General features: G+C 67.2%; 203 protein-coding genes, 1 tRNA gene, 1 pseudogene and 2 riboswitches (1 of these 207 running past the window's edge). Of the genes and pseudogenes, 118 read left to right on the top strand and 87 right to left on the bottom strand.

From position 1 onward, the window contains the following. From ACZ9YD_RS14510 to ACZ9YD_RS14500, 3 genes and pseudogenes are all read right to left on the bottom strand, one after another. Positions 1-112, bottom strand: the start of a protein-coding gene (locus ACZ9YD_RS14510; protein WP_465075972.1) for a S1/P1 nuclease. 710 nt of this gene lie to the left of the window's left edge; 112 of the gene's 822 nt are visible here — the first part of the coding sequence; it begins with the start codon at positions 110-112; the stop codon falls past the left edge of the window. A 244-nt stretch (positions 113-356) separates the two neighbouring features. Then, positions 357-2,024: pseudogene (locus tag ACZ9YD_RS14505) on the bottom strand (type IV secretory system conjugative DNA transfer family protein); the annotation flags it as partial. 45 nt (positions 2,025-2,069) lie between these two features. Next, complete coding sequence (locus ACZ9YD_RS14500; RefSeq protein WP_465075971.1) at positions 2,070-2,639, bottom strand: hypothetical protein; 570 nt, start codon at positions 2,637-2,639, stop codon at positions 2,070-2,072. Between the two features lie 458 nt (positions 2,640-3,097). Here ACZ9YD_RS14500 and ACZ9YD_RS14495 point away from each other — a divergent pair, with 458 nt between their 5' ends. The 21 genes from ACZ9YD_RS14495 to ACZ9YD_RS14395 all read left to right on the top strand — a co-directional run bounded on the left by ACZ9YD_RS14495 (position 3,098) and on the right by ACZ9YD_RS14395 (position 25,050). Beyond that, positions 3,098-3,514, top strand: a complete 417-nt coding sequence (locus ACZ9YD_RS14495; protein WP_465075970.1) for a hypothetical protein — start codon at positions 3,098-3,100, stop codon at positions 3,512-3,514. 10 nt (positions 3,515-3,524) lie between these two features. Continuing rightward, entirely contained in the window at positions 3,525-4,394 is an 870-nt protein-coding gene (locus tag ACZ9YD_RS14490; RefSeq protein WP_465075969.1) for a VirB8 family type IV secretion system protein, read from the top strand. Positions 4,395-4,417: 23 nt separating this feature from the next. Then, positions 4,418-5,173: a TrbG/VirB9 family P-type conjugative transfer protein gene (locus ACZ9YD_RS14485; protein WP_465076052.1), complete on the top strand. Its 756-nt coding sequence runs from the start codon at positions 4,418-4,420 to the stop codon at positions 5,171-5,173. Further along, entirely contained in the window at positions 5,170-6,366 is a 1,197-nt protein-coding gene (locus ACZ9YD_RS14480) for a TrbI/VirB10 family protein (RefSeq protein WP_465075968.1), read from the top strand. Before ACZ9YD_RS14485 ends, ACZ9YD_RS14480 begins: the two co-directional genes overlap by 4 nt. Positions 6,367-6,373: 7 nt before the next feature. Next, a complete protein-coding gene (virB11, locus tag ACZ9YD_RS14475; RefSeq protein ID WP_465075967.1) occupies positions 6,374-7,411 on the top strand; it encodes a P-type DNA transfer ATPase VirB11 in 1,038 nt (345 codons plus the stop codon). A gap of 79 nt (positions 7,412-7,490) precedes the next feature. After that, positions 7,491-8,303 (top strand): lytic transglycosylase domain-containing protein, encoded by an 813-nt coding sequence (locus tag ACZ9YD_RS14470; RefSeq protein WP_465076051.1) that lies wholly within the window; start codon positions 7,491-7,493, stop codon positions 8,301-8,303. A gap of 51 nt (positions 8,304-8,354) precedes the next feature. Further along, a complete protein-coding gene (locus ACZ9YD_RS14465; RefSeq protein WP_465075966.1) occupies positions 8,355-8,732 on the top strand; it encodes a TrbC/VirB2 family protein in 378 nt (125 codons plus the stop codon). Next, on the top strand, positions 8,725-9,042 hold the full coding sequence (locus ACZ9YD_RS14460) for a VirB3 family type IV secretion system protein (protein WP_465075965.1): 318 nt from the start codon (positions 8,725-8,727) through the stop codon (positions 9,040-9,042). The genes ACZ9YD_RS14465 and ACZ9YD_RS14460 overlap by 8 nt, the downstream gene beginning before the upstream one ends. 2 nt (positions 9,043-9,044) lie before the next feature. Further along, positions 9,045-11,528 carry a VirB4 family type IV secretion/conjugal transfer ATPase gene (locus tag ACZ9YD_RS14455; protein WP_465075964.1) on the top strand — a complete coding sequence of 828 codons (2,484 nt, stop codon included), beginning with the start codon at positions 9,045-9,047 and terminating at the stop codon, positions 11,526-11,528. A gap of 124 nt (positions 11,529-11,652) precedes the next feature. After that, positions 11,653-12,318: a hypothetical protein gene (locus ACZ9YD_RS14450; RefSeq protein WP_465075963.1), complete on the top strand. Its 666-nt coding sequence runs from the start codon at positions 11,653-11,655 to the stop codon at positions 12,316-12,318. 17 nt (positions 12,319-12,335) lie between these two features. Next, positions 12,336-13,364 carry a TrbL/VirB6 family protein gene (locus ACZ9YD_RS14445; RefSeq protein ID WP_465075962.1) on the top strand — a complete coding sequence of 343 codons (1,029 nt, stop codon included), beginning with the start codon at positions 12,336-12,338 and terminating at the stop codon, positions 13,362-13,364. Further along, positions 13,348-13,920, top strand: coding sequence for a DUF4189 domain-containing protein (locus ACZ9YD_RS14440; RefSeq protein WP_465075961.1), 573 nt, complete (start codon positions 13,348-13,350; stop codon positions 13,918-13,920). The genes ACZ9YD_RS14445 and ACZ9YD_RS14440 overlap by 17 nt, the downstream gene beginning before the upstream one ends. A 777-nt stretch (positions 13,921-14,697) precedes the next feature. After that, positions 14,698-15,702 carry a type I glyceraldehyde-3-phosphate dehydrogenase gene (gene gap, locus ACZ9YD_RS14435; RefSeq protein WP_465075960.1) on the top strand — a complete coding sequence of 335 codons (1,005 nt, stop codon included), beginning with the start codon at positions 14,698-14,700 and terminating at the stop codon, positions 15,700-15,702. 113 nt (positions 15,703-15,815) lie between these two features. Beyond that, positions 15,816-18,530 carry a DUF2339 domain-containing protein gene (locus ACZ9YD_RS14430; protein ID WP_465075959.1) on the top strand — a complete coding sequence of 905 codons (2,715 nt, stop codon included), beginning with the start codon at positions 15,816-15,818 and terminating at the stop codon, positions 18,528-18,530. Then, positions 18,527-19,891, top strand: a complete 1,365-nt coding sequence (locus ACZ9YD_RS14425) for a DUF3999 family protein (RefSeq protein ID WP_465075958.1) — start codon at positions 18,527-18,529, stop codon at positions 19,889-19,891. Before ACZ9YD_RS14430 ends, ACZ9YD_RS14425 begins: the two co-directional genes overlap by 4 nt. 130 nt (positions 19,892-20,021) lie before the next feature. Beyond that, the gene (locus ACZ9YD_RS14420; RefSeq protein WP_465075957.1) at positions 20,022-20,171 is read left to right on the top strand and encodes a hypothetical protein; all 150 of its coding nucleotides are present in this window, start codon (positions 20,022-20,024) and stop codon (positions 20,169-20,171) included. Next, positions 20,168-21,343 carry a phosphoglycerate kinase gene (locus ACZ9YD_RS14415; protein WP_465075956.1) on the top strand — a complete coding sequence of 392 codons (1,176 nt, stop codon included), beginning with the start codon at positions 20,168-20,170 and terminating at the stop codon, positions 21,341-21,343. Before ACZ9YD_RS14420 ends, ACZ9YD_RS14415 begins: the two co-directional genes overlap by 4 nt. After that, on the top strand, positions 21,340-21,981 hold the full coding sequence (locus tag ACZ9YD_RS14410) for an HAD-IA family hydrolase (protein ID WP_465075955.1): 642 nt from the start codon (positions 21,340-21,342) through the stop codon (positions 21,979-21,981). The genes ACZ9YD_RS14415 and ACZ9YD_RS14410 overlap by 4 nt, the downstream gene beginning before the upstream one ends. A gap of 153 nt (positions 21,982-22,134) precedes the next feature. Beyond that, on the top strand, positions 22,135-22,353 hold the full coding sequence (locus ACZ9YD_RS14405) for a DUF6289 family protein (RefSeq protein WP_232137261.1): 219 nt from the start codon (positions 22,135-22,137) through the stop codon (positions 22,351-22,353). A gap of 90 nt (positions 22,354-22,443) precedes the next feature. Then, entirely contained in the window at positions 22,444-23,934 is a 1,491-nt protein-coding gene (gene pyk / locus ACZ9YD_RS14400; protein WP_465075954.1) for a pyruvate kinase, read from the top strand. Positions 23,935-24,045: 111 nt separating this feature from the next. Beyond that, positions 24,046-25,050 (top strand): class I fructose-bisphosphate aldolase, encoded by a 1,005-nt coding sequence (locus ACZ9YD_RS14395; RefSeq protein ID WP_465075953.1) that lies wholly within the window; start codon positions 24,046-24,048, stop codon positions 25,048-25,050. A 60-nt stretch (positions 25,051-25,110) separates the two neighbouring features. Here the strand turns inward: ACZ9YD_RS14395 and ACZ9YD_RS14390 are convergent, their stop codons facing one another. Next, entirely contained in the window at positions 25,111-25,629 is a 519-nt protein-coding gene (locus ACZ9YD_RS14390) for an O-acetyl-ADP-ribose deacetylase (RefSeq protein WP_465075952.1), read from the bottom strand. A 98-nt stretch (positions 25,630-25,727) separates the two neighbouring features. On the opposite strand from ACZ9YD_RS14390, the gene ACZ9YD_RS14385 reads away from it, so the two are divergent. Then, the gene (locus tag ACZ9YD_RS14385) at positions 25,728-26,210 is read left to right on the top strand and encodes a hypothetical protein (RefSeq protein WP_465075951.1); all 483 of its coding nucleotides are present in this window, start codon (positions 25,728-25,730) and stop codon (positions 26,208-26,210) included. A 65-nt stretch (positions 26,211-26,275) separates the two neighbouring features. On the opposite strand, the gene cysK is transcribed toward ACZ9YD_RS14385, so the two are convergent. Beyond that, positions 26,276-27,235: a cysteine synthase A gene (cysK, locus tag ACZ9YD_RS14380; protein ID WP_465075950.1), complete on the bottom strand. Its 960-nt coding sequence runs from the start codon at positions 27,233-27,235 to the stop codon at positions 26,276-26,278. A gap of 215 nt (positions 27,236-27,450) precedes the next feature. Between cysK and ACZ9YD_RS14375 the strand changes: the two genes are divergently transcribed. The 5 genes from ACZ9YD_RS14375 to ACZ9YD_RS14355 all read left to right on the top strand — a co-directional run bounded on the left by ACZ9YD_RS14375 (position 27,451) and on the right by ACZ9YD_RS14355 (position 34,636). Then, a complete protein-coding gene (locus ACZ9YD_RS14375; RefSeq protein ID WP_465076050.1) occupies positions 27,451-28,527 on the top strand; it encodes an efflux RND transporter periplasmic adaptor subunit in 1,077 nt (358 codons plus the stop codon). After that, on the top strand, positions 28,524-31,658 hold the full coding sequence (locus tag ACZ9YD_RS14370; RefSeq protein WP_465075949.1) for an efflux RND transporter permease subunit: 3,135 nt from the start codon (positions 28,524-28,526) through the stop codon (positions 31,656-31,658). Before ACZ9YD_RS14375 ends, ACZ9YD_RS14370 begins: the two co-directional genes overlap by 4 nt. Next, a complete protein-coding gene (locus ACZ9YD_RS14365; protein WP_465075948.1) occupies positions 31,651-32,202 on the top strand; it encodes a GNAT family N-acetyltransferase in 552 nt (183 codons plus the stop codon). The genes ACZ9YD_RS14370 and ACZ9YD_RS14365 overlap by 8 nt, the downstream gene beginning before the upstream one ends. Positions 32,203-32,289: 87 nt before the next feature. Further along, positions 32,290-33,723 (top strand): alanine/glycine:cation symporter family protein, encoded by a 1,434-nt coding sequence (locus ACZ9YD_RS14360; protein WP_465075947.1) that lies wholly within the window; start codon positions 32,290-32,292, stop codon positions 33,721-33,723. A 1-nt stretch (position 33,724) separates the two neighbouring features. Continuing rightward, a complete protein-coding gene (locus ACZ9YD_RS14355) occupies positions 33,725-34,636 on the top strand; it encodes a TrmH family RNA methyltransferase (RefSeq protein ID WP_465075946.1) in 912 nt (303 codons plus the stop codon). Positions 34,637-34,714: 78 nt separating this feature from the next. On the opposite strand, the gene ACZ9YD_RS14350 is transcribed toward ACZ9YD_RS14355, so the two are convergent. From ACZ9YD_RS14350 to ACZ9YD_RS14335, 4 genes are all read right to left on the bottom strand, one after another. Then, positions 34,715-36,154, bottom strand: coding sequence for a M28 family peptidase (locus ACZ9YD_RS14350; protein ID WP_465075945.1), 1,440 nt, complete (start codon positions 36,152-36,154; stop codon positions 34,715-34,717). A 102-nt stretch (positions 36,155-36,256) separates the two neighbouring features. Next, a complete protein-coding gene (gene mscL, locus ACZ9YD_RS14345; protein ID WP_465075944.1) occupies positions 36,257-36,685 on the bottom strand; it encodes a large-conductance mechanosensitive channel protein MscL in 429 nt (142 codons plus the stop codon). A 35-nt stretch (positions 36,686-36,720) separates the two neighbouring features. Then, entirely contained in the window at positions 36,721-37,446 is a 726-nt protein-coding gene (locus ACZ9YD_RS14340) for a fumarylacetoacetate hydrolase family protein (RefSeq protein ID WP_465075943.1), read from the bottom strand. Between the two features lie 70 nt (positions 37,447-37,516). Next, on the bottom strand, positions 37,517-37,810 hold the full coding sequence (locus tag ACZ9YD_RS14335; protein WP_465075942.1) for a hypothetical protein: 294 nt from the start codon (positions 37,808-37,810) through the stop codon (positions 37,517-37,519). A gap of 77 nt (positions 37,811-37,887) precedes the next feature. On the opposite strand from ACZ9YD_RS14335, the gene ACZ9YD_RS14330 reads away from it, so the two are divergent. Continuing rightward, on the top strand, positions 37,888-38,241 hold the full coding sequence (locus ACZ9YD_RS14330) for a Rieske (2Fe-2S) protein (RefSeq protein WP_465075941.1): 354 nt from the start codon (positions 37,888-37,890) through the stop codon (positions 38,239-38,241). 59 nt (positions 38,242-38,300) lie between these two features. On the opposite strand, the gene ACZ9YD_RS14325 is transcribed toward ACZ9YD_RS14330, so the two are convergent. The 4 genes from ACZ9YD_RS14325 to thiS all read right to left on the bottom strand — a co-directional run bounded on the left by ACZ9YD_RS14325 (position 38,301) and on the right by thiS (position 42,205). Then, a complete protein-coding gene (locus tag ACZ9YD_RS14325) occupies positions 38,301-40,145 on the bottom strand; it encodes an SLC13 family permease (protein WP_465075940.1) in 1,845 nt (614 codons plus the stop codon). A 129-nt stretch (positions 40,146-40,274) separates the two neighbouring features. After that, positions 40,275-41,030, bottom strand: coding sequence for a tRNA (guanosine(46)-N7)-methyltransferase TrmB (gene trmB, locus ACZ9YD_RS14320; RefSeq protein WP_465075939.1), 756 nt, complete (start codon positions 41,028-41,030; stop codon positions 40,275-40,277). A 10-nt stretch (positions 41,031-41,040) separates the two neighbouring features. Beyond that, on the bottom strand, positions 41,041-41,838 hold the full coding sequence (locus ACZ9YD_RS14315; protein WP_465075937.1) for a thiazole synthase: 798 nt from the start codon (positions 41,836-41,838) through the stop codon (positions 41,041-41,043). A gap of 166 nt (positions 41,839-42,004) precedes the next feature. After that, a complete protein-coding gene (thiS, locus tag ACZ9YD_RS14310; protein WP_465075936.1) occupies positions 42,005-42,205 on the bottom strand; it encodes a sulfur carrier protein ThiS in 201 nt (66 codons plus the stop codon). A gap of 162 nt (positions 42,206-42,367) precedes the next feature. Here thiS and ACZ9YD_RS14305 point away from each other — a divergent pair, with 162 nt between their 5' ends. From ACZ9YD_RS14305 to ACZ9YD_RS14285, 5 genes are all read left to right on the top strand, one after another. Next, positions 42,368-44,221: an autotransporter domain-containing protein gene (locus tag ACZ9YD_RS14305; RefSeq protein ID WP_465075935.1), complete on the top strand. Its 1,854-nt coding sequence runs from the start codon at positions 42,368-42,370 to the stop codon at positions 44,219-44,221. Positions 44,222-44,300: 79 nt separating this feature from the next. Next, positions 44,301-44,374 (top strand) — tRNA-Gly (locus tag ACZ9YD_RS14300). A 99-nt stretch (positions 44,375-44,473) separates the two neighbouring features. Further along, the gene (gene rimK, locus ACZ9YD_RS14295) at positions 44,474-45,397 is read left to right on the top strand and encodes a 30S ribosomal protein S6--L-glutamate ligase (protein WP_465075934.1); all 924 of its coding nucleotides are present in this window, start codon (positions 44,474-44,476) and stop codon (positions 45,395-45,397) included. A gap of 340 nt (positions 45,398-45,737) precedes the next feature. Continuing rightward, complete coding sequence (locus ACZ9YD_RS14290; RefSeq protein ID WP_232148898.1) at positions 45,738-46,421, top strand: response regulator transcription factor; 684 nt, start codon at positions 45,738-45,740, stop codon at positions 46,419-46,421. Then, the gene (locus tag ACZ9YD_RS14285; RefSeq protein ID WP_465075933.1) at positions 46,408-47,775 is read left to right on the top strand and encodes a sensor histidine kinase; all 1,368 of its coding nucleotides are present in this window, start codon (positions 46,408-46,410) and stop codon (positions 47,773-47,775) included. Before ACZ9YD_RS14290 ends, ACZ9YD_RS14285 begins: the two co-directional genes overlap by 14 nt. Positions 47,776-47,817: 42 nt before the next feature. Here ACZ9YD_RS14285 and ACZ9YD_RS14280 read toward each other — a convergent pair whose 3' ends face one another. Together ACZ9YD_RS14280 and metF are read right to left on the bottom strand one after the other, a co-directional pair. After that, a complete protein-coding gene (locus tag ACZ9YD_RS14280; protein WP_465075932.1) occupies positions 47,818-48,399 on the bottom strand; it encodes a hypothetical protein in 582 nt (193 codons plus the stop codon). 55 nt (positions 48,400-48,454) lie between these two features. Continuing rightward, complete coding sequence (metF, locus tag ACZ9YD_RS14275) at positions 48,455-49,279, bottom strand: methylenetetrahydrofolate reductase [NAD(P)H] (RefSeq protein ID WP_465075931.1); 825 nt, start codon at positions 49,277-49,279, stop codon at positions 48,455-48,457. A gap of 210 nt (positions 49,280-49,489) precedes the next feature. Here metF and mqo point away from each other — a divergent pair, with 210 nt between their 5' ends. Both mqo and ACZ9YD_RS14265 read left to right on the top strand, forming a co-directional pair. Next, positions 49,490-51,193, top strand: coding sequence for a malate dehydrogenase (quinone) (gene mqo / locus ACZ9YD_RS14270; protein WP_465075930.1), 1,704 nt, complete (start codon positions 49,490-49,492; stop codon positions 51,191-51,193). Positions 51,194-51,303: 110 nt separating this feature from the next. Further along, positions 51,304-51,861, top strand: coding sequence for a DUF3228 family protein (locus ACZ9YD_RS14265; RefSeq protein WP_465075929.1), 558 nt, complete (start codon positions 51,304-51,306; stop codon positions 51,859-51,861). A gap of 10 nt (positions 51,862-51,871) precedes the next feature. Here ACZ9YD_RS14265 and ACZ9YD_RS14260 read toward each other — a convergent pair whose 3' ends face one another. Genes ACZ9YD_RS14260 through ACZ9YD_RS14240 form a run of 5 tightly spaced genes read right to left on the bottom strand, consistent with a single transcriptional unit; the run spans position 51,872 to position 58,306 of the window. Continuing rightward, positions 51,872-52,822, bottom strand: a complete 951-nt coding sequence (locus ACZ9YD_RS14260; protein WP_465075928.1) for an N-acetylglucosamine kinase — start codon at positions 52,820-52,822, stop codon at positions 51,872-51,874. Positions 52,823-52,824: 2 nt separating this feature from the next. After that, positions 52,825-53,985: an SIS domain-containing protein gene (locus ACZ9YD_RS14255; protein ID WP_465075927.1), complete on the bottom strand. Its 1,161-nt coding sequence runs from the start codon at positions 53,983-53,985 to the stop codon at positions 52,825-52,827. Then, on the bottom strand, positions 53,972-55,261 hold the full coding sequence (locus tag ACZ9YD_RS14250; RefSeq protein ID WP_465075926.1) for a D-tagatose-bisphosphate aldolase, class II, non-catalytic subunit: 1,290 nt from the start codon (positions 55,259-55,261) through the stop codon (positions 53,972-53,974). Before ACZ9YD_RS14250 ends, ACZ9YD_RS14255 begins: the two co-directional genes overlap by 14 nt. A 25-nt stretch (positions 55,262-55,286) precedes the next feature. Beyond that, entirely contained in the window at positions 55,287-56,216 is a 930-nt protein-coding gene (locus ACZ9YD_RS14245) for a DMT family transporter (RefSeq protein ID WP_465075925.1), read from the bottom strand. Further along, the gene (locus ACZ9YD_RS14240; RefSeq protein ID WP_465075924.1) at positions 56,213-58,306 is read right to left on the bottom strand and encodes a glycoside hydrolase family 36 protein; all 2,094 of its coding nucleotides are present in this window, start codon (positions 58,304-58,306) and stop codon (positions 56,213-56,215) included. Before ACZ9YD_RS14240 ends, ACZ9YD_RS14245 begins: the two co-directional genes overlap by 4 nt. A gap of 121 nt (positions 58,307-58,427) precedes the next feature. Between ACZ9YD_RS14240 and ACZ9YD_RS14235 the strand changes: the two genes are divergently transcribed. Further along, entirely contained in the window at positions 58,428-59,549 is a 1,122-nt protein-coding gene (locus tag ACZ9YD_RS14235; RefSeq protein WP_465075923.1) for an amidohydrolase family protein, read from the top strand. 6 nt (positions 59,550-59,555) lie between these two features. Here the strand turns inward: ACZ9YD_RS14235 and ACZ9YD_RS14230 are convergent, their stop codons facing one another. Next, positions 59,556-60,335 (bottom strand): DeoR/GlpR family DNA-binding transcription regulator, encoded by a 780-nt coding sequence (locus tag ACZ9YD_RS14230; protein ID WP_465075922.1) that lies wholly within the window; start codon positions 60,333-60,335, stop codon positions 59,556-59,558. Between the two features lie 131 nt (positions 60,336-60,466). Between ACZ9YD_RS14230 and ACZ9YD_RS14225 the strand changes: the two genes are divergently transcribed. Both ACZ9YD_RS14225 and ACZ9YD_RS14220 read left to right on the top strand, forming a co-directional pair. Further along, entirely contained in the window at positions 60,467-63,319 is a 2,853-nt protein-coding gene (locus ACZ9YD_RS14225; protein ID WP_465075921.1) for a TonB-dependent receptor, read from the top strand. 348 nt (positions 63,320-63,667) lie between these two features. Continuing rightward, the gene (locus ACZ9YD_RS14220) at positions 63,668-64,834 is read left to right on the top strand and encodes a hypothetical protein (protein WP_465075919.1); all 1,167 of its coding nucleotides are present in this window, start codon (positions 63,668-63,670) and stop codon (positions 64,832-64,834) included. Between the two features lie 78 nt (positions 64,835-64,912). Here ACZ9YD_RS14220 and ahcY read toward each other — a convergent pair whose 3' ends face one another. Continuing rightward, a complete protein-coding gene (gene ahcY / locus ACZ9YD_RS14215; protein WP_465075918.1) occupies positions 64,913-66,361 on the bottom strand; it encodes an adenosylhomocysteinase in 1,449 nt (482 codons plus the stop codon). A 36-nt stretch (positions 66,362-66,397) separates the two neighbouring features. Further along, a riboswitch (S-adenosyl-L-homocysteine riboswitch) is annotated at positions 66,398-66,472 on the bottom strand. A 211-nt stretch (positions 66,473-66,683) separates the two neighbouring features. Here ahcY and ACZ9YD_RS14210 point away from each other — a divergent pair. After that, on the top strand, positions 66,684-68,405 hold the full coding sequence (locus ACZ9YD_RS14210; protein WP_465075917.1) for a LysM peptidoglycan-binding domain-containing protein: 1,722 nt from the start codon (positions 66,684-66,686) through the stop codon (positions 68,403-68,405). A gap of 386 nt (positions 68,406-68,791) precedes the next feature. Continuing rightward, positions 68,792-71,305, top strand: coding sequence for an alpha/beta hydrolase family protein (locus ACZ9YD_RS14205; RefSeq protein ID WP_465075915.1), 2,514 nt, complete (start codon positions 68,792-68,794; stop codon positions 71,303-71,305). 267 nt (positions 71,306-71,572) lie between these two features. Here the strand turns inward: ACZ9YD_RS14205 and ACZ9YD_RS14200 are convergent, their stop codons facing one another. The 4 genes from ACZ9YD_RS14200 to metK all read right to left on the bottom strand — a co-directional run bounded on the left by ACZ9YD_RS14200 (position 71,573) and on the right by metK (position 76,267). Beyond that, positions 71,573-72,304 carry a proteasome-type protease gene (locus ACZ9YD_RS14200; RefSeq protein WP_465075914.1) on the bottom strand — a complete coding sequence of 244 codons (732 nt, stop codon included), beginning with the start codon at positions 72,302-72,304 and terminating at the stop codon, positions 71,573-71,575. Positions 72,305-72,362: 58 nt separating this feature from the next. Continuing rightward, positions 72,363-73,370 (bottom strand): alpha-E domain-containing protein, encoded by a 1,008-nt coding sequence (locus ACZ9YD_RS14195; protein ID WP_465075913.1) that lies wholly within the window; start codon positions 73,368-73,370, stop codon positions 72,363-72,365. A gap of 92 nt (positions 73,371-73,462) precedes the next feature. After that, the gene (locus ACZ9YD_RS14190; RefSeq protein WP_465075912.1) at positions 73,463-74,875 is read right to left on the bottom strand and encodes a circularly permuted type 2 ATP-grasp protein; all 1,413 of its coding nucleotides are present in this window, start codon (positions 74,873-74,875) and stop codon (positions 73,463-73,465) included. Between the two features lie 180 nt (positions 74,876-75,055). After that, positions 75,056-76,267, bottom strand: a complete 1,212-nt coding sequence (gene metK / locus ACZ9YD_RS14185; protein ID WP_465075911.1) for a methionine adenosyltransferase — start codon at positions 76,265-76,267, stop codon at positions 75,056-75,058. 208 nt (positions 76,268-76,475) lie between these two features. Between metK and olsF the strand changes: the two genes are divergently transcribed. Genes olsF through ACZ9YD_RS14170 form a run of 3 tightly spaced genes read left to right on the top strand, consistent with a single transcriptional unit; the run spans position 76,476 to position 80,085 of the window. Then, positions 76,476-78,170 carry a bifunctional ornithine lipid synthase OlsF gene (olsF, locus tag ACZ9YD_RS14180; RefSeq protein ID WP_465075910.1) on the top strand — a complete coding sequence of 565 codons (1,695 nt, stop codon included), beginning with the start codon at positions 76,476-76,478 and terminating at the stop codon, positions 78,168-78,170. Then, positions 78,167-78,997 carry a UDP-2,3-diacylglucosamine diphosphatase gene (locus ACZ9YD_RS14175; RefSeq protein ID WP_465075909.1) on the top strand — a complete coding sequence of 277 codons (831 nt, stop codon included), beginning with the start codon at positions 78,167-78,169 and terminating at the stop codon, positions 78,995-78,997. Before olsF ends, ACZ9YD_RS14175 begins: the two co-directional genes overlap by 4 nt. A gap of 38 nt (positions 78,998-79,035) precedes the next feature. Beyond that, positions 79,036-80,085, top strand: coding sequence for a metal-dependent hydrolase (locus ACZ9YD_RS14170; protein ID WP_465075908.1), 1,050 nt, complete (start codon positions 79,036-79,038; stop codon positions 80,083-80,085). Positions 80,086-80,205: 120 nt separating this feature from the next. Here the strand turns inward: ACZ9YD_RS14170 and dusB are convergent, their stop codons facing one another. From dusB to ACZ9YD_RS14150, 4 genes are all read right to left on the bottom strand, one after another. After that, a complete protein-coding gene (dusB, locus tag ACZ9YD_RS14165; RefSeq protein ID WP_465075907.1) occupies positions 80,206-81,201 on the bottom strand; it encodes a tRNA dihydrouridine synthase DusB in 996 nt (331 codons plus the stop codon). Between the two features lie 53 nt (positions 81,202-81,254). After that, a complete protein-coding gene (locus tag ACZ9YD_RS14160; RefSeq protein ID WP_465075906.1) occupies positions 81,255-82,205 on the bottom strand; it encodes a ribokinase in 951 nt (316 codons plus the stop codon). A gap of 13 nt (positions 82,206-82,218) precedes the next feature. Next, positions 82,219-83,520 (bottom strand): NupC/NupG family nucleoside CNT transporter, encoded by a 1,302-nt coding sequence (locus tag ACZ9YD_RS14155; protein WP_465075905.1) that lies wholly within the window; start codon positions 83,518-83,520, stop codon positions 82,219-82,221. Between the two features lie 84 nt (positions 83,521-83,604). Next, entirely contained in the window at positions 83,605-84,738 is a 1,134-nt protein-coding gene (locus ACZ9YD_RS14150) for a GGDEF domain-containing protein (protein ID WP_465075904.1), read from the bottom strand. 96 nt (positions 84,739-84,834) lie between these two features. Between ACZ9YD_RS14150 and ACZ9YD_RS14145 the strand changes: the two genes are divergently transcribed. The 10 genes from ACZ9YD_RS14145 to ACZ9YD_RS14100 all read left to right on the top strand — a co-directional run bounded on the left by ACZ9YD_RS14145 (position 84,835) and on the right by ACZ9YD_RS14100 (position 94,988). Next, positions 84,835-85,806: a potassium channel beta subunit family protein gene (locus ACZ9YD_RS14145; protein WP_465075903.1), complete on the top strand. Its 972-nt coding sequence runs from the start codon at positions 84,835-84,837 to the stop codon at positions 85,804-85,806. Positions 85,807-86,135: 329 nt separating this feature from the next. Then, positions 86,136-86,342 carry a hemin uptake protein HemP gene (hemP, locus tag ACZ9YD_RS14140; RefSeq protein WP_465075902.1) on the top strand — a complete coding sequence of 69 codons (207 nt, stop codon included), beginning with the start codon at positions 86,136-86,138 and terminating at the stop codon, positions 86,340-86,342. A gap of 142 nt (positions 86,343-86,484) precedes the next feature. Beyond that, entirely contained in the window at positions 86,485-88,716 is a 2,232-nt protein-coding gene (locus ACZ9YD_RS14135; protein ID WP_465075901.1) for a TonB-dependent hemoglobin/transferrin/lactoferrin family receptor, read from the top strand. A 2-nt stretch (positions 88,717-88,718) separates the two neighbouring features. Further along, complete coding sequence (locus ACZ9YD_RS14130; protein ID WP_465075900.1) at positions 88,719-89,315, top strand: Hemin transport protein; 597 nt, start codon at positions 88,719-88,721, stop codon at positions 89,313-89,315. A 28-nt stretch (positions 89,316-89,343) separates the two neighbouring features. Continuing rightward, complete coding sequence (locus ACZ9YD_RS14125; protein ID WP_465075899.1) at positions 89,344-90,291, top strand: DUF6607 family protein; 948 nt, start codon at positions 89,344-89,346, stop codon at positions 90,289-90,291. Positions 90,292-90,416: 125 nt separating this feature from the next. Further along, entirely contained in the window at positions 90,417-91,382 is a 966-nt protein-coding gene (locus tag ACZ9YD_RS14120) for an SPFH domain-containing protein (RefSeq protein WP_465075898.1), read from the top strand. 12 nt (positions 91,383-91,394) lie between these two features. Continuing rightward, positions 91,395-91,826, top strand: coding sequence for an NfeD family protein (locus ACZ9YD_RS14115; RefSeq protein WP_465076049.1), 432 nt, complete (start codon positions 91,395-91,397; stop codon positions 91,824-91,826). Positions 91,827-92,001: 175 nt separating this feature from the next. Further along, entirely contained in the window at positions 92,002-93,099 is a 1,098-nt protein-coding gene (gene gcvT / locus ACZ9YD_RS14110; protein WP_465075897.1) for a glycine cleavage system aminomethyltransferase GcvT, read from the top strand. A gap of 70 nt (positions 93,100-93,169) precedes the next feature. After that, positions 93,170-93,565 carry a glycine cleavage system protein GcvH gene (gene gcvH / locus ACZ9YD_RS14105; protein WP_232137132.1) on the top strand — a complete coding sequence of 132 codons (396 nt, stop codon included), beginning with the start codon at positions 93,170-93,172 and terminating at the stop codon, positions 93,563-93,565. Between the two features lie 847 nt (positions 93,566-94,412). Then, the gene (locus ACZ9YD_RS14100; protein WP_465075896.1) at positions 94,413-94,988 is read left to right on the top strand and encodes a hypothetical protein; all 576 of its coding nucleotides are present in this window, start codon (positions 94,413-94,415) and stop codon (positions 94,986-94,988) included. A gap of 356 nt (positions 94,989-95,344) precedes the next feature. Here the strand turns inward: ACZ9YD_RS14100 and ACZ9YD_RS14095 are convergent, their stop codons facing one another. Further along, positions 95,345-96,769, bottom strand: coding sequence for a serine hydrolase domain-containing protein (locus ACZ9YD_RS14095; protein WP_465075895.1), 1,425 nt, complete (start codon positions 96,767-96,769; stop codon positions 95,345-95,347). An 82-nt stretch (positions 96,770-96,851) separates the two neighbouring features. Between ACZ9YD_RS14095 and ACZ9YD_RS14090 the strand changes: the two genes are divergently transcribed. The 3 genes from ACZ9YD_RS14090 to ACZ9YD_RS14080 all read left to right on the top strand — a co-directional run bounded on the left by ACZ9YD_RS14090 (position 96,852) and on the right by ACZ9YD_RS14080 (position 100,348). Further along, positions 96,852-97,457: a LemA family protein gene (locus ACZ9YD_RS14090; RefSeq protein ID WP_465075894.1), complete on the top strand. Its 606-nt coding sequence runs from the start codon at positions 96,852-96,854 to the stop codon at positions 97,455-97,457. Between the two features lie 34 nt (positions 97,458-97,491). Beyond that, entirely contained in the window at positions 97,492-99,384 is a 1,893-nt protein-coding gene (locus tag ACZ9YD_RS14085) for a M48 family metallopeptidase (RefSeq protein ID WP_465075893.1), read from the top strand. Positions 99,385-99,460: 76 nt separating this feature from the next. Next, the gene (locus tag ACZ9YD_RS14080; RefSeq protein ID WP_465075892.1) at positions 99,461-100,348 is read left to right on the top strand and encodes a DMT family transporter; all 888 of its coding nucleotides are present in this window, start codon (positions 99,461-99,463) and stop codon (positions 100,346-100,348) included. On the opposite strand, the gene ACZ9YD_RS14075 is transcribed toward ACZ9YD_RS14080, so the two are convergent. Next, positions 100,345-101,949 (bottom strand): GMC family oxidoreductase, encoded by a 1,605-nt coding sequence (locus ACZ9YD_RS14075; RefSeq protein WP_465075891.1) that lies wholly within the window; start codon positions 101,947-101,949, stop codon positions 100,345-100,347. The genes ACZ9YD_RS14080 and ACZ9YD_RS14075 overlap by 4 nt on opposite strands. Positions 101,950-102,066: 117 nt before the next feature. On the opposite strand from ACZ9YD_RS14075, the gene ACZ9YD_RS14070 reads away from it, so the two are divergent. Further along, complete coding sequence (locus ACZ9YD_RS14070; protein ID WP_465075890.1) at positions 102,067-103,434, top strand: NTP/NDP exchange transporter; 1,368 nt, start codon at positions 102,067-102,069, stop codon at positions 103,432-103,434. Then, complete coding sequence (locus tag ACZ9YD_RS14065) at positions 103,418-104,554, top strand: NAD-dependent epimerase/dehydratase family protein (RefSeq protein WP_465075889.1); 1,137 nt, start codon at positions 103,418-103,420, stop codon at positions 104,552-104,554. The genes ACZ9YD_RS14070 and ACZ9YD_RS14065 overlap by 17 nt, the downstream gene beginning before the upstream one ends. 57 nt (positions 104,555-104,611) lie before the next feature. Here ACZ9YD_RS14065 and ACZ9YD_RS14060 read toward each other — a convergent pair whose 3' ends face one another. The 3 genes from ACZ9YD_RS14060 to ACZ9YD_RS14050 form a co-directional block, all read right to left on the bottom strand. Next, positions 104,612-104,935: a hypothetical protein gene (locus ACZ9YD_RS14060; protein ID WP_465075887.1), complete on the bottom strand. Its 324-nt coding sequence runs from the start codon at positions 104,933-104,935 to the stop codon at positions 104,612-104,614. 70 nt (positions 104,936-105,005) lie between these two features. Continuing rightward, on the bottom strand, positions 105,006-105,485 hold the full coding sequence (locus ACZ9YD_RS14055) for a hotdog fold domain-containing protein (RefSeq protein WP_465075886.1): 480 nt from the start codon (positions 105,483-105,485) through the stop codon (positions 105,006-105,008). A 93-nt stretch (positions 105,486-105,578) separates the two neighbouring features. Beyond that, positions 105,579-108,056 carry an acyl-CoA dehydrogenase gene (locus ACZ9YD_RS14050; protein ID WP_465075885.1) on the bottom strand — a complete coding sequence of 826 codons (2,478 nt, stop codon included), beginning with the start codon at positions 108,054-108,056 and terminating at the stop codon, positions 105,579-105,581. 184 nt (positions 108,057-108,240) lie between these two features. Between ACZ9YD_RS14050 and ACZ9YD_RS14045 the strand changes: the two genes are divergently transcribed. Next, positions 108,241-108,861, top strand: a complete 621-nt coding sequence (locus ACZ9YD_RS14045; protein WP_465075884.1) for a TetR/AcrR family transcriptional regulator — start codon at positions 108,241-108,243, stop codon at positions 108,859-108,861. Positions 108,862-109,265: 404 nt separating this feature from the next. Here ACZ9YD_RS14045 and ACZ9YD_RS14040 read toward each other — a convergent pair whose 3' ends face one another. The 3 genes from ACZ9YD_RS14040 to hslO form a co-directional block, all read right to left on the bottom strand. Then, entirely contained in the window at positions 109,266-112,133 is a 2,868-nt protein-coding gene (locus ACZ9YD_RS14040; protein ID WP_465075883.1) for a TonB-dependent receptor, read from the bottom strand. Between the two features lie 502 nt (positions 112,134-112,635). Then, a complete protein-coding gene (locus ACZ9YD_RS14035) occupies positions 112,636-113,487 on the bottom strand; it encodes an XOO1806 family protein (RefSeq protein WP_465075882.1) in 852 nt (283 codons plus the stop codon). A gap of 103 nt (positions 113,488-113,590) precedes the next feature. Continuing rightward, positions 113,591-114,493, bottom strand: coding sequence for an Hsp33 family molecular chaperone HslO (hslO, locus tag ACZ9YD_RS14030; RefSeq protein ID WP_465075881.1), 903 nt, complete (start codon positions 114,491-114,493; stop codon positions 113,591-113,593). A gap of 59 nt (positions 114,494-114,552) precedes the next feature. On the opposite strand from hslO, the gene mtgA reads away from it, so the two are divergent. After that, a complete protein-coding gene (gene mtgA, locus ACZ9YD_RS14025) occupies positions 114,553-115,311 on the top strand; it encodes a monofunctional biosynthetic peptidoglycan transglycosylase (protein ID WP_465075880.1) in 759 nt (252 codons plus the stop codon). Further along, positions 115,308-116,288, top strand: coding sequence for a glycosyltransferase family 2 protein (locus ACZ9YD_RS14020; RefSeq protein WP_465075879.1), 981 nt, complete (start codon positions 115,308-115,310; stop codon positions 116,286-116,288). The genes mtgA and ACZ9YD_RS14020 overlap by 4 nt, the downstream gene beginning before the upstream one ends. A 4-nt stretch (positions 116,289-116,292) precedes the next feature. Here ACZ9YD_RS14020 and ACZ9YD_RS14015 read toward each other — a convergent pair whose 3' ends face one another. From ACZ9YD_RS14015 to ACZ9YD_RS13990, 6 genes are all read right to left on the bottom strand, one after another. Then, the gene (locus tag ACZ9YD_RS14015) at positions 116,293-118,263 is read right to left on the bottom strand and encodes an AsmA family protein (RefSeq protein WP_465075878.1); all 1,971 of its coding nucleotides are present in this window, start codon (positions 118,261-118,263) and stop codon (positions 116,293-116,295) included. Between the two features lie 73 nt (positions 118,264-118,336). Continuing rightward, positions 118,337-118,729 carry a hypothetical protein gene (locus ACZ9YD_RS14010; protein WP_465075876.1) on the bottom strand — a complete coding sequence of 131 codons (393 nt, stop codon included), beginning with the start codon at positions 118,727-118,729 and terminating at the stop codon, positions 118,337-118,339. 56 nt (positions 118,730-118,785) lie between these two features. Further along, the gene (trhA, locus tag ACZ9YD_RS14005; protein ID WP_232137108.1) at positions 118,786-119,442 is read right to left on the bottom strand and encodes a PAQR family membrane homeostasis protein TrhA; all 657 of its coding nucleotides are present in this window, start codon (positions 119,440-119,442) and stop codon (positions 118,786-118,788) included. A 76-nt stretch (positions 119,443-119,518) separates the two neighbouring features. Beyond that, the gene (locus tag ACZ9YD_RS14000) at positions 119,519-121,123 is read right to left on the bottom strand and encodes a peptide chain release factor 3 (RefSeq protein ID WP_465075875.1); all 1,605 of its coding nucleotides are present in this window, start codon (positions 121,121-121,123) and stop codon (positions 119,519-119,521) included. A 71-nt stretch (positions 121,124-121,194) separates the two neighbouring features. Further along, on the bottom strand, positions 121,195-122,004 hold the full coding sequence (locus tag ACZ9YD_RS13995) for a M23 family metallopeptidase (protein ID WP_465075874.1): 810 nt from the start codon (positions 122,002-122,004) through the stop codon (positions 121,195-121,197). A 113-nt stretch (positions 122,005-122,117) separates the two neighbouring features. Then, complete coding sequence (locus ACZ9YD_RS13990) at positions 122,118-123,206, bottom strand: NHL repeat-containing protein (protein WP_465075873.1); 1,089 nt, start codon at positions 123,204-123,206, stop codon at positions 122,118-122,120. 114 nt (positions 123,207-123,320) lie between these two features. Next, positions 123,321-123,449: riboswitch (SAM riboswitch) on the top strand. A 100-nt stretch (positions 123,450-123,549) separates the two neighbouring features. Between ACZ9YD_RS13990 and metX the strand changes: the two genes are divergently transcribed. The 3 genes from metX to ACZ9YD_RS13975 are packed head-to-tail and all read left to right on the top strand — an operon-like array spanning position 123,550 to position 126,925. Then, positions 123,550-124,602 carry a homoserine O-succinyltransferase MetX gene (gene metX, locus ACZ9YD_RS13985; RefSeq protein WP_465075872.1) on the top strand — a complete coding sequence of 351 codons (1,053 nt, stop codon included), beginning with the start codon at positions 123,550-123,552 and terminating at the stop codon, positions 124,600-124,602. Beyond that, positions 124,599-125,840: an O-succinylhomoserine (thiol)-lyase gene (locus ACZ9YD_RS13980; RefSeq protein WP_465075871.1), complete on the top strand. Its 1,242-nt coding sequence runs from the start codon at positions 124,599-124,601 to the stop codon at positions 125,838-125,840. Before metX ends, ACZ9YD_RS13980 begins: the two co-directional genes overlap by 4 nt. Then, positions 125,837-126,925, top strand: a complete 1,089-nt coding sequence (locus ACZ9YD_RS13975) for a Rossmann-fold NAD(P)-binding domain-containing protein (RefSeq protein ID WP_465075870.1) — start codon at positions 125,837-125,839, stop codon at positions 126,923-126,925. The genes ACZ9YD_RS13980 and ACZ9YD_RS13975 overlap by 4 nt, the downstream gene beginning before the upstream one ends. A gap of 121 nt (positions 126,926-127,046) precedes the next feature. On the opposite strand, the gene ACZ9YD_RS13970 is transcribed toward ACZ9YD_RS13975, so the two are convergent. Then, positions 127,047-128,429, bottom strand: a complete 1,383-nt coding sequence (locus ACZ9YD_RS13970; RefSeq protein WP_465075869.1) for an L-serine ammonia-lyase — start codon at positions 128,427-128,429, stop codon at positions 127,047-127,049. A gap of 49 nt (positions 128,430-128,478) precedes the next feature. On the opposite strand from ACZ9YD_RS13970, the gene ACZ9YD_RS13965 reads away from it, so the two are divergent. After that, positions 128,479-128,715, top strand: a complete 237-nt coding sequence (locus ACZ9YD_RS13965; RefSeq protein WP_465075868.1) for a glutaredoxin family protein — start codon at positions 128,479-128,481, stop codon at positions 128,713-128,715. Positions 128,716-128,730: 15 nt separating this feature from the next. Here the strand turns inward: ACZ9YD_RS13965 and ACZ9YD_RS13960 are convergent, their stop codons facing one another. The 3 genes from ACZ9YD_RS13960 to ACZ9YD_RS13950 are packed head-to-tail and all read right to left on the bottom strand — an operon-like array spanning position 128,731 to position 130,581. After that, positions 128,731-129,282, bottom strand: a complete 552-nt coding sequence (locus tag ACZ9YD_RS13960; protein ID WP_465076048.1) for a YceI family protein — start codon at positions 129,280-129,282, stop codon at positions 128,731-128,733. A gap of 10 nt (positions 129,283-129,292) precedes the next feature. After that, entirely contained in the window at positions 129,293-129,877 is a 585-nt protein-coding gene (locus tag ACZ9YD_RS13955; RefSeq protein WP_465075867.1) for a cytochrome b, read from the bottom strand. Then, positions 129,874-130,581, bottom strand: coding sequence for a YceI family protein (locus ACZ9YD_RS13950; RefSeq protein WP_465075866.1), 708 nt, complete (start codon positions 130,579-130,581; stop codon positions 129,874-129,876). Before ACZ9YD_RS13950 ends, ACZ9YD_RS13955 begins: the two co-directional genes overlap by 4 nt. Positions 130,582-130,731: 150 nt before the next feature. Between ACZ9YD_RS13950 and ACZ9YD_RS13945 the strand changes: the two genes are divergently transcribed. From ACZ9YD_RS13945 to ACZ9YD_RS13890, 12 genes are all read left to right on the top strand, one after another. Next, on the top strand, positions 130,732-134,310 hold the full coding sequence (locus ACZ9YD_RS13945) for a two-component regulator propeller domain-containing protein (protein ID WP_465075865.1): 3,579 nt from the start codon (positions 130,732-130,734) through the stop codon (positions 134,308-134,310). A 128-nt stretch (positions 134,311-134,438) separates the two neighbouring features. Next, complete coding sequence (locus ACZ9YD_RS13940; RefSeq protein ID WP_465075864.1) at positions 134,439-135,440, top strand: ligase-associated DNA damage response exonuclease; 1,002 nt, start codon at positions 134,439-134,441, stop codon at positions 135,438-135,440. Between the two features lie 40 nt (positions 135,441-135,480). After that, a complete protein-coding gene (locus ACZ9YD_RS13935; protein ID WP_465075863.1) occupies positions 135,481-137,187 on the top strand; it encodes a cisplatin damage response ATP-dependent DNA ligase in 1,707 nt (568 codons plus the stop codon). Between the two features lie 101 nt (positions 137,188-137,288). Next, positions 137,289-139,742 carry a ligase-associated DNA damage response DEXH box helicase gene (locus tag ACZ9YD_RS13930; RefSeq protein WP_465076047.1) on the top strand — a complete coding sequence of 818 codons (2,454 nt, stop codon included), beginning with the start codon at positions 137,289-137,291 and terminating at the stop codon, positions 139,740-139,742. Further along, positions 139,735-140,415 carry a ligase-associated DNA damage response endonuclease PdeM gene (gene pdeM / locus ACZ9YD_RS13925; protein ID WP_465075862.1) on the top strand — a complete coding sequence of 227 codons (681 nt, stop codon included), beginning with the start codon at positions 139,735-139,737 and terminating at the stop codon, positions 140,413-140,415. The genes ACZ9YD_RS13930 and pdeM overlap by 8 nt, the downstream gene beginning before the upstream one ends. 50 nt (positions 140,416-140,465) lie before the next feature. Beyond that, entirely contained in the window at positions 140,466-142,289 is a 1,824-nt protein-coding gene (locus tag ACZ9YD_RS13920; RefSeq protein ID WP_465075861.1) for a DUF294 nucleotidyltransferase-like domain-containing protein, read from the top strand. A gap of 6 nt (positions 142,290-142,295) precedes the next feature. Next, on the top strand, positions 142,296-142,901 hold the full coding sequence (locus ACZ9YD_RS13915) for a 3'-5' exonuclease (protein WP_465075860.1): 606 nt from the start codon (positions 142,296-142,298) through the stop codon (positions 142,899-142,901). A gap of 129 nt (positions 142,902-143,030) precedes the next feature. Then, positions 143,031-143,657 (top strand): hypothetical protein, encoded by a 627-nt coding sequence (locus tag ACZ9YD_RS13910; protein WP_465075859.1) that lies wholly within the window; start codon positions 143,031-143,033, stop codon positions 143,655-143,657. Positions 143,658-143,699: 42 nt separating this feature from the next. Then, complete coding sequence (locus ACZ9YD_RS13905) at positions 143,700-145,703, top strand: flotillin family protein (protein WP_465075858.1); 2,004 nt, start codon at positions 143,700-143,702, stop codon at positions 145,701-145,703. Between the two features lie 81 nt (positions 145,704-145,784). Further along, entirely contained in the window at positions 145,785-151,121 is a 5,337-nt protein-coding gene (locus tag ACZ9YD_RS13900) for a DNA repair ATPase (RefSeq protein WP_465075857.1), read from the top strand. Continuing rightward, a complete protein-coding gene (locus tag ACZ9YD_RS13895; protein ID WP_465075855.1) occupies positions 151,118-151,864 on the top strand; it encodes a hypothetical protein in 747 nt (248 codons plus the stop codon). Before ACZ9YD_RS13900 ends, ACZ9YD_RS13895 begins: the two co-directional genes overlap by 4 nt. Continuing rightward, the gene (locus tag ACZ9YD_RS13890; RefSeq protein ID WP_465075854.1) at positions 151,861-152,964 is read left to right on the top strand and encodes a toxic anion resistance protein; all 1,104 of its coding nucleotides are present in this window, start codon (positions 151,861-151,863) and stop codon (positions 152,962-152,964) included. The genes ACZ9YD_RS13895 and ACZ9YD_RS13890 overlap by 4 nt, the downstream gene beginning before the upstream one ends. Before the next feature lie 180 nt (positions 152,965-153,144). Here the strand turns inward: ACZ9YD_RS13890 and hemE are convergent, their stop codons facing one another. Beyond that, positions 153,145-154,218, bottom strand: coding sequence for a uroporphyrinogen decarboxylase (gene hemE, locus ACZ9YD_RS13885; RefSeq protein WP_465075853.1), 1,074 nt, complete (start codon positions 154,216-154,218; stop codon positions 153,145-153,147). 38 nt (positions 154,219-154,256) lie between these two features. After that, positions 154,257-154,511, bottom strand: coding sequence for a WGR domain-containing protein (locus tag ACZ9YD_RS13880; protein WP_465075852.1), 255 nt, complete (start codon positions 154,509-154,511; stop codon positions 154,257-154,259). Between the two features lie 79 nt (positions 154,512-154,590). On the opposite strand from ACZ9YD_RS13880, the gene ACZ9YD_RS13875 reads away from it, so the two are divergent. Then, a complete protein-coding gene (locus ACZ9YD_RS13875; RefSeq protein ID WP_465075851.1) occupies positions 154,591-155,277 on the top strand; it encodes a hypothetical protein in 687 nt (228 codons plus the stop codon). Between the two features lie 3 nt (positions 155,278-155,280). Here the strand turns inward: ACZ9YD_RS13875 and aroB are convergent, their stop codons facing one another. The 3 genes from aroB to ACZ9YD_RS13860 all read right to left on the bottom strand — a co-directional run bounded on the left by aroB (position 155,281) and on the right by ACZ9YD_RS13860 (position 158,538). Next, a complete protein-coding gene (gene aroB / locus ACZ9YD_RS13870; protein WP_465075850.1) occupies positions 155,281-156,372 on the bottom strand; it encodes a 3-dehydroquinate synthase in 1,092 nt (363 codons plus the stop codon). Positions 156,373-156,424: 52 nt separating this feature from the next. Further along, entirely contained in the window at positions 156,425-157,018 is a 594-nt protein-coding gene (locus ACZ9YD_RS13865) for a shikimate kinase (RefSeq protein WP_465075849.1), read from the bottom strand. A gap of 710 nt (positions 157,019-157,728) precedes the next feature. After that, complete coding sequence (locus ACZ9YD_RS13860; protein WP_465075848.1) at positions 157,729-158,538, bottom strand: kinase; 810 nt, start codon at positions 158,536-158,538, stop codon at positions 157,729-157,731. A gap of 75 nt (positions 158,539-158,613) precedes the next feature. Here ACZ9YD_RS13860 and pdxH point away from each other — a divergent pair, with 75 nt between their 5' ends. From pdxH to ACZ9YD_RS13835, 5 genes are all read left to right on the top strand, one after another. Further along, positions 158,614-159,222: a pyridoxamine 5'-phosphate oxidase gene (gene pdxH, locus ACZ9YD_RS13855; protein ID WP_465075847.1), complete on the top strand. Its 609-nt coding sequence runs from the start codon at positions 158,614-158,616 to the stop codon at positions 159,220-159,222. Continuing rightward, positions 159,219-160,019: an ABC transporter substrate-binding protein gene (locus ACZ9YD_RS13850; protein ID WP_465075846.1), complete on the top strand. Its 801-nt coding sequence runs from the start codon at positions 159,219-159,221 to the stop codon at positions 160,017-160,019. Before pdxH ends, ACZ9YD_RS13850 begins: the two co-directional genes overlap by 4 nt. A gap of 100 nt (positions 160,020-160,119) precedes the next feature. Continuing rightward, positions 160,120-160,737, top strand: a complete 618-nt coding sequence (locus ACZ9YD_RS13845; RefSeq protein ID WP_465075845.1) for an NAD(P)-dependent oxidoreductase — start codon at positions 160,120-160,122, stop codon at positions 160,735-160,737. Next, positions 160,737-161,105 carry a DMT family transporter gene (locus ACZ9YD_RS13840; protein ID WP_465075844.1) on the top strand — a complete coding sequence of 123 codons (369 nt, stop codon included), beginning with the start codon at positions 160,737-160,739 and terminating at the stop codon, positions 161,103-161,105. The genes ACZ9YD_RS13845 and ACZ9YD_RS13840 overlap by 1 nt, the downstream gene beginning before the upstream one ends. After that, entirely contained in the window at positions 161,102-161,422 is a 321-nt protein-coding gene (locus ACZ9YD_RS13835) for a DMT family transporter (protein ID WP_465075843.1), read from the top strand. Before ACZ9YD_RS13840 ends, ACZ9YD_RS13835 begins: the two co-directional genes overlap by 4 nt. Positions 161,423-161,446: 24 nt before the next feature. On the opposite strand, the gene ACZ9YD_RS13830 is transcribed toward ACZ9YD_RS13835, so the two are convergent. Genes ACZ9YD_RS13830 through ACZ9YD_RS13820 form a run of 3 tightly spaced genes read right to left on the bottom strand, consistent with a single transcriptional unit; the run spans position 161,447 to position 163,462 of the window. Further along, positions 161,447-161,920, bottom strand: coding sequence for a DUF4426 domain-containing protein (locus ACZ9YD_RS13830; RefSeq protein WP_465075842.1), 474 nt, complete (start codon positions 161,918-161,920; stop codon positions 161,447-161,449). Then, positions 161,913-162,752, bottom strand: coding sequence for a pyrroline-5-carboxylate reductase (proC, locus tag ACZ9YD_RS13825; RefSeq protein WP_465075841.1), 840 nt, complete (start codon positions 162,750-162,752; stop codon positions 161,913-161,915). The genes ACZ9YD_RS13830 and proC overlap by 8 nt, the downstream gene beginning before the upstream one ends. 56 nt (positions 162,753-162,808) lie before the next feature. Next, positions 162,809-163,462: a YggS family pyridoxal phosphate-dependent enzyme gene (locus ACZ9YD_RS13820; RefSeq protein ID WP_465076046.1), complete on the bottom strand. Its 654-nt coding sequence runs from the start codon at positions 163,460-163,462 to the stop codon at positions 162,809-162,811. A gap of 180 nt (positions 163,463-163,642) precedes the next feature. On the opposite strand from ACZ9YD_RS13820, the gene ACZ9YD_RS13815 reads away from it, so the two are divergent. The 3 genes from ACZ9YD_RS13815 (at position 163,643) to ACZ9YD_RS13805 (ending at position 166,699) form a co-directional block, all read left to right on the top strand. Further along, on the top strand, positions 163,643-164,680 hold the full coding sequence (locus tag ACZ9YD_RS13815) for a type IV pilus twitching motility protein PilT (RefSeq protein ID WP_232137070.1): 1,038 nt from the start codon (positions 163,643-163,645) through the stop codon (positions 164,678-164,680). A 71-nt stretch (positions 164,681-164,751) separates the two neighbouring features. Beyond that, the gene (locus tag ACZ9YD_RS13810; RefSeq protein WP_159679746.1) at positions 164,752-165,882 is read left to right on the top strand and encodes a PilT/PilU family type 4a pilus ATPase; all 1,131 of its coding nucleotides are present in this window, start codon (positions 164,752-164,754) and stop codon (positions 165,880-165,882) included. Between the two features lie 190 nt (positions 165,883-166,072). Beyond that, positions 166,073-166,699 (top strand): superoxide dismutase, encoded by a 627-nt coding sequence (locus tag ACZ9YD_RS13805; protein WP_465075840.1) that lies wholly within the window; start codon positions 166,073-166,075, stop codon positions 166,697-166,699. A 321-nt stretch (positions 166,700-167,020) separates the two neighbouring features. On the opposite strand, the gene ACZ9YD_RS13800 is transcribed toward ACZ9YD_RS13805, so the two are convergent. Continuing rightward, a complete protein-coding gene (locus ACZ9YD_RS13800; protein ID WP_465076045.1) occupies positions 167,021-167,560 on the bottom strand; it encodes a DNA-3-methyladenine glycosylase I in 540 nt (179 codons plus the stop codon). Between the two features lie 109 nt (positions 167,561-167,669). Between ACZ9YD_RS13800 and ACZ9YD_RS13795 the strand changes: the two genes are divergently transcribed. The 5 genes from ACZ9YD_RS13795 (at position 167,670) to ACZ9YD_RS13775 (ending at position 171,774) form a co-directional block, all read left to right on the top strand. Then, positions 167,670-168,125 (top strand): FKBP-type peptidyl-prolyl cis-trans isomerase, encoded by a 456-nt coding sequence (locus ACZ9YD_RS13795; protein ID WP_465075839.1) that lies wholly within the window; start codon positions 167,670-167,672, stop codon positions 168,123-168,125. Positions 168,126-168,236: 111 nt separating this feature from the next. Then, complete coding sequence (locus ACZ9YD_RS13790; RefSeq protein ID WP_465075838.1) at positions 168,237-168,791, top strand: YqgE/AlgH family protein; 555 nt, start codon at positions 168,237-168,239, stop codon at positions 168,789-168,791. Next, entirely contained in the window at positions 168,788-169,258 is a 471-nt protein-coding gene (gene ruvX / locus ACZ9YD_RS13785) for a Holliday junction resolvase RuvX (RefSeq protein ID WP_465075837.1), read from the top strand. Before ACZ9YD_RS13790 ends, ruvX begins: the two co-directional genes overlap by 4 nt. A gap of 120 nt (positions 169,259-169,378) precedes the next feature. Further along, positions 169,379-170,323, top strand: coding sequence for an aspartate carbamoyltransferase catalytic subunit (locus tag ACZ9YD_RS13780; RefSeq protein ID WP_465075835.1), 945 nt, complete (start codon positions 169,379-169,381; stop codon positions 170,321-170,323). Between the two features lie 56 nt (positions 170,324-170,379). After that, a complete protein-coding gene (locus ACZ9YD_RS13775) occupies positions 170,380-171,774 on the top strand; it encodes an amino acid permease (RefSeq protein ID WP_465075834.1) in 1,395 nt (464 codons plus the stop codon). 15 nt (positions 171,775-171,789) lie between these two features. Here ACZ9YD_RS13775 and ACZ9YD_RS13770 read toward each other — a convergent pair whose 3' ends face one another. The 16 genes from ACZ9YD_RS13770 to ACZ9YD_RS13695 form a co-directional block, all read right to left on the bottom strand. Continuing rightward, on the bottom strand, positions 171,790-172,620 hold the full coding sequence (locus ACZ9YD_RS13770; RefSeq protein WP_465075833.1) for a carboxylesterase family protein: 831 nt from the start codon (positions 172,618-172,620) through the stop codon (positions 171,790-171,792). Between the two features lie 19 nt (positions 172,621-172,639). Next, on the bottom strand, positions 172,640-173,281 hold the full coding sequence (locus tag ACZ9YD_RS13765; RefSeq protein WP_465075832.1) for a DUF1294 domain-containing protein: 642 nt from the start codon (positions 173,279-173,281) through the stop codon (positions 172,640-172,642). Positions 173,282-173,291: 10 nt separating this feature from the next. Next, entirely contained in the window at positions 173,292-174,653 is a 1,362-nt protein-coding gene (mgtE, locus tag ACZ9YD_RS13760; protein WP_310151014.1) for a magnesium transporter, read from the bottom strand. Between the two features lie 198 nt (positions 174,654-174,851). Then, positions 174,852-176,585 carry a phosphoenolpyruvate--protein phosphotransferase gene (gene ptsP, locus ACZ9YD_RS13755; protein ID WP_465075831.1) on the bottom strand — a complete coding sequence of 578 codons (1,734 nt, stop codon included), beginning with the start codon at positions 176,583-176,585 and terminating at the stop codon, positions 174,852-174,854. After that, positions 176,585-176,854, bottom strand: coding sequence for an HPr family phosphocarrier protein (locus tag ACZ9YD_RS13750; protein ID WP_159679726.1), 270 nt, complete (start codon positions 176,852-176,854; stop codon positions 176,585-176,587). Before ACZ9YD_RS13750 ends, ptsP begins: the two co-directional genes overlap by 1 nt. Before the next feature lie 51 nt (positions 176,855-176,905). Next, positions 176,906-177,298, bottom strand: coding sequence for a PTS sugar transporter subunit IIA (locus ACZ9YD_RS13745; protein ID WP_465075830.1), 393 nt, complete (start codon positions 177,296-177,298; stop codon positions 176,906-176,908). Between the two features lie 92 nt (positions 177,299-177,390). Continuing rightward, a complete protein-coding gene (rapZ, locus tag ACZ9YD_RS13740; RefSeq protein WP_465075829.1) occupies positions 177,391-178,266 on the bottom strand; it encodes an RNase adapter RapZ in 876 nt (291 codons plus the stop codon). Next, the gene (hprK, locus tag ACZ9YD_RS13735; protein WP_465075828.1) at positions 178,263-179,222 is read right to left on the bottom strand and encodes an HPr(Ser) kinase/phosphatase; all 960 of its coding nucleotides are present in this window, start codon (positions 179,220-179,222) and stop codon (positions 178,263-178,265) included. Before hprK ends, rapZ begins: the two co-directional genes overlap by 4 nt. Further along, positions 179,219-179,692, bottom strand: coding sequence for a PTS sugar transporter subunit IIA (locus tag ACZ9YD_RS13730; RefSeq protein ID WP_465075827.1), 474 nt, complete (start codon positions 179,690-179,692; stop codon positions 179,219-179,221). The genes hprK and ACZ9YD_RS13730 overlap by 4 nt, the downstream gene beginning before the upstream one ends. A gap of 38 nt (positions 179,693-179,730) precedes the next feature. Beyond that, positions 179,731-180,057 carry a ribosome hibernation-promoting factor, HPF/YfiA family gene (hpf, locus tag ACZ9YD_RS13725; protein ID WP_465075826.1) on the bottom strand — a complete coding sequence of 109 codons (327 nt, stop codon included), beginning with the start codon at positions 180,055-180,057 and terminating at the stop codon, positions 179,731-179,733. 135 nt (positions 180,058-180,192) lie between these two features. Further along, positions 180,193-181,659 carry an RNA polymerase factor sigma-54 gene (locus ACZ9YD_RS13720; RefSeq protein ID WP_465075825.1) on the bottom strand — a complete coding sequence of 489 codons (1,467 nt, stop codon included), beginning with the start codon at positions 181,657-181,659 and terminating at the stop codon, positions 180,193-180,195. A 36-nt stretch (positions 181,660-181,695) separates the two neighbouring features. Beyond that, a complete protein-coding gene (gene lptB, locus ACZ9YD_RS13715; protein ID WP_465075824.1) occupies positions 181,696-182,415 on the bottom strand; it encodes an LPS export ABC transporter ATP-binding protein in 720 nt (239 codons plus the stop codon). After that, a complete protein-coding gene (lptA, locus tag ACZ9YD_RS13710; RefSeq protein ID WP_465075823.1) occupies positions 182,415-182,957 on the bottom strand; it encodes a lipopolysaccharide transport periplasmic protein LptA in 543 nt (180 codons plus the stop codon). Before lptA ends, lptB begins: the two co-directional genes overlap by 1 nt. Then, a complete protein-coding gene (gene lptC / locus ACZ9YD_RS13705; RefSeq protein WP_465075822.1) occupies positions 182,935-183,474 on the bottom strand; it encodes an LPS export ABC transporter periplasmic protein LptC in 540 nt (179 codons plus the stop codon). The genes lptA and lptC overlap by 23 nt, the downstream gene beginning before the upstream one ends. Before the next feature lie 23 nt (positions 183,475-183,497). Beyond that, complete coding sequence (locus tag ACZ9YD_RS13700; protein ID WP_465075821.1) at positions 183,498-184,055, bottom strand: KdsC family phosphatase; 558 nt, start codon at positions 184,053-184,055, stop codon at positions 183,498-183,500. A gap of 40 nt (positions 184,056-184,095) precedes the next feature. Beyond that, positions 184,096-185,097 (bottom strand): KpsF/GutQ family sugar-phosphate isomerase, encoded by a 1,002-nt coding sequence (locus ACZ9YD_RS13695; protein WP_465075820.1) that lies wholly within the window; start codon positions 185,095-185,097, stop codon positions 184,096-184,098. A 163-nt stretch (positions 185,098-185,260) separates the two neighbouring features. Between ACZ9YD_RS13695 and ACZ9YD_RS13690 the strand changes: the two genes are divergently transcribed. The 3 genes from ACZ9YD_RS13690 to ACZ9YD_RS13680 are packed head-to-tail and all read left to right on the top strand — an operon-like array spanning position 185,261 to position 187,071. Further along, positions 185,261-185,512 carry a BolA family protein gene (locus tag ACZ9YD_RS13690; RefSeq protein WP_232137043.1) on the top strand — a complete coding sequence of 84 codons (252 nt, stop codon included), beginning with the start codon at positions 185,261-185,263 and terminating at the stop codon, positions 185,510-185,512. Then, the gene (murA, locus tag ACZ9YD_RS13685; RefSeq protein WP_465075819.1) at positions 185,512-186,771 is read left to right on the top strand and encodes a UDP-N-acetylglucosamine 1-carboxyvinyltransferase; all 1,260 of its coding nucleotides are present in this window, start codon (positions 185,512-185,514) and stop codon (positions 186,769-186,771) included. The genes ACZ9YD_RS13690 and murA overlap by 1 nt, the downstream gene beginning before the upstream one ends. Positions 186,772-186,774: 3 nt before the next feature. Continuing rightward, positions 186,775-187,071 (top strand): EF-hand domain-containing protein, encoded by a 297-nt coding sequence (locus tag ACZ9YD_RS13680; RefSeq protein WP_465075818.1) that lies wholly within the window; start codon positions 186,775-186,777, stop codon positions 187,069-187,071. Between the two features lie 70 nt (positions 187,072-187,141). Here the strand turns inward: ACZ9YD_RS13680 and ACZ9YD_RS13675 are convergent, their stop codons facing one another. Genes ACZ9YD_RS13675 through purM form a run of 5 tightly spaced genes read right to left on the bottom strand, consistent with a single transcriptional unit; the run spans position 187,142 to position 190,762 of the window. Beyond that, positions 187,142-187,840, bottom strand: coding sequence for a DUF3108 domain-containing protein (locus ACZ9YD_RS13675; protein ID WP_465075817.1), 699 nt, complete (start codon positions 187,838-187,840; stop codon positions 187,142-187,144). 17 nt (positions 187,841-187,857) lie between these two features. Further along, positions 187,858-188,667, bottom strand: a complete 810-nt coding sequence (locus tag ACZ9YD_RS13670; protein ID WP_465075816.1) for a DUF3108 domain-containing protein — start codon at positions 188,665-188,667, stop codon at positions 187,858-187,860. Beyond that, on the bottom strand, positions 188,591-189,247 hold the full coding sequence (purN, locus tag ACZ9YD_RS13665; RefSeq protein ID WP_465075815.1) for a phosphoribosylglycinamide formyltransferase: 657 nt from the start codon (positions 189,245-189,247) through the stop codon (positions 188,591-188,593). The genes ACZ9YD_RS13670 and purN overlap by 77 nt, the downstream gene beginning before the upstream one ends. After that, the gene (locus ACZ9YD_RS13660) at positions 189,244-189,765 is read right to left on the bottom strand and encodes a hypothetical protein (protein WP_465075814.1); all 522 of its coding nucleotides are present in this window, start codon (positions 189,763-189,765) and stop codon (positions 189,244-189,246) included. Before ACZ9YD_RS13660 ends, purN begins: the two co-directional genes overlap by 4 nt. Next, complete coding sequence (gene purM / locus ACZ9YD_RS13655; protein ID WP_465075813.1) at positions 189,719-190,762, bottom strand: phosphoribosylformylglycinamidine cyclo-ligase; 1,044 nt, start codon at positions 190,760-190,762, stop codon at positions 189,719-189,721. Before purM ends, ACZ9YD_RS13660 begins: the two co-directional genes overlap by 47 nt. 173 nt (positions 190,763-190,935) lie before the next feature. On the opposite strand from purM, the gene ACZ9YD_RS13650 reads away from it, so the two are divergent. Genes ACZ9YD_RS13650 through hda form a run of 3 tightly spaced genes read left to right on the top strand, consistent with a single transcriptional unit; the run spans position 190,936 to position 193,931 of the window. Then, positions 190,936-192,003, top strand: a complete 1,068-nt coding sequence (locus tag ACZ9YD_RS13650) for a DUF2066 domain-containing protein (protein ID WP_465076044.1) — start codon at positions 190,936-190,938, stop codon at positions 192,001-192,003. Positions 192,004-192,037: 34 nt separating this feature from the next. Then, entirely contained in the window at positions 192,038-193,222 is a 1,185-nt protein-coding gene (locus ACZ9YD_RS13645) for an AI-2E family transporter (protein WP_465075812.1), read from the top strand. A gap of 7 nt (positions 193,223-193,229) precedes the next feature. Further along, positions 193,230-193,931: a DnaA regulatory inactivator Hda gene (gene hda / locus ACZ9YD_RS13640; RefSeq protein ID WP_465075811.1), complete on the top strand. Its 702-nt coding sequence runs from the start codon at positions 193,230-193,232 to the stop codon at positions 193,929-193,931. Positions 193,932-194,006: 75 nt separating this feature from the next. Here hda and murU read toward each other — a convergent pair whose 3' ends face one another. Further along, positions 194,007-194,732, bottom strand: coding sequence for an N-acetylmuramate alpha-1-phosphate uridylyltransferase MurU (murU, locus tag ACZ9YD_RS13635; RefSeq protein ID WP_465075810.1), 726 nt, complete (start codon positions 194,730-194,732; stop codon positions 194,007-194,009). Between the two features lie 158 nt (positions 194,733-194,890). On the opposite strand from murU, the gene ACZ9YD_RS13630 reads away from it, so the two are divergent. Next, positions 194,891-195,364 carry a DUF6491 family protein gene (locus ACZ9YD_RS13630; RefSeq protein ID WP_465075809.1) on the top strand — a complete coding sequence of 158 codons (474 nt, stop codon included), beginning with the start codon at positions 194,891-194,893 and terminating at the stop codon, positions 195,362-195,364. Here ACZ9YD_RS13630 and ACZ9YD_RS13625 read toward each other — a convergent pair. The 4 genes from ACZ9YD_RS13625 to ftsY are packed head-to-tail and all read right to left on the bottom strand — an operon-like array spanning position 195,340 to position 199,302. Then, entirely contained in the window at positions 195,340-195,615 is a 276-nt protein-coding gene (locus tag ACZ9YD_RS13625; protein ID WP_310236905.1) for an oxidative damage protection protein, read from the bottom strand. The genes ACZ9YD_RS13630 and ACZ9YD_RS13625 overlap by 25 nt on opposite strands. Before the next feature lie 2 nt (positions 195,616-195,617). Then, complete coding sequence (gene mutY, locus ACZ9YD_RS13620; protein ID WP_465075808.1) at positions 195,618-196,697, bottom strand: A/G-specific adenine glycosylase; 1,080 nt, start codon at positions 196,695-196,697, stop codon at positions 195,618-195,620. Next, positions 196,694-198,001 (bottom strand): AsmA family protein, encoded by a 1,308-nt coding sequence (locus tag ACZ9YD_RS13615; protein ID WP_465075807.1) that lies wholly within the window; start codon positions 197,999-198,001, stop codon positions 196,694-196,696. The genes mutY and ACZ9YD_RS13615 overlap by 4 nt, the downstream gene beginning before the upstream one ends. Further along, positions 197,998-199,302: a signal recognition particle-docking protein FtsY gene (ftsY, locus tag ACZ9YD_RS13610; protein WP_465076043.1), complete on the bottom strand. Its 1,305-nt coding sequence runs from the start codon at positions 199,300-199,302 to the stop codon at positions 197,998-198,000. Before ftsY ends, ACZ9YD_RS13615 begins: the two co-directional genes overlap by 4 nt. Positions 199,303-199,383: 81 nt before the next feature. Between ftsY and rsmD the strand changes: the two genes are divergently transcribed. The 7 genes from rsmD (at position 199,384) to ACZ9YD_RS13575 (ending at position 204,711) form a co-directional block, all read left to right on the top strand. Beyond that, entirely contained in the window at positions 199,384-199,995 is a 612-nt protein-coding gene (rsmD, locus tag ACZ9YD_RS13605; RefSeq protein ID WP_465075806.1) for a 16S rRNA (guanine(966)-N(2))-methyltransferase RsmD, read from the top strand. A 75-nt stretch (positions 199,996-200,070) separates the two neighbouring features. After that, positions 200,071-200,565 (top strand): pantetheine-phosphate adenylyltransferase, encoded by a 495-nt coding sequence (coaD, locus tag ACZ9YD_RS13600; RefSeq protein ID WP_232137019.1) that lies wholly within the window; start codon positions 200,071-200,073, stop codon positions 200,563-200,565. A 41-nt stretch (positions 200,566-200,606) separates the two neighbouring features. Further along, positions 200,607-201,158, top strand: coding sequence for a hypothetical protein (locus tag ACZ9YD_RS13595; RefSeq protein ID WP_465075805.1), 552 nt, complete (start codon positions 200,607-200,609; stop codon positions 201,156-201,158). Positions 201,159-201,316: 158 nt separating this feature from the next. Next, positions 201,317-201,571 (top strand): YfhL family 4Fe-4S dicluster ferredoxin, encoded by a 255-nt coding sequence (locus tag ACZ9YD_RS13590; protein WP_310151105.1) that lies wholly within the window; start codon positions 201,317-201,319, stop codon positions 201,569-201,571. Continuing rightward, positions 201,568-203,352, top strand: a complete 1,785-nt coding sequence (gene ggt / locus ACZ9YD_RS13585; protein ID WP_465075804.1) for a gamma-glutamyltransferase — start codon at positions 201,568-201,570, stop codon at positions 203,350-203,352. The genes ACZ9YD_RS13590 and ggt overlap by 4 nt, the downstream gene beginning before the upstream one ends. A gap of 46 nt (positions 203,353-203,398) precedes the next feature. Then, positions 203,399-204,307 carry an MBL fold metallo-hydrolase gene (locus tag ACZ9YD_RS13580; RefSeq protein ID WP_465075803.1) on the top strand — a complete coding sequence of 303 codons (909 nt, stop codon included), beginning with the start codon at positions 203,399-203,401 and terminating at the stop codon, positions 204,305-204,307. Continuing rightward, entirely contained in the window at positions 204,304-204,711 is a 408-nt protein-coding gene (locus tag ACZ9YD_RS13575) for an MAPEG family protein (protein ID WP_465075801.1), read from the top strand. The genes ACZ9YD_RS13580 and ACZ9YD_RS13575 overlap by 4 nt, the downstream gene beginning before the upstream one ends. Positions 204,712-204,756: 45 nt before the next feature. On the opposite strand, the gene upp is transcribed toward ACZ9YD_RS13575, so the two are convergent. Further along, a complete protein-coding gene (gene upp / locus ACZ9YD_RS13570) occupies positions 204,757-205,389 on the bottom strand; it encodes a uracil phosphoribosyltransferase (protein ID WP_465075799.1) in 633 nt (210 codons plus the stop codon). Between the two features lie 164 nt (positions 205,390-205,553). On the opposite strand from upp, the gene ACZ9YD_RS13565 reads away from it, so the two are divergent. The 4 genes from ACZ9YD_RS13565 to ACZ9YD_RS13550 are packed head-to-tail and all read left to right on the top strand — an operon-like array spanning position 205,554 to position 211,308. Next, positions 205,554-208,094, top strand: coding sequence for a TonB-dependent receptor (locus ACZ9YD_RS13565; protein WP_465075797.1), 2,541 nt, complete (start codon positions 205,554-205,556; stop codon positions 208,092-208,094). Between the two features lie 57 nt (positions 208,095-208,151). Then, on the top strand, positions 208,152-209,303 hold the full coding sequence (locus ACZ9YD_RS13560) for an NHL repeat-containing protein (RefSeq protein ID WP_465075796.1): 1,152 nt from the start codon (positions 208,152-208,154) through the stop codon (positions 209,301-209,303). Then, positions 209,300-210,703, top strand: a complete 1,404-nt coding sequence (locus tag ACZ9YD_RS13555; protein ID WP_465075795.1) for a purple acid phosphatase family protein — start codon at positions 209,300-209,302, stop codon at positions 210,701-210,703. The genes ACZ9YD_RS13560 and ACZ9YD_RS13555 overlap by 4 nt, the downstream gene beginning before the upstream one ends. Further along, positions 210,703-211,308 (top strand): inorganic diphosphatase, encoded by a 606-nt coding sequence (locus ACZ9YD_RS13550; protein WP_465076042.1) that lies wholly within the window; start codon positions 210,703-210,705, stop codon positions 211,306-211,308. The genes ACZ9YD_RS13555 and ACZ9YD_RS13550 overlap by 1 nt, the downstream gene beginning before the upstream one ends. Before the next feature lie 71 nt (positions 211,309-211,379). Here the strand turns inward: ACZ9YD_RS13550 and ACZ9YD_RS13545 are convergent, their stop codons facing one another. Both ACZ9YD_RS13545 and ACZ9YD_RS13540 read right to left on the bottom strand, forming a co-directional pair. Continuing rightward, on the bottom strand, positions 211,380-212,729 hold the full coding sequence (locus ACZ9YD_RS13545) for an amidohydrolase family protein (protein WP_465075794.1): 1,350 nt from the start codon (positions 212,727-212,729) through the stop codon (positions 211,380-211,382). Positions 212,730-212,948: 219 nt separating this feature from the next. Continuing rightward, positions 212,949-214,448: an aminotransferase class III-fold pyridoxal phosphate-dependent enzyme gene (locus tag ACZ9YD_RS13540; protein WP_465075793.1), complete on the bottom strand. Its 1,500-nt coding sequence runs from the start codon at positions 214,446-214,448 to the stop codon at positions 212,949-212,951. A 162-nt stretch (positions 214,449-214,610) separates the two neighbouring features. On the opposite strand from ACZ9YD_RS13540, the gene ACZ9YD_RS13535 reads away from it, so the two are divergent. The 6 genes from ACZ9YD_RS13535 to secF all read left to right on the top strand — a co-directional run bounded on the left by ACZ9YD_RS13535 (position 214,611) and on the right by secF (position 221,031). Beyond that, entirely contained in the window at positions 214,611-215,042 is a 432-nt protein-coding gene (locus tag ACZ9YD_RS13535; RefSeq protein WP_465075792.1) for an Lrp/AsnC family transcriptional regulator, read from the top strand. A gap of 323 nt (positions 215,043-215,365) precedes the next feature. Continuing rightward, entirely contained in the window at positions 215,366-216,397 is a 1,032-nt protein-coding gene (gene queA / locus ACZ9YD_RS13530) for a tRNA preQ1(34) S-adenosylmethionine ribosyltransferase-isomerase QueA (protein ID WP_465075791.1), read from the top strand. Positions 216,398-216,496: 99 nt separating this feature from the next. After that, entirely contained in the window at positions 216,497-217,633 is a 1,137-nt protein-coding gene (gene tgt, locus ACZ9YD_RS13525; protein WP_465075790.1) for a tRNA guanosine(34) transglycosylase Tgt, read from the top strand. Positions 217,634-217,749: 116 nt separating this feature from the next. After that, the gene (yajC, locus tag ACZ9YD_RS13520) at positions 217,750-218,088 is read left to right on the top strand and encodes a preprotein translocase subunit YajC (RefSeq protein WP_465076041.1); all 339 of its coding nucleotides are present in this window, start codon (positions 217,750-217,752) and stop codon (positions 218,086-218,088) included. Positions 218,089-218,166: 78 nt separating this feature from the next. Next, positions 218,167-220,050: a protein translocase subunit SecD gene (gene secD, locus ACZ9YD_RS13515; protein WP_465075789.1), complete on the top strand. Its 1,884-nt coding sequence runs from the start codon at positions 218,167-218,169 to the stop codon at positions 220,048-220,050. Between the two features lie 15 nt (positions 220,051-220,065). Then, the gene (secF, locus tag ACZ9YD_RS13510) at positions 220,066-221,031 is read left to right on the top strand and encodes a protein translocase subunit SecF (protein ID WP_465075788.1); all 966 of its coding nucleotides are present in this window, start codon (positions 220,066-220,068) and stop codon (positions 221,029-221,031) included. Between the two features lie 317 nt (positions 221,032-221,348). Here the strand turns inward: secF and ACZ9YD_RS13505 are convergent, their stop codons facing one another. Beyond that, complete coding sequence (locus tag ACZ9YD_RS13505; protein WP_465075787.1) at positions 221,349-222,179, bottom strand: inositol monophosphatase family protein; 831 nt, start codon at positions 222,177-222,179, stop codon at positions 221,349-221,351. A gap of 113 nt (positions 222,180-222,292) precedes the next feature. Here ACZ9YD_RS13505 and ACZ9YD_RS13500 point away from each other — a divergent pair, with 113 nt between their 5' ends. The 3 genes from ACZ9YD_RS13500 (at position 222,293) to ACZ9YD_RS13490 (ending at position 226,205) form a co-directional block, all read left to right on the top strand. After that, positions 222,293-223,078, top strand: a complete 786-nt coding sequence (locus ACZ9YD_RS13500; RefSeq protein ID WP_465075786.1) for an RNA methyltransferase — start codon at positions 222,293-222,295, stop codon at positions 223,076-223,078. Positions 223,079-223,149: 71 nt separating this feature from the next. Then, the gene (locus tag ACZ9YD_RS13495) at positions 223,150-224,076 is read left to right on the top strand and encodes a phosphate/phosphite/phosphonate ABC transporter substrate-binding protein (protein ID WP_465075785.1); all 927 of its coding nucleotides are present in this window, start codon (positions 223,150-223,152) and stop codon (positions 224,074-224,076) included. Continuing rightward, positions 224,073-226,205 carry a putative bifunctional diguanylate cyclase/phosphodiesterase gene (locus ACZ9YD_RS13490; RefSeq protein ID WP_465075784.1) on the top strand — a complete coding sequence of 711 codons (2,133 nt, stop codon included), beginning with the start codon at positions 224,073-224,075 and terminating at the stop codon, positions 226,203-226,205. The genes ACZ9YD_RS13495 and ACZ9YD_RS13490 overlap by 4 nt, the downstream gene beginning before the upstream one ends. The last annotated feature ends 240 nt before the right edge of the window (positions 226,206-226,445 follow it).

Below are 226,445 nucleotides of genomic sequence, written 5' to 3'. Positions count from 1 at the left end.
GCTCGGCGATCTGCGCCACCAGACGGTGACCGAGCTTGCCCCAGGCGAGGGCGGAAGAAGGGAGGGCGAAGGCGGCCAGCAGGCCACCGCACAGAAGGATTCGACGCAGCATGGGCGCAGTTTAACCGGCTGGTGTCCGATCGACCTGACAGATCAGTTCGCCAGCGAGCTGCAAACATGACGCGCGTCGCAAGCCTGATCGACCCTATGCCGATCGTGATGCTTCGAATGCCAGCCGGGCGGTCGGAAGTATTGCCTTGGCAAGGACATCACGCCGGCGATGGCGTGCGTGCGGACGAGCGCTTCTTCCCGCGCGTTGCGTCGTCCCCGGTGAACGCGTCCGGCTGGATCCGATCGAGCGACAACGGCTCGATCTGCACCTTGGGCAGCAGCCGTTTGGTGAAGTAGCCATCTTTGTAGTAGCGGATCTTCCTGCATAGCACCGGGTGCGCGAGACCTTCGTAGAGCACGATCTCCTTCTCGGGTCCCATCGCCTTGAGCTCCTGCGGCAACATCAGGGCGCGGCGCTCCAGCACCTCGTTGTCGGACACGTTGCTGACGCCGCCGTGCGAACGCGTGCGCGCGCGGCGGCGGACGGTGGTGAAGCCCAGCATTTCGGAATAGTCGTTCGCGTCCTGCTGTTCGCGCGGCGCGTAGATGATCTGCAGCGCATGGTTGGTGATAATCGTGCGCGAGAGCTCCTTGCCGTAGACCGCGTCCAGCTGCGCCATCGACTGGATGATCGGCAGCAGGCGCAGGTTGTAGCCCGCCATGTAGGCGACGGCCTTGGCGATGATGTCGACGCGGCCGATCGACGTGAACTCGTCCATCAGCAACAGGCACTGGTGCTTCAGCGACGCGTCGTTCTGCGGAAGGGTGCGCGTGTTGACGTTGATCAGCTGGCTGAAGAACAGATTCAAGATCAACCGGCTCTCGGCCAGCTTGTTGGGCTGGATGCCGACATAGATGGTCATGCGCTTGCGGCGCACATCATCAAGGCGGAAATCATCGCCGCTGGTGGCCGCATCGAGCACCGGATTGAGCCAGGCGTTCAGCGGCTCGCGAAATGAGCCCATGATCGAGGCGAAGGTCACGTCGGCCTGCGAGAGCAGACCCGCGAACGCGGTGCGCGCCTGCGCGCCCAAGAAGGGTGCTTCAGACAACGATTGCAAGTAGGGCTTCAGTTCGCTGCCATCGCCCGATGACAGCCGCAGCACTTCGCCGAGCGTGGGCGTTGGCGCCTCGTCCACGTGATCGGCGCGTTCGAACAGGTACAGCGTGAACGCGAGGAAGGCATTGCGCGCCTGGCTGGTCCAGAACTTGTCGCGGTCGTCGCCATCGGGATAGAGCATCGCGGCGATCGCCTGCAGGTCCGACACCCGGAACGACGGATCCGACGACACGTAGGTCATCGGATTCCAGCGATGCGATCGCCTGTCTTCCGCGAAAGGATTGAACAGGAAGATCTCGTGCCCGATGGAGCGGCGCCAGCCCGAGGTCAGATCGAAATTCTCCTGCTTGATGTCGAGTACGACGGCCGATTCGCGGTAATCGAGCAGATTCGGAATCACCACGCCGACGCCTTTGCCCGAGCGTGTGGGTGCGGCCAGGATCACGAACTGCTGGCCCGACAGGCGCAGGAGTTTGCCGTTCATCTGACCGAGGACGATGCCATCGTCGCGGTGCTTCAGCAGCCCCTTGTTGGCGAGATCCAGCATGCCGGCGAAGCGCGCGCGGCCGTGGATATTGCGGTGACTGCGCAGCTTGAACAGCATCACCACCAGTGCCAGCCAGACCAGGCCCATCAGGCCGAAACCGGCGCCGCTTGCGGTCCAGATCCGCCACGCATGTGGCGCGACCTGCGGATGATCGACGACGCTGGCATAGGCGTACCAGGTGCCGATGCCGAGCAGCGTGGTGTCCAGCCCGAGCAGCACGAGTACGAGATAGCCTACGAGATAGAACGCAGCCACCGTGGCGCCAGCGGTGACGAGCGCCGCACCGATCCAGCGTTCAGTCGACATGCGCCGTTCTCCATGCGCATCGCCCGGGAGACGATGTGCGCCCGGTCACGGCGCCGCCTGTTGCGTATCGACGAACACGTAGTCGTCGTTCGACGGCCAGCGGTTGAGCCCGTCGTCGAGCTTGATGCAGGGACGACCATCGCAAGCGGTGATCGCGACCTGCTGTAGTGCCTCCAGCACGTCTGCCCGCACGCTCGCGCGCTCGGCGCGTTCCAGGTTGAGCTTCGCGATATAGCCGCTGGCCCCGATGAGTGCGGCGCCGCCCAGCGCGAGCGCCAGCAGGGCGCCGCCGCCCAGCAGACGTGAGCGCGCGGTCAGGCCTGCTTGCGCGCGATCGAGGTGCGCGATCAGGTGTTCGAGCCGTTGCGCGGCGGAATCGGCGCGTGCGGTGGTGGCGTCGAGTTCGCCGGTCAGCGCGTCGCGCACCGCGGTGGCCGTGGCCCGTAACAAGGCCTCGCGCCCGGCGGCGGTGTGTTCGGCGACACCTGTCGCAGCGTCCTGCAATGCGCCGGCGGCATCGCGTTGATCGCGCGCAGCCTGCTCGCACTGCTGCGTCAGATGCGCGGCCAGCAGCGCCGCGCTCGCGACGAAATCCTCCATCTGCGTCCGTTCCATGGGTCCCGCTGTCGAAGTCGTTCCCGGATGACGAGGATGCGGGCTGGTGCAGTGCAGATGCCGAAGTGATTGTCCGGAACGCCGGGTCGGGAAATCACCCGAGGGCTTGCGGAAATCGCGTCATCGTGCGTCAGCGCAGGCCCGCAAGCCTTGCAGGAACACGCGTTCGGCGGACACTGAAATCTGCAAGAAACCCCGTTTTTTCGGCCATTTCACTACGGCGTCAGGCAATCCGATCGATGCGCTTCGCCGTGCTCGATAACGCGAGCAGACGCGTTGACGCGATTTTTCCGCGTCGCTTAGCTTCGGCCCGTCATCGCTGCGCAGTCGTCGACAAGACGACACGCGCAGTGACCAGGGGACGCACGTTCGACGCTCGCGCCTGATCCGGGCAATGCGGCCGAACGCGCATATCAGGGAAGAATCGCGTGGGTACGAGCACACCAGTCGCAGGATGGATGTCCGCAGGGATCGTCGGCAGTTGCCTGACCGCACTCGTCGGGTGCGCCACCCCTGATGCAGCGGACCCGCGCGGGAAATGGCGTCCCCTGCACCAGTTCGCCGAGGCGCCGCAGGCGATTCCACTGCAGCAGGCCTACGTGTTCCAGGCGTTTCCCTCGGACCAGACGCTCAAGACGTTGCTGACACGCTGGTCGAACGATGCCGGTCTCGGTCTGTCGTATCTGCACACCAACGATTACACGCTGCACGCGCCCGTCGCGCTGCTCCGGACCACGAGTATCGAGCAGGCGGCATCGGCGCTGTCGTCGGCGTATGCGGCGCAGGGCGTGCAGGTGTCGGCCGAACGCGGCGCAATTGTGGTTAGTCACGCGCAGGCCGTATCGGCTGCGCCGGCCGCCGGCGTCACGGACTGACGGGGCGGGCATGTTCGGCACGCGCACCGCATCACCGGAGATCGACAAGGCTGTCGCGCAGGGCGTCAGTTACGAACTGACATTGACCGACCAGATGCGGCGCAGCGAGCGGCGCGCCTGGCGTGTCGCGGGCTGTGCGGTCGCGATGTCGGTGATCCTCGCCGGTGGCTACGTGCTGTTCCTGCCGCTCAAGGAGCGCGTGCCCTATCTGGTGATGGCCGATCCCTATACAGGCACCGCGAGTGTCGCGCGGCTCGCAGGCAACTTCAACGAACGCGACGTCACGATGGAAGAGGCGATCAACAAGAGCAACGTCGCCCAGTTCGTGCTCGCGCGCGAATCCTACGATTCGGGACTGATCGGTCAGCGCAACTGGCGGACCACGCTGTCGATGGCTGGCCCCGCGGTCGCACCGGCGTACATAAACCTGCATGCCGAACATAATCCCGAACGTCCGTTCCGCATCTACGGGACGGGCCGATCGGTGCGCACCCGGATCCTGAGCATCGTGCTGATCGGTGGCGGCGAAGGCCGCCGTCCGTCAGGCGCGACCGTGCGTTTCCAGCGCAGCCTCTACGACAAGTCGAACGGACGCGTGGAACCCGTCGATGCGCGGATTGCAACGCTTGAGTTCGCCTACAACCCGGAGCTGCGGCTGAGCGACGAAGACCGCCTGCTCAATCCGCTGGGCTTCCGGGTGACCAACTACCGCGTCGACCTCGATTTCGCCGCAGGTCCCGTGCCAGAGCGGGAATTCCCAGGGCCGCGTTCTGCCGCGCCGCCGTCGACGATCGACACTGCGGCGACGGCGCAGGGCTGGTCGGATGACGACGCCGATGTCCAGCCAATCGAACCTGCCAGGACCGGAGAGGCCCCATGAGTCGTGGTGTATGGAACCGCCCTATGGCCACCGGATTCCGCGTGCTGCTCGCACTGTGGCTGCTCTGCCCGTTCATGGCATCGGCGCAGGTCGTGGAGGAGTACGCCTACCAGCCCGATGCCGTCTACCAGGTGCGGACCGGCCTGGGTATCACCACCCAGATCGAACTCAGTGCACACGAGCAGATCCTCGACTACAGCAGTGGTTTCAGTGGTGGCTGGGAGATTAGTCGCCGCGACAACGTCTTCTACGTCAAGCCGCGGAATGTCGATGTCGACACCAATCTGCTGGTGCGCACCGCCGCACACGCCTACATCTTCGAGATGAAGGTCGTCGCGAGCGACTGGCGCTCGCTCGACCAGGCGCGTGCCGCCGGCGTGCAGTACAAGATCCGCTTCAGCTATCCGGGCGATACCCGCTTCGCGCCCGAGACGACCGAAGCGCCGGAGGCGGCCGCCGAACTGAGCACCGGCCTGCAGCCGGACCGCCACTACCACTTCCGCTACGACTACACCCAGCACCGGCGCACGCCGCACTGGTTGGTGCCGTCGACGGTCTACGACGATCGTCGCTTCACGTACATCCGCATGGGGGATCGCACGCGCTTTCCCAGCGGCAACTTTCCCGCGGTGTTCGCCCGGGACAGCGAGAACGGCGACGAGTTCGTCGTTAATTCGACGGTCGAAGGCGATGTGATCGTGGTCCACGGGACCTATCCGTTTCTGGTCGTCCGGCACGGCGTGCACGTCGTGGGCCTGCGCAGGAGTGCCGAGCCGTGAGCGAGCATCCCGTCGACAACGAACGCGCGCCCGGTCCGGGCGGTCGCGGCCCGGCGAATCCCTACGAGGCACGAATCGGCCAGCAGGCGGATCTGGATGCGGACGCGCCCGTGCTGCAGGCGGCCGAAATCCAGCGTCTCAACCGTCGCGCGCTGGTGTTTCTCGCGGGCATCGTGCTGCTGCTCGGTGGGCTGGCGTTCTGGGTGTTCTCGGGCGGCGGCACGACGGGTGAGGACTCGCGTCCCCGTACACAGACCGCGGAACAGATCGTGATTCCGGCAGCGCCGCGGGATCTGCCCGAACTTCCCGTCGCCAGGGCGGAAGCGCCACCGCCGGAACTGCCGCCGCTGCCGGTGATCGAGGATTCCCGTCCCCAACCTTCCGGCGGCATGGAGGATGCACTGTCGGGCGGCGCATTCTCCGGCAGCCAGTTGCCGTCGCTGCTGGAGCGGCGGATGCAGGATGTCGCCGGCGGCTCGAGCATCTCCAGCATGCAGGGTTCGGGGCCTGACGGGATGCCAGGTATGCCCGGTGGGTTGGGCGCCGCCGCGCCGGCGTCCGTCATGCAGGCGCCGGCGGATGGTCCCACCAGTGCACGCCCGCTCTACAGCCCTGACACGCTGCTGTTGCGCGGCACCTACATCCGGTGCGTGCTGCAGTCGCGCGTCATCAGTGACTTTCCCGGCTATACCTCCTGCATCGTCACCGAGCCGGTGTATTCGGTGAACGGCAGACGCCTGCTGTTGCCGCGTGGTTCGAAGGTCATGGGTTTCTACAACGCCGACAGCGTCATCGGCGATCGCGCCGGCATCATCTGGGACCGGATCACCACGCCCACCGGGCTCGACGTCAACATGCGCAGCCCGGGCGTGGACGCACTCGGCGCCGCTGGCAACGCGGGCCATTACACGGCGCACTGGGGCCAGCGGCTCGCCTCGGCCCTGCTGATCAGCATGCTCAGCGATGCCTTCAAGTACGCCGCCGCCGAAAACGGCCCGCCGCAGACATCGTTCGGCAACGGCTTCGCAGTGCAGAACCCCTACGAGAGCAATACCGCACGCACGCTGGAGCGCATGGCCAACATGGCACTGGAACGCAACATGGCGCGTCCACCGACGGTCACGGTCAACCAGGGCACAGTGGTCAACGTCTACGTCGCACGCGATGTCGACTTCTCCGCGGTGGTGCGCTGAGCCGATCATGGACCTCCAGCCCGCCACCGTCGCGCAGATTTCCAATCGGTTCCTCGAATACCAGTACGAGGTGCTCGGCATCGGTGCGCACATGCAGTCTTCGGACGTGACCGAGATCTGCATCAACCGGCCGGGCGAGCTGTATCTGGAAACCCGGGAGGGCTGGCGCCGCACCGACGTCCCGTCGCTCACCTTCGAGCGTGCGCGGCAGTTCTGCACGTCGATCGTCAACGAGAGCAATACGGGCCAGCGGATCACCGACGTCGATCCCATGGTGTCGCTGACGTTTCCCACCGGGCAACGCGCGCAGTTCGTGATTCCGCCCGCCTGCGACGCGGGGCGGGTGTCGATCACGATCCGGCTGCCGTCGCGCTACGCCCGGACACTCGACGAATACGAACGCGACGGCTTCTTCGCCGAGATTCCCGAGGCGTCGGTGGCGATCAGCGACCAGGACCGGGAACTGCTCGAACTGCGCCGCGCGCGCGATTACGCGCAGTTCTTCCGCCAGGCTGTCCGCTATCACAAGAACATTGTCGTGGCCGGGGCGACGGGCAGCGGCAAGACCACCTTCATGAAATCGCTCGTCGACCACATTCCCGAGCAGGAGCGGCTGGTGACGATCGAGGACGCCCGCGAACTCTTCCTGCGCCAGCCCAACGTGGTGCATCTGCTGTACTCGAAGGGTGGCCAGAGCGCGAGCAACGTCACCGCCAAGAGCTGCATGGAAGCCTGTCTGCGGATGAAGCCGGACCGGATCATCCTCGCCGAGCTGCGCGGCGACGAGTCGTTCTACTTCATCCGCAACTGCGCCTCCGGCCATCCTGGATCGATCACCAGTTGCCACGCGGGCAGCACCGAGCAGACCTGGGACCAGCTCGCGCTGATGGTCAAGGCGTCCGCTGAAGGCGCGGGGCTGGAGTTCGACGTGATCAAGCGTCTGCTGCGCATGACGATCGAGATCGTCGTCCACATCAAGGCACATGCGGGTCGGCGCTTCATCACCGGTATCGACTTCGATCCCGAACGTGCGGTGGCGGCATGAGCCGGGCGTCGCCACGCATGCATCCGTGCGCGGCGAGCTGCCGGGCCCGGACGGGGAGGGCGCCCTGATGCTGCCCGGCATGGAACTGATGGGCTGCGCGGGGCTCGCCGTCCCCGCCGAAGTGATGCACCACGTGGTGCGCGTCGAGTCGTCGTACAACCCATTTGCGATCGGTGTGGTCGGTGGCCACCTGGCGCGCCAGCCGCGAACGCTCGAGGAAGCACTGTCGACCAGCCGGATGCTCGAGCGCGAGGGCTACAACTTCTCGCTCGGTCTGGCGCAGGTGAACCGGCACAACCTGCGGCATTACGGTCTCGAATCGCACGAAAAGGCGTTCGACATCTGCCCCAACCTGCGCGCAGGCGCGCAGATCCTGTCCGAGTGCCACACGCGCGCCGGCGGCGACTGGGGCAAGGCCTTCAGCTGTTACTACTCGGGCAACTTCGTCACCGGCTACCAGCATGGCTACGTGCAGAAGGTGCTTGCATCCTGGCAAGCGGTGGCGCCGGCGCAATCGATTCCAGTCATCCGCAACGGGGCGGCATCCGCGTCACATCCTCGCGCCAGCGGTGCCGCCGTGCCCGCCTCGAGAGTGGCCCGCCGCGTGCAGGAGGCCGCGCTCGATTCCCCTGCGAACGGCTCCGGTGCTGGCGCTGCGATCACCGGGCACGCAGCGCCCCCGGACGCGCCCGTGAGTCAGCAGACGAACGGGACCGCTCAGACACCGTCTGTCCGCACGACACGGGACGCGACATCCCCGCAGATCGACGACGACGCGCCGGTCACGGTGCGGCTCACTTCGGCCCCGCCCCAGCAAGCCGCGCCGTCATCGAACGCGCCCCGTCAGCCGCCGCCGCCCGGACAGCCCGCGGACACCGCATTCGTGTTCTGAACGAACAAGTCAGCCCTCGAACTCTTCAATGCCAACGCCAAGGAACGCATCATGCAGAAGACCATCATTCCCGATCGCGCCCGCCAGGCCCGCACACCCCTGCGCGCGGCGCTCGCATGCGGTTCGCTCGCGCTGCTCCCGTTCGTCGCCTGGGCCCAGGACGTCGCCGGCGCGACCACGCGGGTGCAGAGTTTCTTCGGCAACATCAACGCGTTATTGAACGTTGCCTCGATCGCGGTCGTCACCATCGCGATCATCTTTGCCGGCTACCAGATCGCGTTCAACCACAAGCGCATCGGCGACGTCGCGCCAGTCCTGATCGGCGGTTTCCTGATCGGCGCTGCGGCGCAGATCGCCAAGATGCTGCTGCCCGACGATGTCACGTCGACCGCCATGGTCGTGGTCCAGCTGTTGCCAGGCTATGCGTAAGGACATCCTGTTCCGCGGCTGCACGCGCCCGTCGATGTTCATGGGCGTGCCCTACCTGCCGTTCGCGGTGGGCGCGGGCGCCTGCCTGCTGCTGACGTTCTACATCGACATGTTCTTTCTGGCGCTGCTGCCGTTCGTGATCATGGTCATGCGGCAGATGGCCCGACGCGACGAGATGATCTTCCGGTTGCTGGGCCTGCGCTGGATGTTCCGGCTCCGTGCCCGGGATGTCGGCCGGCACGGCAATGTCTGGATCTTCACGGCCAACAGCTATCGGCCCGAGATCCACGAAGGTCGCAGGACACCCTGACCATGCGCGCGCCCGCCACGTCGATCGCCGAGTTCGTGCCGCTGTCGGCCCATGTGTCGCCGCACGTGGTCAAGACCACCGGTGGCGACTATCTGCTGACGTGGCGTCTGGGCGGCCTGCCGTTCGTCGGGCGGGAAACCTGGGAGCTCGAACACCGGCACGCGACCTTCAACCGCATGCTGCAGACGCTGCGCGCGCCGGACTTCGTCAACGTCGCGTTCTGGGTCCACGACGTACGCAGGCGCGGCCGCATCGACATGCCGGCCGGGTTCGCGCAGGCGTTCAACCAGGCGCTGTCCGACCAGTACTTCGAGGCGCTCTCCGCCCAGAAGATCATGCAGAACGAGTTGTACCTGACCATGATCTTCCGGCCGGTCGTCAGCGGTAAGAAGCTCGTCGAGAAGTCTTCCGATCTCGTACGGCTGCAGGCGGAGCAGGACCAGGCCGTGGCCAAGCTCGTCGAGCTGGCCGGCAACGTGGAGGCCGTACTCCGGGATTACGCGCCTGCGCGGCTCGGCATGTACACCGGTGAGAACGGTGTCGTCTTCTCAGAGACGCTGGAGCTGTTCGCGTACATCTTGAACCGGATCGATGCGCCGGTGCCGGTGCTGCGCGCGCCGGTCTGCGACTACCTCGCGGTGAGCGGGCATACGTTCTCGGCGCGGACCGGCGACTTCGTGATCAGCACGCCGGGTGGCGGCAACCAGTACGGCGCGATCCTCAACATCAAGGAATACACCGACGCGACCTGGCCGGGCATCCTCAACGCGCTCAAGTACCTCGACTTCGAGTACGTCATCACGCACTCCTTCAGTCCGATGGGCCGACAGGACGCATTGAAAGTGCTCGACCGCACCAAGGGGATGATGATCTCGTCCGGCGACAAGGCGGTCAGCCAGATCGCCGAACTCGACCACGCGATGGACGAGATCGCCTCAGGCAACTTCGTGCTCGGCGAATACCACTTCATGATGGCGCTGTACGCGCCGGACCAGCAGGCGCTGGCGCAGCAGATCGCCACGACGCGCGCCGAGCTGTCCAACGCCGGCTTCGTGTCGGTGAAGGAAGACCTCGCGGTCTGCGCCTCGTTCTATTCACAGCTGCCGGCGAACTGGAAGTTCCGTACCCGGCTGGCCAACGTCAGCTCGCTGAACTTTCTCGGGCTCTCGCCGCTGCACAACTTCGCCACCGGCAAGCGATCGCAGAATCCGTGGGGTGACGCCGTCACGGCGCTGCAGACCACCAACGGCCAGCCCTACTATTTCAACTTCCACGCCACGCACCCGGCCGAGCATTCGTTCGGGGAGAAAGCGATCGCCAATACGATGGTGATCGGCAAATCTGGTACCGGCAAGACGGCCCTGATCAACTTCCTGCTCAGCCAGGTGCAGAAGTTCGATCCCGTGCCCACGATCTTCTTCTTCGACAAGGACCGCGGCGCCGAGATCTTCGTGCGGGCCTGCGGCGGCGCGTACCTCGCGCTGGAAAACGGCGCGCCGACCGGCTTCAATCCCTTCCAGTGCGCGCACACCGAAGCCAACGTCCAGTTTCTCGCCGGGCTGATCAAGGTGCTCGCCGGCAAGTCCCAGTACACCGCGCGCGAGGACGAGGACATCCACCGGGCTGTGGAGAGCCTCCTCGACATGCCGGCCCAGCTGCGGTCGATGGGCAACTTCCAGAAGAGCCTGCCCAACATGGGCGACGACGGCCTGTATGCGCGACTGCGCAAGTGGACGGCCGGCAACGCACTGGGCTGGGTGTTCGACAACCCGGTGGATGTCATCGACCTGGAGCGCGCCAGCATCATCGGCTTCGACTACACCGAGGTCATCGACAACCCTGAAGTACGCGTGCCGGTGATCAACTATCTGTTGCACCGGCTCGAAGCGCTGATCGACGGCCGGCCGCTGATCTACGTCATGGACGAGTTCTGGAAGATCCTCGACGGCGGCGGCGCGCTCAAAGAGTTCGCCAAGAACAAGCAGAAGACGATCCGCAAACAGAACGGCCTGGGCATCTTCGCGACGCAGAGCCCGGAGGATGCGCTGGCGAGCGACATCTCCGCGGCCCTGATCGAGCAGACGGCGACGTTGATCCTGCTGCCCAATCCGAATGCGTCGCGCAAGGACTACGTCGAAGGCCTGAAGCTGACCGAAGCGGAGTTTGAGGTCGTCCGCTCGCTCGACGAACGTTCGCGCAGCTTCCTGGTCAAGCAGGGGCACGGCTCGACCGTGTGCCAGTTGAATCTGCGGGGTATGGACGATGCCCTGGCCGTCATATCGTCGAGTACAGACAACATCGAGATCATGCATCGAATCGTCGCGGAGCAGGCGGCCTCGCTGGGCGTCGAGGATGGGGATCTCGATCCTCAAAACTGGTTGCCTGCGTTCTACGCGCAGCGGAAAGGGTCGGGGCGTGCCCGGCGGGTGGAGACCCGGGGCGAGCCGGTCGAGCATCCGAACGCTGCCGCGCTCGCGGATCGATGAGCATTCAAAGCCACACGGACACAGGAGGTGTCGCATGAGGTCCAGGACCATCCAGCAGGCGAGCGCACACAGCCTCGCGAACGGTCTTCAACGCACGTTCGGAATCCACCTCGCATGGCCACGCATGAGGCGCCGGTTCGTCGTCACGATCGCGGCCGCGGCCGTCCTCGCGACAGGCGCCGCCGCGGCCGCATGGCAGGTCCATGACCGCGAGACCTACCAGCAGGTTCAGCAGCTGCGCGACCGCATTGGCGGAGGCGGCAGCACCACCGTCGTCGGCGAACTGCAGAAGGTCAACACGCGATTGCAGGTGGATCACAAGCCGACCAGCGAAACCGTCGAACTGCTCGCCGAGCCGGAAGGTACTGCATGGCTCGACCCTGCTGCGCCTTCGGCCGCGGCTTTGAGCATCAGCAGGCTGTGTCCGTCGGGCGTGTCAAGTGGGCTTGGACAACGGCAGCGCACGCTGTGCCGCGAAATGGTGCAGACCGAACTCGCGCAGTACACATTCGCGATGCGCATGTTCAAGCGTGCCGCCGAACATCACGCGCGACTGGAGGCGATCGAGCAGCGGCGTCGCGCACTGGGAACCGACGATTACGCGGATCTGCAGGCCAACTCGAACGAACTGCTGGCACTGACCGCGCTGATGGACAACGACCGTGATCGCTACCAGACCTACATGCGCGCTTACGAGGCGCGAGTCGCGCACATCCGTCACACGCAGATCGCTTTGGCACGAAATCTGTTCAAGGGCAGGGGCGGCGTGGACCTCCCCGCTTCGCTATAACGACATCGGAGTTCGACATGGACAGTCTGGCCGGCCTCGCCCAGTGGGCGTTCTTCGCGCTGATCTTCGAGTTCCTGAACTCGCAGATTGCCTCGTTCCAGACCGGTCTCATCGCGCGCGGCACGCAGTTCGTCAGTGGACTCGCCCTCACCCTGTGCACGCTCTGGGTGTTGATGCAGGGCTTCATGATCGTGACCGGTCGCAGTCGTGAATCGATGATGGGCCTGGTCGTCGGTTCGCTGCGCGTCTTCCTGATCGTGTCGGCCGCCACCGCGATGTCATTCGCTGGCACAAACCTGACCAGTTTCCTCGCCGACGGGCTACCCAAGTCGATCAATAAGATCGTCACAGGAACGGACGAAAAGCCCGAGCAGTCGATCGACAAGAATCTCAAGATCATGGGGCTGATCTTCGTGCTGGTCGACCGCATCGGCGCGGGCAATGATGATCCGGACAACAAGACGAGCCAGGACCGGACGATCACCTTGATGGGAATCGGCATTGCGGGCCCTTCCGTAGTGGGCGGCGCGATGCTGCTGCTCTACAAGATTGCATTGGTACTGTTTGTTGGCTTCGGACCTCTGTTTATCCTGTGCCTGATGTTCGACCAAACCAAGGACCTGTTCAAACGGTGGTTGCTTTATGGACTTGGCACGATGTTCAGTCTTGCGGTCCTGTCCTTCATGGTGTCCGTTGCGACCAAGCTGGTCGCCATTACGGCTGCCGCCCTCCTGGTGCAGTACACGTTGCTGACACAGGAGGTCATCGACCTGCCGGGAGTCGTCCCGCCGGGTGGCCTAAACGCCGCGGCGATGCAGCAGGGCGGCATTGGTCTGTTGATGTCGGTGTTGATGGTGATGGCGCCCCCGATGGCGGCGATGTTCTTCAGCGGCACACTCGGGCAGTTCGCTGCGAATTCGAGTTTTGGTACGCTCGGCCGTAACAGCTCGGGTCAAACTGCTGACACCACAATGCCGACTCAGAAAGTTGGGGCTAGGCGCAGAGACGACGAGGACGAGCACCATCGGAATGATGGACCCCGATGACAAACTTGGGTCGGGTCAACACGGAGGTGGTCTGGTGAGAGTGGGCAATCGTTTTTCTATCTACTTGTCTGTGTTCTTCAGTTTGACTTCGAACGTAGTCTTACTAGCTCCCGTGCATGCGAGTCCGACAGATTCGACGCAGACGCAGGTTCCAGAAAGCGATCCAGCATCGGCGTACTACCATTCTCGATACCTTCCTGCGTTGGGCGTAGCGAACGCGTCGCAACAGATTCTTGAAGATCGATTCGGGGCTTTTGCGATGAGTCCTAGCTCGTCTTGGTCTGGATGGGCTCTGGGCGATAGGTCGCAGATGGAGGCTGAAAAGGCCGCGATAGAACAGTGCAGTAATCGCGGTGGTGGAGTGAAAGATTGCGAGGTTGTTCTTTCATTCCAGAATCAGTGCGCGACGGTTGCATCGACGCGTGATCATTCTGGTTTTGGGAGAGCGGGTACCCTCGAAAGAGCTCGTGAGTTGGCGATCCGGCAATGCGAATCGATAGGTCCCGGCTGCAAAGTCTTTCGTGAAGGGTGCAGTTATCCAGAAGTTGCTGACTAGCGTGTATTCGTTTGTACAAGGTATTTTTTATTGTGATGGATGACGTTTAGATATTTAGAACGTAATCAGCCCAAGACGACAGCGGATCAATCCGCTCTGTCCTCAGCTTCGCCTCTTCCAGGCGCACGTCGCTCTCGATCTCAATCCAGCAATGCTGGCGCGTAGCGTCAGCTCGATGAGTCGTCGAATAGGATCTTTCCGCCCGGGAGTGCGTTGCTGGCCTTCCCTTCGAGGAACGTATCGTGGTTGAAACCCGTGCCTTGGAGTGGCGCGGCGCGCGCATACGGTGCGAAGTGGTATTGCAGGCTCAGCGTCGGCGGCATGAACAGTTCATGCCGATGCGGTCGCGTACGAAGTATTCGAGGGCGATCGTCGGGCGCGTACTGCCGCAGATCGACAGGAGCAATCAATTTGCAGTCGACGAGGCGGCCGCTGTCGGATTTCGGGTTCTCGTGAGGGTCTCCGAGGGCGACGGTCCAGTCGCTAGCCGACTGCGCCTCAGCGGGATGGCCGAATGCTATTCAGGCGAGTACTAGGAAGGCGAGGGCAGGGTGCGCATCGATCGGTCCGGCTGTAGCCGGATGCCGGCAGTGTCCCGCTCGCCGGCCGCGAACGCCTTGATCGGGATCATTGCGCACGCCGCGCGGTGCTGGCACGGGGCCCGGGATCAGCGCGGCTGGTAGACTGTGCAGCGCTGTCCGGGCTGGCGCCCACGCGCCGCGCGGTCACGTCTTTCCCACTTTTGCCGCGTGCGCGCGGCTGCAGGAGTCCGAATTCATGGCGATCAAGGTTGGCATCAACGGCTTCGGCCGCATCGGCCGCAACGTGCTGCGTTCGGCAGTGGAGAACTTCGACGGCGACATCGAGATCGTCGCGATCAACGACCTGCTGGAGCCGGACTACCTGGCCTACATGCTGTCCTACGACTCGGTGCACGGCCGCTTCAAGGGCACGGTGTCGGTCGAGGGCAACACGCTGCTGGTCAACGGCAAGCAGATCCGCCTGACCCAGGAACGCGACCCGGCCAACCTGAAGTGGGGCGAGGTGGGCGCGGATGTCGTCATCGAGTCGACCGGCCTGTTCCTGACCAAGGACACCGCGCAGAAGCACATCGACGCGGGCGCGAAGAAGGTGATCCTGTCGGCGCCGTCGAAGGACGACACGCCGATGTTCGTCTTCGGCGTCAATGACAAGACCTACGCCGGCGAGGCGATCATCTCCAACGCCTCGTGCACCACCAACTGTCTGGCGCCGATCGCCAAGGTCATGCACGACAAGTGGGGCATCAAGCGCGGCCTGATGACCACCGTGCACGCGGCGACCGCCACGCAGAAGACTGTCGACGGCCCGAGCAACAAGGATTGGCGTGGCGGCCGCGGCATCCTGGAGAACATCATTCCGTCGTCGACCGGCGCGGCCAAGGCCGTCGGCGTGGTGATTCCGGAGCTCAACAAGAAGCTCACCGGCATGAGCTTCCGCGTGCCGACCTCCGACGTGTCGGTGGTCGATCTGGTGGTCGAACTCGACAAGCCGGCGAGCTATGAGGAAATCTGCGCCGAAATGAAGGCGCAGAGCGAAGGCGCGCTGAAGGGCATCCTGGGTTACACCGAAGACAAGGTGGTCGCCACGGACTTCCGCGGCGAGACCTGCACCTCGGTGTTCGATGCCGAGGCCGGCATCGCGCTCGACCCGACCTTCGTCAAGCTGGTCAGCTGGTACGACAACGAGTGGGGCTACTCCAACAAGTGTCTGGAGATGGTCCGCGTGGTCGCGGCCAAGTAACCGCGCAGGCTCGCGACGCGATACCCGAAGCCCCGCACATGCGGGGCTTCTTGTTTTCAGACGTTCGCCGCGTAAGGTGGCCGGGCGCGCCCCTCCGGCGCCGCGGGGGTGGCATGGAAGAACTCGTCGTACTGATCGGGCTCGCGCTGCTGACGGTGCCCATCTTGCTGGTCGTTGGCCTGGCCATGATGTTCGGCCTGCGCCGCCGCGTGGCCGATCTCGAAGACCTCAGCGAGCGGCTGCGCGCGGAGATCGCCGGTCGTGCGATGCCGGCAGCGCCGGCGCCTTCCGGGGTAGCGCGCGCGGCGCCCGCAGCGTCGGTGGCCGCGCCTGTCGCGCCCCCTGCGCCTGCGCCGCCGCCGATCCCCGAACCGCTGCGCCCCGCAGCGCCTGCACCCGCTGCCGGCCCGCCGCCGTTGCCGCTCACGGTGCCGCGCGCGAGCTGGCGTGATGCGGACCCCGTGCGTCCCGCGCCGTCCGATTCCCCGCAGGCTGCATCCGCGGCGCCGGCAGGACCGGACGTGTTCGAGCGCGGACTGCGTCTGGTCCGGCAGTGGTTCACCTCCGGCAATGTGCCGGTGAAGATCGGCATGCTGGTGCTGTTCGCCGGCGTCGCCGCGCTGCTCAAGTACGCCAGTGACGAGGGCCTGCTGCAGGTGCCGGTGTCTTTGCGCCTCGCCGGCGTATCGGTCGCTGCAGTGGCCGGATTGGTCTTCGGCTGGATACGTCGTGACAGTCACCGCACCTTCGCACTGAGCCTGCAGGGCGGGATGATCGGCATCCTGCTGCTGGTGGTGTTCGCCGCGTCGCGGATGTTCGGGCTGGTGCCGATGGAATTCGCGTTCGCCGCGAGCGTGGCGCTGGTGTTCGGCGCCGGTGCGCTGGCGGTGCTGCAGGGGGCGATGGCGCTGGCGGTGTTCGCGGTGCTGGCCGGCTTCTTCGCGCCGATCTGGCTGTCGACCGGCAGCGGCAACCACGTCGCGCTGTTCGGTTACTACGCGGTGTTCAACGTGGCGATCGTCGCCATCGCGTGGTTCCGCGCATGGCGTCTGCTCAATCTGCTGGGCTTCGTCTTCACGTTCGGCATCGGCACGCTCTGGGGCGTGCTCGATTACGAGGCTACCGACTACGCGTCCGCACAGGCGTTCCTCGCCTTGTTCTTCGCGATCTATCTGGCGGTGCCCCTGTTGCACGCGCGGCGCCGGCCGATGGGGCGTCGCGATCTGATCGATGGCTGCCTCGTCTTCGGCACGCCATTGATCGCGTTCTCGCTGCAGTCGGGTCTGATGCGCGACGACACGACCATGCTGGCCCTGTGCGCGCTCGGTCTCGCGGCGGTGTACGCCGGCTTGTCGTGGTGGCTGCGTCGCGATGGTCGCTACGAGGTGCTGCAGCAGTCCTACGCCTTGCTGGCCGCGGGCTTCGCGACGCTGGCCGTGCCGCTGGCGCTGTCGGCGCAGGCCACCGCCAGCGTGTTCGCGCTCGAAGGTGCGGCGCTGGTGTGGCTGGGTCTGCGTCAGCAACGGCGTCTGCCGCGCTGGTCGGGCATCGCGCTGCAGGTCGCCGCAGTGGTCGCGTATGTATTCGCGGCCGGCAATACGACGATCGACGAGACACCGTTCGTGCACGGCCTGTTCGTCGGCGCGATGTTGTTCGTCATCGCCGGGCTCGCGATCGCCTGGGCGTATTCGCGTGCGGGCGCGGTTGCGCCCGCGCGCATCGCCTACCTCTGGGCGATGTTCTGGTGGCTCGGTGCCTGGGTGTTCGAACTGCAGCGCGTGTTGCCGGCGCGCGATGTGCCGGATGCCTGGCTCGTCCTGGCGGCGGTCACGGGTTGGCTGGCCGCTGAGCGGAGCCGGCGCGTGTTCGATCCGCTGCTGGCCGGCATTGCATGTCTGGCGCTGGCCGCCGCGCTGCCACTGGCGATCCTGCAGGCCGAAGCGCATCAGCAGCCGTTCGCCGGCAACGGCGTCTGGGCGTGGCTCGTGTTCGCCGCGCTCGGCGTGCGCAGCTTGCTGTGCCTGCGTGTCGGTGACAGCGGGTTCGCCCGCACGGCGCAGTTCGTCTGGTGGCTGTTGTGGCCGTTCGCGGTGTCGCTGCTGCTGGTGCAACTGTCCGACCGGATCGGTGGTGGCGATGGCTGGTGGCTGGTCGCTGCGGTCGCGCCGTGGTTGGTGATCACCGCGGTGTCGCTGCTGCGCTGGCCGTGGCTCACGCATCCACTCGGCGTGGCGTTCGATCCGATGCGCGCGACCTTCCGCACGACCTGCTGCGTGCTGCTGGCGCTCTGGTGGTGTGTGGCGCTGGGTGACGCCGGCAATCCCGCGCCGCTGCCGTGGATCGCACTGGTCAATCCGCTCGACCTTGCACAGATCGCAGCGCTGCTGCTGATCGCGCGCTGGCTGTGGCGCGGCGATGCGCCGGTCGGGCCGCGCGCTCGCGTACCGCTGCTGTCGGCCGGCGCGTTTCTGCTGGTCACCGCGATCACGCTGCGTGGCGCGCATCACTGGGGCGGCGTACCCTGGGGCATGGCGCTCGCCGACAGCAGCCTGGCGCAGACCAGTCTGACCATCGTGTGGAGCGTGCTCGGCGTGCTCGGCTGGGTCATCGGCTCGCGCCGCGGCCAACGCGTGTTGTGGCTGGCAGGCGCGGTGCTGATGGCGATCGTGCTGGCCAAACTGGTGCTGGTGGATCGCAGCCATCTCGGCAATCTGTGGGGCATCGGCTCGTTCATCGCCTACGGCCTGCTGTGCACGGTCGTCGGCTTCTTCGCGCCGGCGCCGCCGCGCACTCCCACTTTCGAACCGGCACAGGAGGCCGGCGCATGAGCCGGACTCTGAAATGCCTGGCCGTCCTCACCGGCGGCGTCGTATGCAGCGTGGCGATCGCAGCCGCCGGCGATGAGGCCTTCGTCGCGCAGTGGCCGCTGGCCCTGCCGTCACCGGATGCCGGCGCTTACCAGGTCGAACTCGACGACGCGATCTACGCGACCACGGTGTCGCCAGCGCTGCGCGATCTGGTGGTCGTCAACGGCGATGGCCGACAGGTGCCGGCACTTTTGCAGTCGGCACCTGCGCCCGCGGCACGCCGCACGACGCAGACGCTGGCCTGGTTCCCGCTGCCGGTAACCGCCGCGCGCGTGGGCAGCGACATCGCCGCGATCAGCGAACTCGATCCCGACGGCCGCCTGCGCCGCATCCAGTGGCGGCCCGCGCCGGGCGATGCGCCGCCGGCCGCGTTGCTGGTGGATGCCAGTGCATTGGAGCTGCCATTGCAGGCGCTGGTATTGGACTGGGGCGTCGCGGACGTGGCGTTCGAACGCACGATGCGGGTCGAAGGCTCCGAAGATCTGCGCGACTGGCAGCCGCTGGCCGCAGGCGGTCGTCTGCTCGATCTGCGTCGCGGCGAAGAGAGACTGGTCGAGCGGCGCATCGTCTTCGATACACCGGTGCGCACGCGCTATCTGCGTCTTTCGCCGGGTGCCGGCGCGGGCGCGATGCCGGCGATCGTGTCGGTGGCGGCCGAATCGCCAGCGATGTCCGACGCGCCAGCCCTGCAATGGCGCGCGCTCGAACCGGCCGGACCGGCTGATGCCGAGGGTGGCGTCGTATTCCATCTCGATGCACGCGTGCCGGTGACGCATGTCGATCTCGGCCTGGACGGCAACGCGACCGCGCGCTGGACGCTGTCGGTGCGCGAAACCGATGACGCGCCGTGGCGCACGGTCGCCGGTGACTGGCTGGTCTATCGGGTCGGCGCGGATGCGGCCTCCCGCACGCCACCGCTCGCGCTCGATGTGGCCTTGCGCGAGCGCCAGTGGCTTCTGGTGCCGGATGCGCCCTCCGCCGCCGCTGCGCCGGTGCTGCGACTCGGCTATCGCCCGGAGCGTCTGGTGTTCGTCGCCGAGGGCGCCGCGCCATTCTCGCTGCGCGCGGGGAGTGGTCGCGCGAAACGCGTCGATGCCGCGGTGGCGCCATTGCTGGCCGATCTGCGTGCGCGCAATGGCGGTCGCTGGGCACCGGCTGTCGCGACGCTCGGCGCGCGGACGGAACTCGCCGGCCCAGCCGCACTCGACGACACACCGCCGCGCGACTGGGGCACCTGGCTGCTGTGGGGCGTGCTGGTGCTGGGCGTGCTGCTGGTCGGCGGCTTCGCGCTGAGCCTGCTGCGGGCGCCGAAGCCGCGTTGAGATCGCGAGGCGATCGCGCGCGCGCCTGCCGGAAGGATTCGCGCCGGGTTTGCCTGCCCGCGTCCACACCGCGGACAATGGACGGCTGACGCACCCGCGTTCTCCTTCCGAATACAGCGAGCCCAGCGCCATGACCATCGTCCGCATGACCGATCTCGACCTTACCGGCGAGCGCCTGGCCATGGATGGCCGGGCCGGTGTCTGCGATTGCAGCCGTGTCACGCCATGGATGGCATGGCGTACATCATTCCGATCATTCAAGAGAATCCAGAGCCCATGACCATCGTCCGCATGACCGACCTCGACCTTTCCGGCAAGCGCGTGTTGATCCGGCAGGACCTCAACGTCCCCGTCGACGGCGGCACGATCACCTCCGACCAGCGCATCACCGCGTCGCTGCCCACGTTGCGCTACGCGCTGGAGAAGGGCGCGGCGGTCATGGTGACCTCGCATCTCGGCCGTCCGAAGGAAGGCAGCTGGAGCGAGGCCGATTCGTTGGCGCCGGTGGCCGCGCGTCTGTCCGAACTGCTCGGCATCGAGGTGCCGCTGGTGCGCGACTGGGTCGATGGTGTCGACGTCGCGCCGGGCCAGCTCGTGCTGCTCGAAAACTGCCGCATGAATGTCGGCGAGAAGGACGACGACCAAGCGCTGTCGAAGAAATACGCGGCGCTGTGCGACGTGTTCGTCATGGACGCCTTCGGCACTGCGCACCGCGCGCAGGCGTCGACGCATGGCGTGATCCGCTTCGCGAAGACCGCCGCCGGTGGCCCGCTGCTGATGGCCGAACTCGATGCATTGGCCAAGGCACTCGACGCGCCGGCGCGGCCGCTGCTGGCGATCGTCGCCGGCAGCAAGGTGTCGACCAAGCTCGAACTGCTGTCGTCGCTGGTCGGCAAGGTCGACCAGCTGATCGTCGGCGGCGGCATCGCCAACACCTTCATCGCCGCGCTGGGTCATGGCGTCGGCAAGTCGCTGGTCGAGACCGATCTGCTCGACACCGCGAAGCAGATCATGGCCGACGCGAAGGCGCGCGGCGCCGACATTCCGGTCCCGACCGACGTCGTCGTTGCGCCTGCGTTCGCGGCCGATGCACCGGCGACGGTCAAGGCGGTGGACGCGGTCGAGGCCGACGACATGATTCTCGACATCGGTCCCGACACCGCGAAGCGCTACGCCGCGATGATCGCCGACGCGGGCACCGTGGTCTGGAACGGCCCGGTTGGCGTGTTCGAGTTCGATGCGTTCGGCAAGGGCACCGAGGCGCTGGCGCGCGCGGTGGCGTCGTCGAAGGCGTTCTCGATCGCCGGCGGCGGCGACACGCTGGCGGCGGTCGACAAGTACGGCATCGCCGATGACGTGTCCTACATCTCCACCGGTGGCGGCGCGTTCCTGGAATTCCTCGAAGGCAAGACGCTGCCGGCGGTCGCGGCGCTCGACGCCCGCGGCGCATGACGCAGGCGCTGTTCTTCGATCTCGACGGCACGCTGATCGATTCGGAGCCGGGCATCCTCGGCGGCATCGCGCACACGCTCGATGCGCTGGGGCATCCGCCGCTGTCACGCGAGGCGTTGCTGCCGTGGATCGGCCCACCGTTGCGCGACAGTTACGAGGCGCTGTTCGACGGCGATCGTGCGCGTGCCGAACAGGCGGTCGCGCTGTATCGCGAACGCTACGACGCACGTGGCTGGCGCGAGCATTCGGTCTACGCCGACATCCCCGAAACGATCGCCACGCTGCAGGCCGCCGGTCACCGGCTGGCGGTCGTCACGTCGAAGAACGAAGGTTTCGCGCGTCGCATTCTCGACGCGTTGCCATTCGGCGTGGCGTTCGAAACGGTGGTCGGTGCCAGCGACGACGGTACGCGCCGTTACAAGCGCGAACTGATCGCTGAAGCGCTGTCGCGGCTCGCGCTGACTGCAGCCGACGCGACGATGATCGGTGACCGCCGCTACGACATGGAAGGCGCGCGCCAGCACGGCATGCGCGGCATCGGGGTGCTGTGGGGCTTCGGCGCTGCGGATGAGCTGCGCGCCGCGGGAGCAGATGTGGTCGTCGAATCGCCGGCCGCGCTCTTGGCTGCACTGGCCTGAGCGACGGCACCGTGCACGGGTCGCGTTCAGTGCGAGACCTGGCGCCGCAAACACGCGCTGTCCCGCGTGCTTTAACGCTTCGCCAACCTGCCACCGACGCTTCGCTGCGAGGGTGAGGCCGCGGCGATCGGCCGCGACGTGGAGGGCAGCACCATGAAGACACGTACCCGTTGGGGTCTGGGCATTCTCGCCACCTGTCTGCTGGCCGGCGCCGGCATCGCGGGCGCGAACGGATTCCCCGGCGCCGAGATGTATTACGACGATGCCGGTGTGCTGGTCGGCGAGGCGACGTTCGGCTGCGTGCCGAACCAGGCCTGGGGTGAGGTGACCGACAACGTGGTGGTCCGCGCCGGCTGCGGAGTTTCGCAGTAAGCTTCGGGAACGGCGCGCCAGCTGTGGTGCGCCGTTTCCATGTTGCCGTGCAACGTGCGGCTGACTACCGGTGGACATTAGACTCGCGCCATGACCAAGACCGATCTGCCTTCCGTTCCGGCGCACCGTCGCCGCACCCGTATCCTCGCCACGCTGGGCCCTGCGACCGACGCGCCCGGTGTGCTCGATGCGCTTATCGCCGCCGGCGTCAACGCGGTCCGCCTGAATTTCTCGCACGGCGATCCGGACTCCCAGCGCGTGCGCGCTGAAGCGGTGCGCGCCGCGGCCGATCGCGCCGGTGTCGAGATCGGCATCCTCGCCGATCTGCCGGGCCCGAAGATCCGCATCGAGAAGTTCGCCGACGGCAAGGTGCAGCTGCGCGCCGGTGCGCGTTTCGATCTGATCGCCGATCCCGCGGCGCCTCCGGGTACCGTCGACGCGGTCGGCGTCAGCTATCTCGGCCTGCCGGATGATGTGGAGGCCGGCGACGTGCTGCTGCTCGACGATGGTCTGATGCAGCTGCAGGTGACCGCGGTCGAAGGCGCGCGCATCGTCACCACTGTGCTCAACGACGGCGTGCTGTCGAACCGCAAGGGGCTGAACAAGCAGGGCGGCGGCCTGTCGCTCGGCGCGCTGACCGATCACGACCGCCAGCTGATCAAGGTCGCTGCCGACATCGGCGTCGACTTCATCGCGGTGTCGTTCTGCCGCAACGCCGCCGACATGGAAGAGGCGCGTTCGATCGCCCGTTCGCACGGCAGCGATGCCGCGCTGGTGTCGAAGATCGAGCGCACCGAGGCGATCGACAACCTCACCGAGATCATCGACGCCAGTGATGTGGTGATGGTGGCGCGCGGCGATCTGGGCGTAGAGATCGGTGATGCCGAACTGCCGGGCCTGCAGAAGAAGATCATCCGCGAATCGCTCGCGCGCAACAAAGTGGTGATCACCGCGACGCAGATGCTGCAGTCGATGGTCGAAAGCCCGATGCCGACGCGCGCCGAAGTGCTGGACGTGGCCAACTCGGTCATCGACGGCACCGACGCGGTGATGCTCTCTGCGGAAACCGCTGCTGGTGCGTATCCGGTGCGCGCGATCGAAGCGATGGCGCGCATCTGCGTCGGCGCCGAGCGCCAGTTTGCACATGACACCGACTTCGAAAAGGCGCCGCGCAATCTGGAACGCGCCGACCAGGCGATCGCGATGGCCGCGATGTTCCTCTCCGAGCATGTCGGCGTCGGCGCGATCGTCGCGATGACCGAATCGGGCGGCACCGTGCGTTACCTGTCGCGGTTCCGGGGCGGCGCGGCGATCTATGCGTTCGCCCGCCACGACGGCGCGCGCCGGCGCATGTCGCTGATGCGCGACGTGTTCCCGTTCAACTACGACAGCCGCGGCCAGACCCCGCGCGAAGCCGCGCGCGGCAGCGTGCGCCTGCTGGTCGAAGCCGGTCTGCTCGGTCCGGGTCAGCGCGTCGTGTTCACCAGCGGCGAGCATATGGAAACCCACGGCGCCACAAACACGCTGCGTCTGCTGCAGGTGGGCGTCGACGGACGCGCCGAGGGGCTGGGCGAGCTGTAACGCCCGGTTTGCGTTCGCTGGCTGCGCCAGCGACACGATGTCTCAGGAAGCCCGGCCGATGCGCCGGGCTATAATCGCGGCCCTTTCCCGTCGCGATCCCGGAACCCCGTCATGAGCATCGAACAGCTTGCCGAAACCGCCCAGGCCATGGTGGCGAAGGGCAAGGGCATCATCGCCATCGACGAGTCCACGGGCACGATCGGCAAGCGCTTCGAGCAGGTCGGCATTCCGAACAACGAAGAGAACCGCCGCGCCTACCGCGAGCTGCTGCTGACGACGCCGAAGTTGTCGGAGCACATCAGCGGCGCGATCCTGTTCGACGAAACCCTGCGCCAGTCGACCAGGGCCGGCGTGCCGTTCGCGAAATACCTGAGCCAGCACGGCATCATTCCGGGCATCAAGGTCGACAAGGGCACGCATGCGCTGGCGGGCTTCCCTGGCGAGCTGGTGACCGAAGGCCTCGATGGCCTGCGCGCGCGCCTGGAGGAGTACTACAAGCTCGGCGCGCGCTTCGCCAAGTGGCGGGCGGTGATCACGATCGGCGAAGACATGCCTTCGGGCACCTGCATCGACGTCAACGCGCACGCGCTCGCGCGCTACGCCGCGCTGTGCCAGGAACAGGGTCTGGTGCCAATGGTCGAGCCGGAAGTGCTGCTGGAAGGCGACCACGACATCCAGACGTCGTACGAAGTCACCGAAGTCGTGCTGCGCGGCCTGTTCGACGCGCTCTACAGCCAGAACGTCATGCTCGAAGGCACGATCCTCAAGGCCTCGATGGTGCTGCCGGGCAAGGATTGCGACGAAGAGGCGGACGTCGAGGAAGTCGCGGAAGCGACGCTGATGTGCCTGAAATCGTCGGTGCCGGCGATCCTGCCGGGCATCGTGTTCCTGTCGGGCGGCCAGTCCGACGAACTCGCGACCGCGCATCTCGATGCGATGAACCGTCTCGGCCCGAACCCGTGGCCGCTGTCGTTCTCCTACGGCCGCGCGATGCAGCAGGCCGCGCTGAAGCTGTGGTCGCAGGACCTCACCGGCAATGTGCGCAAGGCGCAGGACACCGTCTATGCGCGCGCCCGCGACAACGGTCTGGCCGCGCAGGGCAAGTTCAACGGCTGATCGCGACACTCGATCGTCTGGGAAACGCCGGCCTCGTGCCGGCGTTTTCCTGTGCGGCGCTCAATCCGCGAGTGCGGCCTCGTAACGCGTCAGCATCGCAGCGTCGTGGCAACAGAACAGCACCGTTGTCGGCAATGCGCCGGTCCACGCGCGCACGGTGTCGACCGCGATCGACACCGCTTGATCGATCGGATAGCCGTAGACGCCGCAGCTGATCGCCGGGAATGCGACTCGTGCGAGCCCGTGCTCGGCGGCGAGCGCGAGGCTGTCGCGATAGCAGGCCGCGAGCGCTTCGGCTTCGCCCGCATGGCCGCCGCGCCAGACCGGTCCGACGGTGTGGATCACCGAGTGCGCCGGCAATGCGAAGCCAGGCGTGATCCGCGCTTCGCCGGTCGGGCAGCGCACGCCTGGACGTACCTCGGGCAATGCGCGGCACGCCTTCAGCAGGGCAGGCCCGGCAGCGCGATGGATCGCGCCATCGACACCGCCACCACCGAGCAGGGTTTCGTTCGCGGCATTGACGATCGCATCGGCGTCGACGCGGGTGATGTCGGCCTGACGGGCTTCGAGAATCGGCACGCAGGCAGGCTCGGCGCCGCGGCGTGGAGGCCGGGTGAGTCCCGTGCGCGCAGGCGGGGATTAGGCTGGTCCGGCATTTCCGAGCGCCGAGGTCACCGATGAGCGTCGTTTCCCGATCCACACGCCTGCACGTGCCGCTCGCGGTCCATGACGCGTTGCGGCGCGGCAGCGCCATCGAGGCGATCAAGCAGTTGCGCGATGCCAACCCCGGGCTGAAGCTCGCCGACGCGCGCGACGCGGTGCAGCGTCTGGCGGAAAACCCGTCGGATGCGCTGGATCCCGATGACCGGTTCCGGCCCGCGGGCGGCGCCGCGCCACCGTCGAGCGGCACGCTGCCCAGCGAAGTCGCCGCGAAGCTCGCGACCGGCAACATGGTCGACGCCGCGAAGCGTCTGCGCGAGGTCAAGCCGGGACTGAGCGACCAAGCGGCACGCGACGCGATTGCGAAGCACAGCTCGTCATTGATGCGCGAGGCACGCCAAGAAACCGTGGTGCGCGGCGACAGCGGCCAGTTCGGCTGGCTGGGCTGGGTGCTCGCGCTGGTGATCGTCGGCGGTGGCCTGGCGATCTGGCTGGGCTGAAACGTCAGCCCGGGTACGTCGGACGCATCGGCGCACGCGGATGCATGCGCCGATGCATAGAGCCGTCAGGGCAGACCGGCCAACCAGTCGTCGTCGGAGCCTTCGTTGATGTCGGCGAACAGCGGGGTCGAGAAATAGCGCTCGCCGGTGTCGGGCAGCATCATCAGGATCACGCCACCGTCCTGTGCGGTCTTCGCCACTTCGAGTGCCGCCGCTGCGGTCGCGCCGGCGGAGATGCCGACGAAGATGCCTTCCTCGGCGGCGAGACGGCGTGCGGTCTCGATCGACAGGCTGTCATCGATCGAGAGCACCTGCGAGGCAATGTCACGGTTCAGCACGGCAGGGATGAAGTCCGGTGTCCAGCCCTGGACCTTGTGCGGCGCCCATTCCTTGCCCTGCAGCATGGCCGCGCCGGCCGGTTCGCAGGCAATCACCTTTACGTCCGGGCGCGCGACACGCAGCACCTCGCCCACGCCGGTCAGCGTGCCGCCAGTGCCCCAGCCGGTGACGAAATAGTCGAGCCGGCGCCCGGCGAAATCACGCAGGATCTCGGCGGCCGTGGTCTGCCGGTGATAGGCGGGATTGGCGGGATTCTCGAACTGGCTGGCCCAGAACCAGCCGTGTTCTTCGGCCAATGCCTTTGCGCGCTTCACCATGCCGCTGCCGCGCTCGGCGGCCGGGGTCAGGATCACCTTGGCGCCATAGGCGCGCATCAGCTTGCGGCGTTCGATCGAGAAGGTCTCGACCATCGTGGCGACGAACTTGTAGCCACGCGCCGCGCAGACCATCGCCAGCGCCACGCCGGTATTGCCCGAGGTCGCTTCGACGACGGTGTCGCCCGGCTTGAGCAGGCCGCGCTGTTCCGCATCGAGAATGATCGCCAGCGCGAGGCGGTCCTTGACCGATCCGCCGGGGTTGAAGGATTCGACCTTGGCGTAGAGTTCGACGTTCGGCGGCGCGATGCGGTGCAGACGCACGACCGGCGTATTGCCGATGGTCTGGAGGATGTTGTCGTACAGGGCCATGGGGGATGCCTCGACACGGGCGCTAGGCGCGGTCGGACCAGACTGGGCCATAACGCGCGAGGCCGCCAGCGGTTGACGTGGAACGCTGTTTTTTCACCCCCATCCGATGGCACGGTCGGTGTCACGGAGCACCGGGTAAGATCGGGCGGTTTTCCGTCTTGGCAGCAGTTCCCTTGTCCCAGCATGTTTCCATCCGTCCCGCCTGTGCGCTACGGATTTCCGGCCTCGTCGCCACACTTCTCCTGTCCGCGTGCGGTGGCGGTGCACAAGCGCCCGCAGACCCGGCTGCGACAAGTGCGGTGCCGGTGACCACCACGGTGGTCGAGCCCCGTGCCTGGAACGATTCGATCGCTGCCCTGGGCACTGTGAATGCGCGCGAGTCGGTGACGATTACCGCCAAGGTCAGCGAGACCGTGCAGCGGGTGAACTTCGACAGCGGCGATCGGGTGTCGGCCGGGGACGTACTGGTCACGCTGTCGGGCAACCAGCAACAGGCCATGCTGCAGGCGGCCGAAGCCGCTGCGCGCGAAGCGGAGCAGCAGTTCGTACGCGGTAGTGAGCTGGTCGGCCAACAGCTGATTGCACGCGCATCGATCGACACTCTGCGTGCGACCCGTGATTCTGCGCGCGCCGATATTGCCGAGATGCGCGCCAACATCGGCGACCGCACGATCCGCGCCCCGTTCGCCGGCGTGCTGGGCCTGCGCCAGGTCAGCCCTGGTGCGCTGGTGACGCCGGGCACGCCGATCGCCACGCTCGATGATCTGTCCACGGTGTACGTGGACTTCCCGGTCCCCGAAGTGCGGCTCGCCGCGATCACCCCTGGCCAGCGCGTGTTCGGCAGCAGCGCGGCGTATCCCGGCGCCGATGTCGAGGGTGAAGTGCAGGTCGTGGATTCACGTGTCGATCCCAATACCCGCGCGGTCGCCGTACGGGCGGCCTTCGACAATCCGGACAGCCGTCTGCGTCCCGGCATGCTGATCCAGGTGCGGCTCGAACAGCGGCAGCGCCAGGCGTTGATGATTCCTGAAATCGCGGTGATCCAGGTCGGGCGCGACACCTTCGTCTACCGGGTCCGCGACGACGACACCGTGGAGCAGGCGCCGGTGACCATCGGCGTGCGCGGGGAGGGGCTGGTCGAGATCCTGGACGGCATCGAGCCGGCAACGCGCATCGTCGTCGACGGCACCGGCAAGCTGCGTCCCGGCATGACGATCGTCGAGGGCAGCGTGCAGGAAGCCAAGTCGCAGGCGGTTGAAGCGGCGGATTCCGCCGGAGCCAATGCCCCATGAAGATGTCCGATGTCGCCATCCAGCGGCCGGTGTTCGCGGTCGTCATCAGCCTGCTGCTGGTGGTGCTGGGCATCATGTCGTTCAGCCGGCTGACGCTGCGCGAACTGCCGAACATCGATCCGCCGATCGTTTCGGTCGACGTCAGCTATCCGGGCGCGTCGGCGGCCGTCGTCGAAACCCGCATCACCCAGATTCTTGAAGATGCGCTGTCGGGCATCGAGGGCATCCGCACGATCGAGTCGCGCAGCCGTAACGGCCGCGCCGACGTGACCATCGAGTTCAACCTCACACGCGACATCGAGGCGGCCGCCAACGACGTGCGCGACGCGATCAGCCGGGTCATGGATCGCCTGCCGATCGAAGCCGACTCGCCCGAGATTTCCAAGGTCGAGGCCGACGCCGACGCGATCATGTGGTTGAACCTGCGTTCGAGCACGATGAACACGCTCGAGCTGACCGACTACACCGACCGCTATGTGGTGGACCGCCTGTCGTCGCTCGACGGCGTCGCGCGGGTACAGCTCAGTGGCAGCCAGCGCTACGCCATGCGCATCTGGCTCGACCGCGATGCGATGACCGCGCGTGACGTGTCCGCGTCCGACGTCGAGAACGCACTGCGCAGCGAGAACGTGGAGCTGCCCGCGGGGCAGATCGAGTCGGAAACGCGCGATTTCACCCTGCGCGTGGAACGCGGTTATCGCGAACCGGCCCAGTTCGCCCAGATTCCCGTGCGTCGCGGCGACGACGGCTACGTGGTGCGCATGGGCGATGTGGCCCGGATCGAACTCGGCACCGCGGAGCGGCGCTCGTATACGCGCAGCAACTCGGTGCCGAACGTGGGCCTGGGCATCGTGCGCACGTCGACCGCCAACGCGCTCGACGTGGCCCGTTCCGCGCGCGCCGAAGCCGAGCGCATCCAGGCGACCCTGCCCGAAGGCACGGAGATCTTCGTCGCCGCCGACAATACGGTGTTCATCGATTCTGCGATCACGCGCGTCTACTGGACGCTCTTCGAGGCAATGGGGCTGGTGTTCGTGGTGATCTGGCTGTTCCTGGGCAGCCTGCGCGCGGCGATCATTCCGGCCGTCACCGCGCCGGTCTGCCTCATCGCCGCGTTCACCGCGCTGTACATGTTCGGCTTCTCGATCAACCTGCTGACGTTGCTGGCGCTGGTGCTGTGTATCGGCTTGGTCGTCGACGACGCGATCATCGTGCTGGAGAACGTGCAGCGGCGCGCCGATCTTGGAGAACCGCCGCTGGTCGCCGCCCGGCGCGGCACCGCGCAGGTCGCCTTCGCGGTGATCGCCACGACCGCGGTGCTGGTCGCGGTGTTCCTGCCGGTCGGCTTCATGGAGGGCAATTCCGGTCGTCTGTTCCGAGAGTTGTCGGTGACGCTGGCCGGCGCGGTTGCGCTGTCGGCGTTCATCGCGCTGACGCTGACACCGATGATGTGCTCCAAGCTGGTGCGCCGGCATGAGACACCGCGCGGCTTCAATGCATGGATGGGCCGTCAGCTCGACCGGCTGAGCCGCAGCTACGGCGGTCGCGTGTCGGCGCTGGTCGGCATGAAGAGCGGGCGTCTGATCGCCGTGCTCGCGCTGGCGATCGGTGGTTGCCTGGTCGCCGCGCTGCTGCTGTTCTGGCGGGTGCCCAGCGAACTGTCGCCGGCGGAGGATCGCGGGCGTTTCTTCGTGTCCGTCGACGGTCCGGAAGGCGCCGGCTACGACTACACCGTGGCGCAGATGCAGCAGGTCGAGGCGATCTTCGCGCCGCTGGTCGGGCCCGACAAGCCGATCGAACGCGCCAACTCCCGCGTGCCGCGCGGGTGGGGCGGCAACGCGGACATGCACAACGGCCAGGTCATCGTGTTCCTGCAGGACTGGCGCGAGCGCGATGTGCCCACGACCGAGATCGTCGAGACACTACGGGCGAAATTCGCCGAGCTGCCGGGCGTGCAGGTACGCGCCAATGTGCCCGGCGGCCTGATCAGCAGTCGCGGCCAGCGCTACCAGCTGGTGCTCGGTGGTCCCGATTACGCGGAGATCGCGCAGTGGCGCGACCGGATGCTGGCGCGCATGCGCGAAAATCCGGGTATCCAGGATCCGGATTCCGACTACAAGGAAACCCGGCCGCAGATGCGCGTGGATATCGATCGCGCACGCGCTGCCGATCTTGGCGTGTCCGTGCAGGAGATCGGCCGGACGCTGGAAACGATGATGGGCTCGCGCCAGGTCACGACCTTCGTCGACAACGGCGAGGAGTACGACGTGCTGCTGCAGGCCGAGCGCGACCGGCGCATGACCCCCAGCGATCTGTCGGACACTTTCGTGCGCGGTCGTGACGAGGCGCTGATTCCGCTGTCGAACCTCGTCACGCTCAGCGAGATCGCCGAGCCGGGCAGCTTCAACCGCTTCAACCGTCTGCGCGCGATCACCATCAGCGCCGGACTTGCGCCGGGTTACACGATGGGCGAGGCGATCGAGTGGACCCGAGAGGTGGCGTCTGAAGAGCTGCCCGATTACGCGCAGCTCGACTGGAAGGGCGAAAGCCGCGAATTCCAGGAAGCAGGCGGCGCGGTGCTGCTGACCTTCGCGATGGCATTGTTGATCGTGTATCTGGTGCTGGCCGCGCAGTTCGAGAGTTTCGTGCATCCGCTGTCGATCATGCTGACGGTGCCATTGGCGGTGCTGGGTGCGTTGATCGGGTTGTGGGCGACCGGGGGAACACTGAATCTCTTCAGTCAGATCGGCATCGTCATGTTGATCGGCCTGGCGGCGAAGAACGGCATCCTGATCGTCGAGTTCGCCAACCAGCTGCGCGATGATGGACGCAGTGTGCGCGAAGCGATCACCGAAGCATCGGCGGTGCGGTTGCGCCCGATCATGATGACCGCGGCGGCGACGATGGTCGGCGCAGTGCCGCTGGTGGTCGCCGGAGGACCGGGTTCGGCCAGTCGCGCGACGATCGGCGTGGTCATCATCTTCGGCGTCGGTTTCTCGACCCTGCTCTCGCTGTTCGTCGTGCCGGCGTTCTATGCCCTGCTGGCGCCGTTCACGCGCTCGCCGGAAGCGCTGGCGCACGAACTCGAACGGCTCGAAGCGGAGACGCCCCCGGTCAGCGGCCATGCCTGAGGCCACGCGCTGGGATGCGGTGCGCCTGACCGGCGCGGGCTTCGTGCTCCGCCGCTGGCGCACCGATGATCTCGACGCGCTGCTGCGGCATGCCGATGATCCCGCCGTCGTGCGCGGCCTCAGTCATCGGTTTCCGTCGCCTTACAGTCGCGCCGATGGCGCGGCGTTCCTGGCAGGTCGCGTGGTGGATTTCGCGGAGCCGGTGTTCGCCATCGAGATCGACGGCGAAGCCTGCGGCGGCATCGGCGCGCGCTGCGGCATGGGCGAGCGCGCGCAGTCGGCGGAACTCGGCTATTGGCTCGGACGCAGACACTGGAGCGCGGGCTGGATGACCGCGGCGGTGGCGCTGTACACGCCGTGGGTCTTCGACGCCTTGCAGCTGCACCGCGTCCAGGCGACGGTGCTCGACTTCAACGCCGGCTCGGTGCGCGTGCTGCAGAAGACCGGTTTCATCGAGGAGGGCGTGATGCGCCGCGCGGTAGTCAAGGCGGGACACGTGCACGATCTACGCCTGTTCGCCCGGACGCGCACGACCATCGATTGACCTCGCGTTTCGTGTTTGCGCGCGATTGATGGAGAATCGAAACGTCCCGCTGCTGCGCGGGTTCGCCTTCAACCCGGGGAGCGCCGCATGGAACAGATCGTCAACACACTCAACAGCCTGATCTGGAGCCCGCCGCTGATCTGGCTGTGCCTCGGCGCCGGTCTGTATTTTTCGGTGCGCACGCGCTTCGTGCAGGTGCGGCAGGTCGGCGAGATGGTCCGGCTGATGCTGGCCAACGACAAGTCAGACGCCGGCGTCTCCTCGTTCCAGGCCCTGGCGATGTCGCTGTCGGGACGCGTGGGCATCGGCAACATCGCAGGTGTGGCCACGGCAATCGCGTTCGGTGGCCCCGGCGCGGTGTTCTGGATGTGGGTCGTCGCGTTTCTCGGCGCGTCCACCGCGTACATCGAATCGACACTGGCGCAGATCTACAAGGAAAAGGACGACACCGGACGCTACCGCGGCGGCCCGGCGTATTACATCGAAAAAGCGATGGGGCAGCGCTGGTATGCGTGGCTGTTCGCGATCGTGACGATCATCGCCGCCGGCTTCCTGCTGCCGGGCGTGCAGGCCAACGGGATTGCCGCTGCCGCGCAGAACGCGTGGGGCGTGGCGCCTGCGGTGACTGCCGCGATCGTCGTCGTCGGCTTGGGTTTCATCATCTTCGGTGGCGTCAAGCGCATTGCGCGCTTCGCCGAGATCGTCGTGCCGTTCATGGCACTGGCTTACATCCTCGTCGCGCTGTTGATCATGTTCCTCAACGTCTCCGCGGTGCCGGAGATGTTCGGGTTGATCTTCCGCAGCGCCTTCGGATTGGAAGCCGGCATGGGCGCCGTGCTCGGCCTGGCGATCGAGTGGGGCGTCAAGCGCGGCATCTATTCCAATGAAGCGGGTCAGGGCACCGGGCCGCACCATGCGGCGGCGGCGGAAGTGTCGCATCCGGCCAAGCAGGGTCTGGTGCAGGCGTTCTCGGTCTACGTCGACACCCTGCTGGTGTGTTCGGCGACCGCTTTCATGATCCTCTCGACCGGCATGTACAACGTCATCGCGCCGGCAGGCGAGATGCTCTACGAGGCCCTGCCCGGCATCGCAGTCGGCCCGGGCTATGCGCAGGCGGCGGTTGAGTCGGTGCTGCCCGGCTACGGCGCCGGTTTCGTCGCGCTGGCGCTGTTCTTTTTCGCGTTCACGACGATCATCGCCTACTACTACATGGCCGAGACCAACATCGCCTACCTCAACCGGCGCATGCACCGGCCGTGGATGGTCTTCGTGCTGCGCATTGCGATCCTCGCCGCGGTGACGTTCGGTTGCATGCGCACGGCGGAAATGGCCTGGACGCTGGGCGATATCGGCGTCGGCCTGATGGCCTGGCTCAACATCGTCGCGATCCTGATCCTGCAGAAGCCGGCATTGCTGGCTCTGCGCGACTACGAAGCCCAGAAAAAACTGGGCCTCGATCCCACATTCGATCCAGACAAGCTCGGCATCCGCAACGCCGAGCTCTGGCGCAAGGACTCTTGAAATGACCAAATCCCGTTGGCCCGGCGGCAGCCAGGACACGCCCCGCACGCCCGCACCAGCGCCTGGCCGTGACAGCCCGTGGGGCGCGCGTGCGCGTCCTGCGACGCCGCCGCCGGCCCGCCCTGTAGCGTCGCGTCCTGATGCGCGCGTGGAAGACGCCGATGTCGGCGATACCGAAGACCGGCGCGAGATGCGCCTCTACGGCCGCAACGCGATCGATGCCGTGTTCGCGCGTCGACCCGAAGCGATCCGCAAGCTCTATCTGCTCGAGGCGCGCATACCGCAACTACAGCCACTGTTGAAGTGGTGCGCGGCGAATCGCGTCGGCTATCGCGTCGTCGCCGAAGACGATCTGCGCAAGCTCGCCGCCAGTTCGCACCACGAAGGCGTCGTCGCCGATGTGTTGCGCGAGGCGCCGCAATCGCTGGGTACGTGGCTGCAGACGCTGCCCGCCGGTCCGGTGTGTGCCTTGTGGCTCGACGGTGTGGGCAATCCGCACAACCTCGGCGCGATCCTGCGCTCGGCCGCGCATTTCGGCGCTGGCGCGATCCTGTTGCCGAAGACCTCGCCGCTGGCGCTGTCCGGCGCTGCCGCGCGCGTTGCTGAAGGCGGCGCCGAATCGGTCCCGTTCGTGCGTCTCGGCCGCGACGACAACGCGATCGCCCAGCTACGCAGCGTCGGCTTTTCGCTCGCGGCGACCGTCGTGCGCGGCGGCGAAAGCGTGTTCGCGAAACCGATGCCCGAACGCGTCGTCTTCGTGATCGGTTCCGAAGGCGAGGGCATGGATCCCGAACTCGCCAAGGCTTGCGACCTGCGGCTCGGCATTCCCGGCAGCGGCCAGGTCGAGAGCCTCAACGTCGCCTCGGCCACGGCGGTGCTGCTGGCGCAGTGGACCCAGCACCGCCGCGCTTGAGCGGCTATTGGCACTCGCGCTGACTGCGCGAGTGCTCGAACGTCGCATCGCGCACGTGCGCGATGCGATGTACCGGCGTCAGTGCTCCGGTGTTTCTTCGGTCTTCGGCGCGCTGCCGAATCCGCCTTCCGATTCCGCAGCCAGCCACGCGAATACCGCATAGGCGGCGGTGTTCTGGGCGACGGCGTCGGGATCGACCTTGTCGAGGGTGTCGTTGGCGTTGTGGTGCAGGTCGAAATAATCGGTGCCGTCCTGGCCCAGCCAGCCCCAAGCGCCGCCTTTGGCGGCCAGCGGGGAGATATCCGGACCCGGCCCGCCCTTGTCCTGCAGATAGTCGATACCGAGCGGACGCAGCACCTCGGCGATCGCGTCGCTGGTCGCGCGCTGACCGGCGGGTGCACTGGTGTTGAAGCCGTAGATGCGGCCGGCACCGAAGTCGCTTTCCGCGCCGATGATGTGCTGCGCGATGACGTCTGCGCCGCCATGCGCGTCGGCATAGGCGCGTGCGCCAAGCAGGCCCTGTTCCTCGTTCGCAAATGCGACCACGCGCACCGTGCGACGCGGGCGCTGCGGCAGCTGCGCGATCAGATGACCGGCGGCCATCGAGATGCCGACGCCGGAGGCGTCGTCGACTGCGCCGGTGCCGAGATCCCACGAGTCCAGATGGCCGGCGATCAGGACGATCTCGTCCGGCGCTTCGCGACCGGTGACTTCGCCGATGACGTTCTGCGAGGTGTAGTCCCCGGTCCAGCCGACATCCAGCGCCAGATGCACCTGCACCGGGCCAAGGGCCAGCAGGCGCGTGAGCTGGTCGGCGTCGGGCAGCGACAGTGCCGCGGACGGAATCGGCGTGACATCGGCGTCGAAGCGGGTGATGCCGGTATTGGCGACGCGGTGCGGACTGGTGCCGATCGAACGCATCAGATAACCGGCGGCGCCCTTGCGCGCGGCGATCGACGGCCCGCGTCCACGCACCGGACCAGCGGCGCCGTAGCCACTGCCGTCGCGCGAACGCGCCATCGGCACATCGACGAACGCGAGCTTGCCGCGCAGGGACGCGGGATCGGCAGCTTCGAGCGCTTCCATGCTGTCGAAGCGGACGAGTTCGGCGGTGACATCGCCGGCCGGGCTGCCGCCCAGCGCGGTGATCACCAGCGGCTGTGCATGCGTGCCGACAACGGCCGCGTGTTCGCTGCGACGCTCCCACTTCGGGAACGTCACCGGCTCGGTCCAGACCTTGTCATAGCCCAGCGCCTCGAAGCGTGCCCTGGCCCAGGCGACTGCACGCGCGTCGGCTTCGCTGCCGGGCAGGCGCGGGCCGATCTCGGTGGTCAGCGACTCGATCAGCGCATACGCGGTGCCGTCCTGCGCTGCGCGTTCACGCAGTTGCGCGGCCTGCGCCAGTGCGGCAGGCGCGAGCGATGTGGCCTCACGCGACTGCGCGAATGCGGGAGACGCGGTGAACAGCGCGGTCGACAGCAGGGCGATGGCCAATGGCCTGATGGACGGAACGCGCATACGGATGACTCCAGCAATGAGAGGTGTCGACGAAACGGAAACGGGCCGCGGCAGTGTCGCGCGCGGCCCGTGGGATGACGCGAACGCGTCTGGAACGCGGTATCAGGGCTGCGTGCGCAGCGAGTCGCGGATTTCGCGCAGCAGCTTCACTTCCTCGCTCGGCTCGGCCGGCTTGGCCGGCGCCGGCGCCTCGGCCTGTTTGCGCTTCAGGCGGTTGATGAACTTGACCGCGAGGAAGATCGCGAACGCGACGATGGTGAACTGGATGAGGGTGTTGATGAAGATGCCGTATCCGATCGTGACCGCGGGAATTTCTTCGCCGGTAGCGGCATCGAGCGTTGCGGCGCGCAGCGTGATCGCGAGCTGGGTGAAGTCGACGTTGCCGATCAGCATTCCGATCGGCGGCATGATGATCTGGTCGACCAGCGCAGTGACGATCTTGCCGAACGAGGCGCCGATGACGACACCGACCGCGAGATCGATGACGTTGCCGCGAACCGCGAATTCCTTGAACTCGGACAGAATGCCCATGGATCACTCCTGCGCTGATGGGGAAACGCGGGTGACTATACCGGCGGTGCAGTGATTTCACAGTGCAGCGCGACGACGTCGTCGAGCCGTGCGATGCAACGATCACCGGGCTGCAATGCGGCCACGCCGGCAGGCGTCCCCATGAAGACGAGATCGCCGGCGCGCAGCGCGAACAGCTTCGACAGTTCGTGCAGGATCTCGGGCACGTCCCAGATCAGTTGATCGAGCGTGGACACTTGGCGTTGCACGCCGTTGACCTCGAGCGACAGCGTGCGCGGTGCGATTGCACCGACCTGTGCCGCGGCGACGAGTTCACCGACCGGCGCGGACGCATCGAAGCCCTTGGCGATGTCCCACGGCAGGCCCTTGGCCTTGGCCGCGGCCTGCAGGTCACGACGGGTGAGGTCGAGTCCGACGGTGTAGCCGAACACCAGTGCCTGCGCATCGTCGACGGACAGCACGCCGGCGGGCGCGTCCTTGCTCAGCGCAACGACCAGTTCGACTTCATGGTGCAGATCCTGGGTGGCGCTGGGGTAGGGCACGCGGTCGCCGGTCACGACCGCATCGGCCGGTTTGGCGAAGAACACCGGTGTGCCGCGCGCGGCCTTCGAGGATGGCGCCTCGGCGCCCATCTCCTTCGCGTGGTCGGCGAAGTTGCGGCCGACGCAATAGACACGGCGTACCGGAAAGCGACCACCGCCACGCACCGGCAGGCGCACGGGCTCGAGAGCGGGCACGACATCGTGCGCGGGATCGGTCATCGCGGGTCCTCGGCGCTGGCGCGCGCCATCAAGATGGAGACAGGCGCGGCGCGGTGGCCGCGGCGGTGGATCAGCGCAGCGCGGCGTGGTCGCGCTCGCGGACCACGCGGTACTCGGCATCGACGATGCGCGTGTCGCGGCGCGGCGCAGGACCGCGGACGAGCAGGCGACGCGCGATGCCGAACAGGATCATCGCAGCGCCGATGAAGACGCCTGCGACGAGCAGCACCGCGAGCATCGCCACGCCGACGAGGCCGAGCGCGATGCGCAGCAGCGGATGACGCGGTTTGCGCGGCGCGAACATCGCGCGCACGCCGGAGGCGTCGAATCGGGCATGGAGATCGCGGAAGAAAGGCTGGGACATGGGTTCCGTAAACGTCGTGACACAATGCGGTCTATCGACCTGTGACCAGTATCGGCCCGGAGCCAATCGGAGTTGTAATGTCTTCGTTAAATCCGCGTGAAGCGCATGCGCCACTGCTCGCGCTCGATGCGATCGCCGATGGCGGATTCGCCGAAGTGGAGGCGATGCTGGACGGGGATGCCGAATCGCTGGTGTTGTTCCGCGAGGGCATGCGCGTACAGGCGTGGTTGAACATCTGTCCGCATGCAGGCCGTCGTCTCGACTGGGCGCCGGGACAGTTCCTGCGCGCGAAAACCGGTGAGCTGGTGTGCGCGGCGCACGGTGCGAGCTTCTCGCTGGCGGACGGCATGTGCGTGGCCGGCCCATGCCGGGGCGAATCGTTGCGGGCGGTCGCGGTGCGCGTGCAGGACGGGCAGGTTCTGCTCGATTGATGTCGGCGCTGACCGGACGCGATCGACGCGCGCCGGTCGTCATCGGCGTGGCAGCGGGATCAGAACAGCAGATTGACCATCAGCACGATGATCGCCGTGTAGATCAGCGAGATCGGCAGGCCGATCCGCCACAGTTCGCGCGCCTTGTAGCCGGCCGGGCCGATGATCATCGACATCACCGGGTTCGACTGCGTCATGAAGTTGTTCGATGCCGACAGCGCAACGATCAGCGCGAACGCCGTCGGATTGCCGCCGACCGCGAGTGCGAGATTGATCGCCAGTGGCACGACGACGATCGTCGCGCCGACATGGCTGATGACCAGCGAGAAGGCCGCGGTCAGCAACGCGACCGCGATTTCCAGCACCCAGATCGGCAGGCCGCTCGGCAGGCGTTCGATCGTATGTCCGGCGACCCACGCCGCGGCGCCGCTGGAGTCCATCGCCCAGCCCAGCGGAATCAGACAGGCCATCAGGAACACCGTCTTCCAGTTGATCGCGCTGTAGGCCTCGTCCATCTTCAGCACGCCGAAGACCAGCATGCCGGCGACACCCGCCATCAGCGCGACGGATGTGGGCACGCGCGATGACAGCGCGATCAGCATCGTCACCGCGAAGATCGCCATCGCGATCTTGAACTTGTGCGGCCGCTGCTCGCCCTTCGGATAGTCGGTGACGATGATGAAGTCGAGCGACTTGGCGGTCTTCGCCAGGTCCTGCCAGATGCTGTGCAGCACCAGCATGTCGCCGGCGCGCAGCGTCATCGCGCGCACGTCCTCGCGGATCACCTGCTTGTCGCGGTTGATCGCCAGCAGGCGCACGCCGTATTTCTTGCGCAGGCTCAGCTCGGACGCGGATTTGCCGATGAATTTCGAGGTCGGAGGCACCACCGCTTCGGCGATGCCGGCGCGGCTGGGATTGAACAGGTCACCGAAGTTGCGCAGCCGTGTGCTCAGGCGCAGGAACTGGTTCTGGGCGAAATCGGCGACCTGCTGGCGCTGGCCCATCGCGCCGATCACGCTGCCCACCCAGATGCGCGCATCTGCAGGCGGCGCGAGCCGCGATTCGTTCTCGGACTTGAGCGCGAGCAGCACCGGCGCATCGTGGATCGATTCCGCCTCGCCGAACGTCATGCCGACGAGCGGACTCTCCGCGGTGACGATGAGCTCGTAGACATCGCCATCGATGCCGTAGGCGCTGGCGAAATAGCTCTGGGTGCGCGCCGGCGTGACATTGCCGTCACCGTCGCCCAGATCGCCCAGTTGCCGGTTGCCGCGGAAGTGGAAGTAGGCCAGGGCCGCGACCAGCAGCGTCAGACCGATCGGCAGCGGCGCGAACATGTTCAGCGACTCCAGCGTCGCCGAGCCCGAGGGCAGGTTCGCGTTGGCCGCGGTCAGCAGATCGTTGAGCAGGATCAGCGGCGAGGAGCCGACCATCGTCAGCGTGCCGCCCATGATGATCGCCACGCAGATCGGCAGCAGCATCTGCGCCAGTCGCAGGCCCGAGCGTGAAGCCAGACGCGCGGCGACCGGCATGTACAGCGCCATTACTGACGGGTTCTGCATCACCGAGGAATTGAGGCCGGCGATGCCGGCGGTCAGCATCAACAGCCGGTCTTCCCGGCCCTTGGCACGCCGCAGCAGCCAGCCTGCGAGGCGGTTCAGCGCGCCGGTGCGGTCCAGGCCCATGCCGAGAATCATCGTGGCGATGACGCTGATCGTCGCGTTCGACGAGAAGCCGTTGAAGACATCCTCCGGCGCGACCAGGCCGGTCAGCCCGAGCATCACCAGCACCACCAGCGCCACCAGATCCGCGCGCACGCGTTGGAACACGAACAGCACCATCGTCAGGCCCACCAGGGCCAGGACGATCTTCATGTCGGTGGTGAGGGCGAGTGCGGTGTCCATCAGCGATGCAGACCGTCCATGGACTCGGTGACGCGTGGAGCGGATGGGTCGCAGGTCATCGGCCACAGACTGCGCGTCGCCGCGTGCAGCGGATGTCGAACCCGGCGTCCTGGGGCCCGTGTCACGGCACTAGCGTCCGGCGGCGTCGTCAGCGACGCGATCGTAGAGCAGATCCCAGACACCGTGCCCGAGCTTCTGCCCACGGGTTTCGAAGTGGGTCTGCGGCCGCCACGGCGGTCGCGGCACATGGCCGCGCGGACCGGCGCGATTGCGCAGGCCGGTCGTCGCGTCGAGCACGTCCCACATCTGCTCGGCGTAATCGGCCCAGTCGGTCGCCAGGTGCAGGCGGCCGTCAGGGCGCAGCTTGCGCACCAGCAACGCGGCGAACTCCGGCTTCACCAGCCGACGTTTGTTGTGGCGCTTCTTGTGCCAGGGATCCGGAAAATAGATGCGGATCTCGTCGAGCGCACCGTCGGCGATCTCGTGTTCCAGCACCTCGACCGCGTCGTGGTGATACACGCGGACGTTGGTGTTGCCGTCTTCGGCCAGCGCATTGAGCACGCGGCCGACGCCCGGTGCGTGCACTTCGATACCGACGTGGTCGCGCGCGGGGTCAAGCTGCACCGAGTGGCGCAGCGCCGCCCCGTTTCCGAAGCCGATCTCGACGATGCGCGGCGCACTGCGGCCGAATGCGGCGTCGAAATCGCGCGGCGTGCCCTGGTAGTCCAGGCCGAACTTCGGCCACGCATCATCGAACGCGCGCTGCTGGGCAGGCGTGAACCGGCCCTGGCGCAACACGAAACTGCGGATCGCGCGACGGCCCTCGGTCGCCGTGAACGGCTTCGGCGGGGCCTTGGCCCCTTCGCTGGAAAACGGGTTGGTCATCGCGCGTCGATCAGCCCAGCAGCCCATCGACCGGCGAGGACGCGCTGGCGAACCGCTTGCGCGGAATCCGGCCAGCGAGGAACGCCTCGCGACCGGCTTCGACCGCCTTGCGCATCGCGCTGGCCATCAACACCGGATAGCGCGCGCCCGCAATCGCGGTGTTCATCAGCACGCCATCGCAACCCAGTTCCATCGCGATCGCCGCATCGGACGCAGTACCGACACCGGCGTCGACGATGATCGGCACCTTCGCGTTCTCGATGATCTCGATGAGGTTGTACTTGTTCTGGATGCCAAGGCCCGAGCCGATCGGCGCGGCCAGCGGCATGACCGCTGCGCAGCCGATCTCTTCCAGACGCTTGGCTAGGATCGGATCGTCGGAGGTGTAGACCATGACGTCGAAGCCGTCCTTGACCAACTGCTCGGCCGCCTTGAGCGTCTGCACGACATCGGGGAACAGCGTGCGCTGGTCGCCGAGCACTTCGAGCTTGGTCAGGTTGTGGCCGTCGAGCAGTTCGCGCGCGAGGCGGCAGGTGCGCACCGCGTCTTCGGCGGTGTAGCAACCTGCGGTGTTGGGCAGGATCGTGAAGCGGTCCGGCGGCAGCACGTCGAGCAGGTTGGGCTCGCCCGGGTTCTGGCCGATGTTGGTGCGGCGGATCGCGACGGTGACGATCTGCGCGCCCGCGGCCTCGGTGGCCAGGCGGGTCTCGTCGAGATCCTTGAACTTGCCGGTGCCGGTCAACAGGCGGGACGAATAGGTCTTGCCGGCGATGATGAGGCCGGCATCAGCGGGGGATGCAGTAGTCATCGGGGGATTATCGCCGATGCGGCCGGGGCATGTGGGCGTTCGTGATCACCCCATCGCGCCCGGACGTGACGCCGGACGACGGGACGCCGCATTCGGCATGTCGCCATCCGGCGCGATAAGGACGGTACTGGATCGGACCACCCGCGCATGCTGCGGGCGCGGATGATCAGCCGCCGCCCAGCGCGTGCACGATCTCGACCTGGTCGCCTTCCATGATCGCGTGCGACGCATGTCGACCGCGCGGCACGATCTCGCCGTTGATCTCGACCGCGACGCGGCGGCCGGCGAGGCCCTGTTGCGCGAGCAGTGCGGCGATGGTGCTGCCGGTATCGATGGCGAGATCCTCGCCGTTGAGTCGGATATTCATGGCGGAATTGTCGCCGCTTCGTGCAGCCGGCGCACGCGTGCCGCACTGCGGCGTGCCGGCGCCGGAAACGACATGGGATGATCCCGCGATTCGGCGCCATGCGCTGCCGGATGGACCGGCGGGAACGCGCCGGCCAACGTCAATTTCCAGGAGAACCCCCAGATGTCGTCCAGGCCCATCCGTGCCGCCCTTGCTGTCGCGCTCGCCGCGGCCGCCACCCTTCCCGCATTCGCCGCCGACGAGACGTTCTCGCGCACGGTGTTCTTCGGCGACAGCCTGACCGATTCGGGCTATTTCCGCCCGGTCATCATCGGTGCGGTGGGCCCGTCCGGCGCCATCCTCGGCCGCTTCACCACCAACCCCGGCCTCACCTGGGCCGAGCACGTGGCCGACCGCTACGGCACCCGCGCAGATGCGAACGGCAATGGCCAGGTCGGTGACAACTACGCCGCCGGCGGCGCACGCGTGTCGGCAACGGCCATCACCGCGCTGGGCCAGGCACCGTCGCTGGCGTCGCAGGTCAACACCTATCTGACCGCCAACGGTGGTCGCGCCGATGCCAACGCGCTGTACACCGTGTGGGGCGGCGCCAATGATCTGTTCGCAGTCGCCGCGAATCCCGCGCAGGCGCAGCAGATCATCGGCTCGGCGGTCACTGCCCAGGTCGGTCTCGTCGGCACGCTGCAGGGTGCGGGGGCGCGTTACGTCGTGGTGCCGTCGATTCCGGACATCGGCCTGACGCCGCAGTCGCGCGCCGGCGGCGCGGTCGGCATGGCGACCGGCACGGCGCTCGCCAATACCTACAACACGGCGCTTTACGGCGGCCTGGCGAGCCAGGGGCTGCGCGTGATCCCGGTCGACACCTTCCACTTCCTGCAGGAAGTCTCCGCCAGCCCGGCGTTGTACGGCTTCGCCAACGTGACCTCGGCGGCGTGTCGCGCGCAGCCCGGCGTCGGCGATTCGTCGGTGTTCTGCAATCCGAACTCGCTGGTCACCCCGTCGGCGGCCGATACCTATCTGTTCGCTGACGGTGTGCATCCGGCCAGTCGCGCCCACGAGATGATTGCCGATCTCGCCATCGCGATGATCGACGGCCCGCAGCAGATCGCGGTGCTGCCGCAGTCCGCGACCGTGACCGGTCGCGCGCGCGCTGATCGCATCAACAACCGCCTGAGCCTGGCGCCGGCCCGCAGCGAGGGCCGCAGCTGGTGGGTCGACGTGCGTGCCGACATGCAGCGCTACGACCATGGCGATGCCTACGACGGCGTGGGCCCGGCGCTGACCGCGGGTCTGGACTGGACCTCGGGCAACACGACCTTCGGCGGCTTCGTTGGCTACGGCAAGCAAGGCAACGATTGGGGCATGCGTCGCGGCAACTGGGACCAGACCGAAGCCACCGTCGGCGGCTTCGTCGGCTGGCGCGCCGACAGCGGCGCCTGGGTCAATGGGCAGCTGAGCTACACCTGGCTCGACTTCGACACCGACCGCACCGTGCAGATCGGTCCGGCGACCCGCGTGCACTCCGGCCAGGCCGACGGCAGCAACGTGACCGCCGCGATCGGCGCCGGCTGGAACTTCGGCGAAGGCGCGCTGCAGCACGGCCCCGTGTTGTCGCTGGTTGCGCAGCGCATCGAAGTCGATGGTTTCGCCGAAAGCGATCCGATGCTGTCGAGCTCGCTGGCGTATCCGTCGCAGGACATCGACTCGCTGATCGGCAGCGCCGGTTGGCAGTTCGCGTACGCCGCCAGCGACGTGTTTCGTCCATACGCGCGCGTCACCATCGACCGTGAGTTCGAAGACGCACCGACCGAGGCCTTCGCGCAGTCGCAGTCGCTGCCTTCGACGCTGCCCTACGCCGTGCCCGCGCGCGGCTACGACAACAGCTACGGCACCGCGACGCTGGGCACGCAGACGAAGCTGTTCGGCCTCGATGCCAATGTCGGCGCCAGCCTGACGGTCGGCCAGAAGGGCGGCAGCCACACCACCGCGTTCGCGACGATCGGCGCCGGCTTCTGAGGCCTGCGTCTGCAGGCAACGGCGCCCGGGTGGCGTCGTTGCCAATGCGCGCAGGGCCGGCATAGACTGCCCACCTCGCGCGGGTGTAGCTCAATGGTAGAGCTGTTGCTTCCCAAGCAACTGACGAGGGTTCGATTCCCTTCACCCGCTCCAACAGGGTTCGTGACATCCGTGCGGCGATACCAGCGAACTGGTGTCGCCGTTTTCGTTGGTGGTCCGTCTCTGCTCGGTGTACGTCCGTCCGGTGATTCGATGAAACTCGCGATCCTCTCCCGCAACACCAAGCTCTATTCGACCCGTCGTCTGGTCGAGGCCGCGCGCGTGCGCGGGCATACCGTGCGCGTGCTCGATCCGCTGCGCTGTTACATGCGCATCAGCAGCGAAGGGTTTTCGATGCGCTACAAGGGCAAACCAGTCGTCGGCTACGACGCGGTGATCCCGCGCTTCGCGGCATCGGTCACGCGCTACGGCAATGCGGTGCTGCGCCAGTTCGAACTGATGGGTACGTTCGCGCCCAATCCGTCGGCGGCATTCGCGCGTGCACGCGACAAGTTGCTGTGCCAGCAACTGCTCGCCGCCGAAGGTCTCGGGCTGCCGGTCACCGTGTTCGGCGACAACCCCGACGACACCGACGATCTGCTGGCGATGCTCGGTCCGCCGCCGCACGTCATCAAGCTCAACGAAGGCAGCCAGGGCGCGGGCGTGATGCTGACCGAGAAACCGTCGGCATCGCGCGGTGTCGTCGAGGCGTTGCGGGGGCTCTATGCCAGTTTCGTCATGCAGGAGTTCATTGCCGAGGCGCAGGGCGCGGATCTGCGCTGCTTCGTCGTCGGTGACCGCGTGATCGGTGCGATGCAGCGTCAGGCGCCGCCCGGCGATTTCCGCTCCAACCTGCATCGCGGCGGCACCGCCAGTCCGGTCGAGACGACACCCGAAGAACGCGCGGCAGCGGTGCACGCGGCGCAGGTCATCGGCTTGGGCATCGCGGGCGTCGATCTGATCCGCTCCGCACGCGGTCCCCTGGTGCTGGAGGTCAATGCCTCGCCGGGCTTGGAAGGCATCGAGGAGGCGACCGAGGACGACATCGCCGGCGGCATCATCGAGTACCTCTCGGCGCACGTCGCGGCGAAGCCGCCGTCCCGGCGCATGCGGCGGGACGTTTCGAACGGAACTTGAACGTTTTTTTTCCGGATTTCGACGGTGCGTCGCCTAATCTGCACGTCCGGAATGCGCTCGCGCTCTCTCTCCGCCCCGGGTGACCGGGGCCGCAGCGGATGACGGCAATCGGGGCAATACTCTTTCGACCCGGGCGGTTTCCGCCCGGGTCTTTTTGTATCCAGCCCAGAGTGGCCGCGTCTGATGGAAGGCGGTATGCGATGTCAAAGCAGGCCGGCTGAATTTTGTATGCGCGACGACGACGGTCGCCGTGGAAGCATTGCAGCGCTGTGCCATCATCCGGCGCAGACCCGTATTCACCGAATGCGCGCCCCCGCGGGCGCGACGCCAAGGACACCCAATGCACATCCTCGTCATCGAAGACAACCAGGACATCGCCGCCAATCTCGGCGACTATCTTGAAGACCGCGGACATACCGTCGACTTCGCCGCCGACGGCGTCACCGGCCTGCATCTGGCTGTGGTCCACGATTTCGACGCGATCGTGCTCGATCTCAACCTGCCGGGCATGGACGGTCTCGAGGTCTGCCGCAAGCTGCGCAACGATGCGCGCAAGCAGACCCCGGTGCTGATGCTCACCGCGCGCGACAGCCTCGACAACAAGCTCGCAGGTTTCGATTCGGGCGCCGACGACTATCTGGTCAAGCCCTTCGCGCTGCAGGAAGTGGAAGTGCGCCTCAACGCGCTGTCGCGTCGCGGCAAGGGTACGCACACGCGCGTGCTCGATGTCGGCGATGTCGAATACAACCTCGACACGCTGGAAGTGCGTCGCGGCGGCAAGCTGCTGCAGCTCAATCCGACCGCGCTGAAGATTCTGCAGTCGTTGATGGAGGCGTCCCCGGCAGTGGTCACCCGTCAGGAACTGGAAACCCGCGTCTGGGGCGAGGAACTGCCGGATTCGGATTCGCTGCGCGTGCACATCCATGGCCTGCGTGCGGTGATCGATAAGCCGTTCGATATTCCGTACATCCAGACGCGTCACGGCATCGGCTACCGCATCGCGGTTCCCGATGCGGTCACCTGAGGCCAGCGAGGGCCGGCCGGCCCGCACGCGGGGTCGCCGCCGCTACCGGCGGCGCCTGCGCAGTCGCATCATCCTGTCGTTCGTGCTGCTCGGGCTCGGGCTCACGACGCTGTTCGCCTTCCTGACACAGGAGGCGCGCGACCGCGTCGAGAACACGCTGGTCGAAGATCTGATGAACCGCAACATCGACGAGTACGCGCGCCGCTACTACGTCGACCCGACACGCAATCCCGCCGCGCCGGTGCAGCAGATACAGGGGCGCGTGATCCGGCGGGACCGGTTCGAGGAACTGCGGCGCGACCAGCCCGACTGGTACGAGCTGGGCGACGGCATTCATAACCTCAGTGGCGTCGACGAAGACGGCACGCCTTTCATGTACAAGCTCGCAGTGCGCAAGACGCCTGACGAGTGGTTCTTCCTCGCCTATGACATGAGCGAGACCATGCGCGGATCGACCCAGTTCCAGCGTGCGATCTTTGGCTCCGTGGTGCTGGTCTCGCTGCTGTCACTGCTGATCGGCTGGTGGTCGGCGGCGCGCGTGATGAGTCCGGTGTCGGCGTTGGCGAACCGCTTGCGCAGCGCCGGCGACACGTCGACGCCCGAGGCGCTGGCGCCGCATTTTCCGGACGACGAAGTGGGTCAGCTGGCGAGTGCGCTTGATGATTACGCGTTCCGTTTGACCGAAGTGGTGCAACGCGACCGTGAGTTCAACGCCGACGTGAGTCACGAACTGCGCACGCCGCTCGCGGTGATCAAGGGTGCGGTGGAACTGCTGCTCTCGCGCCCGGAACTCGACGACAAGACCCGCACGCGCCTGGCGCGCATCCAGCGCGCCGAGCAGCAGTGCACCGATCTGATCAGCGCCTTGCTGCTGCTCTCTCGCAATGAGCGCGGGCATGGTGCGACCGATGTCGGCCGCGTGGTCGAGCAACTGTTCGACGCGCACCGCGGGCAACTGGCTGGCAAGCCGCTGACGCTGCGGCTCGAAGCAGGCGCGCAACCGCTGGTCGTCGACGCGCCCGAGGCTGCGGTCACAGTCGCGCTCGGCAATCTGGTCGGCAACGCGATCAAGTACACGCTGGAAGGCGAGGTGGTGGTGCGGCTGGGCGAGCACACCGTCGAAGTCGCCGACTCCGGTCCCGGCCTCAGCGCCGAGGACGCCGCGCGGCTGTTCGAGCGTGGGTATCGCGGCACGCACGCCGAGCACTCGCAGGGCGGCGGCATCGGCCTGTCGATCGTGCGGCGTCTGTGCGCGTTGTACAGCTGGCAGGTGCGTGTGGTGCCGGGCACGGTGCGCGGTGTCGTCGCGACGCTGTCGTTCCGGCCCGAACGACCGTCGATGCCGGCCGACTGATGCCGCCCTCGCGGCGCGAACGTGGAACGGGCTTCCAAGCCTCTACAGGCTCACCCACCAGCAACCGAGATGCCGGCGCAGCGCGAACACGGTCGTCACCGTGCCGCTGCCAGTCGCGCCGGTCTGATCGATCCGCAGCGAGGTCGGCGGACGCTCGGGAGCCGCGGTCGGAATGTCACGCGCGCTGACCCAGCCGGAGAATCCCGTGCGGTCCTGCGTGACCACGGTCTGCGCTGGTCGCTGCGCGGTGATGTTGACCAGCGGTCGCTGCGCGATCGCATCGAGTCGTTCGAGGATCTGGTAACCGCCGCTCTGGCTCAGCCCCTGCCAGTGATAGAGGCCGGCGACGCGATTGGTATCGCGCTGGTCGATCGCGAAGCTCAGTTCCTGGATCAGGCCGCGCAGCTGACGTTGGCACCCGATCCGCGGGAGCGTGGACGGCGCGGTGCCGCGTCGCGGTGTGCTCGTCGTCGCGCCGACCGCCGAGCACGCGCGATCGGTGTAGATCGTGCCGCCGTCGGGCGCGGTGCAACGTCGCACCTGTGCAGAGACCGCTGCTGGCGCGCACACAGCCGCGATCGCCGAAGCGGTCAGCAGCAGGGCGGGGTAGGGGCGGCAGGGCATCGGCGCAGCCTAACGGCTGGCCGGTGATGGCGACAGTGGCCCCCGGGCCGTTGCCTCAGGACAGGCGTGCGAGCACGGCCTGGGTCGGCTTGGACAGATTGAGCGTGTAGAAATGCAGCGCCGGTGCACCGCCGGCGATCAGGCGTTCGCACAGGCTGGTGACCACGTCCGCCGCCAGTTCGCGGATCGCATCGACATCGTCGCCATGCGCGGTCATCTGCCGCTGCATCCAGCGCGGAATCTCGGCGCCGCAAGCCTCGGAGAAACGCCGCAGCTGGCTGAAGTTAGAGATCGGCATGACGCCGGGAATGATCGGAATCTCGATGCCAGCGCGACGCACGCTGTCGACGAAATGGAAGTAGGCGTCGGCGTTGTAGAAATACTGGGTGATCGCCGCGTCCGCGCCGGCGTCCACCTTGGCCTTGAAATGGCGCAGATCCGCGCGCGCATCATCGGCCTGCGGGTGGATCTCCGGATAACAGCCGACTTCGATGCGGAACCGGTCGCCGAACTCGCTGCGAATGAAGGCCACAAGGTCGGCGGCATAGCGCAGATCGCCGGGGTGGCCCATGCCGGATGGCAGATCGCCGCGCAGCGCGACGATGCGGTTGCAACCGATCGCGCGGTAGAGCTTCAGCAGTTCGCGGATCTCCTCCCGGCTGCCGCCCACGCAGGATAGATGCGGCGCAGCGTCCAGCCCGTGCTGCTGCTTGAGCCGGCGCACGGTCTCGGGCGTGTGGCTCAGCGTCGAACCACCGGCGCCGAACGTGCACGACACGTATTCGGGCGCATGCGCGGCGAGTTTCTTCGCGGTGCGATCCAGCTGGCTGCGCTGGTCGTCGTTCTTTGGCGGATAGAACTCGAAGCTGAGCGGGAGCATGCGCGGCCTGCGACGACGGAGTGCGCACGATTGTATCTCTTGATCGCGATGAATGCGAAGACCTGCCCATCGCAGCGCCGGGTGGAACACGCCTTCCCGCCGGCTCCAACCGCCGGGCACCTATAATTAAGCGGTCGCCCGGCCATGTGCCGGGCCGTGCCCTTCGACGGTCCTGACCGCCGACCGGCGTCCTCCCCCAAGGATCCCGTCATGAAAAAATTCCTCAAGGCCCTCGTCGGCCTCGTTGTGCTGGTGGCGATCGCCGCTGGACTGTTCCTCTACTGGCCGCTGTTCGAACGCGCGCCGCCCGAGCCGGAAAACGCCGAGCCTGTTGATGTGGTGCTGATCGGCGCCGGCGTCATGAGCGTCACGCTGGCCACTTATTTGCAGGAGCTCGAGCCCGACTGGCGCATCGAGATGTACGAGCGCCTCGATGGCGTGTCGCTCGAAAGTTCGGATGGCTGGAACAACGCCGGCACCGGGCATTCGGGGTTCGCCGAACTCAACTACACGCCCGAGCGCGAGGACGGCAGCATCGAGACCGCGCGTGCGGTCGACATCGCCGAGCAGTTCGAGATCTCGCGCCAGTTCTGGTCGCACCAGGTCGAAGCCGGTCGTCTCGGCGCGCCGACCGATTTCATCAACGCCACTCCGCACATGAGCTTCGTCTGGGGCGATGCGAACATTGATTACCTGCGCCGTCGCCACGCCGCGCTGTCGAAGGAGCCGCTGTTCAACGGCATGGTGTACTCGGAAGATCCGCAGCAGATCGCCGCGTGGGCGCCGCTGATGATGCAGGGGCGCGATCCCGCGCAGAAGATCGCCGCGACCTGGATGCCGCTCGGAACTGACGTGAATTTCGGCGTGATCACCCGCCAGCTCACCCAGGCGCTCGAGCGCAGTCCGAACTTCGGCCTGCATTTGCGTCACGAAGTGCGCAAGCTGCAGCGCGAGGACGATGGCGCCTGGACTGTGGCCGTGCACGATCTCGCCACCGGCACCACCCGTTCGATCCGCACGAAGTTCGTGTTCGTCGGCGCCGGCGGCGCGGCGCTGACGCTGCTGCAGCACTCAGGCATTCCGGAAGCCGCGAACTACGGCGGCTTTCCGGTCGGGGGTCAGTTCCTTGCCGCCGACAACCCGGCCGTCACCGCGCGCCACGAGGTCAAGGCTTACGGCAAGGCGGAAGAGGGCTCGCCGCCGATGTCGGTGCCGCATCTCGATGCGCGCAAGCTCGACGGCAAGCCGGTGCTGCTGTTCGGCCCGTTCGCGCTGCAGAGCACGCGCTTCCTCAAGCACGGTTCGTGGTTCGACCTGTTCTCGTCGGTCAACAACCACAACGTCGCCGGCATGATGCGCGTCGGCGCGGAGAACCGGGATCTGGTCGGCTACCTCATCAGTCAGGCGCGCTTGTCTGACGCTGATCGCATGGCCGAACTGCAGAAGTACTACCCGGATGCGCAGCCCGCCGACTGGCGCCTGGTGACGGCGGGCCAGCGCGTGCAGATCATCAAGCGCGATCCGGAGAAGGGCGCGATCCTGCAGTTCGGCACCGAGATCGTGACTGATGCCGACGGCAGCATCGCCGCGCTGCTGGGCGCGTCGCCGGGTGCGTCGACCTCGCCCAAGATCATGCTCGACGTGATGCGCAAGGCCTATCCGGCGCAGATGGACGGCCCCTGGCGCGAACGCATCGCGCAGATCGTGCCGTCGTTCGGCCACACGCTCAACACCGATGTCGCGCTGACCAATCGCATCCGCGGCATGACCAGCCGCGTGCTGCAGCTGCCGTACCACGAGGTGCCGGGTGCGGCGATCGGTGACGGCCAGCCGCCGGCCGCGAACGACGCACTGCACGGCCCCGACGAAGGCCCGGACGACGCCGAGCTCGACTGGCGCATGCAGGCGCTGTGATCGAATGTTTGTCGTGAGCGGAAACAGAAAGGCGGGCCTCTTCGGGCCCGCCTTTCTTCTTGCGCGATGCAGGCGCGTTACCCTGTCGCGCCCTCGCTGACGACTGCCCGATGTCCATCGTCCTCACGCCCTTTGCCCGCCCGCGTCTGTTTCCCCGCACGCCGCGCGGCAACACCATCCAGGACATCACGCCTGCGCAGTTCGAGGCGCATCTCAACAGTGAAGCGCCGCACGCCGTGCTCGATGGCTACGCGCCGTTCTGCAAACTGCATGTGCACCGCAATTGGACCTCGACGCGTTGCCTGACCGTGCCGATCACCGATGCCAACCGGCACCTGCTGCGCTCGGCGTACGAGACGCGCAACAGTGCGGAACTGCCGGTGCTGGTGCGCTGGTTCGAAGGCGTGGATTCGCCGCGGGCGGAGTATCTGGTGGTGATCCTCTACAGCGCCGAACAACTGGCGAAAGAGGGGGCGCCGATCGACGCCGACTGGGGCATCGTCGGCTGCATCTACACCGCCGAACCCGAAGAGATTCCGATGGCCCCGATCACGATGCTGCGCAACGCGCTGGGCGTGGAAGAGGGCGGTTCCGGCGTCCCGCTCGACCGCGAGGCCTACCGTCGCAGCGTGGAGTTCTGGGAACGGAACGCGAACTGGCGGCCTTGAGGCTGCGACGTCAGTTTCGAAGCGTGAGACCTGCGAGTGTCGCCGCGTACAGCGCGGCGCCGTAATGCGGCGCGTGCTGCGGCGTCTGCAGTCGGAACGCGGGTGAGATTGCCTGTAGCGCGTCGGCGAACGGCCTGCACAGCAGATCGCCTTCGCCAGCACTGAAAGCGCCGCCCGAGTAAGACACCGGCGTCGGTTCGTCGTGCTCGAATTGCAGGGCCTCGCGCAACGCAGCGGCAATCGCGGCGAGTTCCGCGCCGGCATCGTTGAAGATGCGTTGCGCGATCGCATCGCCCTGGGCGGCTGCCTGCGCGACCACCGGCGACAGCTGCGCCAGTTCGCCGCGGGCGAACGCCTGTCCGCCGTAGATGCGCGCGCAGGCGTCCAGATCCTCGGTGATCTGCAACGCTTCACGGAAGAGCGCGTGCAGCGGGCCGCGCGGCAGGCGCCCGTCGCTCATCCGCGAGAACGCATTGAGCCCCCGCGTCGCGATCCAGTACGCCGAACCTTCGTCGGAAAACACTTCGCCCCAGCCGCCCGCACGCGCGTCGCGGCCGCGACGTTGGCCATAGCCGATCGAACCGGTGCCGGCGACAATATTGATGCCGTCGGCGCAGGCCAGCGATCCCGCCCAGCCGCAGACCATGTCGTTGCCGCAGGTGTAGCGCTGGTGACCGAGCAGTACGCCGGGTATCGCGTCGAGAAGCGGGGTGACCGTGCTGTCTTCGCCGTGTGCGGGCAGGCCGAAGAACGCATGGTCGATCGCTGCCGCGTCGATGTCGGCCTGCCGCAGCACGTCGGCCAGACCATCGGCGAGTATCGCGCGCACGCCATCCAGTCCGACCTGCGGATGGTAGCTCGTGCCGCGCTGCGCCTCCGCCGCGACCGCTCCTTGGGCATCGATCAGAACGAAGCGGGTCTTGGTGCCGCCGCCGTCGACGCCGAGGTAGCAGGCCGCCATGCTCAATCCACCATCGGATGCAGGCGCACGCCCTGGACGACACGGTTCACCGTGCCCTGCGCGTTCGGACTGTCCGGGCGGATGTGCATCGCGCGCGAGGCGTGGAATGCGAACAGCTGCGCGACGGCGATGTAGGGCCACAGCAGGTCGACATCGCCGGCCTGAGCGAGGCCGGGCACGGTGCATGCGTCCGAGCTGTTGCCATGCGGCGCCCCTGCGGTGATCTCCATCACGTGTCCGGCCGCACCATCGCCGCGCAGTTCATCGAGCAGGTCGAGATCGTAACGGCGGGTCAGCGGGTCGTTGGAGACGAACACGCAGACGAGCGTGCGAGGGGTGATGAAGGTCTTGGGACCGTGGCGGAATCCCATCGGCGATTCGAAGCACGTCGCCACGCCGCCGTTGGTGAGTTCGCCGAGCTTGAGCGCGGCTTCGCGCGCCAGGCCCTTGAACAGGCCGCTGCCGAGCCAGGCGACGCGGTCGAAACCCGCCAGTGCCAGTGCGCGCGCCTGCGTATTGGCCTCGGCGATCACGCGTGCAGTGGCACGCGCGATGGCCCCGACGCGGAAGCCCAATGTGTCGGGTCCGCTCAACGCCGCCAGCGTGGCGTACATCATGCAGCTGAAGCTGGAGGTCATCGCGAAACTGACGTCGTGGGTTTCTTCGGGCAGCAGCAGCGTCATGACCTGGCGCACGCGGACCTTGCCCAAGGCGCCATCGGCGTTGCACGTCACTACCAGATGCCGCACGTCGGCGACCAGGGTTTCGGCGAGCTCGACGGCGGCAACGCTTTCCGGACTGTTGCCCGAGCGTCCGAACGAGACCAGCAGCAGCGGCTGGGCCGGATCGAGATACAGACGCGGTGCGCTGACGATATCGGTCGTAGGAATCGCATCGACCCGCGCGGCGAGTTGCCGATCGAGCAGCGGTGCCAGACATTCCCCGATGTAGGACGAGGTGCCCGCACCGGTGAGGATCACGCGCGCGGCCGGATTGCCGGTCACCGGGTCGACGAACGCCGCGATCTGCGTGGCGAGCGCGGCGACCAGCGCGTGCGTGCGCTCGAGCATGCGCGGCTGCTGTTCGATTTCGCGCGCGGTCCACAGCGCGCCGCTGGCGGAGAGCTCCGCTTCCGGGATGCCGAGGAGTTCAGGAGAGTGCATGGGGACGGCTTGCATGGTGGTAGTCATCGAGGGTGGTTGCGATGTGGGCCATCACGAGGGCGGCGGGATCGAGCGATGCGTGGTCAGCGCGCAGCGAACGTAGCGCCTGCGGCAGGTATTGCCCGACCAGCGGCATCGGCGGCGGCGTCTCGCGCAGGTTCGCGAACAGGCGTGTGCAGGCCTGTTCGATGGCCGGGTCCGGCCAGTAATAACGGATGCGGTCGCTGAGGCTGTATTGCAGGTCGATCGTCAGCGCATCGCCGCTGCTGTGGTAGTAGCGCTGCCAGTAGCCGGGCGCTGCGTGCAGTCGCGCGAGGGCGGTATCACGCAGATTCGCGCGCCGGGCCGGCGCAATCCATTCGCGCTCGATCGCATCCAGTGCCCACAGTGCTTCGCGCAGGGCGAATGTCAGGCCCGGCCCGACCTTGAGGATGGCGAAGTGATCGCGCACCAGTGCCGCCAGCGCGTCGCGGGTCTGGTAGTCGGTCGAGTGCGCTTCGAACACGAGCCCCGGCAGCGGGGCGATCGCCTCGCTGAGCGCGCGTGCAGCGTCGGGTGCGTAGTCGATGACCTGGTGGTGGTCGAATTCCACGCCCGGCTGCACGACCGATGCGATCACCCGCGTCCACGCGTCCTGCAGGCCAGCCGCGGCGAACGCATCGCGGTGTGCGTCGATCGTGGCGAGTGCGGCGGCGGGTGTGGTCACCGCGAGCCCTTCGATGTCCTCGGTCGCGCCGCCAGGCACTGGGACTTCGGTGCCGATCACGTAGACGGGGGGCTCGCCGCCGGCCTGTGCGTACGCGGCTTCGGCCGCGTGGCACAGCCGCACGGCGCGTTCGACGATCACTGGCTCGGGCAGCGGGACCGGGTCGCCCGCGCAGGACATCGAACAGTCGAGGTGGATCTTGCGGAAGCCGGCCGCCACGTACGCGGCCACCATCACGTCGGCCTTGGCCATCGCGGCATCGGCGTCGAGCGCGGTCCATGGATTCGGGCCGAGATGGTCGCCGCCGAGCGCAATGCGTACGCGATCGAAGCCGACGCGCGTGGCGATGCCGTGCACGAACTCGACGAAACCGGCCGGCGTCATGCCGGTGTAGCCGCCGTCCTGGTTGACCTGGTTGCAGGTGGCTTCGATCAGGACGACCGGCAGGTCATGGCGCTGCGCATGGCGCAGTGAGGCCTCCAGCACCAGCGGATGGGCGCAGCAGATGGAGGTGATGCCGGCCGCGTTGCCGTTCTTGTGGCGCGCGACCAGATCGAGCAGGGCATGCATTGCGGTTCTCGTTCGGAAAAGGAAGTTACGGGTCGACGGCCACAGTTGGCGTCGCGTCGCGTTCGGGTTCCAGCGCGAGCAGAACCGAAGCGATCAACGCCAACAGCAGGCCGACCAGCTTCAGCGGGCCGGGCACAACGCTGGCCAGGAGCAGCGCGAGCACCGCCGTGATCAGCGGCGCACCGGCGTTGGTCAACGGCGCGACGACGATCGCCTTGCCGTAACGGAACGCGTAGACCAGGCACAGCGCGCCGATCGCATTGAGCACCTGGATCGCGGCGACCCGCCACGGGCCTTGCAGCCCGGTCTCGATCGGCTGGCTGAAATCGGTCATGAGCCAGGCCACCGGTGCGAGCAGCAGCGCGCCGAGCGCCATGTAGAAGAAGATGCTTTCTGCGCGCACCACATCGTTCGCACGCTTCATGAAATACGCCTGCACGCCCCATGCGGCCATGATCAGCAGCGACAGCACGAACCAGCCCAGCCCCTCGCCGTCGGCACTTCCGAAGCCCAGGTCCAGCAGCGGCAAGGCCAGCAACGCCAAGGCCACGCCGATCGCGCCGATGCGCGTGGTGCGCTCGCGCAGCAGGGTGAACGACAGTGCGATGGTGATGACCGGCGACAGCGAGATGATCGGGAAGATGAAGTACGCCGGGCCCAGGGTCAGGGCCTTGAACAGCAGCATCTGGCCGCCGGCGCCGAGCAGGCCGATCGTCAGTCCGTAGCCGATCGCACGCGCGCTGCGGTCGACGGTCCAATCGTTACGCCACAGGATGAAGAGCGCAGGCGGCACCATCGTCAGTGCCCAGACGCAGTAGACCAAGGTCTCGGGAAACGCGGGACTGGCGGTCAGACCCGACAGCGCGCCCCAGACACCCCACAGCACCACCGTCGACAGGGCGTACCACAACCAGGCGCGGCGGGCGCCGCCGGGTGTGATCGCAGTCGTACTCATGCGGCGCCGTCCGGTGTGGCCTGCAGCAGCATGAACTGTTCGAACGACGCGCCGGCCAGGGTGTCGCTGCGCGCATCGACCGTGCCCAGGTCGGTGCCGTTGAACAGATCGCGCACGCGGTAGCGGCCACGGCCCAGGCCGCGCAGTTGCAGCGGGCCATTCCATTGATCGGCATAGAACGCGTAGTACAGCGCGCCATCCTTCGCGATCACGTGGGTCTCGGGTTTGTCGAAACCGATGTCGTAGAGCGTGCCGAGGTAGTCACCCTTGGGCAGCATGTGGTCACGGTAGAGATCGATCCACTTGCGCCACAGCGCTTCCTTCTCCGCGTTGAGCACCAGGCCGCCCGGCGGCATGTCCAGCTTCGGATCGGGGATGTCATTGGGCCAGGTGAACTTGGTCGAGATCACCGCGCCAATGCCCACGCTCGATGCGAAGTCCGCGCCGCCATCGGACAGTTCCACGTGATCGCCGGCATAGCTGCCGCGCTTGCCGATCAGCGCCTTGATCGTCTTGCCCTTGTGCCGCACCTGCCATGACGACAGCGGATCGGACGACGGGTACTGGTCGGTCGCGGGCATGTTGTGGAATGCGAACGCGGTGCCGCATGGGCAGAGTTCGACCACCGCGTCCGGGTTGGCTTCATGCGCGGCGTCGTGGATCGCCTGCCAGAACGTGGCGACCGCCTCGCAGGATTCCATCGGGTCGGCGTGGTTGTGCGCGGGGTTATAGCAGGGCGCGACCGCATTGAGATGCTGGCCATCGAGCTTCAGGCCTTCGAAGCCCCAGTCACCGATGATCTTCTTCACCAGTGCGACGTAGAAATCGACGGTGGGCTGGTAGCCCGGACACTGGGTGAACGCATTCCACCAGGTCACGTCCTGGCTGGCGCCGTCCTGGTCGAGCAGCAACATGTCGGTGTGGCGATACAGCACTTCGCTGCCGGGATCGGCCGCGAGCGGCGCCAGCCACAGCCGTGCGCGCAGGCCCTGCGCTTTGATCCCCTGTACGAACGCACGCATGTCGTCCTCGCCACGCGGGAACTTGCGCAGGTCGATCTGCCAGTCGCCCTCGTTGGTCTGCCAGCCGTCGTCGAGCACCACCCATTCAAAGCCCAGCTCCTTCACCTTGGGCAAGGTGCCGAGCACCTGTTCGGTGGTGAAGTCGCGCTCGTAGCCCCAGGCGCACCAGATCGGCGCGAAAGCCGAGGCCGGCACTTCCGGGGCGGCGATGCCGATGTCGGCCATCCAGCCGGTGTAATGCAACAGCGCGGCGAAATAGTCGCCGGTATGCACGCTGACGAAACTGCGATCGCTCGCCAGGCTGTCGCCCGGCGCGAGGGTGGATGGGCGCAGGCCTTCGATCGCGATGCGTGCGCCGGTGTCGGTGCGCGCGACCGGCAGGTCGAGGAGCCGCGGCTTGGGTTCAACGTGGCCCACAGCCAAGCCCACATCGCGTCGCCAGATGTTGGCTACGGGCGTGCCGCCGCCGTAGTCGGACGAGTCCATCGCCAGCGTGTTGCGCTGGTCGAAGCCCTCCACCAGCGGTTGCACCCAGTCGCGGCGGTCGGTGTGCGTGGCGCCGGAGAAGCTCCAGAAGCCGTCACCGGTATCCGCCATCTCGTGCGCGGCGTTACGCCAGCCTGCGAGTGCGAGCGGCGTGTCTCCGTCATTGCGATAGCGCGTCTGCAGCAGCGCCATGCCCGGATAGCGCTCGTGGAAGGTCAAAATGACGGTCTTCTCGATACCGCCCGTCGAGCGGCCGCGCAGCGTGTGCCGGCGCCCCGCACCATGACGCCCATCGCGCACGCGTTCGATTTTCTCGTCGACGAACGCGAAATCCTCGAGGGCGGTGCCGTCGTCGAGCAGCAGCGCCTCGCTGGCGTCAAAGCCGGTGATCGCCTGTCCCCGTGCCGAGATCCGGCTGTGCAGCGCGGCGTCGAATTCGATCGACAGCAGGCTGTCGTGGGCGATGGCGCGTGATGCGCTGGCGGTCGTCGGGCTGGCGGCTTGCACCAAAGGCAGCGCAGCAGCGTAGGCCGCGGTGCCGGACACGAGCTTGAGGAGGGTGCGGCGACGGATCGGCAGCATCTGCTGGATTCCCCTTTCGATCGATGTCGCCGGAGTCTGCCTTTATCTCGGAATAGCTGCAACAATTATCTTTCGTTATGTGTTAAAAAAGTTTCGTTTCAATAATCGACTTGGGTGAAGCATGCGTCTGCGCCATCGTCCTGCTGTGTTGTTGTGGCCGTGCCTGCTGCTCTGCGCCTGTGCCGGCACCTCGCCCGGTCCGTCTGCGCAGCCCGCTGCGGCGGCGCCGGATCGCTATGCAATGGGCGATTTCGCCTCGGTGCGCAAGTTCGACGCGCACGTCCACGCCAATGCCGATTCGGGCGCGTTCCTCGAGGCCGCGCGCACCGATGGCTTCGAGCTGTTGTCGATCAACGTCGACTATCCCGCGTTTCCGCCGGTGCCTGTGCAGCACGCGATCGCGTTGCAGCAGGCGGCCGCAGACCCGTCGCGCTTCCACTGGGCGACGACGTTCTCCATGCAGGGGTTCGATGCGCCGGGCTGGGCCGACGCCACCGGTCAGGCGCTGGCGGCGGACGTCGTCCGTGGCGCGCTTGCCGTCAAGATATGGAAGAACGTGGGCATGGTCGAGAAGGACGCGGCGGGCCGTCTGGTGATGCTCGATCATCCGGGCCTGTTGCCCGTCATCGACCGTATCCAGGCCCTCGGGGTACCGCTGATCGGACACCAGGGCGAACCGCACAACTGCTGGTTGCCGCTCGATGCGATGACCACCGACAACGACCGCGAATATTTCGGCAACCATCCCGAGTACCACATGTATCTGCATCCCGATCAGCCGGGATACGAAGACCACATGGCGGTGCGCGACCGCTTCCTGGAGGCACATCCGGATCTGCCGTTCGTCGGCGCGCACATGGCCAGCCTGGAGTGGAATGTCGACCGTCTGAGTGCGTTTCTCGACCGGTTTCCCGCCGCCTCGGTCGACCTGGCGGCGCGCATGAGTCAGGTCCAGTACCAGGCGGTGCGCGAGCCCGCGAAGGTCCGCGCGTTCTTCATCACCTATCAGGACCGGCTGCTGTACGGCACCGACCTGACCCAGGAACCGGGCGGCGACCCGCAGGCCTTTCGCCGGTCCGCGCATGCGGTATGGCGCTCTGACTGGATGTTCCTGGCCACCGGCCAATCGCAGCGCATCGAGACGATCCGCGCCGACGTGGCCGGGCTGGCGCTGCCGCGCGACGTCATCGACAAGATCTATTATGCGAACGCGGTACGGGTGTTCATCTCGCCCCGCGGCTGAGCCGGATCAGGCCAGCAGCAGCTCGAAACCGAGATGGTGACTGGCCTCGCGGATCGTGTCCGGCGCATCGGTGTCGGTGATCAACACATCGAGCCCGGACACCGGGATGATCCGGTGCAGGCAAACCTTTCCGAACTTCGAGCTGTCGGTGATGGCCACCACCTTGCGAGCGGCCTCGACCATCTTGCGGTTGAGCATCGCCTCGGGCTCGTGGTGGGTGGTGATGCCGCGCTCGAGATCGAACCCGTCCACGCCCAGGAACAGCACATCCACGTGCAGGGCGTCGAGCGCATCCACGGTCAGGCCGCCGTAGAACGCCATGTTCTTGCGCCGCAGCTCGCCGCCCAGCATCACGATCTCGATGTGTGTCTTGGAGATCAGTGCGCCCAGTACGCCGAAGTCGTTGGTGACCACGGTGACCTCGATATTGGGCAGCGCTTCTGCGAGTCGGATGGCGGTGGTGCCCGAATCGATGGCGATGGTGTCGCCCGGCTTCACCAGGCTGGCGGCGCGCTTGCCGATCCTGCGTTTCTCATCGAGATGAGCGCCGCGCTTGGCCTCGTAGGCGGGCTCGGTCGGCGCCCCCCCGACCACACTGCTGTCGATCGCGCCCCCATAGGTCAGCGCCATGACGCCGCGCTCGGCGAGATAGCGCAGATCCTTGCGGACGGTCTGCACGCTGACTCCGAATCGCTCGGCCAGCGGGTTGACCTGGACACTGCCCTGCTGGCGCACCAGCTCACTAATCTGCAGGCGGCGTTGGCTGGTGTCGCGGGTCGTGATCATGGCGGCTCCGAGGTGCGCCCCGAGTATATCGTGATTTCGTTACATTTCGGTGTTGATGCTAAACGAAACCTGAGCTAGTCTCGGTTTCGTTTTGTAGGTAGCCCCCACGCCACCACATCGAGGAACCCACCGTGAAGACTGTCCGTCCGTTCCGCAATCCGCTCTTCTGCAGCATCGCGCTGGCGCTGGTCGCGCCTGCTGTGGCCTTCGCCCAGCAGCCGGTCCCCGATGATCCGCAGACGCGCGTCGACGAACGGATCGAGTCGCTGGACACGGTCGTGGTCACGGGTGTCCGTGGCAGCCTGGCCCGTGCGGTCGAACTCAAGCGCGACGCAGCCACCGTGCAGGATTCGATCAGCGCGCTGGAGTTGGGCAAGTTTCCCGATGACAACGTCGCCGATTCGCTGAGCCACATCACCGGCGTGTCGATCTCGCGCACGGCGGGTGGTGAGGGCCAGTCGGTCAGCGTGCGCGGCCTGGGACCGGAGTACACGCTGACCACGTTCAACGGCCGCATCCTGGCCACCGACGGTGCCGGCCGCGATTTCGCCTATGACGTGTTGCCGGCCGACGTGATCAGCGGCGCCGACGTCATCAAGGGTGCGCAGTCGTCGCTGACCGAAGGTGCGATCGGCGGCTTGATCAACCTGCGTTCGGCGAGCCCGTTCGACCAGAAGGGCCAGCACGGCGTGGTGCGCGTGGAAGGTGACCACAATCAGATGTCCGAGGAGAACGGGCGCAAGTTCTCGGTCGTCTACAGCAACACGTTCGCCGACGACACCTTCGGCGTGCTGTTGGGCGTGGTCGATGGCAAGCGCAAGGACCGGACCGACATCGCCGGCAATGACGGCGGCTGGACCCGCAACCCGGTGCCCGGGACCGACTGGTCCGGCAATGCCTGGGGCGGCAACATCGATCTGAACGACAACGGCGAACTCGACCCCGAAGAGTACGGGTTGATTGCGCCCGGCCAGTTCCGGGTCGGTTCGATCCTCGAAGAGAAGAAGCGCCGGGCCTATACCGCCAAGTTCGAATGGCGGCCATCGGACAGCGTGCGCATCGTGCTCGATGGGCTGCAGACCCGACTCGATTCGCCGCAGGTCGGCTATCAGCAGTCGTTCTATCCGCTGTTCGCGCCGGGGCGCTGGTCCGACATCACCGTGCAGGACGGCATCGTCACCGGTTTCACGATGGACAATCCGGATCCCGAGCAGCGCCTCAATCCGGAGCTGCTCAACCAGACCGAACACCGCGTGGTCGATACCGACCTCTATGGCCTGAACGCGCAATGGGACGTCACCGATCGTTTGAGCGTGAGCGGTGATGTGTACCGGTCGACCTCCAAGCGCTATTCGGGTGGCCAGGATACGTACGCGGTGTTGCGCATGAACCAGCCCAACGTCGCGCAGATCTCGCTCGACGGCGGTCTACCGAACGTCGATGCTGTTTTCGGCGATGGCCGCGGTCTGGTCGATGGCCTGGCCAGTGGCGCGTTCGGTGCGTCGGACTTCGATACGCATTACCTCGAGCTGCGCGGTGATGACATCCGCGACGAGATCACCGGCGGCACGCTGGCCGGCAAGTTCTATGTCGGCAGCGGCGTCCTGGACACGCTGCACTTCGGCGCCACGCGCACCGACCGCAGCAAGCAGCGCGACCTCATCAACAACACGCTCAACGGCGGCGCCGACTACTACTCGTCGGCGAACGCGATCAACGTCGACGCGCTCGGCGGCAATGTGCTGTCGCAGACATTCAGCCTGCCGAACTTCATGCAGGGCGTGCACAGCACGTTCCCCCGCACCTTCCTCGCCTTCGACGTGCCGAACTATCTGGCGCAGTTGCGCGGGTACGACGGCGCCTTGCGTCCCGATGGCACCGCCTACGATTTCTCGAACGCCGCGCCTCGCTGGAATCCGCTGGAAAGCTATCGCGTCAGCGAAAAGACCGATGCCGTCTTCGTGCAGGCAGACCTGAAGGGCGAGCGCTGGAGTGCCGATGTCGGTGTCCGTCTGGTCAAGACGGAGACGCAGTCCGAAGCGTGGGACGCGAAGATCCTCAGCATCACCGAGTACGGCGCGTTCAATTTCACCGCCCAGTACGCCGATCCCACGCCGATCCGGCAGGAGAGCGACTACACGTTCGTACTGCCGTCGGGCAACTTCACCTGGCGCTTCACCGATGACCTGCAGCTGCGCCTGGGTGCGGCCAAGACGATGGCCCGCCCGCCGGTCAACCAGCTCGCGCCGACCAACACGACCGAAAGCGTCTCCTGGGGCGAATTCACCCAGATATACGGGGGCAATGTCGATCTGCAGCCCTACAGCGCGAAGCAGGGTGACGTGTCGCTGGAGTGGTATTTTTCGGACAAGTCGATCGCCAACGTCGCGGTGTTCTACAAGCGGATCGAGAACCAGATCACCACCAGCTGGGAGCCGGGGCAGGACATCGGCGTCGGCCCGATCCTCGGGCTCGATGGCACACCGATCACCACCGGCCCGACCCTGTTCAATGTGATGCGCCCGATCAATGGCGACTACGCCACGGTGCGCGGCATCGAGGCGGGCCTGCAGCATTTCTGGGAGAACGGCTTCGGGCTGCGCGCGCAATACACCCGCAACTGGTCGAAGAGCATTGTCGGCGACCTCGAGCGCCCGCTTGAAGGCATCGCGCCGTCGGTCTATTCGTTGGGCCTGATGTACGAGAAGGGGGCGTGGTCGCTCGGCGCGACTGCCGACCATACCGACGGATTCGTGACCGCGATCAACGTGCTGGGCGAGGGCTTCAACGAAGAAGCCGATCCGATCACCTGGCTGACGGCGCATGTGTCCTACGCCGTCAACGATCGCTTCGATATTTCGCTTGAAGGCAGCAACCTGCTCGACGACGAGAACACCTACAGCATCAACGGCAATCCGATGCTGCCGCAGGGCTACTACCGCTATGGGCGGTCGGTGACGCTGGGGCTGAGTTACCGGTTCTGACAAGGGGCGGGGCGAAACAGGGGGCGTCACGGCCACGATTTTTCTCTGAAGGAGATGGCGTGGATGAAAAACAATCGGAAGATTCTGGTGGGCAGCGTCTTGGCCGCGGCGCTCGCAGCCGTGGTGGGCGCGTCGCAGGCAGGCGTCCTGCAGCGATGGGGCGACGCGATCGCAGGTGCGGTGTCTCCTGGCGCGCCTGCGGTTCCCGCTGTCGGCGGTTCCAGGCAAGCGTCTGCTGTCTCGTCGCGCGATGCGACGGCGGCTGATCAGGTGCAGGCGCCGCGTCGCCTGCGCGCGGCGAATTTCACACCAGTGCCGCTCCAGTCCACGATCGATCGGGTGCAGCCGATGACCGGGATCGTGCTGTGGAACGACAACACATCCGACCTCGCCGCGCTCGGCGACGACGTGCAGTTGGAGTTCGCCTACTTCAAGTACAGCGATGTCGTCCGCGGGCCGGACGACTACGACTGGGCGCCGGTTGAAGCACGTCTGGCCTCGGCGGCTGCGCGCGGGCACCAGATGATCCTGCGGTTCCACGACACGTATCCGGGCCAGAGCACGGTCTCGGTGCCGGCCTACGTGGCCAATGCGCCGGACCACACGGTGTCGTATCCGGATGTCGAAGGACGCCGGACCTTTGTGCCGGACTGGCGCTCGGCCACGCTGCAGACCTTCATCCTCGAGTTCTACAGCCGGTTCGCGCAGCGCTACGATCTCGATGCACGTATCGCGTTCGTGCAGGTGGGTTTCGGGTCGTACGCCGAGTACCACCTGTGGGACGGGCCGTTGACGCTGGGCCGGACGTTTCCATCCAAGGCGTTCCAGCAGCAGTTCCTCGGGCATCTGTCAGACGCGTTCGTGGAGACGCCGTGGTCGCTGTCCATCGACGCGGCAAGCAGCACCTACTCGCCGTTCTCGACGGTGCCGGCGCTGCGGCAACTGCGCTTCGGCGTGTTCGACGATTCCTTCATGCATGAAACCCATTCGACGACCGACCAGGAATACAACCGCGCGTCGTGGCGGTTTTTCGGCGACCAGCGCGTGCAGACCGGACCGGCGGGCGGCGAGTTCAACTACTACAGCGAGTACGACCAGGCCCATGTGCTGGACCTGCCGGACGGGGCTTGGGGACGCAGCTTCGAATCCTTCGCCACGCAGTACCGCATCAGCTACATGATCGGCAACGACCAGCCGGCGTATCAGCCACGCGCACGCATCCGGCAGGCGGGCATGGCGACCGGGTACGCGTTCCGGGTCACGTCGCTGTCGAGCAATGGCGAGTGTGTGCGGATGACGGTGCGCAACGAGGGCGTGGCGCCGATCTATTACGACGCCTGGCCGACTGCAGATGGTCACCGGTTCAATACGTCGCTCAAGGGCCTGATGCCCGACACCGAGCTGACCGGCGAAGCGTGCATCGGTGCGCACGCGCGCGCGTCGCTGGATGTCGACATCGAAAGCGACCGTCTGGTGGCGGGCCAGCAGATCCAGTTCAACGCGGCATTGCCGTAGTCGCAACGTACGAATCTCCAAACAAAAACGGGCGCCTTGCGGCGCCCGTTCGGTGTCGCATCCGCCGAAGCGGATCGATCAGTAGCGGTAATGGTCCGGCTTGAACGGGCCTTCCACCGGCACGCCGATGTAGTCGGCCTGTTCCTTCGACAGCGTGGTCAGCTTTACGCCGATCTTCTCCAGATGCAGGCGCGCGACTTCCTCGTCGAGCTGCTTGGGCAGCAGGTAGACCTTGTTCTCGTAGCGGTCCTTGTTCGCCCACAGGTCGATCTGCGCCAGCGTCTGGTTGGCGAACGAGTTCGACATCACGAAGCTCGGGTGGCCGGTCGCACAGCCCAGGTTCACCAGGCGGCCGTCGGCCAGCAGGAAGATCGCGTTGCCGTTGCCGAAGACGTACTTGTCGACCTGCGGCTTGATGTTGATCTTCTCGACGTCCGAGATCGCATTGAGCGCGTCGACCTGGATCTCGTTGTCGAAGTGGCCGATGTTGCAGACGATCGCCTGGTCCTTCATGCCCTGCATGTGCTCGACCGTGATGATGTCCTTGTTGCCGGTCGTGGTGACGTAGATGTCGGCGCGGCCCAGCGTGGACTCGATCGTGTTGACCTCGAAGCCTTCCATCGCCGCCTGCAGTGCGCAGATCGGATCGATCTCGGTGACGACGACGCGTGCGCCGTAGGCCTGCAGCGACGCAGCGCAGCCCTTGCCCACGTCACCGTAGCCGCAGACCACGGCGACCTTGCCGGCCAGCATCACGTCCATCGCGCGCTTCAGACCATCGGCCAGCGACTCGCGGCAGCCGTAGAGGTTGTCGAACTTCGACTTGGTGACCGAGTCGTTGACGTTGATCGCGGGCACCAGCAGCGTGCCGGCCTGGGCCAGCTGGTACAGGCGGTGCACACCCGTGGTGGTCTCTTCCGACACGCCCTTCCACTCGGCGACGGTGCGGGTCCAGAAATCCGGACGCTCGCTGCGCACGCGCTTGAGCAGCGCCTTGATGACCTGCTCTTCGTGGCTGCCACCTGTGCTGTTGACCCAGCTGTCGTCACCCTTCTCGAGTTCAAAGCCCTTGTGGATCAGCAGGGTCACGTCGCCGCCGTCGTCGACCACCAGCTCGGGACCAATCAGGCCGCCCTTGCCGTCGGGGAAGCTCAGCGCTTCGAGCGTGCAGTCCCAGTACTCCTCGAGCGTCTCGCCCTTCCACGCGAACACCGGCGTGCCGGTCACGGCGATCGCGGCGGCGGCGTGGTCCTGGGTCGAGAAGATGTTGCACGACGCCCAGCGCACGTCGGCGCCGATGTCCTTGAGGGTTTCGATCAGCACCGCGGTCTGGATCGTCATATGCAGCGAACCGGTCACGCGCACGCCCTTGAGCGGCAGGGTGGCGGCGTGCTTCTTGCGGATCGACATCAAGCCCGGCATCTCGTGCTCGGCGATGTCGAGTTCCTTGCGGCCCCAGTCGGCGAGCGAAATGTCGGCGACCTTGTAATCGCCTTCGGTCGAGAAGGTCTTCAGATGTGCATTCATGGCAGGCTCCGTAGTGGAATGCGCCGCGCGCATTCGCGATTACGGGCGCCGTTCACAGGACACCGCGCCGAGCCTGGCCGTGCTCTCACGGTCGCAGCGCCCCTCGGCGAGGCGACCGCCATTCTATCGCAGCTGCATGACTGACGACCTGCTGCCGAATGCGGCCACCGCGCGGATCGCCCGCCGCGTCATGAACGGAAATTCAGGCTGCGGCGCCCGCCTCGGGTTTACCCCAGTAGGTCACCGCGGCCTGCATGCAAGACCATGTGCGGGCTGCGCAGTGCGCGGCGTCCATGAATCCGAAAAGGCGAAGCGCGTGAACATGCAGGTACACGATGGCGGCGGCTCGATTGCCCAGACACTGCCCACTCCGACGCTCGATCCCACGCGACACAACGTGGTCGCTGGCGAGACCGTCGCCACGCTCGCCGAGCGCTACATGGTCAGTCCCGAGGCGATCCACGCGGCCAATCCGCAGCTGGTCTCGCCGACCTCGCAGGGCGGTAATGCGATCCAGCCGGGCGATGTAATCGAGATCCCCGCCTCGCCGATGAGCGCCAGCGGCGACATTGACGGCGGCAGCGCGAATCACGCCACCACTGACGTCAAGATCAGCGCGAAAACGTCGGATGGCAGCATCACCTGGCAGCCCGACAGCCGGGCGTTGAAGCTGACCTCGGAGCAAGAGGCCGAGCTCGGCAACAACCGCGCCGAGGGCGCGCCGGCGAGCAGCCGTGGCGCGTCGATCAGTGTGGCCAGCGAGTCTTCGGTCGAACTGCAGCAAAGCCAGGACGACGGCAAAACCTCGTTCTCGGTGACCACCGGTTCGCAGATCAGCGTGTCGGGTGAAGCGAACGCGGGCGGGCGCGGCGGCGCCGAGGTCGAGGCCAGCGCCGCGACCGGTTTCGAGTCCACGTACAAGGTCACGCTGCCCGGCGAAGACCAAACCGTCGAAGCGGCAGCCGCGGTGAATCCATTCGATCCGACGACGATCCCGGTTGATGGCAGCGTCACCCTCGACAGCAGCGCGTTCACCGAAACCGCGCTCGCCGGCTCGTTCCGCATGATCGGCACCGAGACCAATATCAAGGCGTCCGACGGCGTGAGCTACACCGTCGAACGCGTAGATGAGGACACCGTGCGCGTGACCACCGGCCCGACCGAGACGATCAATGCATTCAACGGCGTCGGCCTGCGCGTGGGCGATCTGTCGGTGATGGCGGGTCGCGAAGACCAGTTGCACGGCGCCACACTGCAGACGGCCGAGTTCGACATCGCCAGCGTCGAAGGCCAGGCCGCGTATGCGCACTTCAACGCGACCGGCCAGGTCGCGCACGAGACGCCAGGCGTCGACAACGTCGCAACGGTTTCGCGCATCGATTATTCCTCGCAGACCCAGCTGCGCGCCGGCTTCGACCAGCTCAACATCGCGCTCGGCGGCCAGGCCAACCTCGGCAGTTCCGTGCAGGTGGAATACGCCGACGGCTCACGCGCGCTGACCACCGATCTGAGCTATGGCGGCAACGTGCCGTTGACGATCGAGCAGCGCTTCGACGCCGCCGGCAACGAACTGCCGGGCGAGCGCAGCTATGCGTTCGAACTCAGCACCGATCGACCGTCCTACAACTGGTTCGAGCGCAACATCCTCGGCCAGAACGAAGGCAGCGAAGAGCAGGCCAATGCCGAGCTTTTGAACTGGGCATTGACCGGCGGATTCGACGGCGGTGGTCCGGTCAGTGCGGGCGAAACGGTCACGCTGACCTTCAGCGAATCGCAGCTCGAAGCGCTGATCGGCCAGACCCGCGCGACGGTCGAAGGCGGACAGGGCATTGGTGGCGCGCACAGCGATCTGCGCGTGCTCGTCGAGGACTACAGCGGCAACCCGGTCAACAACACGATGGACTTCGCCGTGTCGCTGGCCCGCAATCTCGGCGGCGATCCCTACGGCTTCGCCGCGCGTCTGCAGACCATCTCCGCGGGCGCCGACGGCAACGTCGCCAACGACAGCTATGCACGTATCGATGCGGATGTGCAGTCGCACTAGGGCGTATCACCCATCCCGAGCGGGCGCGCGTAGGAACGGCCCTTCGGGTTGGGCCTGGCAAGGCGCCAGCCGGCGCCGCGCGGCTTGACCTGACGGCCAGTCAGGCACGGCGCCACGCAACACCGGCTGACGGCTTTTCAAACCCAACGCGACCTGCTCGGGGATGGATGACACGCCCTCATCCGCTGCACGGTTTGGCATCGATTGGATGTCAGGTTTGGGGGCCGCCTTCGGGCGGCCCCGTTTTTTGAGCGTCGCGGACAGGCGCATCGCCTGACGAAACCTGCGCTGCGGCGCAAGTCCCGTCGGTCCCGTCCCACGTGCGGCAGCCCGGCCCGAATCGGCGGTTATGCTCGACGACCCGTGTGCTTCCGGATCGCCTGCCGATGTCTTCCACGAGTCCCCGCTGCCGTCTCTCCGTCGTCGTCTCCGCCACGCTGCTCGCCGCGAGCCTGTCCTGGGGGGCGCCCGTGTTCGCGCAAGTCGCGAGTGATGGGCAGAGCGCGCACGCGTCTGCGGATACCGGCTACCAGCTGCCGCCCGAAGCGCTGCAGGCGATCGTCGATGCGCCGCGTCCGCCGCGCCTGCTGCTCAGCCCGCAGCGCGATCTGGTCGCGTTCCTGCAGACGCCGGCGCTGCCGAGCATCGCCGAAGTCGCGCAGCCTGAACTCAAGCTCGGCGGTATCCGCATCAATCCGAAGACGTATTCGACCAGCCGCGCGTCGTTCGTCACCGATCTGTGGCTCAAGCCGGTCGACGGCGGCGGCGAGCAGCGCATCGCCGGCCTGCCGGAGCCGCTGTCGCTGGCCTCGCTGCTATGGTCGCCGGACCAGCGCCACATCGCCTTCAGCCAGGTCGATGTGCGCGCTGGCGAAGTGCAGCTGTGGATCGTTGACGTCGCCACGCGCCAGGCGCGCCGCCTGCTCGCACAGCCGCTCAATGCCGTGGTCGGTAACGGCTTCGAATGGATGCCCGACAGCGCCGGCCTGCTGGTGCGCCTGCGGCAGCCGGGCGACCTGCCGCAGGACGATGGCATTCCCGCAGGCCCGAACGTGCAGGAAACCGGCACCGGTGGCACCGTGCAGCAGCTGCGCACCTATCAGGATCTGCTGCGCAGCGAGCAGGACGCGCGCGTGTTCGCGCACTACATGACCAGCCAGCTCGCGCGCGTGGCGCTCGACGGCACCGTGTCGCCGATCGGTGCCCCGGGCCTCACCACCAGCGCGACGACGTCGCCCGACGGCCGCCACATCCTGCGTCAGCAGATCGATCGTCCGTTCTCGTATCTGGTGCCGTATTCGCGATTCCCCCGTCGCATCGAGGTCGTCGGTCTGGACGGCAAGGTGCAGCACACTGTCGCGACGCTGCCGCTGGTCGAAGGTCTGCCGGTCGGCAACGATGCGGTACCGACCGGTAAGCGTTCGGTGGCCTGGCGCAGCGATGCGCCTGCCACGCTCGCGTGGGTGGAAGCGCAGGATGGCGGCGATCCGGCGCGCGAGGTCGCGGTGCGCGACATCGTCTACATGCAGGCCGCCCCGTTCCGCGGACAGCCGCAGGTGCTGGCCGAACTGTCGATGCGTTATGCAGGCATGCAGTGGGGCAGCGGCGATCTCGCACTGCTGAGCGAATACTGGTGGAAGACGCGGCGCATCCGCGAATGGCGCCTGCGTCCCGATGGCGGCGAAGCGGTGATGGTGCGTGACGGGTCTTACGAGGACCGCTACGCCGATCCGGGCATGGCGGTGACGATGCCCGACGCCACCGGCAACAGCCGCCTGCTGATCGCATCGGACGGCGACAGCATCTACCGCATCGGGGATGGTGCCTCCGAGGAAGGCGACCGCCCGTTTCTCGATCGCCAGAACCTCGCCGACGGCAGCACCGCGCGGCTGTTCCATTCGCAGGCGCCGTACTACGAATCACCGAGCGCGGTGCTCGATGCCGACGCGACGCGTCTGCTGACCTCGCGCGAGACCCAGACCGAGCCGGCGAACTACGTCGTGCGGAACCTGCAGGCCACCGCCGACGACGCGGCGCCGGTACCGCTGACCGCGTTCGAGCATCCCACGCCGCAGCTGCGCGACGTGCAGAAGGAACTCGTGCGCTTCAAGCGCAAGGACGGCGTGGATCTCACCGGCACGCTGTATCTGCCCGCCGGCTACGATGCCAAACGCGACGGTCCGTTGCCGATGCTGATGTGGGCGTATCCGGGCGAGTTCAAATCCGCCGATGCCGCCAGCCAGGTCACCGATTCGCCGCATCGCTTCAACGCGATCGGCTACTGGGGGCCGCAGGCGTTCCTCGCGATGGGCTATGCGGTGTTCGCCGACGTGTCGATGCCGATCATCGGCGAGGGCACTGCGGAACCCAACGACACCTACATCGAACAGCTGGTGGCGAGCGCCGAGGCCGCGATCGACGAGGCGGTGCGCCGCGGCGTCGCGGACCGTCGACGCGTCGCGATCGGCGGGCATTCCTACGGCGCCTTCATGACCGGCAACCTGCTCGCGCATTCGCGCCTGTTCGCCGCCGGCATCGCGCGCAGCGGCGCCTACAACCGCACGCTGACCCCGTTCGGTTTCCAGGCCGAAGAACGCAACTACTGGCAGGCGCAGGACACCTACCTGCAGATGTCACCGTTCAACTATGCCGGCGACATCAAGGATCCGATCCTGCTGATCCACGGCGAAGAGGACAACAACTCCGGTACATTTCCGATGCAGAGCGAACGCATGTTCGCTGCGATCAAGGGCCTCGGCGGCAACGCACGCCTGGTGATGCTGCCCAAGGAATCGCATGGCTACCGCGCGCGCGAATCGATCCTGCATATGCTTTACGAGACCAATGCCTGGCTCGACCAGTACGTGAAGAATCGTCCGGCAGAAGACGCGGCGCGCTGAGCATCAGAGCGTTGGAATTTCGCGCCTGACGCCTGACGCTTGACGACGTCTCTCGAACACCTCTCCCTTCGGGAGAGGTCGACGCGCGAAGCGCGTTGGGTGAGGACCGGGGCTCTACACAGAATCCGCCGAAGAACACCCGTATCCGCATTCCGGACACCTTCTACCCCGGCGGGCGCGTCGCCCCAAAGAAGAAGGGAAAGTGCGGGTTCTTGATTTCAGGTTTGGCTCGAGCTGAAACCTATCAGAGCGAGCAGACCGCAGCGTTCAAGCCCAGTCCGGCGTCGGCAGATCCGCCACTGCACTTCGCATGCTGTCGTTCCAGTGGTCGCGGATCGACTGCAGGTAGGCGTCGCCCTCTTCGAAGCGTTGCTGGATCTCGACCTTGAAGCTGTCGCGCTTGTAGACCAGCAGGTCGATCGGCGGGCCGACAGAGAGGTTGGAGCGGATCGTCGAATCGAACGACACCAGCGCGCATTTGGTCGCGGTGACCAGATCGGTGTGGTTGTTGATCACGCGATCCAGGATCGGCTTGCCGAACTTGATCTCGCCGGTCTGGAAGAACGGCGTCTCGCCCGCGCTTTCGATGAAGTTGCCTTCCGAGTACACGAGGAACAGACGCGGCGCTTCGTCGCGGATCTGGCCGCCGACGATGAAGGAGCCGCTCGGGTCGATGCCGCCGTCGCGCAAGTACGCTTCGTCGCGGCCGCGGATCTCGCGCATCGCATCGCCGACTACCTGCGCCACCTGGAACATCGACTGCGCATTGAGGATGCCGATGCGTTCGGGTTCGTGGCGTGCGCGATGCTCGAGCAGGTTGAGCACGTTCTGCGTCAGCGAGAGGTTGCCCGATGACAGCGTCACCACGACGCGTTCGCCGTCCTGCGCGAACACCCGCATCTTCCCGGCCCGCCGGATGTGGTCCACACCGGCATTGGTGCGCGAGTCCGAGGCCAGTACCAGGCCCTCGTCGAGGTTCAGTCCGATGCAGTAGGTCATGTCGTATCGCGATACAGCGCAACGGGCATTGTGCCCCGCGACGACGGCCAGTGACAGCTCAGGATGTCCGCTGCCATTGCGAATGGCGCAGAACCGGCGGTGCGACGGGCGCCGCACCGGTGGTCATGAACTGACGATGGATCTCGCTGCCGAGTTTCGACAGGCGCGTCATCGTGTCCTGCAGCCAGGATTCCATGCCGCCAGCGATGATCTCGTCGATGTGCGCGTAGCGCGCCTGCGCGGCCAGTGCGCCAGCCTGCCGGGCGACTTCAAGCGATTCACCGCCCGACAGTTGCTGGAGAATCTGATGGATCGCGCCGACGCAGGTCTGCAGCGAACGCGGGTTGTCGTCATTGAGCAGCATCAGCGCGGCCACGCCGGCCGGGCTGACCGATTCGCGGTACAGACGGCGGTAGGTCTCGAACGCCGACAGCGCCTGCAGCAGCGCGCTCCACTGGAAATACTGTGTGGCATCACGCGCTTCGCCGGTCTCGGGCAGTTCCTCGTCGCTGCTGATCATGTCGAGCAGGCGGATCGACCAGTCGGCGCGCTCGATGAAGGCGCCCATCTGAAGAAACTGATAGCCCTCACCGCGACCGAGCGTGCCGATCGTGATGCCGCGGAATGCGGCCGAGCGGGTCTTCACCCATTCCAGTGCGCTGCTCAAGCCGTCCTGGCGCAGCCGCGTCCGATCGAAGCGACGGATTTCGAGCCACGAGCTGTTGAGGTCCTCGTACATTTCCGCGGTGATCGCGACGCGCTGCGCACGTGCGTTCTCGCGCGCGGCGCGCAGGCAGCTGTAGATCGAGCCGGGGTTGTCGGGCGAGAGCAACAGGTGCTGCACGACGCTTTCAGCATCGATGCGGCCATGCGTCTGCTCGAATTCCTGCGCCGACCCCAGCGAGTCGAGTGCGCGGCGCCACGGCGCGGACTGTGCCTTGCCGCGATCCAGGCGCTCGGGCAGAAGCGCGATGCGCTGGGCCATGTCGAGCAGGCGCGCGGTGTTTTCGGCGCGCTCCATGTTGCGGGCCACCCAGTAGAGATCGTTCGCGGTGCGGCAGAGCATGGGTCAGCGCCTATTCGGATGGCCGGCACGCAATGCGCCGATGGACGTGTGTGCGCGGGCGATGGGACCGCAGCAAGCGGACATCGCGCGCCTCATGCCTCCATCACCCAGGTGTCCTTGGTACCGCCGCCCTGCGACGAGTTCACCACCAGCGAGCCCTCGCGCAGCGCGACGCGCGTCAGGCCACCGGGCACCACCTGGATACGGCGTCCGCTGAGGATGTAGGGCCGCAGATCGATGTGGCGCGGCGCCAGGCCGCTTTCGACATAGGTGGGGCAGGTCGACAGCGACAGCGTCGGCTGCGCGATGTAGTTGCCCGGATCGGCGAGGATGCGCGCCCGGAATTCCTCGATCTCCGCCTTGGTCGAGGCCGGCCCGACCAGCATGCCGTAGCCACCCGCGCCATGCACTTCCTTGACCACCAGTTCTGGCAGATGCTCGAGCGTGTACTTGAGGTCGTCCTTGTTGCGCAGCTGCCAGGTCGGCACGTTGTGCAGGATCGGCTCTTCGCTGAGGTAGTAGCGGATCATCTCCGGCACGTACGGATACACCGACTTGTCATCGCCGACGCCTGTGCCCGGTGCATTCGCCAGCGTCACGTTGCCGGCGCGGTAGGCGCCGAACAGGCCCGGCACGCCGAGCATCGATTCCGGGCGGAACACGGTTGGGTCGAGATAGTCGTCATTGATGCGGCGGTAGATCACGTGCACGCGCTGCGCGCCGCGCGTGGTCTGCGCGTAGACCATGTCGCCCTGCACGAACAGGTCTGCGCCCTCGACCAGTTCCACGCCCATCTGCTGGGCCAGGAACGCGTGTTCGAAGTACGCCGAGTTGGCCGCGCCCGGGGTCAGTACCGCCACCACCGGATTGTCGACATTCGAGGGCGCGCACTGGCGCAGGACTTCGAACAGGGCATCGGGATACTGCTCGACCGGCGCGATCTGCTGGCGGGCGAACACCTCAGGCAGCAGGCGCGACATCATCCTGCGGTTTTCCAGCATGTAGGACACGCCGGACGCCACGCGCAGATTGTCCTCCAGCACGTAGTATTCGCCGTCGCCGGCGCGCACCAGATCGATGCCCGAGACATGCGAATACGTATTGCAGGCAACCTTGAGGCCCTGCATTTCCTTGCGGTACTCGCTGTTGTCGAGCACCAGTTCGGTCGGAATGCGGCCGTCGCGCAGGATGCGCTGATCGCCGTAGATGTCGCCGAGAAACAAGTTCAGCGCATGCACGCGCTGGCGCAGGCCGGCCTCGAGCATCTTCCATTCGTGGGCCGGCAATACGCGCGGCACGATGTCGAACGGGATCAGGCGTTCGTTGCCCGATTCCTCGCCGTAGACCGAAAACGTGATGCCGACCCGATGGAACGAGATCTCGGCCTCGCGCCGCTTGTGCTCGACCTGCTCGTCAGGTGTGACCTGGCGCCAGTCCTCGAAACCGCGATAGTGCGGGCGGACGTGTCCGTCGGCATCGTACATCTCGTCGTAACTGGGCGGCATCGGGTGACAGGCTCCGTGAGCAGTGTGCGGGCGGATCTGTGCTGCACTGCACAGATAGCATGCGAACTTGGCGATGCACAACGGGTGACGGTGGCCGGCGCCCGGCCACAAAAAACGGGCCGCATGTGCGGCCCGTTCTTCGCAGTCTCGCAGTCGCGGCAGGCGCCGCGATCGGATCGCTTACTTCAGCTTCGCATCCGCGCGCAGCGCATCGGCGCGATCGGTCTTCTCCCACGAGAACGACGTCGCGCTGTGCGACGTGCCCGCACCGTCGGTGTAGCTGAAATCCTTCGGCTTGCGGCCGAAGTGACCGTAGGCCGCCGTCTGCTGGTACATCGGGTGGATCAGGTCGAGCATCTGGATGATGCCGTACGGGCGCAGGTCAAAATGCTTGCGGATCAGCTTCTCGATCTTCTCGTCCGGAATCTTGCCGGTGCCGAAGGTCGTCACCGAGATCGAGGTCGGCTCGGCCACACCGATGGCGTAGGACACCTGCACTTCGCAACGGTCGGCGAGGCCGGCCGCGACGACGTTCTTGGCGACATAACGCGCGGCGTAGGCAGCCGAGCGGTCGACCTTCGACGGATCCTTGCCCGAGAACGCACCGCCACCGTGGCGCGCCCAGCCGCCGTAGGTGTCGACGATGATCTTGCGGCCGGTCAGGCCGCAGTCGCCCACGGGGCCGCCGATGATGAACTTGCCGGTCGGGTTGATGTGGAACTTGGTGCCCTTGTGCAGCCACTTGGCCGGCAGCACAGGCTTGATGATCTCTTCGCGGACGGCCTCGATGAGATCCTTCTGCTTGATGCCCGGATCGTGCTGGGTCGACAGCACCACCGCGTCGATCGCGGTCGCCTTGCCGTCTTCATAGCGCAGCGTAACCTGCGACTTCGCGTCGGGACGCAGCCACGACAGGTTGGAATTCTTCTTCTTGCGGATCTGCGCCTGACGCTCGACGAGGCGATGCGACAGGTGGATCGCGGCCGGCATATAGCTGTCGGTCTCGTTGGTCGCATAGCCGAACATCAGGCCCTGGTCGCCGGCACCCTGCTGCTCGGGGTTCTTGCGATCCACGCCCTGGTTGATGTCGGGCGACTGCTTGCCGATCAGGTTCAGCACGCCACAGGTCTCGCCATCGAAACCGACGTCGGAGCTGTTGTAGCCGATGTCGAGGATCACCTTGCGGGTCAGCGCTTCCAGATCGATCCACGCGCTGGTCGTGACTTCGCCGGCGACGATCGCCACGCCCGTCTTGACCATCGTTTCGCACGCCACGCGGGCGCGCTTGTCCTGCGCGAGGATCGCGTCGAGGACGGCATCGGAAATCTGGTCGGCGATCTTGTCCGGGTGGCCTTCGGAGACCGACTCGGAGGTGAAGAGATAGCTGGACATCAGGCCTATATCCCTATATTCGGATGAAAAGATGGGCCGAAATGATACAGCGGCGGCCGCGGAAATGCATTGTGCCCTGCGGCGGATTGCACTGCGGTTAAGCGCGGCGCCGTGGTCCGGTCACCTGTCACGCCGCTGAAAACACACTGCAATGCGCGCGTCGCGGCGCGGGCACAGGCTGCGCCCATCCCGCTCGCACTGGCATTCCATGCTCCGGATCGAGGATCGCCTGCGGCAACGCTGGCCCGACTGGTTCCGAGGCCGCCGTGCCCGCATCACGCGCCCGCTGCTGCGCGGTATCGGCCGCTGGTCGCGCTTCGACACCATCGATGCTTTCCTCGCCGGCAGCGCCCATCTGTCCGGATTCGACTTCGTCGCTGCGTGCAGCGAGCACCTGGGCCTCCGTTTCGATGTGACCGACGCAGACGTCGCGCGCATCCCGGCGCGCGGCCGGCTGCTGGTGGTCGCCAACCATCCCTCAGGCGCACTCGACGCGCTGGCGCTGCTGGCCTGTATCGGGCGGGTGCGCCGCGACGTGCGCATCGTCGCCAACGACCTGCTGTCGACGGTCCAGCCGCTCGCGTCGCTGATGCTGGGCGTGCGGATTCTCGGCGGGCGGCCGACCGAAGCCAGCATCGCCGCGGTCGAAGCCGCCTTGCGCGAAGACGCCTGTGTGGTGATCTTCCCGGCCGGCGAAGTCTCGCGGCTCGGCCCGGGTGGGGTGCGCGATTCGCGCTGGCGTCGCGGCGTGCTGCGCTTCGTCCGCAGCACCGGCGCGCCGGTGTTGCCGGTCCGTATCGAGGCGCGCAATTCGCCGCTGTTCTATGGCGTCTCCGCGCTGTACCGGCCTGCGGGCACGGCGCTGCTGGCGCGCGAGATGTACGCGCGGCGCGCGCGGCCGCTGCGCCTGCGGATCGGCATGCCGCTGGCGTTGCCCGCGGACGGCGACGGCGACGCGGTGTTGCGCTCGCTGCGCCGGCAGCTCTATGCGATCGGCACCCGCCGCGAGGTCTGCGCCGAGGGCCAGGCGCCGCTGGCGCGTCCGGCATCGCCGGCACGTCTGCGTGCGGCAGTCGCCTCAACGGAGTGCCTGTGCGAACTCGGTGCCGGTCAGCAGGTGCGGTTGCTGCACGGCGACCTGCGCAATCCGCTGCTGCGTGAGATCGGCCGCCTGCGTGAGCTGACGTTCCGCCGGGTGGGGGAGGGCACCGGACGCGCCCGTGATCTCGACGCCTTCGATGCGCACTACGACCACATCGTGCTGTGGGACGACACCGCGGCGCGCGTGGTCGGTGCGTACCGCGTGGCGTGCGGCGCGGACGTGCTCGCGCACCGCGGACTCGACGGTCTCTACTCGGCATCGCTGTTCCGCTATGCGGATGCGGCGCTGCCGCGCCTGCAGGCCGGCATGGAACTGGGCCGAAGTTTCGTGGTGCCCGAGTGCTGGGGCGGGCGCGGGCTCGATGCACTCTGGCAGGGCATCGGTGCGTATCTGCAGCGTCATCCGCAGGTGCGTTGGCTGTACGGACCGGCGTCGATCAGCGCGGCCCTGCCGTGTGACGCGCGCGAGCAACTCGTCGCGTATTTCCAGCGCTACCACGCCGGCGATGGACTCGCGGTCGCGCGCCGGCCGTTCGCATTCGCAGGCGCCGCGCCTTCGTTCGGCGATTGCGATGCCGCAACCGCACTGACGCAACTCAAGGCCGGGCTGGCCGCGTTCGGTGCCAACGTGCCCACGCTGTATCGCCAGTACGTCGAGCTGTGCGAGCCGGGTGGCGCGCGCTTCCTCGCGTTCGGCGTCGATCCCGACTTCTGCAGTTCCGTCGACGGCCTTGTCGAACTGGACCTGCATCGTCTGCGTCCGCACAAGCGGCGCCGCTACCTGGGGAAGACCGACGCATGAGCCAGCCGACCCGACTGCCACCGCCGCGCCCGCATCACCGCGCGGTCTTCGTTTCCGACGTGCACCTCGGGGCCAAGCACTGCCATGCCGCGGAACTGGCTACGTTCCTCGATGGCCTGCGTTGCGACCGGCTATATCTGGTCGGCGACATCGTCGATCTTTGGTGGATGGCGCAGCGCCGCGCGCGCTGGGGTGCGCCGCAGATCCGCGTGGTCGAAGCGCTGCATGCCTTGCGTCGCGCCGGCACGACGATCGTCTATGTGCCGGGCAACCACGATCGCGCGCTGCGTCGCGTCTGCGGCCTTGCGCTGCCGGCAATGCAGGTGCGCCGGCGCACCGTGCACGAAACCGCCGACGGCCGCCGCCTGCTGGTCACACACGGTGACGACTACGACGCGATCACCCACTTCGGCGGCCTGCAGGAACGGTTCGGCGACTGGCTCTACTACCGCATCCTCACCGGCAACCAGTGGCTCAACCGCGCGCGCCGGCAGCTGGGCATGCGCTACTGGTCGCTGTCGGAATTCCTCAAGCAGCGCAGCGGCGCGACCGAGCGCTACATCGAACGTTTCGTGCAGGCCGGTCTCGACGACGCGCGCCGGCGTGGCCTCGACGGCATCGTCTGCGGTCACATCCATCGGGCGTCGCTGGTCGAACGCGACGGTCTGATCTACGCCAACGACGGCGACTGGGTCGAAAGCCTGATCGCGCTGGCCGAGGCGCAGGACGGCAGCCTGCGCCTGCTGTCGCATCAGGGCGAGGTGCTCGCGGCCCTGCCGGCGCGTGCCGCAAAACTGCCGGTCGAACCCGTGCCGCGCGCGGCCTGAGGCATCGCCGTCGTGTGGTCGACTGCTAGCATCGGCGGATGGATTCCCTGACCCAGATCGTGCTCGGCGCTTCGGTCGCCGCCGCCATCGTGCCTGCCGCCCATCGTCGTGCCGCGCTCGCGGCCGGTGCCGTGCTCGGCACCCTGCCGGACCTCGACGGCATTCCGATCGCGCTGATGACCGACGACCCGGTGCTGCGCATGACCCTGCATCGCGGGCTCACACATTCGCTGCTGGTGCTGCCGCTGATCGCCGCTGCCATCTGGTGGCTGTTCAAGCGCTTCGGCAAGGGCCGCGTCGCCGAGTCGCCGGTGCGCTGGTTCTGGGCGATCGCGCTGGCGCTGGTCACGCATCCGCTGCTCGATGCGTTCACCGTCTACGGCACGCAGCTGTGGTGGCCGCTCACGCCACCGCCGGCGATGTGGTCCAGCGTCTTCATCATCGATCCGCTGTACACGGTGTGGCTGCTGATCGGCGTGCTCGTCGCCGCGTGCGCCGGTCCGCGTCTGATCGCCGGTCGGCTGATCGCCGCCGGGCTCGTCTTGAGCACGGCGTATCTGGGCTGGTCGTTGGTTGCCAAGACTGTGGTCGACCGCGAGGCCGATCGCGCGCTGGTCGCCATGGGCCTGGGCGATGCACCGCGGTTCTCGGTGCCGATGCCGGCCAACACAGTGCTGTGGCGCGTCGTCGCGATGACCGAAGACGGCTACGTCGAAGGCTTCCGCTCATTGGCGGCCGATCGTGGCCCGATGCAATTCGCCGCGTATCCCTCCGATACCGCCGCGCTGCGCAAGAACGCGGGCCTGCCCGCGGTGCAACGACTCGCGTGGTTCAACCACGGCTTCATGGGCGCGGCTGTCGTCGACGACAACCTGCAGCTCAGTGATCTGCGCATGGGCAATGAGCCGGACTATTTCTTCCGCTTCAATGTGGCGCAGCGCACCGGTGACGGCTGGACCTCGATCCCGCCGACGCAGGCGCCGATGACGCGCGACATCGCGTCGACGTGGAACGGCACCTGGGCGCGCATCTGGCATGAGCCGGCAGCGCCTGGCCTCGAAACGGACGGGACAGTCGGCAGTCACTGACACTTCGCAGGATGGGTAGAGCGCAGCGAAACCCATCGAACGGCATGTCAGTGCTGAGAGGTATGCCATCGCAGCTGCGGTGATGGGTTTCGCTGCGCTCTACCCATCCTACCGGCAGGCTCAAGCCGCGAGCGTTGGCCGGAGGTCGCCGGCGACCAGCGCATCGAAATAATCGCGGGTCAGCGCGAGTTGCGCGTCGGCGGTCTCGGCGCGATTGACCACACTGCGGAAGGCCGCGTTCTCCGGGCGATCCTTGGCATACCAGCCCAGATGCTTGCGTGCGATGCGCACGCCGGACGTCTCGCCGTAGAACGCGTGCAGCGCTTCGAGATGGCCGAGGAGGATGTCGCGGATCTCGGTCAACGTCGGCGGCTGCAGATGCGTGCCGGTGGCGAGAAAGTGCGCGATCTCGCGGAAGATCCACGGCCGGCCCTGCGCGGCGCGGCCGACCATCACCGCGTCGACGCCGGTGTGTCGCAACACCGCCAGCGCTTTCTCCGGCGAATCGATGTCGCCGTTGGCGAGGACGGGAATCGTCAACGCGGCCTTGATTGCGGCGATCGTGTCGTACTCGGCGGTGCCGGTGTAGTGCTGGTCGCGGGTGCGGCCGTGCACGGCGAGCGCGGCGATGCCGGCGTCCTGCGCGATGCGCGCGATGGTCGGCGCATTGCGGTGCTCGGCGCACCAGCCGGTGCGGATCTTCAGCGTCACCGGCACGTCGACCGCGCGCACCACGGCGTCAAGAATGCGTGCGACCAGCGCCTCGTCCTGCATCAGCGCCGACCCGGCCCAGGCATTGCAGACCTTCTTCGCCGGGCAGCCCATGTTGATGTCGATGATTTGCGCGCCGTGGTCGACGTTGTAGCGCGCGGCATCCGCCAGCATTGCCGGCTCGGTGCCCGCGATCTGCACGCCGACCGGCGCCGGTTCGCCGTCGTGATCCATGCGCCGCAGCGACTTCTCGGTCTGCCAGAAGCGCGGATCGCTGATCGTCATCTCCGACATCGCCAGGCCCGCGCCCAGCTGCTTGCACAACTGACGGAACGGCTTGTCGGTGACCCCGGCCATCGGGGCCAGGACCACGTTCGGTTCGATGCGGTAGGGACCGATCTGCATGCCGCTATTGTCGCTTATCGGCGAAATCCGGCTCTCGCAGCCGATCCGGGTGTTCAGCCGCCGGCGGCGAGCCGCGGCATCGCCAGTGCGGCGCCGACATGCTCGGTCGACAGGCCGGCGTAGCGGTTGGCGAAGCGCACGTGTTCGGCGAACGGGTGTGCGTGCGCGGCGGCATAGGCGGCGGCGAGGGCGCCGTTGAATGCATCGCCGGCGCCGGTGGTGTCGACCGGCTCCACCTTGTCGGCGGCCACGCGATAGAACGGCGCGTCGTCGCCGCGCAGCAGGTCTTCGCGGTGCGAGACGAACGCGCCGGCAGCGCCGAGCGTGATCACCACGGTGCCACGCGGCAGCAGGGTGCGGCACAGGCGATGCAGCTGCGCGTCGAGCGTGCCGGCAATCGCGTCGCTGTCGATGCGGTGGCTGGTGTGGCGTTCCAGCAGCGCGGCGAACTCGGTTTCGTTCGGGGTGAGGATGTCGGCCGCGGCCAGCAGTTCGCGTAGGCACTGCGCGTTCGCCGGTGCCGGGTTGAGCATGGTGATCGTGCCTGCGGCGCGTGCCAGACGCATCGCTTCGAGCACGCTGTCGAGCGGCGATTCGAGCTGCGACAGCAGTACACGTGCGCCGGCAAGCGCGGCAGCCTGACGGCCCAGCCACGAGACGCTGAGATCGGCATTGGCGCCGGCGCCGATGACGATGGTGTTGTGGCCGGCTTCGTCGACATAGATGCCGGCGGTGCCGGTGGGCTGGCTGCTGTCGTGCACGCGCAGGTCGATGCCGTCGGCTTCGGCGAGTGCGCGCGCCTGGCGGCCGCCGTCGTCATTGCCCAGCGCGCACAGGAAGCCCGTGTCGGCGCCCGCGCGCGCGGCCGCGATGGCCTGGTTGAAACCCTTGCCGCCGGGACCGGTGTGATAGCGCCCGCTCAGCGTTTCGCCCAGTCGCGGCAGCGTGGCGCAGTTCCAGACATGGTCGACATTGAACGACCCGACGACGACGACATGACTCACGCGAATAATCCGATCAGGCGCCGACGTAGGTCAGCACGCCGGCGATGGTGGCCGTCATCAGCGTGGCGATCGTGCCGCCGAGCACCGCACGCAGGCCGAAGCGCGCGAGGTCCTGGCGACGGTCGGGGGCGAGCCCGCCGATGCCGCCGATCTGGATCGCGATCGAGCTGAAGTTGGCGAAGCCGCACAGCGCGTAGGTCGCGATCAGGCGGCCCTGCTCGCTGAGCACCACGCCGTCGACGCGGCCATTGACGATGTCGGCCAGCTGCAGGTACGCGACGAATTCGTTGATGACGATCTTCTGGCCGATCAGCGAACCGACCACCGAGGCGTCTTGCCACGGGACGCCGATCAGCCAGGCGATCGGGGCCAGCACGAAGCCGAAGATCGTCGCCAGGTTGGTCGGCTTGCCGATCGCCTCAGCCAGACCGGTGACCTCGCCGATCCACTCCAGCGGGTAGTTCACCATCGCGATCAGCGCGATGAAGGCCAGCAGCATCGCGCCGATGTTCAGCGCCAGACGCAGGCCGTCGCCGGCACCCGCGGCCGCGGCGTCGATGATGTTGCTGGTGGTCTTCTCGACCTCCATCTTCACCGTGCCGCGGGTCAGCGGCTCACCGGTTTCGGGAATCAGGATCTTGGCGATCACCAGCGTGGCCGGCGCGGCCATGATCGACGCGGCCAGCAGGTGCTTGGCGTAGAACGCCTGCTCTTCCGGATTACCGCCGCCGAGCATGCCGACATATGCGGCCAGCACGCCGCCGGCGATGTGCGCCATGCCGCCGATCATCATCGTGATGAGTTCGGACTCGGTCATGCGCGAGATATAGGGGCGCACGGTGAGTGGCGCTTCGGTCTGTCCGATGAAGACGCTGGCGCAGACGCTGGTGGTCTCGGCGCCCGACACGCGCATCACCTTGGTGATCGCCGAGGCCATGACCCGCACGATGAACTGCATGATGCCCAGGTGGTACATCACGCCCATCAGCGCGGCGAAGAAGATGATCGTCGGCAACACCTGGAAGGCGAAGATGAAGCCGTAGGTCTCGATGTTCATCAGGCTGCCGAAGATGAACTCCGAACCGGCGTTGACGAACGAGAGAATCCTGACGAAGCCGTGGCCGAGCGCGTCGAACACCTCGCGGCCACCCGGCACGCGCAAAACGACGGCGGCAAATGCGATCTGCAGGGTCACGCCGGTGACGACCAGCTTCCAGTCGACCTTGCGCTTGTTGTTGGAGAACAGCCACGTGATCGCGAGCAGCACGGCCAGTCCGAACAGGCCGAAGCCGATCCGCGTCAAGTCATCCATCATGGCCCCCGGGCCCTTCGCCAAGTCGCGCAGCCTAGTGCAGCGGGCCGGCCCGGGCAACCACAGCACCTGTGAAAACGCCGTCGTTCAGGCGTCACGTGCTTCCACGCGGTTGCGGCCGCCGCGCTTGGCCTGCTGCAGGCGGCGGTCGGCGACGCCCAGCAGGGCGGACACGTCGCCGCCGTCGGGCGGAAACGCGGCGAGCCCGGCACTGAAGCTCAGCGCCAGCGGGCGCCCGTCGCGATCGACCACCAGTGATTCGGTGCACATGTCGCGTCGCAGCCGGTCCAGCCGCTCCCAGGCGCTGCCGGCCGGACAGCGCAACAGCAGCACGAACTCCTGTCCACCGATCCGCGACAGCGACTCGTCGTCCTCCAGCATCGTCTGCAGACGCAACGCGATACCGCGGATCGCACGGTCGCCGGCACGCGGACCGGCATCGGCGTTGATCCGGCGGAAGCCGTCGAGGTCGAGCAGGGCCAGCGTCAGCGAGCGCCCTTCGCGGCGCGAGTCGGCGAGTTGCCGCGGCGCGTGCTGCAGCAGCCAGGCGCGGTTGGGCAGGCCGGTCAGGCCGTCGCGGCCGGACAGATCCACCAGCCGCTGCATGCGATAGACCACCGCGCAGGCGACCACCGTCATCATCGCCAGCAGCAGGAGACGCTCGACCTGTCCGGCGACCGAGGCCACGCCGTAACCGAGTGACGCCGGGCGCGCTTCGCCGGTGCCGGCCATCAGCGCGATCGCCAGCACCGCGTACTGCACGACTGCCAGCCCGCCCACATACAACGCCAGACGGCCGTCATTGCGCAGCGCTGTGAGCGCGATCGCCAGCATGTAGAAGTTCCACACCACCACGCTGTTGAGCGCGGCCGCCGGCTCGCGGGTCGCCAGCAGCACCAGCACCAGCGTGGTCATGCTGATGTCGTAGCTGGCGGTGGCGTAGGGCAGCCAGGGATGTCGACGTTGGCGCCGCGCGAGCGCGAGCCAGACCTGGGCCATCAGATTGGCGAACACCGCCAGGGCAAGTCCGACGACGACGGTGCGGGTACCGTGGCCGCCGATCGCGGCGATCAGCGGTAGCAGCAGGATCAACAAGGAGAGCGCGGCGCGAACGCGCGCGACCATCAGTTCGCCGCCGGCGCCGAGTTCGAGCATCACCTCGTCGGCGCGGCCGAACAATGTGGCGACGACGCCCTGCCGGGTGCGTTGCGGTGCGCGCATCGAGACGGTCCCTGTGGCAGCTGCGGCAGCATAGCGCGGGCGGTGGCCGGTGGACGGCGGGCATACTTCCGCATTCCGACCGTTCCAGGAGTTCCCATGCAGTACCGCCGCCTCGGCTCGTCCGGCCTGCAGCTGTCCGCGTTGTCGTTCGGTGCCTGGGTCACCTTCGGCAGCCAGGTCGGCCGCAGTGAAGCGCGCAACCTGGTCGCGGCCGCGTGGGACCACGGCGTCAATTTCTTCGACAACGCCGAGGGCTATGCGAATGGCGCGGCCGAAGAGGTCATGGGCGACGTCATCGCCGATCTGCGCCTGCCGCGCGACGGCTACTGCGTGTCGAGCAAGGTGTTCTTCGGTGCGTCCGCCGATCCGCGGCCCACGCAGCGCGGCCTGTCGCGCAAACACGTGCGCGATGCCTGCGACGCGGCGCTCAAGCGCCTGCGCGTCGAGCACCTCGATCTGTACTTCTGTCATCGGCCCGATCCCGATACCCCGGTCGCCGAAACCGTGTGGGCGATGGATGCGCTGATCCGCCAGGGCAAAGTGCTGTATTGGGGCACGTCCGAATGGCCGGCGGCGCTGATCCGCGAGGCCGCGCAGATCGCACGCACCCACCATCTACACGGCCCGACGATGGAGCAGCCCGAGTACAACCTGCTGCGCCGTGAGCGCGTGGAGCTGGAGTACGCACCTTTGTATGCAGAGCTCGGACTCGGCACGACGATCTGGTCGCCGCTGGCGTCCGGCCTGCTGACCGGCAAATACGCCGACGGCGTGCCGGCCGACAGCCGCCTCGCGCAACCGCAACTCGAATGGCTGCAGGGCAGCGTGCTCGGCGACGCGAACGCCAACCGTATCGGGCGGGCAGGGCGCTTCACCGCGCTCGCCGCCGAACTCGGTGTGGCGCCGGCGCCGCTGGCGATCGCGTGGTGCCTGACCAATCCGCATGTCTCCACCGTGCTGCTGGGCGCGAGCCGGGTGTCGCAACTGCTCGAGAATCTGCAGGCGCTTGAGTTGCTCGGGCGCTTCGACGAGAGCGTGTGGCGGCGGGTGGAAGCGGTCACGGCGTGAGAGCGCACTCGTGAAGAGTGCTTACGCGCATAAATACGCGCGGCTTGGCTTTAAGCCCTCCCTCGCTTGCGGGGGAGGGTTGGGTGGGGGCGAACCGTCGGCTCCCGTTGATGTCTGGGTCGTGCACTGACCACTCAGCATCGCGCTTTACTTCTGATCGCGCTCGAGGTCGGTTGATCTCGCTCTGAGCGTTTGCCCCCACCCAACCTCTCCCGCAGGCGGGGGAGGAGCAGATGCGTCTCAAGCGTGTGGGATCTCCAAATCACATCCACTCTTGACTAGCGAATGAGAATCACTATCATCGAAATCCCCAATCGGAGGATTCCGACATGCGCGTGTCCCAGCTCCAGGATGCATCCGCTCCCCACGACGCCCACGACGCCGGCAACGTCCATCCGTTGACCCGCGCCCCCGAGGTCATCGAACTCAACAGCGTGCAGTTGCTGCGCGGCCAGCGCGAACTGCGCATCCGTCACGGCAACGATATCTACCGTCTGCGCCACACCCGCAACGACAAGCTGATCCTCACCAAGTAAACCGCTTTCGCGCGTCGCCGCCCGGTTCTGATGGATCGTGCGGGCGACGCGCCGTGTAGCCCTCCCTCTCTCCAGAGGCTGCCCGCCCGCGCGATCCTCCCCCGCGCCCGCCAGCTCGCCGATCTCCTTTTCGCGAGCGCCCATGCGTCCCAACCTGCTGTCCGCCTCCCTGGCCCTGTGCCTGTCGTCCACCGCCGCCGTCGCCGCACCCGAAGGCGCGCCGCGCGAATTCGACCAGATCGTCGTCACCGCCACCCGTACCGAACGGGCGATCAGCGATGTGCCCAATACGGTCGATGTCATCGATCGCGCGCGCATGGACACGCTACTGGTGCGCGACATTGCCGATCTGTTCCGCTACGAGCCCGGCATCACCGTCGGCAGCAGCTTCGGCCGCTTCGGACTCAACGACATCCGCATCCGCGGCCTCGGCGGCAATCGCGTGCGCATCCAGACCGACGGCATCGCGGTGCCGGACGCGTTCGCGATCGGCAGCTTCTCCAGCGCCAACCGCAACTTCGTCGATCTCGAAACGCTCAAGCGCGTCGAAGTGGTGCGCGGGCCCACGAGTTCGTTGTACGGCTCCGACGCGCTAGGCGGCGTGGTGTCGTTCGTGACCAAGGATCCGTCCGACTATCTGCGCGACGGCGACACCGCGCATTTCGGCGCCAAGATCGGATTCGAGAGTGCGAACGAAGGCCTGTTCGCCGGCGCGACGGCTGCCTTCGCTGGCGAGCGCTGGTCGGGCCTGGTCGCGGTCAGTCATCGCCAGGGCAAGGAAACCGAGAACATGGGCGAGATCGGCGGGGCCGGCAGCGCCCGGACCCTGGCCAATCCGCAATCGTTCAACGGACGCAGCGTGCTCGGCAAGGTGGTCTTCGCACCCAGCGAAATGCAGCGCTTCAAGTTGACGCTGGACGCCACCGAAGACGACATCGACACGGATGTCCTCACGTCTTACGGTCTGCAGGCACTGACCGGTGCTACCAACACCCAAGTGCTCGGCGACGACCACCAGTCGCGCGCACGCATCACCTTCGGGCACGAACTCGATGGCCTGTCGTCGGCGCTGGCCGACAGCGTCGATTGGCAGGTCTACCGGCAGGACAGCCGCACCCGGCAGGACAGCGTCGAAGTGCGCCGCGTGCCGTCAGCCGGCACGGTGATCCGCGATCGGCGGGAGCGTGAATTCCATTTCGACCAGCGCAGCGTCGGCCTGCAAGCGAACGCGCGCAAGGCGTTCGAGACCGGAAGCGTGCAGCACGCGATCGCCTACGGAATCGATGTGGAACGCACCGAGACGAAGCAGAAGCGCGACGGTCGCCGGATCTTCCTCGATACCGGTGTGGTCACCAACGTCATGCTGCCTGACGTGTTCCCGGTGCGGGATTTTCCGGTCAGCGATACCACCAAGGCGTCGCTGTACGTGCAGGACGAGATCGCCTTCGCCGATGGCGTGTTCCGCCTCGTGCCGGCGGTGCGCGTCGACCATTACCGGCTGGAACCCAAAGTCGATTCGATCTTCCGCGAGGACAACCCGGCCACGCAGGTCGCCGACCTCCAGGAGACCAGCGTGTCGCCGAAGCTCGGCTTCGTGTGGAAGTTCGCTGATGCCTGGTCGCTGTACGGCGGTTACGCCCGCGGCTTCCGCGCGCCGCCCTACAACGACGTCAATATCGGTTTCACCAATTTCCAGTTCGGCTATACGGCAATCCCGAATCCGGATCTGAAATCGGAAACCAGCGACGGCCTGGAGCTGGGTCTGCGCTACTCGGGCGACGCCGCCTACGCCAGCCTCAGCACCTACTACACGCAGTACGACGACTTCATCGAGTCGACGCGTTACACCGGCATCGATCCCGTGTCCGGGTTGATGGTCTACCAGTCGCAGAACATCGCCGACGCGCGTATCCGCGGCGTCGAGTTCAAGGGCGGCGTGTACTTCGACAGCTTCGCCCCGGCACTGGCTGGATGGTCGCTGCGGGGCGCGGCGGCGTGGTCGCGTGGCGAGGACCGCACCACCGGTGAGGCGCTGACGAGCGTGGACCCGCTGACCGCGACACTCGGCGTCGCGTTCGACCAGACAGCATGGGGCGCCGAACTCGCGGGCCGCTTCGTCGGCCGTCGTGATCGGCTGCCGACAGCGCCGGCCGGCAGCACCTACTTCGAAAGCCCCGGCCATGCCGTGCTCGATCTCTATGCGCACTGGAATTTCGCGCCGGGCACGCGCCTCAACGCCGGCGTGTTCAATCTCGCCGACCGCAAGGTCTGGCAGGCGGGACTGGTGCCGTTGATCGCGGAAACGAGCGCCACGCTCGATCGCTACACCGCACCGGGCCGCAACGTCGCGGTCAGCCTATCGGTCGACTTCTGACCATGGCCACCGCCCTGTCGCCGTCCATTGCAAGCGTCGTCCCCACGCCGTCGCAACTGGCGGCGCTGGGCACGGTGTTGTGTCTGCACCGCCCGGGCGCCGCGCGCGAACTCGGCGGCTGGTCGTCGGCGCGCCGCGCGCAAGCGCATGCCGGCCTCGACTTCGAAGGCATGCACGAAAGCCTGCGCTTCTTCGATGCCGACGATGCCTGTTGCTGGCAACTGCATCTGCTGCCCGACAGCGACTTTCTCGCCTGGGAACGTCTTGCCGGCAATCTCCCGCGTTGCAGCGATGCGGCGCCCGGCGGCATTGGGGAGCGCCTGTGGCGCGGCCTCGCGCAGCGCATCCGCGGCGGCGCCTGGGAAGCCAGCGTGCTGCGCTTCCAGTCGGTACCGGCGGCGCCGGAGGCGGGCGGCCCGATGCTCGTCGCCAGTCTCGGCACGCTGTCGCCACTCGGCATCGACTGCGCACGCCGCATCGCGCGCGGCAACGGCATCACCCCGTCGTCCTCGCTCGACGACTGCTGCTGCCGACGCGCAGCCGCGTCCGCCAGAACCGCGTCGCCAGACGCGTACCGCCCTCTGATCCATCTCTCCTGACGTTTCTCGACCACGAGGTTCCACCGACATGACACCGCAAGCGACCGCGCTGGCACTCGCCGCCCTGCTGGCTGCCACCGCCGCACCGGCTGCCACCCGCCCGCCCGCCACCCCGTTTGATGCCGACCGCAGCGCGATCCTCGGCATGCAGGGCGAATACACCGTGCGCTTCCTGTTCGACGAGACCGTCGTGCTCGCACCCGGCTACACGCGCAAGGAACCCAAGCGCAGCGGCGGCGACGAAGTCGTCATCGTCGTCGAGGACACGCCGACGAAGATCGTGCTGCAGCATCTGCTGCTGGACGTCAAAAGCGGCCACGTGATCAAGCACTGGCGCCAGGACTGGACGTTCGAAGCGCCGACGCGCTGGGAGTTCGCATCCGACCAGACCTGGCGCCAGCGCGACGTGCCCGTCGAGCTCGTGCAGGGCGGCTGGACCCAGTGCGTGTTCGAAGTCAGCGATGCGCCGCGCTACTGCGGCAGCGGTCGTTGGGTCCATCAGAACGGCGCATCGACGTGGACGTCGGATGCCGGCTGGCGTCCGCTGCCGCGCCGCGAATACACCACGCGCGAGGACTACAACGCGCTCGCCGCGGTCAACCGCCACACCATCGTGCCCGGCGGCTGGACCCATGAGCAGGACAACCGCAAGGATGTCCGCGACGCCGCCGGTGCGGTGACCGCCAGCATCGTCCGCGAGACCGGCTTCAACGATTACGTGAAAACCGATGCGATCGATTTCACCCCGGCCTACGACTATTGGAAGGCGACGCAGGACTACTGGGCACGGGTGCGCGCGCGCTGGGATGTGCGACTGTCTGCACCGGATGGCGTGCATCTGAAGACCAAGGTCGACGGCATGGCGCTGATCGTCCCGTTCTTCGAGCAGGCGCAGACCGTGCAGGACGGCGGCAGCGTCAGCGACGCACAGATCGATGCCGTATTCGCGCAGTGGGTGGATACGCCGCGCGACTGAGCGCAGCGCTGACGTGAACCGGAAGGCGGGCGATGCCCGCCTTTCGCGTGTCCGGCGGGGCGTGACCGGCCTGCGCCTATACTCGAAGCAAGCGGCATCGGCCGCCCGCACTGAGGGATCGATCAATGGGAACCGGACTGTTTCTCGCAGTGGTACTGGCACTTGCCGGCGTCATCGTGCTGTTCAAGACCGTGCGCATGGTGCCGCAGGGATACGAGTGGACTGTCGAGCGATTCGGCAAGTACACGCATTCGATGGCGCCGGGCCTGCACTTCCTGATTCCCGTGGTCTACGGCGTCGGCCGCAAGATCAACATGATGGAACAGGTGCTGGACGTGCCGAGCCAGGAAGTCATCACCCGTGACAATGCGGTCGTGCGGGTCGACGGCGTCGTGTTCTTCCAGGTGCTGGACGCGGCCAAGGCGGCGTATGAAGTCTCCAATCTGGAGATCGCGACGATCGCGCTGGTGCAGACCAACATCCGGACCGTGATCGGCTCGATGGATCTCGACGAATCGCTGAGCAACCGTGAGCGCATCAACGCGCAGCTGCTCAATGTCGTGGACCACGCCACCAACCCCTGGGGCATCAAGGTCACGCGCATCGAGATCCGCGACATTCAGCCGCCGCGCGACCTCATCGATTCGATGGCCCGGCAGATGAAGGCCGAGCGCGAGCGCCGCGCGGTGATCCTCGAGGCCGAAGGCCACCGGCAGTCGGAAATCCTGCGCGCCGAGGGCGACAAGCAGTCGTCGATCCTGCAGGCCGAGGGCAAGAAGGAAGCCGCATTCCGCGAGGCCGAGGCACGCGAGCGCCTGGCGGAGGCGGAAGCCAAGGCGACCGAGATGGTGTCCAACGCGATCGCCAATGGCGACGTGCAGGCGATCAACTACTTCGTCGCACAGAAGTACGTCGAGGCGTTCAAGGAACTGGCGATGGCGCCGAACCAGAAGTTCGTGCTGATGCCGATGGAGACCAGCGGCCTGATCGGCTCGATCGCCGGCATCGGCGAACTCGCGCGCGAGGCGTTGTCGGGCAAGCCGGCCTCGCCCACGCCGCCGCCGGTCCAGCGTCCGCGCGCTGGAGTCTGAGCCATGGACTGGATGCGCTGGGATGTCGCGGGTTGGGGCGCGCTGGCCTTGCTGCTGATGGCGGCCGAGACGCTGGCGCCGGGCGCGTTCCTGTTGTGGATGGGCTTCGCCGCCGCGGCGGTGTTCCTGGTCGCGCTGTTCGCGCCCGGGCTGACCTTGCTGACCCAGGTCGCGCTGTTCGTCGTGCTGAGTTTTCTCTCGGTGCTGGTCTACCAGAAATTCTTCCGCAAGCGCGCCCGCCAGAGCGACCAGCCGTTGCTCAACCGCCGCGCGCAGCAGCACGTCGGTCGCGTGTTGCCGCTGGAGCAGTGCATCGTCGACGGCCGCGGCCGGATCAAGATCGGTGACGCGTTCTGGGTCGTCGAAGGTCCTGACCTCGTCACCGGCACGCCCGTGCGCATCGTCGGTACCGATGGCGTGAACCTGCACGTCGAGGCGGCCTGAGTTGCGTTACGCCCTCCCCCGCAAGCGGGGAAGGGTTGGGTGGGGGCGAACCATCGTGCGGTGATCGCACCACCAGACGAAGCGTCCTGGACCTCGGCACATATCTGCGACCGGTCCCCGCGACCGGCATGACCAACCTGCGATAATCCCGGCTTTCCGCTTGCGAGCCGGCCAGATGACGCAGAAGACGATCCTCAACGATGCCCACCGTGCGCTCGGCGCACGCATGGTCGATTTCGGCGGCTGGGACATGCCGCTCAACTACGGCTCGCAGATCGAGGAACACCACCATGTCCGCCGCGACGCCGGCATGTTCGACGTCAGCCACATGACCGTCGTCGACCTGCGCGGTGCGGGCACGCGCGATTTCCTGCGCCGTCTCGTTGCCAACTCGGTCGACAAGTTGAAGGTGCCGGGCAAGGCGCTCTACACCTGCATGCTCACGCTGGACGGCGGCATCGTGGACGACCTGATCGTCTATTTCATGGCCGACGACTGGTTCCGTCTTGTCGTCAATGCGGCGACGCGCGAGAAGGATCTGGCGTGGATCGCCGCGCAGGCCGCCGACTTCGATGTCGCCGTGACCGAGCGCCCCGAGCTGGCGATGATCGCCGTGCAGGGCCCGCAGGCGCGCGACACGGTCGCCGCGCTGCTCGGTGACGGCAACGGCAAGACCGTCGCCAAGCTCGGTCGTTTCGCCGCCGCCGCGCTCGAAGGCACCGCGTTCGGCGATCTGTTCGTCGCCCGTACCGGCTACACCGGCGAGGACGGTTTCGAGATCGTCGTCGGCGAGTCGCACGCGGTCGCCCTGTGGACGGCGTTGAATGAGGCGGGCGTCGCACCGGCCGGTCTCGGCGCGCGCGACACGCTGCGCCTCGAAGCGGGCCTCGCGCTTTACGGCCAGGACATGGACGAGACCGTGTCGCCGTTCGAAGCCGCACTCGGCTGGACCGTCGCCCTCGACGAAGGCCGCGCGTTCAACGGCCGCGCCTTGCTGGAGTCGCAGGCCGACGGCGCGCCCCGGCAGATGATCGGTCTGGTGATGGATGACAAGGGCGTGCTGCGTCACGGCCAGACGGTCGCGACCGCAAACGGCGCCGGCGAGATCCTGTCGGGCACGTTCTCGCCGACGATCGGCAAGGCGATCGCGTTCGCGCGGGTGCCGGCCGGCGAGCCGGGTGAGGTCACCGTCGACATCCGCGGGCGTCAGGTGCCGGTGCGCGTGGTCAAGTTCCCGTTCGTCAAGAATGGCCAGCCCGCCGACGGCGTCTGATGCGCGCCGCGCGGCATCGTCGTTACACTAGCCCCACCTTCCCGATCGAACGTTTTCCCCGGAGCCGACCATGAGCGAAATCCCTGGCGACCTGAAATTCCTGAAGTCCCACGAGTGGGTCCGTATCGAAGGTGACGGCAAGGTCACCATCGGCATCTCCGACCATGCCCAGGGCCTGCTGGGTGACCTGGTCTACGTCGAACTGCCCGCCGTCGGCGACGACATCCAGGCCGGCACCGGCGTGGCCGTGGTCGAGTCGGTCAAGGCTGCGTCCGATGTCTATGCACCGGTCTCGGGCACGATCACCGCCGTCAACGAAGCGCTGGCCGACAAGCCGGAGACGATCAACGAAGACGCCTACGGCGAAGGCTGGTTGTTCGTCGTCGAACTGAGCGAGCCCGACCAGCTCAATGAGCTGCTCGCGCCCGACGAGTACGCCGAACAGATCGAGGGCGAAGAAGACTGACGTCTTCGCTCGAACCGTCGTGGAGATCGACCGGTGCGTTCCGAGAGGAACGCGCCGGTTTTCGTTTCCGACGTTCCGATCCGATGACGTGACGGCGGCGTCGTGCGAAGTCGTCGCGCCACGACTGTCGACATCCCTTGATGCACGACGCGAACGTCGATCGACGCGCTCGAAGGCCGCGCATTTTTCGCGCAAACCGATCCCGCAACCGCGCAAACGTGTCGCGTGCGGCGCAGCCGGATTTACGTTGCGGTCGGGTGGGTGATCCTTTTTTCACCATGCCGGAAATGCCGGCCCACGCATCGTCGAAATGCATGCAGCACAAACGTGCCGATGCATTGATGCCTTTTTTTATGATGTTTTGCGAAAGCGTCTTGCGCGTGATGCATGAGGTCGCGTGTTGGATCGCACCGTGTGCATGACATCGCGGCAGCGCATCGCCCGACATGCACGCCCGCGGGCCTGAAAGAAAATTGCGACGACCTGTTGACAGTGGAAAAAACCGTGATTAGGTTTCGCGGCAACACACGTCCGCAACGAAACGAGTGAGTCGAACCACGACACCAGCGCGCAGCACAACTCGAACCTCTGCCAGGAACATCACACGGTGGATGCGGGCGTCATCTCCGCTGCGAAATCTCCCGATCCTTTTCCCGACCTCCGCGACAGTAATGGCGCGTGCAGGTTTTCGCTTCACCGGGGCGACGTCGTGCAGCCGACGACCCACCCTTCGAATCCGGTCCGATGCGCGGTGCGCGTCGGCGGTTGTGCGCGGGTCCAACTCCCGCGTGCCGTTTGAGAACTGGGCCGCTGTACATGCAAGTCCACTGACGAGGAGAGCCATTCCATGGCCACGAAGAAAGCCGTAAAGAAAGCGCCTGCCAAGAAGGCGGCCAAGAAGACCGCGAAGAAATCCACCGCCAAGAAGGTGGTGAGCAAGGTCAAGAAGGCTGTGAAGAAGGTCGCGAAGAAGGTCGCCAAGGTCGCAAAGAAGAAGCCGGCGGCGAAGAAGACCACCAAGAAGGTCGCGAAGAAGAAGGTTGCTGCCAAGAAGACCGCGAAGAAGGCGGTGAAGAAGGCTGCGAAGAAGACCACCAAGAAGGTTGCCAAGAAGAAGGTCGCGAAGAAGTCCGCAGCCAAGAAGGCGACCAAGAAGACCGCCAAGAAGTCGACTGCCAAGAAGACTGCGAAGAAGGCGACCAAGAAGTCTGCGACCAAGAAGACTGCGAAGAAGTCGACTGCCAAGAAGGCCACGAAGAAGGCCGCCACCAAAAAAGCAGCGACCAAGAAGTCTGTGACCAAGAAGGCCGCGACGAAGAAGGCCGCGACCAAGAAGGCAGTCACCAAGAAGCGGGCCCCGGCCAAGCGCACCAAGAAGTCCGCGCCGGTCGTGATCCCGACGATTCCGACGCCGCTGATCTGACGTAGCCACACTTCGTCATCGAAAGCGCTTCCTCCGCGTGCCCAGGCGGAGGAGGCGTTTTTTTTTGCCCGTCGCCAGGCGCCGGCACGCTGCTCAAGATGGAGAGCTCGGCCCAATCCCCGGCAGGCGCGCGTCACGTCGACGGATCGTCGCGTCGACGTAGGTTGTGTACAGCCAAGCGAAATGCAACCCATCGCTCCCGGACGCGCTAATGCGCGTTGTCAGCGACCGCGCTGCCACAACTAGGACACGATCCACGCGCTCTGGCACGCAACACACGGCGCGGACACGCTGCTGACGCAGAACGAACAAGGCCGCCCACAGGCGGCCCGTTGCCCTTCGGAGTTCCGCCGCGCTTACTCAGGCGTCGCCGTCGCGCGATGCGTCGTGCTGCCGGCTGACTGCATCGAGGCCGGCGCATGTGTGCGCTGGGCGTGCAGTGTCTCGAGGTTCGGATCGACGTCCAGCCAGCGTTGCGGCGGTAGACCGATCGCGCGATCGAGGATCGTCGGCAGCAGGCCCGAGGGCAGGCTGCTCTCGCTGTTCCACAACACGACCATGCCGAAGTCGCGGTCGGGAATCATCGCCATCAGGCCGCGATAGCCCTGCACGGCGCCGCCGTGGAACACCACGCGCTGACCGGCGTAGTCGTAGACGCGCCAGCCCAGGCCGTAACCCGCGGCGTCGAGACGATCGCGACGCCACGACGAATTGCGCATCTCCGGCGGCGTGCCGACGATCGGCGCCTGCAGCGTTGCCAGCAACGGCGCAGGCAGCACGTCGGGACGGTGCCCGGTCTGCGCGACCAGCCACTGCGCCATGTCACTGATGCTGGCATTGACGCCGGCCGCAGGTGCCAGCCGATAGTAGGTGGGCTTGGGCATCAGCGATGTCCAGCCACCGCCGGCGCGCACATGTGGCTTGGCCCAGCGCGTACTCGCCTGTATGCCATCCAGGCCGTAGCTCGCATCGTTCATGCCGAGCGGTTTGAAGATCCGGCGCGAGACCGCCTCGCTGTAGAACTGGCCGGACGTTGCGAACACGACGTCACCGACCAGGCTGAAAGCGACGTTCTGGTAGGCGTAGCAGTTGCCGGGCTGGCAGCTCATCGGTGCAGCGGCGAGACGCTGTACGAGATCGTGGTAGTCGGCGTTGCGTTCGATATCGCGGTCGTAGGTATTGCGACCCAGGCCTACGCGATGGCTCAGCACGTCGGCGACGGTGAGCTGCTGCGCGGCGAGTGGATCGGAGAACCGCAACGAGGGCAGGTAATCGACGATGTGGCTGTCCCAGCGCAGCGCGCCTTCGGACACGAGCATGCCGGTCACGGTGCCGGCGAACGACTTCGACAGCGACGCGAGGCGGAACACGGTATGCGCGTCGACCGGTTCGGCCGCCTTGACGTCGGTAATGCCGTAGCCGCGTGCGCTGAGGATCTGGCCCTTGTGCACGATCGCCATCGCCAGGCCCGGCACGCGCTGGTTGGCGACGAGATCCTGCGCCATCGCCTCGAGCAGGGTCACATCGAACGTAGGCGCCAGCGGTTTGTCCTGGCCCGGGATGCGCGGCTGCGGTTTGACGGCGTCCTCGCGGCTGACGATCGTCGGGCGGTTGGCCTGCTCGTCAAGCGGCACGATGGCCGTGATCTCGTCTTCGCTTTCATTCTCGATGACATCGGCGGATGTCGGGGCCTGCGCGGCTGAGCCCAATGCGGCAGGCAGCAGCAGGCCGATGAGACCCAGCCGGACGAGCGGCCGGTGGGATGGATATCGGCTTTTCATCGCGCCTGTCCCCTGCGTATGCTCTGGTGCTGCGGCGATGATAGCGCCTGTGTAATGGATTGCATGAACAAGGGGAAGTTTGATGGCTAGCGCATTGATCCTGCTGGTATTGCTGGTGGCCGTTGCTGCGGGTCTGGCGCTGTGGGGCGTCGGTATCTACAACGGGCTGATCACCGCCCGCAACGCGTACAAGAATGCGTTCGCGCAGATCGACGTGCAGTTGCAGCGCCGTTTCGACCTGATTCCGAATCTCGTCGAGACCGTCAAGGGCTACATGAGCCACGAGCGCGAGACGCTCGAAGCCGTGACCCAGGCGCGCAATCTGGCCCAGGCCGGACTGTCCGCCGCGAAGGCCGATCCCGGGGATCCGGCGGCGATGGCGCAGCTTGCGCAGTCGCAGGGAATGCTCAACGGCGCACTCGGTCGCTTGCTCGCGGTCTCGGAGGCCTATCCGGACCTCAAAGCCAGCCAGAACATGATGCAGCTCACCGAAGAGCTGACCAGCACCGAGAACAAGGTTGCGTTCGCACGTCAGGCCTACAACGACTCGGTGATGGCCTACAACAACAAGCGCGAGGTGTTTCCTTCGAGCGTCCTCGCCGGCATGTTCAACTTCAAGGAAGCAGCGCTGCTCGACATTCCGGCCGATCGCGCCGAAGTGCGCGAGGTGCCGAAGGTGACGTTCTGAGGGTGCACCACTCGCTGTCACCGGTCACATCGCGATGAACTTCTTCGAACGCCAGGCCCAGGCTCGGCGCAACAGCACACGGCTGATCGCGCTGTTCTCGCTCGCGGTGCTGGGCATCGTGCTGATGGTCGGCATGCTGGTGCTGCTGGTCGTCGGGCCGCGACCCGGCCCGCTGCTGGCGGCCGCATTAGCCACGCTGGCAGTGATCGGACTGGGCTCGCTGTTCCGTATCTCGTCCCTGCGCAGCGGTGGCGACACGGTGGCCCAGCAACTCGGCGGCGTGCCGGTGTCGGAGGACACGCGCGATCCGCAACTGCGGCGGCTGCGCAACGTGGTCGAGGAAATGTCGATCGCGTCAGGCGTGCCGGTGCCGAAGATCTATGTGCTCGAACAGGAAGCCGGCATCAACGCGTTCGCGGCCGGCTATTCGACGTCGGATGCGGTCGTCGCGGTGACCCGTGGCGCGCTCGACCGGCTCAACCGCGACGAGCTGCAGGGTGTGGTCGCGCACGAATACAGCCACATCCTCAACGGCGACATGCGGCTCAACATCCGTCTGATCGGCGTGCTGTTCGGCATCCTGATGATCGGCATCATTGGCCGCAAGATCCTGATCCATGGCCGCGGCTTCCGGAACAGCGCGACAATCGTGGTGATCGGCGGCGCGCTCGCGGCGATGCTCGTCGGCAGCCTCGGCATGTTCTTCGGCCGCATGATCAAGGCCGGCGTCAGCCGCTCGCGCGAAGTCCTGGCCGATGCATCGGCGGTGCAGTTCACCCGGCAGACGGCCGGTATCGCGGGCGCATTGAAGAAGATCGGTGGCCTCGACAGCGGCTCGCGGCTCGCGCACCGCGAGGACGCCGAAGAAGTCAGCCACATGCTGTTCGGCGATGGCGTGGGCCTGAGCGGGCTGTTCGCTACGCACCCGCCCTTGATCAAGCGCATCCAGGCGCTGGAGCCAGGTTTCCGACCGGAGCAGCTGTCACGCCTGCAGCAGCAGTGGATGACGCATCCGCCGGATGGTCTGCAGGAAGATGTTGCACTGGGCCTGGTGGCGCCGGGCGAGGTGTTGCCGCGGAAGGATCGGGCGCTTGCGGTGACACCGCCGATGGTCGCTGCGCAGGTCGCACATCCGCACGACGACGACTACGCACGCGCGCATGCGCTGGTCATGGCGATCAGCGATCCGCTGCACGATGTCGCGACGCATCGCGAGGCGGCGATGCCACTGGTGCTCGCCCTGCTGTACGACGACAGCGATGTCGTGCGCGGTCGACAGCACACTGAAATCGTCGCGCGCATGGGCGCGTCGGTGGCGACGGAGGCGGCACATCTGCGCGAGACCTATCTGCGCGAGCTACATCCGATGCTCCGCATGCCGCTGGCGTCGCTGGCCTTTCCAGTGCTGCGTCGCCGCCCGCGCCCGGAGCTGGCGACGTTCCTCGATACCGTGCACGCGGTGGTGCATGCCGACCAGACAGTTTCGCTGTTCGAGTACTGTCTCGGCCGCCTGCTCGAAGTCCAGCTGCGCGAAACGCTCGACCCCGCGCGTCACATCCGGTTCGGTCGGCGCAAGCCCGGCAACGTGAAGCAGGAGTTCGCGACGCTGCTCGCGGTTGTCGCGCGGGCCGGCAACCCCGGCGACAAGGCCGCCGCGCAGCGTGCGTACCTCGCCGGCATGCAGCGCGTGCTGCCGCGCGACCACGTGCCTTACGCGCCGCCGGCCGGTGGCGTGCAGGCGCTGGACGAAGTGTGGGCGCCGCTCGACGCGCTCGATCCGCTGGCCAAGCAAGTGATGGTCGAGGCGATCACTGCGGCCGTCAGTCACGACGGCCAGGTCAGCGTGGCCGAGTCCGAACTGCTGCGCACGATCTGTGGCGTGTTGCACTGCCCGTTGCCGCCGACGCTGGAGCAGCTGCCGCATTGAGCCGCTTCGCCGAAGGTCGCAGTGACGCGCCTGCGCCCGGGGCCGAGGATGACGGAACTCCCTGCCCAGAAGACCCATGACCGACTCACGCCCAGGGGCGTCGCACACCACGCTCGGGACCGCGTTCGTCCTGTTGTGGTGTACGGGCTACATCGCCGGCAAGCTGATGGTGGAGCACGCGGCGCCGATGACCGCGCTGGTCTGGCGCTTCGGCGTGGCGGGACTGGTGTTCGCCGGTCTTGCAGTCGTGGCGCGCGCGCCATGGGGTGATGCGCGATCGGTCATGCACAGTGCCGTGACCGGCGTGTTGATGCTCGCGCTGCAGTTCGGCGGCGTGTATCTGGCCTTGTCCTGGGAAGCGAGCGCCGGCGTGGCGGCGCTGGTCATCGGCACGATGCCGATGGTGGTGGCGGTGCTGACGGTGGCCGGTGGCGACGAGCGCCTGGCACCGGTGCAATGGGCCGGCCTGCTGCTCGGCATGGCGGGCGTTGCGCTGGTGGTCTCCGACCGGATCGACGGGGCGACGGGATGGGCCGCATGGCTCGCACTGCTCGTCGGGCTGGCGGGCATCAGCGTCGGCACCGTGTATCAGAAGCGGCACGCCTCGCAGGGCGATCTGCGGGCGGGTCTGGCGGTGCAGAACCTCGCTGCGACTGCGGTGTTGCTGCCCGGCGCGTTGTGGCTGGAGGGGTTCCGCTTCGCGCATGCATCCGACTTCTATCTGCCCATGTTGTGGACAGTGGTGGTCAACTCCCTCGGCGGGTTTGCGCTGCTGTTCGTGCTGATCCGGCGTGGCGCGGCCACGCGTGTCGCTGCGCTGTTCTTCCTGATGCCGCCGGTGACAGCCGTGTTCGGCAGCTGGGTGCTTGGCGAGCATCTCACTGCGCTCAAGCTCGGCGGTTTCGCGCTCGCGGCCATCGGGGTGTGGCTGGTGACGCGACCGGTTGCGTCCAGGGTGCGTTAGCCCGCGCGGATCGCGGCGGCGGCCCGCTCCGCGATCATGATCACCGCCGCGTTGGTGTTGCCGCCTGGCAGCGCCGGCATCACCGAGGCGTCGATGACGCGAAGCGCGTCCACGCCGCGTACGCGCAGTTGCGGATCGACCACTGCCTCGTCGTCGACGCCCATGCGGCAGGTGCCGACCGGGTGATAGACCGACTCCGCTTTCGCGCGGACGAACGCGGCGAGTTCGGCATCGCTCAGATCGTTGCGCGCGGGAAAGATCGGCGTGCCGCGGATGCCGTCGAACGCGGCCTGCGTCAGGATCGTCCGCGAAATGCGCGCGCACTCGATCATCATCTTCAGATCGAAGCCGTCTGCATCGCTGAGGTAGTTCGCCTCGATGCGTGCCTTGTCGCTGACGCGGTTGCTGACCAGCGTGACGCGGCCGCGGCTGCGTGGTCGCAGGAAGCACGCGTGCAGCGTATAGCCGTCGCCGGCCAGGCGATTGCGCCCGTGGTCGTCGAGCATCGCCGGCACGAAATGGAACTGGATGTCGGCGCGGTCGTCGGGTGCGAGCGGTGAGCGGTAGAAGCCGCCGGCTTCGGCGATATTGCTGGTGCCGGGGCCGCGACGGCCACGCACGAAGTAATCCCACGCGATCGCGACATCGCTGGCGCGGTCATAGGTGATGCGCTGCGTGGAATGGAACAGCGTGCAGATGTCGAGGTGATCCTGCAGGTTGCCGCCGACGCCGGGCGCATCGTGCACGACTTTGAGGCCCTGCCGGCGCAGATCGTGTGCCGGCCCGATGCCGGACAGCATCAGCAGCTGCGGCGTGTTGATCGCGCCGCCGCACAGCAGTACCTCGCGCGTCGCCGGCTGGTGGAACGCGCCGCGCGCGGTCGAATACACCACGCCGGTCGCGCGTCCATCTTCGAACGTCACGCGGCTGGCAACCGCGCCGGTCTGGATCGTCAGGTTGGCGCGCGCGCGCGTGGCGCGATCGAGATACGCCGTCGCCGCCGAACACCGCGCGCCATCGCGCTGGGTGACTTGGTACAGGCCGACGCCCTGTTGCTGAGGCCCGTTGAAATCGTCGTTCGCCGGCAGCCCCGCCTGCTGCGCAGCCTCGATGAACATCCGCGAGACCGGATTGACGTAGCGCAGATCGGACACCGTCAGCGGCCCGTCGCCGCCATGCAGCGCATCGCCGCCGCGCGCGTTGCCCTCGCTGCTGCGGAACCACGGCAGCACGTCGTCCCACGACCAGCCCTGCGCGCCCTGCGCGGCCCAGTCGTCGTAATCCGCCGGCACGCCGCGGACGTAGCACATGGCATTGATCGAGCTCGAACCGCCGAGCACCTTGCCACGCGGCCACCACAGCGCCCGGTTGTCGAGCTGCGGCTCGGGCGCGGTGTCGTAGTCCCAGTTCACGCCCTTGCGGTTGACCAGCTTCGCCAGACCCGCGGGCATGTGAATGAAGGGGTGCGTGTCGTTCGGGCCCGCTTCGAGCAGCAGCACGCGCACATCGGGATCGGCGCTGAGCCGATGGGCGAGCACGCAGCCGGCGGAACCGGCGCCGACGATGATGTAGTCGTAGACGAGAGCGGGACGGGGAGGCATCGCGGCACGGTAGGCAAGGGGGCTAGAGCATATGCTCCGCGCACCGGACCGTGCCGGCGATGTGCTGGTCGCCGTCATGGTGTTGCGTTAACGTGCCGCGTCCGCCAGGAGCCCGCCATGCGCCCCCCCGTCATGACGCCGCCACGCCCGCGGCTGCGCGCCGCGCTGGCGGAGTCGCCGCCACTGTGGTGGGCGCTGCTGTATTTCTTCTGCCTGCTGTGCGGCTATTACGTGCTGCGACCGGTGCGCGATGCGATGGGCGCATCGTCTGATGCATCGGCAGTGTTTCCGTCTTTCCTGCTGGACTGGGCCGCGGCGCGCGGTATCGCGCTGGGCGACTTCACGTTGCAGGCGCTCTTCAGCGGCACCTTCGTGGTGATGCTGCTGCTGCAGCCCCTGTATGGCGCACTGGTGTCGCGCTTCCCGCGCCGGGTATTCCTGCCGGTGGTGTATCTGATCTTTATCGTCTGTCTGCTGGGTTTTCGCTGGGCGTTCGATACGAATCTTTCGGGGCGCGGCGCGCTGTTCTTCATCTGGATCGCGGTCTTCAACCTGTTCGCGGTGACGGTGTTCTGGAGCTTCATGGCCGACGTGTTCGACAACGAACACGCCAAGCGCTACTACGGCTACATCGGTGCGGGCGGCACGATAGGCGCCTTTGTCGGGCCGTTCATCACGACGATGCTGGTCGGCCGGATCGGTGTGGCGAACCTGACGCTGGTGTCGGTCGGCTTTCTCTGTGTGTGCCTGCTGTGCATCCTCAAGCTGCGCAGCTGGGCGCGGCGCAACGAGGCCACACGCGCCGAGCAGGGCGAGCAGGCGATCGGCGGTTCGATCTGGGCCGGCCTCAAGCTCATCGCCGCCGATCCCCTGCTGCGCGGTCTGGCGCTGCTGATGTTCTTCGGCGTGGGCGTGGGCACGCTGCTCTACAACGAGCAGGCCGCGATCGTGCGACGCCTGTACCCCACCGCCGAAGCGGCGACGCGTTACTACTCGATGATCGACTGGGCGGTGGCCAGCCTGACGATCCTGGTGCAGCTGCTGCTGACGCGCTGGCTGCTGCGCCGCTACGGCGTGGCGCCGCTTCTGCTGCTGCCGGCGGTCGCAATCCTGATCGGGTTCGCGCTGCTGTCGGCTTCGCCACTGCCGCTGCTGATCGCGACGGTGCAGGTGATGACCCGCGCCAGCGAGTTCTCGCTGGCCAAACCGGCGCGCGAGACGCTCTATACCCGGGTGAGCCGCGAGTCGCGTTACAAGGCGAAGGCGGTCATCGACACCGCGGTCTACCGCGGCGGCGACGTGACCTTCGTCTGGGTGCACAAGGCGCTGTCGGTGCTGGGCTCGCAGCTGGTGTTCGTGGCCGGCATCGGCATCGCGCTGGGCATGACCTTCGGCGCATGGCGGGTGATCCGCGCCGAGCGCAGGCTCCCGGAACAGCCGGCGCCTGTCCGGACTCCGGAGCACAGTCATGGCAAGCCGTCGTGAGTTCCTCGCCCACAGCCTGAGCGCCGCGGCGCTCGCGGCGTTGCCTGCGTCCGTCTTCGCATCGGCCGGACGCGCCGCGCGTCCGCTGCAACTGCTGATCCTGGGCGGCACGGGGTTCCTCGGCCCGCACTTCGTCGAACGCGCGCATGCGCGCGGCCACACCCTGACCCTGTTCAACCGCGGCCGCAGCAATCCGCAGCGATTCGATGGGACGCCGCTGGCCGGCATCGAACAGCTGCGCGGCGACCGCAAGGATGATCTCGCAGCGCTCGAAGGCGACCGCCGCTGGGACGCGGTGCTCGATACCTCGGCGTATTTTCCCGACGACGTTGCGCGCAGTGCGGCATTGCTGGCCGGGCGCGTCGCCCACTACCAGATCATCTCGTCGATCTCGGTCTACGTGCGCAACGACATCGCCAACGACGAGGACAGTGCGGTCGCGACGCTCGACGACCCGTCCACACGCACGATCACCGGCGAGACCTACGGCGGGCTCAAGGCGGCCTGCGAGCGCGCCGCGCAGGCTGCCTTGCCGGGCCGCACTTCGGTCGTACGGCCGGGGCTGATCGTCGGTCCCGGCGATCCGACCGACCGTTTCACGTACTGGCCGGCACGCGCCGATCGTGGTGGCGAGATCGCAGCGCCAGGCGCCCCCGACAATCCGACCCAGTGCATCGACGCGCGTGATCTGGCGGCGTTCCTGTTGCAGCTGATCGAACAGGACACGACCGGTGTGTTCAACGCAGATGCGACGCCCGGGACGCTCGATATGGGGCGTCTGCTCGACAGCTGCGTGCAGCGGGCGAAGGCGGCCGGCGGCGCACCGGATGCACGGCTGACGTGGTTGCCCGCGGATTTTCTCGAGGCACGTAGCGTGAAAGCGTGGTCCGACATGCCGGTCTGGATCGCACCTGCGGGGGAGTACGCCGGCTTCGGCAGAACGCGCGTCGATCGTGCGATCGCGGCCGGGCTCACCCACCGTCCGATCGACGACACCGTGCGCGACACGCTGGCCTGGTGGCGCGCGCAGCCGGCCGAACGCCGCGCCGCATGCAAGGCAGGACTGACGCCACAACGCGAGGCCGACGTGCTGGCGGCGTGGCACGCGCATAACGGCTGATCTTCCGCTTCCAATCTGCGCGTGATGGATGCTGGCAGCGAATCGTGCTCCGCGCGCTCAGCGCAGCGCGGCCACCGTGAACAGCAGCGCGCCGATCAGGAATGTCGCGCTCAACGCATGCACCAGCGGGTGCTGCAGGCGCAGCCAGACGAACTGCAGCACCAGCCGCAGCCACCAGAAGCCGGCCATGCCGGCCAGCACCGCCCTTCCGAGCGGGATGTTGTCCAGGTCGCCGGGCATCACGAAGCAGAGCAGGGCGATAGCGCCGAACACCCACACCAGTTGTGCGTTCGCGATCTGCACGATTGCGCGATTGGGCCGCGTCGTCGTCTGCAGCGTGCGCGGCCAGTCGAACAGCCGCCAGAATCGGAGGTGGAACAACGCAAACGCTGCGCTGTGCAGACCGCAAAAGAGAATCAACCAATCGGATGCGGTCCGCATCTGCGCGTGCTCAGCCGCTGCGCGCGGCGCGCGGTGAGACCCACATCGCGATCTGTGCGCGGAATACGGCATCGCCGGCGGGATCGCGGATGACCACGTCGACCGGCAAGGCATAGCCCGCTTCAAACACGACCGGTTGGACCGCAGGCGTCGCCGTGGCGGTCATAGTGCCGACGGCCTTCTTCAGATATTCGACGGTCATGCCTTTGGGAATCCAGCGCATAGACGCAGGAATCCTGACGTCCGTCGTCAGGCCGCCGATCAGTTCGGCCAGGTTGCACAGGGCGATCGCATGCACGGTGCCGATGTGGTTGGTCACCGCGCGACGGTGGCACATCCTCGCCTCGCCGTGGCCGACGCGTAGCGCAGTGATGCGCGGCGCAATACTGGCGAAGTAGGGCGCCTTGCGACACACGAGGAAGCCGAACAGCCAGGCGCCGCCCGGCCAGCGGATGAGCCGATTGCGCAACGTCAGCAGTGGGGCGGTCATCGCATGCTCCCAATCTGGGGTGAAAACCGGAATGCCGGATACGACAACGGCGGGACTGGCCCGCCGTTGTCGGTGTTACGTCACGCGTGTCGCTCAGGCCGCTTCGCGCGACTCGCTCGACGGCTGCGTCGGCGCGCGATAGCCCGCCGAACGCAGTTCCTCGGTGTCGAAGTCATCAACGGTGATCGCATCCAGCGTGAGCTCGCGCAACTCGACCAGCAACGCGCGCTCTTCGACTGTGATGTGGCCTTCGCGCACCGCTTCGTCCAATTGCGCGTCGTAATCAAGCGCCTCGATGCCCTTGCTCTTCATGGCCTTGAGGAACTTGCGCTCGACCGGCTCGGCCGCGATCGCCTTGGCCAGATAGCTGTCGATGCGACCGCCCGGATTGTTCTCGCAGGGCGTCATAAACACACCCTCGGCCAGACGCGAACGCGCTTCGTTCGGCGCCATCAGCAGCGCGGCGACGCGACGCGACAGACGATCGCCCGGCGCCTCGGCACGACGGCCCCACGGGAAGATCAGCAACCACATCAGCCAGCCGACCGGACGGATCGGGAAGTTGCGCAGCGCCGCCGAGAGCGCGAGTTCGATCTTGTGCACGCTGTCGTGGAAGGCCCACGCCAGCAGCGGCTGGTCGGCCTGCGGTGCACCTTCGTCGTGGTAGCGCTTGAGCATCGCGCTGGTCATGTAGACATGGCTCAGCACATCGCCCAGACGACCCGACAGCGATTCCTTGAACTTCAGCTTGCCGCCGAGCGTCAGCATCGACACGTCGGCCATCAATGCGAGATTCGCGGAGTAGCGATCCAGCTTGCGGAAATAACGGCGGGTGTACGCGTCACCGGGCGCCGCGCCGATCTTCGCGCCGGTCAGGCCGAACCAGAATGAACGCACGGCGTTGGAAATCGCGAAGCCGATGTGGCCGAACAGGTTGCGGTCGAACTCTTCCAGCCCGCGCTGCGTGTCGGGATCCTGCGCCGCCTTCATTTCCTTCATGACCCACGGATGGCAGAGGATCGCGCCCTGGCCGAAGATCAGCAGGCTGCGCGTCATGATGTTCGCGCCTTCGACGGTGATCGCGATCGGCGCCGCCTGCCAGCTGCGGCCGGCGAAGTTCTTCGGGCCGAGGATGATGCCCTTGCCGCCGACGACGTCCATGACATCGCTGATGACTTCGCGGCTCATCGAGGTGCAGTGGTACTTGGCGATCGCCGACGGCACCGACGGCACGTCGCCGCGGTCGACCGCCGCCGCAGTCGCCTGCGACAGCGCGCTGATCGCGTAGGCCTTGCCACCGATACGGGCAAGCGCTTCTTCGACGCCTTCGAAGCGGCCGACCGACAGGCCGAACTGCTTGCGGATGCGCGCGTAGGCGCCGGTCACGACCGCGCCGGCCTTCGCGCCGCCCGAGGCGGTGGAGGGCAGGGTGATCGAGCGGCCCACAGCGAGGCACTCGTTGAGCATGTTCCAGCCCTTGCCCGCCATCTCCGCGCCACCGATCAACTGGCTCAACGGGATGAAGACATCCTTGCCGTGGATCGGGCCGTTCTGGAACGGCGAGTTGAGCGGGAAATGACGGCGTCCGATTTCAACGCCAGGCGTCTCGCGCGGCAGCAGCGCCAGCGTAATGCCGATGTCATTGGTGTCGCCGATCAGGCCGTCCGGGTCGTACATGCGGAACGCGAGGCCCACCAGCGTCGCCACGGGTGCGAGCGTGATGTAGCGCTTGTCGAAGGTCAGACGCACGCCGAGTACGTTCGCGCCGTTCCACTCGCCCTTGCAGACAATGCCGTAGTCGGGAATCGAAGTGGCGTCGGAACCCGCGAAAGGACCGGTCAGGCCGAAGCAGGGCACTTCCTGGCCGATCGCGAGGCGCGGCAGGTAATGCTCCTTCTGTTCCTTGGTGCCGTAATGGTTGAGCAGTTCGCCCGGGCCGAGCGAATTCGGCACGCCCACCGTCGAACTGACCACGCTCGACATCGACGCCAGCTTCTGGATCACCTTGTGGTGCGCCAGCGCCGAGAACCCGAGGCCGCCGTATTCCTTCGGAATGATCATGCCGAAGAACCTGTTGGCCTTGATGTAATCCCACAGTTCCGGCGGCAGATCGGCGTGGACGTGGGTGATCTCCCAGTCGTTGATCATGCTGCAGAGCTCTTCGACGGGGCCGTCGAGGAATGCCTGCTCTTCGGCGGTGAGCTGCGGCTTCGGATAGTCGAGCAGCTTCTGCCAGTCGGGATCGCCGGTGAACAGTTCGCCCTCGAACCCGACCGAGCCGGTTTCCAGCGCGATGCGCTCGGTCTGCGACAGCGGCGGCAGCACCTTGCGGAAGAACTTCAGCAGCGGCGTCGTGATCAGCGACTTGCGTACCGACGGAATCAGCAGCGGCAACGCAATGGCGACCACCAGCAGCGCGGCGATGACCGTGGCCACGCCATTGGCGCCGAGCAGCCAGCAGGCAAGCAGCACAGTGACCGTGATCGCCGCCCAGTAGACAAGACGAAGACGGTGGTAGGCGGCGAAGGCACCCACCAGCAGGAAGGCGAGAAAGGGGATCGCGACGCTCATCATCAACTCCGGCAAACGCATTACAGAGACGGGGCCGGCGCTGGGCCGGCTGCACGGGCGGATCCCGATGCTAACCGTACGGTCGAGTATGGTCAGGGTTTCCGGTGGTGTCAATGCTGCCTGTCGGCCTGTGTCCGGCGTGTCGATACTGTTGCGGATGGATGCGTATGGATAGACTGTCGCAATGAGTAGACCTGCCCCGAAATCCGCGGTGACCGCCCAGTCGGGTGACGCGTCTCCCGTCGAACGTCCAAGTCGCCTGAGCGCCGACGACTGGGCCCAGGCCGCGCTGGACCTGATCGCCGAAACAGGCGTGCAGGCCGTGGCGGTCGAGCCGCTGGCGCGCCGACTTGGCGTGACCAAGGGCAGCTTCTACTGGCACTTCCCGTCGCGCGATGCATTGCTGCAGGCCGCGCTCGAGCGCTGGGAGAACGTCGAGCAGGAGGCGCTGTTCGGTGCGCTGGAAAAGGTGCCGGATGCGCGGGAACGTCTGCGCGCGCTGTTCCATATGGTCGCGCGCGAATACAAGTCGCACGTGATCTACAGCGCGTTGCTCAAGGCGCAGGACCACCCGACGGTCCACCCGGTGATCGAACGTGTCTCCAAGCGCCGCCTCGATTACCTGACGGCCTCGTTCCGTCAGGCCGGCCTCGGCCGCGAAGACGCGCAGCACCGGTCGCGTCTGACGTATGCCGCCTATGTGGGCTTTCTGCAGCTCAACCTGCAACTGCACCAGGCGCGCATGCAGCAGGAGGAATTCGACGCCTACGTGGAGCATCTGGCGTTGACGCTGGTTCCCGCCTGAACAAGACCGAGGATGCAGCTCGGGAGTCACCAAATGCAGATCTTGGGTGGAGCACTGCGGCTCTGGCCGTTGAAATCATTCTTCCGAAGCCTCCTGTGGGCCGGCAACGGTTCGAAGAATTCGTGCGGAACGCGTCTGCAGCATATGATTCCACCGGGCTGTATCCCTGTTTGGCTGATGTTTCTCAGCGATATCGAAGAACAGCGCGTGCTGTCAGGATCGTCGGCCGTGCGCTTTACGAACGAATTTGCGACGGCTGGCCGGCGGTCGTGTCGGAGTTTCGATGTTCATGCTCGGCTCATCGTCTAAACACGGTTGAATTGGATTGCGTGCCCGAGTTGCGAATTCCATAAACAACTACGGCCCCTTGCGGAGCCGTAGGAGATCTTACGCTTGATCGATCATCAGAAACGCTGGATGTACTCCATGTACATGAAGCGGCCGGGGACGTCGTACTGCGGGTCGAAGGAGTTAGCGAAGGTCGTGTAGCTGACCGGCGGCTCCTTGTCGAACAGGTTGGTTACGCCAGCCTTGATCGTGCCGTCCCAGGGCAGGTTGTAGCGCACCTGCGCATCGTGATAGGTCGTCGCACCCAGCTTGTTGCGCGGCGCGGGACCCGTTGCGATCCTGCGATCGGGATCCGAGCAGACGGACGGGCCGAATGCGCAGGGCTCGACGAGGCTGGAGAAGTAGCGGCTGCTGAACGTCGCGCCGAAATCACCCATCTGCCAGTCGAGCGACACGTTGCCACGAAGGCGCCAGTACGGATCACGATCCAGATAGCGGCCCGTGAACTGTTCCACTTCCGAAGCAGCGGTGGTCTGCTGCTCGTACTTGGAGACATAGGACGTGTCCAAGGTGATGCCGAAGCTGCCGTACTCCGTTTCCGGCATGCGATAGCTCACGTTGAAATCGTAGCCCTCCACATTGACCACGCTGAGGTTCTGCGGGGTCAAGGCGATGTTGCCGATCTGGAAGTCTTCACTGCGACGCGTGATGAGGTCACACAGCGCCTGATCGCCAGCCGCATAGCACTGTTCGACGATGAAGGCGGTCGGGAGCGTGGTGATCGCATTTTCGATCTTGATGCTCCACCAGTCCAGTGAGAGGTTCAGGTTTTCCACGAACGAGGGGCTGAAGACCAGTCCTAGCGTCTTGCTGATCGATTCCTCGGGGCCGACGTTGGGATTTCCACCCACCTGGAACGGATACAGGGTCTGGCCGTCGTACCCGAAGCCAGCGTTGGTCTGCTGGATGAATCCGACGGGGGCACCTGCGGCGGCACAGTTGGCGGCGATGGTTGCCGTGCGACCGGAGAAGTCCTCCGAGCAGATGTCGCCGAAGTTAATGAACGAATCGCTCTGCCCACCGAAGAGAGTTGAGATCGGGGGTGCACGGAAGCCTTCCGCCCAGTTACCGCGAACCAGCAGCGATTCCACCGGCTTCCACTTGAAGCCAGCCTTGCTGTTGGTGGTATCACCGAAGTTGCTGTAGTCGGAGTAGCGAGAGGCGAGGCTGAACTCAAGGAGATCGGCGCCCGTCACATCAGCAAGCACCGGGATCAGCAACTCGGCATAGATTTCGTCGAGGTCGTAGGCACCCGACGTCGGCTGGCGCGAATTTCCCGAGGTGAATCCAGCGGCGACGAATGCGTCGGGACGATCGAAGCCGCTTTCCTTGCGCGACTCGACGCCGGCAGCGAACCCCATCATGCCGCCCGGCAGTTGGACGATTTCGCCGCTGATATTTGCGGTGAACGACTCGCTGCGACCTTGGAAAGCATCCTGTGCAGTGAACAGCAGGTAATCCAGCATTTCCTGCGTCACGCCGCCAGCAGGCGAGAGCGGGTTGAATGGAACGCAGCCGTCGATGATGTTGCCGCCCGGGGCGTCGACGCAGACGACGCGGCCGTCGCGGAGCTCGGACGGACCCACGCCTGCGCGGACGTTCAGGACGTTCACGTCGCCGATTTGCGCGTCTTCCTGATCGGACCTGTTGAAGTTGTAGCCCACATCCCAGTTGAAGAAGCGATCCGCGAACTCGAAGTTGCCTTCGATACCTGCATAGACATGGAACGTCTTGACGTTCTGCTGGTAGACACGATCCTGCTCGGTAAGGCGGTGGCTCCACGCCACGTCGCGACCATCACCGCCGTACAGCGTGTTGTACGGGTTGTAGTAGCTGTCGCCACTCATGAAGTCGTTGTTGCTGACGCCGCCGTTGAGCGGGAAGCCTGCGAGCTGCTGCTCCGAACGCCGTTCGTTGTAAAGCGCGTCTGCCACGAAGCTCAGGTTGTCCGTGATTTCGTGGCGACCCTTCATGTACAGCGAGGTACGTGTCTGGGGCGTCAGAAGGTAGTTGTCTGCCGCGAAGTTGTAGGCGTCTTGACCCGCTGCGAACGGCTGGAACTCTCCCAGCGCATAACGGGGGTCGTTAGCGGAGCCTGTACCCGTTGCACCTGGACGGATAACAATCGAATTGCTGCCCGGGCCGCCGACATTGTCCGGGTCCACACCGTTGTTCCAGATACGACCGTTGCTGCTGAAGCCGCTGAAACCCACCGGGTCGCGCCGGAAAGACGGAACGCGAGAGATTGCACGGTCACCGGCGCTCACTTCCTTCTCTTCGACGCGCGACAGGCTGATTACGACATTGCTGCGATCGTTGCCTGCACCGAGCGTCGCTTCGACCGCCGCGCGCTCACCGTCACCCTGACTGAACTGGCCGTAATAGACGCGCGCTTCAGCGCCCTCGTAATCGCGACGGGTGATGATGTTCACGACGCCGGCGATGGCATCAGAACCATAAATCGAGGAGGCGCCGTCTTTCAGAACTTCGATGCGCTCGATCATCGCCGATGGAATGGTGTTGAGATCGACGGAACCGCCCAAGCCTTGGACCCAGCGACGGCCATCAACCAGTACCAAGGTGCGCGACGCGCCGAGGTTGCGCAGCGAAACGGTAGACGAGCCATCGCCGCCGTTATTGAACGTGCGGTTGATGTTGGAGCCGTTAGCGGAGATGCGCTGCAGCACTTCCGCCACGGAGGTGAGGCCTTGCTTTTCGATCGCAGCACGGTCCAGCACTAGCACTGGCTGCGAAGATTCGGCGTCCACGGAGCGAATGCGCGAACCTGTCACTTCAATGCGGTCGAGAGTGGTGGCTTCCTGCTGGCTCTGGGCGACTGCGACACCGGTGCCCGCCGCACTTGTGGCGCCTGCGATGAGTGCGAAAGTAATCGCCTCGCGCAGCTGGGTGGTCTTGAACTTCATCTGTCTCTCTCTCCAAGTGAGTCTCGGGATTTCCCCAAAATAACCGGCCGAGTGGGTAAAAATTATCGCCAAACTCGGCAAGGTCGGGCCGATACTAGACCGATCTTGAAAGAAATTAAAGTGTCGTTAAGGACGACATCCTGCGTGTGCACCAAATCGACCTTTCAGGCCTGCAACTGCCAATGTGCCGAGCGGGCACTTGAGGGACAAAGGGCTGGAGATGCAATTAGCTGCGCGCTAAAGACATCTCTGGTTAGTAATTTGACGAGTAGACGTCTCGCGATGACGCGCCGCAGGGCAGCGAGACGACGTCGATCTGAATATTCGAGCAACGAATTTGTGCTCTGGCTCGCTCCGCGCAAAAGCATCGCAGAGGTTTGTAGTCCTCAGGTCTGGGCGCCAAGGCTGAAGCGAGGCTCAAGTTTGTCAAACCCGACTACCACGGCGCGCGAGCGTTGCGTGCTGATGAGGCCGCAAAAGGGCGGCGCCACTTTCTGGACAGTCAAAGATCCTGCTGGTACCGGATATACGGCACCGCGCCTTCGTCGTCCGCGTTCTCGGTCATCTTCGAAAACGGGTTCTTGCCGCGGGTGATCACGTTGTCGGCGCCGACTGTGAGCTGGCCGCTCCACGGGGTGCGCCAGCTGACGCCGAGGCCGACGCCTTCCCATTTCGGCAGGCCGGGGGTGTCGACGACCTGGCCAACGATGTTGGCGCTGAAACGACCGATGCCACCGCCCACGCTGAGGCTGCGGCTGGTCCAGTGGTCGCTGATCATGGCGGGGGCTGCCGATGTAGGAATCAGCGTGGCCTTGGCCAGGGTGCCGGCGAGCGATACATAAGCGTCGTCGCCGATATCTTTCTTGGCGAAGACGGTGAGGTCGTGGAGATCGACCTGGCCGGCCGAGCCCGCCCGCGATGGGCTGAGGAAGCCGGGCAGGGTGTCCCGGCCTTCGCCGAACGTCAGGCCGACTCCGCCGCCGGGGCGGCTGATGCTCGCCGTGGCGCTCGCGCGCCGTGCACCGGGGGTGCTGTCGCCGACTGAGGCCAGCTGGCAATTGCGCGCCAGGCTGCTGACCGCACCGTTGAAGCTGCTGCCGGGGCTGCAGAGCAGGGCGAGGGAACTACCGGACTCAAGGCCGAATGCGGCGTCGAATTGGCTCTCGCCGAAGCGCCAACTGCGGCTCGATTGGCTGGCGGTGGCGGGTTCGAGGACGAGAAAGGCCTCGACCTTGCCGGACGTATCGAGCACGGGCAGCACGGTCTGGTTGCGTTTTTCCTGAGCAGCGGCGCCCGAGGCCGCCGCGAGGGCGAGACCGAGGGCAAGTACGAGGCGCGTGACAGGCAATCGCATGGCCGTTGTGACCCGGGCCCAGCCCGGAAGTTCCTCTATCGTTCGATCCAGACTCTAGAACATTTATATTTCTTTAACAATCGCACGAAGTGACCGGATGCCGTTACTGCAACCGCTCCGACACTTCGACATCAACCTCGGGTGTTTCGAGAAGCTGATCAATCTCTTCGGCACTGAATCCGTAGTTCTGACCACAGAACTCGCAGATCACCTTGGCCTCCCCATCCACCACCGCAGCCCGAGCTTCCTCGGCTCCGAGCGACACCAGCATTTCCTCGACGCGACCCCTGGAGCACGAGCAGCCAAATGCGAGCGGTCGTTCTCCGAGCAACTGCGGCGCATCGTCCGGGAACAGGCGCGACAGCAGCGTTTCGGTGGGCCATCGAAGCAGTTCTGCCGTCGAGAGGGTGTCAAACAGGAGGCTGGCGCGATTCCAGCCGTCGTCGTCACCGTCGTCACCCGGCAACTTCTGCAGCATCAGACCTGCGGCCTCGTCGCCATCGACCGCCAGCAGGACGCGCGTGGGCAGCTGCTCCGACTGGCGGAAATAGTCCTCGAACGCGCCCGACAGCGATTCGGCCGCCAGCGCGACCAGGCCCTGGTAGCGATTGGGCTCGCGATGCGGCGACGGATTTTCGATCGTGATCGCCAGAAGCGCGTCGTCGCCCAGTGCGCGCAGATCGCGCGAAACGTCAGCGCCATCGCCGTCGAAGCGGGCGATGCCGCGGATCGTGCCGGCGGCGGTGCATTCGGCGAACAGCGTGCGCATCGGGCCCGGCGCGCGCAGTTGCACCGACAGGCGGCCATCGACCTTGGCGTGGCCGGTGAAAAGCGCCGACGCCACGCAGGCTTCTCCCAGCATCTCTTCGATCGCCGGCGGGTAGGGGCCATTGGCGCGCACGGCCTGCCAGGCCTCACGCAGATGGACCCGCACGCCGCGCACGCCGGCGGTCTGCAGCAGGAAGCGGGACAGGCGGTCGCTGTCGGGCTGGGCGATGTCGGTCATGTCGGCTCGCAAAAGGATTTCGATTGGCGGCGTCGAGGGCGACCGATAGAGTGGCCGCCATGGAACAACCGGCTCTCCGACATGGGGACGGCACTGCCGTCCCGCAAGCACGCCCCTCGTTCGCTCGTCGCTGGCTGCGCCGGCTGATATGGCTGGGCGTCCTGCTCGCCGTGCTGCCGGTGCTGCAGGTCCTTGCATTGCGTTTCATCAATCCGCCGTTCTCGACGTTCATGGCGATTCGCCAGGCCGAGGCCTGGACCGGCGGTGAGCGCGATTTCAGTCTCTATTATCAATGGCGCGATCTCGATCGCATTGCGTCTTCGCTGCCGGTCTCGGTGATCGCGGCCGAGGACCAGAATTTCGCCAAGCATCGCGGCTTCGATCTGGACGCGATCGAAAAAGCGCGCGCACACAACGCGAGCGGCGGACGCATGCGTGGCGCCAGCACGATCAGCCAGCAGACCGCGAAGAACCTGTTCCTGTGGGGCGGACGCAGCTGGGTGCGCAAGGGCCTGGAGGCGTACTACACGCTGCTGATCGAAACGCTGTGGCCGAAGACACGGATTCTGGAGGTCTACGTCAACGTGGCCGAGTTCGGTGACGGCATCTACGGCGCGCAGGCGGCGGCGAAGCGTCACTTTGGCAAGGACGCGGCGCAACTGAGTGCCAGCGAAAGCGCGCGACTGGCGGCGGTGCTGCCGAGTCCGCAGCGCTACAGCGCCTCGCGGCCCGGCCCGTATGTACAGCGACGCGCGCAGTGGATCCAGCGCAACGCGCGCCAGATCGGCGGCGAGTCCTATCTGGAGGGGCTTAAGTGAGTGCGCACGATCGACTGACCATCGTCGTCGCCGCGTTCGACGAAGCGCATGCGTTGCCGGTCCTGCATCCGCGCATCGCCGCGGTCATGGAGACGCTTGCCGCGGATGGCATCGAAACGCGTGTGCTGTACGTCGACGACGGCAGTGGCGACGCGACCTGGCAGGTCCTGCAGGGCATCGCGGCGGGCGACGCACGCGTGGCGCTGCTGCGGCTGTCGCGCAATTTCGGCAAGGAAGTCGCGCTGACCGCGGGCCTCGACATGGTGACCGAAGGCGCGGCGATGATCCTCGATGCCGATGGCCAGGATCCGCCGGAACTGATTCCGCAGTTCGTCGCGCACTGGCGCAACGGCTACGACGACGTACACGGCACGCGGCTGAGCCGCGAGGGCGAGAGCTGGCTCAAGCGGTCGACCGCACACGTGTTCTATCGCGTCATCCAGCGGCTCGCGAAGACGCCGGTGCCGGCTGACACCGGCGATTACCGCCTGCTGTCGCCGCGCGCGCTTGATGGTCTACGACAGTTGCGGGAGCGGCACCGCTTCATGAAGGGGCTCTTCGGCTGGATCGGGTTCAACCGCATCGCCGTGCCGTACGCGCGCGAGCAGCGGATTGCCGGACACACCAAGTTCGGCTTCTGGCGCCTGTGGAATTTCGCGCTCGATGGGGTGACGAGTTTTTCCACCGCCCCCCTGCGGCTAGCGACCTACATCGGCGTGTTCACGGCCTGCGGCGCGTTCGCATTCGCGCTGTACGTGATCGGCAAGGCCTTGATGTACGGCGACCGCGTTGCCGGCTGGCCGACGATGATGGCGGTGATCCTGTTCCTGGGCGCGGTGCAACTGGTCGCGCTGGGCGTGATCGGCGAGTACCTGGGACGCCTGTACGAAGAATCGAAGCAGCGCCCGCTCTATCTGGTGAGCGCCTGGCACCCGGCGCCCGGACCGGGCGCGTTGCACCGGCTGTCCGACGTCTGATCGTCTACTTGGCGTAAGGCCCGCCGCAACCGCTGTCTTCGCCGCCGCCCAGTTCCAGCGTCGCGAGCAGTGCGGCCGGCGGCGCGATCGAACCGAGCGCGAGTGCGATGGCGCCGCGCAGGCCCAGACGCGCGAGATCGGGTCGGAAGCTCGGCGATGCGAACGTGCCGCCGATCGTCAAAGGCGTACGCAGCGCAAGAATGCTGCGGTCCTTGGGGCGCGGACGCAGCAGTAGATCCAGTTGTTCCTCGCGCAGATTGATGGTGCCTTCGCCGAGGATGATGGTGTCGGTGGTGTCGAACGCGAACGCGCGGCTTTCCATCACGCCGCGCTGCACGCCGAAGTCAGCGAAGGCGCAACGCACAGGAATCTGCTTGTCGTTGCCGATCAGATATTTCAGTGTCTCGTAGACATCGATACCGGCCAGCTCGACCAGCAGGTTGCTGACTCGTCCGGCGCCCATGCCGACTGCGACGTCGCCGTTCGCGCTGCCCAGCATCGCCGCGACCGAATTGCCGGTGCCGGCGAGATTGAAATCACCGCCGATCCGGCCGACGGCTTCGCCGGCGAGCGTATCGGGCGGGAACAGCCCGCCGAGGGTGATACGACGCACCGATGCCTGCAGTCGGGTATGGATGACATCCTGACGCGCGTCGAGACGGATGTTGGAACGGATGTTGCCGCCGGCCACGCCGAAGTTCAGCGGTTCGAGCTGCAGCAGACCGGCATCGAGCTTGAGATGCGCGTCCATGTCGTCGATCGGCAGCTTCGGCGCATTGATGCGCTGCGCGCGCAGACGCACGTCGGCGTCCATCGCCCGAAGTTTTGCGAGGTCGTACGGGGTATCGGGCAGGACGCGGCCCTTGGCAACGAGCGCGCGTTCGCGTTCGACGAGTTCGGGGTCGAGCGCGTCGCCTTCCACGTCCGGCGTGCCGCCAATGAAGCCGGCGAGATCGTCGAAGTCGAGGCGCTTGGAGACCAGATCGGCCTTCAGGAACGGACGTTCGCCGCCGAGCGTGATCGCGGCGGAACCGCCGAGATCGCTCTGGCCGACTTTGCCGGTGAAGCCGTCGTAGTGCCACGTGGCCGCGTCGCGGGTCAGGCGGCCGTCGAGCGCATAGGGCGGCGTGTCGGGCAGAGCGACGCCGACGAGCGGAAACAGATCGGCGAGGTTGCGTCCCGACAGTGCGAACTGCAGATCGAAGTCGCGCAGCTGGAACGGCGCGACCAGCGAACCGCGCACATGGGCGCGCGTGGCACCGGCGCGTGCACGCAGATCGATGCGATAGGGCTTGTCGGTGTCCTGTAACGCAAGAGGTGATTCGGCCACGCCTTCCAGCGTGAACCGGTTATTCGTCCAGCTGCCGCCGCCTTCGATTCCGATCGCCGGCGCGGCATCTTCACCGCCGCGCGATTCGCGGCTGGCCAGACGCACGTCGATATCAGTCTGGCCCGGCACATCGAGATAGCGCAGACGGCCGTCTTCGACCCACAGGCGACGGATCTGCGGCGGCGGGCCATCTCCACCGCCACCGAACGCGATGTCCCAGTTACCGGTACCGCCCTCGGGATTGGTCTCCAGGCGCAGGATCGGTTTCACCAGCCGGATTTCGGGCAGCCGCACTTCGCGCTTGAACAGCAGCGGGAAGACCTCGACCTTGATCACCAGCCGCTCGACCGAGGCCATCGTCTGTGACTCGGACCAGTCTGCATTCGCAAACCGCAAGGCGTCAGCGCGGACGGTGGTCGTGCGGCCCAGATCGACATCGAGATCGCCGCCGATCACCAGTGCGCGGCCCGTGCGGGCTTCGACGATGCGCTCCACCGGCCCCTTGAACCAGTTCCAGTCCCAGAGCAGCACTAGCAGCACGATCGCCACCAGAAGCACGAGCGCGGTGATGCGCAGCGGTCGCGACGATGCGAATCGCCGGAAGCGTGGACGGGGCGATGTGTGAGGTGTGGGCGTGGTCGTCATGGGGGGCCTTGTTCAGCCCCACCATCGACGCGCTGCGGTCAACTGCGAGTGAATGTTCCGTTGCGGTTCGGCATCACGACGCGTCCGCGGGTCCCGAGTTCGGCAGTGCGGTTTCGGTGCAGCGCACGGTACGGCCGTTGTCCTGCGACAGCTCGGCGCCGTCATCGGTGGTGACGAAACGCAGGCCGACTTCCGACCAGACCGGCGGCTGGCTGCCGCGGATCACGCCGAGATTGACGATGCGGCCATCGGTCATGCGCAGCCGGGCGAAGCGACCTTCACGGATGATCTCGACGACGGCGGCCGTCGGGCAGTCGTAGGCGGCCGTGACGGTTTCCGGCGCGGGCGCAGGCGTCGCGGGCGGCGGCGTGGGCGCGGCCACGGGTGCAGGCGGGGCAGGCGGTTCGGCGGAGCAGGCCGCCAACGTGACAAGGGCGAGAGCGGGCAACATCGGGACGGATCGCATGTGGACCTCCTGCGGGGACAACGACCGGTCGATTGTCGCGACGCGCGCGCCGGCGATCAACGCGCCGGCACGACCTGGGCCAGCACGGCCACGTAATGGCAGACGCTGCCGCCGATGCAGAACAGGTGCCAGATCGCATGCGCGTAGGGAATCGAATCGCGCATGTAGAAGAAGGTGCCGGCCGTGTAGAACACGCCGCCGGCGATGATCCAGCTCAGCGTCCAGGTATCGAGCGCAGCGGCGACCGGGCCGATCGCGATCACCACCAGCCAGCCCATCGCGACGTAGATCGCCGTCGACAGACCGCGGAAGCGGCCGGTGTAGAACAGCTTGAACACCACGCCCGCCAGCGCCAGCGTCCAGATGATGCCGAACAGCCACCAGCCCAGCGTGCCGCGCAGGCCGATCAGCGTAAAGGGCGTATAGGTGCCGGCGATCAGCAGATAGATCGCGCAGTGGTCGAACACTTTCAGACGGCCCTTGGCCACCGGATGTTCGACCGCGTGGTACAGCGTGGAGGCCAGATACAGCAGCAGCAGCGAGACGCCGAACACGATCGATGCGCCGAGCTGCCAGCCGTTGCCGTAGAGCGCGGCCAAGGTGATCAGGACCGCACCGCCGGCGAGCGCGGCAGTCGCGCCGAGACCGTGGGTCAGGGCGCTGGCAAACTCTTCACGCTTCGCGCGGAGCGAACGGGGCGGGGCGGTGGTCATCAACGTCCGGCTGGGGGATTGGACTGCCGCGAAGTATGACCGCGCGCCCGTGTCCTGTCAGAGATCGCGGCGTGGATCAGTCCACCGACACCGCATGCGCGTGCTCGCGTGTGGCGAGGAACTCGACACCTTCCGCGCGCTCCTGGGCCAGTTGCAGGTTCACCCGGGTCGGGGCCAGATACACCAGCTGATCGGCGGCGTCATAGGCCAGATTCATCGCGTGCTTGTCGCGGAACGCCTCGAGCGTCTTCGCGTCCTTGCAGCGGATCCAGCGGGCTGTATTGACCTGCACCGCTTCGAAGCTCGCGTCGACGCCGTATTCGTCCTTCAGCCGATACGCGACGACGTCGAACTGCAGCACGCCGACCGCGCCGAGGATCAGGTCGTTGCTCATCAGCGGCTTGAAGAACTGGGTGGCGCCTTCTTCCGAAAGCTGCGCCAGCCCCTTCTGCAATTGCTTGAGCTTCAGCGGATCGCGCAGGCGCGCGCGGCGGAAGAGCTCGGGCGCGAAGTTCGGAATGCCGGTGAAGGCGATGTTCTCGCCTTCGGTGAAGGTGTCACCGATCGAGATCGTGCCGTGGTTGTGGATGCCGATGACATCGCCGGGATACGCCTCGGCGGCGATCTCGCGGTCAGAGGCCATGAAGGTCAGCGCGTTGGCGAGCTTGAGCGGCTTGCCGGTGCGCGGGTGGAAGGCTTTCATGCCCGCCTCGAACCGGCCCGAACACACGCGCATGAACGCCACGCGGTCGCGGTGCATCGGGTCCATGTTCGCCTGGATCTTGAACACGAAGCCGGTGAGCTTGTCTTCCTGCGGCGCGACTTCGCGCGTCGTCGTTTCGCGCACCTGCGGCGGCGGCGCGTGGTCGACGAAGAAGTCCAGCAGCGGCTGTACGCCGAAGTTGTTGACGCCCGAGCCGAAGAACACCGGCGTCTGCTTGCCGGCGCGGTAGGCGTCGAGATCGAAGGGATGGCTGGCGCCCTGCACCAGTTCCAGTTCGTCGCGCAGATCGGCCAGCATCTTCTCGCCGATCTTGTCGCTCAGGCCCGGCGAATCGATCGACGGGAAGATCGTCGAATCCTGGCGGGTGAAGTTGCGGCCCGGCTCGTACAGATGCACTTCGCCGGTCACCAGATGCACCACGCCCTTGAGGCGCTGGCCCATGCCGATCGGCCAGGTGACCGGTGCGCACTGGATGCCGAGCACGGTTTCGACTTCATCGAGCAGGTCGATCGGGTCCTTGCCCTCGCGGTCGAGCTTGTTGATGAACGTCATGATCGGCGTGTCGCGCAGCCGGCAGACTTCCATCAGCTTGATCGTACGTTCCTCGACGCCCTTGGCGACGTCGATCACCATCAGCGCCGAGTCGACGGCGGTCAGCACGCGATAGGTGTCCTCGCCGAAGTCGGCGTGGCCGGGCGTGTCGAGCAGATTGACGACGCGGCCCTCGTAGGGGAACTGCATCACCGAACTGGTCACCGAGATGCCGCGCTCCTTCTCCAGCGCCATCCAGTCGGATGTCGCATGGCGTGCGGCCTTGCGACCTTTGACCGAGCCGGCCATCTGGATCGCACCGCCGAACAGCAGCAGTTTTTCGGTCAGCGTAGTCTTGCCGGCGTCGGGATGCGAAATGATCGCGAACGTGCGGCGGCGGGAACTTTCGGAGGCGATATCGGACATGCGGGCGGCCGCGCGGGTGCGCGCAGGCTGGAATCGGGAAGCCGCCGATTATACGACGCCGTGCGGCGGGCTCAGGGCCGGGCCGGGTCCGCCTCGGCATGCACCTGTCCGAAGCGCAGCGGGCCGTTCGGCCCGGCCATCCGGAACGGCAGTGATTCGAGCCGCATACCGCGGTTGGACTGGACGACGAAATGCAGATGCGGCGCGGCGCTCAGGCCGGTGTTGCCTGAGAAACCGATGATCGTGCCGCGCAATACGCGCGCGCCGGGCACGACGACCACGCCGCCCTGCTGCAGATGCGCGTAGAGCGCCATCGTGCCGTCGTCGTGGAGGACGCGGATGAAGTTGCCGCGGACGCGGTCATCGGCGGGATCGAACGCGACGCGCGGATCGAGACGTGCGGTTGCCGCGGACTCGACCTGCATCACGACACCGTCGCGCGCGGCCAGGACCGGCGTGCCGGCTGGCACCGCGAAATCGACCGCGTGCCGGTTTTCGTCGTCGGCGTGACTGAAGCCGCCGCCGAAGCCCTGGGCGATCCTCACGGGCGCGTCGCGCAGCGGGTAGAGGTATTCGACATGGCGCGCACGTACGTTCGGCAGACCGGGGATGGCCACGAGCCGCAGACGCGTGCCTGCGGCGCTCTCCTGCAATTGCGCCACCACGAGGCGGCTGCCACCCGGCACGGTGACGCGTGCCGGAAGGGGCGGCGTGGAGATTGGCGGAGGACCGTCGGCCAGCAGCATTACTTCCACCGGCCCAGCCAGATGGTTGATCGCGATCGCCTCGGTGCCGCCGAAGCGCGGGCGCAGTTCGAGTTCGACGCTGGGGCCCCGGGGCGATCCGGTGTCGGCCTCGTACGAAGGCGCGGGCGGAGGCATCGTCATCCGGGGCCAGCTGCCGCTGGATGGGGTTTGCGCGAACGCGAAACCGGCTGCGCATAGCGCAAGCAGCGCGAGTGCCGTGTGCGGTCGACGCCTGCGCATCTGCGGGTTCAGCGGCTGCAGTCGGGATCAAGCTGCAGCGCGGTCGCGACCGCGCGCAGATCGAACGCGACCACCGAGGCGTCATCGTCGACAGCGAACAGCGCGCCGGCCGGGAAACGCGCGGTAGGCGAGGGATGCAACGCGACGCCGTCGGTCGCGGCGACGTGGGCGCCGATGAAGCTGCCGGCCGGCGTCAGGTGCGTGCGGTCGAACACGCGGAACACGGTGCGCGGACGCAACTGGTCGGCGACGATCCAGTAACCGCCGTCGACACTGCACGACCACAGCGCGATGCCTTCTGGTTCGCCGTCGAACGTGCCGGCCGGTAATGCACGACCGGCGTACGCACCTTCGAGCGTGTAGACCCGCACCGTCGCGTTGTGGCGCAGATCCTCGTCGGCGATCAGCAGCTGATCGTGGGCGGCGTCACCGGCGATCGATTCGACGATACGCAGCGCTGTCTGCGCATCCGTGGCGCCGAAGCTGCCGAGCGCGGTGACGTGTGGCGAGCCGCCGTCGTGCGACTCGAACCGGTAGCGACGCACGCGCTGGTCGAGGCTGGCGAAATCCGGCACCTGTTTGTGGTCGTCGCCGTCCATGAAGCTGTCGGTGACGTAGACCTCCAACGTGCCCGGCGCGGCTTCGTGGATCCACAGGCCATAGGGGCTGCGGAGCTCGTCGGCGCCGAACGTCGCCAGCGGTGCAAAGTCGGGAAGCGACAGCACCTGCACGCGATGGTTGTCGCGCTCGGCAACGAACACCAGATCGCCGTGCACGGCGACGCCATTGGGCCGGTCGAACTGGCCGGGCATGGCCCCGCGGTCGCCGACGGTGCGCAGCATCGCGCCGGTGTCGGCATCGAATACGCGCAATTGATGGGTGCGCTTGGCTGTGGCGATCAGCCAGGTGCCGGCCTCGGGTGTTGGCCACGTGGCCAGCGAATCCAGCTCGTCATCGGCGTGTGCGGACGAGCGCCAGGCTTCGACGATCACGGGTCGATCGATCGTCGCCATGGCGTCGGTGGATACGAGGGGCCGCGTGGGGACAGTGGTGCAGCCGGCCAGCATGGCGGCCGCGATCAGAAAGACGATGCGCATCGACGGATTATGCCGAGGCCCGAGCCACACGCGTCAGCGGTTGCACTTGAAATAGTCCATCGCTATATCCGGATGAAGCGATTGACATCCAGAAACGACGCTGGCAACCTGCACGCTCCATCGAGACCGGCGGAGGGGCAGGCCCTTTGATGCCGGGGCAACCTGATGGGATCCGCGCTTCGCGCGGCGTCCATCGCGGTGCCAAGTCCTGCGGGGACCTGTGTGTCCACCGGAAGATGGTGATGCCGTATCGGCGTTCGCGCCGATGTTGTATTCCGCCGACAGGCGACTTCCGGTGATTCCCGCGAGACGCGATGGCCCAGTCCATCCGGAATCCCGTGCCATGAGTCTCGTCGACACCGCCTACCGCCCCGAACCCACGCCCGACGCGGCGTACGTGCACGTGCTCGCTGCCGATGCGCCGATCGCGCACGACGTCACGCGCGGCAGCCTCGACGTGCAGCTCGCCACCCGGCATGCCGGCATGCGCCCCGTCACGCTGCGGTATCAGCTGCAGGGCCCGGCATCGGCGCCAGTGGTGTTCGTCGCCGGTGGGATCTCCGCGCACCGGCATCTGGCTGCGAACGCCGCGCATGCCGAAGCCGGCTGGCTGGAAGGTCTGGTCGCACCGGGCCGCACGCTCGATTCGACGCAGCTGCGCCTGCTGGCCTTCGATTTCGTCGGCGCCGACGGTGCGCTCGATGCGCCGATCGACACCACCGACCAGGCCGACGCGATCGCCGCGCTGCTCGACGCGCTGGGCATCGCCCGCCTGCACGCCTTCGTCGGCTATTCCTACGGCGCACTGGTCGGCCTGCAGTTCGCGGCGCGTCATGCGGACCGCGTGCAGCGGCTGGTCGCGGTCAGCGGTGCGCATCGCGCGCATCCCTATGCCGCTGCATGGCGCGCGCTGCAGCGGCAGGCGGTCGCGCTGGGCCAGTTGCAATGCGCCGATGCGCAGGGCCTGTCGCTGGCGCGCCAGTTCGCAATGCTCAGCTATCGCACGCCGGAAGAATTCGCTGAGCGTTTCGATGCCGCGCCCGAGATCGTCAACGGCCGCGTGCGCGTCGCTGCTGAGGACTATCTCGACGCCGCCGGTGCGCGCTACGTCTCGCACACGCCGGTCACCGCGTGGCTGCGCCTGTCGGAATCCATCGATCTGCACCGCGTCGATCCGCGCGACATCCGCGTGCCGACGACCGTCGTCGCCGTCGAAGGCGACCGCCTCGTCCCGCTGGCCGATGCGGTGACGCTGCTCGAAGGGCTGGGACCGAACGGCCAGCTGCGCGTGCTGCGCTCGCCGTATGGCCACGACGCCTTCCTCAAAGAAACCGACCGCATCGATGCACTGCTCGCGACCGCGCTGCGTGCCCCCACTTCCGGAGACCCCGCATGAGCATCCACGCCCCGACCGACGCCGCCTGTCAGCCCGCGACCCGCGCCGTGCGCGCCGGCATCGACCGCGATCCGGCCTACGGCGCGGTGACGCCGCCGATCGTGCTGTCCAGCAACTTCAGCTTCGCCGGCTTCGGTGAGAAGCGGCAGTACGACTACACCCGCAGCGGCAATCCCACGCGGGATCTGCTCGGCGAGGCGCTGGCCGAACTCGAAGGCGGCGCGGGCGGTGTGATCACGCCGACCGGCATGGCCGCGATCACCCTGGTGCTCAATGCGCTGCTCGAGCCCGGCGATCGTCTGGTGGTGCCGCACGATGCCTATGGCGGCAGCTGGCGTTTGTTCGATGCGCTGGCTCGCAAGGGTCACTTCGAGCTCGTCACCGCCGATCTCACCGATCCGCGCAGCCTCGCCGACGCTCTGGCGAAGCAGCCCAAGCTGGTGCTGGTGGAGACCCCGTCCAATCCGCTGCTGCGCATCACCGACCTGCGCTTCGTCATCGAGGCCGCGCATCGGGCCGGCGCGCTGGCAGTGGTCGACAACACCTTCCTGTCGCCGGCGCTGCAGCGCCCGATCGAATTCGGCGCCGATGTCGTGCTGCATTCGACCACCAAGTACATCAACGGCCACAGCGATGTCGTCGGCGGCGCGGTGATTGCGCGCGACGCCGAACTGCATGCGCAGCTCGCGTGGTGGGCGAATGCGCTGGGTATCACCGGCTCGCCGTTCGACAGCTTCCTGACCCTGCGCGGCCTGCGCACGCTGGATGCGCGCCTGCGCGTGCATCAGGAAAACACGGCCGGCGTGGTCGCGCTGCTCGACGCCCATCCGGCGGTCGCACGCGTCCACTATCCGGGGCTGGTCGATCATCCGGGCCATGCGATTGCCGCGCGCCAGCAGTCGGGCTTCGGCGCGATGCTGTCGTTTGAACTCGCCGGCGCGCCGGGTGTGGCGCAGGAAGATGTGGTGCGCGCATTCGTCGCCGGCCTCCAGCAGTTCACCCTGGCGGAATCGCTGGGCGGTGTGGAAAGCCTGATCGCGCATCCGGCGACGATGACGCACGCGGCGATGACGCCGGCGGCGCGCGCTGCGGCCGGCATTTCCGACGGTCTGCTGCGCCTGTCGGTCGGCATCGAAGCGCTGGACGATCTGCTGATCGACATCGAGGCCGGCCTCGCCCGCGTCGTGAGCGTGCTGGACGCGGCCACGCGCCCGTCCCGCGCAGGCGTCGAAGCATGAGTACCGTCGTGCAGTTGCGGCAGGGGCGCCGCGCGCAACCGCGTCCTGCGCGTCTTGCCTTGCTGGGCACCGGCACGGTCGGCTCGGCGTTCGTCGAACGCTATGCGCGACTCGCCGCGCAGGGCGTGGCGCTGCCGGAAGTAGCGTGGCTGTGCAATTCGCGCACCCAGGTCGGCGGTGGCGACGATCTGCACGCCGCGCTCGCGCAGGCCCGCGCCGCGGCGCGTCGGCGCGCCGGATTCCCGCCGTGGGCGGAAGGCGAAAGCCCGAAGCCGGGCGACATCATCGTCGACGCGACCGCGAGCGAAACGGTCGCCGACTGGCATCCCGAATGGCTGACCCGTGGCGTGCACGTGGTCACCGCAAACAAGCTGGGCACCGGCGGCGATCTCGGCCGCGCATTGTCGATCGGCGATGCGCGCGCGATCGGCGGCCGCTATGGCGACAGTGCGACGGTCGGCGCGGGCCTGCCGCTGTTGCGCAGCCTGCGCGCGCTGATCGACGGCGGCGATCGCATCCACGCGATCGAGGGCGTGCTGTCGGGCTCGCTGGCCTGGCTGTTCTCGCATCACGACGGCAGCCAGCCGTTCTCCGCGCTGGTGCGCCAGGCGAGTGCGGCGGGTTATACCGAGCCGGATCCGCGCGTCGATCTGTCGGGCGAGGATGTGCGCCGCAAGTTGCTGATCCTCGCGCGCGCCGCCGGCATCGCATTGCCCGCGCACGAAGTCGTTGTCGAATCGCTGGTGCCCGACGTGCTCGCGCGCGCCGCGGATGCGGACGTCGATCAGGCGCTGGCCGCACTCGACGACACGCTCGAAGCACGTCGTGCGGAGGCCGCCGCAAAGGGTGAGCGTCTGTGTTTCGTCGGGCGTTTCGACGCCGACGGCGCACGCGTGGGACTGCGCGCGTTGCCGGTCGACCATCCGCTGTGCGCGGGCAACGGCACCGACAACCGCGTCGCGATCCACAGCGATCGCTACAGTGCGCAGCCGCTGGTGATCCAGGGGCCGGGTGCGGGCGCTGACGTCACCGCGGCGGCATTGCTCGACGACGTGCTGGCGATCGTCCACGCGCAGGTGGGCTGAGCGCGGACCCTGGAGCGTGGTGTCTGCCGCGGCGCGCGTCCGCGCCCGAGGCTGTGCGACCTACGGCGGCGGCATCAGGTGCCGCGCGACGCTACCTGCATCGCGCAAGACGGGCGGCCCATCAGCACTCGATGACGTTGACCGCCAGACCGCCGCGTGAGGTTTCCTTGTACTTGTCGCGCATGTCGCGGCCGGTGTCGCGCATCGTGCGGATCACCTTGTCGAGGCTGACCTTGTGCTTGCCGTCGCCGCGGAAGGCCATGCGCGAGGCGTTGATCGCCTTGACCGCACCCATCGCATTGCGCTCGATGCACGGGATCTGCACCAGGCCGCCGATCGGATCGCAGGTCAGGCCAAGGTTGTGTTCCATGCCGATTTCGGCCGCATTCTCGATCTGGCTCGGCGTGCCGCCGAGTGCGGCCGTGAGGCCAGCAGCGGCCATCGAACAGGCCACGCCCACTTCGCCCTGGCAGCCAACTTCCGCACCCGAAATGCTGGCGTTTTCCTTGTAGAGGATGCCGACGGCGGATGCGGTCAGCAGGAAATCGAAGATGCCCTGCTCGGTGGAGTTCGGGCAGAAGCGGTCGTAGTAGTGCAGCACCGACGGCAGGATGCCGGCCGCGCCATTGGTCGGCGCGGTGACGACGCGGCCGCCGGCGGCGTTCTCTTCGTTGACGGCGAGCGCGTAGAGGTTCACCCAGTCGAGCACGGTCAGCGGATCGCGCATGCCGGCTTCGGGCTTCGACGACAGTTCGGCATGCAGCGCCGGCGCGCGGCGGGTGACGTGCAGGCCGCCGGGCAGGGTGCCGGTCTGGCGGATGCCGCGTGCGACACAGGACTGCATCGCTGCCCACAGTTCGCGCAGGCCTTCGCGGATCTCGTCCTCGCTGCGCCAGACCTTCTCGTTCTCCAGCATCAGCGTCGCGATGCTCAGGCCGTGCGTGTTCGCCTGCGCGATCAGCTCGTCGCCGCTCGAGAACGGGTAGGGCACGTCGGTGGTGTCGGCGACGATACGGTCTTCGGCCGCCTCGTCCTCGTTGACGACGAAGCCGCCGCCCACCGAGTAGTAGTCGCGCGTCGCGATGACCGCGCCCTCGGCGTCGTACGCGGTGAAGCGCATGCCGTTGGTGTGGAAGGGCAACTTCTGCCGCTTGTTCATCACCAGATCCGACTTCTCGTCGAAGGCGATCTCATGCGTGCCGCCGAGACGGATGCGCTTCTCGCCCCGGATGCGGATCAACGCATCGGGAATGATGTCCGGATCGATCTGGTTCGGCATGTGGCCTTCGAGGCCCATCATCACGGCCTTGTCGGTGCCGTGGCCGCGACCGGTCAGCGCGAGCGAACCGAACACCTCGGCGCGCACGCGGACGACATCGTCCAGCCGCCCCGGCACGTCGAGCCAGCGGCGCACGAAACGCGCGCCCGCGCGCATCGGCCCGACGGTATGCGAGGAACTCGGCCCGATGCCGATCTTGTAGAGGTCGAACGTGCTGACTGCCATGTGGCTATTCTACGGCTCGCGCCTGCATCCAGGCCTGCCGCAACGCGACATGACCGCTCCGACCCTGATCCTGTACCAGCGCGACGACTGCCACCTGTGCGATCTGGCGCTGGATGTGCTCGCCAGCGCCGGCGTGCCGGCGTTCGAGAGTCTCTTCATCGACGATGATCCGGCGCTCGAAGATCGTTACGGCGCGCGGGTGCCGGTGCTGCGCGACGCGAACGACGGTCGCGAACTCGACTGGCCTTTCAATGCGGACACGGCGCGGCGCTGGCTGCGCCGCTGACCGCGCTGCGCGGCGTTACCTGGCCGGCTGCAGGTAGACCCGGGTGCTGACCGCGATCTCGTTCGGGATCGTGCCGGTGTCGGCCCAGTCGCCACCACCCACGCCGAAATCGAGACGGCGCACGGTCGCACGGCCCGACAGCAGCGGGCGCGCGCCGTCGGTCCAGGTGAAGGTCAGGGTCACCGGCTTGCGCACGCCGCGCAGTTCCAGCGTGCCGTCGGCGGCGTACTGGCCGTTGCCGAGATCGCGGAAGCCGGTCGAGGTGTAGGTCGCCTGGGCGAACTTCGACGCGTCGAAGAACGCGTTGCCGCGCATCTCGGTGTCGTAGTCGGCGTTCTGCGTGGTCGCGGTGGCGACGGGAATGGTCACCGCGAGCTTGCCGGCGGCCAGATTGGCCGGATCGAAGCTGACCGTCGTGCGGAAGCCGGGGAAGGTGCCGGAGAACGTCTCGCCCTGGTACTTGCCGGCGAAGGCCAGTGAAGAGCCGGGTGCCTGCACGTAGTCGGCAGCGAAGGCGGGCAGGGCGAGCGCGGCGGTCAGCGCGCCGAGGGCGAGGGAGCGGATCATGCGCATGGAGTCAGTCCTGAAGAGGCGGAGTCGGAGTACGGGCGCGCAGCCAGCCACGCGGCAGCATGCGCGCCAGCGTGTCATCGCGCTGGAAGATGTGGTGATACAGGGCGGCTGATGCGTGCAGCAGTGCAAGGCCGACCAGCGTCCAGAACAGCAGTTCGTGCACGTTGCCGGCGAGCTGGCGCAGGTCCGCATCGCGCGTCACCAGTGACGGCAGATTGACCAGCTTGAACCACTGCAACGGATAGCCAGCGGCAGAATTGAAGGTCCAGCCGCTGAGCGGAATCGCGAACAGCAGGCCGTAGAGCAGCCAGTGGGTGACCGACGCGACCCGGTCCTGCCAGCGCGGGGTACCCGGCACCGCACGCGGCGCGCCGGCGTACAGGCGCCACAACAGACGCAGCGTCGCCAGCGCGAGGATCGTCAGGCCCAGCGACTTGTGCAGCGCGTAGATCTCGATCTTGGTCGGGCTGTTGCGCATGTCGCCCATGACCAGCCCGAGGATGCCGGTCGTCAGAATCAACGCCACGACCAGCCAGTGCAGCAGCTGGCTGACGCCGCCCCAGCGGTCGGGTGGATTGCGGAGCGTCACGGATTCGGCTCCGTCGGCGGGGCTGCCGGCGTGGTTTCGACAGGCGTCTCTGGTGCGGGAAGGCCGGTATCGGCTGCGTCATCCGCGGCATCCGGTGCATCGCCCGCATCCGCGCCGCCGCGACTGCGCGAGGCTTCCACTTCCAGCCGCAGCTCGACGGCGTCACCGATCACCGACTTCCACGCATCGATGCCGAATTCGGCGCGCGACAGCAAAGCGGTGGCCGAGAAGCCCACGGTGCGACGGAATGGCGGCAGCGGATAGCGCTTGAGTCCGTTGAGCACGACCTGCAAGGCGACCTCGCGGGTTTCCCCGCGCAGGGTCAGGTTGCCGTGCACGATCGCGCGCTGCGCGTCGATCGGCTCGATGCGGGTCGAGACAAACGTCGCGACCGGATGACGCTCGCCGTCGAGCAGATTGCGCGCGAGCGTCGCCTGGTTCCATTTCGCATCGCCCAGATCGACGCGTGCGATCGGAATCGACACCTCCACCCGCGCGGTGCTCCAGTCGTCGGGATCGAACACGATCGTGCCGGTACTGCCCGACACCGTGCCGATCGCCTTCGAAAAACCGGCATGGTCGATCGCGAACTGCACGCGGGTATGCACCGGGTCCAACGCGTACTGCGCCGGCGCGGCCCATGCGGGCGCGCCCATGCCGAGCAGCAGCAGGGATGACAGGAAGAGCTGGCACGGCAGTCGCATCGGAAAGTCCGGATGGCAGCGGAGCGGGCGGTCGTGCCGATTCTAGGCGCGTGCTGTCGGTACGGCGCAACTTGCGGTGGCAACGCAGCGTTGCGAGGATGCTATCCGGGACGCGCGGTCAACGCGCGGTGGTGATGTACGGGGAGCAGGATGCGCGTTGCAGGGATGATGCTGGTGTGGCTGTGGTGCTGCCTGTCGGCCGGCACCGCGTGGGCGCAGAACGGCGCGGTCACCGCCAGCATCCCGCAGCCGCGGCAGATCGGCGTACTGGATGGGCTGCCGTCGAATCGCGTGAACGCGATTGCCGAAGACAGGCAGGGCTATCTGTGGATCGCCACGCGCGACGGACTGGCGCGCTATGACGGCGTGGGCTTCCGTGTCTGGCGCGTCGAGGACGGGCTCGGCGACAACTACGTCTGGGCAGTACACGTCGATGCGCAGGACCGCGTCTGGGTCGGGACGCGGCGTGGTGGCCTGTCGATGCTTGATGCGGAGCGCACCACGTTCACCCGTTACAACCACGACACCCACGCCGAGATCGGCGTCGACGATGTCTGGGCCGTGATGTCGACGCCGGATGGGGCGATCTGGTTCGGGACTGCGGAGTCGGGTCTCTACCGGCTTACGCCGGAGGGCGGGCTGCGGCGATTCCGTTCGGATCCGGAAGACCCACGCAGCCTGCCGGCGGATGGCGTCAGCTACATTGTGCTTGCTGCCGGTGGCGCGCTGTGGATCGGCACGAAGAACGGTGTCGCGCGGTGGAACGGGCGCGATTTCGAGCGCGTTCCGTCGCCGGCGACCGCCACACGAATGGTCAACGGTCTGGTGCTCGATACCGCAGGCGATCTGTGGATCGGTGCACAGGGCGGTGGTGTGGTGCGGCGCGCGGATGGCCACACGGAAATGATGCCGGAGGTCGATCCGGTGATGCGCGCGCCCGTCTTGCACATGCTCGTCCAGGATCGCCAGGGCGCGCGCTGGTTCGACACGCGCAGCGGCCTCGCGCGTGAGGTGGATGGCCATCTCGATGATGTGCCGCTCTACAGCTTCGCCAGTCGAGGGCCCGTGCGACCGTCGTGGTCGTCGGGCTTCCAGGATCGCGAAGGCGGGCTCTGGTTCGCGAGCGTAGATGCTGGGCTTTGGTATCTCCCGGCGAATTGGCGCAATTTCACCGTGTTGCAGCGCCGCGTGCTGGACTCGACCACGCCAGCGAATGCTTTCGTACATGGGGTCGCACGGGCTGCCGACGGCGGCTTCTGGCTTGTCGGCAATGGCGGGGTGCTCGATCACCTCGATCCGGTCACGGGCGTTGTCGAACATCGTCTCTCCGAGGTGTGTGGGAGCGAACCAAACCGCAGTGTCCATGAGACCAATGCCGGCATCGTCTGGATCGGATGTTTTCGGCAGTTAGTGCGCTTCGATCTGGCGAATGGCGACGTGCGGCGCTGGTACCAGGACGACGAGGACGCGCCTGCACCTGCTGGTCAGCACATCGACACCATCCTTGAACAAGACGACGGCACAGTCTGGTTCGCCAGTGATCTGGAGCTGCAAGCGCGTGCGCCTGACGGGCGTCTAATCGAATCAATTCGAGCAGGCGATGGCCGTGGCATTCCGCCGTTGATCCGCCCGATGACCATCGCGCGGGCTCCTGACGGTGGGATCTGGCTCGCAACCACGCGTGGCATCTACGCGTGGAAGAGCGAGAGCCGCACCTTCGAGCCGCTGCCCGGCGCGCCGCAGCGCACGATCAGCGCGATCGCGCAACAGGGAACGGACACCGTCTGGCTGGCGGGGCCGGGGACGCTGGAGGCCTATCACTGGAATGGCGCGCTGCTGACGCGGCAACTTTCGTTCGGACGTGCGAACGGACTGCCGCAGGTGATGCCCGGCGGAATCGCCGTCGACGCCAGCGGCACGGTCTGGATCACCACCGTACGAGGGCTGGTGCGTCTGGATCCAACGACATCGCGCATCCGCGTCTATGGCGTGCGCGACGGATTGCCGAGCCAGGAATTCAGTGAACAGCACATCGGCGTGTCGCGCGACGGCCACTTCGCGGTCGGCACCGGCGAAGGGCTGCTGCTGTTCCATCCAAGCGACGTGCATCGACGCGACGAAACGCCCACGCTGGTGATCGAATCGATCGATCTGCGTCGCGACGACGACCGTGTCGACGTTCCGATCCAGGGCCCGATCGAGTTGCGTCACGGAGATCGTGACTTGCGCGTGGGCGCGCGCCTGCTGTCATTCACCGATGCGCATGCCCATCATTACCGGTTCCGGCTGGAAGGTTACGAATCGGAATGGGTAGACGCGGATGCGAACGCCGAGCGCGTATTCCCGCGTCTCGAGCCCGGGCGCTACACCTTGCACGTGGAGGCGCGGACCGAGGATGGTGAATGGACCGCGCTGGCGCCCGTGATTATTCGTCAGGCACCGCCCTGGTGGCGTACGGTCTGGGCGCTGCTGGGTGCGCTGCTGCTGGCGGGTTTCGTGGTGTGGCGGGTTGCCAGTGCCTATCGTGCCCGCCTCAAGCGGCGTCATGCCTGGCAGTTGGCCGAGGACAAGCGCAATCTCGCCGAACAGGCATCCCTCGCGAAGACGCGCTTCCTCGCCACGCTGGGGCACGAAGTCCGCACGCCGATGACCGGTGTGCTCGGTATGAGCGAACTGCTGCTTCATACGGATCTGGATGCACGCCAGCGCGGTTATGCCGAATCGATCCGCCGCGCGGGCGACCATCTGATGCGCCTCGTCAACGACGCGCTCGATCTGGCGCGTATCGAGGCCGGCAAACTCGAGCTCGACCCGCAGCCCTTCGAGGTCACGCGGCTGGTGCAGGATGTCGTCGCGATGTGCGCGCCGATGGCGCGCCAGAAATCGCTGGGCTTCGATGTGGTCATCGATCCCGCGGTGCCGGCGTGGGTGCTCGGCGACGCCGGGCGCGTGCGCCAGATCCTGCTCAACCTGCTCGGCAATGCCGTCAAGTTCACCGAGCGCGGCAGCGTCGGCCTGCGCGTGGACATCGATGCGGCTGGCGCGCTGCGCTTCGTCGTCACCGATACGGGGCCGGGCCTGAGCGACGAACAGCGTGAGCGCCTGTTCCGCCGGTTCGAGCAGGCCGAGGGCGCGCGCACCGCGTCGCGGTACGGCGGCAGTGGGCTGGGGCTTGCGATCAGTCAGGAACTGTCGGTGACGATGGGCGGGCAGATCGATGTGGACAGCACACCAGGCGAAGGCACGCGCTTCCGCGTGGTGCTGCCGCTGCCGATCGTGACCGAGCCGCCCAGGACACAGTCCGATCTGGGACTTGAGCGGATCACCTCTGCGATCGGCCTGGAAATCCTGCTGGTCGAAGACGATCAGACCGTCGCTGACGTGATCGCCGGATTGCTGCAGTCGCAGGGGCACGAGGTGGTGCATGTGATGCACGGTCTCGGTGCGCTCTCAGAGATCGCAACGCGCAGCTTCGATCTGGCGTTGCTCGATCTCGATCTGCCCGGCGTCGATGGCCTGACCCTGGCCGGCATGATGCGCGCGCACGGGTTTGTGCAGCCGATGATCGCGGTGACCGCGCGCGCCGATGCCGATGCCGAAGCCGCTGCGCGTGCGGCGGGCTTCAATGGGTTCCTGCGCAAGCCGCTGACCGGCGAGATGCTGTCGGATTCGCTGGCCTGGAGCTGGCGACCGACGCGCGACGAAGACGAGCCCGAAGCCGGACTGTGATGGCGGGCGCCTGGATGCGGCGCGGCGGCTGAACGGCGCGCGCGTCGTCTTGCTGGCGTCTCAAATGCCGCGACGGCGCGGTTGCAGGCTTGCCGCCTCGTGCACAAGCCGCTACCCAGACTGCGCCCATGGCCGTCGCGTCCAATGATCTGATCCAGCTGCGCCCGGAAGGGCTGTACTGCCCCGCGGGCGATTTCCACATCGACCCGTGGCGCCCGGTGCCGCGCGCGGTGATCACGCATGGTCATGGCGACCACGCCCGGACCGGCATGGGCGCGTATCACACGACCCGGATCGGCCTGCCGATCCTCGAATGGCGACTCGGCGAACAGATCTACGCGGCGCACGAATACGGCGTCCCGTTCCAGATGGGCCAAGCCACGGTGTCGCTGCATCCGGCCGGGCACGTGCTTGGATCGGCGCAGGTACGTGTGGCGGTCGACGGCGAAGTCTGGGTCGCCTCGGGCGACTACAAGCGCCAGCACGATCCGACCTGCGACCCGTTCGAGGTCGTGCGCTGCGACACCTTCATTACCGAGGCGACGTTCGGGCTGCCGGTCTACCGCTGGCCAGATACGTCCGAGGTCGCGCGCGACATCGTCACCTGGCGCGACCACTGCGCCGAACGCGGCGAGGCCGCGATCCTCTACTGCTACGCGCTCGGCAAGGCGCAGCGCGTGCTGGCCGAGCTCGCGGTGCATACCGACGAGCCTGTGCTGTTGCATGGCGCCGTCGCGACCGGTGTCGAGGTGTATCGCCGCGCCGGCGTGTCACTGATCGACACCCTGCCGGTGGTCGACACGGACAAGGCTGCCGACTTTGCCGGCAAGCTCATCCTCGCGCCACCGTCCGCTGCAGGCAGTTCATGGATCCGCCGCTTCCGCCGCGCGCAGCAGGGTTTTGCGTCGGGCTGGATGCAGCTCCGCGGCAACCGGCGTCGTCGTAATTACGATCGCGGCTTCGTCGTGTCCGATCACGCTGACTGGCCGGACCTGATGCGCACCGTGCGCGAGACTGGCGCGTCGCGGGTGATCGCCACGCATGGCAATACCGACGCGATCATTCGCGCGCTGCGCGAGGACGGGATCGCGGCCGAGGCGTTCCGGACGGATTTCGGGGGCGAGGAATGAGGGTGCTTCGCAGTGCGCCGGACGCTTCGGAGCGGTCGATATGAAGCGCTTTGCCCAGCTTTATCGCGAGCTCGACCAGAGCACCGCCACCCTCGACAAACGCGCGGCGCTGATCCTCTATTTCCGTGAGGCGCCGCCACGCGATGCGGCCTGGGCGCTGTACCTGCTGTCGGGCGGCAAGGTCGCCAGCGCACGCAAGAAGATCGCCAATACGCGCGAGCTGCGCGAGTGGATCGCGGTCGAATCGGGCACGCCCGACTGGCTGGTCGACGACAGCTACGACCAGGTCGGCGATCTGGGTGAGACGCTGGCATTGCTGCTGGGCGATCCGGTAGAGGCGTCGCCGGACATCGCGCTTGCGGACTGGATCGAAACGCGGTTACTGCCGGTGGCCAACAAGGACGTCGAGGTCCGTCGGGCGGTCATCGTCGAGGCCTGGCGCACGCTGCGTTTCGATGAGCGCTTGCTGTTCAACAAGCTGTTGACTGGCGCGTTGCGCGTCGGGGTGTCGCAGCGACTGGTGCAGCAGGCATTGGCCGAGTTGACCGGCATTGATATCGCACGGCTCGCGCAGCGCATGCTCGGCAGCTGGGCGCCGACACCGGATTTCCTGCGCGATCTGCTGTCGCCCGAGGAACTGCCCGGCGATCGCCAGCAGCCGTATCCGTTCTTTCTCGCCTCGCCGCTGGAGTCGGCGCTGCGCGCGGAAGCGGGATTGCCCGAAGCGGAGCCGGTCGAAGAGGGCGAGCCGACGATCGCGCCTGACATCATTGCGCTCGCCAACGATCCCGATGCCGTCGCGCGTGCGCTCGGGCCGATCGAGGACTGGCTGCTCGAATGGAAATGGGATGGCATTCGACTGCAGCTGCTGCGTCGTGATGGCGAGGTCGCGCTGTGGTCGCGCGGCGAGGAGCGTCTGGACGGACGTTTTCCCGAGATCGAAGCGGCGGCGATGTCACTGCCCGACGGCGTGGTGCTCGACGGCGAACTGCTGGCCTGGCGCGCGGATGAAGATGCGCCGCTGCCGTTCACCGCATTGCAGACGCGCATCCAGCGCCTCAAGCCTGGACCGAAGACGCTGGCTGACACGCCGGTGCGCCTGCAGGTCTATGACCTGCTCGAACGCGACGGCGAAGACTGGCGTGCCCGGCCGCAGCACGAACGCCGCGCGGCGCTGGAAACTTTGATCGCGGCGCATGGCGATCCGCGCATCGTGGTTTCGCCGCGTGTCGACGTCGCGGACTGGCCGTCGGCGGCGCAGTTGCGCGAGGAGGCGCGCGACCGCGGCGTCGAAGGCCTGATGCTCAAGCGCGCGAGTGCGCCGTACCAGACAGGGCGGCGTCGCGGCGACTGGTGGAAGTGGAAGATCGACCCGTTGACCATCGACGCGGTGCTGCTCTACGCGCAGGCCGGCCACGGCCGACGCAGCACGCTCTACACCGACTACACGTTCGGCCTGTGGGACGGTGAGGCACTGGTGCCTGTCGCCAAAGCGTATTCCGGTCTGGACGACAGCGAGATCCTCGCGCTCGACAAGTGGATCCGCGCGCATACCCTCGAACGCTTCGGGCCGGTGCGCTCGGTACGTGCGCATCAGGTGTTCGAACTGGGCTTCGAGGCCGTCAACGTGTCGAAGCGGCACAAGTCCGGCATCGCGGTGCGGTTCCCCCGCATCCTGCGCTGGCGTCACGACAAGCCGATGGCCGAGGCTGACCGGCTCGAGACCTTGAAGGCACTGGCGCGATGACGCCACGCGCCACGCGCACGCGGGCATCCAAAGCCACGGCCGCGCCGCAGGATGACATCGCGAAGCCGACGCCCAAGCGTCTGCGCGGCGCTGATGCGCCGATGCGCGCATGGTTCGAAGCGCAGGGCTGGACGGCGGCGCCCTTCCAGCGCGAGGTCTGGAAGCGCTATCTCGCCGGAGAATCCGGCCTGCTGCAGACGCCGACCGGCAGCGGCAAAACACTCGCTGCGATCGGCGGTCCGCTGCTAGAAGCGCTCGCGTCGGCGCCGCGTGCCGAAGCACCATCCAAACCTCGCAAGCGACCTGCAACCCGGCCGCCTGGCAGCCTCAAGGTGCTGTGGATCACCCCGCTGCGCGCGCTCGCGGTCGATACCACGCGTGCACTGCGGGCGCCGATCGAAGCGCTGGGGCTGGACTGGGTAGTCGCGATGCGAACCGGCGATGCGAGCGCGCGCGACCGGCGCCTCGCGCGCAGCGGGCAGGCCGATGTGCTCGTCACCACGCCCGAATCACTGTCGTTGCTCCAGTCCTATGCCGACATGGCGCCGCAGCTGTCGCAGCTGCAGTGCGTCGTCGTCGACGAGTGGCACGAACTGCTCGGCAACAAGCGCGGCGTGCTGCTGCAGCTGGCGCTCGCGCGCCTGCGCCGATTGAACTCCGCGCTGCGCATCTGGGGCGTGTCGGCGACACTCGGCAATCTGGACGAAGCGCGCGATGCGCTGTTGCCGCATCTGCCGGATGCGCCGCTGGTCGCCGGTGTCGCGCCGAAGCGGTTCACGCTCGATACCCTGCTGCCCGGCGAGGACGAACGCTTCCCGTGGGGCGGCCATCTAGGCCTGGCGCAATTGCCGCGCGTGCTCGAACGATTGATGGCCGAGCGCACCAGTCTACTGTTCGCCAACACGCGCTCGCAGGCCGAGCTGTGGCATCGCGCCTTGAATGCCGTGTGGCCGGAAGCGCCCGAAACGCTGGCGCTGCACCACGGCTCCCTCGATCCCAAGCTGCGCGCTGCCGCCGAAGAAGGACTGCGCGACGGCAGCATCCGCTGCGTGGTCGCGACGTCCAGTCTCGATCTGGGCGTCGATTTCCCCGCGGTCGACCAGGTGCTGCAGATCGGCAGTCCGAAAGGCGTCTCGCGTTTGCTGCAGCGCGCCGGCCGTGCGCGCCATCGTCCCGGCGAAGCGGGGCACGTGGTCTGCGTGCCGACGCATGCGCTGGAACTCGTCGAATACGCCGCCGCGCGTGCCGCCGTCGCCGCCGGCACCATCGAATCGCGACCGCCGCCGGTGCTCAGCCTCGATGTGCTGGCCCAGCATTGCGTCACGCTGGCGCTCGGTGGCGGATTCGACGCCGATGCGCTGTTCGATGAAGTGCGCGATACGCACGCCTTCCGCGCGCTCGACGACACCGCTTGGCGCGCGGTGCTCGATTTCATCGTGCAGGGCGGCACCGCGCTCGCGCACTATCCCGAATTCCGCCGCGTCGTGCGCGACGAGGACGGCGTCTATCGCGTCGACGACCGGCGCATCGCGCTGCGCCATCGCCTGTCGATCGGCACCATCGCCAGCGACGGCTCGGTGCGGGTGAAGCTGATGCGCGGCGGCGGTCTGGGTTCGGTGGAAGAGAGTTTCATCGGCCGGCTGCGACCGCGCGACAAGTTCCAGTTCGCCGGACGCACACTGGAACTCGTGCGGCTGGAAGACATGACCGCCTATGTACGCGTGGCGAAGTCCGGCAGTGGCACCGTGCCGAAATGGTCGGGCGGGCGCATGGCGCTGTCGGGCACGCTGGCACACGAGGTGGAACGTCTGTTCGAAGCACCGCGGGACGTGCCGGAACTGCGCGCGATCGGACGCCTGCTCGATCTGCAGCAGCGCCTGTCGGCACTGCCGGCGCCGGGTCGTCTGCTGGTGGAATGGATCCACGTGCGCGGCGGCCGGCATCTGTTCCTGTATCCCTTCGCCGGCCGACAGGTGCACGAAGGTCTGGCCGCGCTGTGGTCGCTGCGCTGGGGCCGCCTTCATCCCAACAGCTTCTCCTTCTCGGCCAACGACTACGGACTGGTGCTGTCGCCCGCACAGGACGTCGAGCTCGATGTCGATGACATCGCCGCGCTGCTGACGCCGGAATCGCTACTCGAGGATCTGCGCGAGAGCCTCAACCTCGCCGAACTCGCGCGCCGCCAGTTCCGCGATATCGCACGCGTCGCCGGACTGCTGCCGCCATCTCTGCCGGGTCGGGCGCCACGTTCGATGCGGCAGGTGCAGGCGTCGAGCGGCCTGCTGTTCGACGTGCTGCGCCGGCACGATCCCGATCACATGCTGCTGGCGCTGGCCGAACGCGAAGTCTTCGCCGCGCAGCTCGAAGTCGTGCGCCTGCGCGAAACGCTGGAAGACTGCAGCGGCCGCACGCTCGCGCTGCATGCGCTCAAGACGTTCACGCCGATGTCGTTTCCGTTGTGGGCCGAGTCGCTGCGCGGTCAGCTCAGCACCGAGGACTGGCGCACACGCGTGCAGCGCGCCGCGGCGCAGCTGGAAAAACGCAACCGTGGTTGAGGCGTCGATCCCGGGCAGCCTCGTCATCGACGTGGCGGGCGAATCGCTGGTGTTGCTCCCCGGTCGCGCGCTGTGGTGGCCACGCAGGTCGCTGCTCGCGATCGCGGACCTGCACCTGGGCAAAGGCGATCATTTCCGCCGGGCCGGCATCGCGCTGCCCAGCGGCGGCACCGCGCATGATCTGCAGCAGCTCGATGGCCTGCTCGCATCGACCCGTGCCGCGCGGCTGCTGGTGCTCGGTGACCTGCTGCATGCGGCAGTGACCGATGCGCCCTGGCGCGACACCTGGATGGACTGGCGCGGCGCGCGCGCCGCGCTGTCGGTCGAACTCGTCAGCGGCAACCACGACCGCGCATTGCACGCGCGCCCGGGCCTGGCGGCGGAACTGGGCATCCACGTGCATGGCGCGGCGCTGGCGTTCGACCCCTTCCTGTTCGTGCACGACCCGGCCGACATCAGCGACGCGGCCGCGGGCTATCGGCTCGGTGGTCACCTGCATCCGGTCGTGCGTCTGCCGGGCGTGCCGCGGCTGCCGGCATTCTGCTTCGACGCCACATCAGGCGTATTGCCGGCATTCACCGCGTTCGCCGGTGGCTGGCGCGTCGACCAAGAGCCCGGTACGCGTCTGTTCGCCTGCGCACCGGACGTGGTCGTGGACCTGTCGCCGAACTGAGTCTTCGCGGCAGGCGCGGCTAGAGCGTCGATCGGTCCACAATGCCGGTCATGGATCCCGTGCCCGGCCTCGATCTCGACCAGCCGCCCTTCGACCTGCTCGATGCGCCCGGCCGCGTGCGTCTGCAGGCCAGCGTGGACATCGGTTTCCACCCCGCGGACACCACGCTCATCGAGGCCGGCCGCGCGTCGCCGCACGTGTACGTGATCCTCAAGGGGCTGGTGCATGCGTACGCGCGTGATGTCGACGGCGTGGAGCAGCGCTTCGCCGACTACGGCCCGGGCGACGTGTTCGGCGCGTGGGCGGTGCTGGCCGGTCGCGCGCGGCTGCGGTACCGCACGGCCGGCGAGTGCCTGTGTTTTCTGATTCCGGCCGAGGTGTTCCGCGCGCTGATCGCAGGCAATTCCCGGTTCGCGGCCTACTTCAACGAAGGACTGGCGACCAAAGGTCAGCTGTCGGTGTCCGGCGACGCCAGGCGCGAGTCCGCAGAGCTGATGATCACCCGCGTGGACGAAGCGCAACTGGCGCCGGCGATCCACGTGCCCGAGGCGATGTCGATCGCCGACGCCACTGCGCAGTTGCGCGATGCCGGGGTGGACTGCCTGCTGGTCGACGCGCCGGGCGATTCCGCCCCGGGCATCGTGACCCGCACCGATCTGCTCGACGCGATCGCCCTGCAGCGCCTGCCGCTGGAAGCACCGGTCGGACCGCTGGCGAACCGGCCGCTCGTGTGCGTGGACCCCCATGACGTGCTGTTTCAGGCGCTGATCGGCATGACCGAGCGTCGCATCGAACGGGTGGTGGTGCGCACCCGTGACGGTGGCATCGCCGGCACGCTGGGTATCGCCGAGGTGCTGTCGCATTTCGCCAGCCATTCGCATCTGATCAGCCTGCGTCTGGCCCGGGCGCGCAGCCTCGACGAGATCGTCGTCGCCGCCAGCGGCATGACCGGCCTGGTGCGCAGCCTGGCCGCGCACGGCGCCCGCATGTCGTACCTGATGGGGCTGGTGAGCGCGCTCAACGAACGGATCATGGTGCAGGTCTTCGAGCAGCTCGTGCCGGCGGCGTATCGCGACCGCGTCTGCCTGCTTGTCATGGGCAGCGAGGGCCGCCGCGAGCAGTTGCTCAAGACCGACCAGGACAATGCGCTGGTGCTCGCAGACGATCTCGACTGGCCGGAACTCGACGCCGCGATGGCGCGTTTCAGCGCCGCGCTCGCGACGATCGGCTACCCGCCATGCCCGGGCCGGGTGATGGTCGACAACCCGCACTGGCGCATGACCGCGCGGCAGTGGCAGACGCGGGTCGCGCACTGGCGGAGCCACTACGGCGGCGAGGCGGCGCTGGATCTGTCGATCGCGCTCGATGCCAGGCCGGTCGCCGGCAACGCTGCGCTGTTCACCCCGGTCAAGACCGCATTGATGACGCTGGGCCAGGACGAGCTTCTGATGCACCACCTGGCGGCCGGCGCGCTGGGGTTCGGCGCACCGCTGACGTTCTTCGGGCGGATGCGCAGCGATGCGCAGGGCATCGACCTGAAGAAAGGCGGCATCTTTCCGGTCGTGCACGGCCTGCGTTGCCTGGCGTTGCGCCACGGCATCGCCGTCACCGGCAGTCTCGAACGATGTGAGGCGCTGGCGTCGCAGGGTGCATTGCCCGATGACCTGCAGCGCGACCTGCCCCAGGCTCTCAACGTGTTCCAGCGGATGCGTCTGGACGCCCAACTCGCCGCGCTGGCCGACGGTCATGTGGCCGACAACCACATCGACACGTCGAGCCTGCGACGCCTGGATCGGGAGCTGCTGCGCGACGCGCTGCATGTAGTGAAGGCGTTCCGCGAGCATGTGCGCCGCGTCTTCCACGTGGCGGATTGAGCGGGCGTGTCGGGACTGCAGCGGTGGTGGTTGCGACGCCGGCATGGCGACGGCGCCTGGCGCGGCCTGCTGCAGCCCCCGCCTGCCAATGAATGGGTCAGCGTCGATCTGGAGACGACCGGACTCGATCCGCGGCGCGACCACATCCTGAGTCTGGCCGCAGTGCCGGTGCGGAACGGGCGCGTGGTGCTGTCAGAGCGGTTCGAGCGGCGCGTGCGCCCGGACCGCGGCTTCGACATCGCCTCCATCCGCCACCACCGCATCACACCCGAAGAAGCGGCCGAAGGCGCGTCGATCACGCCGGTCGTGACGGCGTTCCTGCAGTGGCTCGGCAGCCGCGCGCTGCTCGGTTACAACCTGCGCTTCGATCTCGCGATGCTGGCCCCGCATGTCCACGGCCTGACGGGCTTCGGGCTGCCCAATCCGCGCGTGGACCTGGCCGACGTCTACGCCACCCGCGCACGTCGCACGCGTCCGGACCTGCCACCCGATCTCGATTTCGCCCATATCGCCGAAGCGCTCGGCGTACCGGTGCTCGGCCGCCACAGCGCGCTCGGCGATGCCACCACGGTCGCGCTGTGCTGGCTCGCGTTGCGCGGCGAACGTGGTTGATCCGGCGCGCGCCCATGCGCGTTGGCACCGTTATCGTGTTGGCGCATTGCCCCGTCGCGCTGGCATGATAGGAATGATGGATGGGGAGGGGCTGCGCATGCGGCCCGCAACAGGGAGCGGGAACCGGGGATGGCGGAATTCTTGAGTACGGCGTTGGGCTATCCCACGCTTCTCTACAGCATCGTGCTGGCGTTCTGCACGATCTACTGGCTGCTCGCGGCCACCGGCCTCGTGGATCTGGATCTCGACGGCCTCGATGCCGTCGAGCTTGGCGAAACCAGTGGTCTGGCCGGCATGCTCGGCCGCATAGGACTGGACCGGTTGCCGCTGATGCTGGTCGTCACTCTCGTTGCCTTCATCGCTTGGTTCCTGACCTATTTCGTGCATCTGTTCGTCCTCGGACAGTTCGCCGGCTGGCTGCGCTGGCTGGTCGGCAGTGGCGTCGCGCTGATCGCGTTCGTCGCGTCGGTGTTCATCGCGTCTGCCGTATTGCGCCCGGTGCGTCTCTGGCTGCTGTCGCGGCGCACGCCGGCGCAGCAGTCGCTGCTCGGACAGGTCGCAGTGGTGCGGACACCGCTGGTGTCCGAGCACGTCGGCATGGCCGATGTCGACAACGGCGGTGCCGGCCTGATCCTGCAGGTGCGCGCCGATGCGGGCAGCGATCTGCGCCGCGGCGACCGTGTGGTGCTCGTCGACTTCGACGCCGCCACGCATGCCTGGCGCGTGCTGCCCGAGACCCAGTACCGAACCCTTTGATCCCCGGCCCGCGCCTGCGGGCCTCATGTGCAAGGAGCTGCAATGAGCGTTGCCACGATCGCCCCCTTCCTGATCGGCCTGGGTGTGCTGCTGGTCGCCCTGCTGGGCATCGCGGGCCTGTTCAAGGCCTTCTACAAGAAGGTGGACCAGGGCACCGCCCTGATCGTCAATGACATGAGCGCGCAGCCGAAGGTGCATTTCACCGGCGCATTGATCGTGCCGGTGCTCTACCGCGCCGAGCTGATGAAGATCAGTCTGATCACGTTGCAGATCGACCGTCGCGGCAAGGAGGGTCTGATCTGCCGCGACAACATGCGTGCCGACATTGCGGTCGCGTTCTATCTGCGCGTCAACGAAACGCAGGCAGATGTGTTGCGGGTGGCCAAGTCGCTCGGCGCCGACCGTGCGTCCGACAAGAATGCCGTCGACGAACTGTTCAACGCCAAGTTCTCCGAAGCCCTGAAGACCGTCGGCAAGAAATTCGAGTTCACCGATCTCTTCGAGAAGCGTCAGGAGTTCCGTGAGGAAATCATCTCGGTGATCGGCAACGACCTCAACGGCTACGTACTCGAGGACGTCGCGATCGACTATCTCGAGCAGACGCCCAAGCACGTGCTCGATCCGCACAACATTCTCGACGCCGAGGGCATCCGCAAGATCACCGAGCTCACGGCGACCCAGAACGTGGTCACCAACGAGCTCGAGCAGAACGAGCGGCTGGCAATCACCAAAAAGAACGTCGAGACCCGCGAGGCCACGCTGGCCCTCGAGCGCCAGCAGGCCGAGGCCGAGGCGCGGCAGAAGCGCGAGATCGAGACCATCCAGGCGCGCGAAACCGCCGAGACGCAGAAGGTGCAGGAAGAGCAGCGCCAGATGTCGGAAAACGCGCGCATCGAGGCGCAACAGCTGATCGACATCCGCGAGGAGAACCGGCTGCGCGAAGTCGAAGTCGCCACACAGAACCGACAGCGCGCCGTCGCCATCGAGGCCGAGCGCGTCGAGCGCGCACGCAAGCTCGAGCAGGTCACGACCGATCGCGAAGTGCAGCTGCAGGGCGTGGAACGCGACAAGGTGGTCGAGCAGGGCCTGATGGACGTCGCCAACATCACCCGCGAGCGCATCACGATCGATCGCACCGTCGCCGCCGAAGAGGAGCGGATCAAGGAACTGCGTGAAGTGTCCGCAGCGGATCGCCTGAAGCAGGTCACCATCCTGGACGCCGAAGCCAAGGCGCAGGAATCGCTGGTGCGCCAGGTCAAGGAAGCCGAAGCGCGCGAGACTGCGGCCCGTCACCGCGCGGTCGAGATCACCACGCTGGCGCAGGCCGAGTTCGATGCGTCCGGCAAGCAGGCCGAGGCCAAGAAGCTGCTGGCCGAAGGCGTGCAGGCCGAACGCGCCGCGCCGGGTCTTGCCGAAGCGCAGGTCAAGGAAGCGGGTGCGTCGGCGATCGAGAAGGTCGGCATTGCCGAAGCCCGCGTGGTCGACGCGATGGCCGATGCCAACCTCAAGCAGGGCGCCGCCGAAGCCAAGGTGCTGGCCGAGCAGCTGGCCGCGCGCGCGCAGGGCGAAGAGCAGATGGGCCGCGCCAAGGCGACCGCGACCGAGTCGCTGGGCCTGGCCGAGGCCAGCGTCATCGAGAAGAAGCTGTTCGCCGAGGCCGAAGGCCTGACGAAGAAGTTCGGCGCGATCGACGCGCTCAGCGACACCGCGCGTGGCCACGAGGAATTCCGCATGACCCTCGACACCAGCCTGAAGCAGGCGCTGGCGGCGTTCGAAGCCGGCAAGGAAGTGTCGAAGGAGAATGCCGAGGTCATCGCGACCGCGTTGCGCAATGCCGACATCGATCTGATCGGCGGCGACGGCGGCATGTTCGAGAACGTGGTCAAGGCGGTGTCGCTGGGCCGCTCGATCGAAGGCCTGACCGAGAAGAGCCCGATCCTGCAGGATCTGCTGCAGCGCTATCTCGGTGTGTCCAGCGCGGCGCTGCCTGCGGCGCGCGGTGGCAGCACACCGGCGCCGCGCGTCGTCGAGGGCGATCCCGTCTGAACCCGCATGCGGCCCAGGTCGCCATCTCGAACGCGGCGCGCGTGTTGATCACGCGGCCGCGCCAGCCCGGATCGTGAGCCGATGACCGAACAGACCCAGGACGCCGCGCCGGCGTCTCCCGAAGACGCCCATATCGACCAGGCCGTCGCCCGCGGCGGTGCCTACGAGGTGCTGCGCCGGCGCCTGGTGGAGCAGGGTGCGCGCCTGCGCACGCTCGCCGAATCGCTCAATACGCGTCGCCTCGCCGAGTTCGGCGACAGTCGCATGGAAGTGATCGGGCGCTTCCGCATCCGCAGCGAGAACAACTGCGTTGGCCGCGACATCGTGCAGATTCCCGGTGACCAGGTGCTGTTCGGCTACAACGTCTACATCGGGCTCAAGAGCAAGACCCGGATCGAGGACGTGTTCGGGCTCTATCGCCTGGTCGAGGCCGATGGCGGCTACGACGTGGTGCCGGTCGACCACGCCGGCACGTTCCTGGCGCAGCCCGGTTTCGTCCACGATTTCACCGAGCTTTACGCCTACTACAAGCACGCGCGGCTGCTGCAGCTGATCGTGCGAGAGGGCCGGCTGCTGGCCGCGTTCCAGATCGGCGAGCGCAGCACCGACGTGCGCGTGTTCCGCTGGTCGATCACCAGCACCGGCGAACTCACCTATCTCGATTCCCGCGGCGAGCGCGACATCGCGCTGCCGCCGCCGTTCGATTTCGAATGGACCCGCGCGACCCGCGAACTCGCGGTCGATGGCCGCCATCCGCATCTGGACATCCTCGACACGCTGTTCGTCGAGACCACCGGCGGCGATCTCACGGTCAAGGTCGAGAACAACACCGAAACAGGCGCCGGCATCTATAGCGAGCCGGTCGAGGACCGCACCCAGTCGATCGACGATGCGACCTTCGATTTCGCGAGGGTCGGCACGCTGATCCTGCTGAAGGTGCTGCCCTACCGCGAACAGCAGTGGCGCGGGCTGATCTACAACACCATCACCGGGAAGATCGTTCGCAACGACGCCATCGTGCAGGCCTGCGTCCAGCTGCCCGAAGACCACGGCATCATCTTCCCCGGCGGCTATTACCTGCAGAACGGCGACCATCGCGCGTTCGACGCGCAGATGGATGGCATGCAGTTCAAGCGCGCAATCCGATCGCCGAACGGCGAAGACGTGATGTACATCTTCTACGACCGCGCGGCCGGGCAGTCGGCGCTGTTCGTCTACAACACCATCCAGCGTGCACTGCAGAACCCGGTGTTCGGGCACGGTTACGCGCTGCTGCACGACGGCCGCATGGTGCTGTTCCATGCCGAGGGCGATGCGCCCACGCGCGTGCACCCGATGCAGGTCTGGCAGACGCCGTTCACCAGCGACGAGTTCGCCGCGCATGTGCCGATGGGCAACAGTTTCATGGGGCGGATCGGCAATCCGGAGCTGGTGCGCGGCATCTCCAACCTGCTCGATCTCGCACGCACGATCGACGGCCGCGATGTGTCGTTGCAGCGTTATCAGCTGCTGGTGCACGACACCCGCCGCATGTTCGATGCCCATCACTGGCTGGAAGACACCGACAGCGAGGGCGCGGGCGCACTTCTGCACGAGATCGCTGCGACCGGCGAGTCGGTGCTCGACGAGTACGAGAAGGTCGAAGGCATCCGCCGCCAGTCCGATGCGGCGATGCGCGAGGCCGAGACTGCGCATCGCGCCTTGCTGGGCCGGCTGCAGCCGGACAGCTGGAACCGCATCGAAGAGTTCGTCGAGGCACTGAACGAGATTTCGAAGCAGCGCGGCCATCTGCTGACGATCCGCGACCTGCGCTACGTCGACACCGCCGCCATCGACGCGATGGGCGAGGCGCTGCAGGCCGCGCAGGACGCCGTGGGCGCGGCAATCGGCACCTTCCTCGCGGGCGAACGTGCGCTGCAGCCGGTGTCCGAACGTCTGCAAGTGCTGGATACCGAAGCGCAGGTCGCGACCACCGCGAAGACGCTGGCCGCGTCGATCGATGAGATGCAGGCGCTGTCCGGTGATCTCGACATGCTGTCCGAACTGATGGCGACGCTGAAGGTCGACGACGCGACCGAACGCACGCGCGTCGTCGATGCGATCTCCGGTCTGTACGCGCGGCTCAACCAGGCCCGCACGCGTGCCGACCAGCGCCGCCGCACGCTCGGCTCGGCCGAAGCCGTCGCCCAGTTCGGCGCGCAGTTCGCGCTGTTCGGCCAGGCGATCGCGGGTGCGCTGTCGCTGGCAACCGATCCCGAACGTGCCGACGAGCAGCTGTCGCGGCTGATGGTCCAGCTCGAGGAACTGGAGAGCCAGTTCGGCGAGCACGAGCAGTTCCTCGGCGACATCCTCGCCAAGCGCGAGGAACTGCTGGAGACCTTCGAATCGCACAAGCAGTCGCTGCTCGATGCGCGCCAGCGCAAGGCGCAGGCCGTGTTCGACGCCGCCGCGCGCATCCTCGACGGCCTGCCGCGGCGCACCGAGCGTTTCGAGACGGCCGACGAACTCAATGCCTTCTTCGCTGGCGATCCGCTGATCCTCAAGCTGCGCGAGCTCGCCACGCGCCTGCGCGATTACCGCGACACGGTGAAGGCAGACGACGTCGAAGCGCGCCTGAAGGCCGTGCGTGACCAGTCGGTGCGCAGCCTGCGCGACCGCAGCGATCTGTTCGAGGGCGGCGGCCAGGTAATCCGGCTCGGGCCGCGGCATCGTTTCAGCGTGAACACGCAGCCGCTGGACTTGACGATCCTGCCGCGCGGCGACGGTCTGTCGATCCACCTGACCGGCACGGATTTTTACGCGCCGATCGACGATCCGGAACTCGAAACGCTGCGCGCCTACTGGCAGGTGACGCTGGATTCCGAATCACCGGACATCGCCCGCGCCGAATACCTCGCCGGTCTGGTGCTGCAGGCCGCGACCCAGGGTCGCGAGGGTCTCGATCTCGACGGGCTGCAGCGTGCGCTGACGGAACACGACGCGCTGGAACGCAGCGTGCGCGCGTTCGCCGCACCGCGCTATCGCGAAGGCTACGAGAAGGGCATCCACGACCACGACGCCGCCCTGATCCTGCGCGCATTGCTGCCGCTGCATGCGCAGGCGGGCCCATTGGCCAAGCCGCCGGCCGCGCGTGCACTGGCGATGGCGTTCTGGGCCTTCGGCCGCGACGGCACCGCCGCCGGCCAGTGGCCCGAACGCAGCGCGGGTGCACGTGCGATCCGCGCGCTGTTCGCGTCCGATGCCGGTGTCGATGCATTGCGCGCCGAGATCGCCGATGCGCTCCGGGCGTTTGTCGAAGCGGAGGCATTGGCGTTCGACATCACGCTCGCGCCGATCGCGGCCGATTACCTGTTCGAAGAACTCCACGACGGCGCGCCGACGTTCGGCATCAGCCATTACGCGCGCGACCTGCGCGAGGCGCTGCGCAAGGCGCTCGACAGCGCAGGCCTCACCGCCGATGTCGAGCGCGCGCTCTCCGATACGGCGGCACCGCTGGCGCAGCGCTGGTCACTGGCCGCGCAATGGCTGGGCGCGCTCGGCGCGAGCGAGACGCATGCGGCGCTGGCCGGTTACGTGCCCGAGGCCATCGTGCTGCTGCTTGCCGCCGACACGCTGCCGCACGCGGTACGCGAGGTCACGCTGATCACCGATGTCGATGGCCTGCTCGGCGAGCACCCGCGCGTGCACGCAGGCCGTCTGCGGCTGTCGCTCGACGGTTTCCTGCAGCGTTTCGACGCGCACCGGCTGGCATTCGTGCCGGCCTTCCACCGCTACCAGGCCGTGCGACAACGCATTGCCGCGCGTGAACGCGATGCGCTGCGCCTGTCGGAATTCAAGGCGCGGCCGCTGACCTCGTTCGTGCGCAACAAGCTGATCAACGAGGTCTACCTACCGCTGATCGGCGACAACCTCGCCAAGCAGATGGGCACGGTCGGCGAGCACAAGCGCAGCGACCTGATGGGCCTGCTGATGCTGATTTCGCCGCCCGGTTACGGCAAGACGACGCTGATGGAATACGTCGCCAGCCGGCTCGGCCTCGTTTTCATGAAGATCAACGGCCCGGCGCTGGGCCACGAGGTGCGCTCCATCGATCCGGCGCAGGCGCCCGACGCGACCTCGCGCCAAGAACTGGAGAAGCTCAATCTCGCGTTGGAGATGGGCAGTAACACGATGCTGTATGTCGACGACATCCAGCACACGCATCCCGAGTTCCTGCAGAAGTTCATCTCGCTGTGCGACGGCACGCGCCGCATCGAAGGTGTGTGGAAAGGCCGCACCAAAACCTACGACATGCGCGGCAAAAAGTTCTGCGTTGTCATGGCCGGCAATCCATATACCGAGTCCGGCGAGGTGTTCAAGATTCCGGACATGCTCGCCAACCGCGCCGACATCTACAACCTCGGTGATGTACTCGGCGGCATGGAGGACTCATTCAAGCTCAGCTACATCGAGAACAGCCTGACCTCCAATCCGGTGCTCGCACCGCTGGCGACGCGCGACATGGCGGATCTCTATCTGCTGGCCGAGCGCGCCGCCGGCAAGGACGTCTCCACCAACGACCTGTCGCACGCCTACAGCGGCGCCGAGGTCAACGAACTCACCGGGACGCTGCAGCGGCTGCTGCAGGTCAGCGAGATCGTCTACCGCGTCAACCAGCAGTACATCGCCAGCGCCGCGCAGGCCGATCGCTACCGCACCGAGCCGGCGTTCCGTCTGCAGGGCAGCTATCGCAACATGAACAAGCTGGCGGAAAAAATCTCGCCGGTGATGAATGCCGCGGAGCTCGAACAGCTGCTCGACGACCACTACACGGGCGAGTCGCAGCTGTTGACCACCGGCGCCGAAGAGAACTTGCTCAAGCTGGCGGAGTTGCGCGGAAAGCTCGACGAGACAGCTGCTGCGCGTTGGACCCAGATCAAGCGCGACTTCATGCGCGACAAGGCGATGGGCGGCGAGGATGCCGACACCGGCGCACGTGTCGTCGCGCAGCTGGCGGACATCGCCGCAGGCCTGCAGGTCATGGGGCAGGGCAGCGAGGCGCCAGTCGCGCCTGCGCCGTGGGACCAGTTGCTGGCCGCGCTGCACGAGCTGCGCGCACCTGCTGCACCGACGCCTGTCGAGGCGGCGCCGGCGGCTGAGCCCGACGACACCGCCAAAGCGGTCGCAGGCGAACTGCAGACGGTGCTGCGCGAGACGGCGGGTCCGCTGCTCGCGCAGCTCGGCCAGTCGGTCGCCGGCCAGGCCGCGCTCAATACCGCGCTTGCGGAACTGGCGCAGTGGCTGCGCACACGCGGCACGACGCTCGACAGCAGCACGCCTGCGCGCCGCCGCGAACGCACCCCAGCCGAGCGGCGTCTCGATGCGGCGCTCGATCGCCTCGGCGCGGCGGAATCCGATCCGGATGCGCAGGACCGATGAGCACGGACGACACGGATATCGACGCGGTGCCTGGCGACGCGGCCGGGATCGCGGCCTATGGCGATGCCCTCGTCGCCGGGTTGGCAGCCGCCGATGTCGCGGCCACACTCGATGCCGCGCCGGCCGCCGCGCTGGTCGCGCGTCTGCGTGATCTGCACATCGCGATGCGTGCCGCCCTTCCGTCGCGTGGCCGGCCACGTGCCGGCCTGTTCGCGCGCCTGACCGGTCGCGATGTCATCGACCAGCACGAAGCCGAGGCACTCGGCGCGCGCATGGGCGTGCTGCTGATCGACGCCGATCGCACCGCCGCCGCGCTGCGGGCTGACGTCGTTGCGCATCGCACGCGTCTGGCGGCCTCTGCACCTGCACTCGACCGGCTTGACCGGGCGTCCGCGGCCCTGCGCACCGGCAGCCTGGAGGGCGATGTCCACCATGATCTGCGACTGCGCCGCGCGCAGCATCTCGACACCGTACGCGCCACGCATGCACTGTCGGCACGCCAGCTGCAGCTGATCGCCGAGCAGCACGAAGCGGTACTGGCGCACTACCGCAACGTTCGTGACGTGCTGTTGCCGCTGTGGCGGCAACGCGCGGCCGGCGAACGCACCGCGCAGGGCGCCGCGCATGCGGTGACCGCTGCCGACATCGAAGCCGACGTTGCCCATGAACTCGACGCCATGACCGCTACACTCGCCCGACGCGCGCCCGATCGCGCCGACAGGCCCAAGGAGATCGACGCATGACCCAGGACACCGCTTACCCCACGCACATGCCGTCGGCGACGCCGGTGACCGACGATGCCGCGTTGCAGTCGCTGGGCCTGGTGCCTGCCGACCGCGCCGACATCGAGGTCGTCGCGCGCAGCCTCGCAGACATCACGCCCGGCAACCTGCACGTGTTCGGCCGCGACGCTGCAAGCAAGACCGCCGCATTCTCCAGCCAGCTGCTCGATCAGGTGCGCAACAGCGATCTCGACGCGACCGGCGACAAACTGGGCGAAGTGGTGCGGATCGCGCGCTCGCTCGACCTCGGCAGTTTCGCCGGTCGCTCGAAGGTGCCGCTGCTCGGCCGCCTGATCGACAAGATGCGGTCCGGTCGCGACGAACTGGTTCAGAAGTTCAGCAACACCAACCAGCAGATCGAACGGCTGATGGGCGATGTCGGCCGCCAGCAGGATCTGCTGACGCGCCGGATCACCGACTTCGACCGTATGCACGACGTGGTGCTCGACGAACGCCGCGCGCTGGGCGTGCACGTGATCGCGGGCCGCGAACGGTTGGCGAGCCTGGCCGCCGAACAGGCGACGCTGGTCGGCCAGGAAGATCCGCAGTCGCGCACGCGCCGCGCCGATATCGAGAATGCGGTCCGCCTGCTCGACAAGCGTGTCGGCGATCTGCTGGTGATGCAGCACGCCGCCGACCAGTCGCTGCCGATGATCCGGCTGATCCAGGCCAACGCGATCCAGTTGGTGGAGAAGTTCAACACCGTCCGCAACATCACCATTCCGTCGTGGAAGCGGCAGTTCGCGATCCAGCTGTCGCTGGGCGAGCAGAAGAACGCGGTGGAACTGTCGAACGCGATCGACGACGCGACCAACGAGCTGATGCGCAGCAATGCCGACCTGCTGCGTCAGACCTCGGTCGAAACTGCGAAGGCCAACCAGCGCGCCGTCATCGACATCGGCACGCTGCGCCATGTGCACGAGCAGCTGATCCAGACGGTCGAGGAAGTCCGCAGCATCCATCGCGACGGCATGCAGCAGCGCCGCGAAGCCGAAGGCGAACTCGCGCGCCTGCGCGACGACGTGCAGAAGCGGTTGGCGGCACCGACGGAAGGCGTCTGAGCGGTCTGCCAGGACAGGTGGTAGTAGGACGCTCCTGAGAGCTGCACATCGGGGGCAACCGCACCGTGCGCGTGTTGTCCAGAGTCGTGAACTAGACGCCGTCCGATTGCAGAGATCTGTATGTCGGAACGTTCGCCCCTACCCAACCCTCCCCCGCATGGCGGGGGAAGGCTTGAAGGGTCAGCGCGCGCTGTACGCGTGCACTTCCTCGACCAGCACGCCCACGTGGTCGGGATTCATGTCCGGCGACATGCCGTGGCCGAGGTTGAAGATGTGGCCATCGCGCGAGCCGTTGTTGCCGTCGCGGTAACTGTCGAGCGCGTGGCGGACCTGTGCACGGATCGCATCGGGCGCGCCGTACAGCGTCGTCGGGTCGAGGTTACCCTGCAGTGCGACGCGGCCTTCGGTACGACGTGCGGCGTCGCCGAGTTCGATCAGCCAGTCGACGCCGACGCCTTCGGCGCCGGAGCGCGAGAGTTCATCGAGATACGCTGCATTGCCCTTGCCGAACAGGATCAGCGGCGTGCGTTCGGCGCCGTCACCGCGCTGCAGTTCCTGCGCGATGCGCGTGAGGTACGGCAGCGAGAACTCGCGATACATCGCCGGCGACAGCACGCCGCCCCAAGTGTCGAACACCTGCAATGCCTGCGCACCGGCGGCGCGCTGCGCGGCGAGATAGGCGATCACGGCATCGGTATTGACCGACAGCAGCGCATGCAGCGCCTTCGGATCGTTGAGCGCCATCGCCTTGATGCGGGCAAAATCCTTGCTGCCGCCGCCTTCGACCATGTAGCAGGCCAGCGTCCACGGGCTGCCAGAGAAGCCGATCAGGGGCACGCGGCCATCGAGTTCGCGGCGGATCACCCGCACCGCGTCCATGACGTAACGCAGGTCCGTTTCCATGTCCGGCACCCCGAGCCTGGCGATGCTGGCCGCGTCGCGCACCGGATGGCGGAACTTCGGGCCTTCACCTTCGACGAAGTACAGGTCCAGCCCCATCGCGTCGGGGATCGTCAGGATGTCGGAGAACAAGATCGCCGCATCCAGATCGAAGCGTGCCAGCGGCTGCAGGGTGACTTCGCAGGCGAGCTCCGGGTTCTTCGCCATTGCCAGAAAGCTGCCGGCTGCCTTGCGCGATGCGCGGTACTCCGGCAAGTAGCGACCGGCCTGGCGCATCAGCCAGACGGGCGTGCGGTCGACGGGTTCGCGACGGAGGGCGCGGAGGAAGCGATCGTTTTTCAGGACGGCAGACATCGGGCTGGAATTTCCTGGTAAAGGCGGTGGTCGCGCGGTCAGGCCGGCGCGTCGCTGCCGCGGGCGAACATCAACTGGAAGCCGCGCTTGAGCTGCGCATCGCGCGCGGCTTCGAGCGCCTTGAGCGCGCTGGGCTGGTCGAGGAACTGGTCGCGCCGCAACGTACTGCGGCCGCCGACCTGGCCGGTTTCGCGCAACAGCACCCAGCCGCCCAGCAGATCGGGCTGCAGGGTGAGCTGCACGAAGCGCGGAGATTCGTGGCCGTCGGGGTGTTGCTGCAGAAAGAGGCGCATGGCGCACGATTGTACGGCCCGCTCCGTTGCGGCGGCGCACGTATGATCGCCAATCCCTCTCCGGCGACCGGCATCGACAATGCGCATGCTCGATTTCAGTTCGTGGAGCGCCACCGCGTCGACACTGCTGGGTCTGATGTTGTTCACCCTGGTGGCGGTCGGCGTGCGTCTGGTGTTCATGCAGACGATGCAGCGCAGGCGCGAGCGCGAGAACCGGCAGATCAACGAACGGCTCAAGACGTTGATCGCCGCCTACAAGACCCTGGGTGGATCGTTCACCGGCGAACTCGATGTCGATCCCCGGCACCTGCGCGAGCTGCGCCAACTGGCGGAGGCATCCCTCGCGTCAGGCGAGCCGAACGTCGCTCCGCTGGAGACCGCGTTCGACTCGGACGGCGCAGTGCGGCGCCGGCGCGTGCGCGATGCGGTCGAGGCCGCGTTGTCGGACGTGATCCTGCTCGGGACCGAAGACCAGGTGCGACTTGCAGCGCAGGCCGCGAATGACATGGTCGCGGGCCGCCCGGTGCGCGTCTCGGCGCTGGTGGTTTCGCTGCGCAGCTTCATCCGTCAGGCGCTGGACCTCGATCCCGTACCCGCCGATCTCGCCGTGCCCGAACAGGGGCCGGTGCGCGGCGACGCGGGGGCGAAGAAAGCCGGCGCGCAGGGCGGGCGTGGCGGCAGCGGGGGAGGCGGTATGGGCGGTGGAATGGGCGGCGGCGGGGCGGGAATGGGCGCGGGCCGCCGCGACAGCACCGACACGCCCTGAGCGTCAGCGGCGCAACACGTCCAGCACTGCGGCTTCGGGCACGCCGGCCAGCACCCGCGCGCGGCCGATGCCGTCCCAGACGATGAAGCGCAGACCGTCGGCCTGGGCCTTCTTGTCGAGGCGCATGTGCGCCAGCATGCGTTCGGGATCGAGTCCGCCGGGCAGCGCGACCGGCAGGCCGAGGCGCTGCAGCAGATCGCGCAGACGCGCGGTATCGGTCGCCGACGCCAGATCGAGCGTCTCCGACAGCTGCGCGGCCAGCACCATGCCCACCGCGACCGCCTCGCCGTGGTTGAGACCGCCATATCCCTGCTCGGTCTCGATGGCGTGACCGAAGGTGTGGCCGAGATTGAGCAGCGCACGTTCGCCGTGTTCGAACGGATCGCGCGCAACGATCGCCGCCTTGTGCGCGCAGCTGCGTGCGATGGCTTCGGCCAGGGCGGCGTCGTCCATCGCGAGCAGCGCATCGGCGTGGTCGTCGAGCCAGTCGAGGAAGTCCGCATCGCCCAGCGCGCCGTACTTCACCACTTCGGCCAGACCGGCACGCAGCTCGCGCGCCGGCAGCGTGCGCAACACGGCGGTGTCGGCGATCACCGCGCGCGGCGGATGGAAGGCGCCGACGAGGTTCTTGCCCTGCGGCAGGTCGACCGCGGTCTTGCCGCCGACCGAGGAATCCACCATCGCCAGCAGCGTGGTCGGCAGCTGCACGCAGTCGATGCCGCGCATCCAGCAGGCCGCGGCGAAGCCGGCGAGATCGCCGATCACGCCGCCACCGAGCGCGAACAGCGTCGCGTCACGGCGCATGCGCGCGTCGGCGAGCGCCGTGGTGACTTCGGCGAAATGCGCGAGCGTCTTCGCGGCCTCGCCGGGCGGCAGCACGTGCCGGTGGATCCGCAGGTCCGGGCACGCGGCCTGCAGCGCGGCGGCAACACGGTCGGCGTACAGCGGCGCGACGTGCGCGTCGCTGACCAGCATCGCGTCGCGTCCGCGCACGCTGCGCGCCAGCAGCGCGCCGTCGTCGAGCAGGGACGGGCCGATATGGATGGTGTAGGGCGTGTCGCCGGCGACGGCGACCTCTCGGGCACTGGTGGTCATGCGATCCGGATACAGGTGGGGGAGTCGGCCGGCGCGCAATCTGCGGCGCGGCTCATGAAGCGTGCGTCGACGCCACGTCGGCGGCGGCATCGGAAATGGACGTCTCGACACTGCCGGCCGGCGGCCGCCAGTGCACCTCGACCAGATGGCCGAGCTGGGCGGCGGCCTCGTTGCAGGCGTGCGGCCCGGTGTCGAAACGCAGATGCGCGGCATCGGCGTACAGCGGTGCGCGTTCGATGGCGAGGCGCTGCAGGACCTCCTTGCGATCGTCGCCCGCGAGCAGCGGCCGCGTGCGATCACGCGCCAGCCGCGCAAGTTGCGCGTCGACATCGGCATGCATGTGCACGACGAAGCCGCGCGACCGCAGCAGGGCGCGGTTCTCGGGATCGAGCACCGCGCCGCCGCCGGTGGCGATCACCTGGCCACTGCCGGCGAGGATCTCGACCAGCGTCGCCCGCTCGCGCGCCCGGAATCCCGTCTCGCCCTCGCACTCGAAGATCGTCGCGATCCGCGCGCCCGTGCGCACCTCGATCTCGTGGTCGACATCGACGAAGACCACACCGAACCGCGCCGCGAGGCGACGGCCGATCGAGGACTTGCCGGCGCCCATCGGACCGACGAGCACGAGGTTGGGGGCGGGGTGCATGGCTGCATGCTAGCAGTGGGGGCGGGAGGCGCCGAACGTTGCAGGCGCAAGCTTTGTCTTTGCTTGCGCTTCACCGCTAGTTGTTCCGCTTTGGACCTTTGCTTTGTTCTTTCCAACGGAATGAAGAATCCGGTCTATCGCCCACCCGGAGGGCGCCGCCCGTGGATGGGCGGCGTTTTCCGACCGAGGCAGGATGCCGAGTCGGAAAATCCCATTGCACGTGACGCCGCGGGCTTCGGACGTGTCGGGGAGACGTTTTTCTTTGGTTCCGTTTCTTTGACTCGCATCTTCGATGCTCGCCCCTTCGGGGCCGGCTGCGCCGTTCGCGCGACGCGCGTGGGCGTCAACCAAAAGAAATGAACTCGGCCGCGTCAGCGGACGAAAGCGTGTGATCTTGGTTTTACGCCTGCTGCGAGAAGCAACATCAAACGCTTCCACTCGCCTTGCGGCGAGCGGGTTCATTTCTTTTGCTGGCCCAAAAGAAACGGAACCAAAGAAAAGGGCCAGCCCCGAGGGAGCAAATCCGGCCAGTCATTCGTTCCGGGATTTTTCGACTCGCCATCCTGGCTCGGTCGAAAAACGCCGCACATCCATGTGCGACGCCCTACGGGTCTGCGATAGGTGTTGACGCCTGAGCGATGAGCAACTGCAACAGCTTACGCAGAAACGAGGAACGCCTTGACGCGACGAATAGCTTCAGAAAACCGGGTTCACCCCGCCGAAACAATCCCCCGTTCGGCATCGAGCGTCACCACCACATCCGCCAGATCCGGCAACGTTCGCAACGCCTGCCGGCTCACCCGCTCAAAGTGCTGCACGAATCGCGCAACGCCGGCCGCGTCCATGCCACCGCGCCCAGGTTCGGCCGCCTGCAGCGCCTGTTCCTGTTGCAGGCGCCAGTCGAAGACCACGTCGAAGCCGGGCGGCTGCAGGAACAGCAGCCGGTCGAGGCCGGCCCAGAGCGCGGGGTAGTCGCGGGCGAGGGCGGTGTTGCACCAGCGCCGCCAGGTGCCGGCGGGGTCTTCGTCGCGTTCCAGGGTGTTGACCGGTTCCACGAGTGCGGGCGCAGGTTCGGCGGGGGTGCCGACGCACCAGCCTTCGAACAGCAGCAGGTCGAGGCCCTGGACGGTCGGCCAGCCGGTCTCCGGGAGGCGGCGGTCGCCGAGTTTGTCGAAGCGCGGCAGACGGAGCGGTGTGCCGGCGCGCACGGCGGCGAATGCGGCGAGCCCCAGCGCGACTTCGTGGGTGCCGGGTGGGCCGCGGTTTGCGAGCAACGGATGCACCTGCCGCGCCAGTGCCTGGCGCGCGTCGCGATCGAGATAGAGGTCGTCGAGCGACAGCACGGCAGCGCGCAGGCCGCGGGCTTCTGCGGCGCGCACCACCTGCGCGGCCAGCGTGGATTTGCCGGTGCCCTGCAGGCCGCTGATGCCGAGCACGCGCGGGGCGCCACCGGGCTGCAGGTCGGTCAGCAGGGTGTCGACAAGCGTATCGGGCCAGAGCGAGGGCGTGGGGGCAGTCATCGGGAAACGATAGCGCGGCCGATGCGTGCTGCGCCGCGAATCGACATCGCGGCGGGCTGCGGCGATCATCGACGCATGACCACTGCGACCACCACCCTGCTGTCCGAAGCTCTTGAGACCTTCGCTACGTTGTTCGACGAGGCGCAGGCCGCCGGCGAACCCGATCGCACCGCGATGACCGTCGCCACCGCCGCGATCGATGGCCGGCCGTCGGCGCGGACCGTGCTGCTGAAGGCCTGGGACGAACGCGGCTTCGTGTTCTACACGCATCTCGACGGCCGCAAGGGCCGCGAGCTGCAGGAGAACCCGCACGCCGCACTGCTGTTCCACTGGCCGCGCGTGCGCAAGGGCGTGCAGGTGCGAATCGAAGGGCCGGTGGTGATCGTCGGCGACGACGAGGCCGATGTGTATTTCGCCTCGCGCCCGCGCGGCAGCCAGCTCGGTGCGTGGGCGTCGAAGCAGTCCGAGGTGCTCGACACGCGCGAAACCTTCGCGCAGCGGCTGGCCGATCTCGAACGCGAATTCGAAGGCCGCGACGTGCCGCGCCCGCAGCGCTGGTCGGGCCTGCGCGTGCGCCCGGATCGGGTCGAGTTCTGGTACGGCGCCGAGTATCGCCTGCACGAGCGCTGGCTCTACGAATGCGACTGCGCCGGCGATTGCCGCAAGCGGATGCTGTATCCGTGACGAGTGGCCCGCGCCGCATCGTCTGCCTGACCGAAGAGCCGACCGAAGTCCTGTATGCGCTCGGTGAGCAGGACCGCATCGTCGGCATCAGCGGCTTCACCGTGCGTCCGCCGCGGGCGCGCAAGGAGAAGCCCAAGGTCAGTGCGTTCACCAGCGCGAAGATCGACGAGATCCTCAAGCTCGAACCGGATTTCGTCGTCGGCTTCTCCGACATCCAGGCCGACATCGCCGCCGAGCTGGTGCGCCGCGGGGTCGAGGTGTGGATCAGCAATCACCGCAGTGTCGACGGCATCGTCGATTACGTGCGCCGGCTGGGCGCGCTGGTCGGCTGCGCGGCGCGCGCCGATGCCTATGCGGACGCGCTGCGCAGCGGACTGGATGCGATCGAGGCGGAAAGCGCGCGCCTGCCACAACGCCCGCGCGTCTATTTCGAGGAATGGGACGAGCCGATCATCACCGGGATCCGCTGGGTCGCCGAACTGGTGCGCATTGCCGGCGGCGATGACGTGTTCCCGGAACTGTCGATCGAGTCGCTGGCCAAGGCGCGCATTCTCGCCAACGGCGATCCGGTGATCGAACGCGCGCCGGACATCATTCTCGGCTCGTGGTGCGGCAAGAAGTTCCGCCCCGAGCGCGTCGCCGCGCGCCCGGGCTGGGACGCGATTCCGGCGGTGCGCGATGGCGACCTGCACGAGATCAAGTCGCCTCTGATCCTGCAGCCGGGTCCCGCGGCATTGACCGATGGCGTGACCGCGATCGCGCAGATCGTGCAGGCCTGGGCGCACGCGCGGCGCTGAGCGCGGCGGGCTTCCCGGAACGGTGGGTTGCACCATCGTCGCCCCGCGCACCGGGCGCGGCGCCTAGCATGGCGCCTCCCCACACCGCAGGTGCAGTCCCATGCAGCGCATCGCCCTTCTCGGCATCACCGGACGCGCGGGCTCGCGTATCGCCAGCGAACTGCTGGCGCGCGGCCATCGCGTTACCGGCATCGCCCGCAACACGTCCGACACCCAGGCCCAGGCCGGGCTGACCCTGCAATCGGCCGACGCCTCGCGCGCCGATGCCATCGCGCCGCTGCTGCAGGGCCACGATGTCGTGGTCAGCGCGACGCGCTTCGATGGCGGCCCGACCGCCGACGTGCTGCTCGATGCCGTGCGCCAGGCCGGCGTGCGTCGCCTGCTGGTCGTCGGCGGCGCCGGCAGTCTGGAAGTCGCGCCGGGTGTGGCGCTGATCGATACGCCGCAATTCCCGGATAGCTACAAGGCAGAAGCCGGCGCGGGCCGCAGTTTCCTCGACACGCTGCGCGGCGCCGACGACATCGACTGGACGTTCGTCTCGCCCGGCGCGGTGTTCGAACCCGGCACCCGCACCGGCGCGTTCCGCACCGGCGGCGATGCCCTGCTGGTCGACGCGGACGGCAACAGTGCGGTCTCGATGGAGGACTATGCGATCGCCTTCGCCGACGAGATCGAACATCCCGCCCACGTGCGCGAGCGTTTCAGCGTGGCGTACTGATGGTGACGGCGGGACGCGGGACCGGCCGCTACTGGGCGCTGGTGTTCGCCGGCGGTCTGATCGAGACGGTCTGGGTGGTCGGGCTCAAGGCCGCGACCACGCCGCTGGGCTGGGCGCTGACGATCGGCGCGATCGCGGTGAATTTCGCGTTGCTGATGCGCGCGATCCGCTTTCTGCCGGTCGGTTCGGTCTACGCCGTGTTCTGCGGCCTCGGCGCGGCGGCGTCGGTGATCGCCGAGACCGTGTGGTTCGGTGAGCCGGTGCAGCCGGCGAAGATCGCGCTGATCGCATTGCTGATCATCGGCGTCGCCGGTCTGAAGCTGGTGACACCGCTCGCGCCGGCGCCCGACGTGGAGAACACGCCATGAGCGGCTGGCTGTTCGTGTTCGCGGCCGGCCTGGCGGAAGTGGCCGGCGTGGTCGCGATGAACGCGATCAAGCAGCGGCCGAGTGCGCTCGCCTATGCACGACTGGTCCTGTGTTTCGGCGTGAGCTTCGGACTGCTGTCGCTCGGCCTCAAGAGCGGCATGTCGATCGCGATCGCGTACGCGGTGTGGGTCGGCATCGGCACGGTGGGCGCGGTGGTCGTCGGCATCCTGCGCTACGGCGAATCGGCGCGGCCGCTGCGGCTGTTCTTCGTCGCACTGGTGCTGGCGGCGGTGGTCGGGCTCAAGCTGATCGGCTGAAGTTGCTCGGCTGAGCGCGTGTCGTCAGCGGGGGATGTCGCGGTTGAAGCGCAGGGTGGTGCGCGCGCCGTCCTCGGCGGTGATCTGCAAGTCGAGACGCAGCGTGTCCGGCCCGCTGACGCGCGCAACGGCCACGTGTTCGACCCGGCCATCGAGATCCACCGAATCGAACGCCAGCGTCTGACGCACGCCGCGCAGATCGCGCGCATCGCCGGTGATCTGCACCGGCACCGACACATCGCCGCGCTGCACGCTGACCAGCACCAGTGCCCGGTCGCGCGCCGGCTCGATCGCATACCGCCGCGCGACCGCGGCGCCCATATGCGCGGCCGGCACCACGCTGGCCATCACTTCGGCATCGCCGAGCATCGTCTGCGCGGGCATCGCGGCGTTCTGCGCGGCGGTCTGTGCGCCCGCGTCTTCGGACGGCGCCTGCCCGCACGCGGTCGCGAGCAACGCGAATCCGGCGAGGCACAGCGCGCGTGCGATCTCAGTCATTGGCGGCCGACAGTTCGCCGCCGCGCCGAGCGGCGTTGGCGATTGCCTCGCCGACCAGCGTGCGCAGCCCACCGGCTTCGAAGGTCTCGATTGCCGCCTGGGTCGTGCCGCCTGGCGAGGTGACGCGACGACGCAGTTCCGCCGGCGCCTCGTCGGATTCGACCAGCATGCGCGCCGCGCCCAGCACGGTCTGCAGCACCAGCGTGCGTGCGTCCTTCGCCGGCAGGCCTTGCGCGATCGCGGCCTCTTCCATCGCTTCGGCGAGCAGAAAAATGTAGGCCGGGCCGCTGCCGGACACCGCAGTGACCGCGTCCATCCGCGCTTCGTCGTCGATCCACACCGTCTCGCCCGCGCTCTCCAGCAGCGCCTGCGCGCGTGCGCGGCCATCAGCGTCGACGCGTGCGTTCGCGTACAGGCCAGTCACGCCGGCGCCGAGCAGGGAGGGGGTGTTGGGCATGGTGCGCACCACCGGCACATCGCCGCCAAGCCAGCGGTCGAGCTGGGTCGCCGTGATGCCCGCGGCGATCGACAGCACCAGCGGCTGTGTGGCCTGGGCCACCTCGGCCAGCGATTCGCAGACCCCGCGCAGCACCTGCGGCTTGGTGGCGAGCACCCAGGTCGCGGCGCCATCGACGGCCTGGGTCGCGTCGGGATACACGCGCACACCGAAATCGCGGGCCAGCGCATCGCGGCTGTCGGCATTCGGATCGACCACGCGGACCGATGCGGCATCGCCACCGCGTGCGACCAGTCCGCCGATCAGGCTGCGCGCCATATTGCCGCCGCCGATGAACACGATGGGCGCGGAGAGGATGTCGTGGGTATGGGTCATTGCAGCCTCGATGTCGGGAACGCATCGATGGTAGCCGACCGTCCGTACCCGCCGGATCAGTGCGTCGGTCGCGCGCCGAACAATGCCGAGCCGACGCGCACCATCGTCGCGCCCTCGGCAACCGCCAGCTCCAGGTCGTCGCTCATGCCCATCGACAGCGTGTCGATGCCCGGGTCCTGCCCGGCCACGGTGTCGAACAGCCGTCGCATGCGCGCGAAGGCATCGCGGCGGCGTTCGGGTTCGGCATGCGGGGCAGGGATCGCCATCAGCCCGCGCAACCGCAGGTTTGGCGCCGTGCGGATTGCCGCGACCAGCGCCGGCACTTCGGACGGCACGCAGCCGTGCTTGCTCGACTCGTCGTCGATGTTGACCTGCACCAGCACGTTCAGCGCACCGCGTGCGGCCGGGCGGTGCGTGGCCAGGGCATCGACCAGTTTCATCCGGTCGACAGTCTGCACCCAGTCGAACAGCTCGGCGGCCTGCTTCGCCTTGTTCGACTGGAGATGGCCGATCAGATGCCATTCGAGCCCCAGCCCGGCCAGCGCTTCGATCTTGCCCGCCGCTTCCTGCACGTAGTTCTCGCCGAACGCGCGCTGGCCCGCGGCGGCGAGCGCGGCGATGGCATCGGCGGGGTGCAGTTTGCCGACCGCCAGCAGGCGCGGCGGACCTGGCCGCGCGGCGGCGGTGGCCGCGTTGTGGAGACGCGACATCACGGCGTCGAGCGCGGCGCTGGCAGAGTGTGAGGTCACGGGGAATCGGGCATCCGGTTGGGGGTGTACGGGCTGGTTTTATGCGTGGATTACCGGTCTATACTGCCGCCGGGGACAGGGAGGCGCCAGCCGGGAAGGCTCGTAGCGCGCCCTGTGCGGATCATCATCAAGGGGTGTTGCATGGATATCGCCGAACTGTTGGCGTTCTCGGTCAAGAACAAGGCGTCGGACCTGCATCTGTCCGCAGGGTTGCCGCCGATGATCCGCGTCGACGGTGACGTGCGCCGCATCAACATCCCCGCGCTCGAGCACAAGCAGGTGCACGCGCTGATCTACGACATCATGTCGGACAAGCAGCGTCGCGACTTCGAAGAGTTCCTCGAAGTCGACTTCTCGTTCGAGATTCCGGGTCTGGCCCGCTTCCGCGTCAATGCGTTCAACCAGAACCGCGGCGCCGGTGCGGTGTTCCGGACGATTCCGTCGGAAGTGCTGACACTCGAAGACCTGAACTGTCCGCCGATCTTCCGCCAGCTGATCGACCAGCCGCAGGGTCTGATCCTGGTGACCGGCCCGACCGGTTCGGGCAAGTCGACCACGCTCGCGGCGATGATCGACCACATCAACAAGAACGAATACGCGCACATCCTCTCGGTCGAGGATCCGATCGAATTCGTGCACACCTCGCAGAAGTGCCTGATCAACCAGCGCGAAGTGCATCGCGATACGCACGGCTTCAACGAGGCGCTGCGCTCGGCGCTGCGCGAAGACCCCGACTACATCCTGGTCGGCGAGTTGCGCGATCTGGAAACCATCCGCCTGGCGCTGACCGCCGCGGAAACCGGCCATCTCGTGTTCGGCACGCTGCACACCTCCAGCGCGGCCAAGACCATCGACCGCATCATCGACGTGTTCCCGTCCGGCGAGAAGCCGATGGTGCGCTCGATGCTGTCGGAATCGCTGCGTGCGGTGATTTCGCAGTCACTGCTGAAGAAGGTCGGTGGGGGCCGTACTGCGGCCTGGGAAATCATGACCGGCATCCCGGCGATCCGGAACCTGATCCGCGAGGACAAGGTCGCGCAGATGTATTCGGCCATCCAGACCGGCCAGCAGTACGGCATGCAGACGCTCGACCAGCACCTGCAGGATCTGGTCAAGCGCGGCCTGATCACGCGTCCGGCCGCGAAGGAATACGCCAAGGACAAGCGTCTGTTCGAGTGATCGGACACGCACACTGATACGCCGCCGGCCGCATCCGGCCGCGGCGCGAGACGGGATCCCGGAGGATCGTCATGAGCAGCATCGACTTCACCTCGTTCCTCAAGCTGATGGCCCATCAGAAGGCCTCGGATCTGTTCATCACCGCCGGCATGCCGCCGTCGATCAAGGTGCACGGCAAGATCTCGCCGATCACCCAGAACCCGCTGACGCCGCAGCAGGCGCGCGATCTGGTGCTCAACGTGATGACCCCGCCGCAGCGCGAGGAGTTCGAGAAGACCCACGAGTGCAACTTCGCGATCGGCGTCTCCGGCGTCGGCCGGTTCCGCATCTCGTGCTTCTACCAGCGCAACCAGGTCGGCATGGTGCTGCGCCGGATCGAGACGCACATCCCGAGCGTGGAAGAGCTCAACCTGCCGCCGATCATCAAGACGCTGGCGATGACCAAGCGCGGCATCGTGATCTTCGTCGGCGCAACCGGTACGGGTAAATCGACGTCGCTGGCGGCGATGATCGGCTACCGCAACCAGAACTCGACCGGCCACATCATCACGATCGAGGACCCGATCGAATTCGTGCACAAGCACGCCGGCTGCATCATCACCCAGCGCGAAGTCGGTATCGACACCGACAGCTGGGACGCCGCGCTGAAGAACACGCTGCGCCAGGCGCCGGACGTGATCATGATCGGCGAGGTGCGCACGCGCGAAGGCATGGATCATGCGATCGCCTTCGCCGAGACCGGCCATCTGGTGCTGTGCACGCTGCATGCGAACAACGCCAACCAGGCGATGGACCGCATCATCAACTTCTTCCCCGAAGACCGCCGCAACCAGCTGCTGATGGACCTGTCGCTGAACCTCAAGGGCGTGGTCGCGCAGCAGCTGATCCCGACGCCCGACGGCAAGGGCCGGCGCGTCGCGATGGAGATCATGCTCGGCACGCCGCTGGTGCAGGACTACATCCGCGAAGGCGAGATCCACAAGCTCAAGGAGGTCATGAAGGAATCGACCAACCTGGGCATGAAGACCTTCGACCAGGCGCTGTTCGAGCTCTACCAGGCCGGCGAGATCTCCTACGAGGACGCGCTGCGCTACGCCGACTCCGCGAACGAGGTGCGTCTGCGCATCAAGCTCGCCCAGGGCGGCGACGCGCGCACGCTGTCGCAGGGTCTCGATGGCGTCGAGGTGGCCGAGGTCCGCTGACCGTCCGCATCCATCGCGAACGCCTCGACAGACGCCCCGCACCTGCGGGGCGTTCTGCTTTTTGCGGGTGACCGCAACGCTGTGTTGCCACAGACCGTCACGCCGCAGCGCTATCGTGACGCTGCCTTGTCGCCAATTTGACCCCGTCCGGGGGACAATGAGGCGCATTCATTCACGAAGGAGATCGCTGATGGCCTACACCCTCCCCGAGCTGGGCTACGCGTACGACGCGCTCGAACCGCACATCGATGCCAAGACGATGGAAATCCATCACACCAAGCATCACCAGACCTACATCAACAACGCCAACGCCGCGCTGGAAGGTACGCAGTGGGCGGACACGTCGGCTGAAGAACTCATCGCCGATCTCGATGCGCTGCCGGAAGACAAGCGCGGCCCGCTGCGCAACAACGCCGGTGGCCACGCCAACCATTCGCTGTTCTGGACGGTGATGTCGCCCAAGGGCGGCGGCAATCCGGTCGGCGACGTCGCCAAGCACATCGACAGCGACCTCGGCGGCTTCGATGCGTTCAAGGAAGCCTTCACCAAGGCAGCCCTGACGCGCTTCGGCAGCGGCTGGGCCTGGCTGTCGGTCGACAAGTCCGGCGTGCTGAAGGTCGAAAGCAGCGCCAACCAGGACAACCCCCTGATGAAGGGCATCGGCTCGGGCAACACCCCGATCCTCGGCCTCGACGTCTGGGAGCACGCGTACTACCTGAACTACCAGAACCGTCGCCCCGACTACATCGCCGCGTTCTACAACGTCGTCGACTGGAACGAAGTCGAGCGTCGCTACCAGGAAGCGATCAAGGGCTGAGATTTCGCGCCCTGATGCAATCCCGTTCCGGCCGCGCAAGCGGCCGGAATGCTGTGGGGTATTCGTTGCGGGCGATTTCTTTGCCGGTGTGCGTGATCGCAAGACGCTCGCCAGGATCAGTTTCCTTCTCCCTTTGGGGGAAGGTGCCCGGAGGGCGGATGAGGGCGCTCTTGGGCACTTGCCTGTGGACCCAAACCCTCACTCGACGCGCCGGGCGCGTCGACCCCGGATCAGGTCCGGGGCAGGCTCTCTCCCGAAGGGAGAGGTGCTCGCTGCCCGCCAGCTGACACGAATCGCATCAGTCGCAAACGCGAGAGGGCGCTATCCGCGCTTCGCCTTCGCGATATCCCGCATCACCGGGCAATCCGGTCGATGCGCGCCCGGCAGGTAGCCCAGGCTCATCAGGAATTCGCCGGTGATCTCGCCGCCGGTGAAGCGGAACGTCTTCTTGAACAGCTTGACCCACGAGGCCTTGTCGCGCGGCGCGCCGTCCTCGATCGCATGCGCGTCCAGCCACTCGACGAAGCCGCCGTGGCTCTCGCGCAGGCCCTGGATGACCTGCGCGTTGTGGATCGCGGCGTCGACCTTGAGCCGGTTGCGGATGATCGAGGCGTCACCAAGCAGGCGCGCGCGATCGGCCTCGCCGTAGGCGGCGACCCTGTCGACATCGAAGCTGTCATACGCCGCGCGGAATCCGTCGCGCTTGCGCAGGATGGTTTCCCAGCTCAGTCCGGCCTGGTTGATCTCCAGCAGCAGGCGTTCGAACAGCACCGACTCCTCGCGCTGCGGAAAGCCGTACTCGGTGTCGTGATAAGGGCCGTGGACCGGATGGCCTGGGGCGATGTCGCAATAGCCGCTCATCCACGCAGCATAGGGCGCGCGGGCGGGTGCCGCCATCCGGTGCGACCCCCGGTTGCGGCTTTCACGCACCGCACGGCACCATGCGCCGTCGCCCTTGCCGGATCCGTCGATGGAAATCGCCCACCGCCGCGTTGCCACCGTGCACTTCACCCTGTCCGATGACAGCGGCCAGCGCATCACCACCACCCGCGGCCACGATCCGCTGGTCTACATGCACGGCAACGGCTCGATCATCGTCGGGCTGGAAGAAGCCCTCGAAGGCAGGAAGGCCGGCGAAAGCTTCACCGTCGACATTCCACCCGAGCGCGGATTTGGTCCCCGCCATGACAGCCTCGTGCAGACCCTACCGCGCACGATGTTCAACGGCAGCGCCACGCCTGCGGTCGGCGAGAAATTGCGTGCGCAGACCGAGAAAGGACCGCTGGACGTGATCGTGACCGCGCTGGATGAGGCGCAGATCACCGTCGACGGCAACAACCCGCTCGCTGGACGCCTGTTGCGCGCGGACGTGGAAGTGATCGCCGTGCGGGTTGCGACGCCGGACGAGCTCCAGTTCGGGCTCTAGTCGACATCATCCTGTAGGCGATGCGGGAACCGTGATCTCCGTTCAGTCCCGGTGAGGGCATGCGAAGGCGTCCGCCCGGTCCTCGCACGGCTGGTTGGCTAGAATGCAGGCATGTCGTTCTTCGCCAACCACATGCTGGTCGCGCTGCCCGCGCTACAGGATCCCAACTTCTCGCGAACCGTGGCGCTGATCTGTCAGCACGACAGTGATGGCGCGATGGGCGTGGTCATCAACCGTCCGTCCGAATACACGTTCGGCGATCTGCTCGACCAGATGAATATCCTGCTGCGTGACGAGCGCCTGCGGGATCATCGAGTGTTGGCGGGTGGCCCGGTGCATCCGGAGCGTGGCTTCGTGCTGCACGATGGTGAAGGCGGCTGGGATTCAAGCCTGGCGATCAGCGAAGGTCTGCACGTGACCACCTCACGCGATGTGCTCGAAGCGATGGCGGCCGGCGACGGCCCGGAACACGCGACTGTCGCGCTGGGTTGCGCCGGCTGGGGGAAGGGCCAGCTGGAACGCGAACTCACCCAGCACAGTTGGCTGACCGTGCCGTCGGACGCGCAGCTGATTTTCGAGACGCCGCTCGACGCGCGCTGGCAGGCGGCTGCCGGGCGCATCGGCGTCGACATGATGCATATCGCCAGCCACAGCGGCCGGGCATGAGCGACACGCCCACGCCGGCGATCCGCCGCGATGGCACGGTGCTCGGCTTCGATGTCGGCTCGCGTCGGATCGGTGTGGCGGTGGGCAGTGCGTTCGGTCACGGCGCACGCGCGCTGGCGGTCATCGACGTGCACGGCGACCAGATCGACTGGCAGGGCGTCGACAGGCTGCAGAAAGAATGGCGGCCCGACGGCATGATCGTCGGCGATCCGATGACGCTCGAAGGCGGCGATCAGCCGGCTCGCGCCCGTGCCCACGCGTTCGCGCGCGAGCTGGTCGCGCGCTATCGGCTGCCGGTGGTGCTGGTGGACGAACGCGCCAGCTCGATCGAAGCAGCGCAGCGGTTCGCGATCGACCGCGCCGAAGGCCGCCGCAAGCGTCGCGATGCCGCGGCGCTCGATGCCGTCGCGGCCGCGGTGATCGTCGAACGCTGGCTGGCGTCGCCGGATGACGGCGTGCCTGTCTGAAGCGTCGCGCCGCGGCGCGCTGAAGCCGCGCGGCGTATTTCCCAGACGACGTCATCCGGCACTCGCCGCATCCGCGTCGCTGCGGGACAATGGCACTCCCGACGCCGCACGTGCCCCGCGATGACTTCTGCTCCCGATGCCCAGATCGATGCGACTGGCCGCCTGCGCCATCTGCTGACGCTCGATGGCCTGCCGCGCGCAACGCTCGAAGCGCTGCTCGACCGGGCGCAGGCGATGGCCGACGCCGGCGAAGTCAACGCGCGCCTGGCCGGCATCGCGGTCTGCACGCTGTTCTTCGAACCCTCGACGCGCACGCGGCTGAGCTTCCAGCGCGCCACCCAGCGCCTCGGCGCCGACGTGCTCGGCTTCGATGCCTCGACCTCGTCGACGACCAAGGGCGAGACCGCGCTCGATACCTTCCGCAACATCGAGGCGATGGGCGTCCGCGGTTTCGTCGTGCGGCATTCGGATGATGGCGCGGTCGCCGCGCTCGCATCTGCTGCCGCGCCGGACACCGCGCTCATCAATGCCGGCGACGGCCGCAGCGCGCATCCCACCCAGGGGCTGCTCGACATGCTGACCCTGCGCCAGGCCAAGGGCACCAATTTTTCGGGCCTGAAGGTCGTCATCGTCGGCGATGTGCGGCACTCGCGCGTGGCGCGCAGCGACCTGCATGCGCTGCGCACGCTGGGCGCCGGCGAGATCCGTGTCTGCGGCCCGGCCTCGTTGCTGCCCGATGCCGAGTTGCTGTCCGGCTGCACGGTCTCGCATGACCTCGACGCGGCGCTCGAAGGCGTCGACGCGGTGATGATGCTGCGGCTGCAGCGCGAGCGCATGGCCGAAGGGCTGGTCGATTCGCTCGAGGACTACCACCGCGATTACGGTCTGGACGCGCGTCGCCTGCGTCGCGCCGCGGGTGATGCAGTCGTGCTGCATCCAGGGCCGATGAACCGTGGCGTCGAAATCGACGACGACGTCGCCGATGGTCCGCAATCGCTGATCCTGCGCCAGGTCGCCAATGGCGTCGCCGCACGCATGGCAGTGCTGGAAACGCTGCTCGGCTGAGGGCTTCGCCGGCGCGAATCCGGTATGGTGCGGCGTCCCCAGGCCGCGCCCACACGATGTCCTCGAACGATCCCGATGCTTCCCTGCCGGCGCAGGCCGCCGCCGCGCCCGCGCACGCGCTGACCCCGCGCCAGCTCGTGATGATGGGTCTGGGCAGCGCGATCGGCGCCGGCCTGTTTCTCGGCTCCGGCGTCGGCATCCAGACCGCCGGCCCTGCGGTGCTGGTGTCCTATCTGATCGCAGGCGCGCTGGTGATCGTGGTGATGCATGCGCTCGGCGAGATGGCCGCGGCCAAGCCGGCCAGCGGCGCGTTTTCGGTGTACGCGGCCGATGCGATGGGCCCGGTTGCCGGTGCGACGGTCGGCTGGCTGTGGTGGCTGCAGGTGGTGATCGTGATCGCCGCCGAAGCGGTCGGCGCGGCGGGGTTGCTCGCCTCGATCTGGCCGTCGCTGTCGGTGCCCGGTCTCGCGGTGTGTTTCATGGTGGTGTTCACCGCGATCAATCTCCTGGGCGTGCGCAATTTCGGAGAGTTCGAATTCTGGTTCGCGATCCTCAAGGTCATCGCGATCCTCGCCTTCATCGCGATCGGCATCGCGCTGATCGCCGGCTGGTTGCCGGCGGTGGCATCGCCGGGTCTGTCGAACCTGCTGGGCCCCGACGGCTTCGCGCCGCGCGGCTGGGCCGGTATCGGCGCAGCGTTGCTTGTGGTGGTGTTCGCGTTCGGCGGCACCGAGATCGTCGCGATCGCTGCGGCGGAAACCAACGATCCGGCGAAGAGCCTCGCGCGTGCCATCCGCACCGTTGCGTGGCGCATCCTCGTGTTCTATCTCGGCTCGATCGCGGTGATCGTCGCCGTGGTGCCGTGGGACAGCCCGGCGCTGTCGTCGCCGTTCGCCGCCGTGCTGCAGGTTGCGCGCATTCCGGGCGCGGCGACTGCGATCACGCTGGTGGCGGTGATCGCGCTGTTGTCGGCGCTCAACGCGAATCTCTATGGCGCCTCGCGGATGATCTGGTCGCTGGGTCGTCGCGGCGATGCACCGGCGGTGCTCGGTCGCAGCGACCGTCGCAACGTGCCGATCGCCGCCGTCGTCGCCAGCGTGACCTTCGGGTTCGCCGCCGCCGCGCTGGAACTCGCATTCCCGCAACGCGTGTTGGCGGTGCTGCTCAACATCGTCGGCGCGACCTGCCTGCTGGTGTGGACGCTGGCGCTGGTGTCGCAGTACATCCTGCGTCGCCGCGCCGACCGCGCGAACGCACCGCTGCCGTTCCGCATGTGCGCATTCCCGGTGCCCACGCTCGCTGCACTGGCAGTACTCGCGGTGATCTTCGCGATGCTGATCGCCTCACCCGATACCCGCGCGCAGTTCCTGTCGATGGCCGCACTCACGCTGGCCATCGCTGGCCTCAATGCACTGGCGCAGCGCCTGCGGCGGACACCGCCCGCAGGCTGACACGCAAAAACCGTTTCAGCGCTTCTGCGCGAACAGCCAGGGCCACAATGCTTCGGTGCGGTAGGCCGCATCCCAGCTGTTGTGGTTGGCGTCTGGAAACTCGGTGTAGCGCACGTCGGCACCGGCATCGCGCAGCGCGGCGTGCATGCGCCGCGACTGTTCCGGCAGCACCACGTCATCGAGTGCGCCGTGGAAGATCCAGACCGGAATATCGCGCAGGCGACGCGCGGCCTCGGCGAACGGATCGTTGGCCGCGCGCGTGGATTCGACGAACAGATCATCGAGATCGGGCCGTGAGCCGGGCGGGGTGATGCCGCCGCACACGGGTACCAGCGCGGCAAAGCGTGTCGGCTCGCGCAGCGCCAGCGACCACGTGCCGTAGCCGCCGCGCGACATGCCGGTCAGCGAGGTGCGGCTGCGGTCGCCGTCGAATTCCGCGGTCGCCGCATCGAGCGTCGCCAGCGCCATCGTCGCTGTGTCGCCTTCCCAGGATTCGCCTTCGGGCGACTGCGGGAACACCACCAGTGCCGTGAAATCCGCCGCGTGAGCGCGCACGTATGGCCCGAGTCCGGCGTGGATCTGCTTCTCGCCGTCGTCGCCGCGCTCGCCCGAGCCGTGCAGGAACAGCACCACCGGCAGCGGACGCGGCAGCTGCGCCGACGGCACGAAGACCTGGTAGGCGTAGCGGCGGCCGTTCGAGGTGAGCTCGCGGCGCACGAAGCGGCCTGGCGCCGGGCCCGACGCAGGCAGTGCGCTCACGCAGCCCGACAGCACGGCGGCACCGCCGGCGAGGGCCAGGCCGCACAGCAGGCGGCGGCGTGCACTGGAATGGGAGATGTTGGACATGCGATCACTCCGAAATGGATCAGGCGAAGGTCCACAGACCCAGCGCCAGCAGATGAAGGACGACCATCGCGACGAACACCTGACGGTAGGCCGGTTTGGCGCGTTTGTGACGCAGCAGTTGCTGCGCGAACCCTGCGGCGGGCCAGCCGCCGAGCAGTTCGAGCAAATGCAGATGCGCCTCGGGCGTGCGCCAGCGGCCGTGTCGCGCGGCGTGTTTGTCGAGTGCGTAGGCAGCTGCGGTCAGCACGTTGAGGCCGGCGAGCGCGGCGAGTGCGAGGTGCGGCAGGCGTCCGGACACGACCCCGGTTCCGAGCAACGCACACCAGGCGGCGATCGCGATCAGCAGTCCGCGCATGCGGCCCGCCGGTGCGGACGATGCACGCGCATCGCGGCGCTTCGACGTGGCGCGCGCCGTGCGCGGTGACTGCGCGGTGCCGACTGCGGCGACGTGGACCGCGCGCCAGCGTCCGTCGGCCTGCCGCTCCGGCGTGTAGCGCACACGTGCGCCGGCGTCCGGGCGTGCGCTGCTGCGATCGAAATCGCGAACATGGAAGAACAGGCGATCCGGTCCATCGGCAGCGACGTCTTCGGGCGTGATGAAACCGAAGCCGCGCGTGTCGTCCCAGCGTTCGATCCAACCGAATCCGGCACGTGCGCGCATGGTCGTCGTCTCAGCGCAGCATGATCGCGGTGGCGAGGCCGAGGAAGCTGAAGAAGCCGACGATGTCGGTCACCGCGGTGACGACGACGGTGCCGGCGACAGCGGGATCGACGCCCATCCGCTTGAGCAGCAGCGGCAGCAGGGTGCCGGCCAGCGCGGCCGAGCAGAAGTTGATCACCAGCGCGGCGAAGATCACCAGCGACAGCACCCAGTCGTGGAACCACACCAGCGCCACGAGTCCGACCAGACTGCCGATCAGCAGGCCGTTGATCAGCGCGACGCGCAGTTCCTTCCAGAGCAGGATGCGCGCGTTGCTCGCGCCGACCTGGCCCAGCGCGATGCCACGCACCATCAGGGTCAGCACCTGCACCGCGGCGTTGCCGCCGATGCCGGCGACGATCGGCATCAGCACCGCGAGCGCGACGATCTGCTCGATCGTCGCCTCGAAGCGGCCGATCACGAATGCCGCCAGGAACGCCGTGCACAGATTGATGCCCAGCCACACCACGCGACCGCGTACCGCTCGCTTGATCGGCGAGAACAGATCCTCGTCCTCGTCGAGACCGGCGGCGGACAGCGCCTGGTGCTCGGCCTGCTCGCGGATGATGTCGATCACGTCATCGACCGTGATGCGGCCCAGGAGGATGTTGCCGTCGTCGACGACCGGCGCCGAGACCCAGTCGTTGTCGGAGAACTGGCGTGCGACCTGTTCGGCGGATTCGCCGACATGGATCGAATCGAGCTCGTCGTCGATCAGCTTGTTGATCGGCGTGCCCGGCTCGCGCGTCACCAGATCCTGCAGCGCGACCCAACCCGCCAGTTGATGGCGGCGATTGACGACGTACAGATGATCGGTGTGCTCGGGCAGTTCGCCGCGCAGGCGCAGGAAACGCAGTACCACGTCGACGGTCGTATCGGCACGTACCGTGACCACATCCGGGTTCATCAGACGGCCGGCGGTGTCCTCGGGATACGAGAGCACCTGCTCCAGACGCTCGCGGTTCTCGCGATCCATCGCCCGCAGCACTTCGTCGATCACCGCGTCGGGCAGGTCTTCGACGAGGTCCGCCAGATCGTCGATGTCGAGATCCTCGACCGCGGCGACCAGCTCGTCGGCATCCATGTCCGCGATCAGGCTTTCACGCACCTCGTCGCCGACGTGGACCAGCACCTCGCCGTCGTCTTCGGGATCGACCAGACCCCACACGACCATGCGCTTGTCGTGTGGCAGCGACTCGAGGAGGTTGCCGATCTCCGCAGGCGCCAGCGTATTGACCAGCCGGCGTACCGGTCCGAGTCGACCGCTGTCGAGTGCATCGGACAACAGACGCAGCTGGCGCGCGGTCTTGTCGGGGCGGACGGCTTCGGCCATGTAAAGCTCCGTTGCGCGTCGCGACAGTCTCGGCGCGACAGGGGTCAGATGTGCATCCCGCCATTATCCGGGAAAGCGCACGTCTTACGCCATCGTCCGTGTGCCAAAGGGCAGGTGAGCTTCATGCGGCCGGCATCTGCGACGGACGCGCGGACTAACGAAACAGCGGCTGCAGGCTGCCGCGGCGCGTGCGCGGACTCAGTCGGTTCCGTGCACCGGCTGCACCGCATCGAGCCAGCGCTCGATGCTGGCGCGGTCGCGGGCGCGCAGCAGCGCAGGGGCACGTGCACGCAGATGGCCGAGGTCGAGTGCGCGGATCGCGCGACGCACTTCGAGCAGCGGCGAGGGATGCAGGCTCAATTCTTCGATGCCGAGCGCGAGCAGCAGCGGCGTGAAGCGGGCATCGCCGGCGATTTCGCCGCAGATGGACGCCGGCATGCCACGGGCACGGGCGACGCGCACCACGCTGTGCACGAGTCGCAGCACCGCCGGGTGCAGCGGCGAATACAGATCGCCGAGTGCGTCATTGTTGCGGTCGGCCGCGAGCAGGTACTGCACGAGATCGTTGGTGCCGATCGAGATGAAATCGAGATCGCGGGCGAAGGTCGGCAGCGCGATCGCCGCCGACGGCACCTCGATCATCGCGCCCAGCGGAATCTGCGCGGCGGTCTCCTGACCCTCGCGGGCCAGATCCTTCAGCACGCGCGTGAGCATCTGCCGCACGGCGATCACCTCCTCGCGGCCGCTGACCATCGGCACCAGGATCCGCACCGGGCCGTAGCCGGAGGCGCGCGCGATCGCACGCAACTGGGTTTCCAGCAGACCCGTGCGCGCCATCGACAGGCGCACACCGCGCAGGCCGAGCGCGGGATTGGGTTCGTTGCGCAGCGCGAGGCCGCTGTTGTCGGCCTTGTCGGCGCCGATGTCGAGCGTGCGGATCGTGACCGTGCGGCCGGTCATGCCGAGCACGAGGTCGCGATAGGCACGGAACTGAGCCTCCTCGTCCGGCACCTCGCGGCCCTGCAGGAACAGAAATTCGGTGCGGTACAGGCCGATGCCGGCGGCGCCCAGCGCATGCGCTTCCGCCACGTCTTCACGCGATTCGGCGTTCGCGTACAGACGGATGTCGACACCGTCGAGCGTTTTGCTGGGCTCGCGGCGCAGACGGCGCAGCTGCTTGCGCTCACGCTTTTCCTCGCGCAGCCGTGCCCGGTAGAGGCGCAGATCGTGCGCGCCGGGCTCGATGACGATCTCGCCGGTGCTGCCATCGATGGCCAGCACATTGCCGTCGTTGATCGCACCCAGCGCTTGCGGTGCGTTGACGATCAGCGGCAGGTGCAGGCTGCGGGCGAGAATCGCGGTGTGCGACAGCATGCTGCCGCCCGAGGTCACGATGCCGAGTACGCCCTGCGCATGCAGGCGGCCGATCTCCGACGGCGCGATCGCATCGGTGACCAGGATTTCGCCGGCGACGCCCTGCAGTTCCGCCTCGTGGTCGTGCAGCGCTGCGTGCACGCGACCGATGACGTGATCGATGTCCTCGATGCGGCTGCGGAAGTAGGCATCGTCCATGCCCTCGAACACCGCGGCCAGCCGGTCGCGCTGCAGGCGCAGCGCGTAGTCGGCGCCGTACAGGCCAGAACGCACGAGTTCGTCGAGGCCCTGCAGCAATTCCGGGTCTTCGAGCAGCAAGGTGTGCAGGTCGAGGAATTCGCCGACCTCGTGTGCCAGCGCGCCGTGCAACTGGTCGCGCATCGCGCGGATCTCGCCGCGCACCTGTTCGATCGCGGCATGCAGCCGTGCCAGTTCCGCTTCGGCCTCGCCGGGCGCGACGCGCGCCTCGGCGACTTCCAGGGCATGCGGTTCGCGCACGCGTGCGCGACCGAGCGCGCTGCCGCGGGAGGCACCCTGTCCGTGGAGCCCCTGCCGCATCAGCCCTCCTCGTCGAACCTGCGCTCGAACAACGCGGCAGCAGCTTCCATCGCGGCGGCTTCGTCCTCGCCGTCGAGTCGCAGCACGACCTGGGTGCCGTGCCCTGCAGCCAGCAACATCACGCCCATGATGCTCTTGGCGTTGACCTCTCGGCCCTTGGCGACCAGCGTGGCGTTGCAGCGGAACCCCGACAGCACCTGCACCAGCTTGGCGGTCGCACGGGCGTGCAGGCCGAGCTTGTTGGCGACGAGCAGTTCGCGTTCGATCATCGGGAAGCAGTCCTGGTACAGCGCGGGAGAAAGAGGGTGGGGCGGTGCGACTCAGGCATCGTCGAGCAGGACACCGTTGCGGGCACCTGCCGCGGCGGTGGCCGGCAGATCGTCGAGCGCCTGCTCAGGATAGTTCATGACCCGCAACAGCATCGGCAGACTGAGGCCGGACACGCGCCGGGCCGGCGTGCCCAGTCGCGCCAGCTGCGCGGCGACGTTGCTCGGGCTGGCGCCGTACAGATCCGTCAGGATCAGCACGCCGTCACCGCCGTCGACACGCCGCATCGCTGCGCTCGCACGAGGGAGCGCCGCCTCCGGATCCGCGTCGAACGGCATCTCGAACACGTCCGTCTTCAGCGGAAGCTGCTGCATCAGACGGGTCGCCACCGCCAGCATCGCGGAACCGATTCCCTCGTGGGTCAATAGAAGTACGCCAACGGCCATCCGTGGACGTTAGCAGAGCAGGGGGATCGCCCGGAAGCGTCGTGCGCGCGACATTGCATCCGCGTGCGTCGAAGCCGCGTTGCAGCAGGCGGTCAGTCGAGTTCGCGGTGGTAGGTCGCGACGTCGCGCCAGCCCTGCTCGCGCGCATGCCGCGCCAGCGTTTCGGCCAGATACACCGAGCGATGCCGACCGCCACTGCAGCCGAAGGCGACGGTCACGTAGCTGCGGGTATCGCTGCGCAACCTCGGGAGCCAGTTGCCCAGGAACTGCGACACCTGGGCGATGAACTCGCCCACGTCCTCCTGATCTTCGAACCAGGTGCGCACATCGGCATCGCGACCCGACAGCGGGCGCAGTCGCGGATCCCAGTGCGGGTTCGGCAATGCGCGCGCGTCGAATACGAAATCCGCATCGGCCGGCACGCCGCGCCGGTAGGCGAAGGATTCGAACAGCAGCGAGACCGACTGGTCCTGGGCGAGATCCAGTTCGGTGACGATGCGACGGCGCAGCTGGTGGACGTTGAGATCGCTGGTGTCGATGACCGTGTCGGCAAGACTGCGCAGCGGACGCAGCAGATTGCGTTCGAGCGCGATCGCATCGGCCAGCGACAGGCCGACCCGGCTCAGCGGATGGCGTCGACGGGTGTCGGCGAACCGACGCAGCAGTACTTCGTTGCCGGTCTCGAAGAACACCAGGCGCGGATCGAGACCGAGCGCGCCCACATCCGACAGCCAGCCCGGCACCTTCGACAGATCGGTGTGGCGGTTGCGCACGTCGATGCCGACCGCCAGGCGCCGCGGCGGTTCGTCGGCGCGGGTGAGGTTGGCGACGAAGTCGGCGAGCATGCCCGCAGGCAGGTTGTCGACGCAGTAGAAATCCAGATCCTCGAACGTGCGCAGCGCGACCGATTTGCCGCTGCCCGACAGGCCGCTGACGACGTAGAACAGCGGTGGCGTCGTATCGCTCACGGTGCGCCCCGCTCGAGGAATTGCGAATGCCGGGCGAGGAAGGCCGCGGCCGGGTCGAGACCCTTGGTGCGCAGGATGTGGATGCGCGTGGCGGCCTCGGCGAGCACCGCGAGGTTGCGACCGGGCATGACCGGCAGGGTGATCAGCGGCACGTCGAGATCGAGCACCCGGCGCATGCCCAGATCACCGGTCAGACGCACCATGCCGTCGCCATCGCCGGCCATCGTGTCGGCGTTGGGCCGGCTCAGATGGATGATCAGACGCAGATACTTGTTCCGCTTCACGGCGGTGTCGCCGAACATCTCGCGGATGTTGAGCACACCCAGGCCGCGCAGTTCCAGCAGATCCTGCAGCAGTTCGGGACAGGTGCCGTCGAGCACGTCCGGCGCGATCTGGGTGAACTCGGGCGCGTCGTCAGCCACCAGTCGATGGCCACGCGTGATCAGTTCCAGCGCCAGCTCGCTCTTGCCCGAGCCGGACTCGCCGGTGATCAGCACGCCGATCGAGTACACCTCCATGAAGACGCCATGCAGGGTGATCCGCGGCGCCAGCTGGCGCGCGAGGTGGTACTGAAGCAGGTTCAGCAGTTCATGGCCGCGGTTGGGCGAGGTCCATAGCGGCGTCTGTGATTCCTCAGCTGCCTCGCGCAGATCTTCGGGGCAGGGCTGATCCTTGCTGATAACCAGCGCGAGCGGCCGATACTGCATCACGCGTTCGATGGTCTCCCAGCGCAGACGCGAATCCAGCCCGTCGAGCCAGGACAGTTCCTCGGTGCCGAGAATCTGCACCTTGTTGGGATAGATGATGTTGAGATAGCCGGCGAGCGAAGGCCGGCGCGCGACGGTTTCGATCGATTCGAGTACCTTGCGGCCGCCATGTTGGCCGGCGAGCCAGCGCAGTCCCAGCCGGTCGTGCAACTGCGCAAACAGCTCCTGCGCCTGGATGCTCGCGTTCACGCGCGAACCGCGTCGGCGAGCGGCGCGGAATCGAGCAGCAGACTGCGAAGTCTGGCGAGATCGCGTGCGGCGCGCAGCTCGTCGCGGAAGTCGGCGTTGGAGAAATGTTCGACCAGGCCGGCAAGTGTCTGCAGATGCTGCTCGACCTGGTGATCGGGCACGCACATCGCGAACACCAGATCCACCGGTTGGCCGTCGGTGGCGTTGAAGTCGATGGGATGCGACAGCCGCAGGAAGGCAGCGCGCGGTTCGCGGAACGCGGTGCTGCGTGCGTGCGGAATCGCGACACCGCGGCCGATTCCGGTGCTGCCCAGTTGCTCGCGCTCACGCAGTGCGTGGCCGAGCAACGGGGTCAGCGTCGGAGAGTTGCCGGCGAGCAACCGCGCGGCGGTGTCCAATACGACATCGCGTGAATCAGGTGCGACCAGCATCACGATGCGGTCGGCCGAGAGCAGATCGGAAAAGGACATGCCGCGCGGACCCGGGGGCGATTCGTGGGAGCCGCAGCCTAGCCGAAAGTGCCGTCGCGTGCAGGGCTCTCGCCGCGGTGATGGTCGACAATCTTTTTGCGATGCTTGACCAGCAGGCGGTCGACCTTGTCGGTCAGCTGGTCGATCGCGGCGTACATGTCGGCCGCACTCGCATCGGCGTGGAAGGTCTTGCCGGCGATGATGGCGGTCGCCTCGGCCTTGTGGAGCAGCTTCTCGACACTGAGCTGGACGCGCACGTGCAGCGGCTGATCAAAGTGCTTGGCGAGCTTCTGGAACTTGGTGTCCACGTGGTCTCGCAGTGCGGGCGTCACCTCGAGCTGGTGGCCATGGGTCTCGACATGCATCGGCAACCTCCTTCAACGGTTCGGGAAGGACCCGTCCGCGATCGACGCGAACGATCGGGTCCAGAGTAGCGCGGCGGGGGCCCGGTGCAAGCGCCGTCCGTCGCGTCTCTGGGACCACCGTAGAGAAGCGGAAGTTCAGGCGATGCGAACGCGTTCGTGCGACGAGACGATGTGCAGCGCTTCGCGGTATTTGGCCACCGTGCGGCGCGCGACCGGCACGCCGGCGGCCTTGAGCAGATCGGCCAGGCGCGCGTCCGACAACGGTTTGCGCGGGTTCTCGGCGTCGACGAGGCTGCGGATCATCTGCTGGATCGCGGTACTCGACGCCTCGCCGCCGCCCTCGGTGCCGACACCGGAATCGAAGAAGTCCTTCAACGACAGGGTGCCGCGCGGTGTGTGTACGTATTTGCGCGCCACCGCGCGCGACACGGTGGATTCGTGCATGCCGATTTCCTCGGCCACTTCCCGAAGTGTGAGTGGACGCAGCGCGCGCTTGCCGAACTCGAGGAATCCCGACTGCTGCCGCACGAGGCAGCGCACGACCTTGAGTAGTGTCTCGCCGCGCGCTTCGATGTTCTTCAACAGCCAGCGCGCTTCCTGCAGGCGTCCCTTGAGGTACCCGGCATCGCTGGTGCCGGCGTGCTGAATCATCTGCTCGTAACCGCGATGGATGGTCACCCGCGGAAAATGGGAACCGGCGAGCGTGACGCGCCACACGCCGTTCTGGCGCGCGATCACGCAGTCCGGGGTCACGTAGTTGTCGTGCGGCACATTGCCGATCTGCGCACCCGGGCGCGGGTCGAGGCTTCGCAGCAGCTGCAGTGCGGTCGCGGCGTCCTCGGGCGGGCAACCCAGCGCATCCGCCAGTCCCGGCGCGCCGAGTTTGGGCAGACGTTCGATATGGTCGCGCGCGGCCAGCAGCGCCACCGTACGGCCCGGCGTGTCGACGTGCAGCGGTTCGAGTTGCAGGCGCAGGCATTCGCCCAGGGAGCGAGCGCCGACGCCGACCGGGTCGAAGCGCTGGACGCGGCACAGCACGGCAGCAACTTCGCCGGCGGTCGCGCGCGTTTCCGGCAGCAGTGCCGCGACGATGTCATCCAGTGATTCGCGCAGGTAGCCATCGTCGTCGATCGCGTCGATCAGGGCGACGCCGATGTTGCGGTCGCGCGCGGACATCGTGCTCAGGTGCAGCTGCCAGGACAGATGGTCCTGCAGGCTTTCCGACTGGATCATGCGGTCGGCGGCATCGCCGTCGCCGTCGTTGTCGCCGTGGCCCTGATCACTGCCGCTGCCGCGTTCGTTCCAGCCGTCATCGCCGTCCCACGCCGCGGCAGGCTCGGCATCACTGTTGCGGTCGCCGTCGCGGCTCCTGTCGTCGTGATCCTGGCGGGCGTCCTGATCCTGCGTGCTGCCGCGTTCGGACAACGGCTGCACGGAGATGGCGTCGGGTTCTTCCCAGTCGAGCAGCGGATTGCTCTCGACCGCGGTGGTGATCTCGGTTTCGAGCTCCACGGACGACAGCTGGAGCAGATGCAACGCCTGACGCAATTGCGGCGTCAGAACGAGGTGTTGCCCCAGCGATGTCTGCAGACGTGGCTTCATCGACTCCGGAACTCCCTGGCCGGATGCGCGCGCCGACTACAGACGGAAGGATTCCCCCAGGTAGACACGACGCACGTCGGGATTGGCCAGCAATGCTTCCGGAGCCCCCTGCGCGAGCACGCCGCCGTCACTGAGGATATACGCCCGGTCACAGATCCCCAAGGTCTCGCGGACATTGTGGTCGGTGATCAGCACGCCGATCCCGCGTTCCTTGAGATGGGTGACGATCCGCTGGATCTCGCCGACCGAAATCGGGTCGACGCCGGCGAAGGGTTCGTCGAGCAGCATCATGCGCGGATTCGCGGCCAGCGCGCGGGCGATCTCGACCCGGCGTCGTTCACCGCCCGACAGGCTGGCGCCGGCCTGGTCGGCGACGTGGGTGATCTGCAACTCGTCCATCAGATCGGCCAGCGTTTTCTGGCGGCCGGCCTTGTCGAGATCCTCGCGCAGTTCCAGCACCAGCATGATGTTGTCGGCGACGCTGAGCTTACGGAACACCGAGGGTTCCTGCGGCAGGTAGCCGACGCCGCGCTTGGCGCGGGTGTACATCGGTTCGGCGGTGATGTCGTGGCCGTCGAGGACGATCCGCCCCGCATCCGCCGGCACCAGGCCGACGATCATGTAGAAGCAGGTGGTCTTGCCGGCGCCGTTGGGGCCGAGCAGGCCGACGACCTCGCCGGCTTCGAGCGTCAGCCCGAATTCCTTGACGACCTCGCGCTGCTTGTAGCTCTTGCGCAGACCTTCGGCGACGAGCATCAGCCGCCGCCCTGCGCCGCGGGCGCCTGCTGCGCTGCCGGCGTCTGGTTGCGCGGCTGGAACTGCATGCGCACGCGACCCTGGCCGTCGCCGCCACCCTGTACCCGCCCGGTCGACATGTTGTAGACGATGCGCTGGCCCTCGATCTTGCCCTGGCCCGGCTGGTTGACCACGGCGTTGCCGGTCAGCACCACCGTGTCGCTCTGCATGTTGTAGTCGGCCTGGGCAGCGGTCGCATCGACCCAGCCGCCGTCGTCCATCTGCTGCTTCATCTTCACCGGGCCGCCGTTGAGGATCACCTGCTGGAACTCGCCGCTGCGGCGGCGCAGATCGGCGCGCGTCGCCTGGATCTCGAGCGTGCCCTGGGTGATCGTGACGCCACTGGTCAGCAGGCAGGGGAGCTGCTCGTCGCTGACCGAGCAGTCACTGGAGCCAGCGTCCACATTGAGCGGCTGGTTGCGATCCGATGCCTTCGCCAGCACCGCGGTGGGCAGTGCGAATGCGGCGATCAGCAGCAGGCTAGCGGCGGGAAGTCGGTTCATTGCGGAATTTCACCTTGGAAAGAAGCTCGATCCGTCCCGAATCGAGGTCGGCACGCATGCCGGTGCCCTGCATTGTAGAACCGGGCTGTTCGACGTCGACCAGTGCATCGGACGTGGCCTGGTTGCGTTGCGGGAAGACATTCATCGCCTCGGTGCGCATCCGGGTCGGTCGCGGACTGCCCTCTGGGCTGTCGGCCGTCACCTCCCCGCGCAGGCGGACTTCATCGTTGTTCTCGGAGACCCAGCCGGTACTGGAGCGGATTTCCCAGCGACCGTCGCCTTCCTTTTCGGGGACGTGGAACAGCGGGGTGACCAGTTCCAGGGTGCGCGCGCCAGGCGTCTGCTGCATCTGGGGCGCCTGCAGCGAGAACGCTTCGCGGCCCGTGCTGTCGAGCGCGACGATATCGAAATCGCGCAGCAGGTAATCGGTACGGCCGTCGGCCGGGTCCTCGGTGATGATCGTGTCCTTCTGCCGCCAGGCAGACCAGCCCGAGAGCAGCGCGCCGAGCAGCAGCACGACGGTGAGGGTCAGACGCCAGTTCACGAGATCCGTCCATCGGCATGGATGCCGGCCAGACGACCCTGCGCGTGCAGGATCAGATCGCACAGTTCGCGCCCCGCGCCGCGGCCGCCATTTGCGCGGGTGCGCCAGTGGGCGCTGTCGCCGGCGCAGGCGTGCGCATCGGCCGGCGAGACGGCGAAACCGACCGCGCGCATCACGCCGACATCGGCGAGGTCGTCGCCCATGAAGGCGACTTCTTCCAGCGTGACTCCGAGTGCGGCGCACAGCGATTCGACCCGCTCGCGCTTGTCGGCCACGTGCACATGCGCCTCGACGCCAAGATCCGCTGCGCGGCGCTCCACGATGCCGCCCTTGCGCGCCGTCACCAGCGCCACAGCGATGCCGACCTTGCGCAGCAGCACCAGGCCCTGGCCGTCATGGACGTGGAAGGTCTTGATCTCGCGGCCGTCGCTATCGAAGGCCAGGCTGCCGTCGGTCAGCGTGCCGTCCACGTCGAAGCACGCCAGGCGCACGCGGGCGGCGCGGGCAAGCACGGCATCGGAGACATCGGCAAAGGGGGCAGAGGTATCGGGCATGGTCTGGAAAGTATCGGGCATCGAATGAATGGGCGCCGGCTCAGACCACGCGGGCGCGCAGCAGGTCCTGGATGTTCAGGGCACCGACCACGCGGCGATCGCCGTCGACGACCGGCAGCATCGTGATCTTGCGGGTTTCCATGAGCCGCGCTGCTTCGACGGCCAAGGCGTCGGCGGCAATCGCGATCGGATCACGGGTCATGACATCGGCGATCCGCGCATCGCGAACGTCGATAGCCGGGTCGGTCAGCGTGCGACGCAAATCGCCGTCGGTGTACAGACCGATCAGGCGTCGGGCGTCGTCAACGACCACGGTCATGCCCAGGCGCTTGCGGCTCATTTCCAGCAGCGCATCGGCCAGCGAGGCGTCTGCGGAAACGGTCGGAATATCGCCACCGCCGTGCATGACGTCGCGGATATGCAGCAGCAGGCGACGGCCGAGCGCGCCGGCCGGATGCGAACGGGCGAAGTCGTCGGCGGTGAAGCCGCGCGCTTCGAGCAGCGCCACCGCGAGCGCATCGCCCATCGCCAGGGAGGCCGTTGTACTGGCCGTCGGCGCCAGTGCCAGCGGGCAGGCCTCTGCCGGCACGCTGATGTCGAGATGGATGTCGGCGGCTGCGGCCATCGTCGAGTTCGCGCGGCCGGTCACCGCGATCAACGCATTGCCCTGGCGCTTGAGCACCGGCAGCAGCATCAGGATCTCGTCGGACTCGCCCGAATACGACAGCGCCAGCACCACGTCGGCGTCGGTGATCATGCCCAGGTCGCCGTGGCCGGCTTCGCCCGGGTGCACGTAGAACGCCGGGGTGCCGGTCGACGCAAAGGTTGCGGCGATCTTGCGGGCGACATGGCCGGACTTGCCCATGCCCATGCAGACCACGCGGCCGCGACATTCGAGAATTCGCGCGCAGGCGGCAGAAAAGTCGCCGTCCAACCGGTCCGCCACCGCCTGCAGACCTTCGACCTCGACTGCGAAGACACGGCGTCCGCTGGCCGCGAAATCGGAGCGGGCAGCGGCAACTTCGCGAGGGTGATCGACCATATCCGGCACAGGGCTTTTCCGTTAGGCTAAGCCATTCATTTTATGCGCTTTCCGGCGTGAATGCCCTGCGACAGGCGGCGTCGGCGATGACGGCTCATCCGCGCTTCACGCAGCGCGCTTAGCGACGTTCACGGCCCGGCAGCGCGGCCACAGGACCCGATTCTTGGATACCCAGACCATCACCGACCTCATCCAGCAGGGTCTGCCCGACGCCGTGGTGCACGTGCAGGGCGACGACGGCGTGCATTTCGAAGCGCTGGTCGTCTCGCCCGCCTTTGCCGGCAAGCTTCCGCTTGCGCGGCACCGCATGGTGTACGCGACGCTCGGCGCGCTGATGGGCCGCGAGATCCACGCGCTCGCGCTCAATACGAAGACACCCGACGAACACGCGGCCGCCGGCGCAGGGCAGGGCTGATGGACAAGATCATCGTCACCGGCGGCGCCACGCTGCAGGGCGAGGTGCGCATTTCGGGCGCCAAGAACGCGGTGCTGCCGATCCTGTGCGCGACCCTGCTCGCCGATGCGCCGGTCGAAGTCACCAATGTGCCGCATCTGCACGATGTGCTGACGACGACCAAGCTGCTCTCGGGCCTCGGCGCCGGCGTCGAGCACGACGTCGACAACGGGCGCGTGACCGTTGATCCGCGCAGCGTCACCAGCCACGTCGCGCCGTACGAACTGGTGCGCACAATGCGCGCGTCGATCCTCGTGCTCGGCCCGCTGCTGGCCAAGTACGGCGCGGCGGAGGTCTCGCTGCCCGGCGGCTGCGCGATCGGCGCGCGCCCGGTGGATCTGCACATCAAGGCGCTCGAGGCGCTGGGCGCGACGATCACCGTCGAACACGGGTTCATACGCGCGCAGGCCGAGCGCCTGCGCGGCGGCCACGTGGTGTTCGAAACGATCAGCGTCGGCGCGACCGAGAACGTGTTGATGGCGGCGACGCTCGCCGACGGCACGACCCTGATCGACAACGCCGCGCGCGAGCCGGAGATCGTCGATCTGGCCGAATGCCTGATCGCGATGGGCGCCGACATCCGTGGCGCCGGTACTTCGCGCATCGAAGTGCGGGGCGTCGAGCGTCTGCATGGCGCGACCCATGCGGTGGTCGCTGATCGCATCGAGACCGGCACGTTCCTGGTCGCTGCGGCGATGACCGGTGGCCGCGTGACGGCAGTCGGCGCGCGTCCGGACACACTCGGTGCAGTGATCGAACGCCTGCGCCATGCCGGCGCGACGGTCGAAATCGACGGCGACCGCATCACCGTCGACATGCAGGGCCGTCGCCCCCGGGCGATCGACATCGTCACCGCGCCGCACCCCGGGTTTCCGACCGATATGCAGGCGCAGTTCATGGCGATGAACTGTGTCGCCGAAGGCACCGGCACGATCGACGAGACGATCTTCGAAAACCGTTTCATGCATGTCAGCGAGCTGATGCGACTGGGCGCGGAGATCGACATTGACGGTCCGCGCGCCAGCGTGCGCGGTGTCGAGCGCCTCAGTGGCGCACCGGTGATGGCGACCGATCTGCGCGCATCGGCGTCGCTGATCCTCGCCGGTCTGGTAGCCGACGGCGATACGACGATCGACCGCATCTACCACCTCGATCGCGGCTACGAACACATCGAACGCAAGCTTTCCGGGCTCGGCGCGCGCATCCGGCGGGTGAAGTAGGCCATGGCGTTCAAGGGTCGGTTGTCGAACCGCCGCATCGCGTTGTTCGCGACCGTGGCGGTGTTGCTGCTCGCACTGGGCTGGATGCGTTACACGAATGCGGCGGCGCTCAGCGGCATGCCGTTTAAGGAGATGGACTGGAACGAGGATGGCGAGCTGACCCGTGGCGAGGTCCTGCAGGGATTCTTCACCGTCACCGCTGTGCGGACGCAGGCAGGCCAACGCAGTTGCGTCGATTACCGCCGGCGTGGATCGTCCGAATCGATCCGGGTGGAGTGCAGGACCGAAACCGTGCCTTGAAGCGCGGTCGCCGCAACCCACAAAAAAAGGCCCCGCGATGCGGGGCCTTTTGCATGATGCGATGCGCGGATCAGTTGACCGACTGCAGGCGCATGTCGATGTGGTCCTTGCCGTCCCGGCGCTGCAGCAGACGCGCCGGCACCGGCATGTCGTCGACGATCCACGCGATGATCTCGCGACGTCCGTCGGTACGCACAACCTTGGTGGCTTCCATCGAACGGCCACCCACGGTCACCTGCTCGGTGCCCTGGCGTTCGAACAGCTGGCGCTTGGCGCGGCCGTCTTCGACCAAGCGATAGCGCAGCGGAGACTTGCCCGCCTGCACGTCGCGCACCAGCACGAGGTTCATCAACATGCCGTCGAGATCACCGGTCTGCAGCTTCACCGGACCGCTCTGGCCGTCGCGCACATCGCCCGCAAAGCGCGCTTCGCCCGCGTTCCAGTCATAGGTGGTGTTGAGCTCGCGGTTCTTCATCAGCATCGCAGCGAGTCCGGATTCACCGCGCTGCGAATCGCTGCTCGACACCGGCCGCCACTGCTCGCCGTTCGCTTCGAACGTGGTCGTCTGTTCCAGACGCGCGCCGGCACCGGCGACCTGCAGGTCGTATTTCCAGCGGCTACCGCCCTCCTGCACAAGGTTCATGTTCGCTTGCGCGCGCATGCCCATGTAGTTGGCTTGGTAGGTCGCGGAGAACGGCTCGATCGCCAGCGCGGGGAGCGCAGCAAGGGCGAGCAGGGCGGCGCCGGTGGCGGTCAGCAGTCGGGTCATGGGGGCTCGTGTCTTCATTAGGGTGCTCCTTGGTATTCGACCAGGCGCAGGTCCACCGCGTCCTCGCCATTTTCGCGTTGCAGGATCCGGACGGGCGTCGGGACGCCGTCCGCCACCCAGATGATCATCTCGTCATTGCCGCCGTTGGTTCGTGAAACGCGCAGTGCCGAGTAGCTGATGTCGCCAACCTGCACGAGCTCCGGCTCGGCCGCCGCCTGGTACGCGTGCTGGCGCACGCGGCCGCCGTCAACGAACCGGTATTGCAGCGCGACGCCGGGTGCGGCGTCGCGCATCACTGCCAGATTGATCAGCAGCGCACTCATGTCGCCGGGCTGCAACGGCACGGGTTCGCGGCGCCGCTTGCTCAGATCGCCGGTCCAACGGGCGACGTTGTTGGACCAGTCGTAAACGCCCTCGACCTTTCGGTTGAAGAACACCGCGGCTTTGCGCGTGGTGCTCTGACGCAGCGGGCGATAGACGGTGCCGACGACATCGAACAGCGTGTCCTGCTCCAGATTCAGACCGAGGATGCCGGCGAAACCGCGATTACCGCGGATGCCGAGATCCACTTGCCACTGCGTGCCCCGCGGCTGCAGCCGCATTGTTGCGGTGCCGGCTTGCTTGCCCTCGTACCAGGCATCGTAGGTCGCGACGAACGGCTCGAGTCCGGCGCCGCGCGCGGCCGTGGGCCACGCGACGATCAGCAGGGCAGTGGCGAACAGAGAGAGGAGGGCGCGCATAGGACGGGCATCATGCGAACCGGTCGGTGGCTGCCAGCTGAAGCGGCGCAGCGACGCGTGCGCCGTCGACATGAACGCCGTCTTCATGCAGCCGCACACGGCCGGCGGCGATCCAGCGCAATGTCTCCAGCAGCAGCGGATGTTCCCGGCCCAGCACGCGCGCCGACAGCGTCTCGGCATCGTCGCCGGGCAGCACCGGCACCCGCGCCTGCGCGATCACCGGGCCACCGTCGAGCTCGGCGGTCACGTAATGCACGCTGGCGCCGTGCTCCGGCACGCCGGCATCGAGCGCGCGCTGGTGCGTGTGCAGGCCCTTGAAGTCGGGCAGCAGCGAAGGATGGATGTTGATAATCCTGCCAGCGCGCGCGGTCATGACCTCGGCGCCAATCAGGCGCATGTAGCCGGCGCAGACGATCAGGTCGGGCCCTGCGGCATCGAGGGCGCCGAACAGCGCGGCGTCGTGCGCGGCGCGGTCGGCGAAATCGCGCGGTCGGATCGCATGCGCCTGCAGGCCGGCGTCGCGGGCGCGCACCAGCGCCTGTGCGTCCTTGCGGTCGGACCAGGCGCCGATGACTTCGGCGTCCAGCGTGCCGACGGCGATAGCATCGAGGATCGCCTGCAGATTGCTGCCGCGGCCCGAGGCCAGCACCGCCAGTCGCAGCGTCATCGGCGTGCGCCCGCGACGTCGAAAAGGGCACGTGTGTCGGGGCGCTGCAGGATCACCAGCGTCGCGATGCCCAGCGCGGTGCCGAGCGGCACATGCAGGCAGAGCAGCGCGGCGACCGTCGTGCACAGGCCGGCGCGCGTGTGCCGCAGCAGATGCAGGCCGGACCAGATGCACAGCACGCCACCGATCAGCGAGCCGATGGTCAGCACCCCGAAGACCGCGATCGTCGCCTTGCCGACGGGATCGGTGAAGCCTTCGGCGGCTTCCTGGGTGAAACCGAACACCAGAATGATGCCAAAAGCCACGGCGCCAGCGAGCGAGAGGCCCCCGAGGATGTGATGCAGCACGCCGAGCGTGCGCAGCTGACTGGACGCTGCGGCAGGCGACACCGGCACGCGCAGCGCCGGCGATGCCGTCGCCGGCGGCGCGTATGGAGACGCGGGTTCGGATCCGGCCGACACGGCGCCGGAATCAGCCGATGCGGACGCGATCGCCGTCGCCGGCTTCGACCACTTCACCGATCGTCCAGTGGGCGAGATCCAGGCCATCGAGCGCGCCACCGAACGCGGCCACGCTGTCGGCCGGCACCACCAGCACGAAGCCGATGCCGCAGTTGAACGTGCGCCACATTTCGTGATCGGCCACCGCGCCTTCGCGCTGCAGCCATTCGAATACGGGCGGCTGCGGCCACGAGGACGCATCGATCGTCAGGCCGAGGCCGTCCGGAATGACCCGGATGATGTTTTCGGTCAGGCCGCCGCCGGTGACGTGGGCCATTGCGTGCAGCTGCGGACCGAGTTCGCCGCGCAGCAGCTCCAGCACCGGCTTCACGTAGAGCGTGGTTGGCGCCATCAACGCATCGACCAGGTTCACGCCGCCGACTTCGATGTCGGTGGGGCGGCCGGCGCGTTCGAAGATGCGGCGGATCAGCGAGTAGCCGTTGGAGTGCGGGCCGCTGGACGCGATGCCGACCAGTACGTCGCCGGCCTGGACCTTGCTGCCGTCGCGCAGCTCGGATTTCTCGACCGCGCCGACGGTGAAGCCGGCCAGGTCATATTCGCCGATGCCATACATGTCCGGCATCTCGGCGGTTTCGCCGCCGATCAGCGCGCAGCCCGACAGCTCGCAGCCGCGGGCGATGCCGCCGATGACCGACGCGGTGGTGTCGATGTCGAGCTTGCCGGTGGCGAAATAGTCGAGGAAGAACAGCGGCTCGGCGCCCTGCACCAGCACATCGTTGACGCACATCGCAACCAGATCGATGCCGATCGTGTCGTGGCGGCCGAACTGCTGGGCCAGCTTGAGCTTGGTCCCCACACCGTCGGTGCCGGAGACCAGCACCGGCTCCCGGTACTTGCCCGAAAGGTCGAACAGCGCGCCGAAACCGCCCAGGCCGCCCATGACCTCGGGCCGGAAGCTGCGCTTGACCAGCGGCTTGATGCGTTCGACGAGTTCATTGCCTGCGTCGATATCGACGCCAGCATCGCGGTAGGTCAGGGGAGTGGGAGCGGTCACGGCAGCCGTCGCAAGGCGGGAAGACTGCGGATTTTAGCAGCCGGCCGGCTTGCAGTCGTGGCCTGCGTGTCGGCGTCGCCACGGACCGTCCGCATCGTTTATGGCACCATCGCGCCTCGATGACGCCCCGATCCAGGACTTGCCGGATGCACCGCCAGAAGCGCTCGTTGGACATGATGACGTGGCTGCTGGCCGCATTGTTGGGCACGTTAGCCGTGTCCGGGACCGCCTTCGCGCAGCGCGTGGAAGGCGACCGGGCCGCGGCCGTCGGCCTGTATGCGGCCGAGATTCCAGTGCGCAGCCAGAGCGAATCCGAGCGCGAGGCCGGCTTCACGCGCGCGCTGGCGCAGGTGCTCGGCAAGCTGTCGGGTGACCGCAATGCGGTCCAGCGCCCGGGTGTGTCGCAGGAACTCCGCCGCGCCGCCCAGTACGTCGAGGGTTACGACTATCGCCAGGACGAGGGCGTGTCCTCGCGCGGCTCGCCGACCTTCACCACCACGCTGGTTGTGCGCTTCCGCGAAGCCGACATCGATGCGGTGGCTGGTGCGCTGGGCCTGCCGGTGTGGCCGGATCCGCGACCCAAGCCGGTGATGTGGCTGGCGATCGATGACGGCTCCGGCCCGCGTCTGGTCGCGCTGCAGCAGAACAACGTGGCCCGTCCGACGTTGCAGCGTGCGATCGAGCGCGGCTACCGTTTGGGCCTGCCGTCCGGCAATGCCGCCGAACAGGCCGCGGTGGGTGCGATCTGGCGCGGCGACACGGCGTCGGTCGCGCGCATTTCGGCGCGTTACAACCCGCCGATGCAGCTGATCGGCAAGCTCTATCGCGACGGCGCGGGCTGGAAAGCGGACTGGATCTTCGTCGACAGCGGGCGCGTTCTCGCGCGCTGGAGCGAGACCGGCGCCGATGCCCGGCGCACGCTCGCCAGCGGCGCCGACGGCGCGGCCGATGCATTGACCAAGCGTTATGCGCGCACCAGCCCCACCGGCGCGCCCTCGACGCAGGCGATCGTGTTCTCCGGCATCAACAGCAGCGCCGACTACATCAAGCTGTCCGCGCAGTTGCAGCGCATGTCGGTGGTGCGCGGCATCCGTCCGGTCCGGGCGACGCCGCTGGGGCTGGAGGTGCAGCTCGATCTGTTGACCGGCCTGACCGGCTTCCGCCGCATGGCCGACGAGAATGTGTTCGTGGAAGCCGAAGGCAACATCGAGGGCGTCACGCCCGTGTTCCATCTGCGTTGATTCTTTCCCCGCTGCACCGCACGGACCGCCACTGATGATCCAGACCGACCCCGCGAACGCCGACATCGCGCGTTTCCTCAAGCGCCTGCAATGGGGTCTGGTGGCGTTCGCCGTCGGCTACGTGATCTGGCTGCTCGGCCCGATCCTCACCCCGTTTGTGCTCGCGCTGCTGCTTGGCTGGCTGGGCGATCCGCTGGTTGATCGACTCGAGCGCCGTGGCCGTTCGCGCGCGGTCGCGGTGACGCTGGTGTTCCTGCTGATGACGCTGCTGCTGGCGCTGGTGCTGATCATCCTGGTGCCAATGATCGAACGTCAGATCGTCACCCTGATCGACAGCCTGCCGCAATACCGCGACTGGTTGCTCGGCACCGCGCTGCCGTGGATCGAGCAGCGCACCGGCTATGAGATCATGTCGTGGCTCGATACCGACCGCATGATCGAATTGATCCGCGGGCACTGGCAGCAGGCCGGCGGCGTTGCTGCGACGGTGCTGGCTTACGTGTCGCGCTCGGGCTTCGCGATTCTTGCGCTGGTCATCAACCTGGTGCTGGTGCCGATCCTGGCCTTCTATTTCATGCGTGACTGGGACCTGCTGGTCGAGCGCGTCGCCGCCCTGATCCCGCGCGATCACATCGACACCGCGACCCGCCTGGCGATCGAGACCAGTGATTCGCTCGGCGGCTTCCTGCGGGGCCAGTTCCTGGTGATGCTGGGGCAGGGCGCGATCTACGCGGTCGGCATGTCCGTGGTGGGTCTGCGTCTGGGCCTGTTGATCGGCATGGTCGCCGGCCTGATCAGCTTCATTCCGTATCTGGGTGCGACCGTCGGCATCCTGCTCGCCGTGATCGCGGCGATCGTGCAGGCGCAGGGCTTCGATTGGCAGCTGATCATTCTGATCGGCGTGGTGTTCACCATTGGCCAGCTGGTGGAAAGCTACGTGCTGACGCCGCGTCTGGTCGGCGATCGCATCGGTCTGCATCCGGTCGCGGTGATTTTTGCGGTGCTGGCCGGTGGCCAGTTGTTCGGTTTCCTCGGCATGTTGCTGGCATTGCCGGTCGCTGCTGTCGGCAACGTGCTGCTGCGCTACGCACACGAGCGCTACACGCACAGTCGCCTCTACGCTGGCGAAACGCCGGAGATCGAGATCGCAGGCGCGGCCGCGTCGCAACGCCCGGTGATCATCGTGACCGGCGCCGAGGGTGCGGACGTCGAGCGTTGAGCCGGAGATGAGTGGCCCATCGCCCCAACTGCCGCTGGCGCTCCGGTATCCGCCGGACCAGCGGCTCGAAACCTTTGTCGCCACCGACACCGCGCTGCTGCCGCAGTTGCGCGACTTCGCGCTCGCTGGCGTGCGTCGCGGGCTGTACGTCGAAGGTGGATCGGGTACCGGCAAGACCCATCTCGCCATCGCGTTGTGTGCGGAAGCGGACCGGCTGGGCCGACGCGCGGTCTATCTGCCGCTGCGTGGGATCGCCGGTCGGCTGCGTGACGCCGCGCAGGCGCTCGACGGCCACGATCTGGTCGCAATCGACGATGTCGATGCGATCGCCGGCGATCGCGACGACGAGGTCGCGTTGTTCGATCTGCACAACCGCCTGCACGACGCAGGTCGCGCGGTGTTCTACACCGCATCGGCTTCGCCCGACGCGCTCGCGCTTGGACTGCCGGATCTGCGTTCGCGACTGGGGCAGTGCATCCGCGTGCCGCTGCCGGTGCTCGACGACACCGGCCGCCACGATCTGCTGCGGCTACGCGCCGAACGCCGTGGACTGCAGGTCGACGCCGCGACCATCGACTGGTTGCTGCGCCGCCACGATCGCGACCTTCCCGCGCTCACCGCGCTGCTGGATCGCCTCGATCATGCGTCGCTCGCGTCGCAGCGCAGGCTGACCGTGCCGTTCGTGCGCCAGGTGCTGGCGCTCGACTGAGCGCGCGGTTGGCGAAAGCCTTCGTAGATTGGGTAGAGCGCATCGAAACCCATCGCTTTGCTCTCGCGAGAACACTCAGGCCAACGCTGCATCCAGCTGCGCCAGCCGCTCGGGCGTTCCGACATCGGTCCAGCGCCCCGGATGATGCGCGCCGGTCACGCGACCGTTCGCCATTGCCGCGCGCAGCAACGGCGTCAGCTTGAATCGCGGCGGTTCCAGATCGACGCCGGGCGCGCTGCCGATGATGTCGCGCCAGTCTTGCAGCAGCGCGGGGCGATGGACGCCGATCCCCGAGAACGTCAGCTTCGACGCGCCGTCACTTCGCACATCCACGCCGTCCAGCGCGAAGTCGCCTGTGGGGTTGTGCGCGGGATTGTCGACGAGCACCAGATGCGCATCGCCGGCAGGTTCGGCCGGCAGCTGCGCGAAGTCGTAATCGCTCCAGATGTCGCCGTTAACGGCGATGAAGGGCGCATCGTCCAGCAGACGCAGCGCGTGCAGCATGCCGCCGCCGGTTTCGAGCGGCGGCGCGCCTTCGTGCGAGTAGTGCAGCCGCAGTCCCCAGCGGCTGCCGTTGCCGAGCGTCGGTTCGAAGCGGGTGGCGAGCCAGGACACGTTGACCACGACATCGCGCACGCCGAGCGCGGCGAGTTTTTCAAGATGCCAGACGATCAGCGGCTTGCCGCCAACCGCGAGCAGCGGCTTGGGCGTGGTGTCGGTCAGCGGCCGCATGCGCTCGCCCAGACCCGCGGCGAAGATCAGGGCCTGGCGATGGCGGGCGGGTGCGGTCGCGTTCGGCACGGTGGATCCAGCAGGGCGGGCGCGACAGCGTAACCGTCAGCCGGAGTGCCGGCGAGCCGGCCCGCGGCTGAACGTCATCAGCGCATTGCCGGGTGCGCGGCACATGCCGGGCGCATCATCGACGCATCTCCGCAATCGTGCATCCGCAGGAGCCCGTCATGGTCTCGACCGTCCGCCGCCGTCTTCGCAGCGCAGCAGCGCTACTCGCGGTCCTCGCACTCGCCGCCTGCGGGACCTTTCCGCGCACCACCGATGCGGAGAAGTACGCGCTCTATGACGCGCATTCCGGAGAAGCGGTCAATCACTTCCGCTATTTCGGGTCCATCAACGGTTGGACGCCGCTCGGTGATTCGGCACTCGCGGTGTGGACGCGCCCGAGCGAGGCCTGGCTGCTGGATCTGTCCGGACGGTGCCAGGATCTGACATCCACGTCGGCGATCGGTCTGACCAGCAACATGAGCCGCGTCAATGCGCGTTTCGACAAGGTGCTGGTGCGCAGCCGCGCAGCGGTCAATATCCCGTGCCACATCCAGCAGATCCGTCCGCTGGACATCAAGGCGATCCGCGCGGCCGAGAAGCGCAATCCCGCGGACGCGCCTGCGATGGATCAGGCGTCGGACGCGGGCACGTAGCCGGCGACGCTGCCGGTCTGGCGTTCGAAGAGGTACTTGCGCATCTCGCCTTCGAGGAAGGCGCGGTGCTTGGGATCCAGCGGTGACAGCCGGTTCTCGTTGATCAACATGGTCTGGTGCGCCAGCCAGCGCGCCCAGGCCGGCTTGCCGATTTCGGCGAAGACCTGCTTGCCGAGTTCGCCGGGCCAGGGAATGAAATCCAGGCCGTCGGTTTCGGTCTGGTCGTGGACGCAGAAGACGCGTCGGCTCATGGTCAATCCTCCAGGGCGATGCGCGGCGCGAGCAGCAGCGTGCGGATCGGGGCGGGAATGCCGAGCGCCGCGAGTTCGTCGCGTGCCACCCAGCGCAGTCGGTCATTGTCGCCCACACGGTGACGGGCCGGGAGACCCGACCAGTGCAGCGGCTGCAGGCGCAGCTTGAAATGGGTGAAACCGTGCTGCACCGGCAGCAGACGTCGCGGCGTATCGAGATCGACAGCATCGACGAGACCGGGTGCGTGCGCGCGCAGCCAATCGAGCGCGCACGCGTCGTCCTCGGCCTGCGGCAGCGACCACAACGACGCCCAGATGCCGGTCGGCGGGCGCTTCTCGAGCAGCACGCGGCCTTTGCCGTCTTCCAGCAGCAGCACGCTGGCCTCGCGCTCGGGCAAGGTCTTGGTCGGCCGCGGCGTCGGCAGTTCGTCGACGCGCCCCTGCGCGAACGCGGTGCAATCTTCATTGACCGGGCACAACAGGCAGGCCGGGTTGTGGCGCGTGCACAGCGTCGCGCCGAAATCCATTTGCGCCTGGGTGTAGTCGGCCAGTCGCGTGTCCGGCAGCAACGTTGCGGCGATCGCCCACAACTGCTTCTCGATCTTGGGCTGCGCGGGCCAGCCTTCGACGGCGTGGCGCCGGGCGAGCACGCGTTTGACGTTGCCGTCGAGGATCGGGAACGGATCGCCCCAGGCCTGCGACAGGATCGCGCCGGCCGTGCTGCGGCCGATGCCGGACAGGGCGAGCAGGGCGTCGAGATCGCGTGGCAGATCGCCATCGTGCAGTTCAACGCAGCGCTGCGCCGCGGCGTGCAGATTGCGCGCGCGGGCGTAGTAGCCGAGGCCCGACCACAGCGCGAGCACGGTGTCCTGCGGCGCGGCGGCCAGTGCGCGCACATCGGGCAGCGCGTCGACGAAGCGCTCGAAGTACGGAATCACCACCCGCACCTGGGTCTGCTGCAGCATGATTTCCGAAAGCCACACGCGATACGGCGTGCGCGGGTGCTGCCACGGCAGATCGTGGCGGCCGTGCACGTCGAACCACGCCAGCAGTCGCGTCGCGTAATCGGTGCGGGCGATCACGGCGGTGTGTCTCCGCTACCGGCGTCGAAGATGATCTCGACGCCTTCCAGCACCGCGCCGGAGACTTCGACGCGATCGGCGGTCAGGTGTCCGCGCAGCGGCGGCAGTGGTGAGCCGGTAGAGAATGCGTCGAACCAGCTGAGCATCGCCGCGATCCGCGCCTCGCCCTCGAAGCGCGCATGTGCGTGTTCGAGTCGCAGTGCGATCGGCGCCGATGCATCCGCCGGGCCGTCATAGCGCAGCGCGAACGGCAGCGGTTGCGTCGAGTCCGACAGCGGTGGCGGCAGCGCCGGCCATGCATCCGGCCAGCGTGCGATGTGCCCGTCGAGTGTGACGTCGAGTCGTTCGCCGAGCGCCACGCGGCCGCCGGCGACGAGATCCGGCACCACACCTTCGCCGCGCAGGGCAATACCCATGGGTGCGAATCCCAGCACGTCACCGTCGACACCGACATGCAGTGCACCGTGCAGGCCAAGCACGAACGGCAGCGGATCGGTGTCCTGCGCGCCCTGCCAGCGGGCCTCCATCGCGATGCGCAACGGCGACAGTGCGAAGCCGGCCATGTCGGCGTCGATGCGTGTGGCGTCGGCCTGCAGCGTGGTGTCGAGCCGGCCAGTCGCGTGGATCAGCGCAAGCGTGCCGCGCACCTGCAGATCGCGTGCATCGACCGCGCGATCGGCGTGCAGGTGCAGCTGGAACGGTGCCTGCAGCGCATCGAGATGTGCGGTGCCGCTGATCTGCGCGTCGAGCGCACGATCGGCGTGCAGCGCAGGCAGCTCCAGCGCGAATCCATCGATGGTCCAGCCATCGCCGTCGAGGCGTCCGCGCACGATGTGCACGCCGTCGGTGATCGCGGGCACCTTGCTGTCGCCCGGTGGACGCCCATCCAGCCAGCGCAGCAGCGACGGCAGGTGCAGACGCGGGGCATCGAGTTCGACGCGGGTGATTTCCAGATCGGTGCCGCGGCTGCGGATGGTCTTCCACGGCAACGACAGCAGTACGCGTTCGGCCTGCAGCATCGGCACGTCGGATGTGTCCGATCCGGGTGCGGCAATGCTGACCTTGCGCACGATCAGTTGCGGCGTGCCGCGCAGGCGGTATTCGACATCACCATCGAATGTGATGCGCAGACCCAGCGTGGGTTCGAGGCGTGCCAGCACCAGGCGCAGGGCGCGTTCCGGCGGCAACAGAAGCTGCACCAGCAGCGCGGCGACGATCGCCAGCACCAGCGCGATCAGCAGCACGCGCAACCAGCGCAGGCGCCGCGGCGCCGATGATTCCGGCGCCGACGCGGTCGTGCTCACGTCCCCAGCGTCTCCGGCAGCATCGCGTCGACGAACGCTTCGGCGTCGAACACGCGCAGGTCTTCTGGGCGCTCGCCGATACCGGCGAAGCGGATCGGAATGCCGAACTCGCGGGCCAGCGCGAACACCACGCCGCCCTTGGCGGTACCGTCGAGCTTGGTCACGACCAGGCCGGTGACCTGCGCCGCCGCATTGAACTGGCGCAGCTGCGACAGCGCGTTCTGACCGGTGGTGCCGTCGATGACCATCAACACTTCATGCGGCGCGGTCGGGTCGATCTTGCCGAGCACGCGACGGATCTTGCCGAGTTCCGCCATCAGGCCCTGCTGCGTGTGCAGACGGCCGGCGGTGTCGGCGATCAGGATGCCGGTGCCGCGCGACTTCGCCGCCTGCAGCGCATCGAATGCGACCGCGGCCGGATCGGCGTCCTGGCCCTGGGCGACCACGGGCACGCCATTGCGTTCGCCCCAGGCCTTGAGCTGCGACACCGCAGCGGCGCGGAAGGTATCGCCGGCCGCGAGCATCAAGGCGTGGCCTTTGTCCTTGTAACGCTTGGCGAGCTTGCCGATGGTCGTGGTCTTGCCGACGCCGTTGACGCCGACGGTCAGGATCACGAAGGGCTTCGCGTTCGTGTCGATGACCAGCGGTTTCGCGACCGGCTCGAGCATCGCGATGAGGTCACCGCGCAGCGCCTTGAGCAGATCGTTGGCATCGACGAACGCGCGCGCCTTCATGCGTTTGCGCAAGGACTCGACCAGTTCGGTGCTCGCGGCGACGCCGACGTCGGCGGTCAGCAGCGCGGTTTCGATCTCGTCGAGCAGATCTTCATCGAGCTTCGGATTGCGGGAGAACAGACCGCCGAAGCTCTTCGCGAACGTGCTGCCGCCCAGACGTTCGCGCCAGCCGGACTTGCCGGGCGCGGCGGCGGGCATGGTGCTCGCGAACACGTAGTCGGCCAGTGCCGCAGCCGGATCGACGAACGCGGGCGGAGGAGGCGCAGGTGCGGCCGTTGCAACGGGTTCGGGAACGACCGGTGCGATCTCCGTCACCGGCAACGCCGCATCGGCGGGCAGGCGCTCGGCATCAATCGGCTGCAGCGGTGTCGCGATCGGATCGACGGCCTGCGTATCAGGCGCAGCAGTCGGCGCAGGCGGGGGAATGACAGGCGGCTGCGCAGGTGCAGGTGCGGGCGCAGCGGGCGGCGCGAACGCAGCAGCGATCTCTTCGGCGCTGAGGCGGCGTCGGCCGCTGTCGGCCTCGGGCTTGTCGGAAGGTTTGTCGCGCTTGAACCAGCTGACCATGCGGCCTTCGTAGCCTGGATGGGGGAGAATGGCGCGCATGGTATCACCCGACTTTCAGCGGCCCCGTGCGGGCCTAGACGCATGAAGACCCCTCGTCACGGCGGCTCGGGCAGGTCGTCACCGAACGTCAACCGCAACACCGGCCCGGGCCGAGTGCGCATCGTCGGCGGCCGCTGGCGCGGCACGCGTCTGGATGTGCCGGATGTCGCCGGGCTGCGTCCGACCTCGGACCGGGTCCGCGAGACCCTGTTCAACTGGCTGCTGCCGGTGCTGCCCGGTGCGCGCGTGCTCGATCTGTTCGCCGGCACCGGTGCGCTCGGGCTTGAGGCCGTCTCGCGCGGCGCGGCCAGCGCGGTGCTGATCGAACGCGACCTCGGACTCGCCGCTGCCCTGACCGCAACCGCGGCGCGGCTGTCCGGCGGCGAGGTGGTCTCGGTCCAGCGGGGCGATGCGGTGTCGATGGCAGGCGCGTTGCCGGCCGGCAGCATCGATATCGCCTTTGTCGATCCGCCGTTCGCCGCCGACCTGTGGGCGCAGGCCTTCGCCGCGCTCGCGCCGGCGCTGGCGGCGGGCGCCTGGCTGTACGTCGAATCGATGGCGCAGCGGCCAGCGCAACCCGGGCCCGGCTGGCAGCTGCACCGCGAGCTGGCGACCCGCGAAGCGCTCTGCGCGCTGTACCGGCGCGCCGGCTGATCGCCGCGCGCGCCGCTGCTACACTTGCCGCCCGCGCCACGTTCCATCCGATTCCTTCGACAGCGAACGCAAGCCATGAGTGCGAGCCGCCACCGCATCGCGGTCTATCCCGGGACCTTCGATCCGATCACCAACGGCCACGTCGACCTCGTCGACCGGGCCGCGCCGCTGTTCGAGAAACTGATCGTCGGCATCGCCGAAAGTCCGGCCAAGCGCCCGGCGATGACACTCGAAGAGCGCGTCGAACTCGCCCGCGTCGCGACCGCCCACCACACCAATGTCGAGGTCATCGGCTTCGACTCGCTGCTCGCGCACTTCGTGCACGAGGTCGGCGCCGGTGTGCTGCTGCGCGGCCTGCGCGCGGTGTCGGATTTCGAGTATGAATTCCAGCTCGCCAGCATGAACCGGCATCTGATTCCGGATGTCGAAACACTGTTCCTCACCCCGGCCGAGCAGTACGGCTTCATCTCCTCCACGCTGGTGCGCGAGATCTCGCGTCTCGGCGGTGACGTGTCGGGCTTCGTGCCCGCCGCTGTCGATCGCGCATTGCGCAAACACTCGCAACGCTGACGTTGCCCATCAAACACCAGAGAACACAAAGAGGGAATGCCATGAAGTCCATCACCCGCGCAATGCTGATCGCCTGCCTCGTCCTGCCGGTCATCGCCTGTGGCAAGAAGGAAGAGCCGCAGCAGGTCGAAGCCGCGCCGGTCGCGGTGCCCACCACCGAGGACAAGACGGCGTGGAACGCCTATCTCAACGATGTGGCCGGCCGTCACATGGAAGGCGTCAACAACTCGCCCTACGTCTATCTGGTGCCGCCGGCGCCCGCGCCTGCTGCCGATGCGCCGCCCGCGGAGGCCACGACCGCCGACGGTGACCCGACGCTGTCGACCCCGGTCGACGGTGCGTACGAGCGTCTGCTCGAGAAGGCCGAGCAGGACGTCGCCCGCGGCATCACCCGCGGCAACCTGCTGATCTTCGCGGGCCTGGATTCGAAGCGCACGGCCGATCTGACCGTCGCTTCGTTCGCCAAGGTCGGTGCCGGCACGATGAATGGCGTGCGGGTGCTGTTCATCGGCAGCGCAGCGGACAGCGAGCGCGTCAAGGCCGTCGTCGAGCCGACCGGTTCGCAGTACGTGTTCATCGACAACGCCGTCTGATCCACCGCTTCGAAGGCGGCCGGCATCTCCGGCCCGCCGTTCTCCGACAACGCCACCGCGCGCAGGCCCGGTGGTGTTGTCGTATCTGAAGGGCGCGCGGTGGGCCGAGTTCCACCGATGGAACGCCGGCGCCACGGCGCACCCTCTACAATGCGCACATGTCCTTGAAGATCAACGCGCTCTGCGTCAACTGCGACGTGTGCGAGCCGGCCTGCCCGAACCAGGCGATCGCGCAGGGCGAGACGATCTACGTCATCGATCCGGCCCGCTGCACCGAATGCGTGGGCCACTTCGACGAGCCGCAGTGCGTGGTCGTCTGCCCGGTCGAATGTATCGACCCCGATCCCGATATCCCCGAAACCCAGGTGCAGTTGCTCGCCAAGCTGGCGCGTCTGCAGCAGGAGGCGTCATGAGCCGTTCCCGCTTCGCGTTCGCCGGCATGCCGGCGCTGCTGCTGTCGATGCTGCTGCTCGCGGTCGCGCCGTCCTGTGCACGCGACGTCCGTGCGCCGGACGCGCCTGCGGCCAGCGCCGTGCAGAACACGGCGACGCCGCCCGGCAATGCGGTCGCCTCGGCGCACACGCTGGCGACCGAGGCCGGCCTGCAGGTCATGCGCGAGGGTGGCAATGCCTTCGATGCGGCGATCGCGACCTCGGCGGTGCTGTCGGTGGTCGAGCCGATCTCGTCCGGCCTCGGTGGCGGCGGCTTCTTCCTGCTGCACGACACCAGAACCGGCCGCGACATCTTCGTCGACGCGCGCGAGACCGCACCGGCCAGTGCGCACTCGGACCGCTACCGCAAGGCGGACGGCAGCTTCGACCGCGATCGCGCCGAGAACGGGCCCTGGTCATCCGGCATCCCGGGCCTGCCTGCGGCGTTCGTGCATATCGCCGAGACCTATGGCGCCTTGCCGCTGTCGCAGTCGCTGGCGCCGGCGATCCGCATCGCCGAAGAAGGGTTCCCGGTCTACGCGCGTTTCGCACGCGGGTATCAGTCGCGTCGCGCGGTGATGGAGCGCTACCCCGGTACGCGCGCGGTGTTCCTCGCCGATGGGCAGGCGCCGAAAGAGGGTGACACCTTCCGCCAGCCCGATCTCGCGCGCACGCTGCGCCTGCTGGCCGAGCGCGGCTTCGACGGGTTCTACGGTGGCGAGACGGGCGCGAAGCTCGTCGCCGGCGTCAATGCAGAAGGCGGTGAATGGACGGCTGCGGACCTGGCCGCCTACAAGGCGGTGGAGCGCGAGCCGATCCGCTTCCGCTATCACGACTGGGACGTGATCACCGCGCCGCCGCCGTCGTCGGGCGGCATCGCGATGGCGCAGATGCTGCAGATCCTCGAGCCGTACGATCTGACCAAGCTCGACGATGCCGCGCGCACCCACCTCGTCGTCGAGTCGATGCGCCGCGCATTCCGCGACCGCACCTTCTATCTGGGCGATCCGGATTTCGTGAAGATTCCGCAGCGCACGCTGCTCAGCCGCGACTACGCCGCCGGCCTGCGCGCGACGATCAATCCGGCGAAGGCGACGCCGAGCGATCTGCTGTCGGGTGATCCCACTCCGCTGGAAGACGAAGAGACCACGCACTTCTCGATCGTCGATGCCGCCGGTAACCGCGCGGCGGTCACGCAGACGGTCAACCTGCTGTTCGGCAGCGGCCTCGTCGCGCCCGGCACCGGCGTGCTGCTCAACAACGAGATGGACGATTTCGCCCTGCAGCCCGGTGTGCCGAATGCGTTCGGCGTGATGGGTTTCGATGCGAATGCGCCGAAGCCCGGCAAGCGTCCGCTGAGCTCGATGACGCCGACCTTCCTCGTCTCCGACGATCGCGTGGCCGTACTCGGCACGCCCGGCGGTAGCCGCATCATCACGATGGTGCTGCTGGGCATCCTCGGCTACGACGCCGGCCTCGACGCGCAGTCGGTCGCCGCGTTGCCGCGCTACCACCACCAGTGGATGCCGGACACGATCTCGGCCGAGTCCGATGCGTTCTCTGCCGACACCGCGGCGAAGCTGCGCGCGATGGGCCACACGGTCGATCTGCCCGGCGATCGCGCCGCGGGTGGCCGCGGGTCCAGCCACGTCTGGGGCAACCTGCAGACCATTGAATGGAACCGCGCGAACGGCACGCTCACCGGCGGCAGTGATCCGCGCAATCCGGTTGGCTCGGCGAAGGTGGAAGCGGTCGCGCGCTGAGCGGCTGCGCCTACAATCGGCCACCGGTCTGACGCGGGAGGGCGTCATGAAGCTGTGGTCGATCCAGGGCAATACCCAGAAGCTCGACGGCGGGTCGATGTTCGGCAACGCGCCGCGCGCGATGTGGACGCAGTGGGCCACGCCCGACGATCTCAACCGCATTCCGCTCGCGACGCGCGGCCTGCTCGCGACGCCGCTCAACGGCAAGACCGTGCTGTTCGAAACCGGCATTGGTGCGTTCTTCGAACCGAAGCTGCGTGCGCGCTTCGGCGTGCAGGAAGACAGGCACATGCTGCTCGATTCGCTGCGCGACGCGGGGTTCTCGCACACCGACATCGATGTCGTGGTGCTGAGTCATCTGCATTTCGATCACGCCGGCGGCCTGCTGGCACCGTGGTCCGAAGGCGGTACGCCAGAACTGCTGTTTCCGAACGCGACCTTCGTGCTGTCCACGCCGCACTGGCTGCGCGCGAAGCGTCCGCATGCGCGCGACCGGGCGAGCTTCATTCCCGGCCTGTGCGAGCTGCTCGAAGCCACGGGCCGGCTGGAATTCATCGAAGGCGCGCACGCACCCTCGCTCGGCGACGCGGTGCAGTTCCATTACAGCGACGGCCACACGCCCGGCATGATGCTGGCCGAAATCCTCGGCGCCGACGTGCACGACGGCGTGCATCACGGCGGCGTGGTGTTCTGCGCCGATCTCGTGCCAGGCCTGTCATGGGTGCACGTGCCGATCACGATGGGCTACGACCGGTTTCCCGAGCTGATCATCGACGAGAAGCAGGCCTTCCTCAGCGACATGGCCGAGCGCGGCGTGCGCCTGTTCCTGACGCATGATCCCGACGTCGCACTGGTGCAGGTCGTGCGCGATGATGCCGGTCGTTTCAGCGCCATCCATCCGACCGTGGCACTCGCCGCGCGTTCCCTGCAGCACCCCTTCGAGACCACACCATGACGCCACGCATCTCGCTTCTCATCGCATCGCTGCACGTGCTGCTGTACCTCGTGCTGACGATCCGCGTGGTCCTGCACCGCAACGTGCACAAGATCGGGATCGGCACGGGCGGCGACGAAGCCCTGTCGCGCAAGGTGCGCGTGCATGCCAACTTCGTCGAGTACGTGCCGCTGGGCTTGCTGCTGCTCGCCCTGCTGGAACTGGCGGCGATCAACACCGCGTTGCTGTGGACCTTCGGCATCGCGCTGCTGGTCGCACGCGTGCTGCATGCGATCGGGCTGGGTGGATCAGCCGGTTATTCGTTCGGCCGTGCGAGCGGCGCGTTGCTGACGTTCGCGACGTTGCTGGTGATGGCGGGGTTCGGCATCTGGCGTTTCGTCATCGGCGCGATGATCGTTGCCTGACGGTGTTTGCGCAGGCGCGCGTTCGCGCGCGCCTGTCACCGCGCTTCAGTCCACCCGCGTGCCGAAGATCTTGTCGCCTGCATCGCCGAGGCCGGGCAGGATGTAGCCCTTCTCGTTGAGGCGTTCGTCGATCGAGGCGGTGTAGACCTCGACATCCGGATGCACCGCTTCCAGCGCCTTCAGACCTTCCGGCGCGGCGACCAGGAACAGGCCCTTGATGCGGCTCGCGCCTGCGGCCTTGAGCATCGACACCGTCGCGATCAGCGTGCCGCCGGTCGCCAGCATCGGATCGAGGATCAGCGCGGTGCGGTCGGCCATGTCGCCGACCAGATTCTCGTAATAGGGCACCGCTTCGAACGAAACCTCGTCGCGCTTGATGCCGACCACGCTGACCTTGGCCGCCGGGATGAGATCGAGCACGCCCGGCAGCATGCCGATGCCCGCGCGCAGGATCGGCACCAAGGTGATCTTGCGGCCCTTGATGCGGCGCACGCGCACGGTGCCGGCCCAGCCCTCGACCTCGGCGTCCTCGGTTTCCAGATCCGCCGTGGCCTCATACGTCAGCAGCGTCGCGACTTCCGCCGACAGTTCGCGGAAGGTCTTCGTGCTGTTGTCGGCGCGGCGCATCAGGCCGAGCTTGTGCTGCACCAGCGGATGACGGACTTCGACGGTTTTCATGGTGTTTCCCTGCAGGGCATCGATGGAAGTGTGACGGAAACCTTGCAGCGCGTCGTCGCGCGATGCGCCCCGCACGCAATTGTCCATTCAGCTGTCACCGTGATGACACGCAACGGACATAGCGTACGCACCCGACGTTCACCCTCTCAACGCCGGAACTTTCCATGTCGAATCCCCATCCGCTGCACGTCGCAATCGCGCTCGTGCTGGCTGCAGGCGCCGTGTCGCTTCCCCTGCACGCGCAGACCTCCACCCAGTCGCCGGATGGCAGTGCGCTCGCCGATCCGGTGGATCTCGACACACTCGAAGTCCGCGCACAACTCGAGTCGCAGATGCGCGCGATCGATTTCAAGCGCGCGTCCGATGCGATCCAGGACACGGTGGCATCGGACTCGATGGGACAGTACCCGGACAAGAACGTCGGCGAATCGCTGTCGCGCCTGCCGGGCATCAGCGTGACCCGCGACCAGGGCGAGGGCCGCTTCGTCGTGATCCGCGGCCTGGACGCAGCGTTCAACAGCGTCAGCGTCGACGGTGTCGCCATCGGCACGCCGGAAGATTCCAGCCGCGCGGCGCCGCTGGACGTGATCCCGTCCGAGTCCACCGAGCGCCTGACGGTGGTGAAGGCGCCGACGCCGGACATGCCGGGCGACGCCATCGGTGGTGCGATCCTCGTGGAATCGGCGTCCGCGTTCGACCGCGACGGCCGGAACATCCGCGCCCGTGCCGAAATGAGCCATCAGAGCCTGAGCGGCGAGACCAGCCCCAAGGGCGCGTTCAACTACAGCGACATCTTCGCCGACGGTGCCTTCGGCGTTGCGCTGGGCGTGAGCTATCAGGACCGCACGTACGAGTCGGACAACATCGAGGTCGAATACGACAAGGTGGACGAGCGCGAGGGCCTCACCCCGATCGAGATCCAGCAGCGCAAGTACAGCATCAACCGCGAGCGCACCGGCCTGAACCTCAATCTGGATTGGCGTCCAAGCCAGGGCAACAGTTACTACCTGCGCACGCTGTACACCGATTTCACCGACGCCGAGACCCGCCAGAACAGCATCATCCCGGTGGGAGAGGGCGACATCACGACCAATGCGGATGGCAGCTACATCGTCGAGGGGATCGATCCGAACGACTTCAGCCGCCGCGTGCGTTTCCGCACCAAGGAAGAAGACACGTTCACCGTGAGTGCGGGCGGCGAGAACCGCTTCGGCGCCGGCTCGGCCGTGGAATACAAGCTGGGCTTCACGAAGACCCGCGAACGCGTGCTGGACGAAGTCGAGGCCCGCTTCGAGTACGACGGCGACGATGACGTGTCCATCCTGATGGACACGTCGCATCCGATTCCGCGCTACGTCATCAGCGACAGTCCGGCCGGTGGCTGGCTGGACAACGACAATTACGCGTTCAACCGCTTCGTCGTCGCACCGATCTGGGTGGATGACGAGGAGTACAGCGCGCAGGTGAACTTCACCTTCGCCGGCGATCTGGTGACGTGGAAGACGGGCCTGCTGGGACGCTGGCGCGACCGCGACGTCAACATCGACGAGCACGAGCTGCGTCGCGGCCCGGACATCAACCTCGGCAGCTGGACCACGGGGTCGCCGACTTACACCCACGGCAACATGGGCGATGGCATCAGTTCGAGCGCGATGAGCGGTTATCTGCGTGACCGCCTCTCCGAGTACAGCGCGCGTCCGCAGGATGAGGCAGCCAATACCGAGATCTCGCTGATCGAGGACTACGTGGCGAGCGAGGACATCCTGGCCGGTTACCTGATGGCCACGATGGATTTCGAACGCCTGCGCGTGATCGCCGGCGCCCGCGTCGAGCGCACCGAATTCGCGGCCACCGGCAACGTCGTCGACCTCGCGGACGAGGAGACGATCGATTCCATCACCACGCGCAATGTCTCCAGCAGCTACACCAGCGTGCTGCCCGGCCTGCACATGCGCTACGACATGGACGACTGGGTGATGCGCGGCGCCTACACCACCACCATCGCGCGTCCGTCGTTCGGCAACATCTCGCCCCGCACCCGGATCAACCGTGACGAAGAGGAAGTGGAGCTGGGCAATCCCGAACTGGATCCCTACAAGTCGCGCAACTTCGACATCTCCATCGAGCGCTACCTGGGTGAGACCGGCATCGTGTCCGCCGGCCTGTTCTACAAGAACATCGACGACTACATCGTCGACGTGACCACGCGCGACAATCCGCAGTACCAGGGTTTCGACGTGACCATGCCGGTCAACGGTGACAAGGCGACGGTCTACGGCGCCGAGATGAACTGGCAGCAGCATTTCCACAACGGTCTGCTGCTGGGGCTCAGCGCGACCTGGCTGGACACCGAGTACGAGATCAACGGCCGCAGCTTCACTCTGCCCAATGCGTCGGATCGCCTGTACAGCGCCCACATCGGCTACGAGACGGGCGGTCTGAGCACGCGCATCGCGGCGGTGCGCCGCAGCGAGTACATCGACGCCGTCGACAGCAGCGACAGCGACTTCGACATCTGGGTGGCCGAGAACACCCAACTCGATTTCAGCCTCGACTACAAGGTCGACGATCGCTGGGGCTTCTATTTCGAAGCGTCGAATCTGCTCGATGAGCCCCTGGAGCTGTACCAGGGCACGCCGGCCCACACGCTGCAGAACGAGCTCTACGGCCGCACCTACGCCGCAGGCGTGAAGCTGCGCTTCTGATGTCCCGCCGGTGGTGCGCGTCCTGCGTGCCGCCGGTTCTGAACGAGGTTCCCCCGCATGCAACAAGCATCCATTTCCATTATCGGCCTGCGCAGCTGCGCACTGGCGATGGCCATCACGCTGGCTGCGTGCGGACAGGCGCCTGACGCGCCCGTCGCCGCGCCATCCGATGCACCTGTCGACACAACTGCACCTGCCACTACGGCTGCGGACCCGCCGGTTGTGGAGGAGGCCTTGGTGACCGCGCTGACACCCGATGACAACATCGACTCTCCGGCCGCATGGACTGCGCCCGATGGTGCGACCTGGGTCATCGCCACCGCGAAGGCGACCGATCGCCTGGTGATCTACGACGGCGCCACCGGCGAAACCCTGCGCGACGTCGGCACGCTCGGCACCGGCGAGGGACAGTTCGACCGTCCCAATGGCGTCGCGGTCATCGACGACCTGCTGTTCGTCGTCGAGCGCGACAACCACCGCGTGCAGGTGCTGCGCCTGCCGGCGTTCTCGCATGTCGCGACCTTCGGCGCGGACGATCTGGTCAAGCCCTATGGCCTGTGGGTGCGCAAGGTCGACGACGGCTACACGCTCTATGTCACCGATTCCTACGACGACGGCGAAGACGCCAACGGTGACGACATCCTGCCGTCGCTCGACCGGCTCGACCGTCGTGTGCACCGCTATGCGATGCGCGCCGATGGTGACGGCTTTGCAGTCGAGACGCTCGGCACCTTCGGCGATGCGTCGGCCGAGGGTGCGCTGCGCGTCGTCGAGTCGATCTGGGGCGACGCCGACAACGATCGCCTGCTGATCGCCGAAGAGGATGAAACCTACGCCAACGAGTTGAAGGTTTACGACCTCGAAGGACGCTTCGCGGGCCGGACCATCGGCCGCGACGTGTTCGGTGCCCAGGCCGAAGGCATCATGTTGAAGACCTGTGCAGGTGGCAGCGGCTGGTGGATCACCACTGAGCAGGGCAAGGGGCGGACGGTGTTCCACCTGTTCGACCGCAAGACCCTGGCGCATGCCGGCGCGGTGACCGGGCGCATGGTCGCCAATACCGACGGTATCTGGCTGCACGATGTCGCGACGCCGCGCTTCCCCGATGGCGTGCTGTACGCGGTGCATGACGACCAGGGCGTGGTCGCGTTCGATTGGACGCAGATCGCACGGGCTGCCGGGCTGCCGGCCTGCGGGCGCGGGGCATGAGGGCGCACGGCCTGCGCCTCGCCGCGCATCCGTTGGCACTCGGTCTGGCATTGCTGCTGACGGCCGGCAGCGCCGCCGCCGATCGCGCGGTGCAGACGGACGTGGAGCCCAACACGCTGGTCCCCAAAGGCGTGATGCGCTATGCGCCAAGCGTATTTCCCGACCGCATCGTCGCGTCGCCTGCGCAGGATGCATCGACGGGTTTCGGCGTGTCGTGGCGCACGGCTGCGTCGGTCGATGCGCCGGTACTGGAGATCGTCATCGCCGGCGATTCACCTGACATGGGCGAACGTCGTCGCGTCGCCGCGCGCAGCACCTCGCTCGATGGTGAGAACGGCGTAGCGCAGTTCCATCGCGCGGAGGTCGATGGTCTGCAGCCCGATACGCTGTACGCCTGGCGCGTGCAGGGCGGCGGCACCTGGAGCCCATGGATGCAGACGCGCACCGCGGCCGCGACCGACGCACCGCTGACACTGCTGTACTTCGGCGACACCCAGAACAAGAACGCCAGCTTGAGCACGCGCGTGCTGCGCGAAGCGCACCGGCATGCGCCCGACGCAAAGCTCGCCCTGTTTGCTGGCGATCTGGTCAGCGGCGGCGACGGCGAAGACGACAACGAGTGGGGCGAGTGGTTCGACGCGGTCGGCCCGCTGGCGACGATGGTCGTCAACGCGCCGGCACCGGGCAATCACGAGTACTGGGAAGAATTCGAGGACACCCCGCAGGAGCGTCGCGTGCTCGGCGGTCACTGGCCGCGCACGTTCGCATTGCCGGCCAATGGCGCGCCTGGCGCGGAGCAGACCAGCTACTGGTTCGACTACCAGGGCGTGCGCGTGGTGGTGCTCGACGGCACGTCCGCGCTCGATCTCGGCACGGCCGAGGCGCAGGCCGCGTGGCTCGATCGCACGCTGGCTGCAAACCCGCATCCGTGGTCGATCGCGCTGATCCACCAGCCGATGTATTCGCCGCGCCAGGATCGCGACAACGTCGCGTTGCGTGATCACGTGTTGCCGGTGCTCGAGCGGCGGCGCGTCGATCTGGTATTGCAGGGCCACGACCACGTCTACGGGCGTCGCCCCGGCGAAGACGCGAAGCGCGCGACACCGCAGTACCTCGTGTCGGTGGTCGGCGCGAAGCAGTACCGCCTGTCGGACGGCGCCCGCCTCGACATGGCGCCGACCGCCGAGGACACCCAGCTGTTCCAGGTGATCCGCCTCGACGGCGACACGCTGCACTACGAATCGCGCACCGCCACCGGCCGTCTCTATGACGCGTTCGAGATCCGCGGTGCGACGCCGGAGACGCGCACGCTGCGCGAGATCACCGAAGGCCGCATCGCGCCGCGCAACTGCGATCGTGCGGAAACCCTCAAGGGTCGGGCCGACAGGTGCTGGGAGTGATCCGCGTGCGTACTCGCCTTTCTGCACCGGTGCTCGCCGCTGTACTCGCTTGCGTGACGCCGCTCGCGGCGCACGCAGCGACACCGCCTGCGCACGATCGCCAGCCGGCGAACGCGCCGGATCAAGCCGTGCTGCTGGTCGAGATTCCGGCCGGCGGTTTCACCAAGTACGAGAGCGATGCGGAAGGCAGGATCTTCGTCGACCGTTTCCTGTCGATGCCGATGGCCTACCCGGCGAACTACGGTTCGATGCCCGGTACGCATGCAGGCGACGGCGATCCGCTCGACGCGCTGGTGCTGACCCGCACTCCGCTGTATCCGGGCGTGCTGATCCGCTTCCGTCCGCTGGGCGTGCTGCGGATGATCGACGGCGGCGATGCCGACGAGAAGATCATCGGTGTGCCGGCCGACGACGTGGATCCCACGTATGCCGGCATCCGCACGATCGACGATCTGCCCGCGATGGAGCGCGAGCGCATCGAAGCGTTCTTCCGCGTCTACAAGGATCTGCCGGCCGGCAGCAAGCGCGTGGAATTGCGGGGCTGGGGCGGTGTGGACGAAGCGCGCGCGCTGATCCGCGATGCGATCGCCGGTGCGACGCGCTGATCGAATCCACGCGTCGCACCCTCAGCGCCACCGCGCGTGCTGGGCGGTGTTGCTGCCCACGCGGGATACCCTCAGCCCTCGGCGGCTTCAGCCGTCTGGGCCTCCCGCGCGGCACGCAAAGCGGTGTCGACCGCATTCCACGCCTGCGCGAGATCCACCGGCGTGCCATTGGTCCATACCGCGTGGACCGTCCGCGTCGCGCGGATGTCGGTCAGCGGATCCCCGGTAACGACGAGGATGTCGGCGCGTGCACCGGCTTCGAGCCGGCCGAGATCGGGCTTGCCCAGGATGTCGGCGGCGACGTGGGTCGCTGCCTGCAGCGCCTGTACCGGCGTCAGTCCGGTCTGGACCAGCGCATCGAGCTCCTGGTGCAGGGCGGGGCCGGGCAGCATGTAGGGCGCTGCGGGCAGATCGGAACCTGCACCGACGCGGACACCCGCGGCCAGCAGGCGCGGCAGCACCGCCCGCATCAGGCTCTGGTCGCTGTGCGTACGCGCCTGCACGCCGGGGTCGTCGACCACTTCGGACAGGTACGACCAGTAACCGGCGAAGTCGGCGGCCATGCGTTCCGCGCCCGGCAGATCGTCGCGTGCCAGGCTGTCGGGCGATGAGAACTGCAGGCCGTTGGCCGTTGTCGGCACCACGGCGACGCCCGATTGCGCCAGGTCGGCGACGATGCGGTCGAGCAGCGCCGGATCCAGCGTCGCGGCATTCGGATCGCCGCCCAATCGCTCGTAGGCCAGCGCGGCCCCGCCGAGATGTTCCAGCGTGGCCACGCCCGAGGCTGCGGCCTGACGGGCGTCGACATGCGCACCGCTCAGGCCACGTGTCAGCACGGTGCCGAGATCGGCCATCACCCGCAGGTCGTGGCGAGCGGCGGCCTGCACCGCGGCGTCGAAGACCTCGGACGGCAACTGTTCGTAGAGCTTGATCCAGTCCACGCCGGCTTCGGCGAGCGCGTCGATGACGGTGTCCGCATCGGCAGGCGATGCCAGCGTGATCGCCGGCTGGCCGCCGAGCGTCGCGGCATCGAACGGTGCCGGCCCCTGGGGCGTCAGCACGCTGATTGGCCCGTCGAGCAGCGGGCCAGTCGCAAGCAGGCGGGGCGCGCCCGGCGTCGCGCGCATGACAGCCAGCATGTCGAGTGTGTTGCCGGCATCGCGGAGCGTGGTGACGCCCGCGGGCACAAAAGCGCCGATGAAATGTGGACGCGCGTGGACGTGCAGGTCGATCAAGCCTGGCAGCAGCAGCGCATCGCCGTAATCGTGCTGCGCAGTCGCCTCGTCCCAGGCGCAGGTCTCGCGCTCGCCAGCGCAGCGCACGCGCTCACCAGCGATCACCACCACACCACGCTCGATCACAGCGCCGGAGCGGGCGTCGAACAGGCGGCCGAGCAGAACGGCATCGGCAGGTGACGCCATGGCCTGTGCCGGCGGCAGGCCGCTGCAGGCAGACAGGAGAAGTGCCGCGCACGGAAGTGCGAGCAGGGCGGAACGTCGAATCATGATCACCACGCTGTCGGAAAGCGCGCGGATCGATGGCGACGGTGCACGTCTTCCAGGCACATCCTCCGGCGTGGGTACCGCGTCTGCGCCCGGGCGGACGCAGACCGATGCCTCCCGCGCGGGTCGCAGACCTTATCAGGCCGCGGCGGCGTTCGCCTGGCGCGGACCTTCGCGCAGTGCCTTGCCGACCATCGACACCAGCAGTGCGATCTCGTCGTCGCCGATGTTGAAGTGCGGGGTGAAGCGCAGCGAGTTCGCGCCGCCGTGGATCACGCCGACGCCCTGTTCGCGGAGCCATTCCTCGGTCGAGCCGGCGCCGTAACACTTGAACTGCGGCGCGAGTTCGCAGGAGAACAGCAGGCCGGTGCCCTGGACCTTGGTGATCAGTCCGCCGAGTTCTGCCTTCAGCGCTTCCAAGGCCTCGACCGACTTTCGGCCGGCGTCGCGGATATTGCTGCGCACCTCGGGCGTGAGCTGCGCAAGCACCGCGCAGGCGACTTCAAGCGCGCGCGGATTGGCGGTCATGGTGTTGCCGTAGACGCCGCTCTTGTACATCTCGGCGGCACGCGTGGTCACCGCGAGCACCGACAGCGGGTACTGGCCGGCGTTGAGCGCCTTGGAATACGTCTCCATGTCCGGCGCCTCGAGACCTTCGAAGCCCGGATAGTCGACGACCGAGAGCACGCCGTGGGCACGCAGCCCGGCCTGGATCGAATCGACCAGCAACAGGCTGTCATGCGCCTTGGTGAGTTCACGTGCCGCGGCGTAGAACGCCGGCGGCAACGCCCGGCCCGGGTCGCCTTCGCCCATCACGGGTTCGAGGAACACGGCTTCGATAAACCAGCCATTGGCGTCGGCGTCGGCGAACACCTTGCGCAGTGCCTCGACGTCATACGGCGGCACGGTGATCAGCGAATCCTCGTTGCGGTAGCTCGCCAGATACTTCATGTAGGCGGCGCGCGAGGAATCCGAATACAGCGCCGGACGCTCGGTGCGGCCATGGAAACTGCCCTTCACGACAACGCGCTTGATCGTGCGGCCGGCGTGACGGCCACCCGGATCGGTCTGCGTGCGGGTGTTGATGTCGGCGATGCGCGCGGCCAGACCGACCGATTCCGAACCGGAGTTCAGGCACAGGAAGTGGCTGTAGGGACAGCCGCCATCGCGGCTGTGGCCGATCTCGCGGCGCAGGGCGCGGTCGAGTTTCAGCTGCGACAGACTCGGCGTCATGATGTTGGCCATCGACACCGGCTGCGCCATCGCAGCAATCACGGCCTTCGGCGTATGGCCGAAACCGAGCATGCCGTAGCCGCCCGAGTCGTGCAGCACCGCGCCCTTGAGCGTGACGATCCACGGGCCCCGCGCGGTCAGCGCGACATAGGGATTCACGCCGTCGGCGGGATAGAAGTTCACGTAGCCCGCCTGCACAGCGCGCGCCTGCGCGTCTTCGTCCATGTCGAGCAGATCGGCGAAGTCCTGCTTCAACGCGGCGTGCGCATCGGCAGCAGCCTGCGCGGCTTCGAGAAGTTCCGGATGCGTCGCGGCAAAGCGTTCGAGCACAGCGTCCGGCAGACCGGTGGTGCGGCGCGTGCCGCCGTGGGCGCGCAGCGGGGCGAGGATCTGGATCACGGACATGCGAATCACTCCTTGGGACGTCGGGGAGGGCCGGCAGCACGCGTTTTCGATCGAGCGGCGCCGGCGCTCTCTCCATTATCTGGACGATTCCGTCGAACGGAAGCGACGGAACGCCGAAGGAATCGTAGAATTTCGGCAGATCGCCGAACCGTGCCTGCGCCCATGTCCACTGAATCCGCCGATGTCCGCCTGCTGATGCTGCTGCGCGAGAACGCGCGCCTGTCGACCGCGGAAATCGCGCGCCGGCTGGGCCTGTCGCGGACCACGGTGCAGAGCCGCATCGAACGGCTGGAGCGCGAAGGTGTGATCAGCGGGTACACCGTTCGCGTGCGCGACGATTTCGAGCAGGGCCATATCCGCGCGCAGATCATGATCACCGTGCGCCCGCGGCAAACCACGCCGGTGGTCACGGCCCTGCGGGCGATCGATGCGGTGCGCGCGCTGCATTCGGTCAGCGGCCCCTACGACCTGATCGCGCTGGGCGTGGTGCCGACGGTGGCCGACATGGACGAACTGACCGATCGCATCGGCTTTATCGAAGGTGTCGAGCGGACGACGTCATCGATCATCCTGTCGACGAAGTTCGAGAGATGAATCTGTCTTCCGCTTGCGGAAGACGCGTTGGCCCCTCTCCCTCGGGGAGAGGGGAGGACCATCGGCGGATGCCGATGGTGGGGTGAGGGTTCGGGCTTTCCCGAAGCGCTGCGCTTTTCGATCCGGAGCGAAAAGCACCCTCACCCCAACCCCCGCTTCGCGCCCCAGCCCTCGCTTCGCCGCGAGGGCGTTCATCGACACGCGAGCCAGTGGCTCGCAAACGTCTCTCTTCACCCCAAAGGGAGAGGGGCTCAAGCTTCGCCCCGCCGACCTCGTTGCCTACCTTCATTACAATGTCTCCCCCGCATTCCCCCGCCGATCCCTTGAAGAAGTCCGACTTCCATTTCGACCTGCCCGAGGCCTTGATCGCCCAGGCGCCGCTGGCCGAGCGCTCGGCGAGCCGGCTGCTGGTCGTGCCGCAGGGTGTTGATGCGTTCGAGGACCGGCAGGTCCGCGATCTGCCGGACCTCCTGCAGCCGGGCGATCTGCTGATCTTCAATGACACCCGGGTCATCCCAGCGCGGTTGTTCGGGCAGAAGGACAGCGGCGGACGGGTGGAAATCCTGATCGAGCGGCTGCTGCCCGGCAACGAGGCGCGGGCGCAGATCGGCGCCAGCAAGTCGCCCAAACCGGGCGGACGGATCCAGCTTGATGGCGGCGGCAGCGCCGAGGTGCTGTCGCGCGACGAGGGCTTCTATCACCTGCGTTTCGAGCTCGACGACACGCTGGAATCCTGGCTGCTCAAGGCCGGGCGCATGCCGTTGCCGCCCTACATCCGGCGTGAGCCGGGTCAGGACGATGCCGAGCGCTACCAGACCGTGTTCGCGCGTGAAGTCGGCGCGGTCGCGGCGCCCACGGCCGGCCTGCATTTCGACGATGCGCTGCTGACGCGCCTGCGCGAGCGCGGCGTCGATTTCGGCCACGTCACCCTGCACGTGGGCGCCGGCACGTTTCTGCCGATGCGGGTCGAGGACGTCCGCGAGCACCGCATGCACAGCGAGTGGCTCAACGTCGGCGCCGAACTCGTCGCGCAGATCCGCCGCACAAGAGAGGCGGGCGGTCGCGTGATCGCCGTCGGCACGACCGTCGTGCGTGCGCTGGAGAGCGCCAGTGTCGAGGGCGAGCTGCATCCGTTCGCTGGCGAGACGCAGATCTTCATTTTCCCCGGGTACCGCATCCGCAGCGTCGATGCGATGGTGACCAACTTCCACCTGTCCGAGTCCACGCTGCTGATGCTGGTCTCGGCGTTCGCCGGCAAGGACCGCGTCTTCGCTGCCTACGACCATGCGGTGCAGGCGGAATACCGGTTCTTCTCCTATGGCGACGCGATGTTGCTGTGGAGCGGAGATTCGTGATGTTTGATTCGTGATCGGCGACAGCGGGTCACGGCCATCTGCACCTCGTCTTCGCCAACCCGCGCTCTCGATTCACGATTCACGACTCCCGGCTACTCAATGTCCCGACTGCAATTCGAGCTGATCACCACCGATGGCGTCGCGCGCCGCGGACGCCTGACGTTTCCGCGCGGCACCATCGAAACGCCGGCCTTCATGCCCGTAGGCACCTACGGCACGGTCAAGGGCGCGCTGCCGGAGCAGGTGCGTGCGCTGGGCGCGGAGATCATCCTCGGGAACACCTTTCATCTGTATCTGCGCCCGGGCCTCGACGTCATCGAGGCGCATGGCGGCTTGCACGGTTTCGCGCGTTGGGACAAGCCGATTCTCACCGATTCCGGTGGTTTCCAGGTCTTCTCACTGGCGCACAAGCGCAAGATCACCGAAGAGGGCGTCACGTTCGCGGCGCCGACCGATGGCGCGAAGGTGTTCCTCGGGCCCGAGGAAAGCATGCGCATCCAGAAGGTGCTCGATTCGGACATCGTGATGATCTTCGACGAGTGCCCGCCGGTGCAGATCGACGGCAAGCCGGTGCATCCGCGTGTGATCGAGAAATCGATGGAACTGTCGCTGCGCTGGGCCGGGCGTTCGAAGCGCGCGCACGAGGGCAACGACGCCGCACTGTTCGGTATCGTGCAGGGCGGCGTGCACCACGAGCTGCGCACGCGTTCGGCCGAGGGTCTGAAGGACATCGGCTTCGACGGCTACGCGATCGGCGGCCTCGCGGTCGGTGAGACCGAGGACGAGCGCAACGCGATGCTCGAGCACACCGCGCCGCAGCTGCCGGAAGACCGCCCGCGCTACCTGATGGGCGTCGGTCGTCCGGAGGATCTGGTCGAAGCCGTGGCGCGCGGCGTCGACATGTTCGACTGCGTGATGCCGACCCGCAATGCGCGCAACGGGCACTTCTTCACTTCGACCGGCGTGATCCGCATCCGCAACGCGAAGTTCGAGAAAGACCTGCGGCCGATCGAAGAGGGCTGCGGCTGTGAAGCCTGCAGCGGCGGTTTCACCCGTGCGTATCTGCGGCACCTCGACCGCTGCGGCGAGATGCTCGGCCCGATGCTCGGCACCCTGCACAATCTCTGGTATTACCAGCGGCTCATGGCCGACATGCGCGCCGCGATTGCCGCGGGAACCTTTGCCGCGTTCCGGAAGTCTTTCTACAGCGCCCGGACGGGGAATCCGGGCGGCTGAGCCGCCCCGGGGGTGCCCCGGACCCGCCACTGCCCATTCACCCGCTGCCCGGCCTGCGCCTGCGCCCGGCCGTGTCATAATCGCCCGCTGTCTGTTTTCGACCCATGGATGCCCTGATGAATCTGCTGGACCTTGTGATTGCCCCCGCCCACGCCGCTGCCGGCGCTGGTGCCGGCCCGAGCATGCTGTCGACGCTGGCCTTCCCGATCATCCTGATCGGCATCATGTACTTCCTGATGATCCGCCCGCAGATGAAGCGCACCAAGGAACACCGCGCGATGCTCGAGAAGCTGTCGGTCGGAGACGAAGTCATCACCAACGGCGGCATCGCCGGCATCGTGCGCAACATCGGCGACAGCTTCCTGACCATCGAAATCGCCGAGCGCGTTGAAATCCGCGTGCAGAAGGGCGCGGTCGGCAACGTGCTGCCCAAGGGCACGCTGAAGTCCACCTGATCCACGATCGTCGATCGCTGATCGCCGGTTCCGTCATCTCTCCAGGCGCCGCCCCCGTGCGGCGTCCGAGGCAAGGCAATGCTTGAATTCCCGCGCTGGAAATACGTCCTGATCCTGCTGGTCCTGGTGGTGGCTGCGCTGTATGCGCTGCCCAATGTCTACCAGAAGAATCCGTCGGTGCAGATCACTCCGAGCACCAGCGAGGCGCGGATCGATGCCGCGTTGCGCCAGCAGGTCGACGAACTCCTGGCGAAGGCGGGTGTCGCGCCGATCGGCGTGGAGATGGACGAGGACCACGTACTGATCCGCCTGGCGGACTCGGACGCGCAGACCCTCACGTCGGACACGCTGCGTGGCGCGCTGGGCGACAACTATTCGGTGGCGCTGAATCTCGCATCGACCGTGCCGGACTGGCTGTCCAACCTCGGCGCCAACCCGATGTCGCTGGGTCTGGACCTGCAGGGTGGCGTGCACTTCGTGATGCAGGTCGACCAGGCCGCGGCGCTGCAGAAGCGCGTCGAGGGTTACGCCGACGGCATCCGCACCGTGCTGCGCGATGCGCGCATCGGCTACTCCAGCGTCGAGCGCCGTAACGACAACAGCATCGGTGTCGTGCTGACCGAGGGTGCGGACGTCGGTGCTGCGCGCACCCAGATCGCCACCAGCCTCGCCGGTACCTCCGGCCAGGCGGTCGGCGCCAGCGGCCCGCAGATCACCGCCGATGGCAACCGTCTGACCGTGCGCCTGTCGCAGGGCGAGATCGCGCGCATCGCCAGCGACGCGGTCGAGCAGAACCGCACCGTGATCTCCAACCGCATCAACTCGATCGGCGTCTCCGAGCCGGTGCTGCAGCGCCAGGGCGACGACCGTCTGGTGATCCAGCTGCCCGGCCTGCAGGACACTGCCGAGGCCAAGCGCCTGATCGGTGCGACCGCGACGCTCGAATTCCGCGCCGTCACCGGCGACGAGAACCAGGCCGCGGCTGCGGTCGCATCGGGCAACGTGCCTGCCGACTCGCGCATCTATTACGACGAGAACGATCGTCCGCTGCTGCTGTCGCGCCGCATCCTGGTGTCGGGCGATCAGCTGATCAACGCCAACCCGCAGACCGATTCGCAGACCGGCACTCCGGCCGTGGGCATCACGCTCAACAGCGCCGGTGGCAAGCGCATGCTCGATCACACGCTGCAGAACGTGGGTCAGCGCCTGGGCATCGTCTACGTCGAACGTATTCCGACCGTGCGCATCGTCGATGGTGAGGAAGTGCGCTCGGCGCGTTCGGTCGAGCGCGTGATCAGCTCGTCGACGATCCGGGGTGTGTTCGGCCGCGAATTCCAGACCACCGGACTGAGCCGCGAAGAGTCCAACGATCTGGCCCGCCAGCTCAAAGCTGGTGCGCTGGCCGCGCCGATGGATTTCGTCGAGGAACGCGTGGTCGGTCCGAGCCTGGGCGCGGAGAACGTCGAGCGCGGCCTGACGGCGGTGCTCTACGCCTTCTTGTTCACCCTTGTGTTCTTCATGCTGTATTACCGCATGTTCGGCATCGTCACCTGCCTGGCGCTGGTGATGAACATCCTGATCGTCGTTGCGGTGATGTCGCTGTTCGGCGCCACGATGTCGCTGCCCGGCTTCGCCGGTCTGGCGCTGTCGATCGGCCTGTCGGTCGACGCCAACGTGCTGATCAACGAGCGCATCCGCGAGGAGCTCAGGGCCGGCATGCCGCCCAAGGCGGCGATCGTGACCGGTTACGAAAAAGCGTCGGACACCATTCTCGACTCCAACCTCACCGGCATGATCGCGGGCATTGCGTTGTACGCCTTCGGCACCGGCCCGCTGCAGGGCTTCGCGGTCACGCTGGTGATCGGCATCGTCGCTTCGATGTTCACCGCCATCGTGGTGTCGCGCGCGCTGGTCACGCTGATCTATGCGCCGCGCAAGAAGCTCAAGTCCTTGGCGATCTGACGGGAGACCCCGAACATGAATATTTTCCCGTTGACCCTGGTACCGGCGAACACCCGCATCGATTTCATGCGGTTCCGTCATATCTTCATTGCTCTCGCGGCGCTGGTCTTCGTGGGCTCGCTCGCGGTGATCGGCCTGAAGGGCTTCAATTTCGCGCTCGACTTCACCGGCGGTACCGCGGTGAATGTCCGCTTCGCCCAGCCGGTCAGTGTCGACGAAGTGCGCGACCGGCTCGAAGCGGCCGAGATCGAGAACGCCCAGGTGCAGACCTTCGGCAGCGGCAACGATCTGCTGATCCGGGTGCGTGCGGCTGAGGACATTGCGCATATCGAAGACAACGCCGAGCTTGCGCAGCACGTGCTCGAAGCGGCATCGACACCGGCCAACCCGGGCCAGATCCTGAGCACGGAGTCGATCGGCTCCCAGGTCAGTGGCGACCTGCGCAAGAACGCGATCTATGCCGCCATCTTCGTGCTGGTGGGCTTCCTGCTTTACATCAGCTTCCGCTTCGAATGGAAATTCGCGGTGGTCGCCAGCCTCAGCACACTGTTCGACGTGCTCGTGGTGGCCGGTGTGTTCGCGCTCACCGGGCGTGAGTTCGATCTGACCGTGCTGGCGGGTCTGCTGTCGGTGATGGGCTTCTCGATCAACGACACCATCGTGGTCTTCGACCGCGTGCGCGAAAACTTCCGCGGCATGCGCGCGGATCCGCTCGAGGTGTTCAACCGGTCGATCAACCAGACGCTGTCGCGCACCATCATCACCTCGCTGGTGTTCTTCCTGTCCGTGTTCGCGCTGTTCCTGTACGGCGGTGGTTCGCTCGAGGGCCTGGCGCTGACGCAGATGATCGGCGCGGTGGTGGCCACACTGTCTTCGGTACTGATCGCGTGTCCGTTGCTGACCTATGGCGTGCTGCGGGTGACGAAGCAGGACCTGCTGCCGAAGGCGAAGGACGAGGAAGCGCTGGCGCGTCGCCCCTGATCGAGGGACGGACGGCCCGCGTGGCGGGCCGGTCAGTCGCACTAAAGAAGCCGCGCATTGCGCGGCTTCTTTGTGGCCGGCTGCCGCAGGACGCAGGCGCAGGATGGGGAGCGAACAGCGAAGCCCACCTCGGATGTGTGAGCAGGCTTGCGCGGGATGGGCGCTGCCGAAAGCGGACCCGCGCCCACGCGCCCTTTTACCCGCGCGCGCAGGCCACTTGCGCTCACCACATCCTCGAACGGCGCAGCCGTGCCTCCTCGCCACAACAAAAAAAGGCCGCGCTTGCGCGCGGCCTTCGAGCCAGCTGATCTGACGGCTTACGCGAATTCTTTCGCGTAGCCCGAATCGACCAGGGTCTTCTGCAGCGGCGCGACGATATGCACGTTGCCGGCAATGACCTGACGACCACCAGCGAAGGCCACGTGCAAGGGGCCACCCGGGCCGCACTTGAAATCGCTGACACGGCCGCCGGCCTCGCGGACCAACAGCACGCCGGCGGCGATGTCCCAGGGATGCACGCCCGCTTCGAAATAGCCATCCGTACGGGCCGCGGCGACGTAGGCCAGATCCAGCGCGGCCGAACCGGTACGGCGCACGTCCTCCGCCGATTCGAGCAGCGCCTCGACCGCGCGCAGTTGGGCGCCGACGCGCTTGCGCTCGCGCGGGGCGAAGCCGGTACTGATCATCGCGCCGGTCAGTTCACGGCGTTCGGACACGCGGATACGACGCTCGTTGAGCTGGGCGCCGGCGCCACGCGTGGCCGTGAACAGCTCGTTGCGCAGCGGATCGAAGATCACGGCGTGCAGCGGCTCGCCGCCCTCGACCAGCGCGATCGACACGCACCAGTGGGGCAGGCCACGCAGATAGTTGCTGGTGCCGTCGAGCGGATCGATGACCCAGGTGTAACGGCTCGGGCCGCCACGGCCCGGCTTGGCGCCGCCCTCTTCGCCGAGCACGGCGTACTCGGGATAGGCGCGACGCAGTTCCTTGACGATCGCATCTTCGGCGAGGCCATCGACCTCGCTCGCGTAATCGTGGCGCGCTTTCTCGACGACGTTGAGCGCATCGAGCTTGTGCATGTTGCGCAACAGGACGCCACCGCCGGCGCGCGCCGCCTTGACCATGACATTGACAGCAGGTTGAAGCATCGCGGACGACTCCGGGCGCGGGCAGGATCGAGGGGAAAAAGAGCAGTGCCGACGCTGGGCCGGGCGCGCAGTTTACCATTCGCGCCATGCAAGCGCCCCTGAATCCAGAGTCCATGACCGACATCGCCATCGCGGACGGGTCCGCCAACCGGATCCGCATCGTGCTCGTCGGCACCCAGCACCCCGGCAACATCGGCTCCGCCGCCCGCGCCATCAAGACGATGGGTCTGCATCGGCTGGTGCTGGTGGCGCCGCAGAAGTTCCCGCACAACGAGGCCGACATGATGGCCGCCGGCGCCGAGGACGTGCTCAACGCCGCGGTCGAAGTGCCGACGCTGGCCGAGGCCGTCGCCGATTGCCGGCTGGTACTCGGCTGCACCGCGCGCAGTCGCCGCGTGCAGTTGCGCGAGCTGCGACCGCGCGATGCCGCCGCGTCCGCGTACGCAGAAGCCGCATCCGGTGGCGAGGTGGCGCTGGTCTTCGGCCGCGAGCGCACCGGACTGGAGAACGAGGAGTTGCAGCTTTGTCACGCGGCGGTGCACATCCCGGCCAACCCGGACTACAGCTCCTTGAACCTGGCCGCAGCCGTGCAGGTACTGAGCTACGAAGTACGGCTGGCGCTGCTGGGCGAGGGCGGCGACGCGGCGCCCGCAGCGATCGCGCCTGCGAATCCCGACGCGGTCGCGCATGCCGAGCTGGAGGGGTTCTTCGGCCAGCTCGCGGACACGCTCGAGGACATCGATTTCCACAAGGGACGCGCGCCGGAGTCGGCGATGCGCAAACTGCGGCGGCTGTTCGTCCGCACCGGACTCGACCAGAAGGAAGTCCGCCTGCTGCGCGGGATTCTCGCCGATGCCCAGCGCATGGCCCGACTGGCGCACGACCGCGGTAACGGCTGAGTCGGGGCGTCTTTTGCCGGTGAATGGCTTCCGCTAGGCTTGCCGCTTCGCCCATGCCTCCCGGAATCGCCTTGGACCCGCGTCACTTCCTTCGAAGGTGCCTGTCGGGTGTGCTGCTGGTATTGGCAGTGCTGTTGCCGGCGCAGGCGGCCGAGCCGCGCAACGTGCTGGTGCTGGGGCGCATCAGCGACGATCCCCAGGCGCACTACGAGCAGCTCAAGCCGCTGCTCGACTACGTGGTCGTGCGCATGGGCGATGTCGGCATCACCGAAGGCCGCGTGCTGATGGCGCGCGACGTGCAGCAGATGCAGAGCTATCTGCGGCGCGGGCGCGTGGACTGGGTCACCGAGACCGCCAGCGGCGCGACCCTGCTCGAAGCGCGCGCCGGCGCGGTGCCGTTGCTGCTCACCGAGCGCAACGGCGTCAGCCACTACCACACCGTATATTTCGCGCGCCGCGACAGCGGCATCCAGTCACTCGACGATCTGCGCGGCCGCAGCATCGTGTTCCAGAACCGGCAGTCGACCAGCGCCTACTTCGTGCCCGCGACCGAGCTGCTCGCCCGCGGCATGAAACTGGAAATCCTGCTGTCGCCGCGCGACCAGCCCGAACCGGATTCGGTCGGCTATCTGTTCGCGCGCTCGGAACTCAACATGTCCTCGTGGGTGCACAAGCGCCTCGTCGATGCCGGCGCGATGAGCAATCTCGACTGGGACAGTGACCGGCGGGTACCGCCGTCGTTCAAGCGTGACTTCGTGATCTTCCGCGAGAGCGCGCCGTTCCCGCGCGCGATCGAGATCGTGCGTGGCGATCTGGACGCGCGCGTGACCGCGCGTCTGCGCGAGGTGCTGATCGAGGCCAGCCAGGATCCCGCCGCCGCAGATGCGCTGCGCGAGTTCTTCCGCACCACCGCGTTCCTGCCGATGGACGCCACCACCCGCGCCGAACTCGACACGCTGCGCGCGGGGGCCCTGCGCGTCGTGGCGGACGTCGAATGAAACTGCGCACCGGCCTGCAGGCCATGTTCCTGGCGCTGGCCGGCGCCGCCGTGCTGGCCGGTCTGGTCGCGGTGGCACTGGTGCTGCAGCAACAGAACCAGGCGCAGAAGCAGATCCTCGCGCTGAGCCAGCGCTCCATGCACGCACTCGCTTCGCAACGGCTGCTGTTGCGCGGTGAAGCGGTGTCGGCACAGGTTGCCGAGGCGCTGGTCAACCCGCTGTATTACTTCGATCTCGAAGCCATCGGCACAGTGGTCGGCAATGTGTTGCGGCAACCCGATGTCAGCTATGTGATCGTCTATGACGCCGACGGCAACATCGTCCACGACGGCAGCCGCGACATCGAACGCTACGGTCAGCGCATGGACGATCCGTTCGCGCGGGAAGTCGTCGCCGCGACCGGCCAGCACATGCAGAGCGACGGGCGGCTGCTTGATGTGTCGATGCCGATCCGGATCGGCGACCAGCGTCTGGGCGGCGTGCGTATCGGCTATTCGCTGGCGACGGCGAAGCAGGACGAGGACGCCATGGTCGCGACCATGCAGACGCGTCTCGATGAGATCGCGCAGCGGCATCTCGTTGCGGTCGGCCTGCTGCTGATCGTGCTGGTGGCGCTGGGCGGCCTTGTCGCGGCGCTGCTGCAGCGCCGCCTCGTGCGCCCCGTGCGCAGACTGGCCGATGCCGCGCAGCGCATCGAGGCCGGACACTACGACGTGGTGGTGCCGGCTGATGCGCGGGAGGACGAGATCGGCGATCTGGTCCGCGCCTTCGATCGCATGCGCGACAGCATCGCGCGCCACGACCGCGACATCCGGCGCATGGCCTACACCGATTCGCTGACCGGACTGGCCAACCGTCTGGCGCTGCGCGAGACGCTCGACCAGCGCCTGCTGGACATGCAGGAAGCCGGCGGACGACTTGCGCTGTTGTTCGCCGACGTCGACGACTTCAAGCGCGTCAACGACACGCTGGGCCATGACGCCGGTGACGAAGCGTTAATCCAGTTCACCGCGCGTATCGATGCCGCCGTGCGCGAGTTCGATGTCGCCGACGCGCTGCTGGCACGTTTTGGCGGTGACGAGTTCGTGGTCCTGTTGCAGCTGCCCGAAGCCGGCACCGCCGAACTGCGCACTGTTGCCGGACAGCTGGCGGAACGGCTGGTGCAAGAGGTCGCGCGCCCGATCGAAGTCGAAGGCCGACGCGTGTTTCTCGGCATCTCGATCGGCATCACCCTGTTTCCCGATGATGCGACCAGCGCCGCGATGCTGCTCAAGAACGGCGACATCGCGATGTACCAGGCGAAGCTGGCCGGCAAGAACTGCCACCGCTTCTACAGCCTGGCGATGGACCAGGCGGTCGAACGCCGCATGCGCATGGAGCAGGAGTTGCGCGGCGCCTGGGATCGCGGTGAGCTGAGCCTGGCCTACCAGCCGGTGTTCCGCATGGTCGACAAGGCGCTGGTCGGTGTCGAAGCCCTGCTGCGCTGGCGCCACCCGGAATTCGGCAACGTCCCGCCGTCGGTGTTCGTCGACGTCGCCGAGCAGAGCGGCCTGATCGATGTGATCGGCCCGCAGGTCCTGCACGCCGCCTGCGTCGAAGCGCGCGCATGGCAGCAGCGGTATGCCGCCGCAGCCGACCTGTTCGTCGCGGTCAACGTCTCCCCACGCCAGTTGCGTGGCGCGGCGTTCGCCGTCGAGGTCGAGGCCGCGCTGCGCGAATCCGGCCTGTCGGCGCGCCATCTGCACCTGGAGCTCACCGAGACCGCGGTGATCGGTGACGAAGCCCGCATCGGTCACCTCCTGAGCGCATTGCGCGCACTCGGCGTCAAGATCTGGCTCGACGATTTTGGTACCGGCTTCTCCGGCCTCAGTCATCTGCGGCGGGTGCCGGTGGACGGCGTCAAGATCGACCGCAGCTTCGTCGCCGACGTGCTGCGTGACCCCGACGATCTCGCGCTGACGAGCGCGATCATTTCAATGGCGCATTCGATCGGCATCACGGTCGTCGCCGAAGGCGTGGAGAAGGAAGGCCAGTTCGACGTACTGCGCGATCGCGGTTGCGATCTGGGACAAGGGTATTGGCTCGGGTATCCGCTGCCGGCGCGGGAGTTCGATGCGCTGTTGGGGTGAAAGGGGCTTTCTTCTGCTTCGCTTTTTTCGCTTCAGCTCTAGCGTTGCTGTTGCTGTTGCTGTTGCTGTTGCTTTTGCTTCCCGCTTTTGACTTCAATCGAGCCGTAGAACGAGCCGAGCATCGCAGGGCGGCGGGGTCGAAGAGCAGCCCATGTCTGAGCGCAGCGAGTTTGGGCTGCGTGCCCCGTCGACCGAGAAGCGCAGGGGACCGCCGCGGCTGTATCGCGGCGGATCGCGTCC

It is taken from the genome of Luteimonas sp. AC640a (assembly GCF_979256585.1).
This window is presented reverse-complemented; position numbering and strand designations above follow the sequence as displayed.

What these genes read in the sequence shown, in the direction of transcription:
- ACZ9YD_RS14440 (WP_465075961.1), top strand. Translation starts at nt 13,348, where the DNA reads ATGATGGACCCCGATGACAAACTTGGGTCGGGTCAACACGGAGGTGGT.
- ACZ9YD_RS14420 (WP_465075957.1), top strand. Translation starts at nt 20,022, where the DNA reads ATGACCATCGTCCGCATGACCGATCTCGACCTTACCGGCGAGCGCCTG.
- trmB (WP_465075939.1), bottom strand. Translation starts at nt 41,030, where the DNA reads ATGACCAACCCGTTTTCCAGCGAAGGGGCCAAGGCCCCGCCGAAGCCG.
- ACZ9YD_RS13965 (WP_465075868.1), top strand. Translation starts at nt 128,479, where the DNA reads ATGACCGCTCCGACCCTGATCCTGTACCAGCGCGACGACTGCCACCTG.
- dusB (WP_465075907.1), bottom strand. Translation starts at nt 81,201, where the DNA reads ATGCAGATCGGTCCCTACCGCATCGAACCGAACGTGGTCCTGGCCCCG.
- ACZ9YD_RS14175 (WP_465075909.1), top strand. Translation starts at nt 78,167, where the DNA reads ATGAGCCAGCCGACCCGACTGCCACCGCCGCGCCCGCATCACCGCGCG.
- purN (WP_465075815.1), bottom strand. Translation starts at nt 189,247, where the DNA reads ATGACGCTGCGACTGGCGGTGCTGGCCTCGGGCCGCGGCAGCAATCTG.
- ACZ9YD_RS14365 (WP_465075948.1), top strand. Translation starts at nt 31,651, where the DNA reads ATGCCTGAGGCCACGCGCTGGGATGCGGTGCGCCTGACCGGCGCGGGC.
- upp (WP_465075799.1), bottom strand. Translation starts at nt 205,389, where the DNA reads ATGAAAACCGTCGAAGTCCGTCATCCGCTGGTGCAGCACAAGCTCGGC.
- yajC (WP_465076041.1), top strand. Translation starts at nt 217,750, where the DNA reads ATGAATCTGCTGGACCTTGTGATTGCCCCCGCCCACGCCGCTGCCGGC.
- ACZ9YD_RS14090 (WP_465075894.1), top strand. Translation starts at nt 96,852, where the DNA reads ATGGCTAGCGCATTGATCCTGCTGGTATTGCTGGTGGCCGTTGCTGCG.
- ACZ9YD_RS14080 (WP_465075892.1), top strand. Translation starts at nt 99,461, where the DNA reads ATGACCGACTCACGCCCAGGGGCGTCGCACACCACGCTCGGGACCGCG.
- ACZ9YD_RS13575 (WP_465075801.1), top strand. Translation starts at nt 204,304, where the DNA reads ATGACGCCACGCATCTCGCTTCTCATCGCATCGCTGCACGTGCTGCTG.
- ACZ9YD_RS14360 (WP_465075947.1), top strand. Translation starts at nt 32,290, where the DNA reads ATGGAACAGATCGTCAACACACTCAACAGCCTGATCTGGAGCCCGCCG.
- olsF (WP_465075910.1), top strand. Translation starts at nt 76,476, where the DNA reads ATGCTCCGGATCGAGGATCGCCTGCGGCAACGCTGGCCCGACTGGTTC.
- ACZ9YD_RS14250 (WP_465075926.1), bottom strand. Translation starts at nt 55,261, where the DNA reads ATGCATGCCCTGCTCGATCTGGTCGCGCGCCACAAGAACGGCAACGCG.
- ACZ9YD_RS13580 (WP_465075803.1), top strand. Translation starts at nt 203,399, where the DNA reads ATGAAGCTGTGGTCGATCCAGGGCAATACCCAGAAGCTCGACGGCGGG.
- ACZ9YD_RS13700 (WP_465075821.1), bottom strand. Translation starts at nt 184,055, where the DNA reads ATGCCCGATACCTCTGCCCCCTTTGCCGATGTCTCCGATGCCGTGCTT.
- ACZ9YD_RS14055 (WP_465075886.1), bottom strand. Translation starts at nt 105,485, where the DNA reads ATGACCGCCCCACTGCTGACGTTGCGCAATCGGCTCATCCGCTGGCCG.
- ACZ9YD_RS14335 (WP_465075942.1), bottom strand. Translation starts at nt 37,810, where the DNA reads ATGTCCCAGCCTTTCTTCCGCGATCTCCATGCCCGATTCGACGCCTCC.
- ACZ9YD_RS14240 (WP_465075924.1), bottom strand. Translation starts at nt 58,306, where the DNA reads ATGCTGCCGATCCGTCGCCGCACCCTCCTCAAGCTCGTGTCCGGCACC.
- ACZ9YD_RS14205 (WP_465075915.1), top strand. Translation starts at nt 68,792, where the DNA reads ATGTCTTCCACGAGTCCCCGCTGCCGTCTCTCCGTCGTCGTCTCCGCC.
- ACZ9YD_RS14200 (WP_465075914.1), bottom strand. Translation starts at nt 72,304, where the DNA reads ATGACCTACTGCATCGGACTGAACCTCGACGAGGGCCTGGTACTGGCC.
- ACZ9YD_RS14485 (WP_465076052.1), top strand. Translation starts at nt 4,418, where the DNA reads ATGGCCACCGGATTCCGCGTGCTGCTCGCACTGTGGCTGCTCTGCCCG.
- mscL (WP_465075944.1), bottom strand. Translation starts at nt 36,685, where the DNA reads ATGGGCATTCTGTCCGAGTTCAAGGAATTCGCGGTTCGCGGCAACGTC.
- ACZ9YD_RS14075 (WP_465075891.1), bottom strand. Translation starts at nt 101,949, where the DNA reads ATGCCTCCCCGTCCCGCTCTCGTCTACGACTACATCATCGTCGGCGCC.
- ACZ9YD_RS14050 (WP_465075885.1), bottom strand. Translation starts at nt 108,056, where the DNA reads ATGAGCGTCGCGATCCCCTTTCTCGCCTTCCTGCTGGTGGGTGCCTTC.
- ACZ9YD_RS14325 (WP_465075940.1), bottom strand. Translation starts at nt 40,145, where the DNA reads ATGGACACCGCACTCGCCCTCACCACCGACATGAAGATCGTCCTGGCC.
- ACZ9YD_RS13890 (WP_465075854.1), top strand. Translation starts at nt 151,861, where the DNA reads ATGACCCAGGACACCGCTTACCCCACGCACATGCCGTCGGCGACGCCG.
- ACZ9YD_RS14430 (WP_465075959.1), top strand. Translation starts at nt 15,816, where the DNA reads ATGGAAGAACTCGTCGTACTGATCGGGCTCGCGCTGCTGACGGTGCCC.
- ACZ9YD_RS13560 (WP_465075796.1), top strand. Translation starts at nt 208,152, where the DNA reads ATGCAACAAGCATCCATTTCCATTATCGGCCTGCGCAGCTGCGCACTG.
- proC (WP_465075841.1), bottom strand. Translation starts at nt 162,752, where the DNA reads ATGACCCATACCCACGACATCCTCTCCGCGCCCATCGTGTTCATCGGC.
- hda (WP_465075811.1), top strand. Translation starts at nt 193,230, where the DNA reads ATGAGTGGCCCATCGCCCCAACTGCCGCTGGCGCTCCGGTATCCGCCG.
- ACZ9YD_RS14170 (WP_465075908.1), top strand. Translation starts at nt 79,036, where the DNA reads ATGGATTCCCTGACCCAGATCGTGCTCGGCGCTTCGGTCGCCGCCGCC.
- metX (WP_465075872.1), top strand. Translation starts at nt 123,550, where the DNA reads ATGAGTCTCGTCGACACCGCCTACCGCCCCGAACCCACGCCCGACGCG.
- coaD (WP_232137019.1), top strand. Translation starts at nt 200,071, where the DNA reads ATGAGTGCGAGCCGCCACCGCATCGCGGTCTATCCCGGGACCTTCGAT.
- ACZ9YD_RS13795 (WP_465075839.1), top strand. Translation starts at nt 167,670, where the DNA reads ATGGAAATCGCCCACCGCCGCGTTGCCACCGTGCACTTCACCCTGTCC.
- ACZ9YD_RS13765 (WP_465075832.1), bottom strand. Translation starts at nt 173,281, where the DNA reads ATGCGCGCACGTGCCGGATTCGGTTGGATCGAACGCTGGGACGACACG.
- ACZ9YD_RS13680 (WP_465075818.1), top strand. Translation starts at nt 186,775, where the DNA reads ATGGCGTTCAAGGGTCGGTTGTCGAACCGCCGCATCGCGTTGTTCGCG.
- ACZ9YD_RS14135 (WP_465075901.1), top strand. Translation starts at nt 86,485, where the DNA reads ATGCGTCCCAACCTGCTGTCCGCCTCCCTGGCCCTGTGCCTGTCGTCC.
- ACZ9YD_RS13720 (WP_465075825.1), bottom strand. Translation starts at nt 181,659, where the DNA reads ATGAAGCCACGTCTGCAGACATCGCTGGGGCAACACCTCGTTCTGACG.
- ACZ9YD_RS13960 (WP_465076048.1), bottom strand. Translation starts at nt 129,282, where the DNA reads ATGATCCGCTCCCTCGCCCTCGGCGCGCTGACCGCCGCGCTCGCCCTG.
- ACZ9YD_RS13565 (WP_465075797.1), top strand. Translation starts at nt 205,554, where the DNA reads ATGTCGAATCCCCATCCGCTGCACGTCGCAATCGCGCTCGTGCTGGCT.
- ACZ9YD_RS14150 (WP_465075904.1), bottom strand. Translation starts at nt 84,738, where the DNA reads ATGCGCGCACCGCAACGCACCCGGCAGGGCGTCGTCGCCACATTGTTC.
- secF (WP_465075788.1), top strand. Translation starts at nt 220,066, where the DNA reads ATGAATATTTTCCCGTTGACCCTGGTACCGGCGAACACCCGCATCGAT.
- ACZ9YD_RS13920 (WP_465075861.1), top strand. Translation starts at nt 140,466, where the DNA reads ATGGATCCCGTGCCCGGCCTCGATCTCGACCAGCCGCCCTTCGACCTG.
- ACZ9YD_RS14450 (WP_465075963.1), top strand. Translation starts at nt 11,653, where the DNA reads ATGAGGCGCCGGTTCGTCGTCACGATCGCGGCCGCGGCCGTCCTCGCG.
- thiS (WP_465075936.1), bottom strand. Translation starts at nt 42,205, where the DNA reads ATGAATATCCGACTCAACGGCGAGGATCTCGCCATCGATACCGGCAGC.
- ACZ9YD_RS14460 (WP_465075965.1), top strand. Translation starts at nt 8,725, where the DNA reads ATGCGTAAGGACATCCTGTTCCGCGGCTGCACGCGCCCGTCGATGTTC.
- ACZ9YD_RS13865 (WP_465075849.1), bottom strand. Translation starts at nt 157,018, where the DNA reads ATGCACCCCGCCCCCAACCTCGTGCTCGTCGGTCCGATGGGCGCCGGC.
- ACZ9YD_RS14015 (WP_465075878.1), bottom strand. Translation starts at nt 118,263, where the DNA reads ATGACGACCACGCCCACACCTCACACATCGCCCCGTCCACGCTTCCGG.
- ACZ9YD_RS14100 (WP_465075896.1), top strand. Translation starts at nt 94,413, where the DNA reads ATGGCCACGAAGAAAGCCGTAAAGAAAGCGCCTGCCAAGAAGGCGGCC.
- ACZ9YD_RS14340 (WP_465075943.1), bottom strand. Translation starts at nt 37,446, where the DNA reads ATGACCGATCCCGCGCACGATGTCGTGCCCGCTCTCGAGCCCGTGCGC.
- trhA (WP_232137108.1), bottom strand. Translation starts at nt 119,442, where the DNA reads ATGACCACCGCCCCGCCCCGTTCGCTCCGCGCGAAGCGTGAAGAGTTT.
- ACZ9YD_RS14010 (WP_465075876.1), bottom strand. Translation starts at nt 118,729, where the DNA reads ATGCGATCCGTCCCGATGTTGCCCGCTCTCGCCCTTGTCACGTTGGCG.
- ACZ9YD_RS13980 (WP_465075871.1), top strand. Translation starts at nt 124,599, where the DNA reads ATGAGCATCCACGCCCCGACCGACGCCGCCTGTCAGCCCGCGACCCGC.
- murA (WP_465075819.1), top strand. Translation starts at nt 185,512, where the DNA reads ATGGACAAGATCATCGTCACCGGCGGCGCCACGCTGCAGGGCGAGGTG.
- ACZ9YD_RS13860 (WP_465075848.1), bottom strand. Translation starts at nt 158,538, where the DNA reads ATGACTGCCCCCACGCCCTCGCTCTGGCCCGATACGCTTGTCGACACC.
- ACZ9YD_RS14000 (WP_465075875.1), bottom strand. Translation starts at nt 121,123, where the DNA reads ATGTCCGATATCGCCTCCGAAAGTTCCCGCCGCCGCACGTTCGCGATC.
- ACZ9YD_RS13910 (WP_465075859.1), top strand. Translation starts at nt 143,031, where the DNA reads ATGGCGGAATTCTTGAGTACGGCGTTGGGCTATCCCACGCTTCTCTAC.
- cysK (WP_465075950.1), bottom strand. Translation starts at nt 27,235, where the DNA reads ATGGCCCTGTACGACAACATCCTCCAGACCATCGGCAATACGCCGGTC.
- ACZ9YD_RS13675 (WP_465075817.1), bottom strand. Translation starts at nt 187,840, where the DNA reads ATGACCCGACTGCTGACCGCCACCGGCGCCGCCCTGCTCGCCCTTGCT.
- ACZ9YD_RS14145 (WP_465075903.1), top strand. Translation starts at nt 84,835, where the DNA reads ATGCAGTACCGCCGCCTCGGCTCGTCCGGCCTGCAGCTGTCCGCGTTG.
- ACZ9YD_RS13545 (WP_465075794.1), bottom strand. Translation starts at nt 212,729, where the DNA reads ATGGCGTCACCTGCCGATGCCGTTCTGCTCGGCCGCCTGTTCGACGCC.
- ACZ9YD_RS14255 (WP_465075927.1), bottom strand. Translation starts at nt 53,985, where the DNA reads ATGCACTCTCCTGAACTCCTCGGCATCCCGGAAGCGGAGCTCTCCGCC.
- ACZ9YD_RS14035 (WP_465075882.1), bottom strand. Translation starts at nt 113,487, where the DNA reads ATGCGATTGCCTGTCACGCGCCTCGTACTTGCCCTCGGTCTCGCCCTC.
- ACZ9YD_RS14495 (WP_465075970.1), top strand. Translation starts at nt 3,098, where the DNA reads ATGTCCGCAGGGATCGTCGGCAGTTGCCTGACCGCACTCGTCGGGTGC.
- ACZ9YD_RS14230 (WP_465075922.1), bottom strand. Translation starts at nt 60,335, where the DNA reads ATGATCACGACCCGCGACACCAGCCAACGCCGCCTGCAGATTAGTGAG.
- gcvT (WP_465075897.1), top strand. Translation starts at nt 92,002, where the DNA reads ATGACGCAGAAGACGATCCTCAACGATGCCCACCGTGCGCTCGGCGCA.
- ACZ9YD_RS13830 (WP_465075842.1), bottom strand. Translation starts at nt 161,920, where the DNA reads ATGACTGAGATCGCACGCGCGCTGTGCCTCGCCGGATTCGCGTTGCTC.
- ACZ9YD_RS13490 (WP_465075784.1), top strand. Translation starts at nt 224,073, where the DNA reads ATGAAACTGCGCACCGGCCTGCAGGCCATGTTCCTGGCGCTGGCCGGC.
- hemE (WP_465075853.1), bottom strand. Translation starts at nt 154,218, where the DNA reads ATGTCTGCCGTCCTGAAAAACGATCGCTTCCTCCGCGCCCTCCGTCGC.
- ACZ9YD_RS13645 (WP_465075812.1), top strand. Translation starts at nt 192,038, where the DNA reads ATGATCCAGACCGACCCCGCGAACGCCGACATCGCGCGTTTCCTCAAG.
- ACZ9YD_RS13630 (WP_465075809.1), top strand. Translation starts at nt 194,891, where the DNA reads ATGGTCTCGACCGTCCGCCGCCGTCTTCGCAGCGCAGCAGCGCTACTC.
- gap (WP_465075960.1), top strand. Translation starts at nt 14,698, where the DNA reads ATGGCGATCAAGGTTGGCATCAACGGCTTCGGCCGCATCGGCCGCAAC.
- ACZ9YD_RS14290 (WP_232148898.1), top strand. Translation starts at nt 45,738, where the DNA reads ATGCACATCCTCGTCATCGAAGACAACCAGGACATCGCCGCCAATCTC.
- pyk (WP_465075954.1), top strand. Translation starts at nt 22,444, where the DNA reads ATGACCAAGACCGATCTGCCTTCCGTTCCGGCGCACCGTCGCCGCACC.
- ACZ9YD_RS14220 (WP_465075919.1), top strand. Translation starts at nt 63,668, where the DNA reads ATGACCGGGATCGTGCTGTGGAACGACAACACATCCGACCTCGCCGCG.
- ACZ9YD_RS13770 (WP_465075833.1), bottom strand. Translation starts at nt 172,620, where the DNA reads ATGTCCAACATCTCCCATTCCAGTGCACGCCGCCGCCTGCTGTGCGGC.
- ACZ9YD_RS14465 (WP_465075966.1), top strand. Translation starts at nt 8,355, where the DNA reads ATGCAGAAGACCATCATTCCCGATCGCGCCCGCCAGGCCCGCACACCC.
- ACZ9YD_RS14330 (WP_465075941.1), top strand. Translation starts at nt 37,888, where the DNA reads ATGTCTTCGTTAAATCCGCGTGAAGCGCATGCGCCACTGCTCGCGCTC.
- ACZ9YD_RS14245 (WP_465075925.1), bottom strand. Translation starts at nt 56,216, where the DNA reads ATGAGTACGACTGCGATCACACCCGGCGGCGCCCGCCGCGCCTGGTTG.
- ACZ9YD_RS13975 (WP_465075870.1), top strand. Translation starts at nt 125,837, where the DNA reads ATGAGTACCGTCGTGCAGTTGCGGCAGGGGCGCCGCGCGCAACCGCGT.
- ACZ9YD_RS14305 (WP_465075935.1), top strand. Translation starts at nt 42,368, where the DNA reads ATGTCGTCCAGGCCCATCCGTGCCGCCCTTGCTGTCGCGCTCGCCGCG.
- ACZ9YD_RS13905 (WP_465075858.1), top strand. Translation starts at nt 143,700, where the DNA reads ATGAGCGTTGCCACGATCGCCCCCTTCCTGATCGGCCTGGGTGTGCTG.
- ACZ9YD_RS13800 (WP_465076045.1), bottom strand. Translation starts at nt 167,560, where the DNA reads ATGAGCGGCTATTGCGACATCGCCCCAGGCCATCCGGTCCACGGCCCT.
- metK (WP_465075911.1), bottom strand. Translation starts at nt 76,267, where the DNA reads ATGTCCAGCTATCTCTTCACCTCCGAGTCGGTCTCCGAAGGCCACCCG.
- ACZ9YD_RS13880 (WP_465075852.1), bottom strand. Translation starts at nt 154,511, where the DNA reads ATGCGCCTCTTTCTGCAGCAACACCCCGACGGCCACGAATCTCCGCGC.
- ACZ9YD_RS13540 (WP_465075793.1), bottom strand. Translation starts at nt 214,448, where the DNA reads ATGTCCGTGATCCAGATCCTCGCCCCGCTGCGCGCCCACGGCGGCACG.
- ACZ9YD_RS14470 (WP_465076051.1), top strand. Translation starts at nt 7,491, where the DNA reads ATGGAACTGATGGGCTGCGCGGGGCTCGCCGTCCCCGCCGAAGTGATG.
- ACZ9YD_RS13895 (WP_465075855.1), top strand. Translation starts at nt 151,118, where the DNA reads ATGAGCACGGACGACACGGATATCGACGCGGTGCCTGGCGACGCGGCC.
- ACZ9YD_RS14115 (WP_465076049.1), top strand. Translation starts at nt 91,395, where the DNA reads ATGCGCTGGGATGTCGCGGGTTGGGGCGCGCTGGCCTTGCTGCTGATG.
- ACZ9YD_RS14190 (WP_465075912.1), bottom strand. Translation starts at nt 74,875, where the DNA reads ATGCCGCCCAGTTACGACGAGATGTACGATGCCGACGGACACGTCCGC.
- lptA (WP_465075823.1), bottom strand. Translation starts at nt 182,957, where the DNA reads ATGAACCGACTTCCCGCCGCTAGCCTGCTGCTGATCGCCGCATTCGCA.
- ACZ9YD_RS14235 (WP_465075923.1), top strand. Translation starts at nt 58,428, where the DNA reads ATGCGTCTGCGCCATCGTCCTGCTGTGTTGTTGTGGCCGTGCCTGCTG.
- ACZ9YD_RS13745 (WP_465075830.1), bottom strand. Translation starts at nt 177,298, where the DNA reads ATGGCCGTTGGCGTACTTCTATTGACCCACGAGGGAATCGGTTCCGCG.
- ACZ9YD_RS13935 (WP_465075863.1), top strand. Translation starts at nt 135,481, where the DNA reads ATGAAGCGCTTTGCCCAGCTTTATCGCGAGCTCGACCAGAGCACCGCC.
- ACZ9YD_RS13840 (WP_465075844.1), top strand. Translation starts at nt 160,737, where the DNA reads ATGGTGACGGCGGGACGCGGGACCGGCCGCTACTGGGCGCTGGTGTTC.
- ACZ9YD_RS13815 (WP_232137070.1), top strand. Translation starts at nt 163,643, where the DNA reads ATGGATATCGCCGAACTGTTGGCGTTCTCGGTCAAGAACAAGGCGTCG.
- virB11 (WP_465075967.1), top strand. Translation starts at nt 6,374, where the DNA reads ATGGACCTCCAGCCCGCCACCGTCGCGCAGATTTCCAATCGGTTCCTC.
- ACZ9YD_RS13810 (WP_159679746.1), top strand. Translation starts at nt 164,752, where the DNA reads ATGAGCAGCATCGACTTCACCTCGTTCCTCAAGCTGATGGCCCATCAG.
- ACZ9YD_RS14280 (WP_465075932.1), bottom strand. Translation starts at nt 48,399, where the DNA reads ATGCCCTGCCGCCCCTACCCCGCCCTGCTGCTGACCGCTTCGGCGATC.
- ACZ9YD_RS13875 (WP_465075851.1), top strand. Translation starts at nt 154,591, where the DNA reads ATGCGCATGCTCGATTTCAGTTCGTGGAGCGCCACCGCGTCGACACTG.
- ACZ9YD_RS13505 (WP_465075787.1), bottom strand. Translation starts at nt 222,179, where the DNA reads ATGCTTCAACCTGCTGTCAATGTCATGGTCAAGGCGGCGCGCGCCGGC.
- mqo (WP_465075930.1), top strand. Translation starts at nt 49,490, where the DNA reads ATGAAAAAATTCCTCAAGGCCCTCGTCGGCCTCGTTGTGCTGGTGGCG.
- ggt (WP_465075804.1), top strand. Translation starts at nt 201,568, where the DNA reads ATGAGCCGTTCCCGCTTCGCGTTCGCCGGCATGCCGGCGCTGCTGCTG.
- ACZ9YD_RS14415 (WP_465075956.1), top strand. Translation starts at nt 20,168, where the DNA reads ATGACCATCGTCCGCATGACCGACCTCGACCTTTCCGGCAAGCGCGTG.
- ACZ9YD_RS13995 (WP_465075874.1), bottom strand. Translation starts at nt 122,004, where the DNA reads ATGCCTCCGCCCGCGCCTTCGTACGAGGCCGACACCGGATCGCCCCGG.
- secD (WP_465075789.1), top strand. Translation starts at nt 218,167, where the DNA reads ATGCTTGAATTCCCGCGCTGGAAATACGTCCTGATCCTGCTGGTCCTG.
- ACZ9YD_RS13845 (WP_465075845.1), top strand. Translation starts at nt 160,120, where the DNA reads ATGCAGCGCATCGCCCTTCTCGGCATCACCGGACGCGCGGGCTCGCGT.
- ACZ9YD_RS14410 (WP_465075955.1), top strand. Translation starts at nt 21,340, where the DNA reads ATGACGCAGGCGCTGTTCTTCGATCTCGACGGCACGCTGATCGATTCG.
- ACZ9YD_RS14425 (WP_465075958.1), top strand. Translation starts at nt 18,527, where the DNA reads ATGAGCCGGACTCTGAAATGCCTGGCCGTCCTCACCGGCGGCGTCGTA.
- ruvX (WP_465075837.1), top strand. Translation starts at nt 168,788, where the DNA reads ATGAGCGACACGCCCACGCCGGCGATCCGCCGCGATGGCACGGTGCTC.
- gcvH (WP_232137132.1), top strand. Translation starts at nt 93,170, where the DNA reads ATGAGCGAAATCCCTGGCGACCTGAAATTCCTGAAGTCCCACGAGTGG.
- ACZ9YD_RS13500 (WP_465075786.1), top strand. Translation starts at nt 222,293, where the DNA reads ATGACCGACATCGCCATCGCGGACGGGTCCGCCAACCGGATCCGCATC.
- ACZ9YD_RS13590 (WP_310151105.1), top strand. Translation starts at nt 201,317, where the DNA reads ATGTCCTTGAAGATCAACGCGCTCTGCGTCAACTGCGACGTGTGCGAG.
- lptB (WP_465075824.1), bottom strand. Translation starts at nt 182,415, where the DNA reads ATGCTCGTCGCCGAAGGTCTGCGCAAGAGCTACAAGCAGCGCGAGGTC.
- ACZ9YD_RS13940 (WP_465075864.1), top strand. Translation starts at nt 134,439, where the DNA reads ATGGCCGTCGCGTCCAATGATCTGATCCAGCTGCGCCCGGAAGGGCTG.
- ACZ9YD_RS14125 (WP_465075899.1), top strand. Translation starts at nt 89,344, where the DNA reads ATGACACCGCAAGCGACCGCGCTGGCACTCGCCGCCCTGCTGGCTGCC.
- ACZ9YD_RS14210 (WP_465075917.1), top strand. Translation starts at nt 66,684, where the DNA reads ATGCAGGTACACGATGGCGGCGGCTCGATTGCCCAGACACTGCCCACT.
- ACZ9YD_RS14385 (WP_465075951.1), top strand. Translation starts at nt 25,728, where the DNA reads ATGAGCGTCGTTTCCCGATCCACACGCCTGCACGTGCCGCTCGCGGTC.
- ACZ9YD_RS14405 (WP_232137261.1), top strand. Translation starts at nt 22,135, where the DNA reads ATGAAGACACGTACCCGTTGGGGTCTGGGCATTCTCGCCACCTGTCTG.
- mtgA (WP_465075880.1), top strand. Translation starts at nt 114,553, where the DNA reads ATGGAACAACCGGCTCTCCGACATGGGGACGGCACTGCCGTCCCGCAA.
- ACZ9YD_RS14045 (WP_465075884.1), top strand. Translation starts at nt 108,241, where the DNA reads ATGAGTAGACCTGCCCCGAAATCCGCGGTGACCGCCCAGTCGGGTGAC.
- ACZ9YD_RS13535 (WP_465075792.1), top strand. Translation starts at nt 214,611, where the DNA reads ATGTCCACTGAATCCGCCGATGTCCGCCTGCTGATGCTGCTGCGCGAG.
- ACZ9YD_RS13900 (WP_465075857.1), top strand. Translation starts at nt 145,785, where the DNA reads ATGACCGAACAGACCCAGGACGCCGCGCCGGCGTCTCCCGAAGACGCC.
- ACZ9YD_RS14130 (WP_465075900.1), top strand. Translation starts at nt 88,719, where the DNA reads ATGGCCACCGCCCTGTCGCCGTCCATTGCAAGCGTCGTCCCCACGCCG.
- ACZ9YD_RS13625 (WP_310236905.1), bottom strand. Translation starts at nt 195,615, where the DNA reads ATGAGCCGACGCGTCTTCTGCGTCCACGACCAGACCGAAACCGACGGC.
- ACZ9YD_RS14040 (WP_465075883.1), bottom strand. Translation starts at nt 112,133, where the DNA reads ATGAAGTTCAAGACCACCCAGCTGCGCGAGGCGATTACTTTCGCACTC.
- ACZ9YD_RS14500 (WP_465075971.1), bottom strand. Translation starts at nt 2,639, where the DNA reads ATGGAACGGACGCAGATGGAGGATTTCGTCGCGAGCGCGGCGCTGCTG.
- ACZ9YD_RS13970 (WP_465075869.1), bottom strand. Translation starts at nt 128,429, where the DNA reads ATGGCAGTCAGCACGTTCGACCTCTACAAGATCGGCATCGGGCCGAGT.
- ACZ9YD_RS13595 (WP_465075805.1), top strand. Translation starts at nt 200,607, where the DNA reads ATGAAGTCCATCACCCGCGCAATGCTGATCGCCTGCCTCGTCCTGCCG.
- tgt (WP_465075790.1), top strand. Translation starts at nt 216,497, where the DNA reads ATGTCCCGACTGCAATTCGAGCTGATCACCACCGATGGCGTCGCGCGC.
- rimK (WP_465075934.1), top strand. Translation starts at nt 44,474, where the DNA reads ATGAAACTCGCGATCCTCTCCCGCAACACCAAGCTCTATTCGACCCGT.
- ACZ9YD_RS13930 (WP_465076047.1), top strand. Translation starts at nt 137,289, where the DNA reads ATGCGCGCATGGTTCGAAGCGCAGGGCTGGACGGCGGCGCCCTTCCAG.
- ACZ9YD_RS14355 (WP_465075946.1), top strand. Translation starts at nt 33,725, where the DNA reads ATGACCAAATCCCGTTGGCCCGGCGGCAGCCAGGACACGCCCCGCACG.
- pdxH (WP_465075847.1), top strand. Translation starts at nt 158,614, where the DNA reads ATGACCACTGCGACCACCACCCTGCTGTCCGAAGCTCTTGAGACCTTC.
- ACZ9YD_RS13805 (WP_465075840.1), top strand. Translation starts at nt 166,073, where the DNA reads ATGGCCTACACCCTCCCCGAGCTGGGCTACGCGTACGACGCGCTCGAA.
- ACZ9YD_RS13670 (WP_465075816.1), bottom strand. Translation starts at nt 188,667, where the DNA reads ATGAAGACGGCGTTCATGTCGACGGCGCACGCGTCGCTGCGCCGCTTC.
- ACZ9YD_RS13650 (WP_465076044.1), top strand. Translation starts at nt 190,936, where the DNA reads ATGATGACGTGGCTGCTGGCCGCATTGTTGGGCACGTTAGCCGTGTCC.
- ACZ9YD_RS14395 (WP_465075953.1), top strand. Translation starts at nt 24,046, where the DNA reads ATGAGCATCGAACAGCTTGCCGAAACCGCCCAGGCCATGGTGGCGAAG.
- rsmD (WP_465075806.1), top strand. Translation starts at nt 199,384, where the DNA reads ATGAAGACCCCTCGTCACGGCGGCTCGGGCAGGTCGTCACCGAACGTC.
- ACZ9YD_RS14195 (WP_465075913.1), bottom strand. Translation starts at nt 73,370, where the DNA reads ATGCTCTGCCGCACCGCGAACGATCTCTACTGGGTGGCCCGCAACATG.
- ptsP (WP_465075831.1), bottom strand. Translation starts at nt 176,585, where the DNA reads ATGCGGCAGGGGCTCCACGGACAGGGTGCCTCCCGCGGCAGCGCGCTC.
- ACZ9YD_RS14350 (WP_465075945.1), bottom strand. Translation starts at nt 36,154, where the DNA reads ATGCGCGTTCCGTCCATCAGGCCATTGGCCATCGCCCTGCTGTCGACC.
- ACZ9YD_RS13820 (WP_465076046.1), bottom strand. Translation starts at nt 163,462, where the DNA reads ATGTCGCGTCTCCACAACGCGGCCACCGCCGCCGCGCGGCCAGGTCCG.
- hpf (WP_465075826.1), bottom strand. Translation starts at nt 180,057, where the DNA reads ATGCATGTCGAGACCCATGGCCACCAGCTCGAGGTGACGCCCGCACTG.
- ACZ9YD_RS13835 (WP_465075843.1), top strand. Translation starts at nt 161,102, where the DNA reads ATGAGCGGCTGGCTGTTCGTGTTCGCGGCCGGCCTGGCGGAAGTGGCC.
- ACZ9YD_RS14155 (WP_465075905.1), bottom strand. Translation starts at nt 83,520, where the DNA reads ATGATGGATGACTTGACGCGGATCGGCTTCGGCCTGTTCGGACTGGCC.
- ACZ9YD_RS14120 (WP_465075898.1), top strand. Translation starts at nt 90,417, where the DNA reads ATGGGAACCGGACTGTTTCTCGCAGTGGTACTGGCACTTGCCGGCGTC.
- ahcY (WP_465075918.1), bottom strand. Translation starts at nt 66,361, where the DNA reads ATGAATGCACATCTGAAGACCTTCTCGACCGAAGGCGATTACAAGGTC.
- ACZ9YD_RS14260 (WP_465075928.1), bottom strand. Translation starts at nt 52,822, where the DNA reads ATGGCGGCCTGCTACCTCGGCGTCGACGGCGGCGGCACCAAGACCCGC.
- ACZ9YD_RS14095 (WP_465075895.1), bottom strand. Translation starts at nt 96,769, where the DNA reads ATGAAAAGCCGATATCCATCCCACCGGCCGCTCGTCCGGCTGGGTCTC.
- ACZ9YD_RS13750 (WP_159679726.1), bottom strand. Translation starts at nt 176,854, where the DNA reads ATGATCGAACGCGAACTGCTCGTCGCCAACAAGCTCGGCCTGCACGCC.
- ACZ9YD_RS14370 (WP_465075949.1), top strand. Translation starts at nt 28,524, where the DNA reads ATGAAGATGTCCGATGTCGCCATCCAGCGGCCGGTGTTCGCGGTCGTC.
- ACZ9YD_RS13555 (WP_465075795.1), top strand. Translation starts at nt 209,300, where the DNA reads ATGAGGGCGCACGGCCTGCGCCTCGCCGCGCATCCGTTGGCACTCGGT.
- ACZ9YD_RS14455 (WP_465075964.1), top strand. Translation starts at nt 9,045, where the DNA reads ATGCGCGCGCCCGCCACGTCGATCGCCGAGTTCGTGCCGCTGTCGGCC.
- hslO (WP_465075881.1), bottom strand. Translation starts at nt 114,493, where the DNA reads ATGACCGACATCGCCCAGCCCGACAGCGACCGCCTGTCCCGCTTCCTG.
- ACZ9YD_RS13695 (WP_465075820.1), bottom strand. Translation starts at nt 185,097, where the DNA reads ATGGTCGATCACCCTCGCGAAGTTGCCGCTGCCCGCTCCGATTTCGCG.
- ACZ9YD_RS13790 (WP_465075838.1), top strand. Translation starts at nt 168,237, where the DNA reads ATGTCGTTCTTCGCCAACCACATGCTGGTCGCGCTGCCCGCGCTACAG.
- aroB (WP_465075850.1), bottom strand. Translation starts at nt 156,372, where the DNA reads ATGACCACCAGTGCCCGAGAGGTCGCCGTCGCCGGCGACACGCCCTAC.
- ACZ9YD_RS13945 (WP_465075865.1), top strand. Translation starts at nt 130,732, where the DNA reads ATGCGCGTTGCAGGGATGATGCTGGTGTGGCTGTGGTGCTGCCTGTCG.
- hemP (WP_465075902.1), top strand. Translation starts at nt 86,136, where the DNA reads ATGCGCGTGTCCCAGCTCCAGGATGCATCCGCTCCCCACGACGCCCAC.
- metF (WP_465075931.1), bottom strand. Translation starts at nt 49,279, where the DNA reads ATGCTCCCGCTCAGCTTCGAGTTCTATCCGCCAAAGAACGACGACCAG.
- ftsY (WP_465076043.1), bottom strand. Translation starts at nt 199,302, where the DNA reads ATGGTCAGCTGGTTCAAGCGCGACAAACCTTCCGACAAGCCCGAGGCC.
- mgtE (WP_310151014.1), bottom strand. Translation starts at nt 174,653, where the DNA reads ATGGCCGAAGCCGTCCGCCCCGACAAGACCGCGCGCCAGCTGCGTCTG.
- ACZ9YD_RS14065 (WP_465075889.1), top strand. Translation starts at nt 103,418, where the DNA reads ATGGCAAGCCGTCGTGAGTTCCTCGCCCACAGCCTGAGCGCCGCGGCG.
- ACZ9YD_RS13775 (WP_465075834.1), top strand. Translation starts at nt 170,380, where the DNA reads ATGTCCTCGAACGATCCCGATGCTTCCCTGCCGGCGCAGGCCGCCGCC.
- ACZ9YD_RS13730 (WP_465075827.1), bottom strand. Translation starts at nt 179,692, where the DNA reads ATGTCCTTTTCCGATCTGCTCTCGGCCGACCGCATCGTGATGCTGGTC.
- ACZ9YD_RS14315 (WP_465075937.1), bottom strand. Translation starts at nt 41,838, where the DNA reads ATGACTACTGCATCCCCCGCTGATGCCGGCCTCATCATCGCCGGCAAG.
- ACZ9YD_RS14085 (WP_465075893.1), top strand. Translation starts at nt 97,492, where the DNA reads ATGAACTTCTTCGAACGCCAGGCCCAGGCTCGGCGCAACAGCACACGG.
- ACZ9YD_RS14285 (WP_465075933.1), top strand. Translation starts at nt 46,408, where the DNA reads ATGCGGTCACCTGAGGCCAGCGAGGGCCGGCCGGCCCGCACGCGGGGT.
- ACZ9YD_RS14265 (WP_465075929.1), top strand. Translation starts at nt 51,304, where the DNA reads ATGTCCATCGTCCTCACGCCCTTTGCCCGCCCGCGTCTGTTTCCCCGC.
- ACZ9YD_RS14445 (WP_465075962.1), top strand. Translation starts at nt 12,336, where the DNA reads ATGGACAGTCTGGCCGGCCTCGCCCAGTGGGCGTTCTTCGCGCTGATC.
- ACZ9YD_RS13990 (WP_465075873.1), bottom strand. Translation starts at nt 123,206, where the DNA reads ATGCGCATCGTCTTTCTGATCGCGGCCGCCATGCTGGCCGGCTGCACC.
- ACZ9YD_RS14070 (WP_465075890.1), top strand. Translation starts at nt 102,067, where the DNA reads ATGCGCCCCCCCGTCATGACGCCGCCACGCCCGCGGCTGCGCGCCGCG.
- ACZ9YD_RS13950 (WP_465075866.1), bottom strand. Translation starts at nt 130,581, where the DNA reads ATGCGACTGCCGTGCCAGCTCTTCCTGTCATCCCTGCTGCTGCTCGGC.
- ACZ9YD_RS14490 (WP_465075969.1), top strand. Translation starts at nt 3,525, where the DNA reads ATGTTCGGCACGCGCACCGCATCACCGGAGATCGACAAGGCTGTCGCG.
- ACZ9YD_RS13780 (WP_465075835.1), top strand. Translation starts at nt 169,379, where the DNA reads ATGACTTCTGCTCCCGATGCCCAGATCGATGCGACTGGCCGCCTGCGC.